Annotated in this window: 195 protein-coding genes, 3 tRNA genes, 2 other RNA genes, 1 pseudogene and 1 riboswitch (2 of these 202 only partly in view); of the genes and pseudogenes, 105 read left to right on the forward strand and 96 right to left on the reverse strand. The window is 63.1% G+C overall.

Annotated elements, in window-relative coordinates:
- Positions 1-718 carry the beginning of a malate:quinone oxidoreductase gene (locus BMY67_RS05240; protein ID WP_092769085.1) on the reverse strand. The gene continues 803 nt to the left of window position 1, outside the view, so 718 of the gene's 1,521 nt are visible here — the first part of the coding sequence; it begins with the start codon at positions 716-718; the stop codon falls past the left edge of the window.
- A 213-nt stretch (positions 719-931) separates the two neighbouring features.
- Here BMY67_RS05240 and BMY67_RS05245 point away from each other — a divergent pair, with 213 nt between their 5' ends.
- Positions 932-1,351 (forward strand): BLUF domain-containing protein, encoded by a 420-nt coding sequence (locus tag BMY67_RS05245; protein ID WP_092769087.1) that lies wholly within the window; start codon positions 932-934, stop codon positions 1,349-1,351.
- Positions 1,351-2,175, forward strand: coding sequence for a class I SAM-dependent methyltransferase (locus tag BMY67_RS05250; protein WP_092769090.1), 825 nt, complete (start codon positions 1,351-1,353; stop codon positions 2,173-2,175). The genes BMY67_RS05245 and BMY67_RS05250 overlap by 1 nt, the downstream gene beginning before the upstream one ends.
- 121 nt (positions 2,176-2,296) lie before the next feature.
- Here BMY67_RS05250 and pncA read toward each other — a convergent pair whose 3' ends face one another.
- Positions 2,297-2,908 (reverse strand): bifunctional nicotinamidase/pyrazinamidase, encoded by a 612-nt coding sequence (gene pncA, locus BMY67_RS05255; protein ID WP_092769092.1) that lies wholly within the window; start codon positions 2,906-2,908, stop codon positions 2,297-2,299.
- 183 nt (positions 2,909-3,091) lie between these two features.
- Between pncA and BMY67_RS05260 the strand changes: the two genes are divergently transcribed.
- Positions 3,092-4,048 (forward strand): hypothetical protein, encoded by a 957-nt coding sequence (locus BMY67_RS05260; protein WP_092769094.1) that lies wholly within the window; start codon positions 3,092-3,094, stop codon positions 4,046-4,048.
- A gap of 8 nt (positions 4,049-4,056) precedes the next feature.
- Here BMY67_RS05260 and BMY67_RS05265 read toward each other — a convergent pair whose 3' ends face one another.
- Both BMY67_RS05265 and BMY67_RS05270 read right to left on the reverse strand, forming a co-directional pair.
- On the reverse strand, positions 4,057-4,596 hold the full coding sequence (locus BMY67_RS05265) for a 2'-5' RNA ligase family protein (protein WP_092769096.1): 540 nt from the start codon (positions 4,594-4,596) through the stop codon (positions 4,057-4,059).
- A gap of 105 nt (positions 4,597-4,701) precedes the next feature.
- Positions 4,702-6,264 (reverse strand): T9SS type A sorting domain-containing protein, encoded by a 1,563-nt coding sequence (locus BMY67_RS05270; RefSeq protein WP_092769098.1) that lies wholly within the window; start codon positions 6,262-6,264, stop codon positions 4,702-4,704.
- Between the two features lie 216 nt (positions 6,265-6,480).
- On the opposite strand from BMY67_RS05270, the gene hutI reads away from it, so the two are divergent.
- Positions 6,481-7,752, forward strand: coding sequence for an imidazolonepropionase (gene hutI / locus BMY67_RS05275; protein ID WP_092769100.1), 1,272 nt, complete (start codon positions 6,481-6,483; stop codon positions 7,750-7,752).
- Positions 7,753-7,825: 73 nt separating this feature from the next.
- Here the strand turns inward: hutI and BMY67_RS05280 are convergent, their stop codons facing one another.
- The 3 genes from BMY67_RS05280 to BMY67_RS05290 form a co-directional block, all read right to left on the reverse strand.
- The gene (locus BMY67_RS05280; RefSeq protein ID WP_092769102.1) at positions 7,826-8,776 is read right to left on the reverse strand and encodes a hypothetical protein; all 951 of its coding nucleotides are present in this window, start codon (positions 8,774-8,776) and stop codon (positions 7,826-7,828) included.
- Between the two features lie 112 nt (positions 8,777-8,888).
- A complete protein-coding gene (locus BMY67_RS05285; RefSeq protein ID WP_092769104.1) occupies positions 8,889-10,340 on the reverse strand; it encodes an outer membrane beta-barrel protein in 1,452 nt (483 codons plus the stop codon).
- Complete coding sequence (locus tag BMY67_RS05290; protein WP_092769106.1) at positions 10,333-10,890, reverse strand: RNA polymerase sigma factor; 558 nt, start codon at positions 10,888-10,890, stop codon at positions 10,333-10,335. Before BMY67_RS05290 ends, BMY67_RS05285 begins: the two co-directional genes overlap by 8 nt.
- A 243-nt stretch (positions 10,891-11,133) precedes the next feature.
- On the opposite strand from BMY67_RS05290, the gene BMY67_RS05295 reads away from it, so the two are divergent.
- On the forward strand, positions 11,134-11,940 hold the full coding sequence (locus BMY67_RS05295) for a PhzF family phenazine biosynthesis protein (protein ID WP_092769108.1): 807 nt from the start codon (positions 11,134-11,136) through the stop codon (positions 11,938-11,940).
- A 29-nt stretch (positions 11,941-11,969) separates the two neighbouring features.
- Here BMY67_RS05295 and BMY67_RS05300 read toward each other — a convergent pair whose 3' ends face one another.
- Entirely contained in the window at positions 11,970-12,188 is a 219-nt protein-coding gene (locus tag BMY67_RS05300) for a KTSC domain-containing protein (protein ID WP_092769110.1), read from the reverse strand.
- Between the two features lie 148 nt (positions 12,189-12,336).
- Between BMY67_RS05300 and BMY67_RS05305 the strand changes: the two genes are divergently transcribed.
- On the forward strand, positions 12,337-12,735 hold the full coding sequence (locus BMY67_RS05305) for a hypothetical protein (protein WP_092769112.1): 399 nt from the start codon (positions 12,337-12,339) through the stop codon (positions 12,733-12,735).
- 47 nt (positions 12,736-12,782) lie between these two features.
- Here the strand turns inward: BMY67_RS05305 and ruvC are convergent, their stop codons facing one another.
- Positions 12,783-13,439: a crossover junction endodeoxyribonuclease RuvC gene (gene ruvC / locus BMY67_RS05310; protein ID WP_092769114.1), complete on the reverse strand. Its 657-nt coding sequence runs from the start codon at positions 13,437-13,439 to the stop codon at positions 12,783-12,785.
- 199 nt (positions 13,440-13,638) lie between these two features.
- Between ruvC and BMY67_RS05315 the strand changes: the two genes are divergently transcribed.
- The 6 genes from BMY67_RS05315 (at position 13,639) to BMY67_RS05340 (ending at position 19,613) form a co-directional block, all read left to right on the forward strand.
- A complete protein-coding gene (locus BMY67_RS05315) occupies positions 13,639-14,733 on the forward strand; it encodes a lysylphosphatidylglycerol synthase transmembrane domain-containing protein (protein ID WP_177189696.1) in 1,095 nt (364 codons plus the stop codon).
- Positions 14,730-15,914: a glycosyltransferase gene (locus BMY67_RS05320; protein WP_092769118.1), complete on the forward strand. Its 1,185-nt coding sequence runs from the start codon at positions 14,730-14,732 to the stop codon at positions 15,912-15,914. Before BMY67_RS05315 ends, BMY67_RS05320 begins: the two co-directional genes overlap by 4 nt.
- Before the next feature lie 209 nt (positions 15,915-16,123).
- Complete coding sequence (locus BMY67_RS05325) at positions 16,124-16,645, forward strand: c-type cytochrome (protein ID WP_245744894.1); 522 nt, start codon at positions 16,124-16,126, stop codon at positions 16,643-16,645.
- Between the two features lie 94 nt (positions 16,646-16,739).
- Positions 16,740-16,997 (forward strand): MarR family transcriptional regulator, encoded by a 258-nt coding sequence (locus tag BMY67_RS05330; RefSeq protein WP_088463397.1) that lies wholly within the window; start codon positions 16,740-16,742, stop codon positions 16,995-16,997.
- On the forward strand, positions 16,997-18,178 hold the full coding sequence (locus tag BMY67_RS05335) for an ABC transporter permease (RefSeq protein ID WP_092769120.1): 1,182 nt from the start codon (positions 16,997-16,999) through the stop codon (positions 18,176-18,178). Before BMY67_RS05330 ends, BMY67_RS05335 begins: the two co-directional genes overlap by 1 nt.
- A 199-nt stretch (positions 18,179-18,377) precedes the next feature.
- Positions 18,378-19,613, forward strand: a complete 1,236-nt coding sequence (locus BMY67_RS05340; RefSeq protein ID WP_092769122.1) for a PP2C family protein-serine/threonine phosphatase — start codon at positions 18,378-18,380, stop codon at positions 19,611-19,613.
- 165 nt (positions 19,614-19,778) lie between these two features.
- On the opposite strand, the gene BMY67_RS05345 is transcribed toward BMY67_RS05340, so the two are convergent.
- Both BMY67_RS05345 and BMY67_RS05350 read right to left on the reverse strand, forming a co-directional pair.
- Positions 19,779-21,251: an O-antigen ligase family protein gene (locus tag BMY67_RS05345; protein ID WP_092769124.1), complete on the reverse strand. Its 1,473-nt coding sequence runs from the start codon at positions 21,249-21,251 to the stop codon at positions 19,779-19,781.
- The gene (locus BMY67_RS05350) at positions 21,248-22,351 is read right to left on the reverse strand and encodes a GumC domain-containing protein (RefSeq protein WP_092769126.1); all 1,104 of its coding nucleotides are present in this window, start codon (positions 22,349-22,351) and stop codon (positions 21,248-21,250) included. Before BMY67_RS05350 ends, BMY67_RS05345 begins: the two co-directional genes overlap by 4 nt.
- Before the next feature lie 239 nt (positions 22,352-22,590).
- Between BMY67_RS05350 and BMY67_RS05355 the strand changes: the two genes are divergently transcribed.
- From BMY67_RS05355 to BMY67_RS05390, 8 genes are all read left to right on the forward strand, one after another.
- Complete coding sequence (locus tag BMY67_RS05355; protein ID WP_092769128.1) at positions 22,591-24,000, forward strand: oligosaccharide flippase family protein; 1,410 nt, start codon at positions 22,591-22,593, stop codon at positions 23,998-24,000.
- A 110-nt stretch (positions 24,001-24,110) separates the two neighbouring features.
- Positions 24,111-25,253, forward strand: a complete 1,143-nt coding sequence (locus BMY67_RS05360; RefSeq protein ID WP_092769130.1) for a glycosyltransferase family 4 protein — start codon at positions 24,111-24,113, stop codon at positions 25,251-25,253.
- Positions 25,254-25,376: 123 nt separating this feature from the next.
- Positions 25,377-26,381, forward strand: a complete 1,005-nt coding sequence (locus tag BMY67_RS05365; protein ID WP_245744896.1) for a phosphotransferase — start codon at positions 25,377-25,379, stop codon at positions 26,379-26,381.
- A gap of 157 nt (positions 26,382-26,538) precedes the next feature.
- Entirely contained in the window at positions 26,539-27,183 is a 645-nt protein-coding gene (locus tag BMY67_RS05370) for a polysaccharide deacetylase family protein (RefSeq protein ID WP_317040323.1), read from the forward strand.
- 192 nt (positions 27,184-27,375) lie between these two features.
- Positions 27,376-28,470, forward strand: coding sequence for a glycosyltransferase (locus BMY67_RS05375; RefSeq protein ID WP_092769134.1), 1,095 nt, complete (start codon positions 27,376-27,378; stop codon positions 28,468-28,470).
- A 166-nt stretch (positions 28,471-28,636) separates the two neighbouring features.
- Complete coding sequence (locus tag BMY67_RS05380; protein ID WP_092769136.1) at positions 28,637-29,425, forward strand: TatD family hydrolase; 789 nt, start codon at positions 28,637-28,639, stop codon at positions 29,423-29,425.
- Between the two features lie 238 nt (positions 29,426-29,663).
- On the forward strand, positions 29,664-30,713 hold the full coding sequence (locus tag BMY67_RS05385) for an asparaginase (RefSeq protein WP_245744897.1): 1,050 nt from the start codon (positions 29,664-29,666) through the stop codon (positions 30,711-30,713).
- 247 nt (positions 30,714-30,960) lie between these two features.
- A tRNA-Ser gene (locus BMY67_RS05390) sits at positions 30,961-31,047 on the forward strand.
- Between the two features lie 320 nt (positions 31,048-31,367).
- Here the strand turns inward: BMY67_RS05390 and BMY67_RS05395 are convergent.
- From BMY67_RS05395 to BMY67_RS05425, 7 genes are all read right to left on the reverse strand, one after another.
- On the reverse strand, positions 31,368-33,581 hold the full coding sequence (locus BMY67_RS05395) for a tetratricopeptide repeat-containing sensor histidine kinase (protein WP_092769140.1): 2,214 nt from the start codon (positions 33,579-33,581) through the stop codon (positions 31,368-31,370).
- Positions 33,582-33,710: 129 nt separating this feature from the next.
- A complete protein-coding gene (locus tag BMY67_RS05400; protein ID WP_092769142.1) occupies positions 33,711-34,175 on the reverse strand; it encodes a hypothetical protein in 465 nt (154 codons plus the stop codon).
- Between the two features lie 352 nt (positions 34,176-34,527).
- A complete protein-coding gene (locus BMY67_RS05405) occupies positions 34,528-35,094 on the reverse strand; it encodes a fasciclin domain-containing protein (protein ID WP_092769144.1) in 567 nt (188 codons plus the stop codon).
- Between the two features lie 214 nt (positions 35,095-35,308).
- Entirely contained in the window at positions 35,309-37,972 is a 2,664-nt protein-coding gene (locus tag BMY67_RS05410; protein ID WP_092769146.1) for a TonB-dependent receptor, read from the reverse strand.
- A gap of 15 nt (positions 37,973-37,987) precedes the next feature.
- Positions 37,988-38,554, reverse strand: a complete 567-nt coding sequence (locus BMY67_RS19715; protein ID WP_092769148.1) for a molybdopterin-dependent oxidoreductase — start codon at positions 38,552-38,554, stop codon at positions 37,988-37,990.
- A gap of 70 nt (positions 38,555-38,624) precedes the next feature.
- Positions 38,625-38,984: a winged helix-turn-helix domain-containing protein gene (locus BMY67_RS05420; RefSeq protein WP_092769151.1), complete on the reverse strand. Its 360-nt coding sequence runs from the start codon at positions 38,982-38,984 to the stop codon at positions 38,625-38,627.
- Between the two features lie 189 nt (positions 38,985-39,173).
- The gene (locus tag BMY67_RS05425; protein ID WP_143069702.1) at positions 39,174-39,686 is read right to left on the reverse strand and encodes a hypothetical protein; all 513 of its coding nucleotides are present in this window, start codon (positions 39,684-39,686) and stop codon (positions 39,174-39,176) included.
- Between the two features lie 243 nt (positions 39,687-39,929).
- Between BMY67_RS05425 and BMY67_RS05430 the strand changes: the two genes are divergently transcribed.
- The 5 genes from BMY67_RS05430 to BMY67_RS05450 all read left to right on the forward strand — a co-directional run bounded on the left by BMY67_RS05430 (position 39,930) and on the right by BMY67_RS05450 (position 46,339).
- Positions 39,930-40,550, forward strand: a complete 621-nt coding sequence (locus BMY67_RS05430; RefSeq protein ID WP_092769155.1) for a (2Fe-2S)-binding protein — start codon at positions 39,930-39,932, stop codon at positions 40,548-40,550.
- Between the two features lie 154 nt (positions 40,551-40,704).
- The gene (locus BMY67_RS05435; RefSeq protein ID WP_092769157.1) at positions 40,705-41,691 is read left to right on the forward strand and encodes an FAD binding domain-containing protein; all 987 of its coding nucleotides are present in this window, start codon (positions 40,705-40,707) and stop codon (positions 41,689-41,691) included.
- Positions 41,692-41,813: 122 nt separating this feature from the next.
- Entirely contained in the window at positions 41,814-44,144 is a 2,331-nt protein-coding gene (locus BMY67_RS05440) for a xanthine dehydrogenase family protein molybdopterin-binding subunit (protein WP_092769159.1), read from the forward strand.
- A gap of 217 nt (positions 44,145-44,361) precedes the next feature.
- Positions 44,362-45,567, forward strand: coding sequence for an XdhC family protein (locus tag BMY67_RS05445; RefSeq protein WP_092769161.1), 1,206 nt, complete (start codon positions 44,362-44,364; stop codon positions 45,565-45,567).
- A 145-nt stretch (positions 45,568-45,712) separates the two neighbouring features.
- Positions 45,713-46,339, forward strand: coding sequence for a nucleotidyltransferase family protein (locus BMY67_RS05450; RefSeq protein ID WP_092769163.1), 627 nt, complete (start codon positions 45,713-45,715; stop codon positions 46,337-46,339).
- Positions 46,340-46,379: 40 nt separating this feature from the next.
- Here BMY67_RS05450 and BMY67_RS05455 read toward each other — a convergent pair whose 3' ends face one another.
- Positions 46,380-47,192, reverse strand: coding sequence for a DUF5602 domain-containing protein (locus tag BMY67_RS05455; protein ID WP_092769165.1), 813 nt, complete (start codon positions 47,190-47,192; stop codon positions 46,380-46,382).
- A 722-nt stretch (positions 47,193-47,914) separates the two neighbouring features.
- Between BMY67_RS05455 and BMY67_RS05460 the strand changes: the two genes are divergently transcribed.
- The 7 genes and pseudogenes from BMY67_RS05460 (at position 47,915) to BMY67_RS05485 (ending at position 54,371) form a co-directional block, all read left to right on the forward strand.
- Positions 47,915-48,346 (forward strand): HU family DNA-binding protein, encoded by a 432-nt coding sequence (locus tag BMY67_RS05460; protein ID WP_092769167.1) that lies wholly within the window; start codon positions 47,915-47,917, stop codon positions 48,344-48,346.
- Between the two features lie 163 nt (positions 48,347-48,509).
- A pseudogene (locus BMY67_RS19805) lies at positions 48,510-48,683 on the forward strand (AAA family ATPase); the annotation flags it as partial.
- A gap of 351 nt (positions 48,684-49,034) precedes the next feature.
- Complete coding sequence (locus BMY67_RS19565) at positions 49,035-49,865, forward strand: AAA family ATPase (protein WP_245744899.1); 831 nt, start codon at positions 49,035-49,037, stop codon at positions 49,863-49,865.
- A 6-nt stretch (positions 49,866-49,871) separates the two neighbouring features.
- Positions 49,872-50,693, forward strand: a complete 822-nt coding sequence (locus BMY67_RS05470; RefSeq protein ID WP_092769171.1) for an HNH endonuclease family protein — start codon at positions 49,872-49,874, stop codon at positions 50,691-50,693.
- A gap of 84 nt (positions 50,694-50,777) precedes the next feature.
- Positions 50,778-52,109 (forward strand): DUF2254 domain-containing protein, encoded by a 1,332-nt coding sequence (locus tag BMY67_RS05475; RefSeq protein WP_092769173.1) that lies wholly within the window; start codon positions 50,778-50,780, stop codon positions 52,107-52,109.
- 248 nt (positions 52,110-52,357) lie between these two features.
- Positions 52,358-53,803, forward strand: coding sequence for an MFS transporter (locus BMY67_RS05480; RefSeq protein ID WP_092769175.1), 1,446 nt, complete (start codon positions 52,358-52,360; stop codon positions 53,801-53,803).
- A 52-nt stretch (positions 53,804-53,855) separates the two neighbouring features.
- A complete protein-coding gene (locus tag BMY67_RS05485; protein ID WP_092769177.1) occupies positions 53,856-54,371 on the forward strand; it encodes a DinB family protein in 516 nt (171 codons plus the stop codon).
- 132 nt (positions 54,372-54,503) lie between these two features.
- Here the strand turns inward: BMY67_RS05485 and BMY67_RS05490 are convergent, their stop codons facing one another.
- Both BMY67_RS05490 and BMY67_RS05495 read right to left on the reverse strand, forming a co-directional pair.
- Positions 54,504-56,174, reverse strand: a complete 1,671-nt coding sequence (locus BMY67_RS05490; protein WP_092769179.1) for an amidohydrolase — start codon at positions 56,172-56,174, stop codon at positions 54,504-54,506.
- A 233-nt stretch (positions 56,175-56,407) separates the two neighbouring features.
- Positions 56,408-57,181 carry an AMP nucleosidase gene (locus BMY67_RS05495; protein WP_092769181.1) on the reverse strand — a complete coding sequence of 258 codons (774 nt, stop codon included), beginning with the start codon at positions 57,179-57,181 and terminating at the stop codon, positions 56,408-56,410.
- A gap of 183 nt (positions 57,182-57,364) precedes the next feature.
- Between BMY67_RS05495 and BMY67_RS05500 the strand changes: the two genes are divergently transcribed.
- The gene (locus tag BMY67_RS05500; RefSeq protein WP_092769632.1) at positions 57,365-57,811 is read left to right on the forward strand and encodes a type I restriction enzyme HsdR N-terminal domain-containing protein; all 447 of its coding nucleotides are present in this window, start codon (positions 57,365-57,367) and stop codon (positions 57,809-57,811) included.
- Positions 57,812-57,968: 157 nt separating this feature from the next.
- On the opposite strand, the gene BMY67_RS05505 is transcribed toward BMY67_RS05500, so the two are convergent.
- The 15 genes from BMY67_RS05505 to BMY67_RS05575 form a co-directional block, all read right to left on the reverse strand.
- Positions 57,969-59,120, reverse strand: a complete 1,152-nt coding sequence (locus BMY67_RS05505) for an aminotransferase class I/II-fold pyridoxal phosphate-dependent enzyme (RefSeq protein ID WP_092769183.1) — start codon at positions 59,118-59,120, stop codon at positions 57,969-57,971.
- 29 nt (positions 59,121-59,149) lie between these two features.
- Positions 59,150-59,413, reverse strand: coding sequence for a hypothetical protein (locus tag BMY67_RS05510; protein ID WP_092769185.1), 264 nt, complete (start codon positions 59,411-59,413; stop codon positions 59,150-59,152).
- A gap of 181 nt (positions 59,414-59,594) precedes the next feature.
- Positions 59,595-60,605, reverse strand: coding sequence for a biotin synthase BioB (bioB, locus tag BMY67_RS05515; protein ID WP_092769187.1), 1,011 nt, complete (start codon positions 60,603-60,605; stop codon positions 59,595-59,597).
- 144 nt (positions 60,606-60,749) lie between these two features.
- Positions 60,750-61,289, reverse strand: coding sequence for a sugar O-acetyltransferase (locus BMY67_RS05520; protein WP_092769189.1), 540 nt, complete (start codon positions 61,287-61,289; stop codon positions 60,750-60,752).
- Between the two features lie 29 nt (positions 61,290-61,318).
- Complete coding sequence (yiaA, locus tag BMY67_RS05525) at positions 61,319-61,756, reverse strand: inner membrane protein YiaA (protein WP_092769191.1); 438 nt, start codon at positions 61,754-61,756, stop codon at positions 61,319-61,321.
- Positions 61,757-62,130: 374 nt separating this feature from the next.
- Positions 62,131-63,258 carry a 23S rRNA pseudouridine(2604) synthase RluF gene (gene rluF, locus BMY67_RS05530; protein WP_092769193.1) on the reverse strand — a complete coding sequence of 376 codons (1,128 nt, stop codon included), beginning with the start codon at positions 63,256-63,258 and terminating at the stop codon, positions 62,131-62,133.
- A 263-nt stretch (positions 63,259-63,521) separates the two neighbouring features.
- Positions 63,522-63,866: a hypothetical protein gene (locus BMY67_RS05535; protein ID WP_092769195.1), complete on the reverse strand. Its 345-nt coding sequence runs from the start codon at positions 63,864-63,866 to the stop codon at positions 63,522-63,524.
- An 11-nt stretch (positions 63,867-63,877) separates the two neighbouring features.
- Positions 63,878-64,276, reverse strand: a complete 399-nt coding sequence (locus BMY67_RS05540) for a hypothetical protein (protein ID WP_143069703.1) — start codon at positions 64,274-64,276, stop codon at positions 63,878-63,880.
- A gap of 41 nt (positions 64,277-64,317) precedes the next feature.
- Positions 64,318-65,379, reverse strand: coding sequence for a proline iminopeptidase-family hydrolase (locus BMY67_RS05545; protein ID WP_092769199.1), 1,062 nt, complete (start codon positions 65,377-65,379; stop codon positions 64,318-64,320).
- A gap of 160 nt (positions 65,380-65,539) precedes the next feature.
- On the reverse strand, positions 65,540-66,601 hold the full coding sequence (locus BMY67_RS05550; RefSeq protein ID WP_092769201.1) for a serine hydrolase domain-containing protein: 1,062 nt from the start codon (positions 66,599-66,601) through the stop codon (positions 65,540-65,542).
- Positions 66,602-66,703: 102 nt separating this feature from the next.
- Entirely contained in the window at positions 66,704-67,288 is a 585-nt protein-coding gene (locus BMY67_RS05555; protein WP_218144594.1) for a DinB family protein, read from the reverse strand.
- 121 nt (positions 67,289-67,409) lie between these two features.
- Positions 67,410-68,144, reverse strand: a complete 735-nt coding sequence (locus BMY67_RS05560) for a YebC/PmpR family DNA-binding transcriptional regulator (protein ID WP_092769205.1) — start codon at positions 68,142-68,144, stop codon at positions 67,410-67,412.
- Positions 68,145-68,354: 210 nt separating this feature from the next.
- Positions 68,355-69,203, reverse strand: a complete 849-nt coding sequence (locus BMY67_RS05565; RefSeq protein ID WP_092769207.1) for an SDR family NAD(P)-dependent oxidoreductase — start codon at positions 69,201-69,203, stop codon at positions 68,355-68,357.
- Between the two features lie 54 nt (positions 69,204-69,257).
- Complete coding sequence (locus BMY67_RS05570) at positions 69,258-69,728, reverse strand: hypothetical protein (protein WP_092769209.1); 471 nt, start codon at positions 69,726-69,728, stop codon at positions 69,258-69,260.
- A gap of 45 nt (positions 69,729-69,773) precedes the next feature.
- Positions 69,774-70,190, reverse strand: coding sequence for a SpoIIAA family protein (locus BMY67_RS05575; RefSeq protein WP_092769634.1), 417 nt, complete (start codon positions 70,188-70,190; stop codon positions 69,774-69,776).
- A 168-nt stretch (positions 70,191-70,358) separates the two neighbouring features.
- On the opposite strand from BMY67_RS05575, the gene BMY67_RS05580 reads away from it, so the two are divergent.
- Both BMY67_RS05580 and BMY67_RS05585 read left to right on the forward strand, forming a co-directional pair.
- Positions 70,359-71,273 carry an arginase family protein gene (locus tag BMY67_RS05580; RefSeq protein WP_177189698.1) on the forward strand — a complete coding sequence of 305 codons (915 nt, stop codon included), beginning with the start codon at positions 70,359-70,361 and terminating at the stop codon, positions 71,271-71,273.
- Positions 71,274-71,317: 44 nt separating this feature from the next.
- Positions 71,318-72,226: a DUF4097 family beta strand repeat-containing protein gene (locus tag BMY67_RS05585; RefSeq protein WP_092769213.1), complete on the forward strand. Its 909-nt coding sequence runs from the start codon at positions 71,318-71,320 to the stop codon at positions 72,224-72,226.
- Positions 72,227-72,268: 42 nt separating this feature from the next.
- Here the strand turns inward: BMY67_RS05585 and BMY67_RS05590 are convergent, their stop codons facing one another.
- Together BMY67_RS05590 and BMY67_RS05595 are read right to left on the reverse strand one after the other, a co-directional pair.
- Positions 72,269-73,114: a formate/nitrite transporter family protein gene (locus BMY67_RS05590; RefSeq protein WP_092769215.1), complete on the reverse strand. Its 846-nt coding sequence runs from the start codon at positions 73,112-73,114 to the stop codon at positions 72,269-72,271.
- 159 nt (positions 73,115-73,273) lie between these two features.
- A complete protein-coding gene (locus BMY67_RS05595) occupies positions 73,274-74,263 on the reverse strand; it encodes an MBL fold metallo-hydrolase (protein ID WP_092769217.1) in 990 nt (329 codons plus the stop codon).
- A 164-nt stretch (positions 74,264-74,427) separates the two neighbouring features.
- Here BMY67_RS05595 and BMY67_RS05600 point away from each other — a divergent pair, with 164 nt between their 5' ends.
- Both BMY67_RS05600 and BMY67_RS05605 read left to right on the forward strand, forming a co-directional pair.
- The gene (locus BMY67_RS05600) at positions 74,428-74,931 is read left to right on the forward strand and encodes a cupin domain-containing protein (protein WP_092769219.1); all 504 of its coding nucleotides are present in this window, start codon (positions 74,428-74,430) and stop codon (positions 74,929-74,931) included.
- A 122-nt stretch (positions 74,932-75,053) separates the two neighbouring features.
- A complete protein-coding gene (locus BMY67_RS05605) occupies positions 75,054-75,596 on the forward strand; it encodes a hypothetical protein (RefSeq protein ID WP_092769221.1) in 543 nt (180 codons plus the stop codon).
- Between the two features lie 71 nt (positions 75,597-75,667).
- Here BMY67_RS05605 and BMY67_RS05610 read toward each other — a convergent pair whose 3' ends face one another.
- Both BMY67_RS05610 and BMY67_RS05615 read right to left on the reverse strand, forming a co-directional pair.
- Positions 75,668-77,386 (reverse strand): hypothetical protein, encoded by a 1,719-nt coding sequence (locus BMY67_RS05610; RefSeq protein WP_092769223.1) that lies wholly within the window; start codon positions 77,384-77,386, stop codon positions 75,668-75,670.
- A gap of 84 nt (positions 77,387-77,470) precedes the next feature.
- Positions 77,471-77,938 (reverse strand): hypothetical protein, encoded by a 468-nt coding sequence (locus BMY67_RS05615; RefSeq protein ID WP_092769225.1) that lies wholly within the window; start codon positions 77,936-77,938, stop codon positions 77,471-77,473.
- Between the two features lie 231 nt (positions 77,939-78,169).
- Here BMY67_RS05615 and BMY67_RS05620 point away from each other — a divergent pair, with 231 nt between their 5' ends.
- From BMY67_RS05620 to BMY67_RS05640, 5 genes are all read left to right on the forward strand, one after another.
- The gene (locus BMY67_RS05620) at positions 78,170-79,060 is read left to right on the forward strand and encodes an alpha/beta hydrolase (RefSeq protein WP_092769227.1); all 891 of its coding nucleotides are present in this window, start codon (positions 78,170-78,172) and stop codon (positions 79,058-79,060) included.
- 147 nt (positions 79,061-79,207) lie between these two features.
- Positions 79,208-80,029, forward strand: a complete 822-nt coding sequence (locus BMY67_RS05625; protein ID WP_177189699.1) for a phosphatase PAP2 family protein — start codon at positions 79,208-79,210, stop codon at positions 80,027-80,029.
- Between the two features lie 60 nt (positions 80,030-80,089).
- Positions 80,090-80,836 carry a phosphatase PAP2 family protein gene (locus BMY67_RS05630; RefSeq protein ID WP_092769231.1) on the forward strand — a complete coding sequence of 249 codons (747 nt, stop codon included), beginning with the start codon at positions 80,090-80,092 and terminating at the stop codon, positions 80,834-80,836.
- 109 nt (positions 80,837-80,945) lie between these two features.
- Positions 80,946-81,464 carry a DUF488 domain-containing protein gene (locus tag BMY67_RS05635; protein ID WP_092769233.1) on the forward strand — a complete coding sequence of 173 codons (519 nt, stop codon included), beginning with the start codon at positions 80,946-80,948 and terminating at the stop codon, positions 81,462-81,464.
- A gap of 42 nt (positions 81,465-81,506) precedes the next feature.
- On the forward strand, positions 81,507-81,923 hold the full coding sequence (locus BMY67_RS05640; protein ID WP_092769235.1) for an EamA family transporter: 417 nt from the start codon (positions 81,507-81,509) through the stop codon (positions 81,921-81,923).
- A 159-nt stretch (positions 81,924-82,082) separates the two neighbouring features.
- Here BMY67_RS05640 and BMY67_RS05645 read toward each other — a convergent pair whose 3' ends face one another.
- The 5 genes from BMY67_RS05645 to BMY67_RS05665 form a co-directional block, all read right to left on the reverse strand.
- A complete protein-coding gene (locus tag BMY67_RS05645; protein WP_092769237.1) occupies positions 82,083-83,027 on the reverse strand; it encodes an alpha/beta fold hydrolase in 945 nt (314 codons plus the stop codon).
- Positions 83,028-83,111: 84 nt separating this feature from the next.
- The gene (locus tag BMY67_RS05650; protein WP_092769239.1) at positions 83,112-84,584 is read right to left on the reverse strand and encodes a flavin-containing monooxygenase; all 1,473 of its coding nucleotides are present in this window, start codon (positions 84,582-84,584) and stop codon (positions 83,112-83,114) included.
- Positions 84,585-84,742: 158 nt separating this feature from the next.
- Positions 84,743-87,871 carry an efflux RND transporter permease subunit gene (locus BMY67_RS05655; protein ID WP_092769241.1) on the reverse strand — a complete coding sequence of 1,043 codons (3,129 nt, stop codon included), beginning with the start codon at positions 87,869-87,871 and terminating at the stop codon, positions 84,743-84,745.
- Positions 87,872-88,076: 205 nt separating this feature from the next.
- Positions 88,077-89,003 carry an efflux RND transporter periplasmic adaptor subunit gene (locus tag BMY67_RS05660; protein ID WP_177189700.1) on the reverse strand — a complete coding sequence of 309 codons (927 nt, stop codon included), beginning with the start codon at positions 89,001-89,003 and terminating at the stop codon, positions 88,077-88,079.
- Positions 89,004-89,150: 147 nt separating this feature from the next.
- On the reverse strand, positions 89,151-90,461 hold the full coding sequence (locus tag BMY67_RS05665) for a TolC family protein (protein WP_177189701.1): 1,311 nt from the start codon (positions 90,459-90,461) through the stop codon (positions 89,151-89,153).
- A 185-nt stretch (positions 90,462-90,646) separates the two neighbouring features.
- On the opposite strand from BMY67_RS05665, the gene BMY67_RS05670 reads away from it, so the two are divergent.
- From BMY67_RS05670 to BMY67_RS05685, 4 genes are all read left to right on the forward strand, one after another.
- The gene (locus BMY67_RS05670; RefSeq protein WP_092769247.1) at positions 90,647-91,402 is read left to right on the forward strand and encodes a COG4705 family protein; all 756 of its coding nucleotides are present in this window, start codon (positions 90,647-90,649) and stop codon (positions 91,400-91,402) included.
- An 86-nt stretch (positions 91,403-91,488) separates the two neighbouring features.
- Positions 91,489-92,166, forward strand: a complete 678-nt coding sequence (locus tag BMY67_RS05675) for a response regulator transcription factor (protein WP_092769249.1) — start codon at positions 91,489-91,491, stop codon at positions 92,164-92,166.
- Positions 92,167-92,337: 171 nt separating this feature from the next.
- On the forward strand, positions 92,338-93,594 hold the full coding sequence (locus BMY67_RS05680) for a sensor histidine kinase (RefSeq protein WP_177189702.1): 1,257 nt from the start codon (positions 92,338-92,340) through the stop codon (positions 93,592-93,594).
- Between the two features lie 181 nt (positions 93,595-93,775).
- Complete coding sequence (locus BMY67_RS05685; protein ID WP_092769253.1) at positions 93,776-94,213, forward strand: PepSY-like domain-containing protein; 438 nt, start codon at positions 93,776-93,778, stop codon at positions 94,211-94,213.
- Positions 94,214-94,221: 8 nt separating this feature from the next.
- On the opposite strand, the gene BMY67_RS05690 is transcribed toward BMY67_RS05685, so the two are convergent.
- On the reverse strand, positions 94,222-95,235 hold the full coding sequence (locus tag BMY67_RS05690; protein WP_092769255.1) for a J domain-containing protein: 1,014 nt from the start codon (positions 95,233-95,235) through the stop codon (positions 94,222-94,224).
- Positions 95,236-95,444: 209 nt separating this feature from the next.
- Entirely contained in the window at positions 95,445-96,344 is a 900-nt protein-coding gene (locus BMY67_RS05695; protein ID WP_092769257.1) for a histone deacetylase family protein, read from the reverse strand.
- A gap of 924 nt (positions 96,345-97,268) precedes the next feature.
- On the opposite strand from BMY67_RS05695, the gene BMY67_RS05700 reads away from it, so the two are divergent.
- The 4 genes from BMY67_RS05700 to BMY67_RS05715 all read left to right on the forward strand — a co-directional run bounded on the left by BMY67_RS05700 (position 97,269) and on the right by BMY67_RS05715 (position 104,195).
- On the forward strand, positions 97,269-98,555 hold the full coding sequence (locus BMY67_RS05700) for a PcfJ domain-containing protein (RefSeq protein ID WP_092769260.1): 1,287 nt from the start codon (positions 97,269-97,271) through the stop codon (positions 98,553-98,555).
- A gap of 263 nt (positions 98,556-98,818) precedes the next feature.
- The gene (locus BMY67_RS05705) at positions 98,819-100,396 is read left to right on the forward strand and encodes a TROVE domain-containing protein (protein WP_092769263.1); all 1,578 of its coding nucleotides are present in this window, start codon (positions 98,819-98,821) and stop codon (positions 100,394-100,396) included.
- A 292-nt stretch (positions 100,397-100,688) separates the two neighbouring features.
- Complete coding sequence (locus BMY67_RS05710; protein ID WP_092769265.1) at positions 100,689-101,540, forward strand: TIGR02452 family protein; 852 nt, start codon at positions 100,689-100,691, stop codon at positions 101,538-101,540.
- 1,251 nt (positions 101,541-102,791) lie between these two features.
- Positions 102,792-104,195 (forward strand): RtcB family protein, encoded by a 1,404-nt coding sequence (locus BMY67_RS05715; protein ID WP_092769636.1) that lies wholly within the window; start codon positions 102,792-102,794, stop codon positions 104,193-104,195.
- Between the two features lie 148 nt (positions 104,196-104,343).
- On the opposite strand, the gene BMY67_RS05720 is transcribed toward BMY67_RS05715, so the two are convergent.
- The gene (locus BMY67_RS05720; RefSeq protein ID WP_092769268.1) at positions 104,344-104,865 is read right to left on the reverse strand and encodes an MOSC domain-containing protein; all 522 of its coding nucleotides are present in this window, start codon (positions 104,863-104,865) and stop codon (positions 104,344-104,346) included.
- Positions 104,866-105,002: 137 nt separating this feature from the next.
- On the reverse strand, positions 105,003-105,728 hold the full coding sequence (locus tag BMY67_RS05725) for a VIT1/CCC1 transporter family protein (protein WP_177189703.1): 726 nt from the start codon (positions 105,726-105,728) through the stop codon (positions 105,003-105,005).
- A 129-nt stretch (positions 105,729-105,857) separates the two neighbouring features.
- Between BMY67_RS05725 and BMY67_RS05730 the strand changes: the two genes are divergently transcribed.
- The gene (locus BMY67_RS05730; RefSeq protein WP_092769271.1) at positions 105,858-106,484 is read left to right on the forward strand and encodes a Dps family protein; all 627 of its coding nucleotides are present in this window, start codon (positions 105,858-105,860) and stop codon (positions 106,482-106,484) included.
- A gap of 54 nt (positions 106,485-106,538) precedes the next feature.
- On the opposite strand, the gene BMY67_RS05735 is transcribed toward BMY67_RS05730, so the two are convergent.
- Complete coding sequence (locus tag BMY67_RS05735; RefSeq protein ID WP_092769273.1) at positions 106,539-107,054, reverse strand: low affinity iron permease family protein; 516 nt, start codon at positions 107,052-107,054, stop codon at positions 106,539-106,541.
- 253 nt (positions 107,055-107,307) lie between these two features.
- On the opposite strand from BMY67_RS05735, the gene BMY67_RS05740 reads away from it, so the two are divergent.
- Positions 107,308-107,389: transfer RNA gene (locus BMY67_RS05740), tRNA-Leu, on the forward strand.
- Positions 107,390-107,551: 162 nt separating this feature from the next.
- Here BMY67_RS05740 and guaA read toward each other — a convergent pair.
- Positions 107,552-109,084 carry a glutamine-hydrolyzing GMP synthase gene (gene guaA, locus BMY67_RS05745; protein ID WP_092769276.1) on the reverse strand — a complete coding sequence of 511 codons (1,533 nt, stop codon included), beginning with the start codon at positions 109,082-109,084 and terminating at the stop codon, positions 107,552-107,554.
- A 281-nt stretch (positions 109,085-109,365) separates the two neighbouring features.
- On the opposite strand from guaA, the gene ffs reads away from it, so the two are divergent.
- The 5 genes from ffs to BMY67_RS05770 all read left to right on the forward strand — a co-directional run bounded on the left by ffs (position 109,366) and on the right by BMY67_RS05770 (position 112,412).
- Positions 109,366-109,462, forward strand: an RNA gene (gene ffs, locus BMY67_RS05750) — signal recognition particle sRNA small type.
- 256 nt (positions 109,463-109,718) lie between these two features.
- A complete protein-coding gene (fsa, locus tag BMY67_RS05755; RefSeq protein ID WP_092769278.1) occupies positions 109,719-110,375 on the forward strand; it encodes a fructose-6-phosphate aldolase in 657 nt (218 codons plus the stop codon).
- A 93-nt stretch (positions 110,376-110,468) separates the two neighbouring features.
- The gene (locus BMY67_RS05760; RefSeq protein WP_092737004.1) at positions 110,469-110,672 is read left to right on the forward strand and encodes a fructose-6-phosphate aldolase; all 204 of its coding nucleotides are present in this window, start codon (positions 110,469-110,471) and stop codon (positions 110,670-110,672) included.
- A 36-nt stretch (positions 110,673-110,708) separates the two neighbouring features.
- A complete protein-coding gene (locus BMY67_RS05765) occupies positions 110,709-111,401 on the forward strand; it encodes a cell division ATP-binding protein FtsE (RefSeq protein WP_092769280.1) in 693 nt (230 codons plus the stop codon).
- A gap of 120 nt (positions 111,402-111,521) precedes the next feature.
- The gene (locus BMY67_RS05770; RefSeq protein ID WP_092769282.1) at positions 111,522-112,412 is read left to right on the forward strand and encodes a glycosyltransferase family 2 protein; all 891 of its coding nucleotides are present in this window, start codon (positions 111,522-111,524) and stop codon (positions 112,410-112,412) included.
- An 80-nt stretch (positions 112,413-112,492) separates the two neighbouring features.
- On the opposite strand, the gene BMY67_RS05775 is transcribed toward BMY67_RS05770, so the two are convergent.
- Complete coding sequence (locus BMY67_RS05775; RefSeq protein WP_092769284.1) at positions 112,493-113,443, reverse strand: DUF6565 domain-containing protein; 951 nt, start codon at positions 113,441-113,443, stop codon at positions 112,493-112,495.
- A 181-nt stretch (positions 113,444-113,624) separates the two neighbouring features.
- Between BMY67_RS05775 and BMY67_RS05780 the strand changes: the two genes are divergently transcribed.
- Together BMY67_RS05780 and BMY67_RS05785 are read left to right on the forward strand one after the other, a co-directional pair.
- Positions 113,625-114,797, forward strand: a complete 1,173-nt coding sequence (locus BMY67_RS05780; RefSeq protein WP_245744901.1) for a DegT/DnrJ/EryC1/StrS family aminotransferase — start codon at positions 113,625-113,627, stop codon at positions 114,795-114,797.
- Between the two features lie 67 nt (positions 114,798-114,864).
- On the forward strand, positions 114,865-115,671 hold the full coding sequence (locus BMY67_RS05785; RefSeq protein WP_092769289.1) for a M48 family metalloprotease: 807 nt from the start codon (positions 114,865-114,867) through the stop codon (positions 115,669-115,671).
- Positions 115,672-115,885: 214 nt separating this feature from the next.
- On the opposite strand, the gene BMY67_RS05790 is transcribed toward BMY67_RS05785, so the two are convergent.
- On the reverse strand, positions 115,886-116,599 hold the full coding sequence (locus BMY67_RS05790; protein ID WP_092769291.1) for a M48 family metallopeptidase: 714 nt from the start codon (positions 116,597-116,599) through the stop codon (positions 115,886-115,888).
- Positions 116,600-116,790: 191 nt separating this feature from the next.
- On the opposite strand from BMY67_RS05790, the gene BMY67_RS05795 reads away from it, so the two are divergent.
- The 4 genes from BMY67_RS05795 to BMY67_RS05810 all read left to right on the forward strand — a co-directional run bounded on the left by BMY67_RS05795 (position 116,791) and on the right by BMY67_RS05810 (position 121,148).
- Complete coding sequence (locus BMY67_RS05795) at positions 116,791-117,801, forward strand: Gfo/Idh/MocA family protein (protein ID WP_092769293.1); 1,011 nt, start codon at positions 116,791-116,793, stop codon at positions 117,799-117,801.
- Positions 117,802-117,806: 5 nt separating this feature from the next.
- Positions 117,807-118,316, forward strand: a complete 510-nt coding sequence (locus BMY67_RS05800) for a hypothetical protein (RefSeq protein ID WP_092769295.1) — start codon at positions 117,807-117,809, stop codon at positions 118,314-118,316.
- Between the two features lie 22 nt (positions 118,317-118,338).
- Complete coding sequence (locus tag BMY67_RS05805) at positions 118,339-119,100, forward strand: EcsC family protein (protein ID WP_092769297.1); 762 nt, start codon at positions 118,339-118,341, stop codon at positions 119,098-119,100.
- A gap of 230 nt (positions 119,101-119,330) precedes the next feature.
- Positions 119,331-119,421: riboswitch (SAM riboswitch) on the forward strand.
- A gap of 257 nt (positions 119,422-119,678) precedes the next feature.
- On the forward strand, positions 119,679-121,148 hold the full coding sequence (locus BMY67_RS05810) for an amino acid permease (protein ID WP_092769299.1): 1,470 nt from the start codon (positions 119,679-119,681) through the stop codon (positions 121,146-121,148).
- A 253-nt stretch (positions 121,149-121,401) separates the two neighbouring features.
- Here BMY67_RS05810 and BMY67_RS05815 read toward each other — a convergent pair whose 3' ends face one another.
- On the reverse strand, positions 121,402-121,839 hold the full coding sequence (locus BMY67_RS05815) for a hypothetical protein (protein WP_143069705.1): 438 nt from the start codon (positions 121,837-121,839) through the stop codon (positions 121,402-121,404).
- A 246-nt stretch (positions 121,840-122,085) separates the two neighbouring features.
- The gene (locus BMY67_RS05820) at positions 122,086-122,802 is read right to left on the reverse strand and encodes an SH3 domain-containing protein (protein WP_092769303.1); all 717 of its coding nucleotides are present in this window, start codon (positions 122,800-122,802) and stop codon (positions 122,086-122,088) included.
- An 80-nt stretch (positions 122,803-122,882) separates the two neighbouring features.
- On the opposite strand from BMY67_RS05820, the gene BMY67_RS05825 reads away from it, so the two are divergent.
- From BMY67_RS05825 to BMY67_RS05855, 8 genes are all read left to right on the forward strand, one after another.
- A tRNA-Lys gene (locus BMY67_RS05825) sits at positions 122,883-122,958 on the forward strand.
- Positions 122,959-123,125: 167 nt separating this feature from the next.
- Positions 123,126-125,678, forward strand: coding sequence for a type IA DNA topoisomerase (locus BMY67_RS05830; RefSeq protein ID WP_092769305.1), 2,553 nt, complete (start codon positions 123,126-123,128; stop codon positions 125,676-125,678).
- Between the two features lie 56 nt (positions 125,679-125,734).
- A complete protein-coding gene (locus BMY67_RS18830; protein WP_143069706.1) occupies positions 125,735-126,241 on the forward strand; it encodes a hypothetical protein in 507 nt (168 codons plus the stop codon).
- 7 nt (positions 126,242-126,248) lie between these two features.
- Entirely contained in the window at positions 126,249-126,485 is a 237-nt protein-coding gene (locus BMY67_RS05835; protein WP_092769307.1) for a DUF2905 domain-containing protein, read from the forward strand.
- A 108-nt stretch (positions 126,486-126,593) separates the two neighbouring features.
- Positions 126,594-128,135, forward strand: a complete 1,542-nt coding sequence (locus BMY67_RS05840; protein WP_092769309.1) for an aldehyde dehydrogenase family protein — start codon at positions 126,594-126,596, stop codon at positions 128,133-128,135.
- Between the two features lie 461 nt (positions 128,136-128,596).
- A complete protein-coding gene (locus BMY67_RS05845; protein WP_177189704.1) occupies positions 128,597-129,949 on the forward strand; it encodes a type IX secretion system plug protein in 1,353 nt (450 codons plus the stop codon).
- A 145-nt stretch (positions 129,950-130,094) separates the two neighbouring features.
- Positions 130,095-131,555, forward strand: coding sequence for a M48 family metalloprotease (locus tag BMY67_RS05850; protein ID WP_177189705.1), 1,461 nt, complete (start codon positions 130,095-130,097; stop codon positions 131,553-131,555).
- A 113-nt stretch (positions 131,556-131,668) separates the two neighbouring features.
- Positions 131,669-133,096 carry a M48 family metalloprotease gene (locus BMY67_RS05855; protein WP_092769313.1) on the forward strand — a complete coding sequence of 476 codons (1,428 nt, stop codon included), beginning with the start codon at positions 131,669-131,671 and terminating at the stop codon, positions 133,094-133,096.
- A 32-nt stretch (positions 133,097-133,128) separates the two neighbouring features.
- Here BMY67_RS05855 and BMY67_RS05860 read toward each other — a convergent pair whose 3' ends face one another.
- The 4 genes from BMY67_RS05860 to BMY67_RS05875 all read right to left on the reverse strand — a co-directional run bounded on the left by BMY67_RS05860 (position 133,129) and on the right by BMY67_RS05875 (position 136,915).
- Complete coding sequence (locus BMY67_RS05860; RefSeq protein ID WP_092769315.1) at positions 133,129-133,650, reverse strand: hypothetical protein; 522 nt, start codon at positions 133,648-133,650, stop codon at positions 133,129-133,131.
- Between the two features lie 97 nt (positions 133,651-133,747).
- Positions 133,748-134,773: a vWA domain-containing protein gene (locus tag BMY67_RS05865; protein WP_092769317.1), complete on the reverse strand. Its 1,026-nt coding sequence runs from the start codon at positions 134,771-134,773 to the stop codon at positions 133,748-133,750.
- A 206-nt stretch (positions 134,774-134,979) separates the two neighbouring features.
- Positions 134,980-135,864, reverse strand: coding sequence for a hypothetical protein (locus BMY67_RS05870; RefSeq protein ID WP_092769319.1), 885 nt, complete (start codon positions 135,862-135,864; stop codon positions 134,980-134,982).
- Between the two features lie 151 nt (positions 135,865-136,015).
- A complete protein-coding gene (locus BMY67_RS05875; RefSeq protein WP_092769321.1) occupies positions 136,016-136,915 on the reverse strand; it encodes a DUF58 domain-containing protein in 900 nt (299 codons plus the stop codon).
- Positions 136,916-136,952: 37 nt separating this feature from the next.
- On the opposite strand from BMY67_RS05875, the gene BMY67_RS05880 reads away from it, so the two are divergent.
- Positions 136,953-137,390 (forward strand): DUF4296 domain-containing protein, encoded by a 438-nt coding sequence (locus tag BMY67_RS05880; protein ID WP_092769323.1) that lies wholly within the window; start codon positions 136,953-136,955, stop codon positions 137,388-137,390.
- Between the two features lie 83 nt (positions 137,391-137,473).
- Here BMY67_RS05880 and BMY67_RS05885 read toward each other — a convergent pair whose 3' ends face one another.
- The 6 genes from BMY67_RS05885 to egtB form a co-directional block, all read right to left on the reverse strand.
- Positions 137,474-137,806, reverse strand: a complete 333-nt coding sequence (locus tag BMY67_RS05885) for a tRNA-binding protein (protein WP_092769325.1) — start codon at positions 137,804-137,806, stop codon at positions 137,474-137,476.
- Between the two features lie 129 nt (positions 137,807-137,935).
- Positions 137,936-138,478, reverse strand: coding sequence for a DUF922 domain-containing protein (locus tag BMY67_RS05890; protein ID WP_092769327.1), 543 nt, complete (start codon positions 138,476-138,478; stop codon positions 137,936-137,938).
- A 62-nt stretch (positions 138,479-138,540) separates the two neighbouring features.
- Entirely contained in the window at positions 138,541-139,923 is a 1,383-nt protein-coding gene (locus BMY67_RS05895) for an MATE family efflux transporter (RefSeq protein WP_092769329.1), read from the reverse strand.
- A gap of 156 nt (positions 139,924-140,079) precedes the next feature.
- Entirely contained in the window at positions 140,080-141,180 is a 1,101-nt protein-coding gene (locus BMY67_RS05900) for a pyridoxal phosphate-dependent aminotransferase (protein WP_092769331.1), read from the reverse strand.
- A gap of 52 nt (positions 141,181-141,232) precedes the next feature.
- Positions 141,233-142,267: an L-histidine N(alpha)-methyltransferase gene (egtD, locus tag BMY67_RS05905; protein WP_092769333.1), complete on the reverse strand. Its 1,035-nt coding sequence runs from the start codon at positions 142,265-142,267 to the stop codon at positions 141,233-141,235.
- A gap of 223 nt (positions 142,268-142,490) precedes the next feature.
- On the reverse strand, positions 142,491-143,852 hold the full coding sequence (gene egtB, locus BMY67_RS05910) for an ergothioneine biosynthesis protein EgtB (RefSeq protein ID WP_092769335.1): 1,362 nt from the start codon (positions 143,850-143,852) through the stop codon (positions 142,491-142,493).
- 302 nt (positions 143,853-144,154) lie between these two features.
- On the opposite strand from egtB, the gene BMY67_RS05915 reads away from it, so the two are divergent.
- The 7 genes from BMY67_RS05915 (at position 144,155) to BMY67_RS05945 (ending at position 151,923) form a co-directional block, all read left to right on the forward strand.
- Positions 144,155-144,448 (forward strand): KGG domain-containing protein, encoded by a 294-nt coding sequence (locus BMY67_RS05915; RefSeq protein WP_092769337.1) that lies wholly within the window; start codon positions 144,155-144,157, stop codon positions 144,446-144,448.
- A 133-nt stretch (positions 144,449-144,581) separates the two neighbouring features.
- Positions 144,582-145,652 (forward strand): o-succinylbenzoate synthase, encoded by a 1,071-nt coding sequence (locus BMY67_RS05920; protein ID WP_092769642.1) that lies wholly within the window; start codon positions 144,582-144,584, stop codon positions 145,650-145,652.
- 215 nt (positions 145,653-145,867) lie between these two features.
- On the forward strand, positions 145,868-147,028 hold the full coding sequence (locus BMY67_RS05925) for an aspartyl protease family protein (protein ID WP_177189706.1): 1,161 nt from the start codon (positions 145,868-145,870) through the stop codon (positions 147,026-147,028).
- A gap of 120 nt (positions 147,029-147,148) precedes the next feature.
- A complete protein-coding gene (locus tag BMY67_RS05930) occupies positions 147,149-148,303 on the forward strand; it encodes a lysophospholipid acyltransferase family protein (protein ID WP_245744904.1) in 1,155 nt (384 codons plus the stop codon).
- A 123-nt stretch (positions 148,304-148,426) separates the two neighbouring features.
- The gene (locus BMY67_RS05935) at positions 148,427-149,380 is read left to right on the forward strand and encodes an alpha/beta hydrolase fold domain-containing protein (protein WP_092769341.1); all 954 of its coding nucleotides are present in this window, start codon (positions 148,427-148,429) and stop codon (positions 149,378-149,380) included.
- A gap of 170 nt (positions 149,381-149,550) precedes the next feature.
- Positions 149,551-150,066 carry a phasin family protein gene (locus BMY67_RS05940; RefSeq protein WP_092769343.1) on the forward strand — a complete coding sequence of 172 codons (516 nt, stop codon included), beginning with the start codon at positions 149,551-149,553 and terminating at the stop codon, positions 150,064-150,066.
- A gap of 162 nt (positions 150,067-150,228) precedes the next feature.
- Positions 150,229-151,923, forward strand: a complete 1,695-nt coding sequence (locus tag BMY67_RS05945; RefSeq protein WP_092769345.1) for an ABC1 kinase family protein — start codon at positions 150,229-150,231, stop codon at positions 151,921-151,923.
- Positions 151,924-151,981: 58 nt separating this feature from the next.
- Here the strand turns inward: BMY67_RS05945 and BMY67_RS05950 are convergent, their stop codons facing one another.
- The gene (locus tag BMY67_RS05950) at positions 151,982-153,112 is read right to left on the reverse strand and encodes a porin family protein (protein ID WP_092769347.1); all 1,131 of its coding nucleotides are present in this window, start codon (positions 153,110-153,112) and stop codon (positions 151,982-151,984) included.
- Between the two features lie 307 nt (positions 153,113-153,419).
- Here BMY67_RS05950 and BMY67_RS05955 point away from each other — a divergent pair, with 307 nt between their 5' ends.
- Complete coding sequence (locus tag BMY67_RS05955) at positions 153,420-153,629, forward strand: hypothetical protein (RefSeq protein WP_092769349.1); 210 nt, start codon at positions 153,420-153,422, stop codon at positions 153,627-153,629.
- Between the two features lie 93 nt (positions 153,630-153,722).
- Here BMY67_RS05955 and BMY67_RS05960 read toward each other — a convergent pair whose 3' ends face one another.
- Both BMY67_RS05960 and hppD read right to left on the reverse strand, forming a co-directional pair.
- The gene (locus tag BMY67_RS05960) at positions 153,723-155,459 is read right to left on the reverse strand and encodes a phospho-sugar mutase (RefSeq protein ID WP_092769351.1); all 1,737 of its coding nucleotides are present in this window, start codon (positions 155,457-155,459) and stop codon (positions 153,723-153,725) included.
- A 431-nt stretch (positions 155,460-155,890) separates the two neighbouring features.
- On the reverse strand, positions 155,891-157,024 hold the full coding sequence (hppD, locus tag BMY67_RS05965) for a 4-hydroxyphenylpyruvate dioxygenase (RefSeq protein WP_177189707.1): 1,134 nt from the start codon (positions 157,022-157,024) through the stop codon (positions 155,891-155,893).
- Between the two features lie 157 nt (positions 157,025-157,181).
- On the opposite strand from hppD, the gene BMY67_RS05970 reads away from it, so the two are divergent.
- The 3 genes from BMY67_RS05970 to BMY67_RS05980 all read left to right on the forward strand — a co-directional run bounded on the left by BMY67_RS05970 (position 157,182) and on the right by BMY67_RS05980 (position 159,015).
- Positions 157,182-157,568, forward strand: a complete 387-nt coding sequence (locus BMY67_RS05970) for a hypothetical protein (protein WP_092769353.1) — start codon at positions 157,182-157,184, stop codon at positions 157,566-157,568.
- Positions 157,569-157,751: 183 nt separating this feature from the next.
- Positions 157,752-158,105 (forward strand): DUF952 domain-containing protein, encoded by a 354-nt coding sequence (locus tag BMY67_RS05975; protein WP_092769355.1) that lies wholly within the window; start codon positions 157,752-157,754, stop codon positions 158,103-158,105.
- Between the two features lie 115 nt (positions 158,106-158,220).
- Complete coding sequence (locus tag BMY67_RS05980) at positions 158,221-159,015, forward strand: hypothetical protein (RefSeq protein ID WP_092769357.1); 795 nt, start codon at positions 158,221-158,223, stop codon at positions 159,013-159,015.
- A 117-nt stretch (positions 159,016-159,132) separates the two neighbouring features.
- Here the strand turns inward: BMY67_RS05980 and BMY67_RS05985 are convergent, their stop codons facing one another.
- Positions 159,133-159,648, reverse strand: coding sequence for a DUF2911 domain-containing protein (locus BMY67_RS05985; protein ID WP_092769359.1), 516 nt, complete (start codon positions 159,646-159,648; stop codon positions 159,133-159,135).
- 278 nt (positions 159,649-159,926) lie between these two features.
- Positions 159,927-161,849: an ABC-F family ATP-binding cassette domain-containing protein gene (locus tag BMY67_RS05990; protein ID WP_092769361.1), complete on the reverse strand. Its 1,923-nt coding sequence runs from the start codon at positions 161,847-161,849 to the stop codon at positions 159,927-159,929.
- A 243-nt stretch (positions 161,850-162,092) separates the two neighbouring features.
- Here BMY67_RS05990 and BMY67_RS05995 point away from each other — a divergent pair, with 243 nt between their 5' ends.
- Positions 162,093-163,763 carry an ArnT family glycosyltransferase gene (locus BMY67_RS05995; RefSeq protein ID WP_092769363.1) on the forward strand — a complete coding sequence of 557 codons (1,671 nt, stop codon included), beginning with the start codon at positions 162,093-162,095 and terminating at the stop codon, positions 163,761-163,763.
- A gap of 37 nt (positions 163,764-163,800) precedes the next feature.
- Here the strand turns inward: BMY67_RS05995 and lysA are convergent, their stop codons facing one another.
- The 10 genes from lysA to BMY67_RS06045 all read right to left on the reverse strand — a co-directional run bounded on the left by lysA (position 163,801) and on the right by BMY67_RS06045 (position 176,601).
- Positions 163,801-164,949, reverse strand: coding sequence for a diaminopimelate decarboxylase (gene lysA, locus BMY67_RS06000; protein WP_092769365.1), 1,149 nt, complete (start codon positions 164,947-164,949; stop codon positions 163,801-163,803).
- A 77-nt stretch (positions 164,950-165,026) separates the two neighbouring features.
- Positions 165,027-166,358 carry an aspartate kinase gene (locus BMY67_RS06005; protein ID WP_092769367.1) on the reverse strand — a complete coding sequence of 444 codons (1,332 nt, stop codon included), beginning with the start codon at positions 166,356-166,358 and terminating at the stop codon, positions 165,027-165,029.
- Between the two features lie 337 nt (positions 166,359-166,695).
- Positions 166,696-168,057, reverse strand: coding sequence for a M20/M25/M40 family metallo-hydrolase (locus BMY67_RS06010; RefSeq protein WP_092769369.1), 1,362 nt, complete (start codon positions 168,055-168,057; stop codon positions 166,696-166,698).
- A gap of 128 nt (positions 168,058-168,185) precedes the next feature.
- Positions 168,186-169,433: a beta-ketoacyl synthase N-terminal-like domain-containing protein gene (locus BMY67_RS06015; RefSeq protein WP_092769371.1), complete on the reverse strand. Its 1,248-nt coding sequence runs from the start codon at positions 169,431-169,433 to the stop codon at positions 168,186-168,188.
- Positions 169,426-170,748 (reverse strand): adenosylmethionine--8-amino-7-oxononanoate transaminase, encoded by a 1,323-nt coding sequence (gene bioA, locus BMY67_RS06020; protein ID WP_092769373.1) that lies wholly within the window; start codon positions 170,746-170,748, stop codon positions 169,426-169,428. Before bioA ends, BMY67_RS06015 begins: the two co-directional genes overlap by 8 nt.
- A gap of 132 nt (positions 170,749-170,880) precedes the next feature.
- The gene (bioD, locus tag BMY67_RS06025; RefSeq protein ID WP_092769375.1) at positions 170,881-171,501 is read right to left on the reverse strand and encodes a dethiobiotin synthase; all 621 of its coding nucleotides are present in this window, start codon (positions 171,499-171,501) and stop codon (positions 170,881-170,883) included.
- 159 nt (positions 171,502-171,660) lie between these two features.
- Positions 171,661-173,637, reverse strand: coding sequence for an LTA synthase family protein (locus BMY67_RS06030; RefSeq protein WP_092769377.1), 1,977 nt, complete (start codon positions 173,635-173,637; stop codon positions 171,661-171,663).
- 91 nt (positions 173,638-173,728) lie between these two features.
- Entirely contained in the window at positions 173,729-174,328 is a 600-nt protein-coding gene (locus BMY67_RS06035) for an SMI1/KNR4 family protein (protein ID WP_092769379.1), read from the reverse strand.
- A gap of 180 nt (positions 174,329-174,508) precedes the next feature.
- Positions 174,509-175,663, reverse strand: coding sequence for an alanine dehydrogenase (ald, locus tag BMY67_RS06040; protein ID WP_092769381.1), 1,155 nt, complete (start codon positions 175,661-175,663; stop codon positions 174,509-174,511).
- A 161-nt stretch (positions 175,664-175,824) separates the two neighbouring features.
- Entirely contained in the window at positions 175,825-176,601 is a 777-nt protein-coding gene (locus BMY67_RS06045) for a DUF1573 domain-containing protein (protein ID WP_092769383.1), read from the reverse strand.
- A 294-nt stretch (positions 176,602-176,895) separates the two neighbouring features.
- Here BMY67_RS06045 and BMY67_RS06050 point away from each other — a divergent pair, with 294 nt between their 5' ends.
- Positions 176,896-179,325, forward strand: a complete 2,430-nt coding sequence (locus tag BMY67_RS06050; protein WP_092769386.1) for an alpha-ketoacid dehydrogenase subunit alpha/beta — start codon at positions 176,896-176,898, stop codon at positions 179,323-179,325.
- An 83-nt stretch (positions 179,326-179,408) separates the two neighbouring features.
- Here BMY67_RS06050 and BMY67_RS06055 read toward each other — a convergent pair whose 3' ends face one another.
- A complete protein-coding gene (locus tag BMY67_RS06055; protein ID WP_092769388.1) occupies positions 179,409-179,987 on the reverse strand; it encodes a hypothetical protein in 579 nt (192 codons plus the stop codon).
- Between the two features lie 133 nt (positions 179,988-180,120).
- Between BMY67_RS06055 and BMY67_RS06060 the strand changes: the two genes are divergently transcribed.
- A complete protein-coding gene (locus BMY67_RS06060) occupies positions 180,121-181,122 on the forward strand; it encodes an acyl-CoA synthetase family protein (protein ID WP_092769390.1) in 1,002 nt (333 codons plus the stop codon).
- A gap of 41 nt (positions 181,123-181,163) precedes the next feature.
- Positions 181,164-182,786: a hypothetical protein gene (locus BMY67_RS06065; RefSeq protein ID WP_092769392.1), complete on the forward strand. Its 1,623-nt coding sequence runs from the start codon at positions 181,164-181,166 to the stop codon at positions 182,784-182,786.
- 107 nt (positions 182,787-182,893) lie between these two features.
- On the opposite strand, the gene BMY67_RS06070 is transcribed toward BMY67_RS06065, so the two are convergent.
- The 5 genes from BMY67_RS06070 to BMY67_RS06090 form a co-directional block, all read right to left on the reverse strand.
- Positions 182,894-184,072, reverse strand: a complete 1,179-nt coding sequence (locus tag BMY67_RS06070) for a sigma-54-dependent transcriptional regulator (protein ID WP_092769394.1) — start codon at positions 184,070-184,072, stop codon at positions 182,894-182,896.
- 167 nt (positions 184,073-184,239) lie between these two features.
- An RNA gene (gene rnpB / locus BMY67_RS06075) (RNase P RNA component class A) lies at positions 184,240-184,653 on the reverse strand.
- Positions 184,654-184,883: 230 nt separating this feature from the next.
- Positions 184,884-186,758 carry a M1 family metallopeptidase gene (locus tag BMY67_RS06080; RefSeq protein ID WP_092769396.1) on the reverse strand — a complete coding sequence of 625 codons (1,875 nt, stop codon included), beginning with the start codon at positions 186,756-186,758 and terminating at the stop codon, positions 184,884-184,886.
- Between the two features lie 846 nt (positions 186,759-187,604).
- Positions 187,605-188,813, reverse strand: coding sequence for a Smr/MutS family protein (locus BMY67_RS06085; RefSeq protein ID WP_092769398.1), 1,209 nt, complete (start codon positions 188,811-188,813; stop codon positions 187,605-187,607).
- A 241-nt stretch (positions 188,814-189,054) separates the two neighbouring features.
- A complete protein-coding gene (locus BMY67_RS06090) occupies positions 189,055-189,993 on the reverse strand; it encodes a YfiM family protein (protein WP_245744906.1) in 939 nt (312 codons plus the stop codon).
- Between the two features lie 234 nt (positions 189,994-190,227).
- Here BMY67_RS06090 and BMY67_RS06095 point away from each other — a divergent pair, with 234 nt between their 5' ends.
- Positions 190,228-193,161 carry an alpha-amylase family glycosyl hydrolase gene (locus BMY67_RS06095; protein WP_245744907.1) on the forward strand — a complete coding sequence of 978 codons (2,934 nt, stop codon included), beginning with the start codon at positions 190,228-190,230 and terminating at the stop codon, positions 193,159-193,161.
- Positions 193,162-193,360: 199 nt separating this feature from the next.
- On the opposite strand, the gene BMY67_RS06100 is transcribed toward BMY67_RS06095, so the two are convergent.
- Entirely contained in the window at positions 193,361-194,209 is an 849-nt protein-coding gene (locus tag BMY67_RS06100; RefSeq protein ID WP_092769652.1) for an N-acetylglucosamine kinase, read from the reverse strand.
- Positions 194,210-194,553: 344 nt separating this feature from the next.
- Between BMY67_RS06100 and BMY67_RS06105 the strand changes: the two genes are divergently transcribed.
- On the forward strand, positions 194,554-195,645 hold the full coding sequence (locus tag BMY67_RS06105; protein WP_092769400.1) for a T9SS type A sorting domain-containing protein: 1,092 nt from the start codon (positions 194,554-194,556) through the stop codon (positions 195,643-195,645).
- Between the two features lie 208 nt (positions 195,646-195,853).
- Here the strand turns inward: BMY67_RS06105 and BMY67_RS06110 are convergent, their stop codons facing one another.
- The 3 genes from BMY67_RS06110 to BMY67_RS06120 all read right to left on the reverse strand — a co-directional run bounded on the left by BMY67_RS06110 (position 195,854) and on the right by BMY67_RS06120 (position 201,447).
- Complete coding sequence (locus BMY67_RS06110; RefSeq protein WP_092769403.1) at positions 195,854-196,681, reverse strand: SusE domain-containing protein; 828 nt, start codon at positions 196,679-196,681, stop codon at positions 195,854-195,856.
- An 84-nt stretch (positions 196,682-196,765) separates the two neighbouring features.
- Positions 196,766-198,415: a RagB/SusD family nutrient uptake outer membrane protein gene (locus tag BMY67_RS06115; protein ID WP_092769405.1), complete on the reverse strand. Its 1,650-nt coding sequence runs from the start codon at positions 198,413-198,415 to the stop codon at positions 196,766-196,768.
- Positions 198,416-198,426: 11 nt separating this feature from the next.
- A complete protein-coding gene (locus BMY67_RS06120) occupies positions 198,427-201,447 on the reverse strand; it encodes a SusC/RagA family TonB-linked outer membrane protein (protein ID WP_092769407.1) in 3,021 nt (1,006 codons plus the stop codon).
- A gap of 955 nt (positions 201,448-202,402) precedes the next feature.
- Between BMY67_RS06120 and BMY67_RS06125 the strand changes: the two genes are divergently transcribed.
- The 11 genes from BMY67_RS06125 to phhA all read left to right on the forward strand — a co-directional run bounded on the left by BMY67_RS06125 (position 202,403) and on the right by phhA (position 214,431).
- A complete protein-coding gene (locus tag BMY67_RS06125) occupies positions 202,403-203,833 on the forward strand; it encodes an alpha/beta hydrolase-fold protein (RefSeq protein ID WP_092769409.1) in 1,431 nt (476 codons plus the stop codon).
- 356 nt (positions 203,834-204,189) lie between these two features.
- Entirely contained in the window at positions 204,190-205,605 is a 1,416-nt protein-coding gene (locus BMY67_RS06130) for an anthranilate synthase component I family protein (RefSeq protein WP_092769411.1), read from the forward strand.
- Positions 205,606-205,700: 95 nt separating this feature from the next.
- Entirely contained in the window at positions 205,701-206,267 is a 567-nt protein-coding gene (locus BMY67_RS06135) for an anthranilate synthase component II (protein WP_092769413.1), read from the forward strand.
- A 151-nt stretch (positions 206,268-206,418) separates the two neighbouring features.
- Positions 206,419-207,408 carry an anthranilate phosphoribosyltransferase gene (gene trpD, locus BMY67_RS06140; protein WP_092769415.1) on the forward strand — a complete coding sequence of 330 codons (990 nt, stop codon included), beginning with the start codon at positions 206,419-206,421 and terminating at the stop codon, positions 207,406-207,408.
- Positions 207,409-207,540: 132 nt separating this feature from the next.
- On the forward strand, positions 207,541-208,326 hold the full coding sequence (trpC, locus tag BMY67_RS06145) for an indole-3-glycerol phosphate synthase TrpC (protein ID WP_092769417.1): 786 nt from the start codon (positions 207,541-207,543) through the stop codon (positions 208,324-208,326).
- A gap of 64 nt (positions 208,327-208,390) precedes the next feature.
- Positions 208,391-209,032, forward strand: a complete 642-nt coding sequence (locus tag BMY67_RS06150) for a phosphoribosylanthranilate isomerase (protein WP_092769654.1) — start codon at positions 208,391-208,393, stop codon at positions 209,030-209,032.
- Between the two features lie 119 nt (positions 209,033-209,151).
- On the forward strand, positions 209,152-210,345 hold the full coding sequence (gene trpB / locus BMY67_RS06155; protein WP_092769419.1) for a tryptophan synthase subunit beta: 1,194 nt from the start codon (positions 209,152-209,154) through the stop codon (positions 210,343-210,345).
- A gap of 105 nt (positions 210,346-210,450) precedes the next feature.
- Positions 210,451-211,227 (forward strand): tryptophan synthase subunit alpha, encoded by a 777-nt coding sequence (gene trpA / locus BMY67_RS06160; RefSeq protein WP_092769421.1) that lies wholly within the window; start codon positions 210,451-210,453, stop codon positions 211,225-211,227.
- Between the two features lie 105 nt (positions 211,228-211,332).
- Positions 211,333-212,346, forward strand: a complete 1,014-nt coding sequence (aroF, locus tag BMY67_RS06165) for a 3-deoxy-7-phosphoheptulonate synthase (RefSeq protein ID WP_092769423.1) — start codon at positions 211,333-211,335, stop codon at positions 212,344-212,346.
- A 308-nt stretch (positions 212,347-212,654) separates the two neighbouring features.
- Positions 212,655-213,392, forward strand: a complete 738-nt coding sequence (locus BMY67_RS06170) for a phenylalanine-4-hydroxylase (protein ID WP_245744908.1) — start codon at positions 212,655-212,657, stop codon at positions 213,390-213,392.
- A gap of 295 nt (positions 213,393-213,687) precedes the next feature.
- Entirely contained in the window at positions 213,688-214,431 is a 744-nt protein-coding gene (phhA, locus tag BMY67_RS06175) for a phenylalanine 4-monooxygenase (protein ID WP_092769427.1), read from the forward strand.
- 106 nt (positions 214,432-214,537) lie between these two features.
- Here phhA and BMY67_RS06180 read toward each other — a convergent pair whose 3' ends face one another.
- The 6 genes from BMY67_RS06180 to BMY67_RS06205 all read right to left on the reverse strand — a co-directional run bounded on the left by BMY67_RS06180 (position 214,538) and on the right by BMY67_RS06205 (position 220,685).
- On the reverse strand, positions 214,538-215,020 hold the full coding sequence (locus BMY67_RS06180; protein WP_092769429.1) for an Mpo1 family 2-hydroxy fatty acid dioxygenase: 483 nt from the start codon (positions 215,018-215,020) through the stop codon (positions 214,538-214,540).
- Positions 215,021-215,248: 228 nt separating this feature from the next.
- Positions 215,249-216,118 carry a dienelactone hydrolase family protein gene (locus BMY67_RS06185; protein ID WP_245744909.1) on the reverse strand — a complete coding sequence of 290 codons (870 nt, stop codon included), beginning with the start codon at positions 216,116-216,118 and terminating at the stop codon, positions 215,249-215,251.
- Positions 216,119-216,228: 110 nt separating this feature from the next.
- Entirely contained in the window at positions 216,229-217,545 is a 1,317-nt protein-coding gene (locus tag BMY67_RS06190; RefSeq protein WP_092769431.1) for an ABC1 kinase family protein, read from the reverse strand.
- Between the two features lie 161 nt (positions 217,546-217,706).
- The gene (locus tag BMY67_RS06195) at positions 217,707-218,393 is read right to left on the reverse strand and encodes a TetR family transcriptional regulator C-terminal domain-containing protein (RefSeq protein ID WP_092769433.1); all 687 of its coding nucleotides are present in this window, start codon (positions 218,391-218,393) and stop codon (positions 217,707-217,709) included.
- A gap of 153 nt (positions 218,394-218,546) precedes the next feature.
- Entirely contained in the window at positions 218,547-219,866 is a 1,320-nt protein-coding gene (locus tag BMY67_RS06200; protein ID WP_092769435.1) for a cryptochrome/photolyase family protein, read from the reverse strand.
- 105 nt (positions 219,867-219,971) lie between these two features.
- Complete coding sequence (locus tag BMY67_RS06205; RefSeq protein WP_092769437.1) at positions 219,972-220,685, reverse strand: SDR family NAD(P)-dependent oxidoreductase; 714 nt, start codon at positions 220,683-220,685, stop codon at positions 219,972-219,974.
- 215 nt (positions 220,686-220,900) lie between these two features.
- Here BMY67_RS06205 and BMY67_RS06210 point away from each other — a divergent pair, with 215 nt between their 5' ends.
- The 5 genes from BMY67_RS06210 to BMY67_RS06230 form a co-directional block, all read left to right on the forward strand.
- Positions 220,901-222,076, forward strand: coding sequence for an OmpA family protein (locus BMY67_RS06210; protein ID WP_092769439.1), 1,176 nt, complete (start codon positions 220,901-220,903; stop codon positions 222,074-222,076).
- A 173-nt stretch (positions 222,077-222,249) separates the two neighbouring features.
- The gene (locus tag BMY67_RS06215) at positions 222,250-225,699 is read left to right on the forward strand and encodes a pyruvate carboxylase (protein ID WP_092769441.1); all 3,450 of its coding nucleotides are present in this window, start codon (positions 222,250-222,252) and stop codon (positions 225,697-225,699) included.
- A 422-nt stretch (positions 225,700-226,121) separates the two neighbouring features.
- Entirely contained in the window at positions 226,122-226,775 is a 654-nt protein-coding gene (locus BMY67_RS06220) for an outer membrane beta-barrel protein (RefSeq protein ID WP_177189708.1), read from the forward strand.
- 287 nt (positions 226,776-227,062) lie between these two features.
- Positions 227,063-228,016 carry a hypothetical protein gene (locus BMY67_RS06225; RefSeq protein WP_092769445.1) on the forward strand — a complete coding sequence of 318 codons (954 nt, stop codon included), beginning with the start codon at positions 227,063-227,065 and terminating at the stop codon, positions 228,014-228,016.
- A gap of 268 nt (positions 228,017-228,284) precedes the next feature.
- A protein-coding gene (locus tag BMY67_RS06230) for a hypothetical protein (RefSeq protein WP_143069707.1) crosses the window boundary here: on the forward strand, positions 228,285-228,980 show its 5' portion. The gene runs 36 nt beyond the window's last position; 696 of the gene's 732 nt are visible here — the first part of the coding sequence; its start codon is at positions 228,285-228,287; the stop codon falls past the right edge of the window.

Below are 228,980 nucleotides of genomic sequence, written 5' to 3' on the forward strand. Positions count from 1 at the left end.
CCTGGGTTTCCACTTCCTGGCCGCTTTCGAGGTTTTTGGTTTTCACCCGCCAGCTGCCATCGGCGTTGTGGTGCAGCTTCTCCACCTCGTGGTGGAAGTGCATGGTTACGCCGGGCTTTTCCTGAAGCAGGTAGAACATGCCGCGGGTCAGGGAGCCGAAATTAACGTCGGTGCCCAGGTCCATGCGGGTGGCGGCCACGGTTTGCTCCGGGTCGCGGCCCTCCATCACCAGCGGAATCCAGCTTTCAATTTCGGCCCGGTCGTCGGTGAATTTCATACCCTTAAACAGGGCGGTTTGGGTGAGGGCGGCGTGGCGCTTGCGCAGAAACTCCACGTTTTCGCGGCCCATCACAAAGCTCATGTGCGGAATGTAGTTGATGAACCGCTCGATTTCCTTCACATCGTATTTCTCCGTCAAAAAGGCCCAGAACTGCTTGCTCTGCTCGAACTGCTCGGCAATTTTGAGGGCCTTGCTGATGTCGATGGAGCCATCGGGGCGCTCGGGCGTGTAGTTCAGCTCGCAGAAGGCCGAGTGGCCGGTGCCGGCGTTGTTCCAGGCGTCGGAACTCTCGGCGGCGGCCACATCGAGGCGCTCAAAAATGCTGATGGTCAGCGTCGGGTCGAGCTCCTTGAGCATCAGGCCCAGCGTGGCGCTCATAATGCCGGCACCAATCAGCACCACGTCGGTGGCGGGCAGGGAAGGGGTAGTAGAAGTCATAAGGGAAAGAAGCTAGGGTGATAGGTACGGACGGCAGCCCAAAAAGATAGAAGAAGCGCCGCGCTGCGCCTGCTGCCAGCGGTGGCGCTTGCCTATGTATCTATAAAAGTGTATATTGACTTTCTGCCCCGGCCCGTTTGGCCGCGGGGCACGGGCCCGGCCGCACGGCCAAACGGGGCCGTGTAGCCGGAATATGAACCAAAGCCAGGAGCCATGCACCACATTGTTTATTCGAGCCAGGTAGTGGGCGAGTTAAGCGAAGGCCTGCTGCGCGAAATGCTGGTGCAGTTCCGCACGAAAAACCGGCAGGCCGACATTACGGGCATTCTGCTGTACTGCGACGGCCAGGTGCTGCAAGTGCTGGAGGGCGAGCGGGCAGTGATAGAACAGCTCTATGGCCAGATTGAGCGCGACTGGCGCCACAGTGGCGTAGTGAAGCTGGCCGACGGCCCGGTGAGCTGGCGCGAGTTTCCCGAGTGGTCGATGGCCTTTGCCGTGGCCTCGCCCGCTACCTTTGCCTCGCTGGCCGGCTACTGCAACCCCGACAACCCCTGGCAGCCCCGCAACGAAGCCGGCCGGCTGGTTCGGGAGCTGATCCGGGAGTTTATTCAACAGGCCCAGCTTACCGTTTGATGAGCCCGCCCCGCCACCTGCCCCCCGCTGTTCCGGCCGATTACCTGGAGTTGAACCGCCGCCTCTGGAACGCCAAAACGGCGTTTCACCTCCGGTCCGATTTCTACGACGTGGCGGGTTTTACGGCGGGTAAAACCTCGCTTAACCCGCCCGAGCTGGAGCTGCTCGGCGATGTAGCCGGGCAGCGCATCCTGCACCTGCAATGCCACTTTGGCCTCGATACCCTTTCGCTGGCCCGGCTGGGCGCCCACGTTACGGGCGTCGATCTGGCCGATGAGGCCATTGCCGCCGCCCGCGCCCTCAACGAGCAGCTGGGCCTGGCGGCCGGGTTCGTGCAGGCCGATGTGCTGGCCCTGCCCGCCTCCCTCGACGGGCAGTTCGACGTGGTGTTTGCCCCCTATGGCGTGCTGGGCTGGCTGCCCGACCTGACGCAGTGGGCGGCAGGAGTGGCGCGCTGCCTGCGCCCCGGCGGCCGGCTGGTGCTGGTCGAGCTGCATCCCGCCGTCTGGATGTTCGACAACGACTTCACCCGCGTCGAGTATTCCTACTTCAACCGCCAGACCATCATCGAGCAGGAAACCGGCACCTACGCCGACCGCGCCGCGCCGCTGCACGAAACGTCGGTATCGTGGAACCACAGCCTGGGCGAAGTAGTAGGCGCGCTGTTGGGCCAGGGCCTGGCTATCCGGCACTTCGAGGAGTATGATTACTCGTGCTACGACTGCCTGAACGGTCTGGAGCCGGCCCCCGGCGGCGGCTACCACCTCGCCAGCATGCCCGGCAAGCTACCGCTGATGTACTCGGTAGTAGCCCAGAAACCGTAGGTTTTACAAGGAAACTGTCAGGCTGAGCAGCGCGAAGAATCTGGCGGGCAGCGGTAATCCTGTCGTAAGGGGCTACTCCGGCACGCCAGATTCTTCGCGCTGCTCAGCCTGACATTCACCTCTAGGCATTCACCTCGGCCGTCGTGACGAACCGCGCTCCGCGCTCCAGCAGGTCGGTGCGGGCCTGCTGGTAGCCTTCGGGGCTGATGGCGCGGGTGGCATCCTCTACGAAGTACACGGCGAAGCCTTGCTGAAGCGCATCAAGCGCGGAGAAATAAACGCAGAAGTCGGCGGCCAGGCCAGCCAGGTACACCGCGGTTACGCCGCGGCCGCGCAGGTAGTCGGCCAGGCCGGTGCTTTTGCGGTGGCCGTTGTCGAAAAAGCCACTGTACGAGTCGATGGCCGGGTCGGTGCCCTTGCGGAAGATGGCCTCGATGCGGTGCTGGTCGAGGCCGGCTACGAATTCGGCGCCGGGCGTGCCCTGCATGCAGTGGTCGGGCCAGAGCGTCTGGGGCAGGCCGTGCAGCTCGCCCTGCTCGAAGGGCTGGCGGCCGGGGTGCGAGCTGGCGAAGCTGCCGTGGCCGGCCGGGTGCCAGTCCTGGGTGGCCACTACCAGCCCGAAGTGGGGCTGCAGCTGGTTGGCCAGCGTCACAATGGCGTCGCCGCCGGCCACGGCCAGCGCCCCGCCGGGTACAAAATCATTCTGGATGTCAATCAGCAGCAGCGCTTTCATCGGGCAAATTTGAAAAGTAAGCGGCCCCCGGCAGCGGGCCTATTTCAGGAACAAAGGTGCGCCGGACGGTCGGGCAAACTTAGCCTAATCTGCTTAATCCAGAGTGGGCCGCCCGATTCGTGCGTACTTTGCCCCGAATTGAGGGCCGGGCCCGACCCGCAACCCGAAAGCACCCGATAGATAATGACAAAGTTTTTTCTGGTGAGCCTGGGCCTGCTGCTGGGCGGCTGGCCGCAAGTGGCCGCAGCCCAAATTCTAACCCCTGCTTCAGCCCTGGTTTCGGCTTCCGAGCCGGCCGCCCGGCAGGCCGTGGCGGGCACAAGGGTGTGGCTGGTTCCGCCTCCCGGCTTCGGACCGGCCGCGGGCCTCACGGGGCTGCGCCGGGGCCCGGCCGCCCTGCAGGTGATAGAAATGCCCGGCAGCAATTACTTCCGGCAGGCGGCTGGCTTTAGTCCGGCCCGCTTTACGGCCCGCGGCGGCACGGTTGTCAGCTTCAGCACATTGCTGGTGGATGGCTATCCGGCGCAGCTGGCGCGGGTGCAGCTCAGCCCCACCCAGGAAACCAGCCAGCTGCTGTTCGGCGACTCGACCTTTGTGGTGCTGCTCGACGCCCGCTATCCGGTGGCCGACACGGCGGCCGGCGGGGCGCTGCGCCGTAGCCTGCGCTCGGCCAGCTACCGCCCCATCGGGGCCGATGCGCCGGTTACGCTGGGCAACACCGTGTTCGTGCTCGACGAGCGGAAGTCGCCCTTCGCGCTGGCCCTGGCCCGGCAGGGTACCTACACCTACACGCTGGGCGGGCAGCGCAAGCCCGATTACGGCCCCGAGCCGCAGCTCACGGTCAGCACTTACCCCTACAACCCGTCCATCACGGCCGCCGACATCAGCGCCCAGGTCCTGACCCGCCCCGAGGGCCCCCGGGCCTACAAGCCGCGCAAAATGACTTCGGGCAAAATAAACGACCTGGTAACCTACGAAACCGAGGGATTCGCCCAGCTGCAGGGCCAGCGGGTGCTGGTGTATCAGCAGGTAACGGTTATCGGCAACACCGCTGTGGCCCTGCAGGGCATTGCCCGCCAGGATTTTGAGCAGGCGCTGGAGCAGTTCAAAAGCCTGACCCACACGATTAAAGCGAGATAGTGAGCTGCTCAGTATTTCACTTCTTCAAACGGAAACCGGGCCAGCGCCTCCCAGGGGCCGCCGCGGTAGGCCCATAGGGCCAGGCCGGTGCCGGTAATAGCGTAGGGCTCGAAGTTGGTGGCAAGCTGCTCGTGCAGGGCGCGGGCTACGGCGGGCGCTACCTTGTTCTGCACCGTAATGTGGGGCCGCAGGGGCTGCAAGTCCTGAGGCCGCAGGTGCTCGGCCCAGCGGGTCTGCAGCTCCCGGTGCAGCTGCCGCAGTTGGTCGTTTTCGAGCGAGTACGCTACCCCCTGGCCCAGAAACCGCACGCCCGCCACGCGCAGCGGCAGGGGAGGAGTATCGGCGGCAACGTGCTGCAGGTGCTGGGCAATGGTGGCATAATCGGCACCCGGCAGATGGTGGAAAAGCGTGACGTGGGCCCGCAGGTAATTACGGGCCGGCGGGAAGTGTGCCGTGCGAAGTTCGTCGAAGTGCTGCTGGGCTTCTTCGTCGAGGGTAAGCGTCAGAATCAGCGGGGCTTCGATGGCGGCGGGTGGCAGCTCAGGCATACGCAAACAAATACCCCGATACGCAGCCGGGGCGCATCGGGGTACAGAAACGGGGTGCGCTGGCAGATGGTGGGCTGCTGATACCTGGGCATGGCGGCCACGAGCTTAGTTTTCCAGTGTCAGGCGGGTAGTGGTGGTGGTGCCCGCCTGCTGCACCCGCAGCAGGTAGAGCCCGGCGGGCAAATCGGCCATGGGCAGCTCCAGCGAAGCCGGGCCGGCCGGGGCGGCGAGCCGTCGGACTACCTCACCGCGGGTCGAAACCAGCTCCAGCGTAGCCGCCTGGCCGGGCGCCGGTAGCTGCACCTGCGCCGCGCCGCGCACGGGGTTGGGATATACGGTGGCGGTGGCCGCGCTGCGCACCATCTGAATGCTGGAGTAGGTTACGGTGCCGTCGCGGTCGTGCATGGCCAGGCGGTAGTAGGCCACGCCGGGCAGCGGGTGAGCGTCGGTGGCCGCGTATTGCTGGCCGGTGGCCTGATTGCCGGCCGCCACCCGCGCCACGCTGCTCCAGGCGGTAGCCGTAGCGCTGCGCTCAACTTCGAAGTGGCTGGCGCGCTCTTCGGAGGCCGTGGCCCAGCTCAGGCGCACGGTGGCGCCGGCCGCCGCGGCCTCGAAGCGGGTGAGCGTTACGGGCAGGGGCAGGGCGTCGGCGAAGCTCACGGCGTCGCCGCGGCTGCAGCCCAGCGCCGAGCCGTACGTTTTGCCGGTCCAGTTGCCAGTGAGCCGATCAATCTTGTAAATAGTGCCCACATCGGCCGTTACAGCATATATTCCGCCCTGGCGGTCGGAGAACATGGCGCCAATATCCTGGGTGGCGGGCAGCGGCGTGGTGGGGGTGGTGGTAACGGCTACCGGCGAACTGCTGATGCCGCTGATAGAAAGAAACTTGTGGTCCTGGCCGATGTAGCTGACCAGATTGCCGGAGAATGGGTCGAACACCCAGTCCTGGATTCCGCCGGAGGGGAGCGGACCGGTATTGTTGTTCTGACCAAGCAGCGTAATATTGTTGAGGTACGCCTGGGTCTGAAGTCGGAACGTATTGATCAGGGTGGCCGTTGCCGGGTCGCTGACATCGAGTAGCCGCCAGATAGGCGTGGCGGTAGTGAAGGGCGTGAGCTTCACCTGACCCACATAGAAGCGGAAATCGGTAATGGTGCTGGCGCTGGGGAAGAAGATGTTTCGGTTGTAATTGAAGGACACGCCGCCCACAAAGTAGCTTGACGAGTTATCTCCGTCGCCGATGAAGTTGAGTGTTTGGTTGTAGGTAAGCGTCAGATATAAAATGCCGGTGGGGCCGGTAGTGGCAGGCGCCGGGGGCGGCCCTGTTACCGGCCCCAGGTTGGTTGCCTGAGCAGTGGTAAGGCTCACCTTGTATAGGTTGGGGGGCGTAACAATGCCCGCCAACGTAAACGGCGCCACATTCATGGCATACAGATTAGCGCGGTCCTGCTGGTCGTTGCCCAGCGCATTAAGCACGAGGGGGGCGTTACCGTCGCTCACCGTGCCAATCAGCGTCAGCGAGCCATCCACATTGATGCTTTCGAGCGTGGAAGGGTTGTTGGCGCTACCCGGGCAGGCCGAGCGCACGGCAAAGCTGTTAGAGGGAAACTGCGCCTGCGCCGACCAAGCCAGCAGGGAAGACAGGCACAATAGTACAAGTCGTTTCATAATGGGAAAGGAAGGAAGTTGAGGAGCGGCTTTGTTATGTAATATAAGAAAAATAGATAGTTATATATCAACACTGTAACAACTATTTACGGTTGGGTCCCGAATCAGGAAACGACACTTTAAGCCTCGCTTCGGCTACCGGCAGATCTGCTCCTGTGGCCGGGCCTACGCGGCTTCTGTGCATCTTTAGGGGGTGAACTCCCTGCCGCCTCCGCCATGCCCTATACCCTCCTGATTCGCCACTGCGGCCAGCTCCTGACCCTGGCCGGCCCGCCCGCTACCCGCCCACTGGCTGGCCCCGACCAGGCCAACTGGCGCATTATTGCCGATGGCTACGTGGCCTGCGAGAACGACCGGATTGTGGCCGTCGGGCCCATGGCCGAGCTCGATGAAGGCCAGCTGACGCCCGCCACCCGTATCGTGGAGGCGCACGGCCGCGTGGTGATGCCCGGGCTGGTAGAATGTCACACGCACCTCGTGTTCGGGGGGCAGCGGGCGGCCGAGTTCGAGCGCAAGCTGCGGGGTGAATCCTACCTCGATATTCTGGCCGGCGGCGGCGGCATCCTCAGCACCGTGCGCGCCACCCGCGCCGCCTCCGAGGCCGAGCTGCTGGCCGATGCCCTGCGCCACCTGGCCGATTTCCGCCGCTACGGCGTTACGACGCTCGAAGCCAAGAGCGGCTACGGCCTCGACGCCGAAACCGAGCTGCGGCTGGTGCGCGTGGCCCGCGAGGCCGGCCGCCAGCAGCCCGTGCGGGTGGTGCCCACCTTCCTGGGGGCCCACGTGCCCGGCCCCGAGTACGCCGGCCGCCCCGCCGATTACCTGGCCATGCTCGTGGCCGACGTCCTGCCCCGGCTCGACCCCGCCGAAGTGCCGTTCGTGGATATATTCTGCGAGCAGGGCGCGTTCAGCGTGGCGGAATCGCGCCAGTACCTGGCGGCGGCCCGCGACCTGGGCTTCGGGTTGAAAATCCATGCTGAACAAATGCACGAGCTGGGCGGCTGCGAAATGGCCGCCCAGCTAGGCGCCATCAGCCTCGACCACGCCGACTACCTTTCGACGGCGGCGGCGGCCCGCATTGCCGCCGCTACGCAGGGGCGCACGGTGGCCGTGCTGCTGCCGCTGGTGCCGCTGTTTCTGCGCCTGGAGCAGTACGCGCCGGGCCGCGCGTTTATTGATGCCGGCCTGCCGGTGGCGCTTAGCACCGACTTCAACCCCGGCTCGTGCCCCAGCAAAAACCTGTGGCTGGCCCTGAGTATGGGCTGCCTGAAAATGGGCCTGACGCCCGCCGAAGCCGTGGCCGCCGTAACGCGCAACGCCGCCTGGGCCATCGGCCAGCAGCAGGAATGCGGCAGCCTTGCGCCGGGCCTGCGCGCCGATGTGCTGGTGCTGAACGTGGCCACGCTGCCCGAAATCCCCTACTGGCTGGGCGACAACCCGGTACGCCAGGTGTTTATCGGCGGCGAGCTGGTAGCGGAAAACCCATGAGCAGGGACGCCCGGCCCCCGGCGGAGCCGTCTGGGTTGCAGTTCGGCCGGGGAGCGAAGCCCGATTTGCCGGGTCAGATGCGCTGCAGGTCGGCTAAGAGCTCCGCGGCCGTGGTTTCGAGCAGCGGCGGGCTGAAAGACTGGTTGGGCTGCACTGTGTCGTCCTGCCGGCCGTAATAGATTTTTCCGTCGATGGTGCGGATAACGACCACGCTTACCCGGGCCCCGGCCGGAGCGAAGCGGGCGGTGAAGATATCGGGCTGGGTGTAGTCGCAGAGGGCCAGCGCGCCGTTGAAGTCGCGGAACACCACGAAAACGGCGGTGTTGGTGGGCTCGATGCCTGCCCCCCGAACCTGCACCACAACCGGCAGCGAAGCCCCCGCGCCGTAAAACCGGTCGCAGTTGAACCAGCCGTAGCCGTTGTTGTAAAGGGCCTGGCCAATGGTAAGGATATTGCCGCCGGCAATGGGCGTCAGGTCGGAGAAAGCGTCGCTGTAGAGCGTCCAGCCAAAGCAACCCGGCGGGATGAATGGCGCCACAAACAAGCGCATCGAATCGGTACTGGCCAGGTTAGGCGGGTTGGGCGTTTGCAGACGGATGACAACTCCCGGCGCCAGCCGCAGGCTCGTATCCTGGTCGGCCCGCAGGTATACCTCGCCCGCCGATTCGAGCACCGAGCCGCGGGTGGTCACGGTAGGCGTGTTGCTCAGCACCATCGTGGCCCGGTCGTACACTTCGCGCAGCGTGAGCTGCACGGGGGTAGTAACGGGCCGGCCAAACTTCTGGAAAGCCCCGGCCGGGATAGTGACGATGGTGCCCTTGGCGCCGGTAAACGTGTTGGTTTGTCCGGGCTGGTAGGTAAACGTCTGGCGCGGCGCACCCAGCTGGGTTTGCAGGTCGCGGATGGTGGTGGGTACCCGGGGGCCGGGCGTCGTGCCGTCGTCGCACGCAACAATACCGGAATCGAACTGGCAGGCGGCCAGCAGCACCAGTAGCAACAGGCTGGACAAGGAGGAGTAGCGCATGGGCGTAACGGTATAGAGTGGATGGCAGAGGGAAAAAGTAGACTCAGACAGAAGTCGGCCGGAAAAACCGCGGGGTACCTGCTAAGCGGGCAGCACCGGCCGACCCCGCACCTCAGCGCCGCCGCGGGGGCAGCTCCCAGCGGTAGCCCAGTTGCAGGCCCAGGTTCCAGGGACGGCGCGCGGCGCTGCCGGCGGCGTTTAGCGGGTTGGCAAACAGCTGGGCCTGGGGCTGGATGGTAAGCCACTGGCCCGGCCGGAACTGGTAGCTGGCAAAGGCCCCGGCCGTGAGGGCCAGGTTAAGACTACGAAAGGTGCTGTCGGAACCCGGGGCTGAGCCCAGCCAGCGCTGCTGCCGACAATAGCAGGGCGAGCCTTCGGTGGTGCGGGCGCTGGTTAGCACAGCCAGTTCGGCCCCGCCCAGCACGCCGTAGCGCCAGCGGTGGTTGCCGCCCAGCGCCAGCCGGGCCTGCACGGGCACCGTTAGAAAGTGGTACTGGTCGCGGAAGTCAACGGCGGCTACCACACTATCGGGGCGCCTGCTGGCGAGCTGGTAGCGCAGCGTAGTAGCGTACTGCGCATAGCCCAGCCCGGCCGCCAGCGTAAGGCGGGGCGAGAAGGTGTAGGCCACCATAAGTTGCCCGCTGAAGCCGGCTGCTGGTCGCTCTAGGCGCTGCAGCTGGGTGGCCGACCGACCCAGCAATCGGTACGTGAGGCCCGGCCCGGCCAGTACCTGCACACTCCAGTCGGCCGGCAGCCGCGGCAACTGCCCGGCTTCGGGCTGCTGCTCCACGGGTGGCAGCCCCGAACCCGCCGGTTGCCGGGCGGGTAATTCCAGCAGCGCCCTACGAAAAGCCAGCGGGCGAAAACCGTCTGCCAAGGCCCGCCCGGCCCGACGATAACGAGAGCTGCCTACGGCGTCATCATCAAGCGCTGGGGTGAAATGCAGGTAATCCGAATCGGCGGCAGTTGCGGGCCCGGCCGAGCCAGCCACCGGCCCGGCCTGCGCCTGCGGCCACCTGGCAGCGCGGCGCGGCCTGCCGGCGGGAGCCAGAGCCAACAGCGCTTCGGCGCGACGACGCGCTGAAGAAGCCAGCGCGCCACCGGCAATGAGTTGCGGGGCAGCGGGTTTGCGGTGCAACGCTTTGGCCGCCGCTCCGCGGGCAGTAGGCTGCACCGGGTCAGGCGTGCCGGCGGCCAGTGGCTTGGCCTCGTTTTCGGGCGGCGTAGTGAGTTTGGGTAAGCCCGTGGGCTGCGTGGAGCGGTTGGCCGGGCCAGCGGGCTGGCCCGGTTCAGCATTGAAACCCGCCGGCTGGGTACCAGCCGGCTGGGCGGCGCGGCTGGCAGCTGCGGGCGCTGCCGGATGGAACAGGGGCCGCCAGTAGCGGGCCGTGAACGTGAGGGTAAGCACCAGCAGCGCCAGTAGCGCGGGCAGCCGCCAGGGCCGGGGGGCACGCGGGGCGGGTACCTGCTGCCGGATGCCGGCCCACACCGACTCGGGCGGCGGCGGGCCGTAATCGTGCAGCTGGCGGCGCAGGTGGTCGAAAAGGGGGTCGTGCTCAGTCATGATGCGGAGAAATAGCGGCCTGGCGGCTCAGGCGGGCTTCGAGCAGGCGGCGGGCCCGCGAGAGTTGCGACTTGCTGGTGCCTTCCGAAATGCCCAGCAGCTCCCCGATTTCGGCGTGCGAGTAGCCCTCTACGGCGTACAGGTTGAGCACCGTCCGGTAGCCGGGCGGCAGCGTGGCGAGCAGGTCTACCAGGTCGGAGGCCGAGAGCTGGTCGAAGGGCGTGCCGTCGGGGTGGGGCAGGTGCTCGGCTTCGTCGGTGGCGAGGTGCGGGCCGCCGCGTTGCTGGTGCTGCTGCCAGAGGTTGAGCGAGGTGGTTACGGCAATGCGCCGGGCCCAGGCCTCGAAGGGCCCCTGGTGGCGGAACTGGTCGAGGCGGCTGAAAATTTTTACGAACGTGAGCTGTAGTGCGTCTTCGGCCTCCTCGCGGGAGGGGCAGTAGCGCAGGCACACGCCCATCAGCGGGGCGCCCAGCCGCTCGTACAACGCCCGTTGCGCCGTTGGCTGGCCCCGGCGGCACCCTTCCACCAAAGCATCAATCGGTTCGGCCATCGAGCGGGCAAATAAAGAACATTATCAGCGCGTAAGTCGGTAATCTACTCCATGACCGGCTGCCCCCGCCGCCGGGTTGCGCGGGGTATCTAAATTATTTTCCCGGAGAGAAAATTACCTGCCGCCTCGTTCCCCGGCGTTTGTCGGCCTGCCGTTCGCTAATGGCGGGCAATAGCCGCCGAAACCGTAGTTTCGCCGGGCCGCCGGACTGCGGGGGCCCTGGTTCTCCTTCTCTGCTTTATTATGCTGCTACCCCTGTATCAGGTCGATGCCTTTGCCGACCGCCCGTTTGCCGGCAACCCCGCCGCCGTGTGCCCTCTCACCAAGTGGCTGCCCGAGGCTACTATGCAGGCCATTGCCGCCGAAAACAACCTCGCCGAAACCGCTTTTTTCGTGCCCAAAGGGGAAAACGAGCACGAGTACGAAATCCGCTGGTTTACGCCGGCCGTGGAGGTCGAGCTCTGCGGGCACGCCACGCTGGCCTCGGCCCACGTGCTGTATCGGCACCTCAATTTTCAGCCCGATGAAATCGTATTCCACTCAAAAAGCGGCCCGCTGCGCGTGAGCAAGACCGATAACGGGATGCTGACGCTGGACTTCCCGGCCCGCCCACCAAAGCCATTGCCGCAGCACCCAAGTGGCCTGATTGACGGCCTGGGCGCCACCCCGCTGGCCCTGCTGGCCGGCCCCGACCTGGTGTGCGTATTCGCCACCGAAGCCGAAGTGCGGGCCCTGCGCCCCAACCAGGGCCGGCTGGCCGAAGTGGAATTCCGCGGCATCATTGCCACGGCGCCCGGCACCGACGGCATCGACTTCGTGTCGCGCTTTTTCGGCCCCCGCGTAGGCGTGCCCGAAGACCCGGTAACCGGCTCGGCCCACACCACGCTGGTGCCCTACTGGGCCGGGCGGCTAAACAAAACCAGCCTCCGCGCCCGCCAAGTATCGGCCCGCGGCGGCGAGCTGTGGTGCGAGCTGCGCGGCGAGCGGGTGCTGATGAGCGGCCACTCCGTCACCTACCTCAAGGGCGAAATCGAGCTGGGGCAGATGTAAGTTAAACCAGTGAGCAGCTGTGGCGGCTATCAACCCCGCAGCTGCTCGCGCCCAAAGCCGCCGCGCTCCACTACCTGCTCCACGAACAGCGCCTTGCCCGGCACCTGCAGCAGGGCCTGGTGCAGTTCGGCGGGCACGCCGGTGTAGCGCACCAGCCCGCCGTGGCGGTACTCAATTTCCAGGGTTTGGGTGGCCGGGTCGTAGCCCACGGCTTTGAGGGAGGTGGAGCGGATAGGTCGGCGGAGCATAGGAACAGGTAATCAGGTAAGGGAAATTAGAACTATTCTTTTATAATGGAAAGAATATATTCTATTTTCGCCCCGCCTTAGCCTGACAAGCGGTTGGCGGGCAATTTCTTTCCTCAGTTCCCCTTTCCCTTTTCCCTTTCCCTTATCTATGAAATCATTTACCAACTTGCTGCTGGGCAGCCTCACTTTCCTGGCTGTTGCCAGCTGCTCCAAGGATGATGAAAAAGTGACGCCTACCAGCGGGCCCAGGGAGTACAATGTCGAGTATAAAATCACTTCTTCCACTGGCTCACAGGCCGATTTTGTGTTGTACTACAACGAAACGGGAGGACAAAGCCAGTTTGCCGATGTGAAATTGCCCGTTACCTATAAGTTCAAGCGGACGATGAAAGCGGGTGATATTACGTCGATTGGTGCCAGCCTGGCCAACACTACCGCCAATTCTGAAATCACGACCACCATCCTGCTGGATGGCAAGCAGGTTGATACCAAAACGGCTCGTGGTACCGGGCTGGCTACGGCGATTTATATAATCGGCCAACCATAAATCCGCTGCTGTCGAATTGCGCGTGGAGCAACCGGCGGCCTGCTATGCTAGGCCGCCGGGTTTTTTTTGGCCACCGCTTTCTTGGTTGCCACGGCCGCTTTCTTGCCGGCCACCGGGGAGGCCAGCTTGGTGGGGTTGTCGGCCAGAAACTTGCCCCAGCTTTTGCCGCCGGCCTTCACGTTGTTGCCCTTCTGGTAGTGGTGGCACAGGGCCACGCCCAGCGCGTCGGTGGCGTCGAGGAACTTGCTGGCCTCGGCGATGGGGGGCAGCGTGAGGGTCTGGCGCAGCATGTGGGCCACCTGCTCCTTGGTGGCGCTGCCCGAGCCCGTAACGGACTGCTTTACCTTGGTAGGCGCGTACTCCACGTACGGAATCTGGCGCGAGAGGCAGGCGGCAATAGCCATGCCCTGGGCCCGGCCCAGCTTGAGCATGCTCTGCACGTTCACGCCGAAAAACGGGGCTTCAATGGCCAGCTCGTCGGGCAGGTACTCATCAATCAGCTCCAGCATCCGCTCGAAAATGCGCTTGAGCTTGAGGGCGTGGTTGGTGCCCAGCTTCTGCATGTCGATAACGTCGTAGCAGAGCACCGTTACCTTCTGGCCGCGCACCTCAATCACGGCGTAGCCCATGACGGACGTGCCGGGGTCGACGCCCATAATCACCTTGGGCAGCAGTTCGGAAGAGGAAGCGAGGGGGAGAATCATTGGGTTTGAGCTGCAAGCTACCAGCCTCAAGCTACAAGCTTTATGGTAGGTAGATTTTGGGTCGCTTGATTTAGGCGGAAAGCTATTGAGCGGCACTGCCTCGAACGATGAGCCTACGGCAAACTTGCCGCTTGTAGCTTGAGGCTGGTAGCTCAAACAAACACGCTAACTTGCCGAAATTACGCAACCCGCCGCTATTTTGCCCGCCTCGCCGACCCAAAGCTACGTCCAAACTGCTGCCCGCTCGGCAACCCGGCCGGCCCCGGCCCGGCGGCGCGGGGGCTGGGTAGTGGCGGCCAAGCTGGGTATTACGCTGCTCACGCTGGGCTTGCTCTGGCATTCGCTGGTGGATAACGAGGCCACGGCCGCCGCGTGGCGGGGGCTGCTGGCCCGCAGCCTGGGCGGCACCGGGCGCGGGCCGGTGCTGCTGGCGCTGCTGCTGGTACCGCTCAACTGGGGCCTGGAGGCCTGGAAGTGGTGGCGGCTGGCCCGGCACCTGGAGCCCGTCTCGTTCCGGCGCAGTTTCCGGGCGGTGCTGGTAGGCCTCACGCTGGGCTTCGTGACGCCCAACCGGGTGGGCGACTACGCCGGCCGCATCATGGAGCTCAAAAGCCGCCGCCTCGATGCGCTGGGGGCCGTATTTCTGGGCCGCTACTGCCAGCTGGTGGCTACGGTGGCGGCCGGTACGCTGGGGCTGCTGTACTTTCTGCTGACCTTTTACGTGGCCGGCTACCCGGCCGCGCAAACCGGGCTGGTGGTGCTCACGCTGCTGATTAATCTGGCGGTGCTGCTGCCGCTCTACCACTCCGAGCTGCTGGTAGCGGCCGTGCAGGCCATTAAACCACTGCGGCGCTTTGCTCGCTATTTAGCCGTGATGCCCACCTACCCGGCCCGGCTGCTGACGGATGTGCTGCTGATTTCGGGCCTGCGCTACCTGGTGTTCGGGGCGCAGTTCGGGTTGCTGCTGCTGGCTTACGGGGTGCAAACGGCGGTGGGCCCGGCGGCGGCGGCGGTGGCGGGCACCTTCCTGCTCAAGTCGCTGGTGCCCTCGCTCAATGCCCTGGCCGATGTGGGCGTGCGCGAGCTGTCAGCCACCCATTTGTTCGGGCTGCTGGGCCAGCCGGCGCTGCCGGTGCTCAGCGCCAGCCTGAGTTTGTGGGTGCTCAATATTGCCGTACCCAGCGCCGTGGGACTAATTTTCGTGCTGCGGCTGAAAGTGCTCCGTAAACGCCGCGCCGTGCCCGCCGCCACCGAAACCGCCCCGGCCCCTGAAGCCCGCCAACCCAGCGTATGAGTAACGCCTGGAGCCTGTTGCTGCTGGCGTTTCCGGCTCTGTACGCGGGCCAGATGCTGCGCCTGCGCCGCGCCTGGCAGCAGCTGCCGGTGCCCGAGCTGCCGCCGATGCCCGAACCTGCAGCCGGCGCCATTTTGCCCGCCGCGGCTTCCAGCACGCCACGCTTTTCCGTGCTCGTGGCCGCCCGCAACGAAGCCGCCAACCTGCCGCTGCTGCTTGCCGATCTGGCCCAGCAGCACCTGCCGGCCCAGGAGTTCGAGGTTATCATCACCGACGACCACTCGACCGACGACACCGCCGCGCTGCTGATGGCCGCGGCCGAAACTACCCCTTTCCGCCTGCGGGTAGTGAAGCTGGCCGAAACGCCGGCCGCGGGCGTGGGCAAGAAAGCGGCCCTGCAAGCGGCCCTGGCGCACGCCCGCGCCCCCTGGCTGGTGTGCACCGACGCCGACTGCCGCGTGGGTCCCGACTGGCTGCGAGCCTACGCCGCCCTGCTCGATGCGGCCGGCCCCGAAGTGCATTTAGTGAGCGGGCCGGTGCTGCTGACGGGGCCGGACACGCTGTTGCAAAACCTGTCGGGGCTGGAGTTTGCGGGGCTGGTGGGCACGGGCGCGGCGGGCATTGCGGCCGGTACGCCCACCATGTGCAACGGGGCCAACCTGGCCTACCGCCGCACCGCGTTTGAGGCCGTGGCCGGCTACGCGGGCAACGCCCACCTGCCCAGCGGCGACGATGAGTTCCTGCTCCACAAGCTCCATGCGGCCTTTCCGGGTAGCATCCGGTTTCTCAGGCACCCCGCCGCGCTGGTGCGCACGGCCGGCCCGCCCACGCTGGCGGCCCTGCTGCGGCAGCGGGTGCGCTGGGCCAGTAAGTGGCGGCACTATCAGCACCCGCCCTCGCAGCGGCTGGCGGTGCTGGTACTGCTGGCCAATTTAGCCCCGGCAGCCGGCCTGGTGGGCGCGTTCTGGCTGCCCGCGCTACTGCCCTGGGCGGCTGCCGGCCTGGGCCTCAAGCTGGCCGCCGACGGCTGGTTTCTGGACCCCGTGCTGCGGTTTCTGGGTCGGCGCCGCTGGCTGCTGCTGGTGCCGCTGTTGCAGCTGGCCTATGCGCCCTACGCCCTGTTGGTAGGCTTGGCGGGGCTGCGCGGCGGCTACGAGTGGAAGGGCAGAAGGGCCGGGTAGGAGGGCTGTGGCAATGGCTGTGACACGGACTTTAGTCCGTAGCCCGATTGCCCGCTTGACAACTGGGAGTTGGATACCGATTGGCCAGTCGGGCTACGGACTAAAGTCCGTGCCGCAGCTGCGCTGCCACCGGGATAAACCTTGAAAATTGCTTGCTTTTGCGGCATTTGGGGGCGTACTTTCTAGCGTGTTCCAACCTCCCTGTCAAGATGAGTAAGAACCTGTTGGAAATCGCAATGCCCGCCAGTTTGCTGGTAGTAGCCGGTGCCATTGGGGGCTGTCTGTTGCTGCTGGGCGGTGAGCTTACCAGATTTCCACCTGATGAGTTGGTTAACGAATCTACATGTAGCGGAATGGGAGTAGCGGATTCAAGCCAAGCAACCTCTTCTGGTGCCCAAACACTTGTTGTTTCAGAGGTTGACCCCGCCGCTATTGCCGCCGGCGACGCGCTGTTCAAAGGCAACTGTGCCCAGTGCCACGCCTTGCATGACGTGGTAGTAGGTCCCGCGCTGGCCGGTATCGGCCAACGCCGCCCAAGGGCCTGGACCGTTTCCTGGGTGAAAAACTCCTCCAAGCTGGTGGCCAGCGGCGACGAGTACGCGGTGAAAATCTTTCATCAGTACCAAAAGCAGCAGATGCCCAGCTTCCAGCTTTCCAACGAGGAAATCAACCAGATTATCGACTATGTGGAGTCCGAGCAGTGGCGGGGTATGGTGTCGGTAGTTGATTGAACGGCTCCGCGCTCCTCTGCGAAAACCTCCGCGCTCCTCTGCGGGAAACCTCCCCCGAACATCTACCTTTGCTTAACATACCCTACCGAAACCCGTGACCGACGCCGAATTTGATGTTCTCGACGAGCTGTACTTCGTCACGCCCTTCGCCGAGCTGCTGAAAAAAACCGGCCTGCCGCGCCCCGAACTCGTGGAAACCCTGCGCCGGCTGATGGACGTGGGCTACGTGCGCAGCTTCTGGCCCGACCCCGACACGGAGCTGGCCTACGAGGAAAGCTCGTTCGGGGCCCTGGTGGGCGACTGCCAGTTCCTGGCCTCCAAAGAAGGACTGCTGCAACACAACACCCGCTAATGGCCGCTGTTGCCGCTGCTGCTCCGGTTGCCGCGCCGGCCGTGGCCCGCTCGCCGGGCTACTACGTGCGCCAGCGCCTGCTGCGCAACCTGCCGGCCATGCTCGGGCTGGGCTTTATCGTGCTCTGTACCCTGGTGGCCGTGCTGGGCTACTGGGTGCTGCCCGACAACTCGCCCTCGGCCAACAACGGCCTAGTACAGCTCCAGAAAGAAGCCCCCGGTTTCCGGGCCACCATCCTGCGCCTGCCCCGGCCCGACGCGGTGCGCGACGCGGCCGATAACCCGCTGCGCACCTGGTGGCAGGGCCGCGCGCCGCGCTTCCGCGAGGTGGCCATCGGCAGCTACCAGATTGTGGGCGACTCGCTCATCACCCAGCCCTATCAAAACCACTCGGCCCTGGCCGACCAGCGCCAGGCCTACGCCCTGCGCGAGGTAGCCGGCCAAACCGGTTCGGCCGCCGAGCTGGCCCCGCTGGCCCGCCGCAACATCATCGAACGCACCTACTGGCTGGGCACCGACAAGGCCGGCCGCGACGAGCTGAGCCGGCTGCTGCTGGGCACCCGCATCAGCCTGGGCATCGGGCTGGTGGCGGTGCTGATTTCGGTGCTGCTGGGCATGCTGGTGGGCGCCGTAGCCGGCTACGTGGGTGGCTGGCTCGACAGTTTGCTGCTGGGCCTGATGACGGTGGTGTGGAGCATTCCGGGCATTATGCTGGTTATTGCCATTTCGCTGGCCCTGGATAGCAAGGGCGTCTGGACCTCGTTTGTGGCCGTGGGCCTGACCATGTGGGTGGATGTTGCCCGCGTGGTGCGGGGGCAGATGCTGAGCTTGCGCTCGGCGACATTCGTGGAAGCCGGCCGGGTGCTGGGCCTGCCCCAAAGCCGCCTGATTGCCCACCACCTGCTGCCCAACATGACCGGCCCGCTGATTGTGCTGGCCACGAGTAATTTTGCGGCGGCCATTTTGCTCGAAGCTGGCCTGAGTTTCTTAGGTTTGGGCGTGCAGCCGCCGGCGCCGTCGTGGGGCCTGATGGTAAACGAGGGTTTCCAGCTGCTGGGCACCCGCGCCGGCCTGTGGCTCACGCTGCTGCCGGGCCTGGCCATCAGCCTGCTGGTGCTCAGCTTCAACCTGCTCGGCAACGGCCTGCGCGACGCCTACGACCCCAAAACGCCTTTGGCGTGAGGTGAGCTGGTGAGTTTGACGTTTCGGGGGCCTGCTTGCGCTGATTGCGCTACTTGCGCAGGTTGCGCGGACGGCCCTGGTGCATGTCAAACTACAAATTACCCCGCGCCACCCACTCCATCCGCCTAAGCCGCCCCGTAAGGCCCCTCGAACATCAAACTCACTAGTTCACCAGTTCACCAGCTCACTATCTCACCTTATGCCCAATACTACCCCCGAAAAAAAGTTGTTCCTGAAAGAGCGGGAGTTGGGTGCGCTGCTGGAAATCACCCAGGCCATCAACCAGGACCATACCGAGGCCGCGCTGTACCGGATTTTCCAGTTCACGCTGCTCGGCCAGCTCAACATCCGCCGGCTAGTGCTGTATGTGCTCGAAGAAGGCAGCTGGCAGTGCATGACCTGTTTTGGTACCGGCCAGGTCGATTTCCGGCAGGTAGAGCTGCCGTCGCTCATCACCGATGCCTGCACCAACGCCTCCTCCCGGCTGGATGAGATTGCGGGCCTGGATGAAGTGTGGGCCAACCTCGAAGTGGTGATTCCGGTGGTGCGCAACGGGCAGGTGCTGGCCTACGTGCTCATTGGCAACGTGCACGACGACTACGCCGGCGAGGAAGCGCTCAAGTTTCTGCAGACGCTGAGCAACATTCTGGTTGGCGCCATCGAAAACCGCCGGCTGGTGCGGCAGCGGGTGGCTTCGGCGGCTATGCGCAAGGAAATTGAAATTGCCCGCGAAGTGCAGAGTATGCTGTTTCCGCAGCGCCTGCCCAACGATGCCCACCTGGCCGTACACGCCAGCTACGTGCCCCACACGGCCGTGGGCGGCGACTACTACGACGTGGTGGAACTCGACGCCAACCGGCTGCTGCTGTGCGTGGCCGATGTGTCGGGCAAGGGCGTGGCGGCGTCGTTGCTGATGTCCAACTTCCAGGCCGGCCTGCGCACCCTGCTGCGCCAGCAGGTCGATCTGGCCACGGTGGTGCACGAGCTCAACCACCTCATCTTCCGCAATGCCGGCGGCGACAAGTTCATCACCGTGTTCTTCGGCCTCTACGACCGCACTACCCGCGAGCTGCACTATGTAAACGCCGGCCACAACGACCCGCTGCTGCTGCTCGACGGCGGCGGTGCCAGCCAGCCCCTCAAAGACGGCACCATTATGCTCGGCGTGATGGACGAGCTGCCCATGCTCAACGTGGGCCACCTCCTGGTGCCGCCCCACAGCCTGCTGCTCACCTACACCGACGGCCTGACCGAAGTGTTCGACGCCGAGCAGAACGAGTTCGGCGAGGATGGCGTGCTGGGCGTGCTGCGCCAGAACCGCTACGCCCCCCTGGCCACCGTCCACACCGAGCTGCTGCGCGAAATCACCGCCTTCGACCAAACCGGCGCCGGCTTCGCCGACGATGTAACTATCTTAAGTTGCCGGTTTAAGTAGGAGGGGGAGAGGTAAGAAGTGAGAAGTTAAACAGGGTACGGAAGTCGAGAATAAGAAAAACGTGTCATTCTGAGCAGGTGGCGCACCCTGGCTCTATGCGCCACCTGCTCAGAATGACGCCCTTTTTACTGCCCGTCTTTCGTACTGTTTCTCACTTCTCACTTCTCACTTCTCACTTCTCAGCCTTTCCTCCCGTATCCAGGTGCCAATGCGCACGAGCATGGCGAGGTTGATGAAGAAAAAGGAGCCAATTTTGTCGACTTCCACCAACTCGTTGAGCAGCAGGTGGAAGGTGATAATAACGAAGCTCAGACCGCAGGCCAGCAGCACGGCGCGGTACTCGGAGCCGGGCGTGGTGCGGTGGTAAAGGGTTTCGATGGTTATGAGCGTGGCCCCGATCAGGGTGATGAACAGCAGCATGCCGGGAAAGCCCTGTTCGGCCAGCACTAGCAGAAAGTAGTTGTGGGTAGTCGACTTCTCCGGATTGTCGCTCACGTAAGTACGGAAGCTGCGCACCGTGTAGCGCTTGTATTCGGGGTAAAACGTGTTGGGGCCGCTGCCCACAAGGGGCTTGTCGGCGGCCATGCGGGCGGCGGCTACCCAGCGGTACACCCGCTCCATGCCCGACACGTCTTCGAGCTTGTACGTCGCCTCCAGGTGCTTTTCGAAGTTCTCGCCATTGAAAACGGTCTTCTCGAAATCGGGGGCGTAGAGCATGTAGTTGTTCTGGCTCATGAAGTAGCCCGCCCCGGCCAGCGCCGCCACCAGCACGCCTACCAGTAGCAGGCGCGTCTGGCGCAGCCGCATTACGCCGTAAAACAGGGCCGCGGCGGGCAGGCTCAGTACCGAGGCCCGGGTGTAGGAGAGCAGCAGGCCCACCAGCAACAGTCCCAGCGCCGCGCCCCACCACCAGCGCCCGGCCGCGCCTGCCCGGCCGCGCCAGCGGTAAAAAACGAAGGGTAGCAGTAGCGCCAGTACGCTAGCATAAATGACGTGGTTGCGGTAGAAATCATGCACCGCCCACTGCGTAGCGTCGAAGGCAAAGCCTTTGCTGGCGTGCTTGAGCAGCACGACCACCGTAGTAATGGCCGCGCCGGCTGTATACAGGGCGGCTATGCGCCAGAGGTCGGCGGGGCGGCGTAGCAGCAGCAGTGTGCCCAGCACGAAGGGCGTCAGGTACCAGCTTTTGGCCAGCAGGTACTTGATGGACTTGGTACTATCGACCGAGAAAAAAGCCGACACCACGGCCCACAGCAGCGTGAGGGCCAGAATGACGAGTAGTGGGTGGGTTAGTTCGCGGGGGGGCAGGCGGTGGCGGCGCATGAGCAGGCTGGCGCCGATGCAGCCGCTGAGCACGAGCATAAGCGGCTCGGAGGGCACGTCGAGGCTGAAGCTGCCGCCGAGAGATATTTCGCGCGAGAAGGGCAGAGTCAGGAAAAACAGCCCGTACACCAACCGCCAGTCGATCAGCACCACTGCCAGGCCCAGGGCGGCCAGGGCGGGCAGCAGCGGCAGCGGCGAGGCCAGCAGTCCGGCCACGGTGCCACCCAACAGCAGCAGCCCCATCAGGGCTACGAACAGCCGCTGGGCCGGGTCGGAGGGCAGCCAGCGGAGCAGGGCCTGCGCCGCGCCGCTCACGAGCCCGCCGCTACGGCCGGCTCGGCGGCGCCGTCCTGCCGCAAGCCGCGCCGGCTGCGCTGGTAGAGTTCGAGCAGCGTAATGAGCACCACCGATACGGCCAGCGTCACGATTACCGAGCCTACCACAATCAGCCAGCGCACAGGCTTGCTCTTGCGGGTGGCGGGGTAGGCTTTCTGTACCAAATAGAGGGATGAAATCTTGCCCCGCAGCGTCAGGTCAGCCGTTTCGTAGTCGCCGCGGGCCTTCACCAGCCGCTCCTGCAGGTCTTCGAGCCGCGCCTGAAACAGGTTCATCGAGTCGTTGCCCTGCACGAAGCGCTCGAGGTTGATGGTATTGGTGCCACCGGGACCGGTGAGGCCCTGCAGCGCCCGGCGGGCCCCGGCGGCCTGGGCGGCGTTGCCGCTGCCCTCGGCCTGGCGGAGCTTGCTTTCAAGCGTAATCACCTCGCGGGCCATGTAGCGGCCCTGCTCCTCGATGCCATAGATGCCGTAGCGGCGCCGGGCCCGCACCAGTTGCCGGCGGCTCTGCTCGAACTCGTTCTGCAGAAAATCGAACCGCAGCTTGTAGAGGCCCAGTACGTTGCGGCGGTTTTCGAGCGTGAGCTGCTGGTTTATCGAGTCGATGACCTGCACCAGCCGGTTGGCCATGCGGGCGGCCAGTTCCTTGTCTTTGTCTTCAAACGTCAGCTCAATGGCGTCGCGCTCGTTATGGACGATGCTCAGGTTGGAGTTGAATTGGTAGAGCACCGCGTTTTCGGACGCGTCGTCGCCCGGCGCGCCAGCCTCGTAGTGCTTGTAGAGGTCGAACTCTTTAATCAGCAGCTCGGCCGCCGGCTGCGACTGGCCGATGGTGATGATGCGGTCCAGGTCTTCGGAGCGGCCGCCCAACTCCAGCTTGCCGCCGTCCACGAGGCGGTCGGGGTCGGTGCTTTCGGGGTTGGTAGGAAAGAACACGGCCGTCGAGCGGTAGATGTTGGGCAGCAGCAATGCCACGACCGTACTCAGCAAAGCGGCCAGTACCACGGCGGCCAGCACTAGTTTTTTCCACCGGTTGATAACGGGCCACAGGCCCAGCAGCGAATAAGAAGATTCTGCCATAAATAGAGTAGACCGCGCCTCCGGAAAGTGAAGGTGAAGAAGGCTAACGGCTGGCAAAGATAGCGGAAAAAGGTCGCCACTACCTTCTAATAGTGCCTCCCGAAGCCTACTGGCTTTTGCGTACTTTTGCGCCCCACTGCCGCCTGCCCGGGGCAACCAGCCCCGGGCAGGCGGCTCCTATTAGTCCTGCTTAGCTTCCTTCGCGCATCAAACGCTTCTTCGGCAATATCGGCTTCGTCGTGCTGCTCAACCTGCTGGTAAAGCCCGGCTGGGTGGTGCTCGAAAACGTGGTGCAGGACCGCATCGGCCACGAGTTGTTCGGTACCTTCACCGCGGTGCTCACGTTGGCCACCATCGTAGCCGCCGTATCGGATCTGGGTACCACTCAGCTGAGTACTAAGCGGCTGGCGGCCTCGGCCAGCTACTTCACCGATTTCTTCCCCACGCTGCTGCCGCTGCGCGCCGGGCTGGGCATCAGTTTTTTGGGCCTCACGGTGGGCCTGGGCTGGGTGTTGGGCTACCGCGACCATTGGCTGCTACTGCTGGCCGTTACGGCCGCCGGGCTTTTGTTTACGCAGTATACCCAGTTTTTGCGCGGCGTGCTGCAGGCCCACCAGCGCTTCAATACCGATGCCATCCTGTCGGTGCTGGAGCGGGTGCTGCTGCTGGGCCTGGTGCTGGGGCTGCTGCCGCTGGGCCTCACGCTGGAGCGGTACGTAGCCGTGCGGCTAGTGGCGGGGTTGTTTACGCTGCTGCTGCTCGTAGGCCTCATCCGCCGGCTCTACGGGCCGGTAGGCCTGCGTCCGCGCTGGCGCCAGGCCCGGCAGCTGCTGGTCGAGAGCCTGCCCCTGGCCTTTATTACGCTGGTGTACGGTCTGAACGAGCGGATTGACATGCTCATGCTGGAGCGGCTGGTATCGGCCCGCGAGGCCAGCTACTACGCCGCCGCTTACCGCTGGGTTGATGCCGTGATGATGTACCTGTGGACGGTGCTGCCGCTGTTTTTCGCTCGTTTCGCCCGCGCCACCGGCCAGCGCGCCGAGCAGCAGGAGCTGCTCTGGTTCGGGCAGCGGGTGGTGACGGTGCCGCTGCTGCTGGTGGTGGCCTTTGGGCTGTTTCGGGGCGAGTTGCTGTTCTTTCAGTTTCAGCACAGCACCCCGGCCGAAATAGCGCGCATGACGCAGTGCCTGCAGCTTCTCTTTCTCAACGTGCTGGTACACGCCTTTTTTGCCATCTACAGCACTCTGCTTACCAGCACCGACCACGAAAAGCCAGTTTCCTGGCTTGTAACGGGCAGCATTGCCCTTAATGTGGGCCTCAACTTTCTGCTGATGCCGCGCTACGGGGCGCTGGCCGGCGCGGCCAACACCACGCTGTGCGCCGTGTTTGTGTCGGTGGGGTATGTGTGGCTGGTGCCGCGGCGCACGGGGGTGGCCCTGCCGCTGCAAATGCTGGGGCAGCTGGCGCTGGCCTTCGCGGGACTGTGCGCCGGCTGGTACGCGCTGCGTACCTATGCCGGGCTGCCCTGGTGGCTGGAAACTGCCCTGGCCGCCGCGCTGCTGCTGGGCCTGGTTTTCGCGCTGGGCGTGGTGCGAGTCGATGAGCTGCGGGCGGTGCTACAGCGAAAAGGGGAGGAACCGGAAAAATAGGCGTTATCGACCACCAGAAGGGCTAACTGCTGTTCAATCGGCCCGTACCTCACTCACTACTCACTACTCACTACTCACTACTCACTACTCACTACTCACTACTCACCGCCGTGCACATTGCCGTCAACGTCCGCTTTCTGCTGCCCGGCGACAAGCTGGAGGGCATCGGGCGTTTTACGCTCGAAACCCTGCGCGAGCTGGTGCGGCAGCAGCCGGAGCACACGTTTCACTTTCTGTTTGATAGGCCCTTTGACGAGCGGTACCTATTGGGCCCTAACGTAGTACCGCACGTGCTGGGGCCACCGGCGCGCCACCCCTTGCTGTGGCTGGCCTGGTTCGAGGGCGCCGTGGCCCGCTGGCTGGCCCGCCACCGCCCGGCCGTGTTCCTCAGCCCCGACGGTTTCACCACGCTGCGCACCCAGGTGCCGCGCGTTACGGTGCTGCACGACCTGGCCTTCGAGCATTTTCCGCAGGATGTGGATTGGCTGGTGCGCACCTACTACCGCACCTTCACGCCCCGTTTCGCCCGGGCTTCGGCGCGGCTGGTAACCGTCTCGGAAGCCACGAAGCAGGATGTGGTGGCCCGCTACGGCATTGCGCCCGACCGCATCCGGGTGGTGTACAACGCCGTGGATGCGCGGTTCCGGCCCCAGCCCGAGCAGGTTCAGCGGGCCACGCGGGAGCGGTACGCGGCCGGCCATCCGTACTACCTGTTTGTGGGGGCGCTACAGCCGCGCAAGAATTTGCAGCACCTGCTGCGGGCCTTCGATGCGTTTAAAACGGCCACCGGCTCGCCGGCCCAACTGCTGGTGGTAGGCCGCACAGCCTGGCAGGCCGGCCCCATTTTCGAGGTGTACCGGGGGCTGCAGCACCGCACCGCCGTGCACCTGACGGGTCGCGTAACCGACGAGGAACTGGTGCAACTCTACGCCGCCGCCCGCGCCACCTGCTACGTGCCCTACTTCGAGGGCTTCGGCATCCCCGTCATCGAGGCCCAGGCCTGCGGCTCACCCGTCATCACCTCCGATTGCAGCTCCCTGCCCGAAGTAGCCGGCCCCGGCGGCGCCTGCCTCGTCGACCCGTTTTCGGTCGATTCCATCACCGCCGGCCTGGTGCGGGTAGAGGAGTCGGCCGAATACCGGCAGGAGCTGATAACGGCCGGTTTCCGCAACGGCCAGCGTTTTTCCTGGGCCGAAAGCGCCCGGCGGCTATGGCAGGAGATGGAAGAGGCGGCGGCAACGTACCTTCCCTGATTATCCTGCCGCTCGTTCCGTTCGTGCTCAGCTCAAGCATAACCCCGAAGCCTGCTTGTTGACTACGCTACTTTTCATCCCTGATACATTCACCTTAGCCAAGCTGTTAGTCAGCTGCTTCCCTTGACTTTTCCCGTTTCCGCTTCAACACTGGATGCTGCTACGTTGGGCCGTTTGGTAGGCGAACGATATGGTATGAGCCAAAGCAGTGCCTGCCAACTGCTCAAAACTGGTATCAACCACACGTATTTGCTGGCCGGTACCGGCCAGCAAGCAGCGTTGCGCGTGTACAGCTACAACTGGCGCACCCGCGCCCAGATTGAAGCAGAATTAGCGCTGCTGCTGAAGCTGCACGCGTTAGGGTTGCAGGTGTCATTCCCGCTGGCCGATAGCGAGGGAGAATATATCCAGGAGCTATCTGCCCCAGAAGGTACCCGTTACGCAGTGCTCTTTTCCTTTGCCGAAGGCGACAAAGTGCGCTGGTTAACCCCCGCTGCCTGCACTACAATTGGCACGCTGATGGGCCGGATGCACCAGTCGACCGTCGGACAAATGCTGGACCGGCCAACCTACACCCCCGAGCTGCTACTCACCCAGTCCTATGCTTCGGCACTGACGTTTTTCGCCGCTGAGCTGCCGGAGATGCAGTATCTGCGCGACATCAGTAGGCAGTTAGCCCACACCTTTTCCCGGGCTGGTATTGCCGCCGCGCCTATCGGCACGGTACACCTCGATATCTGGTATGATAACATGGCCATTACCAGCCAAGGGGAGGTAACATTGTTCGATTTTGACTTCTGCGGCAACGGGCCGGCCATATTGGATGTGGCCTACTTCTGCAAACAGCTTTTCCACATTGAAACCGACAAGCAGCAGTACGAAGAAAAAGTACGCCATTTCCTAAACGGCTATGCCAGTGCGCGTAACTTATCGGTGGCAGAGCGGCAACTGCTGCCGGCAGCCGGCGCGGCGGTATGGCTCTTCTATCTGGGCGTGCAGGTGCAGCGTTTCGACTGGTCGAACATCTTTCTGAGTGTGAACTATCTGAAGATGTACGTGAGCAAGATGCAAGCCTGGCTAACCTATCACGAACATCCTGGTTCACTGCAGGAACCTCAGGCTACCTGAGTGCTGACGAAATCGGGTGCCGAATTTGCGCTGCTACTACGTTAGCAGCCTGGAAAACGCTACTCACAACTACCCGCTAAGAAAATGCCTGAGAGCCCCTTGTTCTTGGCTTTCAGCAAGCTTGCTACCTCAATACTCACCATTCATCACTCGCCTTTTGCACTTACACCGAATGCCGGGGCTGGTGCGGCGGCTGTTTCCGGAGTGTATCTGGGAAATGCCCGCCCTCGACCCGCCCACGCTTTACCTGACGTTTGACGACGGCCCCATCCCCGACGAGACGCCCTTCGTGCTGGAGCAGCTGGCGCGCTACGATGCGCGGGCCACGTTTTTCTGCGTGGGCGAAAACCTGGCGCGCCACCCCGACATCGCCCGGCAGGTGCTGGCCGCCGGCCACCGCCTGGGCAACCACACCCACCGCCACCTCAGCGGCTGGCGCCACCCCCGCCCCGAGTACCTGGCCGATGTGGCCCGCTGCCAGCAGGTGCTCGACGCTCTGCAACCCGCTGGTGCCGCCCCGCAGGCCCGGCCGCTGCTGCGCCCGCCCTACGGCCGCATCACCCGGCCGCTGGCCCAGGCCCTGCATCCCAGCTACCAGCTCATCATGTGGGACCTGCTCACCTGCGACTACGACCCCGATTACGCCCCCGAAGCCTGCCTGCGCACCAGCATCCGCCTCACCCGCCCCGGCAGCATAGTAGTATTCCACGACAGCCGCAAAGCCGCCCGCAACCTGCGCTACGTGCTGCCCCGCTACCTCGACTTCTGCGCCAACGCCGGGTACCGCTTTGCGGCGCTGTGAGAGATTAGACGTGAGATATGAGATGTGAGAAAGAACGTCATTCAGAGCGTAGCGAAGAATCTCGCTCGTATTCGTTGAGCAGCGGATACAACGTCAGCACGCGAGATTCTTCGCTGCGCTCTGAATGACGTTCCTTCTCACGTCTCATATCTCACATCTCGTATCTCACATCTCGCATCTCACTTCTAAAAAATGCTTTTCCTCTTCTACTTTCTCGGCTGGTTTGCGCTGCTGGCGGCCTCTGCCTGGGTGCTGGGTCGGCGGCTGGTAGCGGCGCCGGTGCTGGGGGAGGCGCGGCCGCGGGTGAGCATCCTGCTGGCGGCCCGGAATGAAGAGGAGGCCATTGCGCGCTGCCTGACGGCCATCCGGGCACTCGATTACCCGCCGGAGCTGGTGGAGGTGCTGCTGGGCAACGACGCCTCAACCGACGCCACCGCCGCCGTAGCCGAAGCCGCTATGCGGGGCTATGCGGGCACGTTTCGGGTGCTCGATATCCGGGAAAACCGGGGCTTGGCGCGGGGCAAGGCCAACGTGCTGGCGCATTTGGCGCGGGCCGCTACGTCTGACTTTTTCTTCATTACCGACGCCGATATTGCCGTGCCGCCCACCTGGCTGCGCGGGCTGCTGGCCTGGGCCAAGCCGAACATCGGCATCGTCACGGGCCTGACGCTGGTAACGGGCCCGCGGCTGTTTCATAGGTTGCAGGGCCTCGACTGGCTGCTGTCGTTGGGGCTGGTGCAGGTGGTAACCGATCTGGGCCGGCCCGTCACGGCCATGGGCAACAATATGCTCATCACCCGCGAAGCCTACGAGGCCACCGGGGGCTACGAGGCGCTGCCGTTTTCGGTAACCGAGGACTTTGAGCTGTTCAAGGCGGTGCGGGCGCAGGGCTTCGACTACCGCAACCTGTTCCGGCCCGAGGTGCTGGCCGAGTCGCTGCCCATGTACAGCTGGCGGGGGCTGCTGCACCAGCGGCGGCGCTGGATGCGGGGCGTCGAGCAGCTGCCGGGCTGGCTGCAGGCGTGTCTGGCGCTGTACGGCTCGTTTTACCTGGTGCTGGCCGCCCTGGCAGTGGTGGCCGGGCCGGGCCTGGCGCTGGCCGTGTGGGCGGCCAAAGCGGCTATGCAGGGCGGACTGGCCATCGTCTGCTTCCGCCGCGTGGGCCGCCGCCCGCCGCTGGAGCTGCTGCCCCTGTTCGAGCTTTACACGCTGGCCCTGACGGTTGGCTTGGTGCTGTTCCGGCTGCTGCCGCTGCGCTTCGAGTGGAAGGGGAGGAGCTACCGGTAGGATTGCTTTTGGGTGATGGGGTGGATTGGTAAGCCCGCCTGTCATCCTGAGCGAAGCGAAGGACCTATCCAGAAGGCATTATCAAGTGGTAGCTTCCGTAAAGGTCCTTCGCTCCGCTCAGGATGACAGTACCTTTGCCTTTATTCTTCACCCCCTCACCTCAGCCATGACCTTCTCCGATTCGCACGCCCACGTGTACTCGCCCCAGCTCAAACCCGACCAGGACGAGCTGCTACAACGGGCTTACGAGGGCGGCGTGCAAACCATCTTCATGCCCAACATCGACCACGAAAGCATCGATGCCATGCTGGAAGTGGAAGCCAGGCACCCCACTCAGTGCTTCGCCATGATGGGCCTGCACCCCTGCCACGTAACGCGCAACCTGGAACGCGAGCTGTACGAAGTGGAAGAATGGCTCGGCCGCCGGCCGTTCGCGGCGGTGGGCGAGTGCGGCATCGATTTATACTGGGATAAAACCCTGCTGGCCGAACAGCAGGAGGCGCTGCGGGTGCAGGTGGCGCTGGCCAAAAAGCACCAGCTGCCCCTCGTGCTGCACACCCGCGAGGCCTTCCGTGAAACCGCCGACATCATTACCCAGGCCCAGGACGGCACGCTGCGGGGGGTGTTTCACTGCTTCTCGGGTACGCCGGCCGAGGCCGAGGAAGTCGTCAAGCTCGGCTTCAAGCTGGGCATCGGGGGCGTGGCCACGTTCAAGAACGGCGGACTGGACAAGGTGCTGCCCGGCATCGGCCTGGAGCACCTGCTGCTCGAAACCGACTGTCCCTACCTGGCCCCCGTACCCTACCGCGGCAAGCGCAACGAGCCCGCCTACGTGCCCCTGATAGCCCGCCGCGTAGCCGAGCTGCTGGGCGTGTCGGTAGAGGAGGTAGCTGAAGCTACCACCCGCAACACGCTGGCGCTGTTTGGGGCGGCGGGGGATGGGGGAGGGAAGTGAGCAGGGAAGGGGCGATGAGAAGAACGGGTCATGCTGAGCCGTAGGCGAAGCATCTCGCGTGCCACAGTAATTCCTGGTAACAGAAGCACCATTACACGCGGGATGCTTCGGCTCCGCTGAGCTGTGCTCAGCATGACCCGTTCTTCCCCCTTCCTCAACGCATTCGCCCTCACTCAGAAATCCTCTCCCGAAACCAACTGCCTACCTTCGCAACTCCACCCCAAACCCGTTCCTGCCCGTGGCTGCTACTCCCGAAAGCCCTCAGTCTACCATCCTCGTGATTTACACCGGCGGCACGGCAGGCATGGCGTACAACAAGCGCGGCGAGCTGGTGCCGATGAACTTCGAGCAAATCCGGCGCAAGATGCCCGAGCTGCGGCAGCTGAATATGGCGGTGGAAGTGGTGAACCTGGGCGAGCCCATTGATTCGAGCAACGTCACGCCCGCCGACTGGCTGCGCATGGCCGTCCTTATTGCCGAGAAGTACGACCAGTACGACGGCTTCGTGGTGCTGCACGGCACCGATACCATGGCTTACTCGGCGGCGGCGCTCAGCTTTCTGCTCGAAAACCTGGGCAAAACGGTGGTGTTCACCGGGGCCCAGGTACCCGTGGGCGGTATCCGGACCGATGCGCGGCGCAACCTGGTAACGGCCCTGGAAATGGCCGCCGCCCGCCACCCCGTGGCTGGCACCGTGCGCGTGCCTGAGGTGGGCCTGTTCTTCAACGACCTGCTGATTCGGGGCAACCGGGCCAAAAAGGTGGAGAGCCAGCAGTACGACGCCTTCCGCAGCGAAAACTATCCGCCCCTGGCCCAGGCCGGCATCGAGCTGGTGTTCCACGACCGGCAAATCCGGCCGCTGCCCGCCGGCCCGCTGCGCGCCCACCAGCGGCTTGATGAGCGGGTGGCCCTGATCCGGCTGTTTCCGGGCCTGAGCGAGCGGGTGCTGCGGGCCCAACTGGAGCTCGACGATTTGCGCGGCTGCGTGCTCGAAACCTACGGCTCGGGCAACGCGCCCACCGCGCCCTGGTTCCTGCGGTGCCTGCGCGAAGCCTCCGAGCGGGGCGTGCTGCTGCTCAACGTCAGCCAGTGCGAGGAGGGCCGGGTGCTCCAGGGCCGCTACGAAACCAGCGCCTACCTCTCGGAGCTGGGCATTGTGGGCGGCGACGATATTACGGTGGAGGCCGCCATTACCAAGCTTATGTTCGTGCTGGGGCTGGAGTCCGAGCCGGCCCCGGCCCGCCGCCTGCTGGCCCAGAACCTGCGGGGCGAAATAACGCCGCTGTAACGGCGCATGTGTGCGTCCCGTCGTTGAACGGCAGCGGGGGGGAAGCAGCAGCAGCAGCAGCGGTGCAGCGGCACGTATTCGCATCTCGTCGTTGAACGGCGGTAGGCAACAGCCAACATCAGCAACCACGAGACGCGAATACGCGCCGCTACATCGTTCTGGCGACTCTATCTGGCCAGCTAAAGCGGCCGGGGCTTGTGTTTCCGGAAAATCGGGTGTTATTTTGCGCCACCGAACCACATCACCCAGAGAGGTGTCCGAGTGGTTGAAGGAGCACGCCTGGAAAGTGTGTATGGGTGCAAGCTCATCGTGGGTTCGAATCCCATCCTCTCTGCATAAAACCCCGTTTCTGCCTTAGAAACGGGGTTTTTGTTTTTAGAAAGCGTGGGCTAGGGCACCTTGCTCCACCACCAAGCGGTCGGCATAGGGCTAGCCCAGCCCATTAACCGCCCGCACCACATACAGACAGGAGCCAGTCCTTGTGCTGAAAACCACGCATTGGGGGCCAGGACGGCGGTGCGTCCGAGCCGGCCTAAGCCATCGAGCAGGCGTACGGTGCCGTTGGCTGCCAAACCCAGCAACTGGGTCCACTTTAGCTGACCGTTGGCCACGTAGCTGAGCGCCTTCACATCGAGCTGGCCATAGCCAGCCGCCTTAGGCCGCGGTGGCTACTGGTTGCGGCGGGGGCAGCAGCTCGGCCGGATGCGCCAGCGTGAGCGGCAGGCTCACCACGAACTCGGTGTATTCGCCTTCCTGGCTTTCCACGCTAAGGGTGCCGCGGTGGCCCTTGGTCACGATATCATAGCTCAGCGAGAGGCCCAGGCCGGTGCCTTCGCCGGTGGGCTTGGTGGTGAAGAAGGGCTCGAACACGTGCTTGCGCACGGCCGCGCTCATGCCCGTGCCGTTGTCGCGCACGGTTATGCGCACGGCGGTGGCCGTTTGCTGGGTGCGCAGGCATACTTCGGGCTGGAAAGCGGGCCCCCGCTGCTGCTGCTTTTCGTGGAGGGCATAAAATACGTTGGCCAGCAGGTTAAGCAGCACCCGGCACACATCCTGGGGCACCACCCGCAGCCGGGGCAGGTGCGGCGACAGATGCAGGGTAAACTGCGCGCTGAAGCCCGGATGCTCGGTCAGCCAGCTCTGGTAGGCCCGGTGCAGGCATTCCTCGACCAGGTTGTTGAGGTCGGTCTCCTGAGCCTGGCCGCTGCTGGCGCGCGAGTGCTCCAGCATGCTTCGTACAATGCGGGCGGCGCGGTGGCCGTGCTGATTGATGCGCACCTGATCTTCGCGCAGCTCGGCCAACAACTCCGCACTCAGGGCCCGCCCGGCGGCCGAGAGCGGCTCCTTTTCCAGCTCGGCGGCCAGCTCGTCGAGCAGCTCCATACTCAGGTCGGAAAAGTTGTTGATGAAGTTGAGCGGGTTCTGCATCTCGTGGGCCACGCCCGCCGTCAGCTCGCCCAGCGAGGCCAGCTTTTCGTGCTGTACCAGCTGGGCCTGGGTGGCCTGCAGCTCGGTCAGGGTCTGGTCGAGGTGGTCGCGCTGGGCGGCAATCTGCTGGTTTTTTTCCTTCAGGCGGCGGTTGCTGGCTTGTTTGAGGTAGATGTTGCGCAGCAGCAGCGCGGCCAGCAGCAGCACGCCCCCCAGGCCCACCAGCAGAGCGTGCAGGCCCTGCCGCTGGCGCTCGGCTTTCTGGGTTTGCAGCTGGCGGGTTCGGGTGAGCAGCACAATCTGGTTGCGCCGCTTGTCGAGCTCGTAGCCGTAGCGCAGGGCGCTGGTGCGGCGCTGCGTATCCTCCCCCGACAGCGTATCGTCGTAGGCCATCTGCAACGTCCGGAAGTGGTAGGCCCGCCCGAATTTGCGCTGGCTGGCATAGGTTTCGGCCAGCAGCCGAGCCGCCCCACGGCTAATGCCGTTGCTGTTGCTCTGCTGGCTGAGCGCCAGGGCCGAATGGGCCAGCGCCAGTGTGCTGTCGGGCTTTTGCTCCAGCTGGTAGGCGCGGGCCAGGGCCAGCTGCAGCGCCGACAGGTTGTAGCCATCGTGGTGGGTGCGCACCAGCTCGCGGGCCCGCTGGCCGTGGGCCAGCGCTTCCACCGAGTTGCCCAGCCGGCTGTACACTTCGGCCAAGCTGATTTCAGAGCCGGCCTCGCCCTGCTGGTCGCCCTGCTGCTGGTTTAGGCGCAGGCCCTGCTGGTAGCAGCGCAGCGCCCGGGGCCAGTCATTCAGCATCTGGTACGAGTCGCCGAGCGTGCTCAGGGCAGTCAGCACCATCTGGTGGTCGCCGAGCTGGCGGCCAATGCGCAGCGTCGCTTTAAGGGCCGGCAGGGCTTCGTCGTAGTTGCCGGTCTGGAAGTACGTGGTGCCGATTACCAGCTTGAGGCGGTTCTGGGTCTGCAGGTCGTGGGCGCGCTCGGCCAGGGGCAGGCCCCGCAGTGCGGCCGCCAGCGCCTCAATCGGGCTGGTCTGCACCATGGCCAGCGTGCTTAGCTCAAGCCAGGCCCGGCTCTCGCCCTGGTTGTGCCGGAGCCGGGCAAAAAGCGCCTGTCCCTGCCGGGCGTAGCGGTGGGCAACCGTAAACTGGTTCTGGCGCCGGTACAGGTTGCTAAGCGCCAGCAGGGCCTCGCCCTGGCCCACCGAGTCGGCTAGGGCGCGCGCCAGCTGCAGGGCCTCGTGGCTTACCTGGATGGCCTGCGGGGCATCGGTGGTTTTCAGGAACTGGGCCAGCGCCTGTAGCCGCTGCAGCCGCAGCGTATCGGGCCGGCGCTGGGTGCGTAGCAGTTGCCGCAGGCTGTCGGGGCCCGCCAGCTGGCTGAACGCGGGCAGTGCTGTTGCGAGCAGGCTCAGCAGCAGCACAAGCAGGAGGCTTCTCATAAGTGTGGGCTCGGGGATTCAGAACGGCGGGCCTGGCAATTTGCGGGCCCCGAAGCCCCTGGAAAACGAATTCTGCCGGCTACCCATTATCACCCGGGGCATAGGTGGCGGGGCTGCCCGCCGGTCGGCCTACCAGTTGGGGTTATGAATAACCCCCACGGTTGTGTCTTCCGCGGTTAACTGGGCGCCCACCATAAAACGGACCATACCCAGAGTGAGTACTCGTCGCAGAGGTAGCCTCATCACAGGATACACATCCAGCATAATGGCCGGTATGACTTCTTTGGCTCCCAGGTTCTGCGCTAACTTTATGGCGCCAGCTACGGCTTGGTCAGTGGGTAGGGCAATGAACGGGACTTTGCCCGCCGATTGTTTGGCAAGCATAGAGCTGTCATCGGTTTGCGTAACCCAAATCTCGTATTCCTTCGACTTAAATATCGCCGTGGGCGGTCCGGCTGGATTAGGAGTTAATCCTGTTAATTTAGTATAGTATTCAACGCCCTGCTTCCAAGTGGCCGATGAGAAGAATATTTCCTGAATTTCGCCGCTACTACCACCCAGGGCAGGAGTCGGGGAGAAGGCGGGGTCGTTCATAACCAGGGGACTATGGTGGAAGAGAAAATATTTGAGTTAGGGAATATAATACATTTTATCTAATAGTTAAAATAATTATCTGTATAATTATATAGTATAGAAATGCTTATGCTTGCCGCCTAACCACCACTGGCTTGAGGTACATGAGTTGAAAGGATAGGTGCCCGGAGTGGCTCAAAATAATTTTGATGAAGCCAGCCGGAGTTGGCAGCCCTACCCCGGCGGCTGGCTTACAGCAGCCTGCCGATTCGGCACAGGTCACGGAGGTAGAAACCGGAGCAGTTGACATACAACGCCCCCGCCCGGCTCTGCAACGAGCCAGACGGGGGCGTCCGAACAACCGTAAGTCGGCTTACTTTTTGGCCGGGGCCGTCAGGCTGGTCGGCATCAGCACGGTGTCGATGGACTGAATAATGCCGTTTTCAGCCACGATGTCGGTGTTGATGACGGTGGCCGTGCTGCCTTTGGAATCCTTGATCATAAGGGTGCCGCCCTGGCGCATAACGGTGAGGGTTTCGCCCTGCACAGTTGTCAGCTGCTCGCCGTCTTTGAGGTTGGCGGCCAGGTAGGAGCCGGGCACTACGTGGTAGGCCAGCAGCAGGGCCAGCTGGCTTTTGTTGGCGGGCTTTAGCAACTCATCGAGTTTGCCGGCGGGCAGCTTATCGAAGGCGGCGTTGGTGGGCGCAAATACCGTGTACTTGGTAGCGCCGCGGGCCTGCTCATCGAGCCCGGCCGCCGACACTGCCTTCATCAGGGTGGTGTGGTTGGCAGAGAGCTTCGACATCTGGAGCAGGTTGCCGTTGGCTTTCTGGGTGAGTGGCGCGCCGGTGGGGGTGCCGGTCTGGGCCGAAGCGGCTGTGCTCAGGCCCAGCGTGAGCAGGCCGGCGAGCAGAACGGAGAAAAAAGGCTGGTTGCGCATATGAATGTCGTTTGGTAAAAGATTAACGGGTAATAAGTTACGCAGATAGTGTGGCCGGGGTTGTGGGCAACGGTAGCCAGCCAAAACCAGCCCCGGGCGGCGTTAGCGGCCCCCTGGCCGGAAAATCAGCCGCAGCGGCCCGGCGCCCGTGCCGTTGGGGCGGGGGCCTAACTGGTTGGTAAAACTGCCGCCGGCCGCTTGCCGGCGGGCCGGCTCACAGCCCGTACGTCAGGGTCAGGTAGTACAGGCCGCCCACGCTCGGGCCGCCCAGGTACGAGGTGTAGTAGTGGTTGAGCACGTTGCTGGCGCCCAGTTTCAAACGCACCTGTGCGGCCACAACGTGGTAGCTCAGCTGGGCATCGAGGGTGCCATAGGCCGGCACGGTGCCCACTACCAGAAACGTCTGCGAGAAGTAGGGGTCCTGGTGGCGGTAGTTGAGGCCGAAGCCAAAATTCTCCACTACGTTTTCATTGGCCACGCTCAGGTTATAGGCCCAGCGCGGAGTGTTGAAGCCGTCTTCGAGCCCGTCGCCGTTTTCGGTGCGGCGCAGGCGGGTGTAGGTGGTGTTGGCCCCCAGCAGGTAGCCGCGGCCCACCTCGTAGCGCACCCCGGCCGAGCCTCCGTAGTTGGTCACCCGGCTCTGGGAGTTGGTCCAGAGGCGGTAGCGGGCCTGGCCGGCGCGGGCGTTAAGCGTCGTGGCCACGGTGTTCAGGTCGGCCGGTCCCAGGGGTTCGCCACCGGCCTTTATGGGCACGTAGGCCTCCACCTGGGCAATAAAGTCGCGGTAGGAGTTGTAGTAGAAGTCCACGTCGAGCAGCAGCCGGCCCTGGGGCAGCAGCGCCGCTTTGTAGCCGGCTTCGAGCGAGCGAATCTGCTCCGGCCGGAGGTAGGTGTAGGGGTTTTTCAGCAGGCGGCCCTGGTTTTCGGCAATGGCCTGCTGGCGCTTCTGGGCCGCGGGCTGGGCGGAGGTGTTGGCGTTGATGGCGGCCGTCACGGCCGTGTTGAACGCGTCGATGCTGGTGCGCAGGTAGCTGTTCTCAAACACCCCGTCCGACATCACCCGCAGGCCCCCGATGCGCTTAACCTGGCCGCTGTTGACGTTGGAAAAACCCTCAAACAAGCTCGGGAAGCGGTAACCGCTCTGGTAGCTCAGGCGGAAGTTCTGCTGCTGGGTGAGCGAGAAAACGGCCGTGAAGCGCGGGTTGAACTTGAGGTCGAAATAGTCGTTTTTGTCTGCCCGCAGTGTGGCCGTCAGCCGCAGCCGGTCCGCCAGCAAACGCCCGCCGGCCTGCACAAAGCCCCCCGTTTTGGCATATGTAAGGTTGTCGCGGAGCGGGTCCTGGCCCGGCCGCGGGTTGATGAAGTAGTTGCCGTCGGGTACCACCACGTAGGTGCGGTGGTCGGCCCCGGCCAGCACATCCAGGTTGGCCGGCAGCGCCCCGCCCCGCCGGCGCCAGGCCTCGGCCAGGTTCACCTGGGCCTCAGCGTGCAGCAGGTCGGCCTGCACGCGCAGGGCCGCGCCCTGGTCCCAGTTATTGATGTTCTGCAGCTCGCCCAGCCGTTGGTAATAGGCCGGGGTGCCGGGCTGCAGGCGGCCGGCATCGGCTGCGGTGCGGGCGCTGGTGTGGGCCTGGGCCACCGTCTGGCCCGCCGCGGTGGCCGCATTCCAGGCCGTGGTGTACAGGGCGTTCCAGGCGGCATCGGGCCTGAAGCTGCGGTCCAGGTTCTCACCCATCGAGCGCAGGTTGTAGCTGCGGCCGGTGTTTTCCAGCGTGGCGTAGGCGCGGGCCTGCACTACGGGCGTGGTCAGCGTCAGGGCGTGCTGCTGCAGGCGGTAGTTCTGCAGGCGGAAACGGTTCGAGCGTTGGTACACGTTGTCGAAGCCGGCCACCCGGTAGGTGTAGGCCAGCTCCACGCCGGGCCGGAAGCGGTAGTGCAGCGCCGCATCGGCCTTCAGGCTTTTGATGGTGTAGTCCACCAAATCGCGCTCGTCGTAGCCGGTGCGGGCTACCACGTACTGCCGGCCGCCCAGCGTGAGCGTGCTGCGGTCCGACGATTCGTTGCCGTAGCTGTTGACCGGGTCGCGGGCCGGGTTATCGGCCCCCAACAGGCCGGTGGTGGCGTTGCCGTTGGCAAACAGGTCGGTCTGGTCGTTGGCCACCCAGTCGGCGGCGCGCAGGTAGGTGCCGTTCACTTTAAAGGCCAGCTTCTCGGGCACCAGTACCTGGGCGTAGCGCAGGCTGGTTTCCGAATACAGGTTTTCCGGCGAGCTGCCCAGCCCCAGGGTGCGCACGCTGGGGTCGCGCAGGTGGTTGAGGCCGGTTTGCTGGCGCACGCTCAGTCCCTGAAAACTAAAGGGGTTTCGGGTCTGGAAATTGGCCAGCCCGTTGATGGCGTTGAGCCCGTAGAGGGCCGCCGCCGTGCCGGGCACCACTTCCACACTCCGGATATCCAGGTCGCTGGGCCCAAGCACGTTGCCGATGGGCCCGCCAATGTGCGGCGCCTGGTTGTCTACGCCGTCGACGAGCTGGGCAAAGCGCACGTTGGTGGTGTTGGTGAAGCCCCGGGCGTTGATGACCTTAAAGCCCAGGCTGGGCGAAATAACCTGCACGCCTTTCAGGTGCTCAATGGCGTCGAAAAACGAGGGCGCGGGCGTGAGCCGCAGGGCGCGGGCATTGAGCTTCTCCACTGTCACCGGCGACTGCAGAAAGCTCTCCTCCACCCGCGAGGCCGCCACCACTACCTCGCTGAGGGTGCTGCGCACGGTATCTGCCGGGCTCGGGCGGCGGGCGGGGGCCTGGGCCGCGGCCGCGTGGGCCAGGGCCAGCGAAGCCAAACCGGCCGTTGCCCGGGCAACAAAGCGTAAGGTCTGTTTCATCAGCGCAGCCACCAGTTATTGAACGTTGACTACGCGCAGATCCGTGAGCTGGCGCACCCAGCGGGTAGGTCGCTTTTCCAGGGGCACAACAAGCTGATAGGGGCCATTTTTGGCCGGCAGCGGCTGCCCGTCGAGCTGGTCGGCCAGCAGAATGGGTTGGGTGGCAAAGGCGGGGTCGATTTCGGGCAGGGCAAACACGGCCTGGTAGCCGTCGGCGCCGGTGGCCAGCACGGCCTGGGCCAGTACCGGCCCGTGGATGCTGGCGCCGGCCGGTGCCCCGGCCAGGGCCAGCACATCGGCCAGCGCTACGCCCCGGTACACGCGCCGGCGGCCTTCCTGGTCGGTAAGGGCCTGCTCGCGGCGGGGCAGGGCGGCCAGTTCGGCGGCGGTAAGCGTGCGGGGCGTGGCCACCAGGCCCCCGATGCGCAGGGTAGTGAGGCCGGGCCGCGTGGCTTTGGTGGCGGTCGGGGTGGCGGCGGGGCGGGCCTGCCCCCGCGCCGACAACGCGCTGCCGCTCCAGAGTGTCAGCCAGCCGGCCATCAGCAACGGGAAGCCCCACCGGGCAGGGAAGAATTTCGGCATGCGGCAAACGGTTATATCCGAACAAATATAACGACGGTCCCGACTTACGCTTGCCTTTTTTTTCGTTGCTTCAGGAATACAGCCGGGCGGTTTCGGCGGCCAGGAAAGCCGCGAACCGGTCGTGCATGGCCCGGAACTCGGCCACGACCTGCTCGCCGGCCGGGGTGAGCCCGGCGCCGCCGCCGCGCCGGCCGCCCGTTTGGGTTTGTACCAGCGGCGTGCGCACCTGCGCGTTCATGGACGAAACCAGGTCCCAGGCCCGTTTATACGACATGTTCATGGCCCGGGCCGCCTGCGAAATGGAACCCAGCACCGCAATATGCTCCAACAGCTGCAGGCGTCCGATGCCCATAAACCGGTCGTCGGGGCCCTGCAGCCACAGCCGGCCATCGAAGCGAAACGGCACACTGGCCAGCAGCAACTCTTTCATAATACAATGGGTAGGGTGCAACATCAGGCAGAAGGCAAAATTGCGGGTTTCCTGCTTATCTGCCTCCCCGCTCTGTGCCGCCGCACCACCGGGCCGGCTTCTGCTTACGCTGCCTCAATGCCGGCACTCGCCGCTGGAAAGCCCGCAGCGCAGAGGGCCGGGGCCGGCGTGCCTGCGCTGCGGGACCGGTTAGCCGGGGCTGTAGAGCAAGGGCAGGGGTGAGGTGCTGGCGGCGGCAGGTGGCTGCAAGCTGCTCGGGTCGGGCCGGTTGGCCCATTCGGCCAGCAGTTCGGGCACCCGGGGCGAGTCGTCGGTGAGCCACTGCAGGGCCGTTTGGGGGTCGTCGAAGTACTGGGCGTCGAAGCGGATATCGGCCTTCACCAGGTCGTGCAGGGAATCGACGGTGAGCTGGTGGTAAGTCTGGTGGCTGGCGACGATGAGCACCAGGCGCTCCAGGGGCAGAGTCACGAGGTCGGGCATAAAGTTGGTGACCAGCCACAGCTCATCGTACACCGACAGTAGCGGCACAGTGCGCATATCAATCAGCAGGTGGCGGATGGCGTGCTTATGGGCCAGCGCCAGCAGGGCCGTTACCTCGTGGCGGCGCAGTTCCGATTCGGCCACCATCCGGTAGCCCACCCGCAACAGGTCCAGCTCGGCATCAGTCTGCAAGCAGAAAGTAGAAAGGCAGTAATGAAGCATGCGGCAAAATAGCATAATAAGCCATTAGCGGCTGAACCCGACCGCGTGAAATGGCCGGCTATTGAACGGCGCGAAAGCGCAACCGTAAGCCAGCCCTCGGACGGGGGCAGGCTCAACGGTGGCAACATCCCGGCTGAAGCCCGGTTTTACCAACTTAATTGCCGCCGCCCATAACGCGCCGCCGCCGGCTGCGTATGCCGGTAATACCCGCCCGGCGGCCCCTACGCATTCCATTTCAGCTATATGTCCCAGCCTTCTACCCCCGCCCCCCGCAACCCCGACGGCTCGCGCCGCACCTTCATGAAGCAGGCCGGCGGCATGCTGGGCCTGGCCCTGGCGCCGCCCTTTCTGGCCCAGGCCGAGCGCCTGACGGCCCTTTCTAAAAAAGTAGCAGGCGTGTCCACCATCAGCCTGAAAGTAAACGGCACCGTGCGCAGCATCCGGGCCGAGCCCCGCGTAACGCTGCTCGACGCCCTGCGCGAATACCTCGACCTGACGGGCTCCAAGAAAGGCTGCGACCATGGCCAGTGCGGCGCCTGCACGGTGCTCGTAGACGGCCGCCGCGTGAACAGCTGCCTCACGCTGGCCGTGATGAGCCAGGGCAAGGAAATTACCACCATCGAAGGCCTGGCCAAGGAAGGGGGTGAGCTGCATCCTATGCAGGCCGCTTTCCTCAAGCACGACGGTTTCCAGTGCGGCTACTGCACGCCGGGCCAGATACTTTCGGGCATTGCCTGCGTGCAGGAGGGCCACGCCGGCTCCGAAGCCGAGGTGCGCGAGTGGATGAGCGGCAACCTCTGCCGTTGCAGCGCCTACCCCAACATCACGGCTGCCATTCTGGAGGCGAAAGGCAAGATGGGGTGATGGGGTTGAGAAGTGAAAGGAACAAACAAAAGAAACGTCATGCAGAGCGGAGCGAAGCATCTCGCGTGCTGACGTCGATTAAGTAACCCAATGTCAGCACGCGAGATGCTTCGCTCCGCTCTGCATGACGTTCTTCCCAAGCCCACCCTCTGCCATGAATAACTTCTCCTATACCCAGGCCGATAAAGCCAAGGACGCCACGGCGGCCAAGCGCGACGATAAGTCGGCGGCCTTTATTGCCGGCGGCACCACGCTGCTCGATTTGATGAAGCTCAATGTGGAAAACCACGGCCAGCTGATTGACGTGAACCTGCTGCCTTTCCGGGGCATAGCGATGACCAAGGACGGGTTGCGCATCGGGGCGCTGGAGCGCATGAGCGACGTGGGGGCGCACCCGCTGGTGGTGCAGCAGTTTGCTATGGTGTCGGAGTCGCTGCTGCTGGCGGCCTCGGCCCAGCTGCGCAACATGGCTAGCATCGGGGGCAACGTGCTGCAGCGCACCCGCTGCGGCTACTTCCGCGATACGGCCTTTCCGTGCAACAAGCGCGAGCCCGGCAGCGGCTGCCCGGCCCTGGAGGGCGACAACCGCAATCTGGCCATCCTGGGCACCAGCGACGCCTGCATCGCCACCAGCTACCCCGGCGACCTGGCCGTGGCCCTGATTGCGCTGGACGCGGTGCTGACGCTGGAAAACGCCAAGGGCAAGCAGCGGCAGGTGCCGCTCACCAAGTTCTACCTGCTGCCCGGCACCACACCCCAGCGCGAAACCGTGCTGGAGGCCGACGAGCTGATTGTAGCCGTCACGATTCCGCAGACCGAAATGGCCCGCAAGTCGAAGTACCTGAAGGTGCGCGACCGGGCCTCCTACGCCTACGCGCTGGTATCGGCGGCGGTGGGGCTGGAGGTGCAGGGCGGAGTGGTGAAAGGGGCCCGCGTAGCACTGGGGGGCGTAGGGGCCCAGCCCTGGCGCTGCTTCGAGGCCGAGAAGATGTTGGTGGGCAAGCCGGCCACCGAGGCCACGTTCCGGGCCGCCGCCGAGGTGGCGCTGCGCGGGGCCAAACCGCGCGAGCACAACACTTTCAAAGTAGAAATGGCGCAGAATACGCTGGTGCGGGCCCTGAGTGAGGTAGCCGCTGCCTGATTGCCCTAATAGCTTTCCCGCAGAGGCGCGCAGAGATTTCCGCAGAGGTTCGCGGAGGTCGTTCTCTGCGAACCTCTGCGACACCCTCCGCGCTTCTCTGCGGGAAACAAATCTGAACTGATATGGAAATCCAGGATAAAGAAAACGCCCCCACCAACGTCGTCGGTAAACCGCTCGACCGCGTGGACGGGCCGGCCAAGGTAACCGGCGCGGCCCGCTACTCGGCCGAAATAAGTGTGCCCGGCACGGTGCACGGGGTGCTCAAAACCAGCACCATCGCCAAGGGCCGCATTGCCAGCATCGACACGTCAAAAGCAAGCCAGGAGCCGGGCATTCTGGGCATTTTCACCCACCAAAACCTGCCCAAGCCGGCCAAAACGCCCAAGCAGATTGAGAAGTGGCGCGCCGCCCAGAGCTACCTGCCCATGCAGGACGACCAGATTCAGTACGCCGGTCAGCCGGTGGCGCTGGTAGTGGCCGAAACCCTGGAGGCGGCCACCCAGGCGGCGGCCCTCATCAAGGTAACCTACCAGGCCGACGCGCCCATCGACTCCTACCTCGACCCCAAAGCCGAGCTGTTCGACCCCCAGAAGATTCAGCAGGGCAAGGCCGATGGCCACGTGGTGCGCGGCAACCCCCAGCAGGCCTACGACGGGGCCGCCATCAAGCACGAGGCTACCTACGTGCACGCCATCAATCACCATAACCCCATGGAGCCCGCCGCCACGCTGGCCGTGTGGGAGGGCGCCGACAAGCTGACGGTGTACGAATCGAGTCAGAACGTAACCATGCACCAGGGCAACCTGGCCGAGCTGCTGGGCATGCCCCGCGAGCAGGTGCGGGTAGTAACCAAGTACATCGGCGGCGGTTTCGGCTGCAAGGGCTCGTTCTGGCCCCACACCATTCTCACGGTGCTGGCCGCCCGGGCCGTGAACCGGCCGGTGAAGCTGGCCCTCACGCGCCAGCAGATGTTTACCGGCGTCGGCCACCGCGAAGACCAGGAGCAGACCCTGCGCATGGGCGCCACCGCCGAGGGCAAGCTGGTATCGTTGGTGCACACCAAAAAGGCCACTACCTCGCCCTGGGACAACTACACCGAGTCGAACGGCAAGGTGATTGACATGCTCTACGCCTGCCCCAACTACTCGACGGTGTACGAGCTGGCCCGCGCCAACGTGATGACGTCGGTGTGGATGCGCGCCCCCGGCGAGGCCCCCGGCTCGTTCGCGCTGGAGTCGTCGATGGACGATTTGGCGAACCAGCTCGGCATTGACCCTATCGAAATCCGGTTGCGCAACTACGCCGAGCACGACCACAGCAACGGCAAGCCTTGGAGCAGCAAAAGCCTCAAGCAGTGCTACAAGCGCGGCGCCGAGCTGTTTGGCTGGGACAAGCGCAACCCCCAGCCCGGCCAGAACCGCCGGGGCCGGATGCTGGTGGGCCACGGCATGGCCACGGCCACCTACCCCGTGCACAGCTCGCAGGGCACGGCCCGCGTGCGCCTGTTCGCCGACGGCCACGCCGTAGTAGAAGCCGGCGCTACCGACCTGGGCACCGGCACCTACACCGTGATGACGCAGGTTTCGGCCGACGCGCTGGGTTTGCCGCCCGATAAAATCCGCTTCGAGCTGGGCGACACCCGCCTGCCCACGGCCCCCGGCTCGGGCGGCTCGGTGGCGGCCGGCACGGTGGCCTCGTCCATTATGGCCGCCGCCCAGGACGTTTGGGAGAAGGTGGTGAAGATGGCGGTGGCCGACAAGAAGTCGCCGCTCTACAAGGCCAGGCCGGCCGATGTGAAGGTGGAGCTGGGCCGCATGTTTCTCGTCAAAAACCCTCAGAAGGGCGAAACGCTGGTGGCCGCCCTGGGCCGCAGCGGCCAGCCCGACATTGAGGGCAGCGGCACCGGCAAGTACGGCGCGGGCTACGAGACGCAGAAGTTCAGCCCCATCGAGGCCAACGAGAACAGCGACGACAAGGAAAAGAAGGCGAGCGGCCACTCCATGCACTCGTTCGGGGCCCACTTCTGCGAGGTGGAAGTCGACCCCGACCTGGGCACAATTCGCGTGACGCGCTGGGTGGGCGTGCACGGCGCGGGCACCATTCTCAACCGGAAAACCGCCAGCAGCCAGATGAGCGGCGGGGCCATCTACGGCATCGGCTCGGCGCTGATGGAGGAAACCTTCCGCGACCCCAACTACGCCCGCTACACCAACTCCGACCTGGCCAGCTACCACGTCCCCGTCAACGCCGACATCCCGGATATCCAGATTGAGTTCGTGCCCGAAAAGGACCCCTACATCAACCTGCTGGGGGTAAAAGGTATCGGCGAGCTGGGCATGGTGGGCGTAGCCGCGGCCGTGGCCAACGCCGTATTCAACGCCACCGGCCGCCGCATGCGCAGCCTGCCCATGACGCCCGACAAGATGCTGGAGGCGCTACGGCTGCCGGCGTAATCATTTAGCTGTTAGCTGAGAGCTGTTAGCTAAAGAACGTCATGCTGAGCGGAGCGCAGCGAAGCCGAAGCATCTCTACCGCTTCGTTGAATCACTATTGCAACGAAGCGGTAGAGATGCTTCGGCAAGCTCAGCATGACGTTCTGCCGACTGCCAATAAAACATAGAACGAAAAGCTATCAGCTAATAGCTCTCAGCCAACAGCTTAAAAAAAACCATGACTGAACTCGAACGCCTGCTCCATGCCTACGACCAGCACCGCGCCGCGGGGCGGGCCTGCGCGCTGGCCTCGGTGGTCGATGTGGCCGGCTCGGCCTACCGCCGGCCCGGCGCCCGCATGCTGGTGACCGATGAGGGCCAGTTGACCGGAGCCATCAGTGGCGGCTGCCTCGAAGGCGACGCCCGCCGCCGGGCCCGGCGCACCATCCGCCAGGGCTGCCCCGCGCTGGTCACCTACGACTCGACCGACCCCGACGACGACCTGCAATTTGGGGCCGCGCTGGGCTGCCAGGGCATTGTGCAGATTTTGCTGGAACCCCTCGACTTTACCGACCCCGACAACCCGCTGGAGCTGCTGCGCCGCTGGGCCGACGCCACCGCCCACGCGCCGGCCGTAGTGGCCACCGTGTTTGCCGGGGTGGGGGCCGGGGGGGCTGCCGAAGACGAGGTGCAGGCAGGCCAGCGGCTGCTGTTGCTGGACGATGGCACCGTGGAAAGCACCCTGCCCGCCACCGCCAGCCTTTACCAACCCCTGCTGGCCGATGCCCGCGCCGCGCTGGCCGCCGGCCGCCCCGCCACCCGCCACTACCCGGCCGGCTCGGGGGCCGTGCGCGTAAGTCTGGAAATCCTGCGCCCACCCGTGCGCCTGACGGTGTACGGGGCCGGCAACGACGTGCAGCCACTGGTGCGCCTGGCCGCCGGCCTGGGCTGGCGCGTAACGGTGGTAGATGGCCGGCCGGCCCAGGTGCAGCCCGCCCGCTTCCCCGAGGCCCACGCCACGCGGGTGCTGCCCCTGGAAAAGGTAGCCGCCCAGCCCCACGACGGCAGCTTCGCGCTGCTGATGACCCACAACTACTACTACGACCTGGCGGTGCTGCGCCATCTGCTGCCCGACACCACCACGCCCTACATCGGCCTGCTGGGTCCGCGCAAGAAGTACGAGCGCCTGCTCCAGGACCTGGTAAAGGACGTGCCCGACGCCGCTCAGCAGCTGCACAGCCGCCTGCACAGCCCCATCGGCCTGAACCTGGGCGCCGAAACGCCCGAGGAAATTGCCCTGTCCATCGTGGCCGAAATCCAGGCCGTGCTCACCGCCCGCCCCGCCGGCTTCCTGCGCGACTCGCCGCATCCTATTCACCCCACCTTGCACGCCAACGCCCCGCTGGTGCCCGAGGGCAGGGTAGAGGCTACCTGCGAGCTGTAGAGACGCATAGTTGCGTCTCGTCGTTGAACGGTACCATCGCACGGTCCCGTACGTGCCAGTCAACCCTGTCTGCCACATGAGGTAGACGGTATCGTTCAACGACGAGACGCAGCTATGCGTCTCTACACCGCACTAAATCCACTACATGCCTGCTATCCTGCTCCTGGCCGCCGGCGCCTCCTCGCGCCTGGGGCGGCCCAAGCAACTGCTGCTGTATCAGGGCCGGACGCTGCTGCGCCGGGCCGCCGAAACGGCTGTGGCCGCCGCCGCCGGCGCGCCGGTAGTGGTGGTAACCGGCGCCCAGCACGCGGCGCTACTGCCCGAGCTGGCCGGCCTGCCGCTGGTGGTGCAGCGCTGCCCCAATTGGGCCGCCGGTATGGGCGCTTCCCTTAAATTCGGCCTGCGCCTGCTCGAAAGCCTGTGCGCCGCCTGGGCGGAAGTAATCGTGCTGCTCTGCGACCAGCCCCACGTAACGCCCGCGCTGCTGGGGCGGCTGGCCGAAACGCACGCCGCCACCGGCCGGCCCATCGTGGCCAGCCAGTACGGCGACGTGCGGGGCGTGCCGGTGCTGTTTGGGGCAGAAGCCCTGCCGCTGCTGCGGCAGCTGCCTGATGCGGCCGGGGCCGCCGCCCTGCTCCGGCAGCACCCGGCGCTGGTTGCCACCGTGCCCTTCCCGGCCGGGGCCGTGGACGTGGATACGGAGGCGCAGTACGCGGCTTTGCTGGCGGGAAACGGCTCGGCAGAGGAGCCGACTATGCCCACGGCCCGGTAGCTGACCGCTTATCGGCCGGCACCGGAAATGCAGCAGTAGTTTACCGCATGGCCATTGCTTTCAATGAGATAACGTACTCATGCTGAGCGGCGTCATGGCGGATAGTGTATAGGGTGGGGAAGTACTTGCCGGTGATTTCGTAGACGGCCGGCTGCTTGATTTCCTTTTCCATGCTTAGCCCGGGTGCCAGCATGGCCTTGGTAAACATGGGCTCCAAGAAGGTAACGTGCCCATCGTAGGTGCCATAAACAAAGGTGTGGCCGAAGCTGCCGCCGGGCTGGTATTCGGGGCCGCTGGGGTCAAGCCAATGCCGGCCCATCATGGGCACGGTGCGGCCCGGCGCCACGTTGGGGGGCGTAATGTAGCCGGCCGGCAGCTTGTCGGCGGCCGGGAAAATGTCCCCCTTGGGGTCGTCGAGCGTGATAGCATGCTGGATGGCCATTGGCTGCATGTAGAAATGCGCGTCGAAATGAGGCACGGTATAGATGCCGGCCGGCTCGTGGCCATTGGGGTTCCAGTCGAAGGAGATATGGTCGAAGGGCAACTGGCTGGTCGCCTTGCCGTCCGGCAGGGCCATGTCGTACATCGTGCCCATGGCCGGCATGGCGGGCAGGCCCGTAAGGGCGCTTTCGCTGATGGCTACACCGATTTCGGTGGGCTGTTGCTGCGCGTCGGCGGCCACGAAGCTGCGGCCGGAGCCGTCTCCAATTTTTACCGTAGGTCCGTAGGCAACGGTGGGTTGAGGTTTATCGGAGTCGTCCTTGTCGCAGGCGGCTATCAGAAGAGGCAAGCCCATGGCCAGCAGCAAAGTGCGGCCCCAGGCCCACCCCGAAAAGGTGAGTTGAGCTTTCATAGCAGGTAAGAGAAGGTGAAAAGAAACTGAAACTGGTATCTAATATACATTTTATTTATGACTATTAGAATAAAAAATAGTAATATTGCAATAATATACAAAAGGTAATATGTATTTGCTTGCCATCTTATTTTCCGGTAGCCCTTAGCCTGTTGCCCTGGGTTGTTTCAAGTGGACTTCGAGTGACCATTGATAACCGGATAGCCCTGGATGAATACAGGCGGTACACGGGCCACGCTGGAGGCTACTGGCATCATCCAAAATAGCCAGCGTAGGGTCCTGCGGGCGCCGGCAACGCCGATGCCAAAGGGGCTAGTCGAGCCCCAATCACACATAGCTTCCCCATAGCGGTGGGCCCGTCGGCAGGGGGCGAATAGGCAGGCGGCTCCTGCGCCTCAGCCTGGGCCGAATGGAGGCCAAACCGCCCGCGCTGGGCCCCTGAGCGGACAGTGGGCGTAGCCTTGTAATCGGGGGCCGGGGCTGGCTGCAAGCGCGCCTGCACTACTGGGTGGCGCTGTTTTTGACACAACCAGGACAGAGCCAGTGGGATAAAAGCCACCATAGTGAACAAGCACTGGAAGGCGCGGGATGATCCCGCCGTGGCAAGCCAGTACCTAACGCTCCTGAGCGCGTGCCGGATAGCCCAAAGACGGCCTCCGGCCCGGCGTTTTGATTTATTGCGGCGCGCCCCTATATTCCGGCTCACTTAACTCCTTATCCCTATGCCCATTGAATATTCGTTGGCCGAGCGCGGCAACCCCGCCAACGCCCAGGCCCCCAAAAGGTGGTACGCCGTGGCCCGCTCGCAGGGCGAAACCACCGTGCGCGACATTGCCGGCCGCATCAACCAGATGAGCACCGTGAGTACCATCGACGTGATGGCCGTGCTCGAAGCCTTTTTCCAGACGGTGCCCGACGAGCTGGCCGCCGGCCAAATCGTGCGCTTCGGCGACTTCGGCTCCTTCTCGGTGAGCCTGCAAAGCGACGGGGCCGACTCGGAAAAGGAGTTTGTGGCCGGGCTCATCAACAACGTGAAGGTGGTGTTCCGGCCCGGTAAGCTCTTCGCCCAGGCCATGCAGGGGGCCAACTTCCGCAAGGTGAGCAGCGTGGCCCCGGAAACGGCCGCCCGCGCCGCCCGCCGCAAGGCTAAATAGCCAACTGCCCGGACATACTGATGTCCGCCGCCGGACATGCTAACGTCCGCTCCCGGACATTAGGATGTCCGCCAAAAAGCCACGCAGGCCCGCCCATCCCGGCGGGCCTGTTACTTTTGAGGGCGGCCCGCTGCCGGCCGCTGCCCCCGTTACCCCCGTTGCCATGCCCGCCCAGCCCCACACGCCGCCGCCCGCCTACTTCCTCTCCCTGAGCCTGGAAAACGTGCGCAGCTTCGGCGACAAGCAAACCATTTCCTTCGCCCGCCCCGACGGTAGGCCGGCGCAATGGACAATTATTCTGGGGGATAATGGGGTGGGGAAGACGACGGTGTTGAAGGCGTTGGCAGGGATGGTGGCGGAAAAGTCTTTTGACGAAGAAATGGTTGATGATAAAAAGATACCCAAGCCTGCGCTTATATCACTTGCCAATACATTATGGTATCCATTTAGGCACGGCGGAGAAACAGGGCTTACACTAAGTATAGATATATGTGTGATTATGCCAACTGGTGAGTTATTTAGTATGGATCAGTTCAGGCAGATAAATATGACAACAAAGGGCCAACCGAATCCAGGAGAAATGGGATATGGAGGAATTTTTAAAAAGAGACCAGGCATCAATCACCAGGAGCCAATCTGTTATGGCTACGGCGCGGGTCGTACTGTTGGCAATTCAACTTTAGGTGAGGTGTCACAACTGAATAAAAACTATATAAGCCTCTTCGACGACCGGGCCGACCTGCTGAATCCCGAAGAGTGGTTTCTGCAAATGGAATACAGCTCCCTCAAGCAGGACAAGCAAGCGGGCAAAGCTTTGAAACAAGTGCGGCAGGTGCTGCTTCAGGTACTGCCCGATATAACGGATATCAGGATTTCCAGCAAAGGCCACCAGCAATTCCTGGAGCTGGAATCGCCCTACGGCTGGGTACGGCTGCGCGATATGAGCCTGGGCTACCAAACTCTCGTGGTGTGGCTGACGGACTTCGCCAGCAAGCTGTTCATCCGCTACCCCGATAGCCCCAACCCGCTGGAAGAGCCGGCCATCGTGCTCATTGATGAAATCGACCTGCACCTGCACCCGAGCTGGCAGCGCAAGCTACTGGATTTCCTGAGCGACATCTTCAAAAACACCCAGTTCATTGCCACCGCCCACAGCCCCCTAGTAGTGCAGGCCGCCGGCGACCAGGGCGCCAATGTGGTGCTGCTGCGCCGCGAGGGCGACCAGACGGTGGTCGTAACGGACGTGGAAGACGTGCGCGGCTGGCGCGTCGACCAGATTCTTAACAGTGAGCTGTTCGAGGATGTAAGCACCTTGTCGAAACAGACGGAAGAGGATTTGGCGCGGCGCAACGAGCTGTTGTTGAAAGAGCAGCTTACGCCCACTGAAGAAGCCAAGCTCGCCGAACTAAACGCGAAAGTAGCCGAGGCACCCATTGGCGATACGCCGCCCGAGCGGCGGGTAGAGAGCCTGCTTACCCGCCTGGCCCGCAATCTGAAAGACGACGACCTGCTGCACTAAGCCCCGATGATTCAGGTAACAAAAAGCGCGGCCGTGCCGGCGGTTCTGAGTCGGCGCGGCCCTCGGCACCAGCGGCAGCTAGAGCAGCTCTACGCCGCCGACCCCGCCGCCTGCCAAGTGCCCGATAATACCGTGTTGAAGTCGCACGACGGTATTTACAATGATGCCAGCGTAAAGCAGCAGCTGCGCCTCGACCAGCACAAGAAGTGTTGCTACTGCGAATCCATCTTTACCGACACCAGCTACGGCGACGTGGAGCACTTCCGGCCCAAAGCCGGCTACCAGCAAATTTCCAAAGCGCCCCTGCAAAAGCCCGGCTACTACTGGCTGGCCTACGACTGGACCAACCTGCTCTTCTCCTGCCAGCTTTGCAATCAGGAATACAAGGGCAACTACTTTCCCCTCCGCGACCCCACCACCCGCGCCCAGTCGCACACGGATAACCTGGCCCGGGAACAGCCCCTGTTGCTGCATCCGGTGCTCGACAATCCGGAAGCGCACCTAACCTTCGTAAAGGACGCTATTAAGCCCCTCAATGAGCGGGGCGAGGCCAGTATCGAAGCTTTCGGCCTGGACCGTCCTGATTTGGTGAAGAGCCGGTTGGACCATCTAAGAGGCTTGCTTTACGTGCGTATAGTAGGAGCATTCAAATTCACGCTACCTCTCGAAGAGCGTGAACAGGAATTTCTGACAGAGTTGAGACTCTCTGTAACTGAGGGAAGAGCGGAAGCTGATAATGCCCGGCAGCTATGGCGAGAGGCTGCTTTGGATTCGGCCGAGTATGCGGGCATGGTGCGGGCCAACTTCCCGCACCTGCCGCGGGCCTGACGAGGCACGCACCGCTCCGGCCGGCGTGGCAACCGCCGCCGGGAAACGCCGTTAGCTTTTCAGCCCTCTAACCTCCCGCCTCCCATGTTCAACCGCCTGCGCCGGCTCTGGCAGCCCCTGCGCGAATCGCTCTGGTTTGTGCCGCTGCTCATGGTGCTGGCCGCGCTGGGCAGCGCCTTCGGGCTGGTGCAGTTCGATCAGGCCAGCAGCGTTACGGGCGCCCGGGAGCTGCCGCTGCTCTTCGGTATTGATGCGGCGGGGGCCGGCGGCATGCTCAACGCCATTGCTGGCTCCATGCTCACGGTGGCCGCCCTCACGTTTTCGCTGCTACTGGCCGCCATTGCCCAGGTCAGCAACCAGTACTCGCCCCGGGCGCTGCGCAACTTCATGCGCGACCCGCTCAACCAGGTCGTGATGGGCTATTTCGTGAGCGTGTTCACGTACTGCCTGGTGGTGCAGGGCACCATCCGGGGGGCGGGCAGCGCCCACTTTGTGCCCACTACGGCCGTGCTGGTGGCGCTGCTGCTGGCGCTGGGCGGGGTGGCCACGCTCATCTTCTTCATCCATCACGTGGCCGAGTCGTTGCAGACCGGCACGCTGGTCCACCAGATCATGGCCGAAACCGAGGAGGAAATCGGGCGGCTATTTCCGTTTGATTTCGGGCAGGAGCTGGAGCCTGAGCGGCTGGCTGAAGCTGAAGCCTTCGGGGCCTCGCCAACGGGTTGGTTTGCCGTGCCCGCCCCGGCCGCCGGCTACCTGCAATACCTCGATGCGGCCGGCCTGCTGGCCTGGGCCACCCGCCACCGCACGGTATTGCGCCTGGAGCGCCACATCGGCGACTTCGTGGGCACCGGCCAGCCCCTGCTAAGCGTGCGCGCCGACATGGGCCGCACCAACCCACCGATGGCCGACTGGCCCGCCGACCTGCTGCAATTCGTAGGCCTGGGCCGGCACCGCAACCCCACCCAGGATGCGGCTTTCGGCGTGCAGCAGCTGGTTGATATTGCCCTCAAGGCCCTCTCGCCGGCCGTCAACGATACCACCACCGCCGTTATGGCCATCGACTACCTGGGCGAGCTGACGGCCCAGCTGGCCCGGCGCGACTTCCCCGGCGTGCTGCGCTCCGACGGCCAGCACCTGCGGGTGCTGGTACGCGTGTACTCGTTTGCCGATTACGTGCGCCTGGCCTTCGACCTGGTGCGCGGCAGCGGCGCCGGCAACCCGGCCGTGCTGCGCCGGCTGCTGCACGCGCTGGCCCTGGCCGCCAGCCAGGTGCGCGACCCCACCCGCCTGCCCGTACTCCGTCAGCAGGCCGAACTGCTGCTGGCCTGCGCGCAAGTCCACCTCAGCACCGACTACGAGCGCCAGCAGGTGCAGACGCTATACGATGAGCTGAGCCCTGCCTGGACGGGGTAGAGACGCATAGTTGCGTCTCGTCGTTGACCAAAACGCCTGGACCGGACGGTGTAGAGGCGCCTATCTGCGTCTAGTCGTTGAACGGAACGCCCGGACGGTGCGAAAGGCCAGGTATACAACGAACCCGACGGCGTGGCCAATGAGACGCGCATGCGCGGCTCTGCATTTCCGGACCGGGGCCAGCAGGCACAACCGCAACCGTGAAATCCCGTTATCTTGTCCGCACCACTGCCCAATCCCCTGCCTTTATGAGCGACGCTACCGCCGCCCTTTCGCCGCCTCAGCCCGGCGTCCAGACCATCCCCAAAGACGACAAACGCATCACCCGCGGGTGGACCTTCTACGACTGGGCCAACTCGGTGTATCCGCTGGTTATCACCAGCTCCATTTTCCCCATTTACTGGGGCTCGGTCGTGAAAGACCTCACGGGCACCGACAGCGGCAAAACGCCCGTCGATTTTCTGGGTATGAGCATTCCGGGCACTTCGCTCCAGAGCTACTCAGTGTCGGCGGCCTTCCTCATCATTGCCCTCATCAGCCCGCTGCTCACCGCCCTGGCCGACTACTCGGGCCGGCGGAAGCTGTTTTTGCAGGTGTTCTGCTACCTCGGGGCGGCTTCGTGCGCGGGGCTGTACTTCTTCGAGGCCAGCACGTTCACAATGGGCGTCTTCATCTTTATTATGGCCACGGTGGGCTTCTCGGGCTCCATTGTGTTCTACAACTCCTACCTGCCCGATATTTCGTCGGAGGAGAAGTTCGACTCGCTCTCGGCCCGCGGCTTCTCGATGGGCTACATCGGCTCGGTGTTGCTGCTCGTTATCTGCCTGGTGCTGATTCAGGGGCCCACGCTGTCGGGTACGCCCCTATTCGGGCTCGGTGTAGGCGAGGCTACCCGCATCAGCTTCCTGCTCACGGGCCTGTGGTGGGCCGGTTTCGCCCAGATTCCCTTCGCCACCCTGCCCGCCGACCCCGGCCGCGCCGCCGGGGCCACCAACGATTCGGGCTGGGTACTCAACGGCTTCCGCGAGCTGGGAAAAGTGTGGGAGGAAACCAAGCGCCAGCCCAACCTTAAGCGCTTCCTGCTGGCCTATTTCACCTACAACATGGGCGTGCAAACGGTGATGTACGTGGCCACCCTCTTCGGCGACGAGGAGCTGGGGCTCGATACCACTGCGCTTATCATCACCATTCTGCTGCTGCAAATTGTGGGCATCCTGGGGGCCTGGCTGTTCGCCAAGCTCTCCGAGCGCATCGGTAATACCCGCGCCCTGAGCTGGGCGGTGTTTATCTGGATGTGCATCTGCGTGGCCGGCTACTTCGTGCAGGCGGGCTGGAGCTTCTACGTGCTGGCCTCGGTTATCGGCCTCACGATGGGGGCGGTGCAGAGCCTTTCGCGCTCCACCTATTCCAAAATCATCCCCGAAAACACGGCCAACCCGGCCGCTTACTTCAGCTTCTTCGACGTGACCGAAAAGGTGGGCATCGTGATTGGCCTGCTGGTGTTCGGCGGCATCTCGCAAATCATGGGTGGCAACATGCGCTACAGCATCCTGGCCCTCATCGTGTTCTTCATCCTGGGCCTGATTTTCCTGCTCCAGCTGCGTGGCCGCAAGCTCCGCGAAGATTCCGGCACCGATCCCGATGTATTCCCCGGTCCCCCGCCCGCTTCGGCCATAACCAGCACACCGCTGTAGGAGAGGGAAAGGAAGATAAAAAGCACTTTTTCAAATCAACCGCTTACTTCCCATGCACACTTCCTCGCTGCAACAGAACATCCTCGCCGAGCTCGACCACGAGCTGGCCACCACCCGTAAGCTGCTGGCCCTGGTGCCCTACGAGCACGCCGACTATCAGCCCCACCCCAAAAGCATGAAGCTCGGCAAGCTGGCGGCCCACATCGTGAACCTGCTGGCCTTCAAGCAGCTCTTCGTGCAGCACCCCAGCCGCGACTTCCTCGACCCCAACGGTCCCAAGCCCGGCCCCTCGCCTACGAGTTCCGAGGAACTGCTGGCTCGTTTCGAGGAGTACAGCGCCAGCCTGCGGGCCGCTTTGCAGGAGTCGGACGACGAAAAGCTGACGGAAAACTTCCGCCTCCACCGCGGCGAGCAGACGCTGATGGCATTCCCCAAAGCCACGGCCATTCGCATCATGGGCCTCAACCACAGCATCCACCACCGCGGCCAGCTCAGCGTGTACCTGCGCCTGCTCGACATCCCGATTCCCGCCATGTACGGCCCCTCGGCCGACGAGCCCGCCTGGTAGGAAAAGGGAGCGTTAATCTGAGCAAAGCGAAGAATCTCGCGTGCTGATGCTGCCATAGTAATCCTGAAGTAGGGCTACTATGGCAACATCAGCACGCGAGATTCTTCGCTTTGCTCAGAATGACAGCGCTGCTTACTTTTTAACCGAAAACACCTTCTCCCCGGCAATCCAGGTCTGCTGCACCTGGGCGCCGCGGAGCTGCTCGTTGGGGGCTTTGAGCAGGTCGGTGTCGAGGACAACAAAGTCGGCGGCCATGCCGGGTTTGATGCTGCCTTTCTGCTTTTCCTCGAAGGCGGCGTGGGCGGCCCAGGTGGTCATGCCGCGCAGGGCATCGGGGCGGGAGAGGGCGTTTTCGGGTTGGAAGCCGCCGGCCGGGTAGTTCTGGGCATCCTGCCGGGCCACGGCCGCGTGGAAGCCGAAGAGCGGGTTGATGGCCTCCACCGGGAAGTCGGAGCCCAGCGCCACCTGCCCGTACTGCTTACGCAGCTGCTCGTAGGCGTAGGCGGTTTTCAGCCGCTCGACCCCCAGCCGCTCGCCGGCCCAGTACATATCGGAGGTGGCGTGGGTGGGCTGCACCGAGGGCACGATGCCAAACTGCCCGAACTTGGGCATGTCGGCCGGCGTGATAACCTGGGCGTGCTCGATGCGCCAGCGGCGGTCCGGCTGGCCCTTCAGCGCCTCGCCGTAGATGTTGAGGATGATGCGGTTGGCCGAGTCGCCGATGGCGTGGGTATTCATCTGGAACTTGCTGGCCGCCAGCAGCCGGGCCAGCGCCCGGAATTCCTTTTCAGTGGACAGCAGAAAGCCGGTTTCCTGGGGCTTATCACTGTACGGGTGCACCAGGCAGGCCCCGCGCGAGCCCAGGGCCCCGTCGGCGTACACTTTGAACGAGCTGACGGTGAGCCGGTCCTTAAAGATGGGTCCGTTCTTCAGGTAGAAATCCTTGTTCTCTTTGGTGGGAGCCAGCATGGCGTAGAGGCGCACCTTGAGCTTACCGGCCTGCTGGAGCTGGTCGAGGCGCTCAACATTGGCTTTTTCCAGACCCGCGTCGGCCATGCTGGTCAGGCCCACGGCCAGGCAGCGCTGCTGGGCTTCGAGCAGCATGGCTTCGGCTTCCGCCGCGCCCGGCTCCGGTATCTTGCCCGATACCAGGTCCACGGCGTTATCCACCAGCAAACCCGTGAGCCGGCCCTGGGCATCCTTGGTAATCACGCCCCCGCTGATCGGCGTGCGGGCCGTGATACCGGCCAAATCCAGCGCCTTCTGGTTCACGAGGGCCGCGTGGCCATCTACCCGCACGATGAACACGGGCGTGTTCGGAAACAGCGCGTCGAGGGTGTCTTTGGTCGGGAACTGCTTGCCCGGCCAGTCGTTCTGGTCCCAGCCGCGGCCCGTAAGCCAGGCCGCCTGCGGGTACTGCTGCCGCTGCTCGCTGAGCTTGCCCACCACCTGCGGCCACGAGTCGGTGCCGCCCAAATCGGCGTCGCGCAGGCCCAGGGCATAGCGGTAAAAGTGGCAGTGCGCATCGTAGAAGCCCGGGTAGATGAACTGCCCGCCCGCGTCCACTTCCTGCTGCGCCTGAAACTGCCCGCGCAAGTCCTCGGCCGTGCCCACCCCCACGAACTTGCCGTCCTTCACGGCAAACGCCTGGGCCGTACTGAACACCGAATCGACGGTGTATACCGTGGCGTTGTAGACGAGTAAATCGGCCGGCTGGCGGTTGCCGCTCGAAGTGGACTGGCAGGCGCTAAAACCGGCGGCCAGCAGTGGCAGCGCAAGAAACGGGCGGAAACGTGAGGGCATAGGGAGGTAGAAGGGAGGTGGGAACCAGCAGCAAGATAAGCGGGAGTTGGTACGCGAATCGGAACTGAGGCTAAAAAACTAGCTCCCCTCCTTGGAAAGGAGGGGCTGGGGGTGGTTGATGAAGGTTGAACAGAAGCTAGAAACTAGTTCTAAAATCTGTTCTGTCATCATCAACCACCCCCAGCCTCTCCTTTCCAAGGAGGGGAGCTGGTTTTTAGCCTCTAAAGGTCGTTCTAGTCGAAGCGCATGTGCTTCACCGACTCGCCGGAGTTCTTCAGTTCCAGTAGCGACTCGATACCGATTTTCAGGTGATTCTTCACGAAATCGGCGGTTACTTTCTTGTCGCTTTCCGACGTTTTCACACCGTCGGGCGTCATCGGGTTGTCGCTTACCAGCAGCAGCGCGCCGTGCGGGATGCTGTTGACGAAGCCCACGGTGAAGATGGTGGCCGTTTCCATATCCACGGCCATGGCCCGCACCTGGCGCAGGTACTCTTTGAACGCCTCGTCGTGCTCCCACACGCGGCGGTTGGTGGTGTACACCGTGCCGGTCCAGTAGTCGAGTTCGTACTTTTTGATCATGCTGCTCACGGCCCGCTGCAAACGGAACGAGGGCAGGGCCGGAATTTCGGCCGGCAGGTAGTCGTCGGATGTACCCTCGCCCCGGATGGCGGCGATGGGCAGAATCAGGTCGCCGAGCTTGGTGTTGGACTTGAGGCCGCCGCACTTGCCCAGAAACAGGGCCGCCTTGGGCTTCACGGCCGACAGCAGGTCCATAACAGTGGCCGCCATCGGTGAGCCCATGCCGAAGTTGATGATGGTAATACCGTTGGCCGTAGCCGTCTGCATGGGCTTATCGAGGCCGCGCACTTCGGTGCCGAACTGCTCGGCAAACATGCTCACGTAATTGCCGAAGTTGGTCAGCAGAATGTACTGGCCGAACTCCTCTAATTCGACTCCGGTATAGCGCGGGAGCCAGTTTTTAACAATTTCGTCTTTAGTCTTCATATACAAGGGTTAGGGTTGCGAAAGATAAGCTTACACCGAAAACGGCAGCAGCCAGCAGCAGCGGCCGGCGCAGTGAGCCGGAAAAGGGCAGGTACAAAAAAACCGTCGGTACCCACGAAAGCGGGTGCGACGGCACGGAATGAAAAGCGGGCGTGAAACCCTGGGGCCGTACCTTTGGAGGTGATGCAAGAGCTGAACCTGCCGCCTTTCGAAGCCAAAGTTACACAAAGCGGCGAAAATCTACTAATCTGGGACGTGCTGCGTCGTCGCCACGTCGTGCTCACGCCCGAGGAGTGGGTGCGCCAACATCTGGTGCATTACCTGATCAATCACCGCGGCTACCCCAAGGGCCTGCTGAGCCTGGAGCGCGGCCACCAGTACAACCAGCGCCAGAAACGCACCGATTTGCTGGCGCTAGATACCGCCGGCCAACCCCTATTGCTGGTCGAGTGCAAGCGCCCCACCGTGCCCATTACGCCCGCCGTGGCCCACCAGATAGCCACCTACAACCTCACCATCGGCGCGCCACTGCTGCTGCTCAGCAACGGGCTGGAACACTATTGCTGGCGCGTCGACGCCGGGAAGCGCACCAACGAGCGGCTGAGTGAGGTGCCCTTTTTTAGCTGTTAGCTGTTAGCTTTCGTGTAGTTGGCAGCAGAACATGTCATTCAGAGCGCAGCGAAGAATCTCGCGTGCTGATGTTGCATTTATCTGTCAACGTCAGCACGCGAGATTCTTCGCTGCGCTCTGAATGACGTTCCTTTAGCTAACAGCTAACAGCTAACAGCTAACAGCTAACAGCTAACAGCTGAGCCAGCGCGTCAATTTCGGCTTCGGTGTTGAAGGAATGGACGATGAGCCGGAGCCGCTCGGTGCCGGCCGATACGGTGGGGGCTACGATGGCGCGCACGTCGAAACCGGCGGTTTGGGCAGCGGTGGCAATGGCGCGCACGGCGGCGGGACCGGGGCTCTGGGTGAAGAAAACCGGGTGAATAACGTGGCTACTGGCCGGCACGTGCAGGCCGGGCACGGCATTGAGCCTGGTCTTTAGGTAGTCGGAGAGCCGGAACAGCTGCTCGCGGGCCGGCTGCAACCCGGGCAGCAGCGCGTAGGCTGCCGTGAGGCCGGCCACCGTGGCGGGGGGCAGGGCTGTGGTGTAGATGAAAGGCCGGCTGAAGTTGAGCAGGTAGTCGCGCAGCAAAGCAGAGCCGGCCACGGCGGCGCCCTGGCTGCCGAGGGCCTTGCCGAAGGTAAGGATGCGGGCAAACACCGCCTCTTCCAGCCCCAGCGCGGCTACCAGCCCTTCGCCTTTGGAGCCGTAGAGGCCGTTGGTATGGGCCTCATCGACCACCAAATGCAGCCCCAGTCGCTGGCAGAGCGCCACCAGCTCCGGCAGCGGGGCCATGTCGCCGTCCATTGAGTACAGAGCTTCCACGGCCACGAACACATTGCCGGTAGCCCGATGGGCCTTGCGTTCCAGGTCCGCCAGGTTGTTATGGCGGAAGCGCCAGGCGGTGGCCGGCGCGGCCCGGATGCCGTCCTTGACCGAGGCGTGGCTGGCCTCGTCGTAGAGAATGGTGTCGCCGCGCTGGGGTACGGCTCCGAAAAAGCCCAGGTTAGCCGCGTAGCCCGAGTTGAAGAGCAGCGCCGCTTCGGCTTGGTGGAAGTGCGCCAGCTGAGTTTCCAGCGCCTCGGCGGCGGCCGAGTTGCCGGTGAGCAGGCGCGAGCCGGTGCTCCCGGCCGGCAGCCGGGCGGCCTGCTGCTGGGCATTCAGCACCCGCGGATGGCGACTCAGGCCCAGGTAGTCGTTGGAGCTGAAATCAATGAGGCCGGGCGCGGGCGGGGCGGGCAGGCGGCGGCGGGTGCCCGCGGCCTCGCGCCGGGCCAGTTCGGCCGCCAGCCTCTGGTGCAGGGCGGAAGAAGCGGAGTCAGGCGACATAAGAAGCGAAGGAGCTATTCAGGGGGCAATCAGCCCGCAAACGGCTGCACCGAGAGCCACACGCTGCCATCCTGCCCAAAGGTGCGGGCGCTGATAACCAGCCACTCCGAATCTACCTCCACCCGGTCGCCGACGGCCGGCAGTACGCCGTGGCGCTGCATCACCAGTCCCAGGGCCGAGCCAACCTTGTCCTCCAGCTCCGAAATTAGGTCCTGGGCCGCACGGGCCTCGTGCTGCTGGCGGATGCTCTCGGCGTAGGTATAGTCGAGGTTGAGGTCGAAGGGAATTTCCATGGGGAAGGTGAGAGGAAGAAAAAAACGGTGTCATGCTGAGCGAAGCGGAGCGGAGTCGAAGCATCTCTACCGCAGCAAGTAAATCCAAGTATCAGGATTAGCATTGCAGTAGAGATGCTTCGACTCCGCTCCGCTTCGCTCAGCATGACACTGTTCTGAGATGCTCCTATAGTATCAGCGCTTACGCCTCTACCGGCGCCTTGCCCCGGCCCATGAGTACGGCGCCCTCGGGCACGTCTTTGAACGACTTGCGGGGCTTGAGGCCGAGCAGGGCGAACATCTGCTGGTCGGCATCGAAGTCGGGGTTGGGGGTAGTCAGCAGCTTCTCGCCCGAGAAAATGGAGTTGGCGCCGGCCAGAAAGCACAGGGCCTGCTCGGTAACGGGCATTTCCTGGCGGCCGGCCGAGAGGCGCACCATGGTGTTGGGCATCAGGATGCGGGCCGTGGCAATCATGCGCAGCATTTCCCACACGCTCACGCGGGGCTGCTCGGCCAGGGGCGTGCCTTCCACGGGAACCAGCGCGTTTACCGGCACGCTTTCGGGGTGGGAGGGGAGGGTGGCCAGCGTGTGGAGCATGGCTACGCGGTCCTCGTCGGTTTCGCCCAGGCCGATGATGCCGCCCGAGCAGACCGAAATACCGGCCTTGCGCACGTGCTCCAGCGTGTTCAGCCGGTCGTCGTAAGTGCGCGTGGTGATGATGTCGTCGTACTTTTCGCGGCTGGTGTCGAGGTTGTGGTTGTAGGCGTAGAGGCCGGCCGCTTTCAGGCGCTCGGCCTGGTACTCGTTCAGCATACCCAGCGTGCAGCACACTTCCAGCCCTAGGCCGTTTACCTGCTCCACCATGCCCAATACGCGGTCGAAGTCGCGGTTGTCGCGGATTTCGCGCCAGGCGGCGCCCATGCAGAAGCGGGTGGAGCCGGCGTCGCGGGCGCGCTGGGCCGAGGCCAGCACTTCGGCGTCGGGCAGCAGCTTGTGGGCCTGCACGCCGGTGTGGTAGCGGGCGGCCTGGGGGCAGTAGGCGCAGTCTTCGGGGCAGCCGCCGGTTTTCACGCTCAGCAGCGTGCATACCTGCACTTCGCCGGTGGCCTGGCTCTGGGCATGGATGGCGGCAGCCTGGCTGACGAGTTCCAGCACGGGCTGGTGGTAGATGGCGGTTACTTCGGCAAGGGTCCAGTCGGTGCGAAGGGTCATGGGAGGGGTTTCGGGGGGCGGGGAAATGCAGAAACAGCGGTTAGCCGGCAATCAGCGCCGGAAAAGTGGCCGGCCAGCTACCAGCCGCTCCGGCCAGCGCTGCCGACGGGCCGCAAGATACAGGAGAAGCGGGTTTATGCCACCTCACAGGGACCGAATTACGCGGCAGGGGTTGCCCACGGCCACCACCCCGGCCGGAATATCGCGCGTAACCACGCTGCCCGCGCCAATGGTGGTGCCCGCCCCGATGCGCACGCCCGGCAACACCAGCACGCCCGCCCCCAGCCACACGTTGTCTTCGATGGTGATGGGTCGGGCAAACTCCCAGCCGGCCACCCGGGAGGCCACCTCCACCGGGTGCCCGGCCGCGCTCAGCACCACATTCGGCGCCACCAACACGTTGTCGCCAATGCTTACCGGCGCGCAGTCGAGCACTGTGAAGTTGTAGTTGGCGTAGAAATTCTGCCCCAGGCGAATGTTGTAGCCATAGTCGCACCGGAAGGGTGCCTCGATATGGGCGTTGGTTTCCTTTCCGAAAAGCTCGCCTAGCAACTGCCGGTTGAGGTCAATAGGCTCCTGGTTGTAGCGGTGGCAGAGCTGCTTGGCGTGTCGGCGCTCGGCTACCAGCTCGGGGTCATTGGCTTGGTAGAGCTCGCCCGCCAGCATCAGTTGTTTAGGCGTCATATCTGGAGTAGAAGAGGGCCGCAGGCCCCTTATTCGGCATTGTACCGGTTTTCGGGAGCCGGGGCGACGGGCTGGGTGGTGCTGGTGTCGCGGGTGTTTTTCTGCACGGCAATGGCCGCAAACAAACTCAGCAGAAACGACATGGCGTAGAAACCCTTCTCGCTGAGCGTGAGCGTGGCGTTCCACAGGCCTACCGTGAGCAGGGCAATGGAGAGGATAGTAGAAAACCAGCTCAGGCCGTAGTAAATCTTCGTTACCGGAATGCCGTCGAGCTGGTCGCGCACCGATTTCTGGAGCGAAATGGCCGAAAACAGCCCGTACATCAAAATGGTGAAGTAATAGCCTTTCTCGTTGAGCAGCATCTGGGCATTCCAGAGGCCCACTATGAAGGCGACCATGCCGGCGAGCAGAGCAACCCAGGAGGCGGCAATGAAGGCATTGGAGGGCTTGGTGAGCGGAGCATTCATGGCAATTGGGGTAAAAGGATGAAGGGGGCAAAGCCGGCGGTAACCCGTCCGACACCCCAAACATACGCGGCTCCGGCAAGCGGGTAGCCCCAAGGTTCGGCAAATTCAGACTTTAGAAAAGGCGCTTTTGGCGAGTGGTTGAAGCCAAAGGATAAGCTTGGAAAGATTGATTCAGGCGTCTGTGCTTGATTTCGAGGGTCTGCTAGCGGCCTTATGAGTTTGTCCTGGGAGAGGTGAAATTCGACTTGTTAAAAAGTGATTTCAAGACTGAAGACGACCTGTTGCTGGTTCACAAAGTGCCGAATACTGCCCAAAATGCAAACGCCCCCGGCCTGTTGCAAGGTCGGGGGCGTTTAAATCTGAATGTTAAAATATTACCGGCTCCGGCTGGCGCCGCGGCTGCCGCGGCTGCTGCTCTTGCCTTTGCCGGGGCCACCGGCACCTTTGGCCGGGCGCTTGGCGCCACCCTGGGGGCCGCTTTTCGGGCCGCCGGACTTGCCGGGGCGGGGGCCGGCCTTATCGGTGGGGCGTCCCGAGCCGACGCTGCGGCCGGCCGTAACGAGGCGCTTGGGCTTGGCGCCGGGGCGCACCGAGTCTTTATCGAGCCAGGCGCCGGCGGGCAGGGTTTTGGCTTTGCGCGGGGCTTCCTCGCCCATAGCAGGGTCGGAGGGCAGGCGCACGATGTCGGGGCGCGTGGTGGCGCGGCGGGCGGTTTTGCGGCCCGGCTGGTCGCCCCACTGCTCGGCCGTGGACACCACTTTGCGGCGGCGCGGGGTGCGGCCGTCGTCGGTGCCGCTGGAGTCTTCGATCATCTCAAACAGCACCTTCAGCTCCTTGTCGCGCAGCTCGCGCCACTCGCCGGGGCCCAGGCCCTTGATGCTGATGTTCATGATGCGGATGCGTTCGAGCTGCACCACTTCGTAGCCGAAATGCTCGCACATGCGCCGGATCTGGCGGTTCATGCCCTGCACCAGCGTGAGGCGGAAAATGTAGGGCGTCTCCTTCACCACCTTGCATTTCTGGGTCATCACCCCCAGAATGGGTACGCCGTTTTTCATGCCCTCAATGAAGTCGTCCTTGATGGGCTTGTCGACCATCACGATGTACTCCTTCTCGTGCTGGTTGCCGGCGCGCAGGATTTTGTTCACGATGTCGCCGTTGCTCGTCATCAGCAGCAGGCCCTGCGACTCCTTGTCGAGGCGGCCGATGGGGAAGATGCGCACCGTGTGCTTGATGGCGCGGATGACGTTGTCCTTGACGCCCAAATCGGTGGTCGTGACGATGCCGGGGGGCTTGTTGTAAGCCAGGTACACGGCCTCCTCCTCGGGCCGGGGCTCGATGTGGGCGCCGTTCACCACTACCCGGTCGCGGCTGGTTACCTGGTCGCCGATGCTGGCGCGCTTGCCGTTCACCGTCACGTTGCCCTGCTCGATGTGGCGGTCGGCTTCGCGGCGCGAGCATACGCCACTTTCGCTGATGTATTTATTGAGTCGGGTTGCCATGAGTGTAGGGCTTAGGGCGGAGTGCCTAGTGCTTAGGCCGCCAAAAAAGAGACTGCCGGCCCGAGGTGGGTCGGCAGCCTGCAAAGGTACGCCGTATTCAGGAGAGGACGAATGGCCCCTGCTAAATGCTCAGCCATTAGCTTTTAACTGATAACTATCAGCTTTCATTCTGACAAACAAGAGCTTACAACGGCAGCAATGTTGGGTTAATCCAGAATAAGCCTAAGCCTTTAATCACCGGTCAACCTTACGTCCGCGGGGGCTCAGGCGAAAAACGCGAACAGCGCCGTTTCCAGCGCGGCGGGCAGTGTGGGCGGCGTGATGGTGTGCAGGCGCAGCGGCGGGCTGCCCGCGGCGGGCGAAAAAGTGCCCTCGGCGGTGGTCGGGTTGAACCGCAGCTGGCCTTGGGCGAAGTCGCGCTCATGCTCGCCGTTTTCCGTGCGCATATCCTCGAAATCGAGCTGGCTGAGCTGGCCGCTGGCGTTATCGAAATAAAACCAGAAGTATAGGTGGCTGGGGTTCTTGCTCTGGATGTCGAGGCGCTTTATTTCAAAGATGGTGGCCGTAGCGGCTTCAAACAGAAACAGGGAGCGGTAGGGAAAACGCATGGGATAGGGGCTTAGAGCGCGTAAATGAGCAGGGCCAGCAGCGACCCGAAAACCAATAGGCACAGCAGCAGCGGCCGCCAGATGCTCCGGGCCGGGTAGTCCTGCTTGTTCGGAATAAACGAATCGGCGTAGGTGTTGAGGCCGTAGCCGCCGGCCAGTCCGATGCCCGCAGCGTAGGCCCCGTAGGGGGAGGAGGCGGGCAAAAAGGACACCAGCACCGCCATTGCCGCCGTGTACACTACGCTGGCCCAGATTACCTTGCGGCCCTGTTCAGGTCGGCCTACCGCCTGCAGGTTGCCGGCCGTAAGTACGCCGCCCGCCACGGCGCTGAACAGGAGCGAAAAGAACCGGACGCTACGCTGGGAGTAAAGGGGCGGGTTGGACGCGGAATCGGAAGTCGGAGCAGGCATCAGGGAATTTGGGCAGTTGCCGAAACAGAGCGGCGTTCAGCCTACAATTTTACCGTTTTTTCGCCCCGGTCCACGCCTTTCATCCACTCAGTGAGGCCGCGCATGTACGTGGGCTGGTCGTCGTAGAAGCTCATGTGGGAGCCGCGGGGGCAGATGAGGGCGGTGCCGTGCTGCACTTTCTGGGCTACCATGCGCATGTGCTCGGGGTCCATGGTGTCGTACTTGCCGCCGATGCTGAGCACGGGCACAGCCAGCTTAGGCAGGTCGGGCACGCGGTTCCAGCTCAGCAGCTTGCCCGATACGCCGAACTCGCTGGGGCCCTGCATGGTCACGTAGAGCGACTGGTTCATTTTGGCAAACGAGCGGTTCACCGGCTCGGGCCACTCATCGAGGGGGCGGCGCAAAATGTGCTGGGTGTAGAAGTTGGGCAGCAGCAGCTCCATATAACGCGGGTTCTGGAAGTCCTTGCGCGCCTCCAGGGCCCGGATTTCCTTCAGCACTTCGGGCTTAAACTGCGGGGCCAGCACATCGTTGGCGTACTTGCCGTAGGCCGGAATGCTCATCATCATGTTGCTGATGACGAGGCCCTTGAGGTGCTGCTGGTACTTGAGAGCATACTCGGCCGCCAGGATGCCGCCCCAGCTGTGGCCCAGCAGGTAGAAGTTGCTGCTGTCGAGCTTGAGAGCCTGCCGTACCTGCTCCACTTCCTCCACGTAGCGCGGCAGGCTCCACATGGCCGTGTCCTGGGGGTTGTCGGAGTTGCCGCAGCCGAGCTGGTCGTAGTAAATGAACTCGATTCCCTCGCGGGGCAGGAAGCTCTCCATACACTCGAAATACTCGTGCGTAGCCCCCGGGCCCCCATTGAGCAGCAGCAGCCTGATGCGCGGGTTGCTTCCGAACCGCTTGGTCCAGACGTTGAACGGGCCCTTGGGCGTCGTGATGGGCACCATCTTCACGCCGCCGTCTTCCAGCCGAGTAGTGTCGGGGGCGGGGAAGTAGGCGGTAAGGGCCGGCGCGGCGGCCGAATCGGGTGCGGCGGTAGGGGGGGAGCAGGCGGCGGCCGTGAGGGCCAGCAGGGCGGCGGCGAGGAGACGTTTCAGCATCCGGCAATATATTCAGTTGCCAGTTGGCAACAGCGGATGAAAGAACGTCATTCAGAGCGCAGCGAAGAATCTCGCGTGCAATGCTAACTCCTAACGTCAGGAATTACTTTGGCACGCGAGATTCTTCGCTCCGCTCTGAATGACGTTCCTTTGGTGCCAACTACTCCTCTGCCAGCCACTCACTCGCCCGAAACTCGCCCGGCCCGATAAACCGGCGTAGCAACTCGTCGGTGAGCTGAAGTCCATTGGCGCTGTTAGTGAAGAAGAGCAGACTTTCGCGGCGGTCGGGAAAAGCCATGAAAAAGCCTTGAAAGTCGTCGTTGTCGCCCCAATGCCAGAGGGCCGGACCGGCGCTGGTAGTGGCCAGCCCAACGCCCACGGCCCAGCTTACAAAAGGGTCGGTGGGGCCGGCAGGGCGGCCGCAGCGGTTGGCCTCGTTGGCGGCGGTGGTCAGTAGGCGGGCCGTGGGGCGCTTCAGGCCCCGGCCGGTGTACAGGGCTTGCAGGAAGCGGTTGTAATCGGGGGCGGTAGTAAGCAGGCTATAGGCCGCGTAGGGCGCGGCGAAGCGACGGACTCCGGTGGGCTGGCCGGCCTTATCATGACCACTGGCGGCGTTGGCCGCGAAGCGCGGTTGCCACTGAAAGCTGCTGCGGCCCATTTTTAACGGCCCGAAAACTTCGCGCTGGGCCAGCACTTCCAGCGGCTCGCCGGTTACGTGCTCCAGCGTGCGTTGCAGCCACACGAAGCCCTCGCCCGAGTAGTTCCAGCAGCTGTCGGGCGCAAACCGGAAGGCCAGCGGCGAGGCGACCCAGGTGGGCCCCAGGGGGTTGTCGGCCCAGTTGGGCAGGCCGGTGGTATGGGTGAGCACCATGCGGGCCGTTACGCGGGCGGCCCGAGGCTGGCCCTGCACCCGTGGGTACGGGGCGTAGCTCAGCAGCGGCCGGTCGAGGTCGAGGCGGCCCCGCTCGTGCAGGCGCAACGTGAGGTAGGCCAGCACCACTTTGCCCAGCGAGGCGGCCTGAAATACAGTTTCGGCCGTTACGGCCGCCGTGGAATCTTGCCGGAGCCGGCCCACCGCGTAGGTCGTAGTCTGGCGGCCTTTGGTATGCACCACTTGCAACCCGGGCACGTGGCGCTGGGCCAGCAGGGCCGTTAGTTCGGCCTGCTGGGCCGAGGCCGACCGGCAGAGCAGCAGCAGAAACGGTAGAAGCAGCAGTTTCATCGGAAGCAAGAAAGCCGGGCGCGGGGTTACGGCCGGAGCGCATACTCCGGTAGATGCGGGGGCAGGCGCAGGAGTTGCCCCAGTCTGGTAATCAGAACTGCTTTACGCCGGGTTGTGGGCAAATTCGGCGGCGTTGCGGCTTAGCTGCGTGAGGTGGCGTTGGCCATGCTGGGCCAGAAAATAGAGGTACTCGTACACATCGATTTTGCCCAGCCCGTTCACCGACATCGTGGTACGGTAGAGCGCGCCCTCGCCGTTGGGCATCGCCGCCAGGGTTTGCCGGCAATGAGCCAGCTGCTGCTGTAGCTGCGCCCGCACCTCGGCCAGCGGGCGGGTTCCGGTGGGCTCCATGTGCTCCGGCCGAATCCAGGCAAAAGACTTGTGCCGGCCAATATCGGCCAGCTTCCCGGTCTGAAACTCATACGCTGCCAGGGCTGCGGCCAAATCCTGCGTCTGGGCGTTCAGCAGGGCTTTGCGCGTGGCCTTGTCAACCAGAATAAGCAGAAAGTGGTTGGTCAGCCCCACGTGTTCCAGTATCTCATCGGCCGTCCAGCCCCCGGCGGCGGGGCGGTAGCGGCGCAGGTCGGCCGGCTGGTCAAACCAGGCGTCAAGGGCGGCAAACGTGTCGGTCAGGCAAACCCGCACCTCGGCCATAACAGCCCGGATAGCAGAAGTAGCATCAGTCATCATTAGCAACAATCGAAGCAAGAAAAAACGGGCTGCCCCACCCGGAGCAGCCCGCCCAAACGACCAAACGGAGCCGACTACAAAATCCGGGCAATCCGCTAAAATCCGGGCTAATTCGTGATTAGCCTAACGTATGGTACACGGCCTGCACGTCGTCGTCTTCCTCGAACTTCTCAATCAGGTTCATTACCTCTTCCAGCTCGTCGCCTTCGAGGTGGACGGTGGTGTTGGGCACGCGCTGGAGCTGGGCCGATACCACGTTGAGGCCCTTTTCTTCCAGCGCCTTCTGCATCTGGCCGAAGTCGGTGAAGGCGGTTTCCACCACGATAAAGTTGGTGGAGTTGCCCTGCTCGTCCTCCTCCTGGTCGGCGTACACGTCCTCGGCGCCGGCGTCAATCAGCTCCAGCTCCAGCTCATCCAGCTCCAGCCCTTCGGCGGCCAGCCTGAACACGCCCTTGCGGGTGAAGGTGTAGTCGGAGGAGCCGGCGGTGCCCAGCGCGCCGTTGCCCCGGTTGAAGTACATGCGCACGTTGGCCACGGTGCGGGTGGGGTTGTCGGTGGCGGTTTCAATCACCACGGCCACGCCGTGGGGCGCATAACCTTCGTACACCACCTCCTGGTAATCTTTCTCTTCGCGCGAGGAGGCCCGCTTGATAGCGGCTTCCACCCGGTCTTTGGGCATGTTCACGCCCTTGCCGTTCTGGATGGCCGTGCGCAGGCGCGAGTTGGTATCGGGGTTGGGGCCGGCCTCTTTCACGGCCATCACGATTTCGCGGCCGATGCGGGTAAAGTCTTTCGACATCTGGTCCCAACGCTTCATTTTGCGGCCTTTCCGGAATTCAAACGCGCGTCCCATCTATAGGTGAGTTTGTGAAATGGTGAGTAGTGAGTTGCCGTTCTGGCAGAAACCAGAACGGGTCGCAAGTTAGCAGAAACCCGGCCGGGGCTCAAGGTGAGATGGCTCAAGGTGAAATAGTGAGATGGTGAAATGGTGAGTTTGATGTTTCGGGGGCCTAGTGGTGCAATCAGGCCCTTGGAACATCAGACTCACCATCTCACCATTTCACTATTTCACCCTACGAAGTCCTAGCCCGCGGGCCAGCAGCCAGTCGAGGGCGCGGGCGGGCAGCAGGCGGGGCACGATGTAGGCGCGGAACACGTCGGCGGCAATGGTGTAGCGCAGCCTGGGGCGGGACGTTTCCATAATTTTTACCAGCCGGCCGGCCACGTATTCGGGCGTGAGGCCCTGGTCGCGGGTTTTGTTGACGAAGCGCAAAAACCGTTGGGCCGGCGCGGCGTAGGGCGTGTGCTCGTAGGGCTCCAGGGCTATGCCCTTATCCCAGATGGGCGTTTGCGTGACCCCCAGCCCGATAAGCACCACCGGAATACCGAACAGTTTCAGCTCGCGCCGCCAGGTGCCCGTGAGGCCCTCCAGCGCGTGCTTGCTGCTTACGTAGGCCCCCAGAAACGGTGATGCCACCTGCCCGCTCACCGAGCCCATATTCAGCACCCGGCCCGGCCGGCCCGCAAAGCCCGGCCGCGCCCCCAGCAGCGGCAGAAACGCCTGCGTCACGGCAATCAGGCCCAGCACGTTCACCTCAAAATGCTGCCGGATTACGTCCAGCGGCTGGTGCTGCAAGGGCCCGCCGAACGCCACGCCGGCATTGTTGAGCAGGCCCGTGAGCGGCATATTGCCCAGGGCCCGGGCTACTTCGGCCGCCGCCCGTGCCACGGCGTCGGCATCGGTAACGTCGAGGAGCAAGGGCGTGAAATCAGCGCCCAACTCAGCTTGCAGCCGCGCCGCATCGGCAGGGGTGCGCAGGCTGCCGAACACCCGGTAGCCCCGCGCCAGAAACGCCCGCGCCGCCGCCAGGCCCACGCCGCTCGAAACGCCGGTAATAACGATTGACTTCATCGGCTCAGCCATGCAGATAGAACGTGAAAAACCGGACCAGACGGTGTCCTGCTGCTATTGCCGCCGCAGCGTGTAGGTGCTCTGATTGCCGGCCGGAAAACCCGCCAGCGTAATAATCAGCCGACCTTGGCTGAGCTGGAAAGTGCCTTCGTCAGTGCGCGGGCGGCCGTTTTTGTCGGTGTGCGTGAAGCTGATGCGGCCGGGCGTGAAGGTGAACTGGCCGTCCTGGTCGAAGCGCATGGTGCCGCCGTTGGCCGACAAGGTCAGGCGCTTCTGGTAGGTGCCGTCGGGGCGCAGCGTGAGGGTGCCGCCCACGCCCTGGGCCGGCAGCGGCTCGGGGCTGGCTTCGCGGTCGAAAATAGTATAAGCCCGGTAGGAGTAGGTGCCGAAGAACGACGTGGGGGCTGCCGGCCGGGGCACCGGCTGGGCCCGGGCAGGCTGCGGCCGTGACTGGGCCGCCAGCGGCAGCGCCGGCAGGAGTAGCAGAAAAACCAGGGGCAGGAGCAGCAGGGAGCGGACGTTCATACCGAAAGATAAGCGCCGGTAGCGGAAGTGCGCGGGGGCCGGCGCTCAGGTAGTAGCGTCCAGCACCCAGGCCAGGGCCGCTTCCGCCTCATCGAAATCAAAGGTTCTGATGGGCAGCTCCTGCGCCAGGGCCACGGCCGAAGCCACCGCATCGCGTGAGGGCCAGTCCATGGCATTTATCCAGGCCACGGCCCGCACGCCGTGGGCGGCCAGGGCGGGCGCCAGCACCCGGCCAATCCACTCCCCGGCCTCCCACCACTCCCCAAAGGCCTCGCTGCTGTCGTTGATCATCCGATGTACGGGCCCGGCTGCCGGCAGGGCGGCCAGCAGCAGCTCGCACTGCTGCCGGGCCGAAGCAGCATCGAAGCGGCCCCGCCACTGCGCCTGCACCAGCTGATGCTGGCTGCTGTAGCTCACCAGCAGCGTGGGCGTGTCAAGCAGGATTCGGTCGAAGTAAACCATGCTTTGCAAAATTGGAGTGGGAACGGGGGCTGCCAGCCGGTGGCCTGCGGGTACATACGACGCCGGGCGCCCAAAAGTAAGCGCCAGCCGGCGGCCCGCCAAGGAAAACGGCCCCCGGCCCCGCCCAGCCGGGCCCGTTGTTTGGCCGTCAATCCGTTACTTTGGGCTATGGCTGATTTTCTGCGTGACCTGATTCGCCCCGCCGCCGAGCTGCCCGTGGCCGACGTGTGCCTGGTGGGCCTGCCGCTTGATTACGGGACGGTGCTCGAAGGTGGCCGGGGCGGGGCCGCGCACGCCCCCAACGCCATCCGGGCCGAGCTGCGGCGCTACCACAAAACCTACAACCTCGAGCACAACATCGACCTGCGCCCGCTGCGCATCGCCGATGCCGGCAACCTGCCGCTGCGCGCCGCCCGCCACACCGACAACCACGCAACCATTGCCACCGAGCTGGCCCGGCTGCTGGCGCAGTATCCGCGGGTGGTGGTGCTGGGCGGCTCGCACGATGGCAGCTACAGCACCGTGCGGGGCCTGCACGCGGCCACCGGCGGCCAGCCCGTGGGGGGCATCAACCTCGATGCCCACGCCGATGTGAAGGACCGTCCCGGCCAGCTCAGCAGCGGCACGCCCTTTGGCAAGCTGCTGCGCGAGGGCCTGCTGGCCGGGCCGCGCTTCACCGAAATCGGGCTGCACTCCAACCTCAACCTGCAGGCCGATATCGACTTCCTGCACCAGCAGCAGGCCCACGTAGTGCCGCTGGCCCACGTGCAGCTCGATGGCATGCCCGAATACATGAGCCGGGCCCTGGCGCGGGCCACGGCTGCCGGCCCTGCCTTCGTCAGCTTCGATATCGACTGCTGCGCCCAGGCCTACGCCCCCGCCGTGAGTGCGCCCAGCGCCGACGGCCTGACGCCCCGCCAGGCCACCGAAGCCGCCTGGCTGGCCGGCCGCGCCGCCGGGGTGCGCCTGTTCGAGGTGATGGAGCTCAACCCGCTCTTCGACCGCGACCAGCAGACGGCCCGGCTGGCAGCTACTGTTGTGGCGGCGTATCTTACGGGGGTGGCTGCCACGCTGGCTGGGTAGCACCCGTTGCGCCGGCCAACATCTCGTCTCTATCTGTCCTTGCTATGAAAACGCCCCTGCTATTGCTGCTGCTGGTCGCCGGCCCGGTTCTCGCTCAGAAAACCCCGGCTCCCCAAGCGCCGACAGCTAAAACCGCTGCTGCCAAAGCCACCCGGCCGGCCGGCCCGACCCCGGTTTTCTCGCTCGACTGCGCCACCGACCTGCCGCCCGCCGGCCCGCTGCAGAAAACGCACTGTGAAATCCGGCACCTGACCCTGCCTGCCCCACCCGCCGGCACCCCCCTGACGGTGGACGCGCGCACCAACGGCGGCATTACCGTGCGCACCTGGCCCGGGTCCGATGTGCGGGTACGGGCCCGCATTACGGGGCGGGCCGCCACCCCCGAAAACGCCCGGGCCCTGGCTGCTGCCGTGCGCCTGAGCTCCACCGCCCACACCCTGCGGGCCGCGCTGGCCAATGGCTCGGTGGAGGGCTGGGCCGTGAGCTACGAAGTGCTGGTGCCGGCCCAGACTGACCTGGTATTAACGGCCGTGAACGGCGCGCTGGCACTGGAAAACGTGCGCGGCCAGCTGCGCCTGACGACCACCAACGGCCCCCTCACGCTGCGCGGCGTAGCCGGCGATGTGCGCGCCCACACCACCAACGGCCGCATCGACCTAAGCCTGAGTGGGGAAACCTGGGCCGGGCCGGGGCTTGATGTGGGTACCGTGAACGGCGACATCAACTGGCAGCTGCCGCCCGAGTACGCGGCCACGGTACTGGCCCGCACCACCCGCGGCCGGGTGGCGGCCGAGCTCAATACCAAGCGCCTGAACCTGCTGCCCCACAACCTGGCCGCCACGCTGGGTAAGGGCGGGGTTCAGCTCAAAGCCACTACCGTAAACGGCAACGTGCAGGTAAGCCAGCCGCGCCCGGCCACGCCCGCCGCCCCCGACTCGCTCGACGCGGAATAGCAGCACCGGCCATCAGCGGCGCGGGTTGGTCGGCGCGCCGGGCTACCTCGATTCGTCGCCGGCCATTACCTGGGCGTGGTTGAGCACGGCCACCAGCGTAACGCCGCCCAGAATGTTGCCCAGCAGCGCCGGCAGCACAAACCCGCCCAGCACCTCGCCCCAGCCGGCCTCCCCCACGGCGGCCACGCTGAACACCTCCACCGAGCCCGCAATTACGTGGCTGAAATGGGCCAGTCCCACCAGATAGGTCATCAGAATAATAACCCATACCCGGGCCGACTCAGCGAAGGGCAACAGCCAGACCATCAGGGCAATTATCCAGCCGGCCAGAATGCCGCGCAGCAGCGTGGTACCAAAGCTGAACTGCATAGCATCCTGGCCCATTTGCACGAACTCGGCTTTCACGTCGGCATCGAAGGCGCTGGTATGCATGGCTACCAGCGCCAGCAGCAGGGCCCCGAGCAGATTGGAAACCAGCACCACGCCCCACAGCCGCAGCACATTGAGCAGCGTATCGGTGTCTTTCCGGACAAGCAGGGGAATGACGGGCGTCAGCGTATTCTCGGTGAAAAGCTGCTGGCGGGCCAGAATCACGACCAGAAAGCCCATGCTGTAGCCGAAGGTGGCTATCAGGGGGCGCCAGGCCGCGTCGGGCAGGTAATGGGTGAGCAGGCCCTGGGCAATCATCGACAGGCCCATCGACAGGCCCGCCGCCAGCCCCGAGAAAAACAGGGACGCCGAGGGGCGCTGCAGCTCCTCTTCACCCTCCTGAAACGTAGTACGATACAGTACTTTACCGCTTGGCGCTTTGCGCTCGTTGGCCTCCCGCTTATCGGCCCGCTCCTTCTGGAGTCCCTGCTGCCGCGCCTTCTCGTCGATTTCCTGCATAGAAGGGCTTAAACGCAACTGGAGAAAAACCGCTGAAAAATCGGCAATAAAATCTGGTCATCCAGAAAAAAATAAGCCCACAAGCTGATGTATATGAGAAGATAGTAGCTTGTGGGCTTTGATTTTATTGGCGCCGTCGGGCACCGTTGTGGCGGGCCTTTAGCGCGCCACTTCCTCGGTGCGGAAGCGCTTGGGCTCCCCGGATTTGGGCCGCGGGTATTCGCTTTGCTTTTTGGCTTTGTATGATTTCACCAGCCAGGCCGCGCCCACCAGGGCCCCGACGGCCGCCGCCGCCAGGCCAAATTTCGCCCGAATCGGGTCGTGGGGTGCGGGGGGCAGATAGGCAATGCCGTTGGCATCGAGGCGGGCCGGGTGCTGCACGTAGCGCCCGTGCGCTGGCACCTGAAACTCGTCGGCCAGGCGGCGCAAACCCGCCCCTGCTCCCGGGCCGGGCATGGCCGGGCCGTGGCCGCAACCGATGGCCTCGGGGTGCAGGTCGGCCAGCTGCCGGATGGAGTCGCCTACCTGCTGCCAGTCGTAGTTGAACGGCGCCCCGGCGATGCTGATGTCTTCGAGCTGCAGCAGCACCGCCGGCACCGACTCGTGGTTGCAGGTGGCGAAGGCATCGGCCCCGAGCAGGGTGCGGTCCTTTTCGCGGAACAGCGCAATCTGGCCGGGGGCGTGGCCGGGCACATGGTGCCACTGCCAGTCGGGCAGAAACGGTGGGTCGATGTCGTTGGCAGGCAGTTGCTGCACGTAATCAGACAGCTGAAACGACTGGGGTGGAAAAAACCGGGCTGCGAAAGCCAGCGAGCCGCCGCCGGCCACCGTAGGGTCGGCGGGCGGGTACACGGCCCGGGCCGTCAGGAAGGGCATTTCCAGCTCGTGGGCCAGCACCGGCACTTTCCAGTGCTCGGCCAGCGCCTGCGCCGAGCCGGCGTGGTCGAGGTGGCCGTGGGTGAGGATGATGGCTTCGGGGTGGGAGCCGGGGTAGAACAGCTCGTCGGCCGCCGCCACAATGGCCTGCGCCGAACCCGGCAGGCCGGTGTCGACCAGCACCCACTCGCCGGGCCGGCCGGTTTCAACGAAATACACATTGACAAAGCGCTGAATCGAAAGCTGATGGACGCCGGGGGCTACTTGTTGCATGAGGAGGACAGTAAAGTAGGAGGATGGAAACAGTACGCACCCGCGCCGGATTTTGATTTGAAACTTAGCCCAGACCGGATTCTGAAGCCTGAAATCAGACAATCCGTTACTTTAGTGACTTCATCCGGCCGCCAGGCCTTTATGGCGGCGGCTTTAAGGCAACTATGGTTATTAGCTCCGATAAAACTGTCTTCTTCCGGCAAACCCGCCAGCAGCTGGAGTGTCAGGGCTTCCGCATCGAGCACGAAGACCCGGCCCGGCCCTGGGGTGGGTTCTTCGTGCTCGATGAAACCCAGGCCCAGCAATTCGCCAACCAGTATTTCGACGGACTATCCGTGGATGAGCTACGGATTTCGGGTCAGCTGAGCCCCAAAATTCTGCTCGTGGCCCCGGGCCAGCGCCTCTCGTGGCAGTACCACTACCGCCGGGCCGAAATCTGGCGCGTCGTTAGCGGCCCGGTCGGCATCATCACCAGCGACACCGACCAGCAGGGCGAATTGCAATTTTGTAGCTCAGGCGAGCAAATCACGCTCCGCCAGGGCGAGCGGCACCGCCTCATTGGCCTTGATGACTGGGGCGTTATTGCCGAAATCTGGCAGCACACCGACGCCACCCACCCCTCCGACGAGGACGACATTGTGCGCGTGCAGGATGATTTTAACCGCTGATTTTCGCTGATCAACTGTGATTTCGTTGATGCAGCGACCCGCTGGACGGCGCGGTGCTGCGTAATGACGGATGGACAAGGATGCTTTGCGGGGCTGGATAACCAGTTTGCTTTGATAGGGTTATGGCGAATAAAAGCTACTTTTTTCCGTTTTTACCGCTGGCCTTACTGCTAGCTGGTTTGCCGGCTGCCGCGCAACAGGTCAGTTTTTCGGAGTTGGTCAGCTTCTATGAGGGCGGCCCGGCTGTAGCGCAGCAAACGCTGCTGCCGCGGGGCTGGCTTTACACCGGCGAGGATACGTTTCAGGACTCCCGGGAGCACTGCGCGGGCAAAAGCGTGCTGTTCGGCCTGCCGCTAACGCCGCCCGATTCGACCGGCTACGGCCACTGGATAAATGTGGATACGGAGGGCAACTGCCACCGCGTGGTAGGCTACCAGACGTGGGACAAAGAAGCAATGGCAACATTGAAGCGCGAGCTGAAAACCCAGTACCAGCTAGTATTCGACAATACGACTACTGCCTGGGAAGGCGGGCATCGGGTTACGCGCTTCATGTACCTCGGGCCGAAATACCGGGCGCAGATAATCGAAACAACGTACAAAATCGGCCCCCGCAACCGGCAGGTGCGTTACGCCCTGTACGTAGGAAAACAGCCGCTGCCATAGATAAAAAGCAGTTTTCTGCCCTGGCACCCAGATCGGGGTGCCAGGGCGGAGAATAACCTGCGGGAGCTGGGTTAGGCCAAGGCCTTGCGGAGCACTAGCAGCAACTGCCCGAGGTCGGCTGGGGCGCTGCCGGAGCCCAGGTGCACGCGCAGGGTGCGGCGGCCGTAGTCCTGCAGGGCCTGCAGGTCGCCGGCGGCCTGGGCGTTCTGGAAGGTGCCGAAGGTGTAGGGACGACCGGGCAGGGGTAGGTCCTGGGCGTGGTCGGTGGTGAGCTGCAGGAACAGGCCGGTGTCGGGGCCGCCCTTGTGGTACTGGCCCGTGGAGTGCAGGAAGCGCGGGCCGTAGCCGGCCGCCGTGGCCAGGTGCAGGCGCTGCTGCACGAAGGCGCGCAGCTCGTTGAGCTCGGCGTTGAGGGCCGGCGTTTCCATCAGGTAAGCCTGCACGCAGAGGTAGTCGCCGGGCTTGGCCTGCCCGAAAAAGGACTTCAGCACGGCTTCGGCGCTGTTGCCGCCTGTGCTGGTGTAATAGTCGAGGCCGTTTTCGGTGGCGGCGGGGGCGCTGGTCTGGGGCAGCTGGCCTTGCTGCTCCACCACTTCCATGAGGCGGTTGGTGGCGGTTTTGGCGGCCTGCACGTTGGGCTGGTCGAAGGGGTTGATGCCCAGCACCGCGCTGGCCACGGCCGTGGCTACTTCCCAGCGGAAAAACTCCGCCCCTAAATCCAGCGCATCATGCAGCAGAATGGTGACGACAGGGTGGCCGGCGGCCTGCAGGGCGGCTACTTTGCGGCGGTTTTCGGCGTCGGGCTGGCCCTGGTAGCCCACGTACACAAATACCCGGTCGGAGCCGTACACGGCCGGCTCGCTGAGCGGGTCGCCGGCCAGCGGCAGGATGCCGGTGCCCTGCTTGCCGGTGCTTTCGGCCACGAGCTGCTCCAGCCACAACCCAAAATCGGAGAGGTTGTCGGGCACGACGAGCGTGAGCTTGTCGCGGCCCTGCTGGGCCAGCACGCCCAGGGCCGCGCCCAGCTCCAGGCCGGGGCTGTGGTCCGTTGGGCCTTCCGAGCCGCAGGCGCGCATCATGGTTTGGGCGCGCTCCAGCAGCGTTTTACTATCGATGCCGAGCAAGGCGGCCGGCACCAGGCCGAAGTAGGAGAGGGCCGAGAAGCGCCCGCCCACGTCGGCGAAGTTGAGGAAGATGCGGCGGTACTGCTGCTCGGTGGCCTGGGTCACGAACTGGGAGCCGGGGTCGGTAATGGCCACGAAATTCTCGCCGGCCTTGTCGCCCTTTATTTCTTTCAGGCGGGCATAGAAGTAGTCGCCGAAAGCCAGCGGCTCGGCCGTGGTGCCCGATTTGGAAGCCACCACGAACAGCGTTTCGGCCAGCGGTACAGCTTCTTCAATCTCGCGCACCGAGCCGGGGTTGGTGGTATCAAGCACCGACAGCGGCAGCCCGCCGGCCAGCGTCCCGAAAGCCTGGCGCAGCACAATGGGCGTCATCGAGCTGCCGCCCATGCCCATCACCACCACGTGGCGGAAACCGGCCTGCTTCACCTCCTGCACAAACTGCTCGATTTCGGCTACCGCGGGCAACATTTCATCTACCACGCGCAGCCAACCCATAAAGCTGCGGATACTCTGCTGGCCCTCGGCGTCGGCAACCCACAAATCGGCCTGCTTCTGCCAGAAGCCGGCAGTGAAATTCTGGGCCTGAAAGCGGGCCAGCTGGGCCTCAACGGCCGGCTGAAACGGGCCTAGCTGCAGGGTTTGCGGAGCAATAGCGGAAGTAGTCATGAGCAAGGAATAAGCGAGCGAAAGGATGATGACCGGACCGATGGGCCGGCCAGTTGGCAAGCGGGCAAAGGTAAAGAAGCTGGCTTATTTGGCGGCCGGCAGTGCGGCCGCGCCTTCCCATTCCTGCTCCAGGGCTGCCTGAGTGGCCGGGTTCTGGAAGCTGAGCAGCCAGTCGAGGGCGGCATCCGGGGTGTGGAAGAACTGTACTTCGCAGGGAATGAAATGCCGCGCGGCCCGGTGCAGGGCTTCGACGGCCATTTGGTTGTAAAGGCCGTTTTCGGGGATGATAAACGCGGCGTGCTGCACCGCCGGCACCGCAATGCGGGGCAGCCAGTGCGTGGCCACCCACAGCTGCTGGGCGATGGTCAGGTCGGGCAGGCCGTGCAAATCGATGAGGCCCTCGGCCACTGTATTTTGCTCGACCAGCTGCGCCACCGCCTGCAGGCTGCGCTGGAAAGAAGCCATATCGGCCGAAGGCCGCCAGAATTGCAGCCGCACCAGCGCTGCCCGCGGTTCGTACTGAAGACGGATATCGTGCAGGTGAAGTAGCATAGTACTGCTAAAAACCGGTGCCAACCTTAATGGCCGATAAAAGTATAAGGCGGATAGAGCCGGGACCCGGAAGGAAGCAGATGGCCCGCTCCGGGCATTGCTAGCGTAGAACGTAGAATGGCCGTTACCGTTTACTAATGAGTTGCCTTTTTTGCCATTCGGTCGGCAGCAGCCCTGCGGGCTGAAGCCGGCCCGGCCCGAGCCCCGGCGGAATGCCGGATATTTGCCATCATGAAGTTGTCTACCCTTCCGGCCCGGCCCGTTGCCGCGCCCGTGCTGCCGCCCGGTATAAAGCTGCTGCGCCTCAAGTTCCGGCTGTTGGCTGCCCTCTCCACCGAATGGGCTTTTCGGGCGGCCTGGCGGCTGTTCACTACGCCCCGGCGCTTGCCCGAGAAGGGCTGGGAAACTGCCGCGCTGGCCACTGCCCGCCGGTTTGCGGTGCCCGGCCCTACCGGGGCGCTGGCTGCCTACGAGTGGAACCCGGCCGGGGCGCGCACGGTGCTGCTGGTACACGGCTGGGAGCACCGCGCCAGTTTCTGGGGCGTGCTGGCCCGCGCGCTGGTGAAGGCGGGCTACCGGGTGGTGGCCTTCGATGCGCCGGGCCACGGAGCCTCGGAGGGCCGCCGCCTCACGCTGCCGGCCTACGTGCGGGCCACCCAGGCCGTAGCCGACACGCTTGGGCCGCTGCACGCCGTGGTGGCCCACTCGCTGGGCGGGGCTACGGTGGTGGGCGGGCCGGTGCGCTTTAATACCACGGCGGGCGGTGGCCTGCCGCGGCTGGTGCTGCTGGCCGTGCCCGCCAGCACGCCCGCCGTGGCCCGCCGCTTCGCCGATTTGCTGGGCCTGCCGCCGGCCGTGCTGGCGCGCATGAGCCGCTACATTCACGAGCAGCACGGCCGCGATGCCGAAAGCTTCAGCCTGACGCAGGTGGGGGCGGCTTTTCCGGCCGGCCGTGCCCTGCTGCTGCACGACGAGCACGACGCCAGCATTCCGTTTGCCGAGGCCCGGGAGTTGGCCGCCGCCTGGCCCGACCTGGAGTTCGGGGCCACCAGTGGCCTGGGCCACAACGGCATTATGCGCGAGCCGGCCGTGCTGGCGCGCATTGTGGCGTTTCTGACCTGAGCCCTGCCCGATAACCGCCCCGGGCTGGCCGCAAGCCTACCGATGGTGGCGGAAACGGGTAGCTTCAGATTCGCGACAGAATTATCTTTTACCTTGCCCGCCCTCCTCGCACCAGGGTTTTCCTGTTCACTTAGCCGTCCCCGTCCCTTGATTAAGCCATTCTTTCTGCGCCTGACGCTGGCCCTCACGCTGGGCAGTGCCGCGCTTCCCGCCCTGGCCCAGGTGCCGCTGGCCACGCCCGCCGTGGTGGCCCCCGCCGACACTACCATCAAAAAGTACGAAACCCCGACGGGGGCCGTAAAAAAGCCCTGGTACAAGGGCAAGCTCTTCCGCGCCACCATCATTCCGGCCGCGCTTATCACCTACGGAGCCATTACGGCGCAGGGCGACGCGGGCATCAACCACGACACCCGCACGTTTGTGCGCAAACAGTTTCGGCCAGTGAGCACGGGGTTCGATAATACGCTCATCATCGCGCCCTATTTCGAGCTGATTGGCGTGGCCATTGCCGGCGTCGAGTCGCGCAACGACCGTATCAACACGCTGCTCGTTATTGCCAAGGGCGAGGCCATTATGCTGGCCAGCACCTTCGCCGTGAAGTATATGGCCAACGAAACCCGGCCCAACCGCTCCGACGACCTGTCGTTTCCTTCGGGCCACACGGCTCAGGCGTTTCTGGCGGCCAGCATCGTGCACACCGAGTTTCGCGACAAAAGCCAGTGGTACGGAATCGGGGCCTATACCATTGCCACCAGTGTGGCCGCCCTGCGCATGATCAACGACAAGCACTGGCAGAGCGATGTGGTAGCCGGCGCGGGCTTCGGCATCCTGTCGGCCCACATGGCCTACCTCACGCACCGCAACCGCTGGGGCCGCAAGTCGCGCATCCTGGGCGAAACCACCTTCGCGCCCACCTTCGTGCCCGGCGGCGGCATGGGCCTGGGCGTGGTGTGGCGCCCACGGCGGTAGCTTTCAGGCAGTCGTCAACGACCTGGCAGACAGATTTTCAGCCGCTGCTTTCCCCAACCCATGATCCAGCTGCTGAAGGCCCTTTACCGATTTGCGAAGGAGTTGCTGAAAGTGCTTTACCAGGGCCTGCGCCGCACCTTACGCGGCCACGGCCATCTGGTGGGCGTGCTGCTGCTGGGCATTGCGGTGCCCTGGCTGATCTTCGTGAACGTGGCCGAGGATATCTGGGAGAGCGGCGGCTTCATCGGCGACCAGCCCATTCTGGAGTGGCTGCACGCCCGCCAAAGTCCCGGCCTCGACCAGCTGGCGCTGGCCTTCACCAATGCCGGCGGCCCCACGGTGATGACGCTTGTTGGCGTGGGCATTAGCGGGCTGCTGCTGTGGCGGCGGCAGCGGTCGGCAGCGTGGTTTTTCGTCTTGTCGGTGGGCGGGGCAATGGGGCTCAATCTGGCCGCCAAGCTGCTGTTTGGTCGGCCCCGGCCGGCCCTCTGGGAATCGATTGCGCCGGAAAAATTCTACAGCTTTCCAAGCGGGCACGCCATGGGCTCGGCGGCGCTGGCGGCGGCATTGGCCTTTCTGGTGTGGCGTACGCGCTGGCGCTGGCCAGTGGTGGTGCTGGGCACGCTGTTCGCGCTGGGCGTGGGCCTTTCGCGCAATTACCTGGGCGTGCACTTCCCGTCCGATGTGCTGGCCGGCTGGTTCTGCTCGGTGGGCTGGGTGGCCAGCCTGCACGTATTCTTCTCGCCCGACCTGGCCCAGCTGCGCGACTGGTGGGGGCAGGCAAGAAGGCAGATAGCGCGCTGGTAGCTGCGGCCCGCGCCTGAGCTGCTGCGCGAGTCGCTGATGAAACCGGCCCAAACATCCGGCCCCGCTGCTGCGTTGGGGTAAGTTTCCGCCCTCCGCTTCCGCGCCTGCCATGCCCGCCGCCCCGCTTGTTATCTGGACTATCGGCCACTCCACCCGCAGCCCGGAGGAGTTTCTGGCCGCGCTGTCTTCTTTTGAGATTGAACTGCTCGTGGATGTGCGCCGCTACGCCGGTTCGCGGAAGTTTCCGCATTTCAACCCATCCGAGCTGGAGGCCTACCTGCCGGCGGCCGGTATTGCCTACGAGGCTATGCCGGCGCTGGGCGGCCGCCGCAAACCCCGGCCCGATTCGCCCAACACCGTGTGGCGCAGCGAGTCGTTCCGCGGTTACGCCGACTACTCCGAAACGCCGCCCTTTGCCGAAGCGCTGGCCCGGCTTGCGGCCCGGGCCCGGCAGCAGCGCACGGCCTACATGTGCTCCGAAGCCGTATGGTGGCGCTGCCACCGGGCCATTATTTCTGATTACCTGAAGGCCGCCGGCTGGACGGTGATACACATTATGAAAGCCGGCGTGGCCGTCGAGCACCCCTTCACCGGCCCCTACCTAGAAACCCATTCGGTGGCGCCGTAAACGCCGGCCGGCCCACCTGCACACCTGCTTACAACCCCGTTTATGTGGTGGATTTACGCGCTTCTTTCGGCCCTTTTCGCGGCCCTGACGGCCGTGCTGGCCAAGGTTGGTATCAAGGGCGTCGACTCCAACCTGGCCACGGCCGTGCGCACGGCCGTGGTGCTGGTGCTGGCCTGGGGCATTGTGTATTTCCGGGGCGGGCTCGAAGGCATCCATACCCTCACGCGCACCAACTGGCTGTTTCTGGTGCTCTCGGGCATTGCTACGGGCCTGTCGTGGGTGTTCTACTTCCGGGCTCTCCAGCTGGGCAAAGTATCCCAGGTAGCGCCCGTCGACAAGCTGAGCGTAGCCCTGGCCATCGCACTGTCGGTCATCTTTCTGGGCGAAAAGCTGACCTTGTACACCGGCATCGGCGCCGGCCTCATCATCCTCGGCACGCTGGTCCTGATTTGGGGGTAGCGGTGAATGAGTGACGTGGTGAATGAGTGAATCCGCCTGTCATCCTGAGCACAGCGAAGGACCTTATCACGTTTGCACAAGTCGTTGCTACGGTCGTTCGAACGCGATAAGGTCCTTCGCTGTGCTCAGGATGACAGAACAGTTCACTCATTCACCACGTCACTCATTCACCGCTTCTCCCCGAATAAACCGGGCGACCAGTTCGGGTTGGGTGATGGGCAGCATGTGGCCGCCCTCGATTAGTTGCAGGGTGGCGCCGGGCACTTTCTCGGCCAGGCCCTGGCCGTTGGTGTGCCAGTCGAGCACGGCGTCGTGGCGGCCGTAGAGCACGCGCACGGGCAGGCGCAGCTCCGGCAGGCGGGCCGTGAGCGTGGGCAGATAGGTGGGTAGCGCCTCCAGGTCGGCAATGGTGGCCAGGAACTGGGCGGGCTGCAAACTCAGCATGCCGCCGGCCTTGGTGCCATAGTCGCGGGGCGGGGTTTCGGGCTTGAACAGGGCCTTCATGAGCTTCGGGCTCCGGCGGATGGACAGCGGTGTGGCCACCGTCCAGGCTACCAGCTGCCGCCGCCAGTGCGAGGGTATCATCAGCCGCTGAAACATGGCCGGCACCGATTCGGGCAGCGCCGACAGGGGCGCAATCAGGGTTAAGGCCGCTACTTTTTCGGGGTGATTGAGGGCCAGGGCCAGCGCCACGGCTCCGCCCAGGGAGTGGCCCACCACCAGCGGCCGGCCCAGGTTCAGCTTGTCAATCAGGGCCGCCAGCGCATCGGCCTGGCTGAGCAAATCGGAGCTGGCGGGCCGCTGGGAGTAGCCCGAACCCGGCCGATCGACCACGACAACCCGGTAATCGGCCGCCAGCCGCTCCACCACGCCGTAATTGAACTGGCCCATCTGCCCGCCCAGGCCGTGCACAAGCAACAGCACCGGCCCGGCGCCCTGTTCATGCACGTGCAGCCGGCCGCCGGGCAAGTCTACGAACGAGCCGCGCGGCGGCAGCGCCGCCCGCACCTTGCGGGCCGTGCGGTGCGTGAAAAATACCAAGCCGGCCAGAGTGGCGCCGCTGAGGGCCAGCAGGGAGTAAGCGGTAGTTTTGAAAAGCTTCATAGTTTAGGTTAAGCTGTTATACAAGAACCGTCATTCAGAGCATGTGGCTTGATGCGCCACATGCTCTGAATGACGGTTTACTTCTCACTGTCCCGGCAGCACTCCAACTGGCCCTAATTGCAGCGTGCCGTCGTTGATGCGGGTGTAGCGGATGTTGAGCAGGTCTTTGAGGTAGTTCTGATGGACAAACCAGGGGCGGCGCGAGCCTTGCCGGGGCAGCTCGCCGGTGGCCCGCTGCACGTAGCCCGACGAGAAATCGAGCAGCGGCCGGGCCGCCAGGTCGGTGGGGCGGCGGGGCACGGCAATGGCCAGTTGGTGGCGGTCGAGGTAGCGGAGCAGGCGGCAGAAGTAGTTGGCCGTCAGGTCTACTTTCAGCGTCCAGGAAGCGTTGGTGTAGCCGAAGGCCATGATCAGGTTGGGCACATCGGAGAGCATCATGCCGCGGTAGCTGAGCGTGTCGGCGGGGCGAATGGGCTGGCCATCCACCAGGAGCGTGATGCCGCCCAGTAGCTTGATTTTGAGGCCCGTGGCTAACACCACCAAATCGGCGGGCAGCTCCCGGCCCGATTTCAGGAGCAGGCCGCCGGATGTAAACCGCTCAATTTCGTCGGTTACTACCGCGGCCTGGCCCTTGCGGATGGCGCGGAACAGGTCGCCGTCGGGCACCAGGCACACGCGCTGGTCCCAGGGGTTGTAGCGCGGCGTGAAGTGAGTGGCCACGTCGTAATCGGGGCCGAGCTGGCGGGCGGCCAGGCCCACGAGCTGGCGCTTGGCCTGGGCCGGGCGCAGGCGGGCCAGCGCGTAGAGGCCGATCTGTACCAGCACGTTTTTCCAGCGCGTGAGGTGGTGCGCCAGCCGGCCGGGCAGGTAGCGGCGCAATCGGTTGGCAATTTTATCCTCGGAAGGCTGGCTGACGATGAAGGAGGGCGAGCGTTGCAGCATAGTCACGTGGGCCGCCGTTTGGGCCATGGTGGGCACCAGCGTCACGGCCGTGGCCCCGCTGCCCAGCACCACCACCCGCTGGCCGCTATAATCCAGGTTTTCGGGCCAGAACTGGGGCTGCACGATGCGGCCCGCAAAGTCGGCCTCGCCGGCAAACTCGGGGCGGTGGGCCTGCTCGTAATCGTAGTAGCCGCTGCACGCGTACAGAAACCGGGCCCGCAGGGTCTGGCGCTGCCCTCCGTGCTCCACTGCCACCGTCCAGCAGGCCTCGGCGCTCGACCACGCGGCGCTAAGCACTTTGTGGTTGAAGCGGATGTGGTCGGTAATGCCGGCCTCGGTGGCGGTTTCCTGGAGGTAGCGCAGGATGGCGGGGCCGTCGGCAATGGCCTTGGGGTTGGTCCAGGGCCGGAAGGAGTAGCCCAGCGTGTGCATGTCGGAATCGGAGCGCACGCCGGGGTAGCGGAACAGGTCCCAGGTGCCGCCCAGAGCCGCGCGGGCCTCCAGAATCTGGTAGGTTTTGCCGGGGCAGCGGCGTTGCAGCACGTGCGCCGCCCCGATGCCCGACAGGCCCGCGCCCACAATCAACACATCGAGCAACTCGTTTTCTGTCTTCATAGCCTTGGCTTTAACTGCCGGAAGATAGGAAGGTTCGGGCGTCGGTTTTCAAGGCCCATTCAAGGTTTTCTCGCGGAGGTGCGCGGAGGGATGCGCAGAGGAAAAGGGAGGACCTCTTTTTACCTCTGCGCATCCCTCCGCGCACCTCTGCGAGAAAACTACGCCCGCCGGTACGCCAGCCGCAGCAAGCTCGGCAGCACCAGCAGCAGCAGCGGCAGGGCCAGCAGCAGCCCGCCGATAACGGCAATGGCCAGCGGCTGGTGCAGCTGGGCGCCGGCGCCGATGCCCAGCGCCAGCGGCAGCAGGGCCGCAATGGCGGCCAGGGCCGTCATCAGCTTGGGCCGCAGCCGGGCGGCAATGGCATAGGCTATGGCCTGGTCGACGGGGGCCTCCTGCCGGGCCTCCAAAAACTGCTGGAGCGTGAAAATGGCGTTTTCGCCGATGATGCCGACCACCATAATCAGGCCGGTGTAGGAGCCCACGTTGAGCGGCGTATGGGTGAAGTACAGGGCCAGCGCCCCGCCCGCCGGGCCCAGCACGGCCACCAGCAGCACCAGGCCCGCCGCCCGCAGGTCCTTGAACAGAAACAGCCCCACCGCAAACACCAGCAAACAGGCCGCCCCCAGAATCGTGAGCAGCTCCTGAAACGACTGCTGCTGCTCGGCAAACGAGCCCCCGTACTGAATGAAGTAGCCCGGCGGCAGCGCCACCTCGCGGCTTAGCGTCTGCTGAATCTCGCGCATGGCCGTGCCCAGGTCGCGGCCGTTGAGGCGGGCCGTTACGGCCGTCAGGGCCTGCAGATTCTCGCGCTCCAGCTCCGCCTCCCCGGCCGACACGCCCACAGTAGCCAGCTCATCAAGCCGGCGGCGCTGGCCGCCGGGCAGGAAAATCGGCTGCCGGCGCACCTGCTCCAGGCTGGCGTTCTGAGCGCCGGGGTAGCGCAACCGGATGTTGAGCAGCTGCTCGCCTTCGAGCACCGTGCCGGCCACCACGCCCGCCAGCTGGGTTTGCAGCTGGCTCTGGAAATCGAGGGCCGTGAGGCCGAACTGGGCCAGCCGGCGCGCATCGGGCCGCACATCTACGGCCGGGCCCATGCGCACGATGCCGTCGAACACATCGGCCGTGCCGGGCGTTTTTTCTACCAGGGCGGCCACCTGCTCGGCCAGCCGGTAGCGCGTCTGGGTATCGGGCCCGAACACCTTGATTTCGATGGGCTGCACGGTGCTCATCAAGTCGCCCAGCATGTCGCCAATCACCTGTCCGAAGTCGATGGTGAGGGCCGGCTGGGTGGCTTCGATGCGCTGGCGGATATCATCAATCACCTCCTCGGTGGTGCGCTGGCGGTTGGTTTTGAGGCGGATGAGGTAGTCGCCGCGGTTGGGCTCGGTGATGAAAAAGCCCATCTGGGTGCCGGTGCGGCGCGAGTAGCTGGCCACTTCGGGCACCCGCCCAATCAGCCGCTCGGCCTGGCGCAGCAGCTGGTCGGTTTGCTCCACGCTGGTGCCGGGCGGCGAGTTGTAGTCGAGCACAATGGCACCCTCATCCATCTCCGGCAAAAAACCCGTGGCCAGCCGCGGAACCACGAACCAAAGCACGGCCAGCAGCCCCAGAATGCCGATAATGGAGTAGGCGGGGTGGCGGATGACAGCGCGGACCCAGGGGGCTTCGTGGTGGGCGGGGGCCTCACGGCGTGCCCACGTGTTGACCTCACCCCCTAGCCCCCTCCCCAGTGGGGAGGGGGAACTAGTTTCTAATTTTTTAGAGCTAAATAAAAAGCTAGAGTCTAGTTCCCCCTCCCCACCGGGGAGGGGGCTAGGGGGTGGGGTTTTAGAAAGCAGCAGATACACCACTGGCAGCCCCAGCCAGGCCACGAAAAACGAGCACACCAGGGCTACGACCATTGTGGTGGCCAGCACCTTAAAGTAGGCCCCGGCCACGCCGCCGAGCAGGGCGAAGGGCAGGAAAATAACGATGGTGCTCAGCGAGGAGCCTACCAACGCTGGCAGCAGGTGCCGCACCGAACGGTTTACGACCTGGCCGGGGGAGTAGTCGGGGTGGTCCTCGCCCACGCGGTGCAGCTGCTCCACCATCACCACGGCGTCGTCAATCATCAGGCCGATGGCGGCGGCCAGCGCCCCCAGGGTCATGATGTTGAACGAGTAGCCCAGCCCGAAATACAGCACGGCCAGCGTGAGGGCCAGGGCCAGCGGGATGGTGAGCAGGATGGTGAGCGAGGCCCGCCAGGAGCGCAGAAACAGCGCCGTTACCACCAGCGCCAGCGCCAGGCCAATCCACAATGAATCCTGCACCGAGCGCACCACTTCGGCCACAAAATCGGCTTGGTCGTAGTAGGGCCGTAGCATGATGCCTTTGGGCAGGCCTATCTGCAGCGTGGCTACCTGGGCCCGCACGCCCTCGCTCACCAGCACCACGTTGGCATCGGGCTGGCGCAGCACCGAAATCAGCACGGCGGCGTGGCCGTTGGCGTTTACGCGGGTGTACTCGGTTTGCTCGCCCAGCTGCACGGTGGCCACGTCGGCCAGCCGCACGATGCGGCGGCCGTCGTTGCGCAGCACCGTGTTTTCGAGGTCCTGCTTGCTGGCGATGGTGGCGTCGGTAACCGTGAGGTAGAGGCGGCGGTAGTCGGCCAGGTAGCCGTTGCTCTGCACAAAATTGGTTTGGCCCAGCATGGTGCTTACGTCGGCGGGTGTGAGGCCCAGGGCGGCCAGCTGGTCGGCCTGCAGCTCCACCTGAAACTCCTTGGTGCGCCCGCCCTGCACCTGCACCGTCGAAACGCCCTCGACCTGCGACAAAAAGGGCTTGATGGTGAACAGCGCCAGCTTGCGCAGCTCCAGCGCCGAGCGGCCGGGCGCTTCCAGCGTGTAGCCCATCACGGGCAGAATGGCCGGGTTCATGCGCTCCACCGACAGCTGGGTGCCCGCCGGCAAGTCGGCCCGAATCTGGTTAAGGCGCGACTCAATGGTCTGCTGGCTGCGCACCACATCCACGCCCCAATCCAAAAAGGCCGAAATCTCGCACGAGCCCCGGCTGGTGGTCGAGCGCAGCAGTTTCAGCCCCGGCACCTGCTTGATGGCGTTTTCCAGCGGCTTGGTCACGGTCACCATCATGCGGTCGACGGGCTGCAAGCCATTGTCGGCAATCACCTTCACCTTCGGAAACGTGACTTCCGGAAACAGCGCCACATTGATGCGCCGGTACGCCAGCGTGCCCAGGGCCAGCACCAGGGCCAGCACTACCGCAATCGGGGCTTTGTAGGTTTGGAACATGGGTTCAATGGTGCGCCTCACCCCCCGGCCCCCTCTCCAGGGGGAGAGGGGGAGCCAGACGATTTAGCGGTTGGCTTACAGCTGTCAGTTGATAGCTTTTTTATTATATGGAAGAGAAGCTGACAGCCAACTGCTGTCAGCTAACAGCTCCGGCAAAGGCTCCCCCTCTCCCCGAGGAGAGGGGGCCGGGGGGTGAGGTGCCCCATCAGGGCCGCACCTGCACCGCTGCCGTATCATCCAGCCCGTAATTCCCGCTGATTAGAATCCTATCTGAGGGCGAGAAAACGGGGCTTTTGATTTCGATGCGGCCCTGTTCTTCGAGGCCGGTTTGCACGGGCACGCGCACTGCCACCGAGTCGTTGAGCAGGCGCATCACCCAGAACTCGGTCTGGGTTTCGTCGGTGAGCACGGCGGGGCGGGGCAGGGTGGCGGCGCGGTAGGGCGCGGTTTTGTCGAGGCGCACGGTGACGGTTACGTTTTCGGGTAGCTGGGGCGCGGGGCCGATGGGGCGCACGGTGTAGCGCTGCACCTGGGCGGCGAGGTCGGCGGCGGGCAGCACCTCGGCCACCCGGCCCGGCAGCACCCGGCCATCGGGCAGCATGATGCGGCAGCTTTGGCCGGGGCGCACGTAGCGTAGCTGGGTTACGGGCACGTCGAGGATGAAGCCGAACCGGCTCTGGTCGTACACCAAAGCCAGCTGCTCGCCGTCCTGCACGTAGTCGCCGGCCAGCTTGTCCACGGAGGCCAGCACGCCGGCGCGGGGGCTGGCAATGCGGATGACGCCGCTAAAGCGCAGCCGCGGGTCGCCGGTAATCTGGTCGAGGTGCAGGGTGCGGGCCTCCTTGGTTTGCAGCGTGAACACCACCTGGCCCGCCCGCACCCGCTGCCCCGGCACGGGCACCGGGGCCAGCAGATAGCCCGTCGTGGTAGCCCGCAGCACGTCCTTGGCCGGGTACGCCGACACGGCCCGCAGCTCCAGCACGTCGGTCAGCGTATCGGTCTGCACCTGTTCCACCGTCACTACGGCGCGGGGCTGCACATCGGCTTCATCGGCCGCCGCATCCTCGGCCGGCGCGGTGGGGTTGCAGGCGGCCAGTAAGGCCAGGACGAATATTAAGGGTGGTTTGGTCATGGGAGAGGACAAGAGGAACGTCATGCTGAGCTTGCCGAAGCATCTCTACCGCTTCGTTGGATTACCATTGCGACGAAGCGGTAGAGATGCTTCGGCAAGCTCAGTATGACGTTCTTTTTACTGACAACCGACAACTGACAACTCGCCTCATTCACTTAAATAATCCAGCTGGTACAGCACCCGCAGCCGGTCGGTTTCGGCTTGAGTGAGGCTGAACTGGAAGTTTCGGGTACTGCTGATGAGCTGCAGGTAGTCGAGGATGCTCAGGTCGCCGGTGGCCAGCTGCTGGCGGCTGGCTTCCACCAACGCATTGGCGATGCGCAGCTGCTCCTGTAGGCTGACGAGGAGCTGGGTGGTGGCTTGCAGCTGGTTCTGGAGCTGGTCGTAGAGCTGTTGGCGCTGGGCCGTCAGAAACGAGCGGTAGCCTCTTCGGATTTGCTCGGCCACCTCCAGCCGGCTGTAGCCCAGCTGGCGCTGGTGGCCATCGAAAATGGGCACCGACAGCTGCAAACCGCCACTAATACCGAAGTGGCGCTGAATAGCAATAAGCGAGGCTGACTGCAAGCCGATATCAGCCACGGCCTGCACGCGGGGGCGGTAGCTCAACGCTATGGCCTGGCGCTGCAAACCCAGGTTCAGGCTGTCGAGCGTGTACTGGCGCTGGGTGATGGAGCCCAGGCCCGCCAGGGCCGGGTGGGTGGGCGGTGCGGGCGTTTGCAGCGGGCGCAGCACCGTGTCGCGCAGGCCGCAGAGGTAGCGCAGCGTACCCAGCTCGCGGCGGTAGGCTAGGCGGTTTTGCTGCACCGTCACTTCCTGGGTGCGCACCGAGAGGTAGTACGACAAATACTGGGTTTGCTTGTAAAGGCCGCCGTTCACGAGCCGGCGTAGCAGCACATCCTGGCGGCGCAGCTGGGCCAATATATCCTGCCCAAAGGCCCACTGCTGCCCGGCGGCGTAGGCCGTCAGGAACTGGTCGGTAACGGTGCGGCGCAAATCCAGGGCCGAGAGGCGGCCGTTGTTGCGCAGCGTCTGGCCCTGGTTTTCGAGCAGGCGGTAGTCGTTGCGCAGGCTGTTACCGTTGAGCAGCGGCTGACTCACGCTGGCCACCGTGCCGTAGTTGCCACCGTTGCTCACGGCCTCGTCGTAGCCAAAGCGGCGCGAAACGGGCGCGTACACGGCCACCGCGTTGCCGGCCACGTAGGGTCGGTTCTGGGCCGCCCGGCGCAGGCTGTCGATACGGTTTTGCAGCACTTGGCCTCGCAAGTCGCCCAGCAGCGGGCTGTTCTGATACGCTGCGGTCAGAAACTCTTCGAGCCGGTCGGGCACGCTGGAAGCAGGAGCGGGCAGAGGCTGAGCAGCTACCGGCCCACCGACGAGCAAAACCCCGCCCAGCAGCAGCAACCCCCACCAGGCGGCGGGCCAACTGAAGAGCAGGCGGGAGATGAACTGGGCAGACACGGGCAGCGGCGGTTGACTACCGCAAAGCTGCCGGGCAATTCTGAAGTAAATCTGATGCCGGGTGGTGTGAGCTACAGTTGATTAGAGCTGGAAAGCTAGACAGTTAGCTCTAATCCATACCCTGCTTCAGATTTTCTTCAGACCGGCCGCCTACGTTCGGGCTCTTTCCCTGCTGCCTGACCTTCATGAAAAAGCTCCCCGAAATAACCCTGCTGTTCTGGATAATGAAAATATGCGCCACCACGCTCGGCGAAACCGGCGGCGACCTGCTGGCCCAGACGATGAACGTGGGCTATGCGCTCAGCTCGGTTATTCTGCTCGGTATTTTCGTGGTGGTGCTGGTGGGGCAGCTACTGGCCCGGCGCTACGTGCCGGCGCTGTACTGGGCCGTTATTCTGGCCACCAGCACGGCCGGAACCACGCTATCCGACTACATGGACCGCACGCTGGGGCTGGGCTATGCCACCGGGGCCGCCATTCTGGTGGGGTTGCTGGCCCTGGTGCTGGGCGCGTGGTGGCTGAGTGAACGGTCGTTGTCGGTAACCAACGTGCAGTCGCGCCGGGCCGAGCTGTTTTACTGGACGGCTATCCTGGTGTCCAACACCCTGGGCACCGCGCTGGGCGACTATCTGGCCGACGACTCGGGCCTGGGCTTCGGGGGCGGGGCCCTGCTGATTGGCTCGCTGCTGGCGCTGGTGGTGCTGGCGCATTACTTCACCCGTATTTCGGCGGTGCTGCTGTTCTGGGTGGCCTTCGTGCTCACCCGCCCGTTTGGGGCCACGATGGGCGACTTGCTCACCAAGGATGTCAGCAAAAACGGCCTCGGTTTCGGTACCGTGGGCTCCTCGCTCATCCTGTTTGCCGTGCTGGTTGGCCTCGTGCTGTACACTACCTGGCAACTGCGGCGGCCAGCAGCGGAAGCACCGAGTGAGTTTCAGTAAGCTGATGTTCTTCAGAATTACATCAGATTTGCACTGTTCCTTCGCCGGCAGCGCCCGCGCCATAGCGGACGCTGCTGGCTTGCCCTATGAAACTGCTCCTCATTGAAGATGAACCAGCGCTGCGCAATACGCTGGTCGAGTACCTGCGCCAGAGCGGCTACGTATGCGAGGTGGCCGGCTCCTTCGAGCAGGCCCGGGAAAAAATCAAGCTCTACGACTACGACTGCGTGGTGCTGGATTTGACGCTGCCCGACGGCAACGGCCTCGACATCCTACGCACCCTCAAGGCCGATGGCTCGCGGTCGGGTGTGCTCATCATCTCGGCCCGCGCCGCCCTCGACGACCGCCTTACCGGCCTCGACCTCGGCGCCGATGACTACCTGACCAAGCCCTTCCATCTGGCCGAGCTGAACTCGCGGCTGCGGGCCATCATCCGGCGCCGGCAGTTCCAGGGCCACCACCACATTGCCTTCCGCGACCTGCTGGTGTGGCCCGAGCAGGCCGAGGTGTTCGTGCGCGAGCAACCCCTCACGCTCACCCGCAAAGAGTACGATTTGCTGCTCTTCCTGCTGGCCAACCCCAACCGCGTACTCACCAAGGAAGCCATTGCCGAGCACCTCTGCGGCGACGCCGTCGACGCCGCCGACTCGTTCGATTTCATCTACACCCACCTGAAAAACCTGCGCAAAAAGCTCCAGGAAAAAGGCGCCGACAACTACATCCGCACCATGTACGGCGTGGGGTATAAGCTGAGTATGGAATAGCTTTTTTGAGCTGTTAGCTTGGTGCTGGAACGTCATTCTGAGCAGAGCGAAGAATCTCGCGTGCTTATGTTGCACGAGAACCGTCCACCGATTCAAGCGAGATTCTTCGCTCCGCTCAGAATGACGTTCCAGCACCAAGCTAACAGCCATCAGCTAACAGCTCAAAAAAACATGAAGCTGCTCACCAAAACCAACCGCTATTATCTGGTGCTGACGACGGCGCTGTTTGCGCTGGCGGGCGTGGGGCTGTACTATGGTTTTTACGCCGCCCTGCGCCAAGAAGTGGAAGAGCAGCTCGGCAACGCCCGGCTGCACCTGGAGCGCCGGGCGGCCACCGGGGCCGCGCTGCCCGCCACGCCCTTCGAGTACCAGCTGAGCGTGAGCCCGCGCCCCCAGCCGCTGGGCTACCGCGATACGCTGCTGCTCGACCCGGTAGAGGGCGAAATGGTGCCCCACCGGCAGCTTACGTTCCGGCTGCCGGTGCAGGGCCGTGCGGCCTGGGTGACGCTGCGCAAGTCGCTGGTAGAAACCGAGGACGTGCTGGGCGTGGTGCTCACGGTGCTGCTGACGGTGCTGGCGGTGCTGCTGCTGAGCGTGCTGCTGCTCAACCGCTGGCTCGCCCACCACCTCTGGGCCCCGTTCCGGACTACGCTGGCGGCCCTGCGCCACTACGGCGTGCAGGAGCACCGGGTGCTGGAATTTGCGCCCGTGAGCACCGACGAGTTTGCCGAGCTCAACGAGGTCATCACCCGTTTCACCCGCCGCCTGGTGGCCGACTACGAGGCCGTACGCGAATTCACGGCCAACGCCGCCCACGAAACCCAGACGCCGCTGGCCATCATGCAGGCCCAGCTGGAGCAACTGCTGCAACTCCCCGAAATGGAGAACCCGCAGCTGGCCGGCCTTGTCACCGAACTTTACCAGGCCACGCGGCGCCTCTCGCGCCTGCACCAGGCCCTCACACTGCTCAGCAAGATTGAAAACCGGCAGTTTGCGGCTCCGCCCGCCCCGCTTTCGCTGGCCCAGCTGCTGCGCGACAAAGCCGAGCAGCTCCAGCCCCTGCTCGAAGCCCGCGACCTCACCCTACACCTGCACCTCGATGCCGAGCCCACCGGCCTGCGCCTGCACCCCGGCCTGGCCGATTCGCTGGTGCACAACCTGCTCCAGAACGCCATCAAGCACAACCGGTCCGGTGGCTTCGTGGCGGTGCGCCTGAGTTCCGAAGCCCTCGAAATCAGCAACCCCGGCCCGCCCGTCAGCGGCGACCCGGCCCGGTTTTTCGAGCGGTTCCAGAAGCACGATGCCGCCTCCGCCTCGCCCGGTCTGGGTTTGTCCATCGTGCAGCAAATCGGCCGCTATTATGGCTTTCGGGTGAGTTATATTTTTGAGGCGGCTGAATCCGTTCACACGTTGCGGGTGGCGTTTTGAGCAACTATTGGGCGGCCGACGAGACGCATAATTGCGTCTCGTCGGCCGCGCCTACGTCGTTCAACGACGAGGCGCAATTATGCGTCTCTACATCATGCTCGGCGCCGGCCGAACAATCAACCAGAAAACCAACAGATTCGGGCCCTAAGTTTGAGCGAAATCAACCTCAACCCCTACCCGTATGAAGCTTCCCTTTGGATTGCTCGCCGCCGCGCTGCTGCTAACCGGCTCGGCCTCGGCTCAGAAACTAAAAGCCGCTCAAGTACCCGCCGCCGTGGTAGCCGGCTTCAACCAGAAATTTCCCCAGGCCAAGGAGGTAAAGTGGGAAAAAGAAGGCAGCCACTACGAAGCCGGCTTCGAGCAGGGAAAACAGGAAATGTCGGCCCTGCTGAGCGCCGCCGGCACGCTGGTGGAAACCGAGACGGAAATCCAGGTGAGCCAGCTGCCCGCCGGGGTGCAGGCCACGCTGGCCCGCCAGTATAAAGGCGTAAAAATCAAGGAAGCCGCCAAAATAGTGGCCGCCGGCACCGGCACCGTTACCTACGAAGCTGAAATCGAGCAGGGCGGCAAAGAGGTGGACTTGCTCTTCGATGCCGAAGGCCGGGAGGTGAAAAAGTAAGGGGGGGCCTACACCGTGTCGTGCCCCTCGGTGGCCAGCTCGCGCAGCAGCTGGCGCAGGCCGGCGGGGTCCTGCATCATTTGCAGCACCCGGGCCAGGTACTCGGCCTCCGCTTTCAGGTGGCGCTTAAGTTGGCGGATTTCCTGCTCGCGTTTCTTGCCCGTGGTGCCGCTGAAGCCGTTTTCGCCGTATTGCAGCGCCTGCAACTGCTGCTTCAGCTCGACCTGTTGTTGCAGCAGCGCCTGGGTGTAGCGGGCCAGCAGGGTGTCGTCGGTTTGATTGGCGGGGGCGGTTTCGGCCAGCAGCTGGAGCAGCGTGTAGAGGTCGTTGGCTTCGTAGGCCTCCGTGATGCGCTGCATGAGCTGGGTGCGATGATTGTGGGTGCTTTCGTCGCGGCTCAGGTCGGGATGATGGGCGCGGGCCAGCTGGCGGTAGAGGGTTTTGGTGTTGGCCAGTAGCGCCTGCTGCTGGGCCCGGGCGGCCTGGGCAGCGGCTTCCTCGGTGCGCTGCTGCTTGGTTTTGCGCCGGGCCTGGGCGGCCTCGGCGGCCCGCTCGTGCGGGGCCTGGGCGGCCGCCGAGGGTTCCGGCGCGGCCATTTCGGGGGCCTGCTGCTCATCGTCCTCGTCCGGACGGCGCCGCGGGGCATATTTGCGCAGCATCTCGGCCGCGTCTTCGCCAAACCGATCCTGCAAGGTGCGGGCGTTGCCCAGCAGCAGGGCCGTAATCTGCTGCTCCTCCAGGCGGCTGAAGTAACCCAGCAGCAGGGCTTCTTCCAGGGGCGCAAACAAAGCCTGGCGGGCCTGCACCACCGTTTCGGCGGCGGGGCCTACCTGCTGCCAGTAGCGGCGGCGCGCTTCGGCCTGTTCCACTTTCAACTCCCGCAGCCGCTGCCGCAGCCCTTCTACCCGCGCCACCGCCTCGGCAAAGGCCTGCTGGGCCGGCGTGCCCGGCGCTTCGGCTGGCACCGGCGTGGGGAGCGAGTTGGCAGCGGGCAGGTCGGTGTAAGGGTTATGCAGGTGCATAGGTGAAGGAGTAACTCGGTGAATGAGCGTAAAGGTACTGTCATCGGTACTGTCATCCTGGGCATGTGGCGCTTTGAGCAAGGATGAAGGACCTATTGAGAAGCTAACATCAACTGTAAGCCTCTGTATAGGTCCTTCATGCTTGCTCAAAGCGCCACATGCTCAGCATGCCAATTGGATTCACTCATTCACCAAGTCACTCCTTCGCCTCAACCCCACAGCTCATACGCCACCCGAAACGTGTTGCAGTGGGCGTCCACGATGTCGGCGAGGCGCTCGGAGTAGCCGCCGCCCATGCTCACGGCTACGGGCAACTGGTGCTGGTAGCAGAGGCCCAGCACGTACTCGTCGCGCTGGCGGCAGCCGGTGGGGGAGAGGGCCAGCTTGCCCAGCTTGTCAGTGGCCAGCACATCAACGCCGGCCAGGTAAAACACGAAATCGGGTCGCACCTCGGCCAGCAGTTGGGGCAGCGTGGCGGCCAGCACCCGCAGATACTCCGCGTCGCCGGTGCCCAGGTCCAGGGCCACGTCGAGGTCCGATTGTTCCTTGCGGAGCGGGTAATTGGCCCCGGCGTGCATGGAGAAGGTGAACACCCGCGGCTCGTGCTGGAAAATGCTGGCCGTGCCGTCGCCCTGGTGTACGTCGAGGTCCACAATCAGCACCTGCCGGGCCCGGCCGTGGTGGAGCAGGTGGGCGGCGGCAATGGCAATATCGTTGAGCACGCAAAACCCCTCGCCCCGGTCGCGGAAGGCATGGTGGGTGCCCCCGGCCAGGTTCAGGGCCACCCCCTCGCGCAGGGCCCACTGCGCCGAGGCCAGCGTGCCGGCCGAGCTGCTCAATGAGCGGCGCGTCAGCTCCGGGCTTTGCGGCAGGCCCAGCCGGCGCACTTCGGCGGCGCTCAGCTGCTGGTCGCGGATTTTGTGCCAGTACTCAGTTGAATGCACGCGCAAGACGTCCTCCTCCGAGCAAAGGCCCGGGTCGTAGAAATCGGCTTCGGCGGCTACGCCCTGCCACAGCAGCTGCTCCCGAATCAGGCCGTACTTGGCAATCGGGAAGCGGTGGCCGGCGGGCAGGGGCAGCGTGTAGCGGTCGGAAGCGGCGAGGTGCATGAGTTGGGGCGGGGTGGTTTTAAAAGGCTATAACGGTCTGCTACCGCCCGCCGTAGGGGCGGAGCTTGCCCCCGCCCGCCGTTAACGCCGTTGAACGAGTATCGTTGAAGTGGTGCCAGCGGCGGGCGGTAGTTGCGTAACGGTAGTTACGGTTTTCGAGGCAAAGATGCATTTATACACGAGCTGCAAAACCGCTTAATTAAGTGCTGCAATGGAAATCTTTGCTTTGGAATGAATACAAATAATAAAATAATTAAAAATATTTTTGCTGTTACTTGTTTTTCAGAAATTAACCCCGCTATCTTTGTCCCGTTCGAAAGCAACAACTGCCCCGAACCAATACGCCTCACAAGCCATGCGCCGCCACCTCAACAAACGTCAGCCAATGCTCAGCTCACTGAATCGGAAGATTCAGCCGGGGTTCGGCGCGCCAGCTCGCAGATGAGGCTCTACCCGAGCTATCCTTTGTTATTGCAAACGCCCGAATCCTGCCAGATTCGGGCGTTTTTCGTTTTATCCCATCCTGCTCAATAGCTTACGCTTATGTTCCCGCTCTCATCCTTCAGAACCCGGCCGCGGCCCCTTGCTTCCTACCTGGGGCAACCCGCCAGCCTGGCCCTCGCCGGCCCATCCGATTCGCATCGGACCAAACGCTTCCGTTAGTCAGCCCGCTTATCGGGCGCTCCGGAGCGCGTAGTTACTGCTCTTTTTCCTTGAAAATAATTCGTGTGAAAAATACGAATAAGGGAGAATATTGCCTGTTAATTACCGCGAGTTTATTGGTTTGATTAAATAAAATGCTTTCAATAAGCAGGCCGGCGGAGTGTGCCCTTTTTTCTCCAGCAACATGTTTTTAACTGCCCACGGCTGCTTCCGCGGCTTACGCAATTCAACCGCCGTTCCGTGCCGGAATGGTGCCTCTCAATGGCCAATCGTACAAAACACCTTACGGCTAAAGCCCTGGCCACCCAACAGGCCGTAGCCGCGCTGCAAAACCGCTGCCTGGTTGGGCGCAAATGGTCGGTTGCCCGCCAAATTGAATTCATCTGCTCCTGTAGCAGCGTGGCCAAAGTGCACACCTGCCTGGAGCCGGGCAGCCCCGTTGCCCAGCTGTACTTTCTGTGCCTGCACGGCCGCAACAAAGCCAAGCGGCAGGTAGCCAAAACGGCCCTGCGCGACCTGGCGGCCACCCGCACCGAGGTACTTACCTGCCTGCCGCTGCTGCCGGCCGTGGCGGCTATCTGCCAGCACTACGCCGCCCGCCGCCGCGAGCTAAGCGCCTGGAAACCCCAGCGCCGCAACGCTTACCGGCAGCTCTACGACCTGGTGCACTACCTGTTCGACGAGTACGGCGACGTGCCGGGCTGGGTGATTGAGGCCTGGGCCACCGGGCAGCTCACCCAGCAAGTGGGCATGGCCCGCCTGACGGTGCACCTGGGTAGCGGCCAGGCGCTACGGGCCTTTCGGGGGCTGCCGGTAGCGCTTACCCGCCGCCTGGAGCACGAAATGCGGCAGGCCCCCTACGAGTATACGTTCGTGCAGGCCTTGCGCTACGCCCAGCTGGCCAACGCGCGGGCCCTGCCGCTGCTCGACCCCGTGCTTAAAAGCCGGCTCGGGCAGGAGCTGGTGCCCGACGATGCCTCCTGGCTGACGGTGGCGGCCTTTTTCCGCGATGCGCCCATGACCGACCCCTGGCAGTTCGAGCCGGTGTGCGAGTGGATTGAGCAGTGCCGGACGGTGGGCGTGGATGGGGAGCTGCCCCAGCCCGGCTTCTCGCTGAAGGGCCGGCAAATGGCCTCGGTGCTGCGCCAGGCCACCAGCTGGCACCAGCGCACCCACCGCGCCCGCACCTACTGGGGCTGCAACCTGGCCCTAAGCTCAGCCTGGGTTGGGCTCCCGATAACGGGGTTCGAACTGGGCGGGGCCGAGGGGGTGCGCATCAGGCAGCTGCTCAACTACGCTCAGCTGCTCGAAGAAGGCAGCGCCCAGAAGCACTGCGTGTCGTCGTACGTGTACTCTTGTCTGAAAGGGCGCTGCGGCATCTTTTCGCTGAGTGTCCACGGTGCCCGCACCCTCACGGTGGAGGTGCTGGCCAACCGGCAAATCGTGCAGATACGGGGCCGGGAAAACCGTCGGGCCACCGAGCGGGAGCAGGACTGGCTACACCAGTGGGCTACCGCCGCCGGCCTCAGCTTTTCTGCCAATACCTAGTATCAGTTGCCGGTTGCCAGTTGCCAGTTGCCAGTTGTCAGTTGCCGGTTGCCGGTTGCCGGTTGCTGGTTGCCGGTGAGAAGTGAGAACGTCATGCTGAGCGAAGGCGCAGCCGTAGTCGAAGCATCTCTACCGCAATGCTAATCCTGTCGGCTGCAACAACGCAGAAGAGATGCTTCGACTACGGCTCCGCCTTCGCTCAGCATGACACAATCTTTACTCCATCAGCATCCCAGCTTCTAACCCTTAGCTTCTCAAAACCCATGCGCTTCAACCAACCTTCCCGCTCCGACGCGGCGGCCACGGTGCTCAACCACGAAGGAGCGCCTGCCTACGTCCTTACGCCCGCCCTGGAGCTGTACGCCGCCGTGGCCACGGCCGGCCTCAGCAACCAGTTCTACGAAACCGCCGGTGCCCGCCTCGCCCGGTTGCGCCAGCTCATCGGCCAGGCCGACCCCTTGCTGGTGGCCCGGCTGGCGGTGTACGCCCGCGAAAAGCTGCACCTGCGCTCCGTGCCGCTGGTATTGGCCGTGGAGCTGGCCCGCGTGCACCGCGGTACGGGCCTGGTGAGCCGCTTGGTGGCGCGCATCGTGCAGCGGCCCGACGAGCTGACGGAACTGCTGGCCTATTACGCCGCCGCCAACGGCCGCACCGGCCCCAAAACCCTGGGCCGCCTCTCCAAGCAGCTGCAAAAAGGGCTGGCGCTGGCCTTCCACAAGTTCGATGGCTACCAGCTGGCCAAGTACGACCGGGCCGGGGCCGTGCGCCTGCGCGACGCGCTGTTTCTGGTGCACCCCCGCCCGCGCGACGCGGCTCATCAGGCGCTGTTCGACCAGCTCACGGCCGGCACCCTGCCCACGCCCTACACCTGGGAAACCGCGCTTTCGGCGCTGGGGCAGCAGGCTTTCGCCACGCCGGCCGACCGGGCCGCCGCCTTCCGTCAGCGCTGGACCGAACTCATCGGCAGCGGCAAACTTGGCTACATGGTCCTGCTGCGCAACCTGCGCAACATCCTCGAAGCCGCAGTGCCCGCCGACGCCCTGGCCCAGGTGTGCGCCACCCTCGCCGACGCCCGGCAGGTGGTCCGCAGCCGGCAGCTGCCCTTCCGCTTTCTGGCCGCCTACCGCGAGGTAAAGCTGCTGGAAAACGGGGTGCTCACCAAAGCCCTGGCCACCCTGGGCCTGCGCCCCGCCGACCCCGTGCCGGCCGTGCTCGACGCCCTGGAAACCGCCCTGGCCCACAGCGCCGCCAACCTGCCCGGTTTCGGCCCCGAAACCCGGGTGGTAGTGGCCTGCGACGTGTCGGGCTCCATGCAGCAGCCCGTTTCGCTGCGCAGCAAAGTGCTGCTCTACGACGTGGGCCTGGTGCTGGGCATGCTGCTGCAAAGCCGCTGCCGCCACGTAGTAACCGGCCTGTTCGGCGACACCTGGAAGCGCGTAACGCTGCCCGGTACCGCCGTGCTGCGCAACGTGCAGGAGCTTTACCGCCGCGCCGGCGAAGTGGGCTACAGCACCAACGGCTACCTGGTGGTGCGCGAGCTGCGCCAGCGCCGGGAAGTAGTAGACAAGCTGATGGTTTTCACCGACTGCCAGCTCTGGAACAGCCACGCCGGTAGCGGCAACAGCCTGGCCCAGGAGTGGGCCGAGTACCGCCGCACGGTGGCCCCCCAGGCCCGCCTCTACCTCTTCGACTTGGCCGGCCACGGCACCACGCCCGTGCAGGTGCACCCCGAGCACGGGGCCTACCTGATTGCCGGCTGGTCGGACAAGATTTTCGACGTGCTAACGGCGCTGGAAAACGGCGGCTCAGCTTTGACGGAAATCGAACGAATCGAGCTGTAGTGGCTATGGCAAGGACTGTAGAGACGCGACCCATCGCGTCTCGGCGTTGAACGGACCCGTTGTCCCGGTTATGTTCACTGGTGCCGTTCAACGCTGAGACGCGATGGGTCGCGTCTCTACACCCAAACTTCACAGCGGCCCAATCAAACTGCACCACACCAGCGGGCTACGGACTGAAGTCCGTGCCACATTCAGAGCAAAAAGCGGCCCCGGGAGTGGCTTTGGACACCAGAAAAGCGGTGCCACTCCTGGGTTACGGCCCGAATATTCCACCTATTAAATTCTCTCCAGAATGAGTCAAGGACCCCGCCGCCACATTGCGGCCACCACGCTGGAAGCCCTGCAACAGGGGTTTTACCAGTCGCCCACGGGCGCAACCATCCACATCAACGAGCTGCAACGTGCGGCCGAAACCGGCACCCGCCTCTACCGCCCCGAGGAAGGCGCGGAGCTGCTGGCCCAACTGCAAACGCCCACCACCGCAGGCCCCGCCGAGGTGCGGGTGTACCAGGCTACTACGCTCGAAGCCGTGGCCCAGTTAAAGGGCGAATTCGACCGGGTGGGCTGCCTCAACTTTGCGTCGGCCCGCAACCCCGGCGGCGGGTTTCTGCGGGGCAGTCAGGCGCAGGAAGAAAGTTTGGCGCGCTCCTCGGGGCTCTACCCGTGCCTTATGCGGTGCCCCGAAATGTATGCCCACAACCGCCGGCCCGGCAGCACCGGCCTCTACAGCGACTACCTCGGGTACTCGCCCGCGGTGCCCATTCTGCGCACCGACGCCGGCGACTGGCGGCCCCAGCCGCAGCTGGTCGACTTCATCACGGCTCCGGCCGTAAATGCCGGGGCCCTGCGCCGCAACTCGCCCGATTTGCTGCCGCAGCTGGAGCCGGTTATGCGCCACCGCCTGCGGCTGGTGCTGGCCGTTGCCGCCCGCCACGGCATCGAGGCGCTGGTGCTCGGGGCCTGGGGCTGCGGCGTATTCGCCAACGACCCGGCCCAGGTGGCCCGAATCTTCGCCGAAACCCTGGCCGACCCCGCCATCCGCACCCGTTTCCGCCGCCTCGACTTCGCCATCTACGACCCCAAACCGCCCCACAACACGCTCAAGGCCTTCGAGCAGGAATTGGCACCCCTGATGGCTTCCTGACTATAAAGCAGAACCGCTCCCTCCATCTCACTTCTCATGTCTCACAATCTCAGGTCTCATAATCTCAGGTCTCACATCTAAAAAGGCGGCCACCGACCGCAACGGCCCCGGCCGCTACGCTTCGTAGTGGCCCGCCGTTCCAACTCAACTGCCACTCCCTGAAAAAGCGGGTGTTGTAGGCTGGCGTTCCTTCGCTTGGTTGAAGCCCGGATTTCGGTTCGGGTTAGGGTTCGAATCCCCGCTGCGGCTTCCGGGCCGCGGTGATGCCGCCAGCCGCCCGTTACCCCGCCTTTGGGAAACACATTTCCCGACGTGCTGCTGCAAATTCAGCTCGTCAATCATTCTTGCCATTCAAATCTTAAACAGAAGAAAGCTAACCGCTAATAGCTCTCAGCTAACAGCTCAAAAAAATGGTCGGGTGCCGTAGGGTCGCGTTACTTCGGGTCGCCCGTTCGATTCGGGCCGTGGCTTCGGCCGCGTAGCTCAGCCAGGTAGAGCAGAACGGCCTTCGGGCCGGCCGCTGCCCGCCTGTTGCCCCGGCCGTTGTTTTTCCGCTGGAGTGGGTGCCGTAACCGGGCCTTACTTCGCACTTTTTAATGCCCAGGTCGCGGGTTCGAATCCCGCCGGTAGCCGCTTCGGGGGCCGCCGTAGCTCAGTGGCTAGAGCAGGACTAGTGGCCCGGTGCCCGTTGCCCCATTCGGGCGGAAAATGTCATTGGAAAAGAAGTGCCGTTGGTCGGCTATACTTCGTGAATTGGTTTCAGTAGAAATCCGCAGGTTCGAATCCTGTCCGGTTTAGCGCATGCGGCCGGTGGCTGAGTGGTTAAAAGCGCCTTTTGAAGCGACCTGTTATTGCCTTCTTTTCCTTATTAATATAGTCTGCTGACTAAAACGGGCCGGTGCCGTAGCCGCGCCATACTTCGTTTCCCCACGAGGAAATGCCGGTTCGAATCCGGCCCGCTGGCTTCGGCTGGCGGTGGCGAAATTGGTAGACGCACCCCTCGGCGTGGCGCTTGTTGCCCGGCCCGTTGCAGTTACAGCAATTTTCAGGTTGCTGAACAGGATGTAGAGACGCAACCCTTTGCGTCTCGTCGTTGAACGGCTGACACAGAACAAAACAAACAGAACAATTCACACAACATCAGCAACGACGAGACGCAAAGGGTTGCGTCGCTACATCGCGCTGACGGCTAAGAATAGCCCGGCTTCCAAAGCCGAAAAACGAAAAACAAACAACGAAAAACGACCCATCATGGCTTCACAACTACGCGGCAACGACCTTCGCCAACTGGGCTTCCCGGAAGGTCGGGCCATTGGCCTGGCGCTGGCTCAGCTCCAGCGCAAGCACCTCAGGAAACTCTCCCAAACCAACCAGCTGGAATTGCTGCGCGCCCTGCTCGCCAGCCCGGCTGATTTTCTCACCCACCTCGACTGGAGCCACACGGCCGCCGCGCTGCTGCCGGCCCCCAGCCGCCACATTGCCCTCGCCGAGCGCAAGGACTACGCCGTTTTCGGGGCCGAGCACATCGAGCCGGGCGCAATCCATCAAATGGAAACGGCCATGAAACTGCCCGTTACGGTCGCCGGAGCCCTCATGCCCGATGCCCACCACGGCTACGGCCTGCCCATCGGCGGGGTGCTGGCTACTGATAACGCCGTAATTCCCTACGCCGTGGGCGTGGATATCGGCTGCCGGATGGCGCTGTCGGTGTTTCCGCTGCCCCCCAAACACCTGGAGCAGCGGGTGCGGGAGCTGCGCAAGCTGCTGCTGGATAACACCCGCTTCGGCGGGCGCGAAATCTTCCGCCACGGCCAGCACCTCGACCACGAAGTGCTCAGCCGCGCCGCCTTCCGCGACATTCCGTTTCTGCACAACAAGCTCGACACGGCCGCTTTGCAAATCGGCTCCTCGGGCGGCGGCAACCACTTCGTGGAGTGGGGCGTGGTCGATATCACCGACCCGACCAACGAAATGGGCGTGCCCGTGGGCCAGTACCTGGGGCTGCTCTCGCACTCCGGCTCGCGGGGCCTGGGCGCGGCCGTGGCCAACCACTACACCAAACTGGCCCGCGACGTGTGCCAGTTGCCCGCCGAGGCCCAATACCTCGCCTGGCTAAGCCTCGATTCTGAAGCCGGCCAGGAGTACTGGGCCGCCATGAACCTGGCCGGCGACTATGCTTCGGCCTGCCACCACCAGATTCATCACCGGCTGGCCCGGGCCCTCGGCGAAAAGCCCCTGGCGAAAGTGGAAAACCACCACAACTTTGCCTGGAAAGAGCGCCTGGCCGACGGCCGCGAGGTAATCGTGCACCGCAAGGGCGCTACCCCGGCCGGCGCGGGCGTACTGGGCATCATTCCCGGCTCGATGACGGCCCCCGGCTACATCGTGCGGGGGCGGGGCGAAGCCTCGTCGCTCAGCTCGGCCTCGCACGGGGCCGGCCGGGCCATGTCGCGCACCCGCGCCAAAGCCGAACTGGGTGAAGCCGACCTGCGCCGCTACCTGCAACAGCACCAGGTGGAACTGCTCGGCGGCGGCCTCGACGAAGCCCCCCAGGCCTACAAGGATATCCGCCAGGTAATGGCCAGCCAGACCGAGCTGGTAGACGTGCTGGGCTCCTTCACCCCGCGCATCGTGCGGATGGAAGGGGGCGGGTAGGGGTGAAATGGTTAAAGATGAGCGAAAGCGTTTGTCATCCTGAGCGGAGCGAAGAACCTTAGCACGTTTGAACGGCCGTAATAACGACTCGTTTTAGCATGGCAGGGTCCTTCGCTCCGCTCAGGATGACAAGCGCTTTCGTGCGCCACTACTCACTACTCACTACCGAAACTGCGTCGCCCACCCGAATCAACCCGCCCTGGATGATGCGGGCGGTGAGGCCGCCGTGGCCGCGCATGGCGTTGTAGCCGCCGGGTCCCAACTCTTCTTCCATGCGCGAGCAGGGGTGGCACTCGCCGGTTATTTCCAGAATCACCTCGTCGCCGAGGTGGATTTGCCGGTTTTTGAGGGCCAGCAGGTTCAGGCCGCTTACTACCAGGTTGCGGCGCAGGCGGGCCGGGTCGAGGGGTTCGGCGAGCCCCAGATAACCCGCCACGGCCGCGAGGTGCTCGTGCTGGAGCAGCGTGATTTGCCGCTTGCCACCGGGGCGGGGGCGGGCATGGTCGCCGAGTAGGTGACGGTCGGTTTCGGCTTCGGCCTCGGCTACCACCTGCACGGCTTCGCGGCGTTTCGGGCGCAGGCCAATCCACTCGATGCGGCCCTGCTGGGGTAGGGTGCCCAGGAGCTTGGCAATGGTCGATTTATCGTCGCCGAAGAAAGGAACAGGCATTTGGGGGGAGTTTGATTGATTTAGTAAATCGTCTGTCATCCTGCGCTTGCGAAGGATCTATCCAGAAGCCAGCATCAGTAGGTAGCTTCTCTATAGGTCCTTCGCAAATGCAGGATGACAGACGATTTTAATAGCTGCTAAATTCCAAAGTGCCCGCCGCTCGCAATCAGCTTCGCTACTAGATAGGCGGCGCCGGCGGCCAGGGAGCCCACGCCAGCCATTTTGAGCGCCCCCATTACGGGCGGCTGGCCGGTAAGGCGGCTGCGAAAGTAGCCGAATACCAGCAGGCACACCAGTGTAATCAGCGCCGACCACAGCAGGCCCTCGGCGGGCGTGGCTGTAACGAAGTAGGCGCTCAGCGGAATCAGGCCCCCTACCACGTAGGCGCCGGCAATGGTGAAGGCGCTTTTGGGGGCCTGGCGCGGGTCGGGCTTTTCGAGACCCAGTTCGTATTTCATCATGAAGCGCACCCACTGGTCGGGGTCGGCCGTCAGCTCGCGCACGGCCAGCACCCGGGTGGCTTCCGACAACCCAATTTCGGCCAGCAGCTCGTCTACTTCGGCCCGCTCGGTTTCGGGGACGCGGGCCACCTCGTCGTACTCGCGCTTCAGCTCGGCCTCGTAGTGCTCTACCTCGGTGCGCCCGGCCAGGTAGCCGCCCAGGCCCATGGCAATCGAGCCGGCCACGATTTCGGCCAGGCCCGCCGTAATCACGAGGCCCGACGACGCGACGGCCCCGCTCAGGCCGGCAGCCAGCGCAAAGGGCACCGTCAGGCCGTCGGACAGGCCGATAACAATATCCTGGAGCACGGCCGAGCTGGTCAGGTGGTTTTCGGTGTGCGGGTGTGCGTGCGGATGCGCCATGGAAAAATGAGCTGGAAGGCAGTTAAACGGGAGGATATCGACTAACCTATGCTCCCTTCCTACGTATGCTAAGCCAACCGGACGGGTTTTCCGCCGGCTTTATTTTCTGATTTTCCCCGACTCCTTATCATGGCTAAATCCAACAGTTCGGCACCCGCCAAAAACCCGAAAGGCACCACCCAGGCCGCCAGCGTGCAGCCCGTTATGAACCAGCAGTTCGACGCCCCCAAGCCCCTCCAGAAATACGGCACCGTATCGCAGCGTCTGCCCATCGGCCTCGACGAAAAAACCCGCCAGCAGAGCGTAACCAGCCTCAACCAGCTGCTGGCCGACACGATGACACTGCGCGACCTTTACAAAAAGCACCACTGGCAGGTAGTAGGCCCCACGTTTTATCAGCTGCACCTGCTGTTCGACAAGCACTACGAGGAGCAGAGCGCCCTGGTCGATACCATTGCCGAGCGCATCCAGATTCTGGGCGGAGTAGCCATTGCCATGGCCCACGATGTGGCCGAGCTGACCACCATTCCGCGCCCGCCCAAAGACCGGGAGGAGGCGCCCGTGCAGGTGTCGCGCCTGCTCGAAGCCCACCAGATTATCCTCAAAAACTGCCACACGTACGCCAAAGAGGCCGATGACGCCGGCGATGACGGCACCAACGACGTGGTAGTGAGCGACGTAATGCGCACCAACGAGCTGCAAGTGTGGTTCGTTTCGGAGCACGTAGTAGACACCCCGCTGGTTAACGCCGAGTAGTTTCAGTTGACCAAGTGAAAAAAAGCTTCTTCCCGCTGCGGGAAGAAGCTTTTTTTATGCCCCGCTCGTTGGTGCCACCGCCGGCGTCGGGTGGTGGCGGCGGCGGTGGCGGCGGCGTTTTTTCAGGTGGTTTTCTTCGGCTTCTTCCACCGAGTGTGTCTGGCCCAGGTCGTGGTCCTGGCGGGCTTTTTCGGCCAGCAGGCAGAAGTAGTTATGCAGCATGTTGATTTCTTCCTCCGAAAAATCCTGGGCATTGATGAGGCGGTTGCTGGCACCCTGCTGGGCCGCCAGCAGCTCGTTGAGCTTGAGGTGCAGCACCAGCGAGTCTTTATTCTGGGCCCGCTGAATGAGAAACACCATCAGAAAGGTGATAATGGTGGTGCTGGTGTTGATGACCAGCTGCCAGGTTTCGGAGTAGTGGAACAGCGGCCCCGTGGCGGCCCATACCAGCACCGTAGTCAGGGCCAGGCAGAACGCCGCCGTGCTGCCCGACCACGCGGTAACCTTGGCGGCGAACCGGGCAAAGAAGCGCGTTGTGCCCGTTGGCGTTGCGGAAGCTGGTGGCTGCATACGACAGGAAAAGGGTGGGGGAGGGCAGCCGGAGTGGGCGTTTATTAAATATAGCGGTATTAAATGAATGCGAAATGAAAATTTTGCCCCTGACAATGAGCCCTAACCGCCACCGCGCCCCACTTTCTGACGGAAAAACCCGGCCCGCGCTTGCACCCTGACTTCGGACCCCCTACTTTTGTCATCGATTCGCCGCCTCAGTGAATCCGGAGGCCCTGGCTTCTGAGCAAAACAAGAGTGCTTGCCAACAACTGCGCACGTGGTGAAACTGGTAGACACGCCATCTTGAGGGGGTGGTGCCTTCGGGTGTGGGAGTTCGAATCTCCCCGCGCGCACTCTTACCTAAAAATCCGCTCTGGCTTTGGCCGGAGCGGATTTTTTGTTTGTAGTAGTTGATAAGGCACTAAAAGGGGAGTTGCTAGTCAGGTGATTCCGGTTAGGCTGTCTGCGCCGCCAGAACTACCCGAGTAGCAACTCCCCCTCGTTACTGGTCTGCCTTATTCCCACTCAATCGTAGCCGGCGGCTTCGAGCTGATGTCGTAGACGACGCGGTTGATGCCGCGCACCTGGTTGATGATGCGGTTGCTGACCTCGGCCAGGAACTCGTAGGGCAGGTGGGCCCAGTCGGCCGTCATGCCATCCACGCTGGTTACGGCGCGCAGGGCCACTACCTGCTCGTAGGTGCGCTCGTCGCCCATTACGCCCACGCTCTGGATGGGTAGCAGCATCACGCCGGCCTGCCATACGTGGTCGTAGAGGTTGTGCTCCTTGAGGCCGTTGATGAAGATGGCGTCGGCGCGCTGGAGCAGGTCTACTTTGTGGGGCGTGATGTCGCCCAGAATGCGGATGCCCAGGCCGGGGCCGGGGAAGGGGTGGCGATGCAGAATGTGACCCGGCAGCCCCAGGGCCGCGCCCACCTCGCGCACCTCATCTTTGAACAAAGCCCGCAACGGCTCCACAATTTTGAGGTTCATCTTCTCGGGCAGGCCGCCTACGTTGTGGTGGCTCTTAATGGTCACGGCCGGCCCATTCACCGACACCGACTCAATCACATCGGGGTAAATCGTGCCCTGGGCCAGCCAGCGGGCCCCCTGCACCTTTTGCGCCTCCTGGTCGAATACCTCGATGAAGGTGCGGCCGATGGCCTTGCGCTTCTGCTCGGGGTCGGTGAGGCCTTCGAGGGCCGCGTAGAACTCGGCGCTGGCATCCACGCCGCGCACGTTCAGGCCCAGGTCTTTGTAGGAGTGCAGCACGTCTTCGTACTCATCCTTGCGCAGCAGCCCGTTGTTCACGAAAATGCCGTGCAGCCGCGAGCCGATGGCGCGGTGCAGCAGCAGCGCCGCCACGCTCGAATCGACCCCGCCCGAAAGGCCGAGAATCACCTGGTCCTGCTCGCCGATGGTGCTTTGCAGCGTGGCCACCATGCTGTCCACGAAGTGCTCGGGCGTCCAGTCCTGGGCGCAGCCGCACACGTCCACCACGAAGTTGCGCATCAGCTGCTTGCCGTCGGTGGAGTGCGTTACCTCGGGGTGGAACTGGATGCCGTAGGTCTGCTGGCCCTCGATTTCATAGGCCGCCACGGCCACGTCGGGCGTGCCGGCAATGGCCAGGAAACCGGCGGGCAGCTCCTTAATGGTGTCGCCGTGCGACATCCAGACCTGCGAGCCGGGCGCCAGGCCGTGCAGCAGTGGGTGGTGCTGGTTGATGTGGGTGAGGCGGGCGCGGCCATACTCGCGGATGGTGGCCGGCAGTACCTCGCCGCCCTGCTGGTGGGCCAGCAGCTGGGCGCCGTAGCACACGCCCAGCACCGGCACCTGGCCCAGGTAGGCGCTCAGGTCGGGGTTGGGCGAATCGGCGTCGCGCACCGAGCAGGGCGAGCCCGAAAGCACCACGCCCCGGATATCCTCAGTGAGGTCCGGGGCGTGCGTAAACGGGTGAATTTCGCAGTAAACATTCAGCTCCCTAATGCGCCGGGCAATGAGCTGGGTGTATTGCGAACCGAAATCGAGGATGAGAATTTGTTCAGGCATAGACAAAAGTAGCGCCCCGCTGCCAGACCCGCCGCACTGGCCCGTCCTTTTTTTCGGCGCCCGCCCCGGGTCTGCCGGCTGGGCCACCGCCGCCAGCCATCCGCTGATGAGGCTACTCCGCGACTCATTGAGACGCTAAAAACAGCGCTATCGGGCCCGCAGCAGGCGGCTGAAAACCCGCTGCAACAAAAAAAGCCCCTGATTACCTTGCCCATAGCCGCCCGCGGAGGGAAATTCCGGCGGGGCGCGAAGAACTCAGCGAAACTGTGCCTACCTTTGTCGTGGCGAGTCAGAACGACCAGCTCCTGCTGAATTCCCCCAGGACCGGAAGGTAGCAAGGGTAGGTGGTTGAGCGGTGCGATTTTGGCTCGCTTTTTTTTGGATCACGGAGTAGCACGGATTTCAACGGATTGCACGGATTTTGTAGCCGGCCCGACCCGTTCGTTGCTGATCTGAGTATATAGCTTTTAAGAAGCTCGGAGAAAACAGAAAAGGCGGCCTATTTGGGCCGCCTTTTTGTTTTTGCGTACTTTGCGCCGCCGGCCGTTGCCAGCGCCGGACGTGTAGCGGACCGTAGGCGAATCGCCTGCAAAATCCGTGAAATCCGTTAAAATCCGTGCTAATCCGTGATCTGATGAAGTTTTTTCTTGACACCGCCAACCTCCAGGAAATTCAGGAAGCCGTAGAGTTGGGCGTACTTGATGGGGTGACCACCAACCCCTCGCTGATGGCCAAAGAGGGCATCAAAGGCACCGATGGCGTGATGAGCCACTACAAGCAAATCTGCGAAATCGTGGATGGCGACGTGTCGGCTGAGGTAATTGCCACTGACTACGAAGGTATTATCCGCGAGGGCGAGGCCCTGGCCGAGCTGCACCCCAACATCGTGGTAAAAGTGCCCATGATCAAGGAAGGCGTAAAAGCCATCCGCTACTTCTCTGATAAGGGCATCAAAACCAACTGCACCCTTATTTTCTCGGCCGGGCAGGCCCTGCTGGCCGCCAAGGCCGGCGCCACCTACGTGTCGCCCTTCGTGGGCCGTTTGGATGATATCGGCCACGACGGCCTGCAACTGGTGCAGCAGATTGTGGACATCTTCAGCAACTACGGCTACCCCACCCAGGTACTGGCCGCCTCGGTGCGCCACGTGCCCCACCTGATTCAGTGCGCCGAGCTGGGCGCCGACGTGGTTACCTGCCCGCTGAACGTTATCATGGGCCTGCTCAACCACCCGCTCACCGACAAAGGCCTGGCCACGTTCCTGGCCGACCACCAGAAGGTGAACAGTTAATTATGAATGCTGAATTATGAATTATGAATTGTGAATGGAGCCGGGGAGGTAAAATTCATAATTCATAATTCATAATTCATAATTCCCTCAGCCGTGTACATCATCAAAGTAAAGGGCAAGGCCAAAATTCCGGACTACATTCAGCTGCGGGACCAGGACTTCGTGCTCATTGCCTACTTCCGGGCCGACCGGCCGCTGAAGGACCTGCACCGCTACGGCCTCGAAGGCAAGGAAACCGAGCTGGCCGGCGTTATCAGCGGCCTCGAATTCGGCCGGCTGCAAAAGCTGGAAATCTAGGATTTATCAGGCGGGTTCGCCGTCAACTCCCACCCCATGACCGTTATTGAGCTGCACGACGCCTACATAATGCAGGATGTGAACACGGTACTGCAAAAGGTGACGTTTGCGCTGGAAAAGGGCGAGTTTGCCTACCTGGTGGGCCGCACGGGCTCGGGCAAAAGCTCCCTGTTGAAAACGCTGTACGCCGATCTGCCGCTGCCCGCCGGCACCGGCTCGGTGGTGGGCTTCGCGCTGCCGCGGGAGGCCAGTAGCAACGACAAAGTGCCCTATTTGCGGCGCAAGCTGGGCATCATCTTCCAGGATTTTCAACTACTTTTCGACCGCTCGGTGGCCGACAACCTGCTGTTCGTGCTGAACGCTACCGGCTGGAAGGGCAAGGCCCGCAAGCAGCAGCGCATTTCCGAAGTGCTGATGCGGGTAGGGCTGGCCAGCGTGGCCGGCAAAATGCCCCACCAGCTTTCGGGTGGCGAGCAGCAGCGGGTGGTCATTGCCCGCGCCCTGCTCAACGAGCCCTTGCTGCTGCTGGCCGACGAACCCACCGGCAACCTCGACCCCGATGTGTCGGACAGCATTATGAAGCTGTTCGTGGAAATCAACAACGCCGGCACGGCCGTGCTCATGGCCACCCACAACTACCAGCTCATCGAGCAGTACCCGCACCGGGTGCTCAAGTGCGAGCAGGGCCAGCTGATCGACTCGGCCGTTACGCCCTTCGTGCTGAGTTAGGGCCGCTTGGCGCCAAAAGCCAGCCGCCGCTGCAACCAATCGGCCTGCCGGGGCCTCTAAGAGTAGGCGGCCGGTTTGTGGGCCGCTCCATTTCACCCCGCCAGCTCCCACCCACTGCGCATGATCGGGCTTTCCGTGCTGATTCCGGTGTTTAACAACGACGTGCGGCCGCTGGTGCGCGCGCTGCTGGCGCAGGCACCCGATTGGCAGGGCCCCGTCGAAATCCGCTGCCTCGACGACGGCTCGCAGGAAGCGTTCCGGGTTCTGAACCGCGAACTGGCCGGGCTGCCCGGCGTGGTGTATGCCGAGCTGGCGCACAACGTGGGCCGGGCCGCCATTCGCAACCAGCTGGCCGCCGCCGCCCGCTACGCCTGGCTGCTGCTGCTCGACAACGATAGCCGCCTGCCCGACCACCAGTTTCTGGCCCGCTACCGGGCCGGCCGCCAGCTGGCCCCCGTACTGGCCGGCGGCACCACCTACGAGTCCCGGCCGCCTTCCGACGATGCCCTGCACCTGCGCTGGCTGTACGGCTGCCGGCGCGAAGCCCGCCCGGCCGCCGTGCGCCAGCAGGCCCCGCACGGCCAGCTCACGCTCAACAACCTGCTCGTGCAAACCAGTATTTTCCGGGAGCTGGGCCTGGATGAAAGCCTGACCCGCTACGGCCACGAAGACACCAAGTTCGGCTGGCTGCTGCGCCGCGCCGCCGTAGCGGTGCAGCACCTCGACAATCCCGTGCTGCACGACGGGCTGGAAGCGGCCCCGGTATTTCTGCAGAAAACCCACGACGCCGTGCGCAACCTCGTGCAGCTTTACCGCGCCGAAGGGCTGGGGGCCGATACCCGCCTGCTGCGGGCCGCGTTGCGCCTGCAACGCTGGGGCCTGAGCGAAGCCGTGCGCACTACCTTTCGCCTGCGCCAGGCCCAGGTGCAGCGCAACCTGCTCTCAACCCGCCCCAGCCTGCGCCAACTCGATGCCCTAAAGCTCTACTGGCTGCTAAATGAGCTGCGGTAAACAGCGACGCATCCAGGCACAAAAGAGGCCGGCTCTTCCGAAGAAGGGCCGGCCTCTTTTGTGCCTGGATGCGTCGCTGGCTAGTTCTTCTTGTCTTCGCCTTTGACTTCCTGCTTTACGTCTTTGAAGGCCCCGCTAACGGCCCCGCCTACCTTCTTGCCAACTTTAGCGGCACCCTGGCCGATGTCTTTGCCTACTTCGGCGGCGCCCTGGCCTACTTTTTTACCGGCCTGACCTACGTCTTTGCCGGCCTGCTCTACGTCCTGCACCGTATTGTCGGCGGCGCGGCCCACGGCCGAACGCTCATCCCGGGTGTCGTTGGCCACGTCCTTGGCCTCACCGGTTACGGCGTCAACGGCCTGGCCGCCCCGGATACCGGCTTTATCGGCCGATTTGAAGGCGGCGTACTTCAGTTTTTCCTTCTGAATTTCGGCCAGGTCCTTAACCGGAATATCCCCTTTCACCTTGTCGTAGGCTTCGTCCAGTGCGCGCCACTCCGCGTTGATGTTGCGCCAGTCGTCGATATCGTAGTTGTTCTCGTTGCGCTTCACCTCGTTTACGAAGTCCTCGTAGGTCTGGCGGGCGTTGGCCGCCGTTACGCGGCTGGCCGGCGAGCTGGGCTTGTAGTATTTGCCCAGCTTCATCTCGCCCGTTGAGGCTGAGCCCGAGCGGTTGGTCCAGGCGGCCTCGCGCTTGTCGTAGGCGGTGGTGTAGCGGTTGCGAAGCTGCTCGATTTCCTGGCGACGGGTGTCGTCGTACTGGTCGGCGTACTTATCTACGGCCGCTACTTTGCTGTCGAAATCGGACTTCATCTGAGCCGTAGCCCGATTGTAATCGTCTTCGGTTTCGTTAGCAGCCGCGTCGGCTTTCGCCTCCGTGTCCGATACAAAGGTCTGGAAGTCGTTGTAGGCCTGGTCTTTGTCGGCGGCCATTTCGGACTGCTGGGCGTTGTTGCAGCTGGTTTGCGTGAACAGGGCACCCGTTAGCAGCAGCGCCGACAGAACGGGAATGGTGAGGGTTTTGCGAAGCATAAGGTTGGTGTTTAATGAGGAAAGGGAGTTGCTGGAGAGAGCAGAACGGGCAGAAGCCTTGGGTGCTTAACGCAGCTTTCTGGCCTGCGGTTGCAGTGGCCCGGCGCATGCATTTTCTGCTGCTGTCCCGTGCGGGGGGAGCGTATCTTTGGGCCTCCGCTTATCATTTCTGCTTTTGCCCGTGTCCGTTTTGCCCCAGCCCGCTACGCCGCCGGCTCCCATTCAGCTGCTCGATTTAGCGGCCCAGCATGCCCCGTTGCAGGCCCAGCTAACGGCCGCCGCGGCCACCTGCCTGCACGAGGCTGCCTTTATTCAGGGGCCGGCCGTGGGGCAGTTTGCCGCCGAACTGGGCCAGTATCTGGGCGGGCCCCACGTAATCACCTGCGCCAACGGCACCGACGCGCTGCAACTGGCCCTGATGAGCCTGAACCTGCCCGCCGGAGCCGAGGTAATTGTGCCGGCCTTCACTTACGTGGCCACCCTGGAAGCTGCGGCCGTGCTGGGCCTGCGCCCCGTGCCGGCCGATGTACGGCCCGGTACCTTCAACCTCGACCCCGAGGCCGTGGCCGCCGCCCTCACGCCCCGCACCGGCGCCATCGTGGCCGTGCACCTGTTCGGGCAGTGCGCCGACCTTGTGGCCCTGCGCCAGCTGGCCGACCAGCATGACGTGGCCCTAATCGAGGATAATGCTCAGGCCATTGGGGCTACGTTTCAGGCCGAAAACGGGGTCCGCTGGGTGGCTGGCACGGTGGGGGAGGTGGGCACGACTTCGTTCTTCCCGAGCAAAAATCTGGGCGGTTTCGGCGACGGGGGCGCCCTGTTCACGCGCGACGCCACGCGGGCCGAGTACCTGCGCCAGCTGGCCAACCACGGTCAGACCCGCAAGTACCACCATCAGCACGTGGGCCTCAACTCCCGCCTCGACACCCTGCAAGCCACTTTACTGCGCGTGAAGCTGCCCCACCTGCCCGCCTGGACGGCTGCCCGCCAGCGCGTGGCCGCCCGCTACGATGCACTGCTCGGCGGCCTGCCGGGCCTTTCGGTGCCGGCCCGCGACCCACGCAGCTCCCACGTTTTTCATCAGTACACCATTACCCTAGCCGATAGGCCGGGCCACCGCGACGCGCTACAGCAGTTTCTGACGGCCCGGGGCGTACCCACGGCCGTGTACTACCCGCTGCCCAACCACTTGCAGCCGGCCTACGAGTACCTGGGCTACCGGGCGGGGCAGTTTCCGGTGGCCGAGCGCCTGTGCCGCTCGGTACTCTCGCTACCCATCCACCCAACCCTTACCGATGCGCAGGTGGCCTACGTGGCGGAGCAGGTGCGGACGGGGCTGGCAGGCCTGCACTAGCGGCTTGGCCCGGTTTTTTCTTTCCGGCGCTACCGTTCCGCTTTTCTTACTCCAGCTACTTCCGCACATGCGCTCTTTTCTGACTGTTTTTCTGCCCCTGGCCGGCGTTGCGGCGCTTACCACGGCCGCCATCAACAAGCCCGCGCAGGGTTTCAACATTTTCTCGGTGCAGCAGGATATCGAGCTGGGTGCCCAGGTGGCCCGCCAGACCGACTCGCTCTACCGGGCCAAGGGCCAGCTGCTGAGCCGCAGCGGCAACGCCCGCGCCTACCAGCTGCTCGATGGCGTGGTGAAGCGCGTGCTCGATAATGGCCAGCTCAAGTACCGCAAGGAGTTTCCCTGGGATGTGCAGATCATCAAGGACGACCAGACCCAGAACGCCTTTGCCACGCCCGGCGGCCACATTTACGTGTTTTCGGGGCTGATTAAATACCTCGACAACGAGAACGAGCTGGCCGGGGTGCTGGGCCACGAAATTGCCCACGCCGACCGCCGCCACAGCACCCAGACCATGCAGAAACAGTATGGCACCAGCATGTTGCTGGGCCTGCTGCTGGGCAACCGCGCCAACAGCCAGCTCGTGCAGATTGCCTCCGGCCTGGGCCAGCTCAAGTTCAGCCGCACTTACGAAACCGAGGCCGATAAGTACTCCACCATCTACCTCAACGGCACCCGCTACTACGCCTGCGACGGGGCCGCCGGCTTCTTCATCAAAGCCGAAAAAGAAGGCGGCGCCCGCGCGCCCGAGTTTCTGAGCACCCACCCCAACCCCGGCGCCCGCGTCCAGAACATTCAGCGCAACGCCCAGCAATTGGGCTGCACCGGCAAGGCCGTGAGCAACAAAAATTTCCAGGAGCTGAAGCGGATTCTGTAAGGTGGCAGGGAGAAACGGTACGGGAACTGGGGGTAGAGCGTAGCAAACAGAACGTCATTGTGAGCGGAGTCGAAGAATCTCTACCGCTTCGTTGCCAAAGCGCTTGTTATGCTGACGAAGGAAGAGTCTCGCGTGCAGACGAAGCGGTAGAGATTCTTCGACTCCGCTCAGAATGACGTTTTTTCTCCCTACTCCCTACTCCCTGCTCCCTCGCTCAATCCGCGTCGGGGGTGGCGGTGGGGGCCAGCAGGACGCGCTTTAGTTCTTCGCGGTGCAGGCGCCAGTCGGGCATAAACTCGTCCATGAGGCCCCAGAAACGGGCGTTGTGCAGGCGCTCGTGCAGGTGGGTCAGCTCGTGCACCAGCACGTATTCGAGGCAGGGCAGGGGGCGCTTGATGAGCTCCAGATTCAGCCAGATGCGGGCCGCCCCAATGTTGCAGGTGCCCCAGCGGGTGCGCATCTGCTTGATGCCCCAGGCCGCGGCCGAGCGGCCGACCACCGGCTCCCACTTGGCCAGCAGCTCGGGCAGCCGCTGTTTCAGCTGCTGCCGGTACCAGGCCGTGAGCACGGCCTCGCGCTGGGCGGCGGTGCTATTGGCGGGCGCGTAGAGCCACAGCTGCTGGGTATCGGGCCGCAGCTCCACCCAGGGGCGGGCGGCGGGGTGTACTGCCAGCGTGTAGGGCTGGCCCAGAAACGGGACGGTCTCGCCGGTTTCGTAGCGCGGCGCCGGGGCGGCCGGCTGGCGGGCGGCGAACCGCTGCTGGTGCTGCACAATCCAGCTCCGGCGGGCCTGCACAAAGGCTTCGATGGCTGCCGCAGGCGTGTGCAGCGGCACCGCCACCCGGATGCGGCCCCCGGCATACACCGTCAGGCGCAGGCTGCGCATGCGCTGGCGCACAAGGTCAATTTCAAGACCGGCAATTTCCATGGAGTAAACTTCAGGCCGCAAGCTACAAGCAAGCTTCAATACATAAGCGGCAAATGCCCCGGGCGCCCGGCTATCGGCTGGGGTGTTGCCCAAAGCTGGTAGCTTGCGGCTGGGGGAGCAGCGGCCGCATGGCGACCAAGCTGGTGTTGCCCGAAGCTTGTAGCTTGCGGCTTGAAGCTTGCAGCTAAAATATGGATGTTCGTTTTGTTATCTGCGGAGTGGGCCACATTGGTCGCCGCCACGCTGCGCTGGTAGCAGCCCATGCCGGGGCCGAGCTGGTGGCGCTGGTCGATATCCGGCCCGAGCTGGCGCCGGCGCTGGCCGCCGAGTTTCCCGGCGTGCCGTTTTTTTCTTCGCTCGATGACTACCTCGCCCACGGCCCCGCCGCCGACGTGCTGACGGTGGCCACGCCCAACGGCCTGCACGCCAGCCAGGCCATTCGGGGCCTGCGGGCGGGCCTGCACGTGGTGGTCGAAAAGCCCCTGGCCCTGCATAAGTCCGACGCCGAGGACATTGTGCACACGGCCCTGCAAACCGGCCGCTTCGTGTTCGGGGTGATGCAGAACCGCTACTCGCCGCCCGCCGCCTGGCTCAAGCAGGTGGTGGACGAAGGCCGGCTGGGCCGCGTGTTTCTGGTGCAGCTCAACTGCTTCTGGAACCGCGACGAGCGGTACTACACCCCCGGCAGCTGGCACGGCACCCGCGCCGCCGACGGCGGCACGCTCTTCACCCAGTTCAGCCACTTCGTCGATTTGCTCTACTGGGTGTTCGGCGACATCACCAACATTGCAGCCCGCTTCCGCGACTTCACCCACGAACACCTCACCGAGTTTGAGGATTCGGGCCTAGTTACTTTCGACCTCGTGCGCGGCGGCAGCGGCACGCTCCAGTACAGCACCGCCGTCTGGGACCGGAACCTGGAAAGCTCCCTGACGGTGGTAGCCGAGCGCGGCAGCCTGCGCCTGGGCGGCCAGTACATGGACAAAGTGGAGTACTGCCACCTCCAGGACTACACACTGCCCACGCTGCCGCCTACCAACCCCGCCAACCAGTACGGCCCCTACCAGGGCTCGGCCGCCAACCACGTCCACGTCATCGACAACGTAGTAGAAACCATACGGCAGCGCGGCGTAGCTACCACCAACGCGCTGGAAGGCCTGAAAGTGGTGGAAATGATTGAGCGGATTTACGCGCTACAGTAAGCTATATGCAGTACTTGCAGCAAGTGGCAACGGTAAAAGTCAGAGGCCAGTCTGAACTACAAGGTATTGTACTGGCTAGTGGAGCGAAATGGGAGCTGTTGCGCAGTATTCCAGTGGACTATGTAGTTGACGGGTTGGTGTTTGTTAATCAGAAATACCTACTGAAGAAGACGCGCGGAGAGGATGAAGAATTTGCCGAGAAAATATTGCGACTCAAAATGGTATCGTTTGAGAACAGGCAGCAATTCGACCTTGATTCAACGCCAAATCTTTTCACTCAACTACAGCAGCAAGAGAAACTAGTGCAACTCACGCTCCACGATGATTCTGTTAATTTCATTGGCCAGATTGTCCAAGTGAACCGGCAGTCTTTCAGATGTAGACTGCTGGGTGTCAAAGCTGAATGGTTGCAAGAAGTCAACATAAAATATGCTGAAGTAAGAACAATCGGTTTGGCAACTGATTACGTTCTCTCGTTACAACTAGTAATAGATAGTGAAGATAGTTTAACCTGATAGCTGTAACGGTACCTAACATATGCCCAACCCCTACGACCAGCAGGCCCAAACCGACCTGCGCGCCTGGCAGCAGCGGATGCGGCAGAAACCCACGTTGCTCAACCGCTTCACGCGCCAGCTGCAGGCGCGGCTCAATGCCATGCTGCCCGAAAAGGTGCACCGCGTCCTCACAGCTACTATTCAGAAAATGGTGGAGGGCGTGCTATTCGGCTCGCAGCATACCACCCGCCAGCCGGTGGCCGAGGGCACGCTGGCCGAGCGCGAGGCGCGGGTACGGGCGCGTATCCGCAACTACCGCAACGCGGCGGCCGTGGAGGGCGGGGCCACCGGGGCCGGGGGCTTCCTGCTGGGTCTGGCCGATTTTCCGCTGCTGCTCGGCATCAAGCTCAAGCTGCTCTTCGACATTGCCGCCCTCTACGGCCACGACGTGCGCCAACTCTCCGAGCGACTCTACCTGCTGCACATCTTCCAGCTGGCCTTCAGCAGCCAGCACACCCGCCGCGAAACCTACCACCAGCTGGCCGCCTGGCCCACCACCGAGGCCACTGCCACTGCCGAAACCTTCGACTGGCGCCAGTTTCAGCAGGAATACCGCGACTATATCGACCTGGCCAAGATGGCCCAGTTGCTGCCCGTGGTGGGCGCGGCCGTGGGCGCAGTGGCCAACTACCGGCTGCTGGCCCAGCTCGGCGAAACGGCCATTATGGCCTACCGCCTGCGCTGGTTCGCCCAGGCCCCCGAGCTGCCATTGGTTGCTTCGCCGGACGTGCTGCCTGAGTAAGCCACGGCTTGCTGGAAACAAATTTAAAAACACCCTGACGATTGTCGTTGGGGTGTTTTTGTGTGTATGGGTCTGAAAAACAATAAACTGCCCTGCGTTTTCTGATGCAGTGCGAGTGGGGCACGGGCAGTTGATGGAAACTAAAAAGCCGGTAGGACGGGCCGCTGGTTGCCGGGGCAGCCATCCGGATTTACCTTTGCCGCATCAATTCTTTCTTCTCCGAAGGATTGTTTTTATACAGAGGCGCTGAGAGACAGGCTCGAAGAAGCGTCGGCAACCACCCGTAAACCGGAACGGTGCCAATTCCTGACCATATAAAAACAAGTTGCCGTGCGCTTTTCGCCCCATTCTGCTGCCCCAATTGCTGTTGCCGTCGTTTCGCTGCGCCCCTCGGGCCCGGCCCGGCGGTGTTGTTGCGCGGGTTGTTGGGGCTAAGTAGCCGGCGGACCGGCCGGAGCCGGTCCATATAGTCCATTTCCCTTCGTTGGTCGTCGCGCCGCTGGCTGAGCCGGGCGGCGAAGCGGCGCCGCCATTCCTCCCCGTCGGGCTGGGCCACCGCCCGGACGACACTTGCCGCTATGCTTAAAAAATCACTGGAACTGCTTCGGCAGGAAGCGGCCGAAACGGGCCGCAACACCCTCAAGCGCAGCCTCAACGGCTTCAATCTCATCACCATCGGCGTCGGCGTTATCATCGGGGCGGGGCTGTTCTCGCTCACCGGCATTGCCGCCGCCAACAACGCCGGGCCGGCCGTTACGCTCTCGTTTGTGGTGGCGGCCGTGGGGTGCGCGTTTTCGGCCTTGTGCTACGCCGAGTTTGCCTCGCTGGTGCCCGTGTCGGGTTCGGCCTACACCTACGCCTATGCCACTATGGGCGAGCTGTTTGCCTGGATTATCGGCTGGGACTTAATTCTGGAGTACTCGGTGGGCGCGGCCACGGTGGCCATCAGTTGGTCGCAGTACCTGCTCAAATTCCTGAGCAAGTACGGCATCCACCTGCCCCCGCAGCTGGTCATGTCGCCGTTTGAAACGGCCAAGTTGGCCAATGGGAGCGAGGTGCACGGGCTGGTGAACGTGCCAGCCATGCTCATTGTGCTGGCCATTACGCTCATCATCATCCGCGGCACGGCCGGCTCGGCGTGGTTCAACGGGCTGGTAGTCACGCTCAAAGTGTCGGTGGTGCTGGTGTTCATTGCCTTGGGCTGGCAGTACATCGACCCCGCCAACTACCACCCCTACATTCCGGCCAACACCGGCACGTTCGGCGAGTTCGGCTGGAGCGGCGTGCTCCGCGGGGCGGGCGTCATCTTCTTCGTGTTCATCGGCTTCGATATCGTGGCCACCATGGCCCAGGAAACCAAGAACCCGCAGCGCAACCTGCCCATCGGCATCCTCGGCTCGCTGGCGGTCTGCACCGTGCTGTTCGTGCTCTTCGGCTACGTGATGACGGGCCTGGCCAACTACACCGAGTTCAAAAACAGCGCCGCCCCGGTGGCCATTGCCATCGAAAAAACGCCCTACGGCTGGCTTTCGGGCGCCGTTATTCTGGCCATCATCATCGGCTACACCTCCGTTATTCTGGTCGATTTGCTGGGCCAGAGCCGGGTGTTTTTCAGCATGGCCAAGGATGGGTTGCTGCCCCCGGTATTTGCCCGCATCAACGAGCGGTTCCGCACGCCGCTGCAATCGAATTTGCTGCTGGGCCTGTTCATTGCCCTGTTCGCGGGGTTCGTGCCCATCTCGGTGGTGGGCGAAATGACGAGCATCGGCACGCTGCTGGCCTTCGTGATGGTGTGCGCCGGCGTGCTCATTATGCGCAAGCGCGAACCCGACGCGCCCCGGGCCTTCCGCACGCCCTGGGTGCCGCTGGTGCCCATCCTGGGCATCCTTACCTGCCTGGTGATGATGGTGTCGCTGCCCTGGGAAACCTGGCTGCGGCTGGCCGTGTGGCTGGCCCTGGGGCTGGCTATTTACTACGGCTACGGCCGCCGGCACAGCAAGCTGGGGCAGCAGGCCCGCGCCGCCGAGGCCGCCCGGCAAACCGCTTAGCGCGCCGAAATAGCCGTTTGCGTAAGCCCAGCACGGTGTGGAGACGCCTATTTGCGTCTCGTCGTGGAACGACTCGCGTTGAACGGAGCCGCATAAACAACCTCAGCAACGACGAGACGCAAATAGGCGTCTCTACAGCGTGCTGGTGCCCCGAAAGATTAACGCAAACAGCTTTTAAAGCACAGGAGGCCCCGACGATTATTCGTCGGGGCCTCCTGTGGTTTACGGGTAGTGGGTAACCGAGCAGTTCAGGTTAGCCTTTGGTCTGGCGCTTGGCTTGGTACTTGGCTTTTCTGTCGGCCTGCATCTGCGCGTACTTGGTGTACTGGTCGGCGCTCAGGATTTGCTTGAGCTGGGTATCGTACTGCGCCTTCTGACCCTTCATGGCCTGGTGGCGCGCCTTGCGGTCGGCATTGGCTACCGGGCCGTTAGCGACTTTGCGGGCCTGCTGCTGCTGGATGCGGGTCAGGTGCAGCTGGCGCACCTGCTGGGTCTGGGCGGCCGAGAGGTTGAGGCTCTTGGTGAGCTTCTGGGCGGCGCGGTCGGCGCGCTGCTCGGGGGTGAGGTCCTGCTTGTGGTCCTTCTTGTGCATCTGGTGGTGCTGGCCGGGAGCCGCCTTTACGGGCGTAGTCTGGGCCGAGGCAGCGGCGGAAATCGAGCAGGCGGCAAGGAGAATGAGAAGCTTTTTCATGGCGTATGTAAAGGAAAAGTGCTGTTTGAGAAAAAGGATGAGGCAGCCCGCCGTACTGGCTTTGGGCTTCTGGTGGAGCATTTGCAACTCCAGTGCCAGTTTGCCTCGATACCACCCTAAATCCGCACCTTAAAAAATTTAAATTTTCCCATTAAACCTGCCCTCAGTCTTTTAGTCGTAGAGTTCAATAGATTGATAATCAGTTTTATAAGTAAACAAATAGAATACGCTTACCTAACCAGACTCCTATTCTACCAGCAACAAATTGCGCCGGCGGATGTAGGCCTCCCGGTCCTGCCAGCGCACCCGGTACCAGAGGTCCTGCCGACCCAGCACCTCAAACCGGTCGCCGGCCGCGGCCGTGGTTAGCCAGGTAGCCCCGGCGCCGGGGCCGGCCATGAGTGGGGCCCGCGCCCGCGCCACGAGGCCTACCCGGCCGGGGGCCAGCACGTTCAGCGCCAGGCCCACGCTCAGCAGGTAGCCGGCATACATAATCCACCAGGCCCGGTCGGCGGTGCGGCGGCGCAGCAGCAGGGCAGCGCCGGCCAGCACGGCCAGCAGTAGCAGGCCCTGTAGCAGGCGGTAATAGTAGCGTTGCAGCGTAACAAGCAGGTTTTGCCGCCAGGTATCGGGGTAGCCCGTGAGGCGGTGCTCTTGGGCCAGACTCACCATTTTCTGCCAGGTGGCGTAGCGCGGCTCCAGGCTCTGCGACACGCTCAGGTAATACAGGGCGGCCGGGTAATGGCCCAGCGCCTCCTGGGTGTAGGCCATGCGCAGCGCCTGCCGGCCCGATTGCAGGCCATCCTGGTCGCGGGCCCGCCGGTACCAGGGGTAGGCCCCGGCTACCTGCCCCGTTTGATACAGCGAATCGGCCTTCTGGAGCGCCGGACTAACTTTTTGGGCCTGAATTGATTGGGCTAAAGTCAGCAGCAGCAGGAAAAAAAGGGGGGCTTTTTTGAGCAAAACAGTTGCACGGTTAAATCCGGGACTCTACTTTTGTGCCACAATCAGCCACACGGGCTGCTTGTCAGCACAAAGAAACTGATTCTGTAGCTCAGCTGGTAGAGCAATACACTTTTAATGTATGGGTCCTGGGTTCGAATCCCAGCGGGATCACCAAAACCCTTCCTACGCTTCGTAGGGAGGGTTTTTTCTTTTATCCCCGTGAGCCAGCAACTCGTCGGCGGCAGGGTTCTGCCCCGACCTTTTCCCGCCTTATCTTTGTTAACCACCCGCTGACTCCTACATCAGCAAAATCACGATTAATCAGCGCAAATCAGCGATTAATGATTGTTTGCATTGCCGAAAAGCCCAGCGTCGCCCGCGAAATTGCCCACGTGCTCGGGGCCGACCGCCGCATGGACGGCTACTACGAGGGCAATGGCTACCAGGTAACCTGGACGTTCGGCCACTTCTGCCAGCTGCGCGAGCCCGAAGACTACCGCCCCGAATGGAAGCGCTGGAGCATCCACGACTTGCCCATGCTGCCCGAGCAGTTCGGCATCAAGCTCATGCTGCGCGATGACGGCGTAGTGCGCCAGTTCGGGGTAATCAAGCGCCTGCTGGCCGCCGCCGACGAGGTGGTGAACTGCGGCGACGCGGGCCAGGAAGGGGAGGTGATTCAGCGCTGGGTGCTGATGGAGGCCAAGTACCGCAAGCCCACCAAGCGGCTCTGGATTTCCTCGCTCACCGAAGAAGCCATCCGCCAGGGTTTTCAAAATCTGCGCGAGGGCTCGGAGTTCGACTCGCTCTACCAGGCCGGTAAAAGCCGGGCCGTGGGCGACTGGCTGCTGGGCCTGAACGCGACCCGGCTGTTCACGCTCAAGTACGCGCCCGGCCAGCGGCAGGTGCTCAGCATCGGGCGGGTGCAAACGCCCACGCTGGCCCTGCTGGTCGACCGTTTCCACGAAATCCGCAATTTCAAACCCGAGCCTTACTGGGTGCTGCGGGCCGAGTACCGGAGCACGATGTTCAGCCACGTGGCCGTAGTGAAGCCGGGCAAGGACGACGAGCCCGACGAAAAAGCCCGCCTCAAGGCCCGCGGCTACTTCGTGACCCAGCAGGAGGCCGACGAGGCGCTGGCCCGCGTAACCGGCCAGCCGCTGACGGTGCGCGACGTTATCATCAAGAAGGGCCTGGAGAGCCCGCCCGCGCTGTTTGATTTGACTTCCCTGCAGGTGCAGTGCAACAACCAGCTGGGCCTCTCGGCCGAGGACACGCTCAAAACGGTGCAGGGCCTCTACGAGAAGAAGGTGGTGAGCTACCCCCGCGTCGACACCACGTTTCTGCCCGACGACCAGTACCCCAAAATCGCGGGCATCCTGCGCGGATTGGGCGGCTACGCGGCCCTTACGGCCCCGCTGCTGGCCAGTAAAATCCGCAAGAGCGCCAAGGTCTTCAACAACAACAAAGTCACCGACCACCACGCCATCATCCCGACCGGGGCCAGCGCGGGCGGCCTGAGCGGCAACGAGCAGCGGGTGTACGACATCATCGTGCGCCGCTTTCTGGCCGCGTTCTACCCCGACTGCGAGGTATCAAACACCACGGTAACGGCCGACGTGGCCGGGCTCACCTTCCGGGTCCGGGGCCGCCAGATTCTCAGCCCCGGCTGGCGCGAGGTGTACGGCGACCCTGAGAAGCAGACCGTGGCCAACGAGCGGCGCAGTAGTAGTAGCAGCGACGATGACGACGTGGTGGGAACGGTGCTGCCGGCCTTCGTGAAAGACGAAACCGGCCCCCACCAGCCCCGCCTCGACGCCAAGCAAACCCAGGCCCCACGCGACTACACCGAGGCCATGCTGCTACGCGGCATGGAAACGGCCGGCCGCAACGTCGACGACGACGAGCTGCGCCTGGCCATGAAGGAGAACGGCATCGGCCGCCCTTCCACCCGCGCCGCCATCATCGAAACGCTGTTCAAGCGCGGCTACATCACCCGCGACAAAAAGAAAATCGTGCCCACGCCTACGGGAGTCGAGCTAATCGGCCTCATCCGCAACCCCACGCTGAAATCGGCCGAGCTGACGGGGCAGTGGGAAAAGAAGCTGCGCCAGATTGAGGGCGGCGAGCTGAACCAGGAGCAATTTCTGGGCGAGCTCAAGCAGCTGGTGCGCGAAATGGTGCAGGAGGTGAAGCAGGACGGTTCAGGGAGGGCTATCAGCACTACGGCCCCGCCCGCTGGTTCCGTTTCTGCTGGGAAAGCGGGAGCCCCAGCCGGCAAAGCCGTAGTACCAGCTCCCAAAGCGGCAGCTACCCTAGCTATGCCAGGCGCTCTGGGCCCCTGCCCGGCCTGCGGTGCCGGCCACGTGCTGCGGGGCAAGGCGGCGTTTGGCTGCTCGCGCTGGAAGGAAGGCTGCCAGTTTCGGCTGCCGGTGGAGTTTGAGGGCAAGAAAATCACCGACAAGCAGGCCGGCGACCTGCTCAAAAAGGGCCGTACCCAGGTGATGAAGGGCTTTCTGGACGACGATGGCCACAAGTTCGACGCGGCCCTGATGCTCACGCCCGCCCGCACCCTGGAGCTGGCCCGCGCCGCCGAAAGCAAGCCCACCACCGCCACCGACCCCGGCCAGATACCCTGCCCCGTGTGCCGGCTGGGCCACATGCTGCGCGGCAGCAGCGCCTGGGGCTGCTCCCGCTTCCGCGAAGACTGCCAGTTCCGGGTGCCCTTTGCCTGGGGCGGCAAAACCCTCACCGACGCCCAGATGAACCAGCTGCTGCGCAAGGGCAAAACCGGCGTCATCCGAGGCTTCGTCTCAACTAAAACCGGCAACCGCTACGAGGCCGTGCTGCAAATCGGGGCCGAGGGACGCATTGAGCCGGTGTTCGGGCAGGGCTAGTAATCAGCGGGAAAGAACATTACCTTGAATACCTAAATGATTAATCGCCAATATCTATGCGTTTAATAAATGTTCTGTGCCTACTAATCGGACCGTTTCTACTCCTAGCCTGTAACAACGAATCGTGTAACCCCGACCAAAACAGCTTGCGGGAAGGTGGAGGTCTGAGCTTTCATTTAGTTGATGCACGTACGGGTCAAGATTTACTGGCTCAGACACCAGGCAACGATTCGCCCTATCTTCTTGATTCCGTTATGGTTTACAATGAGAAAGGTGAGCCACAGCTTAATCGGCCGGTAGATTTTCGTGGTGAAATAGCGTTTTCTACTTATGGAGGTTTAACCGAATTAGCAGCGTTACCTTATAATTCGCTGGTGAAGCGGCGTTTTATTCTCTATTTAAATCGCGCCGACCAAGACACGATAGATGCCTCATTTAGCATACGCAAGAATGAGTGTGGTTTTTCGGAATTCTCAACCATCACTATCAGCTATAATACCCAGTTAGTGTATGAAGGCAGGAATACATCTATAATTCCTAGCAGAGTCTTTCGCAAAAAGTAACTGCCCCATGCCTCCTCACCTCGGTAAAACCCTGTTTTTGCTCGGCCTGGGCCTGATGCTGCTTGGGGGCCTGCTGTGGCTGGGGGGCGGCGCGGCGGGTTGGTTCAGCTGGTTCGGGCGGCTGCCGGGCGATGTGCGGGTGGAGCGGCCGGGCTTCCGGTTGTACGTGCCCTGGGTGTCGATGCTGGTGATAAGCGCTGTGGTGAGTTTGCTGCTGGCGCTGTGGCGGCGGCTGGGCGGGTAGGGAAATAGGGGCGGCGCATGCGGTAACGTTTGCGTAGAATGATTTCGGACAAACCGTCCGCAGCGCGTACCTTGACGCGCCGCGTTTCCGCTCTCACCCTTCCCCATTATGCCCAAAATCGTTTCTCCCGAAGTAGAATTTGCCCACCTGCTGGCCCAGACCAAAGCCGCCGCACCCGAAATCTTCACGCCCGACGGCCGCGGCTTTCTCAACCTGCTGGAAGGCCGCTGGCAGGAGCCGGGCCAGCCCCGCGACTTCGTCTCGCCTATCGATGGGAGCGTAATTGGCCAGTTGCCCATGCTCGATGAAGCCACCGCCGGGCGGGCCGTGCGCGCCGCCAAGGCCGAAGCCGCCGCCTGGGCCCAAGTAGACCTGGATGAGCGCCGCCGCCGGGTGCAGGACTGCCTGACCCAGCTGCAACCCCACGTGGAGCTGGTGGGCAAGCTGCTGATGTGGGAAATCGGCAAGACCTACAAGCTGGGCTTCACCGACATCGACCGCGCCATCGACGGCGTGCAGTGGTACGTGGACAATATTGAGGGCATGCTGGGCCAGCGCAAACCGCTGGGGCTGGTCAGCAACATAGCCAGCTGGAACTACCCCATGTCGGTGCTGCTGCACGCGGTGCTGGTGCAGGCGCTGTGCGGCAACGCCGTCATTGCCAAAACGCCCACCGACGGCGGCTTTATTTCGCTGAGTCTGACCTTTGCCATTGCCCGCCGCTGCGGGCTGCCCGTGACGCTGGTCAGCGGCTCGGGCGGCGAGCTGAGCGACGTGCTGGTGCGCAACGACGCCGTGGACTGCCTCAGCTTCGTGGGCGGGCGCTACAACGGCCGCAACATTGCCGACGCGCTGGCCCAGCAGGACAAGCGCTACATGCTGGAAATGGAAGGCGTCAACACCTACGGCATCTGGGACTACTCCGACTGGGACGCTATGGCCCAGCAGCTCCAGAAGGGCTACGACTACGGCAAGCAGCGTTGCACGGCCTACGTGCGCTTCGTGGTGGAGCGGCGGCTGTTCCCGCAGTTCCTGGAGACCTACTGGAACACGGTGCGGGCCCTGCAAGTGGGCAACCCCACGCTGGTCGATGCCCCCGGCGACGCGCTGCCCGAGCTGGCCTTCGGCCCCGTCATCAACGCCCGCCAGGCCCAGGACCTCGACCGCCTCTACCAGGACGCCCTGAAAACCGGCGCCACACCCCTCTACGAGGGCCGGCTCGACGACAGTCTGTTTCTGCCCGGCCAGGACATGAGCGCCTACCGCGCCCCGCGGGCCCTGGTGAACCTGCCGCGCCAGAGCGAGCTGTACTTCAAGGAGCCCTTCGGCCCCATCGACAGCATCGTGCTGGTGGATAGGGTAGAGGAGCTGGTAGGCGAGATGAACATCAGCAACGGGGCGCTGGTGGCCGCCCTGGCCTCCGACGACGAAAAGTGGGCCGCCCGTACGGCCAAAGAAGTGCGCGCCTTCAAGGTGGGCCTCAACCAGCTCCGCTCCCGCGGCGACCGGGCCGAAGTGTTCGGCGGGCTGGGCGAGTCGTGGAAAGGCGCCTTCGTGGGCGGCGCCCTGCTGGTCGAGGCCGTCACGGAGGGCAAGAAAGCCATCCTGGGCAACTTCGACGACGCCATCCGCCTGCCCGAGAACATCTAGCCGCTGCTGGCCCGGCGCAACGCCCGGCCGCCGGGAATTACGTCAGTCCATCATGCGAATCCCTGCCTGAAGCATCAAGCTTCGGGCAGGGATTTGTGATTTAAAGACAATACTGATTGCTTTTTCCTAGTGGCAGACATGGTTAATTCTTAGAAAGACGAATGTGCCTGAAAGCTACTGCTGATATAATAGCTGATAAGATAAAGGAGATGATAGCATACAATGAAGAGCTAAACAAATCTGTTTGAAACCACAAACTATCCAATGCCAAGAATACGCATACCCCCCCCAAACCGCCGCCAATACTAATGAATATCATATTACAGACAAAGGCAAACTTTTCATCTCGTGCTTTATCGTGTTCGTTTAGATATTTCATGTTGGGATATATCATTCGCTGTGTCAATATAGCTGGATAAGCGAAGATGACAAGCCGCCGCCCACGCCTTACCTTCGCAACCATGCGCCTACTTTCCCGCCTTCTGCCGCTGCTCGTATTGCTGGCCCCGGCCTGCGTGCCGCTGGGTACGCCCATCACCGACCCCAACGCCGCCCGCCGGCCCGCCACGCCAGGCCAGGTGGGCACCGAGTACTACGCCGATAAAAAGCTGCGCTACGAGGACTACATCTACGACCCCAACGTGCGCACCGTGCTCTGCTACGTGCCCACGGGCCAGGCCGGGCAGGTGTTCAACCCGCCGGTAGTGCCGCTGAGCCAGGGCCAGTCGCCGGTGCTGGAGTTCGATGTGCTGGGCGGCTCGGGCCAGCGGCTCACGGCCAAGCTCGTGCACTGCGACCTGAACTGGCAGCCCTCGATGCTGACGGATATGCAGTTTCTGAGCGAAATCAACGAGCAGCTCATCAACAACTACCGGCCCTCGGTGAGCACCAAGGTGCCCTACCAGCACTATCAGGTGCAGATGCCGCGGGTGCGGCTATCGGGCAATTACCTGTGGGTGGTGCAGGGCGCGGGCGGCACGCCGCTGCTGAGCCGCCGGGTGCTGGTGTTCGAGGAGGGCGCGGTGCAGATTGCTATGAAGCAGGGCATCGTGGCGGCGGGGCAGGAGCACTACACTCTGCAGCAGGTCGATTTTGGGATTCGCTACAACATGGCCCTGGTCAACCCGGCCCAGGAGGTGAAGGTGGTGCTGCGCCAGAACTTCCGCTGGGACAACGCCCACTACAACCTGCGGCCCACCTTCGTGCGCGACGCCGAGCAGCAGCTCGACTACCAGTATTTCAACTTCGAAAACGCCTTCCCTGGCCTGAGCGAGTTCCGGTTCGTGGACCTGCGCACCTTCCGCTCGGCCGGCGCCGGCGTGGCCCAGCTCGATGCCAGCACCACGCCCCGCGCCGCGCTGCTGCTGCCCGAAGCCTCCCGCGCCGGCGAGCGGTACACTCAGTACGACGACATCAACGGCCAGCGCCTGATTGAAAGCCGCGAGTACCCCGGCGACCCCAGCACCAACACCGAGTATCTCGACGTGACGTTCCAGCTAAGCGCCGAAACCCCCGCCGCCGGCCCGGTGTACGTGCTCGGGGCCCTGAGCGACTGGCAGCTGCGCGACGAGTTCCGGCTGACCTACGACGCCGAAGCTCGCCAGTACCGGGGCCACGCGCTGCTCAAGCAGGGCTACTACAACTACATCTACGCCACCCAAACGCCCACCGGAGCCAACTCAGTCGTCTGGGAAGGCAGCCACCAGGAAACCGAAAACCAGTACGACCTGCTGGTGTACTACCGCCCGCCCGGCACCCGCACCGACCTGCTCATCGGCTACCAGCGGCTGGATGTGAACCGGCGGCGGCCGTAGCCATGACAGGAGTATAGCACTCGCAAGAATAGAGGCGGGGCGGCTGGTGGTCAGCGGTGTCGGCTTACGTTGTGTTCGGCCGAGCCAACGCCAGCGGAGGAGTTGCGTTGAAGGGTGCAACTCCCATTCCTAACCCTCCTCCGCCATGCTCCGACGCCTACTTCCCTCCCTGCTGATTGCCGGCCTGTTTCTGACGGGCTGCGCCGTGAATCCCGTAACGGGCAAAAAAGAAGTCATGCTCGTGTCGGAAGGGCAGGAGCTGGCCATGGGTAAGGAATCGGACCCGGCCGTTATTGCGCAGTTCGGCCTGTACCCGGACGACAAGCTGCAGAAGTACATCAACACGATGGGCGACAAGATGGGCAAGGTGTCGCACCGCCCCGAGATTGACTACCAGTTCCGCATCGTCGATTCGCCCATCATCAACGCCTTTGCCGTGCCCGGCGGCTACGTGTACTTCACGCGCGGCATTATGGCCCATTTCAACGATGAGGCGCAGTTTGCGGGCGTACTGGGCCACGAAATCGGCCACATAACGGCCCGGCATTCGGCCAAGCAGCAAACCACCTCCATCTTGAGCCAGGTGGGCCTGATGGGAGCCATGATTGCCTCGCCCCGGCTGGCCCAGTACGGCGAGCAGGCCATGCAGGGCCTGCAGCTGCTCACGCTCAAGTTCAGCCGCGATGATGAGAACCAGGCCGACGAGCTGGGGGTGGAGTACTCGACCAAAATTGGGTACAGCGCCGCCGAGATGGCCGATTTCTTTCGCACCCTGGAGCGCGAGCAGCAGCAGGCCGGCGGCGAGGCCATCCCCGATTTCCTGAGCAGCCACCCCAACTCGGCCGACCGCTACACCCACGTCAACCGGCTGGCCGCCGAGTGGAAAGCCAAGCCCAGCACGCCCGCCAAGCTGGCTATTAACCGCGACCAGTACCTGCGCCTGATTGACGGTATTACGTATGGCGAAGACCCGCGCCAGGGCTTCGTGGAGAACAACGCCTTCTATCATCCGGAGCTGAAATTCGAGTTTCCGGTGCCCCAGGGCTGGAAAACCCAGAACTCGCCCCAGCAATTCCAGATGGCCGACCCGGCCGGCAAGGCCATGATGCTGCTCACGCTGGCCCCCGGCAGTTCACTCCAGGAAGCCGCCCAGGCCGTGGCCAAACAGCTGAGCCTACAGGTGGCCGACTCGCGCCAGCTGACGGTGCACGGCTTCCCGGCCCTGGCCTTTGTGGGCACGCAGGTGCAGCAGGACCAGCAAACCGGCCAGCAGCAGACCGGCATGCAGGTGCTGAGCTACATCATTCAGGATGGCAAGTCGCTTTACGTGATGCTCGGCGGCAGCGCCCCGCAGGATTTTGCGGCCTACGCGCCCGTGTTTACCCGCACCATGGAAGGCTTCCAGCGCCTGACTTCGGCCGACAAGCTCAACCGCCAGCCCGAGCACGTGCGCATCCGTACCATCAGCACCCCGCAAACCCTGGCCCAGGCGCTAACTGCCAACGGCGTGCCCGCCAAGCGCCACGAGGAAATGGCCATCCTCAATGGCATGCAGCTCTCCGACAAGCTGGGCCGCGGGCTGTTGTTTAAGGTGGTGGGTAAATAGAACTGGCGGGGTCTTTGGTTACTGCCGGGCAGGTTGGCTGTCCGGTAGTGGCACTTGTGTGGCGCTATTGAAGCTCAGAACCAGCTGCTTTCCTTCCTTTAGCTCTCTTCCAAATGAAAACGTTCACTCATCCTTCCCTGCGAATTGGCGCGCTGGCGCTGGCGCTGCTGCCGCTGGCTGGCTCCACCGGTTTCCGGCCCGCGGCCCCGGCCAAGGAGCCCGACCCGCAGGTAATTGCCCAGTTCGGTCTGCTCAACAACCCGGCCCTGCAGAAATTCATCGACCAGAAAGGCCAGCAGATGGCCGCCATTTCCAGCCGGGCCGATTTTGGTTACCAGTTTACCATCCTCGATTCGCCGATGATTAATGCCTTTGCCGCGCCCGATGGCAACGTGTACTTTACGCGCGGCATTATGGCGCATTTCAACGACGAGGCGCAGTTTGCCGGGGTGCTGGGCCACGAGCTGGGCCACGTAACGGCCCGCCACGGCGAAAAGCAGCAAACCCGCTCGACGCTGGCCTCGGGGGCGCTGCTGCTGGGCTCCATCCTCTCGAAGCGGATAGCCTCCATCGCCCAGCCGCTGTCGCAGGGTGCGGGCCTGCTGTTTCTCAAATACGGCCGCGACGATGAGCGCGAAGCCGACAAGCTGGGCGTGGCCTACTCGAGCAAAATCGGCTACGACGCCACCCACATGGCCGACTTTTTCCTTACGCTCCAGCGCCAGGAGCAGGCCAGCGGGGCCGGCGGCACGCCCACCTTCCTGAGCAGCCACCCCAACTCGGCCGACCGCTACAGCACCGTGAAGCAGCTGGCTGCCCAGGCCCGCCAGAACGCCGGCGGCCGTACGCTCACCATCAACCGCGACTCCTACTTACGCATGATTGAGGGCCTGCCCTACGGCGACGACCCGCGCCAGGGCTTCGTGGAGGGCGGCGTGTTCTACCACCCCGACCTGAAATTCCAGTTTCCGGTGCCGCGCGGCTGGAAAAGCCAGAACTCGCCCCAGCAGTTTCAGATGGCCGAGCCCAACGGCCAGGCCGTGCAGATTCTGACGCTGGCCCCCGGCAACTCGGCCCAGGAAGCCGCCCAGGCGCTGGCCAAAGAGCTGAAGCTGAACGCGCCCCAGGCCAGCCGCACTACCGTCAACGGCCTGCCCGCCATTGCCATCCAGGGCGACCAGGTGGGCCAGGACCAGCAGGGCCGCCAGGGCATCCAGGCCAGCACGCTTTCCTACCTCATTCAGGATGGCAAAACGATGTACGCCCTCATCGGCCTGTGCGCCCCCGGCAAGCTCGGCAGCTATGGCCCCACTTTCCAGCGCACCGCCCAGGGCTTCCGCCGCCTCACCGACGCCAGCAAGCTCAACCGCCAGAGCGAGAAAATCCGCATCCGCACCGCCAAAGCCGGCCAGACGCTGGCTCAGGCCCTGGCCGCCAACGGCATCCCCGCCAAGCGCCACGAGGAACTGGCTATCTTGAACGGCCTGAAAACCACCGACAAGCTCAGCGCCGGCACGCTGTTTAAGGTGGTGGGGAAGTAGGAGCCTGTAACCGGTAAAAGTTGTCTCGGAAGCTAGACCTCAAGCTTTTTGAGGTCTAGCTTTTTTATGAACTGCTGGATGGATTCTGCATTCAGCAAGATCCAAACATCATCTCCCATTGGATCCTGGGGAATAAAATCACGTTCCAGGTAGCAGTTGCCTATGGCTACTTCCAGTCCCTCAAAATTGAGCAGCAACAGGTGCGGCCGGGTGTCGGGGAATCCAAATACATCAAAATCGGTGAGCTGCCTGCCCGCAAGCTGCTGCCAGTAGGCTGCCCTGGGGGTAAATTTTTCGCTGGCCGAGCAAAACGAGGTGGCTGAAGCGCACAATGTGTAGGGAAACCACTCCTTAACCCCATTCCATCCGACGAAGACGGTTTGCCCGTTCTCGAATTGCAATTCAACCTGCTGGGCAACGATATCTATGCCTTGCTTATTCGTTGTCAAAGCCTCTATCCCGAAAATATCATGATAGAAGCAAGCGGCTAGCCGTTGCCGCACGACGCTGGCTACGGGTCGAAGCAGGTGCTCCAGGAGAAGCGAATAACTCATTTGATCTAAGTGATAAAAAGTACCTCAATCGAACTGCTCAAATAAGTCGCCTGAGTTATAGCAGCGGAATCACGGATAATCAACCTAATGCAGCCCCTCAGTCCTCCAGCGCGTTCGTCAGAAAGGTGTTCTTGAGGGCCAGCCAGAGCAGCCAGCAGCCCAGGCACCAGTAGAGGTAGGTGCGGTAGTAGTCCTGGGTGTTGCGGTAGCGGGTCTGCTTGATTTCGGATTTTTCGAGGCGGTTGATTTGATCGAATATCTGGCGCAGGCCGGCGTTGTCGGTGGCGCGGAAGAAGCGGCCGTCGCCGGCCTGGGCAATCTGGCGCATGGTGGTTTCGTCGAGGCGGGTTTCCACGAAGCGGGGCCGGCCGTTCTCGTCGGTGCCGTAGGGCACCACGCCATCCTGCCCCAGCCCGATGGTGTAGATTTTGAGGCCGTAGGCGTGGGCCAGCTGGGCGGCCGTGAGCGGGTCGAGCGAGCCGGCCGTGTTTTCACCATCGGAAAGCAGAATGCACACTTTGGTGCGCGAGGGCGAGTCGCGCAGCCGGTTGGTGGCCACGCCCAGCGCCGTGCCGATGGCCGTGCCGTCGTTGGCAATCAGGCCCAGGCGCAGGCTTTGCAGGTTTTCGTGCAGCAGCTCGTAGTCGGTGGTGAGGGGGGCCAGCGAGTAAGCGTCGCCGGCGAATACCACCAGCCCCACCCGGTCGCCGTGGCGGCGGGCCAGGAAATCGAGGGCCACGCGCTTGGCGGCTTCGAGGCGGTTGGGGCGCAAATCCTGCAACTCCATCGAGGCCGATACATCGAGTACCAGCACGATGTCGATGCCCTGGCCGGTCTGCACCACCCGCTCGTCGGTGCGCTGGGGCCGCGCCAGCGCCACGATGCCGAACGCCAGACTCAGGGCCAGCACCACATCGGGCACGAAGCGCAGGGCCGCGCTCCAGTCGCGCCGCAGCTCGCCGGCCACAAAGGCTACATCCAGGTGCGCCCGCCGGCGCCGCGCCAGGGCCCAGCGCAGCACAAACAGCAGCGGCACCAGCGGCAGCAGCAGCAGCAGGCGCGGCTGCTCCCAGCTGTAGCCGGCCAGCGTAGCGTAGCGCAGGCTGTCGAGCAGTTCTTGCATTTAGGGCGGTGAATGGGTGATTGAGTGACTCGATGAGCTAATGGCAAAGAACGTCATTCAGAGCATGTGGCGCATCAAGCCAGGGACGAAGAATCTCGCGTGCAATAGTATTTCTGTCGTCAGGAGTTAGCACTGCACGCGAGATTCTTCGTCCCTGGCTTGATGCGCCACATGCTCTGAATGACGTTCTTTGCCCCACCGCCAATTCATTCGCCTTCCTGCATAATTACCCGCTCGTACTGACGGTCGGCGAACTGGCGGAGCAGGTCGAAAATGGGGTCGGTTTCGGCGTCTTCCTCCGAGAACTGGTTGCCGTAGATCACGCGGTCGGCCAGCGTGAGGGCCTGCTGCACGGCGGGGTCGTGGTGGTAGCGGGCCACGATTTCGCGGGTCGTGAGGCTGGTGATGTTGAAGCTCGTGAGCGTGGAGAGGTAGTTTTTCCAGAGCGTAATGGCCCGCTCCATGTTGGTAAGCGAGCGGGACAGCGTGAACCGCTCGACGTGGCGGGCATACTGGGCAAGGAAGTACGCGTGGTTTTTGCGCAGACGGTAGCGGCGGTAGCGCAGGCGCAGGCGCTGCCGGAAGCCCAGCACCAGCCCGCCGGCCAGCAGCAGCAGCCCGCCCAGCCCGGCCAGCCAGTAGGGGTAGTTGAAGCGGGTAGCCACGGGCAGCGCCTGCAGATTCTGGCGCAGCGCGGGCGGCCCGGCGGCGGGTTCGAGAGCCGGGGCCGTGCGCTGCAGCCGCACCCGCGCCGGCGCAGTGGGCAGCAGCAGCGTGTCGCGGCCGCGCAGTACGGTTACGGGCACGCTCAGCGTCAGCACCGAGTCGAGGCTGAAGGTGCGCAGGCGGTACACGGCCTGATCGAGGCTGCGGCCCTGGCGGGTGCGGGTGGGCCGGTAGCGGCGGCTCACGTATTCGAAGGGCGCAAAGCTGGCCGCCGAATCGGGGAAGATAATTTCCAGGGCCGGCGCGTGGCTCGACGTCAGCTCAAACTCGATGATTTCGCCTACCTGCACCGTGGCCTGCCGGAAACGGCCCCGCGCCACGGGTTGCTGCGCCGCGGTGTCGGCAGCCGTAGGAGCAGCCGGCACCTGCGCAACTCCCGTACCCGCCAGCAGCAGCCCAGCCCAAAGAAAAACGCCTCTAAACAGTCGCCTGCCTTTCATTTTCTCCCGTTCATGTCCCGTAGCTTCCTAATCCCTAATCCCTAATCCCTAATCCCTAATCCCTAATCCCTAATCCCTACCCCCGGCCGCCGCGCTGGTTGCGCCGCCGAAACAGGTTCACCAGTTGGGGAACGAAGTCGGTGGCCGTGCTGATAGACAGAAACTCGGTGCGGTGGCGGCGGCAGATCTGGCCGATCTGCGCGCGGTTCTGCTCGTAGGTGGCCCGGTAGCGCGCCCGGAACGCCGCCGACGAGGTATTGGTCCAGACGGTGCGGCCCGATTCCTGATCATGGAGCGGAATAATGCCCAGGGGCGGGAATTCCTGCTCGCGCTGGTCGAGCAGCTGGAGCACCACCAGATCGTGCTTGCGGGCCAGCATAGTTAGCTCCCGCTCGTAATCGGCGTCAATAAAATCGGAAATCAGCAGCACGATGCTGCGCCGCTTGAGCAGCCCCAGCGCCTGCTTGATGCCGGCCGCTACCGCCGTCTGGCGATGCTGGGGCTGCAGCTCGTACAGGCGCTTGATGAGGGCGTAGGCGTGGTGGGTGCCTTTGCCCGAGGGCAGGTAAAGCTCTTTCTGGTCGGAAAAAGCCAGCAGGCCGAGCTGGGCGTCCTGGCGGGCAGCGGCCAGGGCCAGCACCCCGCAAATGTCGCGGCCCACATCGAGCTTACGGCGGCCGGCCGCGCCCACCTGCTGCGAGGCACTCACGTCGAGCAGCAGCAGCACCTGCTGCTCGCTCTCTTCCTTGTAGGTTTTTACGAACGTGCCGTGGCCCTTACTCGATACGGCCCAGTCGATGGCCCGCACTTCGTCGCCGTACTGGTAGAGGCGCACTTCGTCGACTTCCAGGCCCGTTCCTTTAAATACGGAGTGGAAATTGCCCTGCAACTGGGCGTCCACGGCCTTGAGGATGCGGATTTCCATCTGCCGCAGGCGGCGCACGAGCTGCTGGAAGGGCGAATCGGCGGGTTTCATTCGGCCTAAACTACGGTATTGACCTAACTTTGCCTTCGTGAAACAAATTTTCTGCCGCCTCGCCACTGCCCGCCGGGCCCTGCCGCTGGCCGGGCTGCCCACGCTGCTGGCAGCTTTCCTGCTGACTGCCAGCGGCTGCCAGCGAGCCGACGAGGTGCCCGCGCCCGCCCAACTGCTGCCGCCCGATAAAATGGTGCGCCTGTTGATTGACCTGCACCTGCTGGAGTCCCGTACCGAGGGCGCGGCCCTGCCACCCGATTCGAGCCGGGCCCTGTTCCGGCAGGAGCAGCAGAAAATGTACCGGCGCTACAACGTGTCGGACTCCATCTTCACCCAAAGCTTCCGCTACTACGCCGTGCACGGCCAGCAGCTGAATACGATTTACAAAACCGTTGTCGATAGCCTGGCCGCCCGCGAGAAGGGAGCCGGTGAGGTGGTGAGTGGTGAGGTGGTGAGTGGTGAGGTGGTGAGGTGATGTTCGAGGGGCCTTATTGCGCAATTTGCGCCGTTAGCACCCCCAAATATCAACTCACCATCTCACCACTCACCAGTTCACCTTCATCGCAGGCGGCTGCCGTTGGGCAGGGGGGCGGCCAGCGTGGCCAGCACAATGTGGCCGGCTGCATCGGGGGCGCCGGTAACCAGTACCTCCGAGCGCAACGGCCCGATTTGCTTGGGCGGGAAGTTCACTACGCACAGCACCTGCCGGCCCGGCAGGTCGGCCACCCGGTAGTGGTGCGTAATCTGGGCGCTGGACTTGCGCAGGCCGATTTCCGGCCCCAGATCAATCAGCAGCCGGTAGGCCGGCTGCCGCGCCTCCGGAAACTCGTGCGCCTCTACAATGGTACCCACGCGCATATCGACGCGCTCGAACTCCTCCCAGGTTAGCATAAGGTGAAATGGTGAGATGGTGAAATAGTGAGTTTGACGTTTTGTGGGCCTGAAGCCCTGACGGCATGCATGGCGCAATCAGGGCCCAAGAACGGTAAACTCACCATTTCACCACCTCACCATCTCACCTTATTCGGCAAAGGCGGTGAGCTGTTCCAGGCGGAGGCGGGTTTTCTGCTCCCACTCGGCTTGCTTGGGGGCGTTGAGGCCGTGGTTGGTTTCCTGGTCGTAGCGGGCTTCATCGCGCTGCCACGCCAGAAAGGCCACTTTGGTGATGTTGTTGAAGGCCGGCTGCAGGTGCAGGCAATCGAACTTGATCAGGCTCAGCTTCTGGCGCAGCAGCCGGGCGTGCACCTCCGTCAGGTCGAAGTGCAGCTGCTCGTGGCGCAGCAGCGTTGGCGCGGCCTGGGCCGCGTTGCGTACCCACGACTCGGAGGGCGCAAACGTGGCCTGCACCTTGCCCGAAAAGTGGAAATCGAGGCAGCCAATAGTGGCATCGATGGTCGAAGAAGTGAGGGCCGCCAGCCGGTCGGTGTTGGGGCGGGCCCGGAAGTCGGCCCAACTGAGTGGCCGGTCGGCGCTCCAGACAATTTTGGGCGCGGCGGGAGTAACCTGGGCCGGTTGGGCGGGCAGCAGCAGGCTCAGGAGCCAGAAGGGAGCAGTGAAGAGCATATTCTTTGAGCTATTAGCTTATAGCTGTTCGCTGGCAGCTTTCGTTCATTTTGCGCCAACCGCTAACGTGTGGCCAGGGTAGATTCGGGCCGGGGAGTGGCCCCGGCGGCGGCCAGCAGGGGGCGGCGGTAAAAGCGCAGCAGCAGCAGCCCGGCCACCAGCGTCAGGCCCGTGAGCAGCCCCAGCCAGACGCCCACGGCGCCCCATTGCAGCTTGAAGCCCAGGACGTAGCCCAGCGGCAGTGCAATTACCCAGTACGCCAACAGCGCCACCACCGAGGGCACTTTCACGTCTTCGAGGCCCCGCAGCGCGCCCAGCCCCACCACCTGCAGGCCGTCGGAAACCTGGAAGGCGGCGGCAATCAGCAGCAGGGTGGCGGCCTGGGCCACCACGGCGGGGTCGTTGTTGTAGTAGTAAGGCAAATAGTTGCGCACCAGCACCAGAATCAGGCCCATCAGGCTCATGAAGGTAAGCGTGAGCAGGTAGGCCATCAGGCCGGCCTGCCGGGCCCGGGGCCCATCGTGCGCCCCGAAAAACTTGCCCACCCGGATGGTGGCGGCCGCCCCGATGCCGCTGGCGGCCATGTAGGTAACCGAGGCCACGTTAATGGCAATCTGGTGGGCGGCCAGCTGCGTGGCTCCGAGCCAGCCAATCATGATGGCCGAGAAGCTGAAAGCGCCCATTTCAAACGTCATCTGCACGCCAATGGGCGCGCCCAGGCCCAGCAGGCGGCGCAGGCCGGAGGCGTCGGGCCGCAGGTTGGCCTGGGCCGCCTCGCGGTAGGGCCGCAGCCGGGCAGCCCGCAGCACGTACCAGGCCATCAGAATAGCCATCAGCACGCGAGCCACCAGCGTGGCCCAGGCGGCGCCCATCATGCCCAAATGCGGCATGCCCAGCTTGCCAAACACCAGCCCGTAGCAGAGCACGGCATTCACTACGTTGGCCTGAATCGAGAGCGACATGGCCTGCCGGGTGAGGCCCAGGCCCTCGGCAAACTGCTTGAAGCCCTGGAAAATCATCAGCGGGAAAAACGACAGAAACAGCACTTTCACCCAGGGCGAAGCCAGTAGCACCACTGCTGCGGGCTGGCCCAGGTGGGGCAGCAGCGCCGGCACCAGAAAGCCCAGCGCGGCCAGCAGCAGGCCGGCCCCGGCGCTCAGCCACACGCCGTTCACGAGCAGGCGGCCGTTGGCCGCCACGTCCTGGCGGCCGTCGGCGGCGGCTACCAGCGGCGTAATGCCCATCGTCAGGCCCAGGCCCAGCACCATCACCACGGTGCTCACGCTCACGGCCAGCGACACGGCCGCCAGCGGAATCTTGCCCGTCTGGCCCACCACCGTGCTGTCCACTACGTTTACCAGTACGTGTCCCAACTGGCTGAGCACTACCGGGTAAGCCAGGCTGAGCGTGGGGTTGAGATGAGAACGAAAGGTAGCAGGAAGCATGACAGGATAGCAAAAGGAGCCGCAAAGGTACGGCTTTGCCAAGGGCAAAATGGGGAATTGGTGCGCGTGCGCCCTGGCAGCCCTGTCATCCTGAGCGGAGCGAAGGATGACAGGAGGATTTTAAACTTCAACTACCCATTTGCCCAACTCCCCAACTCACCGCAGTACTCCGGCCAGCCGCTCGCATGCCGTTGCCAGGTCGGATTCCGGAACGGCGTAGGACAGGCGGGCGAAACCGGGCGCGTGGCAGCCGGCGCCGTCGACCACCGCTACGCCGGCCGTGCACAGGCGGGCTACCAGCTCGGCCGAGGCCGGTGCGGGCGCCAGGCCGGGGCACAGGTGGGCGCGCAGGTCGGGGAAGGCGTAGTAGGTGCCGGTGGGGGCGGCCGGCGGCCCGATGGCCGGCAGGGTCTCCAGGAAATCGAGCAGGTAGCTGCGGGTGGGCCGCAGCTGGGCCAGCAGGCGGGCGGCCACCTCGGGCGCGGCCTCGGTTACGGCCAGCGCCGCGGCCTGCAGGGGTGCGGGCACGGCGGCCCCGGTAGCGTGCTGGCGGGCCGCGCAGGCCGCCGCTATTTCGGCCGGCGCCACCAGGTAGCCCAGCCCCCAGCCAATAAGCGCCAGCGACTTGCTGAACCCGTTCACTACCAGATGACGGCCGTGCGGGTCGGGAAAATCGAGCAGCGAAACCGGCGGCTCAGGCTCAAAATGAATGAGGTCGTAAATCTCGTCGCTGAGCAGGTAGAGGTCGGGGAAGTCGGCGGCCACGCGCAGCCAGCTGGCCAGCTCGGCCCGGTTGTAGCGCCGGCCGGTGGGGTTGTTGGGGTTGGAGAACAGCAGCACCCGCGTACGAGCGCCCGATAGCGCCGCCCGCAGTTGCTCGGGTGGCAGGGCGTAGTTGTCGGCGGCACTGAGCGGCAGGGTGCGGAGCGTGCCACCGGCGCGGGCTATCAACTCATCGAACCCAAACCAGCTGGGGGTGGGCAGCAGCACTTCGTCGCCGGGGCGGAGCACGGTTTGCAGCAGCGCAAACAGGGCGGCCTTGGCGCCGGGCGTAATTACGACGTTGGCCGGGCCCAGCGGGGCCGCAGCCGCCGGTGCAGCGCTCCGGCCGGCCAGCGCCGCCCGGAGCGGCTCGGAGCCGGCGGCCGGCAGCACCGCCAGCGGGGAAGCCCGCAGGGCCCGGGCGGCCGCGGCGGTTGCCTCGGCGGGCACCGCAAAATTGCCGTAGCCCGAAGCCAGGGAAACAGGTTGGGTCATAAACAAGAAGGAGGAATCGGCCCCCGAACGGGCCGCACTGCGCAACTGATTTTTACTGCACCTTCTGGCCGTCTTGCCGGCGTAGCAGCACGTCGGCAAAATAGTCCTGCTCGTCGGTGAAGAACTCGGCCACCTGCAGGCCCGTTTCCCGGGCAATGGTTTCGATGCCGGGCCGGGTGAATTTGTAGGAGTTCTCGGTATGGATCATCTCCCAGGCCCGGAAATCGACCGACCAGCCGGGCTCGGCGAAGTGCACCGTTTGGGCGCAGGTGCTGGCCAGAAACGAGCGTACGGCCCCGCTGAGCGGGTCGTAGTCGGTGTAGTGCTGCCAGTTGGCCAGGTCGAAATCGGCCCCCAGCTCGCGGTTGAGGCGGCGCAGCAGGTTGTAGTTGAAGGCGGCCGTTACGCCCTGGCTGTCGTCGTAGGCATTGCGAATCAGGCGCGGGTCTTTCTGCAGATCGAAGCCGATGAGCAGCCGGTCGTCGGAGGTGAGCGGGCGGGCGAGGCTGCGCAGAAACTGGTGGCGCTCCTCGGGGCTGAAGTTGCCGATGTTGGAGCCCAGAAACAGTACCGCTTTGCGGCCGGGCCGGGCCGCCATCAGCCCGAGCGCGTCGGCGTAATCGGCCACCACGGGCTCCACGCGCAGCTCGGGCAGCTCGGCCTGCAGGCTGCGGGTTAGCCCCTGCAGCGCCGCCGCCGAAATATCGACCGGAACGTAGGTGAAATCAGCCCCTTCGGCCAGCAGCTCGCGCAGCAGGATTTTGGTTTTCAGTCCGTCGCCGGCGCCCAGTTCCAGCAGGAAAAAGGGCTCGGCCGGGTTTTGGGGGCGCAGGGCCCGCGCCATGGCCGCACGGTGGCGGTTGAGCAGCGCAAACTCGGTGCGGGTAGGGTAATACTCCGGCAGGGCCATAATCTGCTGGAAGAGCCGGCTGCCCTCATCGTCGTAGAAAAACATCGACGACAGCGCCTTGAACGGCCGCGCCAGCCCCTCGCGGACGTGCTCCTGCAGCAGCAGATTAGGGTCGGCGGCAGCGGGTATTGGGGCAGAAGCCGGCTCGGCGGCTGAAACAGTACTATCGTGGGGCATAAAGTTTTGTATTTGAGCTGTCGATTAGTAGCTGACAGCTTTCCTGTTTTCGCTAACCGCAAACCGAACTGGCAGGTTAGGTTTGAATGCAACAAAGGCTATTCGGAACGCAAGCACGAACCTGGCGTGAACTCATTCAACGGCTGTTCTGGCAGGTGCCGACGAGATTCTTCCCTGCACTCCAAATAGCTTGGGCATTTCACCTTACCCCGCCAGCTAAGCGCTAACGCGCTAGGCGGATGCCGGTGAACTGCCAGCGTTTGTCGGCGTGGAAGAAGTTGCGGTAGGTGAGGCGGATGTGGCTTTCGGGCGTGGCGCAGGAGCCGCCGCGCAGTACCAGTTGGTTGATCATGAACTTGCCGTTGTATTCGCCCAACGCGCCGGCCGCTTTCTGGTAGCCGGGGTAGGGGTGGTAGGCCGAATACGTCCATTCCCAGGCGTCGCCGAGCAGCTGGTGGCACTGGTCGGGTGAGGCATCGGGCGGCAGGGGCTGCGGGTCGAAGAGGCTGCTTTCCAGGAAGGTGCCGGCCGTCGGGGCGGCCCCAAACTGGCGGGCCGCAATTTCCCACTCCTGCTCGGTGGGCAGGCGGCAGCCCCGCCACTGGGCGTAGGCATCGGCCTCGTAAAAGCTCACGTGGGTAACCGGCGCGGCCGGGTTTACGGGTTGCAGGCCGTGGTGCGTAAAGCGCCACCACTGCCCGTCGCGCTCCACCCAGTAGAGCGGCGCCTGCCAGCCCTGCTGCTGCACCAGGTCCCAGCCCTCGCCCAGCCAGTAGCGGAAATCGTGGTAGCCGCCGGCCGCCATAAACTCCAGGTATTCGGCGTTGGTTACCAGCCGGTTCTGCAGCTCGAAATCGGCCACGTAGGTGTCGTGCGGGGCCAGCTCGTTATCAAAGCAGAAGCCTTCGCCCTCGAAGCCAATGCGGTGCACGCCGCCGGCCACCGGCAGCCAGGCTGCCGGCGGCGGTGCTGGAGAGTCGGAAGTTGAAAATGAAGCGCTTTCGCTCCCGGATTGCTTCTTGTTTCCAGCGTTTACTTTTTCGCTCAAGTAAGCCGGGGCCAGCGGGCTGGTGCTGAGGATGTACTTGATGTCGGTGGCCAGCAGCTCCTGGTGCTGCTGCTCGTGTTGCAGGCCCAGCTCGAACACCTCCCAGAAAGCGGGCGGCAGCGTATCGGCCTGCTGGGCCAGAAGCTGCTGCATGGCCGCATCTACGGCCTGGCGGTAGGCATACACATCGGCCAGGGGCGGGCGCGAGAGGGTGCCGCGGTCGGCCCGGTTCACGCGCGAGCCCAGCGAGTTGTAGTACGAATTGAACAGGAAGGCGTAATCGGGATGAAAAACCTGGTAGCCGGGCTGGTATTCGCGCAGCAGAAAGGTTTCCCAGAACCAGGTGGTGTGCGCCAGGTGCCACTTGGGCGGGCTCACATCGAGCATGGGCTGCACCACGGTGTCTTCGGGCAGCAGGGGCTGGCACAGGGCTGCCGACTGCGTCCGGACGGCCGCGAACCGGGCGCCGGGAGTGAGGCGGGCCGCCGGCGCCGATTGGAGAGACGGAGTGGGGGCGGAGGCGAGGGAAATGGACATCTGCAGAAAGGGGTTGGAAGCGGAGGCTATTGCTAAACGTGAAACGGGCCGAGTAGTTTATTCGCGCCGCCGGCCGGCGGGGGCGGTCCGGGTTTACCGAAGCTGCTCCGTAATTATACGGAGCAGCTCGTCCGTAAAAAGTGGTATTTTACTGAAATAGCCCGGTTAAATGCTTAAATACAAGGTCAAAGCACCGCATCGACCGTAATAGCTCAACAAGTATTCGGAGTTGCTTTCCTGCCTGACTTACTTGGCCTATTCTGCATTTCGCAACCTGCCCACCTCTATTCTTTCCTGTGCTTATGAACGCCACCCCCACCACCCGAACCACTGCAACTGCCAAAGCCACCGGCACTACTGCCGTTGCACCCAAAGCTGCCGCCGATAAAACCGTAACCAAGCGCCCCCGTGGCTTTGCCGCCATGGACCCCGCTACCCAGCGCCGCATTGCCAGCGAAGGCGGCCGCGCCTCGCACCAGAGTGGCCGCGGCCACCGCTTCACCTCCGAGGAGGCCCGCGCTGCCGGCCGCAAGGGCGGCCAGGCCACCCGCAGCACCGCCACCAGCAAAACCGCCGCCAGCAAAACCGCCGAATAGCCGCTCCCCGGCTTCGGCTACCAACGCCGCCTTCCGTCCGGACTTTCCGGGCCGAAGGCGGCGTTGGTGTTGGTAGCCGGGTTGTATATTGCCCGAAACCCGCCGCTGCGGGCTGTTCTCTGTCTTTGCCGCCATGCTTCAGCTTCACTCCGTCAGTCGCGCCCTGCGTTTCAACTTTCCGGCCCGCACCTCGCGTGGGGCCCTCACCGAGCACCTGGCCCACTACCTGCTGCTCTCCGACACGGCCTCGCCCGAGCGCGCCGGCTGGGGCGAGGCCGCCCCGCTGGCCGGCCTCAGCCCCGACCACGGCCCCGACTTTGCGGCCACGCTGGCCGGTTTCGTGCGCGAGTTCAACCACCGCCAGCTGCGCGAGCTGCTGCCCCAGGAAGCGGCCGAATTAGTAGGGCCCGAGTGGCCGGCGCTGCGCTTCGCCCTCGAAACCGCCGCCCTCGACTACCAGCACGGCGGCCGCCGCCAGCTCTACAACAACGCCTTCAGCCGGGGCGAGGCCGGCCTGCCCATCAACGGGCTGGTGTGGATGGGCGACGCCGCTTTTATGCGCGAGCAGATTGAAGCCAAGCTGGCGGCCGGTTTCGACTGCCTGAAGCTGAAAATAGGCAGCCTCGATTTCGCTACCGAACTGCGCATTCTGGCCGATATCCGGGCGCAGGCGGGCCCCGACCGCCTCACGTTGCGCGTCGATGCCAACGGCGCCTTCGCCCCGGCCGATGCCCTGGGCAAGCTGGAGCAGCTGGCCCGTTTCGAGCTGCATTCCATCGAGCAGCCTATTGCGGCCGGGCAGTGGGCGGCGCTGGCCGAAGTCTGCCGGCACTCGCCCGTGCCGGTAGCCCTCGATGAGGAGCTGATTGGCCTGACCGACCCCGCCCGCCAGACCGGGCTGCTGGAGCTGGTGCGCCCGGCCTACCTCGTGCTTAAGCCCACGCTGCTGGGCGGGCTGGGCGCCAGCCAGCACTGGGCCGCGCTGGCCGACGGCCACGGCATCGGCTGGTGGCTGACGTCGGCGCTGGAGTCGAACGTGGGCCTGAACGCCATTAGCCAGCTGGCCGGTACGGTGGCGCGGCCGGGCTTTCCGCAGGGCCTGGGCACGGGCCAGCTCTACCACAACAACCTGGCGGCTCCGCTCAGCATTCGGGCCGGGCAGCTACACTACAACCCCGCCGGCACCTGGGAAGCGCCGGGGTAGCGGCGGGCAGTGGTGCGGTTGTGCTTCGTGCCTAATTTTAAGTACCTTACCCGGGACGTTTTTTTCCGGGTATGCCGCTGCGAACTGAGACCTTATTGCGGGCGTGTAACCAACGCTGGCTGCGGCGGCTTAGCCGGTGGCTGTTGCTGTGGCTAGGGCTGGCCGGGCCCGTACTGCCGGGGCATGGGCAGGCAGACGGGCCGGTTTTCCGGCTGTTGAGGCCCCGTGCCCGCCAGGCCAGCGTACCCTTCTCGCTCCAGCGCAACCTGATTGTGGTGGAGGTGCGGCTTAACGGGCGGGGCCCGTATAATTTTCTGCTCGATACCGGTCTGGCCAGCTCGCTTATCACCGACCCCGATGTGGGCCGCGAGCTGCAGCTGCCCACCACCGACCGGTTCCTGGTGTCGGGCGCCGGCGAAGAAAGTGCTTTGGAAGCCTACCGGGTACCGGCCGTATCTGTGGCGCTGGACGGGCAGGTGGGGGCGGCCCGGGCCTCGTTTCTGATGCTTTCCGACGACGTGCTCAATATTTCGGGCTACGTGGGCCTGCCCGTGCACGGCCTGCTCGGCGCCGATGTATTCCGCCATCTGGTGGTGAAGATTGACGCCGAGCAGCAGCAGCTCGTCTTCCGCTCCCCCGCCCACTTTCGTGCGCCGTTTGGCCGCCGCTGGGCAATCATCCCCCTCGAATTCGACGGTGCCAAGGCCTACCTGAATCTGCCCGTGCAGCTTTCCGACTCGCTGCAGCTGCCCCTGCGGCTGGTGCTCGATACCGGCGCGGGCCACGCCCTGTCGCTCGAAACCACCTCCGACCCGCGCCTGCGCCTGCCCCCGCAGCACCTGCGCACCCAACTCGGGCGCGGCCTCAACGGCACCATCAACGGGTTTCTGGGCCGGGTGCCGGCCCTGCAGCTGGGCCGCTACCGCGTCGGCAACCTGCTCACGTCTTACCCCGACTCGTCGGATGTGGCCGGGCGGGCCGAAACGTTTCGCAACGGCAACCTGGGCTTCGAGCTGCTCAAACGCTTCACCACCATCATCGACTACCCCCACAACCGGCTGCTGCTGCGCCCCAACAGCAAGTTCCGCGACCCGTTCGAGCACGACATGTGCGGCTTCGATTTGCTGGCCTTCGGGTCTGAGTACCGGCGCTACCGGCTGCTGCGCATCGAGTCCGGCGGCCCCGCCGACAAGGCCGGGCTGCTGGCGGGCGACGAAATCATATCCATTAACCTGATTCCGGCCGAGTTCTTTTCGCTCACCGACATCAGCCGGATGCTGCACTCGGCCGATGGCCGCCTGCTGCTGTTTGTGGTGCGCCGCGCCGGCACCGACGAACTGGTTTCGGCCCGCGTGCGCCTGACCCGCCAGATTTGAGCCCGGCCGGCCGGCTGGTTCGGGCCTGGGCCGTTTTTTTTTGCCGCGCCCGGCCCGGCGGCGCAACTCGGGGGCGGCTAAAATCAGTACATTGGAAACCCGACCGTTCTCCCGCCCTTTATGACGCACCCCGCCGCCGCGACTCCTCCTGCCGGGCCGCCGCCGGCCATTGTGGCCAACCAGCACATCTACACCGATTATTTCGACGAGCAGTTCGTCGAAACGCTCGACCGCAACATTATGCAGCTGCTCGACCGGGTGTGGTTCCGCTCCGAGCTGGTGGGCTTCGACGACTACCCCCAGCGCAACCGCCCCGACCGGCCCCTGCTGTTCGCCTCCAACCACTCGGGCATGGCCTTCCCCTGGGATGCCATGGTGGCCCTGGCCCACCTGTGGCGCTACCTGCCCGACCTGCGCGACCTGCCCCGGCCGCTGTCGGCGCCCATGCTCTCACAATCGATTTTGATGAACCCGTTTCTGGTGAAGAACTTCTGGAAGCGGGCCGGCTGCGTGGATGCCACCACGCTCAATTTCGAAACGATGATGTACTACAACGACCACAACCTGATGCTGTACCCCGAGGGGGTGCCGGGCATCGGGAAGGGGTTCAACAACAAGTACCGGCTGCAGCGCCTGGCCACCAGCATCGTGCGCCTGGGCATCGAGCACCGCACCGACATCATCCCGTTCTACACCATCAACGGCGAGTACCTCAACCCCCACACCTACAGCTGGGAGTGGGTGAACCGGCTGAGCAAGAAAATCGGGATTCCGTTTATTCCGGTGGGGCCGATTTTGCTGTTGGTGCTGCTGCAACCCTGGTTTTTCTACATGGCGTTTCCGGCCAAGCTCACCTTCGTGCTGGGCTCGCGCGTGAAGCCCTACGAAATGACCGACAAGAATTCCGCCGACCTCACCCGCGACGACTACCGGGCCCTGTCGGAGCAGCTGCGTGCGCGCATGCAAACCGAGCTGGACGCCGCCGTGGCGAAGTACGGGCAGCAGCCCTACCGCTGGGGCGAGCTGTGGCAGCGCATCAAAACCAACTGGCGCTACTTCCCGTTTTTTCTGCCCTGGGCCTGGCCCGCGCTCTACCAGGAGTTCGAGCGCCAGTACATTAAAGCCGGCCGCCGCGACTTCGACCTCGACCTGCGCACGCCCGGCGCCTACTGGCGCATGCTCTGGCGCAACCCCTTCACGCTAAGCTTTTTTATTCCGCTGCTGGGTTGGATTCCCATCGCCATCCGCGGTTATAAAAACCATAAGATTAAGTAGAATTATGAATTCAAGTTACCTGATTGTTTGACGTTATAAAATTCCTCTAAAGCGGAGAGAAAAGCCATATTAACTGCTTTGCCAATTAAAAATTTATAATCCAAAATTCATAATTAACAAAGAATGACTTCGCCCCAACACGCGGTATTGAAACAGTTTCTGGTGGCGGCCACCGGCCCGCTGGCCGAGCGGCGGCCCCGGCTGCCGGCCATGCGCCTGTTTGCCGAACTGCTGGCCTTCGGGCAGTTCACGCCCTGGAATGTGTTCGTGGAAGACACCGACGTGGAAGGCATTCCGGCCGAGTGGGTGCGACCGGCCAACCCGGCCGCGGGGCGGGTACTGCTGTACCTGCATGGCGGCGGCTACGTGCTGGGCTCGCTCAACACCCACCGGTCGCTGGTGGGCCGGCTGGCCCAGAAGTGCGGGGTTACCACGCTGGCCATCAACTACCGCAAAGCCCCCGAGTACCCGTTTCCGGCCGCCCTCGAAGATGCGCTAACGGCCTACTTCTGGCTGCTGAACCAGGGCTACGCGCCCGCCGACATCATCGTGGCCGGCGACTCGGCCGGGGGCGGGCTGGCTCTGGCCGTGCTGCTGGCCCTGCGCGACGCCGACGAGCCGCTGCCCGCCGCCGCCGTCGGCCTCTCGCCCTGGACCGATTTGCAGCTGCCCACTTCCACGCTGCGCAGCCTGAGCCACCACGAAAGCCTGTTGCTGGAGGCGCTGGAAATCCGGAGTTGGGGCCCGTTGTACGCCGCCGGCACCCCGCTGAGCCACCCGCTGGTTTCGCCGGCCCGCGCCGGGCTGCACGGGCTTCCGCCGCTGCTGTTGCAGGTTTCCGACGCCGAAGTGCTCAGCGACGATGTGCGCCGCTTCGCCGACCAGGCCCGCGCCGCCGGCACTACGGTTACGCTCCAGATTTTCGATGGCCTGGTGCACTGGTGGCACCTGTTCTGGCGCTTCGTGCCCGAAGCCGATGTAGCCCTCGATCGGGTGGCCGACTTCACCCGACAGGTATGGGCGACGCCGGCCGCCATTCCGGCGCCCGGCGTCGACCCGACCCGGCAAGCAGCCTGAAAATGAGACGTATCAGCATAAATTATTCAGATTGTAGCTTAACTATATAGCAGGTATTTCGTAGGTTTGTAAAAAATAGTAGGCTTGCATACTATTTTCGGCCCGTCAGCTTTGCAGGGGCGCTTTTTGTCTGATTCTCTTCACTTTCTATTCACTCAACCCAACTCATCATGGAAGATTTGTTCAAGAAGTTCGTAAACGCCGGTGTGGGCTTCGTGTCGCTGACCAACGACCGGGTGCAGAAGACCATTGATTCGTTGGTGAAGGAAAGCAAGCTCTCGGAGAAGGAAGGCGCCAAAATCATGGGCGACCTCAAGAAAAACACCGATGCCAAGCGCAAGGAGCTGGAAAAGCAGGCCCAGAGTCTGGCCGCCAAAATGCTGAAAACAGTAGGCGTGGCGCCCAACTCGGAGCTCGAGGAGCTCAAGCGCAGCACCAAGACTGGCGGCAAACCGGCTACCGGCGGCAGCGCCGCTACTGGCAGCAAGAAAGCCGCGCCCTCGAAGGCTGGCAGCGCCGCCAAAGGAGCCGTGGCCAGCGCCACGAGCAAGGCCGCCAGCACCGTGAAGAAGGCCGCCGATAAAACCAGCGCCGCCGCCGGCAAAACCCAGAAATCGGCCGCCGGCTCGGCCGGAGCCGCCAAGAAGGCCGAGAACAAGGCCGATGCCGCCGACGCCAAGTCGTAAGCGGATCGGTTTGCCGAAGTGAAGTAGAAAACCCCGTCCGTGCTTTGCGGGCGGGGTTTTTTGGTGGTAAGTGGTGAAGACGTGTCATTCAGCGCGAAGCAAATAATGAGGTTGGTGCATCATTCACCTAACCACTGATTGCTGCCGTATCTTGCCCTTCTTATGTTTAAGAACACCATCTCCAATCTTTCGCGCATCCGGCAGGTAGCCGAAGTGCTGATTCGCTACGGCTTCGAAGACGTGGTAACGAGCACGGCCCTGCGCCGGCTGGTGTCGAAAAGTCGGCGCCGCTCGTGGCTGGAGGGCGAGCAGGCCGTGTTTGAAACCACGCGCTGGGAGCGAATCCGGATGGTGATTGAGGAGCTGGGGCCCACCTTCATCAAGCTGGCCCAGGCCCTGAGCAACCGCGCCGACCTGCTGCCCCAGCCGCTGATTGATGAGTTCGAAAAGCTGCAAAGCAACGTGCCGCCCTTTCCGGTGGCGGAGGCGCGCGCCATTATTGAGCGGGAGCTGGGCTGCCCCCTGGAGGAAGTGTTCGACGAGTTCGAAGAGGTGCCGCTGGGCTCGGCCAGCATCGGGCAGGTGCACGGTGCCCGGCTGCTGACGGGCGAAAAGGTAGTAGTGAAAGTGCAGCGGCCCGACGTGCAGGAAAAGGTGCGCACCGACCTGAGCCTGCTGCACGAGCTGGTGCGGCTGACGGCCGGCTTCCTGAAAAAACAGGGCCTGAGCAACCCCCAGGACATTGTGGACGCCTTTGAGCGCAGCATGACCAAGGAGCTGGACTACACCTCCGAGGCCCGCAGCATGGAGCAATTCCGGCTGCTGTATGAGGACTACGACACGTTCTACATCCCCAAACCCTACCGTGAGCTGAGCACCAGCCGCATTCTGGTGATTGAGTACGTGAGTGGCTGCAAGATTACCGACAAAGCCCAACTGCTGGAGTGGGGCCTGAGCCCCGAAAAGGTGGCCGAAACGGGCATGGAAATCTACCTGACCCAGATATTCGAGTTCGGGGCCTTCCACGCCGACCCTCACCCCGGCAACGTGCTGGTGCGCCCCGACGGCACGCTGGTGCTGATCGACTTTGGCATGGTGGGCCGCCTGACCAAGCAGCAGAAGTACGCCTTCGCGGGCGTGTTCATTGGCATGGCCCGGCAGGATGCGCGCAGCATGGCCCTCAACTTCCGCCGCCTGGCCCTGACCGCCGAGATTCCCGATATGCGGGCCTTCGAAGCCGATTTAAGCCAGCTGATTGAGGATTTCGCTTCGCTCGATGTAAAGGAAATGAGCATGTCGGACCTGGCCGACTCGCTACAGGACGTAATTTACCGCTACAAGCTACAGGTGCCCGGCGCGGTATTCCTGATTTTGCGGGCCCTCGTCATTCTGGAGGGCATTGGCAAGGTGCTGCACCCGCGCTTCAACACCTTCGAGTTCGTGCGACCCTACGGCGCCAAAATTCTTACCGAGCAGTACTCCCTCGAAAACATCCAGAGTGAGGCCCTCTACACGGGCACCCAGCTGCTGGCCCTGCTCCAGACGCTGCCCACCGACGTGCGGCAAATCGTGCGTAAAATCTCGCGCGGCGACCTGCGCCTGCGCGTGGAGCTCAGCGGCTACCAGCTGCTCATGGTGAAGGCCGACGAGCTGGTAGGGCGGAGCATTCTGGCGGCTGTTACGGTGGCCATTATTCTGTTTGCGGGCCTGAGCTTGCTGGGGCACTACTCGCCGCAAATGCCCTACTACCGCGGGCTGCCCGCCATTACCTGGTGGGCCCTGGCCATAGCCGCCCTGCTACTGCTGATTCTGCTGCTGCTGGGCACCCGCCGGCCCCGCCGCAAGCGGCCTGAGTAGGGCGCGGCGGGCCGAAGTTTTTTGTTTCCGCTGCTGGGCACAGTAGCTGTTTTGAGCGTCAGAACATCACACTAAAGTTGAACCGGATAGCATTGAGCTGCAGTTTGTCGTAGGGCTCCGGGTCGGCAGGAATATAGTCGTAGCGCAATTCCAGCCCTGGAACAAACCCTTTGGGCTGGTAAAAGCTAAGTCCCACGCCGCCAGTGGCTCCAATGGAGCTGGAACCAGGGTAATCCAGCGGATAGACAACAGGCGCGGGCTCACTCGATTTTTTAATTGCTGCCGTCGACTTGTTACGAAAATTCAGGGCTCCCAGCAGGCCCGCCGCAACGTGCGGGCGCAGCAATCCGTGGCCAATAGTGTAGCGCACCGTAATGGGCAATTGCAACTGCCCGTAATCCAGCTTAATTGTGCGGCTGGTGGTGTAAGGTGCGAAGCCGTTGAACAGGTCCTCCGGGTCGTACTCGCGCCGGATTTTGGAATAGATAAGCTCTGCCCGTATAGAGAAGGCCGATTTGTTGGTGGCCTGCACAAGCGCCCCCACCTGGTAGCCGGTGCCACCGCGGCCCGTGGAAACTAAATTTAGTCCGGCCTGAAATCCAGGTAGGAGCCGTAATCCGCCGCTCGTATTGGCTATAATCTGGCTGGGCTGCTGCAAGCAGGCATTGTAGTCCAGCACCAGCTGGGTTAACCCGCGGGGTGAATAGCGGTATTTGCTTTCCAGCCTTGCGTCGCTGAAATCGATTTTAGCGCATCTGTTACCCATCACCCGCAGATAAGACAGCCGCGGCACTTCGGCCGATACCTCTACCACGTAGGCTGAATCGGCAGGTTGCAGAAAAAAGCGGTTAGTACCGTCGGAGGTAACCCCAATAAACAGGCTCACATAGCCGGTAACCAAGGCGGAAACGAACTCTTTCTTTCCATGCGGCCCTACTTGCCGGGTGGTTTCGAGCAGGCCTTTGGGGTCGCCGTAGCCCCGTAGCTGGTTGGCAGTAAACGAATCCGCCGGCTGGCCAGTCCGGTAGAGCCAAACTGTTTTAACCGGCTTCTGGGTAATCTTAATTCGCCCTCGTAGCGTGTCGCCAGCCGTCGTCAGCACGTAGTCTTGCCCAGAGCTTTGCGCGTGTAGAGCGGCGGGCAGCGTTAGAAATAAGAATAAGATCCAGGAGAATATTTCTTTATTCATATGAACACAGAAAGGAAGAGAATAGCATCGGATAAGGAGCGAGTATAGCTCAGCCACTGGCAAATATATCCTTCTTGCCGAACTGCGCAACCAACGAAATATGCTAGGTCAGCATTTATATATCGATTGCGCGGGTCTTCCTTTCACCCCGGTTATTCCGGTTTCAACAGCATGTAGTTGCTGCCCTCTCCCCGGTTGTCGGGCAGCCGGGCCCCGAAAAAAATAACCCTGCGGCCCCTGCCCTGCGTATCAGCAAGCAGGCGCCACTTGGGTGCCGCTAATGTTGTTTCTTCTTTCCCTTATCTCCATGTCCGATTCCAAGAATACCCCCGACCAAAACGACGACAAAGTGTACTCGACCAAAACCGGCAGCACCGCCACCGACCTGACCGGCGCCACCAAGGTAATGACCACTGCCGCCGACGGTGAAACCGACGCCAGCGCCCCCATCAGCGACCAGGTAGACGAAAAAGCTATTCGTAAGGATGCCCAGGACGGCGACCAGAACAAGAAGTAAGCGGACCTTGTAGCCCGCTAAAGCCCAAGCCCCCACACGGTTCCGTGTGGGGGCTTGGGCTTTAGCGGGTGAGGCGCTTGCCGTTCTGCCGGCCTACTCCAGGCCCATATCCCGGATAATGCGCTGGATTTTCTCGTCGGCGAGGCGGGTGGCCAGGTCGAAGTCCACGGCGGAGGCCAGGGGCTGCTTCACGCTGAAATAGAACTTGATTTTGGGCTCGGTGCCGCTGGGTCGGGCCGAAATCTTGCTGCCGTCCTCCAGGATAAACTGGAGCACGTTGGAGCTTTCGAGGCCGGTTGCGGTTTCGAGGCCGGTGCGCAGGTCTTTGATGCGGCCGGTCTTGAAGTCGCGCACCTCCACCACGGGCTGGCCGGCCAGGTTGGCGGGCGGGGTGGCCCGCAGCTCGCGCATCATCTCCTGAATTTCCTCGGCCCCGCGCTGACCCTTTTTGGTGATGGAAATCAGGTGCTCCTTGTAGAAACCGTAGCGCAGGTACATGGCCACCATTTCCTCGTAGAGCGTGTGGCCTTGGTCTTTGGCTACGGCGGCCATTTCGGCCAGCAGCGCGCAGGCCGAAATAGCATCCTTGTCGCGCACGAAGTCGCCGAGCATGTAGCCGTAGCTTTCCTCGCCGCCGCCCACGTAAGTTTCCTGGCCTTCCAGCTCGCGGATGAGGCCGGCAATGTACTTGAAGCCCGTCAGCGTGCGGTAGGCCTTCACGCCCTGGTAGCGGGCAATGTCGCCGAGCACCTCGCTCGTGACGATGGTGTAGACGATGAAATCCTTGTCGGTGGCTTTGCCGGCCTGCTTGCGGGCCGACAGCACGTAGTGGGTGAGCAAAGCGGCCGTCTGGTTGCCGTTGACGAGCACCCACTCGCCGGCCGGGTTTTTTAGGGCGATGCCCACGCGGTCGGAGTCGGGGTCGGTAGCCAGCACGAGGTCGGCGTCGAGGGCTTTGGCTTCGTCGAGGGCCATCTGCATGGCTACTTTCTCCTCGGGGTTGGGCGAGAGCACCGTGGGAAAGGAGCCGTCGGGCGTGGCCTGGGCAGTCACGATGTGCAGGTTGTCGAAGCCCAGCTGGGCCAGCGCCGGCGGCACCATGGTAATGCCCGTACCGTGCAGCGGCGTGTACACGATTTTCAAATCGTGCTGGCGCCGGATGGCTTCGGGGTTGATGCTCAGGCCTTTCACCCGGGCCAGGTAGGCCGCGTCGATTTCGGTTCCGATAAGGTGAATGCGGCTCGGCTCGGGCTGGAACTTCACGTCGCGCACCGAGGTAATGGCGTCTACCTCGCGGATGATGTTCTGGTCGTGCGGCGCTACTACCTGCGAGCCGTCGTTCCAGTACACTTTAAAGCCGTTGTACTCCTTGGGGTTGTGCGAGGCCGTCACCACGCAGCCGCTCTGGCAGCCCAGCTCCCGGATGGCAAACGACAGCTCGGGCGTGGGCCGCAGGCTCTCAAACAGATATACCGTAATGCCGTTGGCCGAGAAGATATCGGCCGCGATGCGCGCGAATTCGGGGCTGTTGTGGCGCGAGTCGTGGGCCACGGCCACCTTTATTTCCTGCCCCGGAAACGACTGCAACAGGTAGTTGCACAGGCCCTGGGTGGCCATGCCCAGCGTGTAGCGGTTCATACGGTTCGAGCCCGCACCCATCACGCCCCGCAGTCCGCCGGTGCCAAACTCCAGGTTGCGGTAAAACGCGTCGGACAGCTGCTCGTCCTGGCCATCGGCCAGCAACTGCCGGATTTCGGCCTGGGTTTCGGCGTCGTAGTCGTCGGTGAGCCAGCCGTTGATTTTGGTTTGCAGGTCGGGGGAGAGCGGCATATTTATAGAAGTGAGTAGGGAGACATGAGAAGTGAGACGCGGGACGAAGATAGAGGGGAGATGCGAGTACGGAGAAGGGAATATCGAGAAGGGAGAAGTTACAGCAATTTTCAGGTTGCGGTACAGGACGACGAGACGCAACAGTTGGCGTCTCGTCGTCCTGTACAGCTCAGTAGCACAACATCAGCAACGATGAGACGCCAACTGTTGCGTCTCGTCGTCCTGTTCCTGAACTCGAAATTGGGTGTAGAAATAAGACCGCCATTCAGAGCGAAGCGAAGAATCCCGCGTGAAGCCGTTAGGAGCCATCCTGACGATTAGCACGCGAGATTCTTCGCTTCGCTCTGAATGACGGTCCGCTTCAGGCCCAAGCCGTCAGCGTCTCCCCTCTCATTTCTCTGTACTCACTTCTCAATACCTCACTTCTAATCCTACAGGTTGCCCCGCAGGCCCTGCTCGCGCTCAATGGCCTCAAACAGCGCCTTGAAGTTGCCCTTGCCGAAGCTCTTGGCGCCTTTACGCTGGATGATTTCGTAGAACACGGTGGGCCGGTCCTCAACGGGCTTGGTGAAAATCTGGAGCAGGTAGCCTTCCTCGTCGCGGTCGATGAGCAGGTTCAGCTCGCGCACACTGTCGAGGTCTTCGTCGATGTGGCCCACGCGCTCCAGCAGGTCGTCGTAGTAAGTGGCCGGCACGTTGAGAAACTCCACGCCGCGGCGGCGCAGCTCCGTTACCGTCGTGCGGATGTCGTCGGTGAGCAAGGCCATGTGCTGCACGCCGGGGCCGTGGTAGAAGTCGAGGTATTCCTCAATCTGGCTCTTTTTCTTGCCTTCGGCGGGCTCGTTGATGGGAAATTTCACGAAGCCGTTGCCGTTGCTGACCACCTTGCTCATCAGGGCCGAATACTCGGTCGAGATGTCGTCGTCGTCGAAGGTAATGAGCAGCTTGAAGCCCAGCACGTCCTCGTAAAACTTCACCCACTGGTTCATCTCGCCCCAGCCCACGTTGCCCACGCAATGGTCGACCACCTGCAAACCCACCGGGTTGCCCTGGGGGACGTTGCTGGTGCGGGCCACGAAGCCCGGCAGAAAGGGGCCGGTGTAGTTGCTGCGCTCCACGAAGGTATGGATGGTTTCGCCGTAAGTATAGATGCCGGCCAGCGTGACGGAGCCGTTTTCGTCCTCGATAACGTAGGGCTCGAAGGCTACTTTGGCGCCGCGCTTGGTGGTTTCCTCAAACGATTTGCGGGCGTCGTCCACCCACAGGGCCATTACCTTCACGCCGTCGCCGTGCTGGGCTACGTGGCGGGTAATGTCGGAGTCGGGCAGCAGCGAGGTGGTGAGCACCAGCCGGATTTTGTTTTGCTGGAGCACGTAGGAGGCCCGGTCGCGCACGCCGGTTTCGGGGCCGGCGTAGGCCACCAGCTCGAAGCCGAACGCGGCCTGGTAGAAGTAAGCCGACTGCTTGGCGTTGCCGACGTAGAATTCGAGGTAGTCGGTGCCGTTGAGGGGCAGGAAGTCGTGGGCGGGGTGGGCCTGCACGGCCGGCGAAGTCATGGTTTGCATAGAAGGGTGGCTTATTGAGCGGGAAATCGGTTGGATTGGGTAAAAATACGGGTTTTTGCTGATTGGTTTCCTGCAGCACCGTGGCGTTCTTACGTATCCACCAAAAAACCAAACCGCACTTCTTACCTTTGCCAACGAACCTATTGCCATTCGCCTTATGAATTCGGAAGAGCTGAACAATGCCCTCGTGGCCCTTATCGACAAGAAAGCCGAGCTGCAGAAACTCACCTACGACGATGCCCGCTACGACGACATCGAAGAAGAACTTCACGACCTCGAAGACGACTTCAACGAGGAATACGGCCCGTTCCTGGAAGCGGCCCTCGAGAAAGTGCACGATGCGCTCAGCTCCGATACCGACGTGCTGCTGCCCACGGCCTATCTGCCCGCCGGGGCCGGTGCCAAGCCAGGCCCCAAGGAGGGCGTCTGGATTGATTCGGAGAAGTACTCCGGCAAGGAAGCCCGCCTGACGCTGGTGCCCAACCCCGTCCGCCTGATGCTCACGGTGGGCAAAGCCGTGCAGGAGGAAGTGTGGAAGGCGTAGGGTTGAATTATAAATTTTGAATTAAGAATGGGAGCCGGCGGCAGGGTCGTGGGCTCCCATTTTTTTGTTTATCTGTTGAAACCTAGGGGCGAGGTATACACCAGCACCCCTGACCGAAGCTCCTACAGACTATACTTCCTCACCGATTCGAAATTCATCATCTAAAATTTATAATTCACCAAAGTGCTCTACCGCATCAGCCAAGCCAACGACTGGGAGCTAGCCCAGCAAACCGGTTTTTTCGCCAGCCCCGACCTGGCGGCCGAGGGCTTTATTCATGCGTCGGAGCTGGGGCAGGTGCTGGAAACGGCCCGGCTGTACTACGCCAATAGCCCTAGGGCGCTGCTGCTGGAACTGGACGAAGAGGTCCTGCTGGCGGCTGGCGTGCGGGTGGAGCGGGAGTGGGCGGCGGGCCGGCAGGCGTGGTTTCCGCACGTATTTGGGCCGGTGCCGTTGGCAGCCGTGCGCCGGGTGTGGCCGCTGCCCGTGGCCGCCAATGGTATGGCCGCGCTGCCGCCGGCGCTGGCAGGGCGGTAAGGCGTTGAAAGAATGGATGAAAACGGTACTATTGTTGCGCGAAACAGTGAATCAATTACTGCCGGCCCGATAACCCGGTTTCAGCTTTTACCTATCCACTTTAACGCGCTGCTTTATGCCATCTACTACTACCTCTTCGTCTGGGCGGCGGCTGGGCACAGCGGCCGCACTTCTGCTTGGCCCGCTGCTGACGGCCTGCGCGCCCGGCCAAACCCTGAGTGTAGCCCCCGCCAGCCAGGGTGCGGGGCCCGTTAGCAGCCTCATCAGCCACCCCGACAGCGTGTACGTACGCTTTCACTTTGTGCGGGCCGAGCCCAAGGAGCTGGTTTTCGAGGCCGAATTCAGCAACGCCGCCAACCACTCCATTACCATCGATCCGACGCGCTTTTACTACCTGCCGCTGCCTGACAGCGCGGCTGTGCAAACGGGCGTTTCGGTGGCGGCGGCCCCGGCTGTGGCCGCAGGGCGACACCTGGCTTTCAGCCCCGAAATGCGGCTCGACTCCATGGCCCAGCGGCGCGACGAGCTGGCGTACAAAGCCAGTCGGGTCGGTTTGCTGGAAGTGCTGCTGCTGGTTGCCAATACGGCCGAAAGCGTGGCCAGCGTTAATCGGCGCGATACGCCCATCGAGCGAACCAGCCGGCAGGTACGGCAGCAGGGCGGGCAGGCCTTCTTTGAGGTGCAGCGGGTGGTGCGGGCCGTGCAGGCCCAAAAGCTGAACACCACTGTGGCCGAACAGGCCGTGAGCAGCCTGCGCCGCGCCACCCTGCAGCCCGGCGACCGGGCGGTGGGCCTCGTGTATTTCCCGCGCCTCGACGCGGCCCCGCAGCTCCGGTTCGTGCTGGCTTTCGACGAGCACCCGGTGCAGTTCGACTTCAGCCAGCAGCTGCGCAAAACAACCCAGCGGTAACGTATGTAGCCAATGGTTCGTCTACGGCTCCGCCGCCCGCGCCCGATTTGTAGCGCTCAGCAAAAAGCCTCTCTCCGGTAACCGGAGAGAGGCTTTTTTAAGTAGTAGCAACCGTAATTACCTGATGGCAACGGGCACGGTCATGTTTTCCCAGCGCAGCGTCAGGCCCGCTGGCGTTACGTCGTACATGAGCTGCTCGGCGGGCGTAATGGCCTTCCGGGGCGTTACGGTCACGCGCAGGGCATCCTGCTTGTCATCGTACTTGAAAGCACCCCACTGCTTGGCCGTTTTGTTGAAAATTATAGTCCACTGCTTTTCGGTGGGGATGGTGAAGAGGCTATACGTGCCGGCTGCCAGCGGCTGGCCTTCCACGGTTACGGGCTGGTCGAACGTGATGGTGGTGGCCTCGTTGGCCCCCGAACGCCACACCTGCCCATAGGGTACGAGCTGGCCCCAAATCGGCCGGCCTTTCACCGAAGGGCTGCTGTACACCACCGTTACGGTGGCGTTGCCCACTTTGCCAGTGGCCGTAGCGGGCGGGCTGGCCGGGGCCTTCTTGTCCTGCGCAAAAGTTTGAGTGGCGGCCAGAACGCTGAGCACCAGCAGCAGCAGCCGGAAGAGGGGAGTTTTCATGGGCTTAGAGGAAGAAATTGGGAGAAAAAGATGGGTTGTCAGGCAGTCATCTATGGCTAAGCCTGTTAAAGCGTCAATTGTTTATTGAACAACCGGATACGTTTTCTGCCTCGTCGCAGTCTGAGAAATGCGGTTCGTGCCGGCCTTCGAGGAGGAGCCGGGGCAATTTGGTTTCACCCAGAAATTACAACTTATCGGCAGAAAATAAACCAGGAAGGCCCCGAAGCACAGCTCCGGGGCCTTCCTGGTTACATCGACTCTACTTTACACCTTCAACTTTACACCAGCTCGGCCAGCTCCAGCCAGCGCAATTCCTTTTCTTCCAGCTCCTGGGTGAGGGTGCCGAGGCGGGCACCCCAGGTGGCAAACTCGTCGGCGCTGCCGCTGCCGGCGTTGAGCTTGGCCGTCACCTGCTGCTTTTCGGCTTCGAGGGCGGCCATGTCTTTTTCGAGCTGCTCGTACTCGCGCTTCTCGGCGTAGGAGGCGCGGCGCTTGGGGGCGGCGGCCGGGGCGGGGGCGGCTACCGGCGCGGGCTTGGCGGCTTCTGCTTTGGCTTCGGCGCGGGCTGTTTTGGCAGCTTTTTCTTCTTCCAGCAAGGCGGCTTCGGTTTCGCGCTCGGCCAGGTACTCGCGGTAGTCGGTGTAGTTGCCGGGGAAGTTGAGCACGGCCCCGCCCGGTTCGAGCACGAACAGGTGCTCAGCCAGCTGGTCGAGGAAGTAGCGGTCGTGGCTGACGATGAGCAGGCAGCCGCCGAAGTGCAGCAGGAAGTCTTCCAGGATGTTGAGCGTGCTAAGGTCGAGGTCGTTGGTCGGCTCGTCGAGAATCAGGAAGTTGGGGTTCTTGATGAGCACGCGCAGCAGCTGGAGCCGCCGCTTTTCGCCCCCGCTCAGCTTGGTTACCAGCGTATACTGCTGGGCCGGCGGGAACAGAAACAAACTCAGGAACTGGCTGGCCGTGAGTACGTCGCCGTTGGCCAGCTCCACCACCTCAGCCACTTCCTTCACAATGTCAATCACGCGCTGGGTGGGGTCGAATTCCAGCTCGGTCTGGGTGTAGTAGCCGAACACGGTAGTCTGGCCCACCTCAATGGTGCCCGAATCGGGCTGGAGCTTGCCCGTGAGCATGTTTAGCAGCGTGGACTTGCCCGCGCCGTTGGGGCCCACCAGACCAATGCGGTCCTTTTTCTTGAACACGTAGCTGAAATCGTCGAGCACCACGTTGTCGCCGAATTTCTTGTTGAGGTGGCTGGCTTCGATGATTTTGCCGCCCTGGCGGGTGGTTTTCACGCTCAGCTCCACGTTCTGCTTGCTCAGGTTGGTGCTGGCCTTTTCCTTGGTGATGTAGAAGGCGTCGATGCGGGCCTTTTGCTTGGTGCCGCGGGCCTGGGGCATGCGGCGCATCCACTCCAGCTCCTTCTTGAACAGCTGGCGGGCCTTCTCTACCTCAGTGGCCTGGCGCATTTCGCGGTCGGCCTTTTTCTCCACGAAATAGGCGTAGTTGCCCTGGTAGCGGTACATCTGGCCCTTATCCAACTCCACAATTTCGTTGGCCACGCTGTCCAGAAAGTACCGGTCGTGGGTGACCATGAGCAGCGTGAGGCTGGGGGAGGAGAGGCGGTTTTCGAGCCACTCGATGGTGGCCAGATCCAGATGGTTGGTGGGTTCGTCGAGCAGCAGCACATCGGGCTCCTCGATGAGCACCCGGGCCAGGGCCACGCGCTTGCGCTGCCCGCCCGAAAGCTGGCTTACGTTGCGCGTCAGCAGCTCGCCCAAAATGCCCAGCCGGCTCAGAATCTGCTGCACCTGCGCCTCGTAGTCCCAAGCCTGGAGCGAATCCATGCGCTCGAGCACCCGCTGCAAATCGTCGGCCTTGTGGTCGGGGTCGTTTACAACGTGCTCGTATTCCTTGATGGCCTTGAGCGTGTCGTTCTGGCTGGCGAAGATGGTTTCTTCCACCGTCAGGCTTTCATCAAACACCGGCTGCTGGCCCAGGTAGGTTACCCGGATGCCCTTGCGCACGCTCACCAGGCCGGTGTCGGGTACTTCGAGGCCCGCCAGAATGCGCATGAGGGTGGTTTTGCCGGTGCCGTTGATGCCCACGAAGGCCACCCGCTGGCCCTGGAGCAGCCCAAAATTCAGGTCTTTAAACAGCCACCGGTCGGCGTAATTTTTGGAAAGGTTTTCCGCGGAAAGAAGATTCATGCCGCAAAGGTACGGCGGGGGATTGGGTGATGGGGTAGGGGGGAGGAGGTAAGGAGGAAAAATGAACGTCATTCAGAGCGCAGCGAAGAATCTCGCGTGCTGACGTTGGATTACCGTTGCAACGTCAGCACGCGAGATTCTTCGCTGCGCTCTGAATGACATTCTTTCATCGCCCTCACAGGCTACCTTTGCTCACCCCATTACCCCATTACCCCATCACCTCCTCACCCCAACACCTCACCCATGCCTTTCCCCATGACTTCGCGCCGCTGGCTGTGGCTGTTTCTGCTGGTGCTGGGCGGGGCCTTTGCCTGGCAGCTGGGCAGCTGGGGGCCGCTGGAAAGCAGCGAAGCCCGCTACTCGGAAATCGGCCGCGAAATGCTGACCGGGCGCGACTGGCTGCACCCGCGGCTGCTCGGGATTCAGCATTTCCATAAGCCGCCGCTCACGTACTGGCTCACGGCGGCGGGGCTGGGGCTGTTTGGAGTGAATACGGTGGGCGTGCGGCTGCTGCCGGTGCTGGCCGTGCTGGCGCAGGTGGGGCTGGTGTACGCGCTGGGTCTGCTGCTATTCGGCAACGACCGGGCCCGGGCCCTGGCGGCGGCCGTCATCTACGGGTCGTTGCCGGTGGTGCTCATTTCGGCCCTCAACGTCACCACCGACGTGTACCTGGCCACGCTGGAGCTGGCCGCGGCCTACGGCATTTTGCGCTACTACGCGGGCGGCGGGGCGCGCTGGCTGTACCTGTTTTGGCTGGGGCTGGCGCTGGCGTTCCTAACCAAGGGGCCGGTGGGCTTCGTGCTGCCGCTGATGGCCGTGGTGGGCGCCTACTTCCGGGTGCCGGATGCCGAGCGCACGGGGCTGGCCCGGCGGCCGTTTACGGTGCACCACGCGCTGGGACTGTTGTTGTTTGTGGTGGTGGGCCTGAGCTGGTACGGCTACCTGGTGGCCGAAAACCCGGCTTTCGTGCGCTATTTCCTGTACGAGCATACCGTGGAGCGCTTTGCCAACGCGGCCACCTTCAACCGGAGCAAGCCCTGGTGGTTTTACGTGCTGCTGGCCCCGGCCACCAGCCTGCCCTGGGCGGTGGCGCTGGTGGTGCGGGCCGCGCGCACGCCCTGGGCTACGGTACCACGGCTCTGGCGCAACGTGCTCATTTTCTGGGTGCTGGTGCCGCTGCTGTTCTTCTCGCTCTCCAAGTCGAAGCTGCTGCTGTATGTGCTGCCCATTTTTCCGGGGGTGGCCCTGCTCACTACGTATTACCTGGGCCGTTGCAACGAGGCCATGCTGCACCGCTGGTACGTGGGCATTCTGGCGTTTTTTGGGCTGCTGCTGGGGCTGCTTTGTCTGCTGCCCATCTTTACGGCCGTGTTCGAGCTGGGCCTCGAAGTGCGCCCGCTGGCCTCCATCTGGCCGGCCATTGGGGTTGTTACGATGGTGCTCACGCTCACCATCTGGAACCAGGTACGCATTGCGCCCCGGCTGCTGGTGGCCACCGCTATTTTCACGGCTTTCCTGCTGATTTCGGCCAAGCCCATTATGCAGCAGAACGAGCTGGCCTTCAACGGCAGCCGTCCGCTGGCCGAATTCATCCGGCAGCAGGGCCTGCAAACCCGTCCGGTAGTGGTGTACGACCAGCTGCTGCCCTCGCTGGCCTTCGAGTTGGGCACGCTGCCGGTGTTCCTCAACGACGGCAACCCCAGCCTCAACCGCGAAACCCAGTTCGAGCCCGGCACCAGCTGGCACCGCTACCTGCTCTACCTCGACCAGCCCGAAGCCGAAGCCCCGCTCCGCCAGCTGCTCGCCCAGCACCCGGTGCTGCTGGTAAAAGGCGAGCTGAAACCCGAGCGCCAGTGGCTGCTGGCGTCGTTTCAACATCAGGAAAAGCTGGGCAAGTGGGTGGTGTATTGGTGATTTGGTGATGGGGTTCAACAAATCACCCATCACCAAATCACTTTGAGCCGTATACCGCCGCCGCCTTCTCGCGCAGGTTGTAGCTTGAGGACATCACCTCGCCGTAGGCCCCCACCGAGCGGATAGCCAGCAGGTCGTGGCGGCGGGTTTCGGGCAGCAGCCGGGCGCGGCCGAACGTGTCGGTCGATTCGCAGATGGGGCCCACCACGTCGTAGGCCAGCCCGGGGCGCTGGCTGCTCAGGTTCTGGATGTGGTGGTGGCTGCCGTAGAGGGCCGGGCGCAGCAGCTCGGTCATGCCCGCATCGAGAATGGCGAAGCGGGTGTGCTGGCTTTCCTTCACGTAGAGCACCCGGCTAAGCAGCGTGCCGCACTGCGCCACCACCGAGCGGCCCAGCTCGACGTGCACCTGCTGGCCCGGCCGCCGCTGCAGGTGCTGCTCGAACAGGCCGAAATAGGTGGCGAAATCAGGAATCGGGTACGCGTCGGGTTGCTCGTAGCTGATGCCCAGGCCGCCGCCCACGTTGAGGTGGGGCAGGTGGTAGCCCCGGTCTTCGAGCCAGGTTTGCAGGTCGTTGAGCTTGCGGCTGAGGGCGGCAAACACGCTCAGCTCGGTTATCTGCGAGCCGATATGAGCGTGCAAACCCAGCAGCTCCACGTTGGGCAGCTGCTCCAGCTGCTCCAGCACCCCGGCCAGATCAGGCAGGCTGATACCGAACTTGTTGGCGTCGAGGCCGGTGGTGATGTGGGGGTGGGTATAGGCATCCACGTTGGGGTTGATACGCAACGCCACCCGCGCCCGGCGGCCCTGGGCGCGGGCCAGCTCATCGAGCACCCGCAGCTCGGGCACCGATTCGGCATTGAAGCAGAAAATATCGGCCGCCAGGGCCAGGTTTATTTCGGCATCCGACTTGCCCACGCCGGCAAATACCACGTCGTCGGCCCCGAAACCGGCCTCCAGCGCCCGCGCTACCTCGCCGCCGCTCACGCAGTCGGCCCCCAGCCCGGCGCGCCGTATCCGCTCCAGAACAAGCAGGTTGGAGTTGGCCTTGAGGGCATAATGCACCCGGAAGTTGCCCGGCTTAGCGGCCGCCGTCAGGGCCGACAGCGTCTGGTCGAGCAGGTCGAGGTCGTAGTAGTAAAAGGGGGTAGGCTGGTTCAGGAATTCAGCCGGGAGCTGGAAGGGCATGGCGGGTTTAAGCTGTTAGCTGCTAGCTGTTGGCTATTAGCTGATGGTAGGACGGAAAAAAAGTTGTCAGCTAAAAGCTAATGGCTAACAGCTGAAGTAAACAGGCCCGCGTTCAGGGCCTGCAGGGCCCGCACTTTGTCGGCGGTGTTTACCAGAATGCTGATGTTGTTGGGCGAGCCGCCGTAGCTGATCATGCGCACCGGCACGTCGCGCAGGGCGGCGAAGGCGCGGTTGGCCGTGCCGTTGGCGTCCTGCGTGAGGCTGCCTACGAGGCAGATAATGCTCTGGTTTTCATCAACCACCACGGCCCCGAAGTGCTGCAGCTCGCCCACAATCTGGGGCAGGCGGCCGGCGTCGTCGATGGTCAATGACACGGCTACTTCCGAGGTCGTAATCATGTCGATGGACGTGCGGTAACGCTCGAATACCTCGAACAGGCTGCGCAGGAAACCGTGGGCCAGCAGCATCCGGCTCGACTGCACGTTGATGGCCGTGATGCCGTCTTTGGCGGCCACCGCTTTGATGGCCCCGGGGCCGGTGCGGGCCGAAATGAGCGTGCCAGGCGCCTCGGGCTGCATCGTGTTCAGCAGCCGCACCGGAATGCCGTGGGCCCGCGCCGGCAGCACCGAGCTGGGATGCAGGATTTTGGCCCCGAAATAAGCCAGCTCGGCGGCCTCATCAAACGACAGCTCGCGCACCGGATACGTGCCGGCCACCACCCGCGGGTCGTTGTTGTGCAGCCCGTCAATATCGGTCCAGATCTGGATTTCCTCGGCCCCGACCGCGGCCCCGATCAGCGAGGCCGAATAGTCGGAGCCGCCGCGCCGCAGGTTGTCGATGCCGCCGCGGGCGTCGCGGCAGATGAAGCCCTGGGTGATGAACAGCGCGTCGTCGGGGAAAGGGGCCAGGGCGGCGGCCAGCAACTCCCGGATAACGGGCGCGTCGGGCTCTCCGTCGGCATCGAGGCGCATGAAATCGAGTGCCGGCAACAGCACCACGGGCCGGCCCAGCACCCGGGCCACGTAATGGTACATCAGCAGGGTGCTCAGCAGCTCGCCCTGGGCCAGTATGATTCGCTCGCTGCCGGGCGTGAGCGGAGCGGCCGCCAGGTCGCGCAGCGTCTGGAAGTGCGCGTCGAGCAGGGGCAGCACGATGCCGGTGGCGTCAGCCAGCAGCTCGCGGGCCACGGCGTGGTAGCGCTGGTGCAGCAGCGTAATGCGGGCTTCGGCCGCCGCCGCGTCGCCGCTGGCGAGCAGGCCGGCAATTTCCACCAGCGCATTGGTGGTGCCGCTCATGGCCGAAAGCACCACCAGGCGCCGTTCCGGGCCGCCAGCCTCCATCAGTTCCGCCACTTCGCGCATCCGCTGCGCCGACCCGACGGACGTGCCGCCAAACTTCATAATTTTCATGCTACCATCAGTTGCGGGGCGAAGCGTGGCTTTGCCCGGGCCAAAAAAAAGCGCCGGCTCCTCGAAAGGACCGGCGCGAAAAACGTTCAGATTCAGGTACAGTGAACTAGTGCGACGGTCGGGTCGGGGTGCGTTTCTTCGATTTCTTGCCCATCAGCTGGCCGCCAACCGCCGGCCCACACCCCATCCCGGCCCCGGCCGAAAGGCGGGCGCAACCAAATGAAGTGAAAGCGGAAACGGGAGTCATCATGTAAGCAAGCCGGCCACCCCGGCGCATTAGCGGCCGCAAGTACGCTCCGGCCGCGCAATATTCAAGAAGGAGAGAAAAAAAAACGGCTTACCGCACCGGCACGGGCAGCACCGGCAGGCTTTCGTGGCCCTCGGCATCCACGCTTACTACCCCAAAAACGAAGTTGTCCTTGTTGAAAGGCAGGTCGGCTTTGAGGTCGCTCACGAAGAACTTCTGCTGCCACTCGGGGGCGCTGGTTTCGCGCATGAGCACGTAGTAGCCGGCCGGTTTTTCGCCCGCGGCGGGTGCTTCCCACTGCAGCTCGGTGCGGTTGGTGAGCTTGGCCGTGAGCACGCCCACGTTGCGCGGGGCGGCCGGAGCCAGGGCCAAGTTGGCCAGCGTGGCCAGGTTCACGCCCGCGTTCTGACGCAGATAGTCGAAGTCCATGAACTTGGCCAGGTCGCCGTACTCCTCGCCGTTTTCGGTGCGCAAATCCTGGTGCTGGTGGCGGAAATCTTCGTTCATTTCCGTGAAGCGCACCGCCGTGAAGCCCTGCTGGTTGAAGGGCAGATGGTCGCCGCCGCGCAGGAACCGGTCGGGGCGGTACTCCAGCACCAGCTCGTGGCCGGGCACGTATTGCCGGGTGGCCTCGCGGGCGTAGCGGGCCAGCTGGCGGCTGGGCGAGTCGTTTTCGGCCGACAGTGTGCGGCGCAGCCGGGCCTGCTCGGGCGTTTCGGCGGCCGGAATGCCCTCGCTGAACACGCGCAGCTGGGTGGTGTTTTTAATGGTCGGGTCGTGGCCGGTCGAGTTGCCCACAATGTCGTTGTTGAGCATGGCCACCAGGTTCCAGCCCTCCTTTTTGGCGCGCTGGGCCAGGTGGGTCGAGCCGTAGAGGCCCTGCTCTTCGCCCTGCACGGCCACGAAAATGATGGTCGCCGGAAATTTCTGCTGGCTCATTACCCGGGCCAGCTCCAGCACGGCTACCGTGCCCGAGCCGTCGTCGTTGGCGCCCGGCGCGTCGGCTGTGGCGTTCATCACGTCGGTTACCCGCGAGTCGATGTGGCCGCTGACGATGAACACGCGCGTGTCGGTGGGGTCGGTGCCAGGCAGCGTGGCCATCACGTTGGCCATCAGCACCGGCTGGTTGATGCGGCGGCCGTCGGGCTTGATGGTAAACGTGTCCTGCTCAACCTTGAGCCGTCCGCCGCTGGCTTTGCTGTACTTGCGGAACTCCGACTCGACCCAATTACGGGCCGCCCCGATGCCGCGCTTCTTGTTTTTGGTATCGGAAAGCGTGTGGCGCGTGCCGAAGCTCACGAGCTTATCGATATCGTCGCGCAGGTTCTTGGCCGAAACCTGCTGCACCATCTGCAGGATAACTGGGTCTGGCGTGGTGGCGGGCTTGGTTTGGGCGAAAACGGGCGTGCTCAGCAAGCCGAGGCCAAGTAGCAGGAGGAGGGGGCGGGACATAGGAGGGTGGTGGTTAGAAAGGGGAATATAAGACGGAGTTGGGGAAGTAGCGCGAAGCTTCCGCTTCGCGTATCGTTGCTGACGCTACAACGATTTCGTTTAACGATACGCGAAGCGGAAGCTTCGCGCTACTTCCCCACCACTACACTCGCCGCGTTGCCGCCGAAGCCGGCGGCATTCACCAGCACCCGCCGCACTGTCCGCTCGGACGGGCCGTTCACGTCGGTAGCGAAGGGTATCGTGGGCCAGGTCTGGGTTTCGAGCACGTGCAGCGCAAAATCCAGGCTCAGGGCCGCCGAAGCGCCCAGTGTGTGGCCCAGTAGCCACTTATTCGACAGCAGCAGCGGCAACTCTTCTCCGAACACGGCCCGCAGTGCCGCCCGCTCGGCCGTGTCGCCGGCGGGGGTGCCGGGCGAGTGCAGCACCACCGCGTCGATGTCGGAAGGCGCTACCCCGGCCTGGTGCAGCGCTGCCCGCATGGCCTGCTGAAAGTGCCGGCCGTCGGCCGAGAGGCCGGTTTTACTGCCCAGCGCCTCGAAACCGAAGCCCACGCCTTCGAGGAGCAGCGCCGTTTCGCCAGCCGCCCGCAGCGCCGCCCGGCTGCCGCGTTCCAGCACGAACACGGCCGCGCCCTCGCCCAGCACAAACGTAGAAGGCCGGCCCGTTCCCGGCCGGCAGGGCCAGTCGGCCGCCGCGAAGGGCGAGTAGATGCCGATGGCCCGCATCTGGGCCAGCGTGAAATCGGTAAGCGGGGCCTCGGCGCCACCGGCCAGAAACCGGTCGGCCATGCCGGCGCGCAGCCAGGCCACGGCGTTGCCCAAGGCCTGAAAGGCGCTGCTACAGGTGCTCGAATGACTCAGGGCCGTCGCCCCCGCCTGCCCCGCATCGAAGGCCACCCAGCTGGCCACGTTGCCCAGCGTGGTGAGGGGCGAAGCCGCGGCCGGCACCCGCCCTTCGGCCAGAAACTCCGCATGAAACTCCTCCAGCCGCCCCGTAGCGCCCCGGCTGCTGCCGATGCTGATGGCTAACTGGTCGTTGTCAGTTGTCAGTTGATAGTTGTCAGTGTCCGGTAGTGTCGAACTAGGCGTTGTCTCCTTATTGCTGACAACTGACAACCGACAACTGGCAACTGACAACCGGGCGGCCAGCAAGGCCAGCAGTACGGTGCGGTCGAGCTGGCGGTAGGCGGGGTGGGCCTGGCGCAGGTTGTTCAGGGCGGCTTCGGCCCCGGCAGGTAGCGCGGCCACAGGCAGGCTCGCCGGGTGCTGCGTGAAGGGCGAGGCGGCCGGGGCGCTCCAGTCGGAGTCCAGTCCCAGCGCCGATACCCGGCCCCGGCCCCGAATCACGATGACGAGGTCCGATTCGGCGCTAGTCATGCAGGATGTGGGGTAGGTTGGGGGCGGGCACGAAGTCGAGCACCAGCTCGCGCATACGGCGCAGCACAGCGTAGAGCAGCGCCAGCTCGGCGTCGGTGGTGCAGTAGGGCGGCAGCAGATACACCACGTTGCCCAGGGGCCGCAGCACCACATGGTTATCCAGGGCGAGCTGATAGAAGGCGTCGCGCAGGCGGCTGAAGTAGCTGGTGCCCTCGCCGGGGTCGTACTCCACGGCCAGGATGGTGCCCCGGTGCCGCACCGCCCGGATGCCCGGCTGGTCTTCGATTTCGGCTTTAAACGCGGCGTGGGCGGCGGCGATGCGCTGGCGCTGCTGGGTGCATTCAGCGGCGCGGGTGAGCTCCAGGCTGGCCAGGGCAGCGGCGCAGGCCACGGGGTTGGCCGTGTAGGAGTGGCCGTGGAAGAGCGCCCGCATCTTGTCGTCGCTTAAAAAAGCGTTATAGATGGGCGCGGCGCAGGTGGTCAGGCCCATGGCCAGCGTGCCGCCGGTGAGGCCCTTGGAAAAGCACATCAGGTCGGGCTGCTCGGCCAGCAGGCTGCTGGCAAACAGCGGCCCGGTGCGGCCGAAACCGGTCATCACCTCATCGGCAATAGCCAGCACCCCGGCCGCGTGGCAGCGACGCAGCATCTCGCTCAGCACGTCGGGCTCGTACATGACCATACCGGCCGTGCCCAGCACCAGGGGCTCAAAGATGAAGCCCGCCACCTGGGGCTTTCGCAGCAACTGGTCGAGTTGCGCCAGTACCTCCGCCTCGCGGCCCGGCACCGGCACGTCGATGAACTCCACGTCGAACAGCAGCGGCCAGAACGGCTCGGTGAAGGCCCCGCGGCTGCTCACGGCCATGGCCCCAAAGGTGTCGCCGTGGTAAGAATTCTGGAAGCAGATAAACGTGCGCCGCTCGGGCTGGCCCTGGTTGTGGAAGTATTGGAGCACCATTTTCAGGGCCACTTCCACGGCCGTCGAGCCGTTGTCGGAGTAGAAGGCGCGGGCCTGGTTGTCGGGCAGGATTTCCAGCAGCTGCTCGGCCAGCTCGACGGCGGCCGGGTGCGTAAAACCGGCAAACAGCACGTGCTCCAGGGTGCGCAGCTGCTCGCTCACGCGGGCCGCAATGTGCGGGTGGGCGTGCCCGTGCAGGTTCACCCACCACGACGAAATGGCGTCGAGGTAGCGCGTGCCGTCCTCGGCTACGAGCCAGCTGCCTTCGCCCCGGGTGATGGCAATGGGCAGCGGGGCAGTCTGCATCTGGGTGTAGGGGTGCCACAGCACGGCGGCGTCGCGTTCAGAAAGGGTAGGCATGGGGGCAAAGGTAGACCCTGATAGTGTTTCCCGTAGAGGACGCAGAGGTAAAACCGCAGAGGTCCGCAGAGTCGTTCTGGAACAGCTCTGCGGACCTCTGCGGTTTTACCTCTGCGTCCTCTACGGGAAATGCTACCCCTCAAAAAAGGCCCGGAACTCCGCTGCGTACCGCGCCACCACATCTGCCGACACCACCGGTTCCTCCAGTATCCGCGGCAGCACCGGTCCGTCGTAGTAGCTCAGAATGGCCTCCTCCGTCGCCGGATTAGGCGTGCCGTTAAACACGAGCCCGCGCACCGGAATCTGCCGCTGCCGCAACGCCTCCAGCGTGAGCAGTGTGTGGTTGATGCTGCCTAAATAGTGCCGCGACACCACTACCACGGCCAGCCCCAGGCGCTGCACCAGATCGGCCACCGAAAAGCCGGGGGCCAGCGGTACCAGCAGGCCCCCCGCGCCCTCTACCACCAAGTGGTTGGCCGTGGTGGGCAGCTCGAAATCGTCGGGCCGGAGCAATAAGCCTTCGGCGGCGGCGGCGGCGTGGGGCGAGGCCGGCAGCGCCAGCCGGTACCGCTCGGGCCAGAAGCGGCTGACGGGGTTGCGCACCAGCCCGCGCACGGTGCCCGCGTCGGTGGTGGGCGTCAGGCCCGCCTGCACAGGCTTCCAGTAATCAGCCTGCAGAGCTTCGGTGAGGATGGCCGCCACGAAGGTTTTGCCCACGTCGGTGCCGATGCCGGTGATGAAAAGGTGTTCCAAGGGAAAGAGTATGTATGAAAAATGCTTAGCGGATGTGGCGCAGGCAGGGCCGCGAGTTTTGTCGTTCGCAGCCCTGAGTTGTTGGGATGGCGTTAACAGCGCGGGGCCGCGAACGACAAACTTCGCGTTACGGCGCTGTAGCCGGCTGCGTAATAGCCGTTACTTATACAGCGTGTTATCGGCCAGCCCGTTCAGGTAAAACTGCACGCAGGCCTTCAGCTCGTCGCCGTACTGGTGCAGCTTGGCGGGGTCGGGGTGGGCAAGGGGTGTAGCGGGCAGCTGGTGGCGGCGGTAGGGGTAGAGGCGGACCTGGTCGTCAGCGGTGAGCTCGGTTACGTAGTCGGCGTGCACCAGCCAGTAGCTGCCGCCGCTCAGAAACAGCGCCCGGCCGCTGGTGCCGGCATCGAACACCGAGGAGCCGAAGGGCAGCAGCTGGCCGTCGGCGGGCAGGCCCAGCAGGTCGAGCACGGTGGCCGGCACGTCGGCCTGCTGGCTGATGCGGGGCTGGGGCAGCGTTGGCAACTGCTGGCCGGGGGCGAAGAGCAGCAGTGGCGTTTTGTACCTGCCCAGCAGGTTCTGGTAGTCGGGCGCGGCGGACTGCGAGGTGTGGTCGGCCAGCAGCATGAACAGCGTGTTGGGGTACCAGGGCTGGCGGCGGGCGGCGGCAAAGAAGCGTCGCAGCGCCAAATCGGAGTAGGCAATGGTGGGCTGAATGGCCAGCTTGCCGGTAGGTAGTTTGCCCTGATACTGGGCCGGCAGCCCGAATGGCTCGTGGGCGCTGAGCGTGAACAGGGTGCTGAAAAAGGGTTGCCGCTGCCGGCTCAGCTGCCGGCTGAAATACTGGAGGTAGGGCTCGTCGAAAATGCCCCAGTGCCCGTCGAAGTCGGGGCTGCTGGCCCCGCCGGGGTATTCAGCTAGTCCGAAGTACTGCTGCATGCCGCTCATGCCGCCGAAGGTGTTGAAACCCATCGTGCCGTTCTGGGCGCCGTGAAACAGGCTGGTCTGGTAGCCGTGGCGGGCCAGCAGGCTGCCCAGCCCGTGCAACTCGGCGGTCTGGAAATCGGAGGTAATGAAGGAGCTCTCCATCAGGCTGGGCAGGCCCGCCAGCACGGCCGGCAGTGCCTCGATGGAACGGCGGCCATTAGCGTAGTGGTCGGGCAGCAGCAGCCCGCCGCCCCGGATAGCCAGCGAATCGAAAAACGGCGTGTAGCTGCGCCGGCCGGGGTTTTCGACGCCGTTGTATTCCGAGCCAAAGCTTTCCAGAATGAGGACAACCACGTTGCGGCCCGGCAGCGGCACCGTGGCCCGCTGGGGCAGGGGCCGGGCTGCCAGCGCCGCCCGCAGCGCCTGGGGCGAGGTAAAGTAATCTTTGCGCTCGGGAGCCTTGTAGCCCAGGCTCTTCAGAAAGGTAAACGTGCTGTTGAGCGCCAGATGCCCCAACACCGCCGGCTGCTGCACAAACGCCGCCCCCGTGCGCAGCGGCTTGAGCTGCAGCCCACCCCGGATGCCGAGCACCGTCAGGGCGGCTATAGCCACAAGCTGCAAGCTGCAAGCGGCAAGCTTTTTTGCTGACCACTTTCTCATCAGCCCCTCAGCTTGCAGCTCACTACTAACAGTTTGCTGCTTGTAGCTTGCCGCTTGTAGCTCTTTTTCGTCAGCTTGCAACTCAACCCGGGGCATGGGGTAGAAATACCACAAGGCAGCCAGCAGTACGCCGAAGGGCAGCAGCAGCCACCAGTAGCTGAGCAGCAGTTGCCCCGCCTGCCGCTGCACATCGGCCCCGATGGTGCTCAGCTCGTTGCTCGTACGCCGGCCGATGAACTTGAAATATTCCCAGTCGACCAGGTTCAGCAGCAGTCCGAAGCCATTGAGCAGCAGGTACAAGGCCCGCACCAGCCTCTGCCAACCGTGGCCTCGACTGGGCACCAGACTCAGCAGCAGCCACGGAATATTGAGCAGCAGCAGGGCCGATATATCGAACCGGAAGCCGTGCCAGAACGCCAGCGCCAGCTGCCCCGCCGAAGCCTCCCGGAACACGGCGTAGTTCAGCGCCAGAAAGCCCGCCCGCAGCAGCAGGTAAGCCCCCAGCAACAGCGCGAAACGACGAACCAGCAAACGCAGAAACTCGGTGGGCATTGGGCAGTTTAGGAAGCTGCTAGCTATTGGCTGCTAGCTGTTCGCTTTCGTTGAATAGATTTTTACGGTAGCAGCAACTTCGTGCCACGGCCTACAGCGGCTCCAGCTTCACCGCCTGCCCGTCGGGCAAATCTTTGATTTGCTCGTAGAAGCTCGCCAGCCAGGCCAAGCGCCTGGCCGCGGGCACGGCCTTGGAGGCGGGAGCCGTGCGGCCGTTGGTGGCCAGGCACAGTGGCGGATACAAACTCAGCAGCTGCCCCGGTTGTAGCACCCCGCCGGCCTGCTGAAACGTGCGCAACGGCTCCAGGCCCAGGGCATCCATCGGAAACTTCTCGGCCCCGAACAGGAAGTGCTTGAAATCCACGTCGAGGTCGGCCAGCTCGCCGGTTTCGGTATCGAGCAGCAGCACGGCGTCGCCGCGCAGCAGAAACTGGTTGCCCACGCAATCCTGCCCGAACGGGATGTCGGATTTGCGCAGCTCGCCGTAGGTGCGCCATAGTGCCCGCTCGCCCTGCCAGACCTGGGCCAGGGCGTGCCAGCCCGGCGCCGCCACGCAGCCCCTTATGTGAAGCCCGCCAAAGTAGGCCACCACGCCATTCTGGGCGCGCAGAAACGCCTGCAGATACGTTGGCAGCCGCGCCAGCGTCGCGAGGTCTGTCAGTTCGCCGCCGGTATAGATAATTCCTTTCATGATGGTTTCTAGTGCGGCCTTTGATTCCCGGGGCTTCAGCCCGGGCTACGCAGCGTTTCCATTCGATTTCCTCGCTAACTAGCCCCGGGCTTCAGCCCTGGGAAACCAGGAAACGAGGCCTACAGAAAAGCCTTTCCCGCGCGGGGCGGAAAAGGCTTTTCAACGTAACAGGCAGACAGACTATACCGTGTGGTACGATTTGTCCTCGATCAACGAATGCTGATTGAGCACTTCCTGCACGTCAGTCAGCTCCAGGCCGAAGGCATCGGCCACGCCTTTGTACACCACCTTGCCGTTCACCACGTTCAGGCCGAGGCGCAGGTCGTCGTTGTTCAGGCAGGCTACGCGCCAGCCCTGGTTGGCCAGCTTGAGGGCGTAGGGCAGCGTGGCGTTGGTGAGGGCCAGCGTAGAGGTATAAGGCACGGCACCCGGCATGTTGGCCACGCAGTAATGCACGATGTCGTCGATGATGAAGGTCGGGTTTTCGTGGGTCGTGGGCTTGCAGGTCTCGATGCAGCCACCCTGGTCCACGGCCACGTCGACGAGCACGGTGCCCGGCTTCATGGTCTTCAGCATGTCGCGCGTGATGAGGTGCGGGGCCTTGGCGCCCGGAATCAGCACGGCCCCGATGATGAGGTCGGCCGTTTTGGCGGCGGCGCGGATGTTGTAGTCGTTGGAGTACTGGGTGGTCACGTTCTTGGGCATGAAATCATCCAGCTCCCGCAGGCGGTTGAGGTTGATGTCCATGATGGTCACCTGCGCGCCGAGGCCGGCGGCAATTTTAGCGGCCTGGGTGCCCACGATGCCGGCACCGAGTACCAGCACTTCGGCCGGCTTCACGCCGGGTACGCCGCCGAGCAGAATGCCGCGGCCCTTCAGGGGCTTCTCCAGGTACTTGGCACCTTCCTGCGGGGCCATGCGGCCGGCCACTTCGCTCATCGGAATCAGCAGCGGCAGCGCCCGGTTGGCCGACTCTACGGTTTCGTAGGCCAAGCACACCGAGTTGCTCTTGATCATGGCGTGGGTCAGCTCCTCGCCCGAGGCAAAGTGGAAGTAGGTGAACAGCAGCTGGTTTTCCTTCACCAGCGGGTACTCCTGCGCAATCGGCTCCTTCACCTTGATAATCATGTCAGCCTTGGCGTACACGTCCTCAATGGTGGGCAGAATGGTCGCGCCGGCCTGCTCATACTCCTCGTTCGAGAAGCCGCTGCCTTCGCCGGCCGTAGCCTGCACGTACACCTCGTGGCCGTACTTTACGAATTCGGCGGCACCGCCGGGCGTCAGGGCCACGCGGTTTTCGTTGTTTTTGATTTCTTTGGGAACACCAATCAGCATGGCTCGCAGCAGGAAAAGTGGGTGGGTAAAACGGGTGGGTTAACGCGGGGCAAAGATACGGTGAGAATTGGTGTCAAAGGGAAAAAGTAAAAAGCCAAAGCCGCTGTACGGGTCCGGGGTGGACGTTCAGCGGCTTTGGCTTTTTACTTTTTCCCCTTGACTTACTTAAACGGTACCGACGTGCCGCTTTCCTTCACCATGCTGCCGGCGTTCAGGTCCTTCACAATATCGGCCGTGAGCGTAAGCTTGGCGTCGCCGTTCAGGTCGTTGCTGGTGATGACGACGGCCTCCTGCTGTGGGCCCAGGCGGCGCTGGTTGTACACCAGCTCCACCACGGCCGTTTCGCCGGGCCTGATGGGCGAAGGCACGTTCTTGTAGCCCACGCAGTAGCACTGCGACGTGATGGCGCTCAGCACCAGATCCTGCTTGCCGGTGTTGGTTACCTTGAAGCGGGCGGTGAGGGTCTGGCCGGCTTCAGCCTTGCCAAAATCGTGGCGGTTGCTATCCAGCGTCAGGCGCGGCGACTGGGCCAGCTGGGCCGGCGTGAGCCTGGAGCGCATCTGTTCCTTGTTCAGCACGTTGCCCTTGATGGTGAGCACCGTGCTGGGTGTGGTGGCGTTGCTGACCACCGTCACGGTTTTGTTGAACACGCCGGGCCGGCCGGCGCTGCTGTACACAGCCTTCACCATGCCGCTTTTGCCGGGCAGAATGGGCGTTTTGGTCCAGTCGGGCGTGGTGCAGCCGCAACTGGCCTGCACGTTGGCGATGATGAGGGGCTGGTTGCCGGTGTTCTTGAACCGGAACTCGTGGGCGGCCATGACGCCTTCGGGAATGGAGCCGAAATCGTGCTGCTCCTTATCAAACGTGAGCACGCCCTGAGCGCGGACCGTCGCAACGGTGGCGAAAAGCGAAAGGAGCAGGAAAACCAGGTGTTTCATCGCAGATAAAGGTTAGGAGCCGGCAGCCGGGCCGGCCGTTGTTGGGGCACGTAACGGAGCAGGCAAACCCGAAAGGCCCGGATAGAAGCCAACATTCGTCAGCAACTTGTGTTCAGCGCCTTGGCGGGCGCCATCTGGCCGTCTGCTCAGCTGCCGCTTATTCAAAGATACGTAGCGAATCGGGCCCGCCGGCGCATCGGCGGCAAATCCGTACTTTTGTAGGCCTGTTTTCCGGGAAACCGGCGCTGCTTTGCTATCTATCCCGGTTTTCCATCCCACCCGCCGCCCCTGTCTATGCCCACTACTGCCACTGCTCCCACAACCACCGCGCCTGTGCCCGTTGCCTCGCTCACCAAAACCGATTTCCTGCACGATTACCGCCTGGGCTGGGAAAGCCGCCACGCCTCGCTGGCCGGCCGCAAGGAGGTATTCATGGGCAAGGCCAAGTTCGGCATCTTCGGCGACGGCAAGGAGCTGCCCCAGCTGGCCATGGCCCGCGCCTTCCGGGCCGGCGACTGGCGCGCCGGCTACTACCGCGACCAGACCTTCATGCTGGCCATCGGCGAGCTGACGCTGCAGCAGTACTTCGCCCAGCTTTACGCCCACCCCGATGTGGAAGCCGAACCCGCCACCGCCGGCCGCGCCATGAACGGCCACTTCGGCACCCGCTTTCTGGATGAGGACGGCAACTTCCGGCCCTCGGCCGAGCTGAAAAACTCCTCGGCCGATATCTCGCCCACCGGCGGCCAGATGCCCCGGCTTGTGGGCCTGGCCTACGCCTCCAAGCTCTACCGCCAGAACCCCGAACTGCACCAGTTCGCCGATTTCTCGGTGAACGGCAACGAAGTGGCGTTTGGTACCATCGGCAACGCCAGCACCTCCGAAGGCATGTTTTTCGAGGCCATCAATGCGGCGGGCGTGCTCCAGATTCCGATGCTCATCAGCGTCTGGGACGACCACTACGGCATTTCGGTGCCCGCCGAGTACCAGACGACCAAGCAGAATATTTCCGAAATCCTCAAAGGCTTCCAGCGGGAAGGCGAGGGCCAGGACGGCTTCGAGATTTACCGCGTAAACGGCTGGGACTACCCGGCCCTGCTCGACACCTATGAGCGCGCCGCCGACGTTTGCCGCGCCCAGCACGTGCCGGCGCTGGTACACGTGCGCGAAGTGACCCAGCCCCAGGGCCACAGCACCTCCGGTTCGCACGAGCGCTACAAGAATGCCGAGCGCCTGAGCTGGGAACAGGCGCACGACTGCCTGCTGAAAATGCGCGAGTGGCTGCTGGCCGAAGGCCACGCCTCGGCCGAGGAGCTCGACGCCATCGAGAAAGCCGCGCAGCAAACCGTTAAAGAAGCCCGCACCGCCGCCTGGCAGGAGTTCTTCAACCCCATCAAGCAGGAGCGCGACGAAGTAGTGGTGCTGCTCAATAAGCTGGTGGCCGAAACCGGCACCGAAAACCAGCTCCACGAAATGGTGGAAGCCCTCCAGCACAACACCGCGCCTATCCGCGCCGATCTGGTGCGCACCGTGCGCCGGGCCCTGCGCATCGCGCGCGGCCAGCGCAGCAACAGCCGCCGCGAGCTGCAGAACTGGCTGGAGCAGGCCCTGGCCGACAACGCCGACCGCTACAACTCCTACCTGTTCAGCCAGAGCGAGGAAGCCGTGGGCAACATTGAGGAAGTGGAAGTGGCGTACGCCGCCGATGCCGCCTCCGTAGACGGCCGCGAGGTGCTGCAGGCCTGCTTCACGGCCAACTTTGAGCGCGACCCGCGCATCTTCGCCATCGGCGAAGACGTGGGCCGCATCGGCGACGTAAACCAGGCCTTTGCGGGCCTGCAGGAGAAGTTTGGCGAGCTACGCGTAACCGATACCGGCATCCGCGAGTGCACCATCATCGGGCAGGGCATCGGGGCCGCCATGCGGGGCCTGAAGCCCATCACCGAAATCCAGTACCTCGACTATCTGCTCTACGGCATCCAGACCCTCTCCGACGATGTGGCCTGCCTGCAGTACCGCACCAAGGGCGGCCAGAAAGCTCCGCTGATTGTGCGCACCCGCGGCCACCGCCTCGAAGGCATCTGGCACTCGGGCTCGCCCATCCAGATGATTCTGGGCGCCATCCGCGGCATCCACCTGTGCGTGCCCCGCGACATGACCCAGGCGGCCGGGTTCTACAACACGCTGCTGCGCTCCGATGAGCCGGCCATCGTGATTGAGTGCCTCAACGGCTACCGCCTCAAGGAAAAAATGCCCGCAAATCCCGGCGACTTCACGCTGCCGCTGGGCCGCCCCGAAACCCTGCTCCGCGGTGCCGACCTGACCATTGTCACCTACGGCTCGATGTGCCGCATTGTGATGGAAGCGGCCCAGCAGCTGGCCGAGGTGGACATTTCGGTGGAAGTAATCGACGTGCAGACGCTGCTGCCCTTCGATACCGACCACCTGATTGTGGACAGCCTGCGCCGCACCAACCGCGTGCTGTTTGCCGACGAAGACGTGCCCGGCGGCGCCACCGCTTTCATGATGCAGCAGGTGCTCGACGAGCAGCAGGCCTACCGCTTCCTCGACTCGCAGCCGCGCTGCCTCTCGGCCCAGGCCCACCGCCCGCCCTACGGCTCCGACGGCGACTATTTCAGCAAGCCCAGCGTGGAGGATGTGTTCGATGCCGTGTATGAAATCATGCAGGAAGCCGACCCCAAGCGTTTCCCGGCCATCTATTAACCAACCCGCCAAACAAAGCGCCCGCCCCAGACAAATGGGGCGGGCGCGCTGCGAGCAAGCCGCAAACCAGACGGCTTTGGACCTTACTGCGTGACGGTGACCGGATTGGTGATTATTTCGTTGCTGCGGTTGAGCGACCGGTCGAGGATGGTGACCTTGAAGCGGATAACGGTGCCAGCCGGCGTGAAGGGGTTGCTGGGCAGCAGAAAGCCATAGTATATTTCGCCCCGCAGCGGAGCCTTCCGGTCGCCCTGGCTGATGGGCGTCAGGTTGGGGTAGCGGCCGTTGAGGTTGTAGCCGACGCCCGGCGGGTCGAAGTCCACGAAGGAGCCGTCGGTCTGGCGAATCTGGAGCTGGCAGAAGTAATTGTTGTAGGTCGGGTTGATGGTGCCATTGGGCAGCGTCGGATTGAAGGGCGGCTCCACATTGTCCTGATCCAGGCCCAGGTCGCCGTCGCCGTCGCGGTAGCTCACCGTAACCCGCACGCTGTCGAAGGGACCAAAGCGGTTTACAATCGGCTGCAGCATGATGTCGCGAAACTCAATTTGCGGCGTGTCGGAATAGTCGGGCGGACTGATGCAGCCCGGCACCGACAAGCCCAGCAGGGCCAGCAGCAGCACAAAGCCCAGCGTTCGGAAGAGCGGCGTAGCAGATGAGAGCATAGAAAACGAGCGAAAAGAGGAAGGCCGGGGCAGCCGGCCGGCGACGATGGAAAGGTAGCTTAAAGATACCGCATCTGAACGAACGAGCCGCCGCCCGCATTGTTCAACTTCTGGCTAACCGCCGGCCATAAAAATGAGTTTCCGCACCCAGTACCTGCTCGCCCTGCCCCACCTGACGGCCGCCACTGCCCCGGCCGCGGCCCTGGCGCTGTTTCGCTATCAGGCGGGGCATTGCGCGCCCTACGCCGCCTACCTGGCCGCCCTGGGCCGCGACCCGGCCGCCGTCGAAAGCCTGGAGCAGATTCCGTTTCTGCCTATCGAGTTCTTTAAGACCCACGAGGTGCGCACGGATGCCACCGACTGGCAGCCGGCCGAAACCTTCCTTAGCAGCGGCACCACCCTGCAGCAGCGCAGCCAGCACCACGTGCGCCAGCCCGAGCTGTACCACCAGCACGCCCAGCGCATCTTCGAGCACTACTACGGGCCGCTTTCGGGCTGGACGGTGCTGGCCCTGCTGCCCTCCTACCTGGAGCAGGGCGGCTCGTCGCTGGTGGCTATGGTCGACCATTTCGCCCGGGCCTCGGGGCAGCAGCAACCCGCCTTCTTCCTGCACGACCACGCCGCCCTGCTGGCCGCGCTGGCCGAGGCCAAGGAGCAGGCGGGCCGCAAAGTGCTGCTGATTGGCGTCAGCTATGCGCTGCTCGATTTCGTGGAAGCCCATGCCGGCCGGCCCGAGCTGCTGGGCCTGACGGTGCTGGAAACCGGCGGCATGAAGGGCCGGCGCCGCGAGATGATCCGGGAGGAGCTGCATGCCGCGTTGCAGCGCGGTTTCGGCCCGGTTGGTATCCACTCCGAGTACGGCATGACCGAGATGCTGGGCCAGGCCTACAGCTTCGGCGACGGCCGCTTTTGGGCCCCGCCGCAGCTGCAAATCCTGCTCCGCGACCCGTCCGACCCGTTCTCCGCCTCGGCCAGCCGGGCCAGCGGCGCGCTCAACGTCATCGACCTGGCCAACATCGACAGCTGCGCCTTTCTCGAAACCAAAGACTTGGCCCGCCGCCACCCCGACGGCTCGTTCGAGGTGCTCGGCCGGTTGGATAATTCGGATATTCGGGGCTGTAATCAGCTGGTGTAGCCCGGCGGCTCCCTTCCTTTTCGCTTCCTGACATTCCCTGCATGACCCTGGCCGCTTCGTATTCCTCCAGGGTCTGGAAGCGCCGGGCCGAGCGGGTGTTTTTCGGGTTGCTGCTGCTACTGGGCCTGCTGGTGCATGCCGACTACGGCGTGTCAGCCGACGAGCCTGCTCACCACCTCAACGGCCAGGTAAGCGTGAAGTACGTGGCCGGACTGCTGGCCCCGGAGCTGGCGCAGCGGCAGGCGCAATATGCGCGCATCCCGGCCCTGGCCACCCACCCCGACCGCGACCATGGCGTGCTGTTCGAAATTCCCGACAGCCTGCTGGCGCTACTGGCCCACGGCGACCCGGCCGCCTACTACCGCCTGCGGCATCTGCTGATTTTCCTGGTGTTTGCCCTTGGGGGCGTGGGCGCTACGTACCGGCTGGCTACCCGCTACACCCACAACTGGCGCTGGGGCCTGGCGGCGGCCGGGACGCTGGTGCTTTCGCCGCGGCTGTTCGCCGAAGCCTTTTATAATGCTCAGGACATTGTTTTTCTGGCCCTGTTCGCGGTGGCTATGCTCACACTCGTGCGCCTGGTGGCCCGGCCCGGGGTCGGCCGGGCCGTGGTGCACGGGCTGGCTTGTGCGGCGGCCATTGATGTGCGGATAGGCGGGGGGCTGCTGGTCGTTTTTACATTGCTCGCCCTTGGCTGGCAGGCCTTCAGCAGCCCTGCTATCCGCCGCGCCACTTGGGCCCGCAATGCCGGTATCTGGCTACTGACGGCCGCCGCCGCCACGGTGGCCGGCTGGCCCTACCTGTGGGCCGACCCCGCAACGCGGCTGCTGGAGGTGCTGCACCGAATGGGGCAGTTCCCGTGGCAGGGCCGTAATTTCTATTTAGGGGAGCTGCTGCCCGGCTCGGCTACGCCCTGGCACTACGTACCCGTCTGGCTGACTATTACTACGCCCTGGCCCTACCTGCTGCTGGCGGCCGCTGGGCTTACTGCCATTGCGGTGGCCGGCTCCCGGTGCGTCGCGCACTTTCGCACGCGCACCGGGCAACTCGATTTGCTGGTACTGGGCTGGTTGCTTGGACCGCTGCTGCTGATAATCGGGATGCAGTCGGCAGTGTACAACGGTTGGCGGCACCTGTATTTTGTGTATCCGTCCCTGCTGCTGCTGGCCGCGCGCGGTGCCCAGGCAGGCTGGCAACTGGCCCGCCGTAGCCCGTCGGGGCGGTGGGTGGGGGCCGGGGTGGGCGTAGCACTGCTAGCCGGGGTACTGCATACGGCCTACCGCATGGTGCGCGAGCATCCGCAGCAGCAGGTGTATTTCAGCCTGCTGCCTAACCGCATTATTGCCCAGCAGTTCGACCGCGACTATTGGGGCCTGAGCTACCGCAGCGGGCTGGAATGGGTGCTGGCAACCGACTCGGCCGCCCGCATAGCAGTGGGCGCGGCGCGGCCCGATCTGCTTTACAACAACTCGCTCATACTGCCCGCCGCCCAGCGCACCCGGCTGGTGTTCGCCCAGCCGCCGTATCCGGCCGGCACTTACCTGTTCACCAACTACGCCCGCTACCAGTACGGGCCCGGCCTGCTGCCCGCCGATACGCTCGGCCGCCGAGTTTATCGGTTGCAGGTAAACGGGCTGCCGGTGCTGGGAATATTCCGGCGCTGACGTTTGAAGGCGGGACGCTTCATGGTTTGCCCGCAACAGAAAAGAACGGTCATTCTGAGCGCAGCATGCCCAGCATGACCGTCCTTTTTTTCACTCCATCACTTAACTTACTTGCCCGCAAACGCCTTAGCGTCGGCCTCGGTAATGGTGGCGTCGCTCATGATGACTAGGCGCTCGACCACGTTGCGCAACTCGCGGATGTTGCCGCGCCAGTCGAGGTTTTGCAGGTAGGTGAGGGCCGCGTCGTCGATTTTCTTGGGCTTGTTGCCGTAGTCCTGGGCAATGTCTTTGAGAAACTTGTCGATGAGCAGGGGCACGTCGTCGCGGCGCTCGTTGAGCGAGGGCACGGGGATGAGGATGACCGAGAGGCGGTGGTAGAGGTCTTCGCGGAAGTTGCGGTCGGCAATTTCCTGGAGCAAATCCTTGTTGGTGGCGGCCAGCACGCGCACGTTCACCGAAATTTCCTTCTCGCCGCCCACGCGGGTAATCTTGCTTTCCTGTAGCGCCCGCAGCACTTTAGCCTGGGCCGAGAGGCTCATATCGCCGATTTCGTCCAGAAACAGGGTGCCACCATCGGCCTGCTCAAACTTGCCGATGCGCTGCTTCACGGCCGAAGTGAACGAGCCCTTCTCGTGACCGAACAGCTCCGACTCAATCAGCTCCGACGGAATGGCGGCGCAGTTGACTTCCACCATGGGGCCGCCGCTACGCTGACTTAGCTCGTGCAGCTGCCGGGCCACCATCTCCTTGCCCGCGCCGTTGGGGCCCGTTATCAGCACCCGCGCATCGGTGGGCGCCACCTTCTCAATGGCCTTGCGCACAGCCTGCAGGCCCGCCGACTCGCCAATCATTTCCGAGCTTTTGGCCAGCTTCTTCTTGAGCGTTTTGTTCTCGGAGGAGAGCTTGGTGGTTTCGGTGGCCAGCTGCACGTGGTCGAGGGCGTTGCGCACCGTCACGAGCAGGCGGTTGAGGTCCGGTGGCTTCTGGATGAAGTCGTAGGCGCCTTTCTTGGTGGCTTCCACGGCCATTTCCACGTTGCCGTGGGCCGAGACCATGATGAAGGTGGAGTGCGGGGCCAGCACGCGGGCGCGCTCCAGCACTTCGAGGCCGTCCATCTTGGGCATCTTCACGTCGCAGAGCACCACGTCGTACTTGTCCTGAATGAGCATGTCGAGGCCCGTGGGGCCGTCGGCGGCTTCATCCACTTTGTAGCTCTCGTATTCAAGTATTTCCTTGAGCGTGTGCCGGATGGCTTTTTCGTCGTCGATAATCAGCAGGCGGGGCATATTTTTTTGAGCTATTAGCTGACAGCTGCTAGCTGTTAGCTTTTGTTGGGTGGAGTAGGAAAGATAGGGTCTTTGAACGGAAGCTGTCAGCTAAGGGCTAAAAGCTAGCAGTCAAATCGAAAAACAAAGAGGCCGCCACAACAACAGTTGCGGCGGCCTCTTTCAGGTGGTGTGATGAGTCTGTAAGCCGGGTTTTGTCCGCCCGCCCGAGGGCAAGCGGCCCCACCATTTATCTAGGCCAGTCGTTGCCGAAAGGCTCCATCAACCTACCCGCCAGCGCCGGACGAGCCGCCCGGTGCCGTCCCCTGGAAGCGGGGCCGACGTGCTGGCTTATTTGGTCTTTCAACCCCTGAGGTTTACCCAGCCGGCTGGTCACCCAGCCGCTGGTGCGCTCTTACCGCACCTTTTCACCCTTACCGGCTGCCCGAAGGCAACGTAGGCGGTATTTTCTGTGGCACTGGCTGTCCTGGTTCGCATTACGCTTGCCAGTCCTTCCCGTTAGGAAGCAGGGTGCTCTGCGTTGCCCGGACTTTCCTCGTCGCGGTTCTTGCGTTCCGCGCCGCGGTGGGGCGACCCATCACGCGGGCAAAGGTAGGTAGGTTTGAATCAAGATTACCACGCTGGCTGCATTGAGCCCCAGAGGGGCGGCATATGGGTAGCAAGAAGAGCCTGATGAAAACCAAAGCCCCAGCGGGGCGACACCAGCCGTTGAAAGATTGGTGTCGCCCCGCTGGGGCTTTATCGAATGTTGGCTGGTTGTTAGCTACCGATATGTCGCCCCGCTGGGGCTTCTGTTCGGCTGCCCCTGTGCTTACTTCACCGCCACCCACTCGTTGTCCTTCGGGAAACTATCCGGCACGAGCGTGGCGCCCAGCTTCATCTGCTGCGCGGCTTTGGTGGTGGGCACGGGCACGGTAACGGTTTTGGTGCCTGACTCCCAGACGGCGATGGTGCGGTGGACTTTCTGGGTGGAGTTGTCGGCGAAGGTGATGGTGAGGTCGACGGGGACGGGCTTGGTGCCTTTGGATTCGACTACTACATCGTAGCCGGTGGCGGTTTTGGTGACCTGGCTGATGGCCAGGTCGGGGTAGCCGCCGTCGAAAAACCAGCGCTGCCAGAACCAGTCGAGGTTGCGGCCGGCTCCGGCGTTCATGGCGTTGAAGAAATCGTGGGGCATGGGATGCTTGCCCTGCCAGTTGCGGATGTAGGTGTGCAGGGCCTTCGTGAACAGCTCGTCGCCGAGCAAATCCTTCACGTAGAGGTAGCCCAGGCCAGGCTTGGGGTAGGAGTTGAGGTAGAAGGCCGTGCCCGTCTGCTGAGTGCTGAGCGTCATAATAGGCATGTCGGCCTCGGTGTCGGCGCCGGCGGCGTAGGGTCCGATGCCGTAGTTGTCGTCGAGTTTGGGGTCGATGATGCCCGAGATGATCCATTCGCCGATGGTGGCCCAGCCCTCATCCATCCAGCCGTACTTGGTTTCGTTGGTTCCCAGGTAGAAGGGGAACATGGTGTGGAAGATTTCGTGGACCGTAAGCGTGATGCCGTCCTCGCGGGTTTCGGTGGGGTTGTCGTTCACCATCATCGGGTACTCCATCTGGTCGAGGCCGTCGAACACGGTTTCGTGGGAGTAGGGGTAGGGCCACTTCGGAAAGGTGTAGCTCATGGCCTGCACCGTCTGGCGGGCGAAATCGACCACTTCAGCGTAGTCCTTGTGCCGGGGGTTGTACACGGCATCCACGCGGGTGCGGCGCTTGGTGGCCGGGTCGACGACCAGGCTGCTGCTCTGCCACACGTAATGGTCGGTGGTGGCAAACACGAAGTCGGTTACGTTCCGGGCCTCGAAATGCCAGGTATTTTCGGGGTTCTTGCCGGCCGTAATGCCGCCCGCCTTCAAATCGGCTTCGGTGATAATGCTGGTAATGGCATCCTGGGTTTCTGCCTGACGCAGGCGCTGGGCGTACTTTTTGGTGAGCACCTGGTCGGCGTTGGTCAGGTCGCCGGTGGCCCATACTACGAAGTTTTTGGGCACGGTGATATCGACCGAGAAGTTGCCGAAGTCGTTGTAGAACTCCTGGGAGCCGAGGTAGGGGTGCCGGTTCCAGCCGTCGATATCGTCGTAGACGGCCACGCGGGGGAAGAAGTAGGCCACGAAATCGGCGTTGGGCTCAACTTGGCCGGTGCGCATGTGCGAGCCGGCGTTCAGCGTGTAGGCGAAGTCCACGCTCATCTGGGCCGTTTGGCCGGGGGCAATAGCCCGGCGGGCGGGCACGACCAGGTTGGTGAAGCTGGGCCGCAAATCGGCCGCCGGCACGGCCTGGCCGTTAAGCGTGAAATTGCTCAGTTGCATACCCTCGCCCACATCCTCCGGGCTCATGCCGCTGGCCCGGGGCGCGCCTTTCTGGTACAGGTTGGGATAGAGCTTAAACCACACCTGCCGCAACGAATCGGGGCTGGCATTGCGGTAGGCAATATCGGCCGTGCCCCGCACTTGCCGCGTGGCCGGATCGAAGCGAACCTTAATAGTATAGTCGGCTGAGTTCTGCCAGTATTTGGGGCCCGGCAGCCCGTTTTCGGCCCGGGTGCCCTTATTGTAAGTGGCCTGAATGGTGCGCGACACCGGCAGCTTTTGGGCCGGCAGCGTCAGGGGTAAGAACAGGAGGGGAGCGGCGAGGAGCGCGGGGAGTTTCATGTGGGCGGGGTGAATTTCCCGCAAAGTAACCACATACTATCCACGGTTGCATTTGTAAGATGCATACATCTTACTCAGATTCCATAGAAATTAAATTTCCGCAAAATTGGATGAGTAAACTTTGGCAGTGAGATATTTCATTGAATACTTCTACTGATTTTTGAAAGTCAAGACGTTCTATATAATCTATAGTAATATAAGATTCATGGTTCTTGTGAGCCATAGTGTTGTTCCTTACTTCCTTGAGAAATATATTATGTCGTTTATATATTAGTTGTAGTTTTATGCGTATCTCTTTTATATCAACTGATATACGATTTTTATTAGCTTCATTGAGGCTATATGACTCAATTAGCTTGTTTGTTTTGCTTCCTGTTACTTCAATTGCATCGTTCAAGAATTCATAACTCAAAGTGCATAAAATCCTTATATAGAAATTTTCTGACCACCTATCTTTAATACTCTTACTTGGGGTAGCTTGAAGCAGATGGTGATATGCTATACTGAAGTCACTTGACTCTATTAGTAAATATCTGTATAAATTGATGGTTTTAATCAAGTTCTCTGGAATTGAAAAATCAGGCCTTGATCTCAAGCTTATTTCGAAGTGCTTAATCCTGTTTATATAGCTATGGAGCATATGAAGCCTATCATCGGTTAGAGTAGAACTTCTCTCAATTAGCTTTTTGTTTTTATTGTTGGCTATTGTTTTTTGTGTGTATAATTTGATGTGCTGGATAATTAGATAGACAAATCTCATATTCTAAATTTAGTAATGGCTGAAGTAAGAGCGACTATTGTTGTAGCCTAATTGTTGTAGCAGTTAGGCTACAACAATAGTCGCTCTTACTTCAGCCGTACCAGCGTGGCGCCGTAGCCGAACTTCTCCTTCATCGAATCCTCGAAGAATTTGATGTCGCGGTTGCGGCTTAGCAGCTTGTGCAGCTCCTTGCGCAGCGTGCCGTTGCCCGAGCCGTGGATGTAGACGATTTCGTGCATGTTGGTGGCCAGCGCCCGGCTCAGCGTATCCTCGAAAGCTTCGAGCTGGAGCTTGAGGATGGCCGAGTTGCTCAGGCCCTCGGTGCCGCCTTCGGGCTGCAGGGCCTCCAGGTGCAGATCCACTTCGTGGGGCGGGGCTACCAGGGCTTTGGCCGGCTCGGGCGCGGGGGCCACGGCGGCGGGCTTGGTGGGGGCGTTGCCGGTCAGCTGGGCCTTCAGCTTATCGGCCAATTGCTGCTTGTCGTTGCCTTGTGGCTTGTTGCCGGCCTGCGGCTTTGCGGCCGCGGGTGCGTCGGTTGGCTGCTCGGTTTCGGCGGCGGGCAGGGCTACCGGAACGGCGGGCTTCTCGTCGAGCTGGAACAGGTAGGCCTCGCGCTGGAGCACCGGCACGTTGGGCTGGCGGCTGGTATAGAAGCTGGCCGCCTTGAACTGCTGCCGCTTGTTTATCAGCTCGAACGCGGTAGGGCTGTTGAACTGAAACGGCAGCAGCTGCACCAGTAGCGCCGGCCACTGGTCGAAATCCTTGAGGTGCCAGTGCCCCAGCGCCTCACTGGCCGATTTGGCCTCCAGCGTCCCGGCCTTCAGGGCCCGGTACTGCCCGCCGGCCTTTTCCTCGCCCAGCGTAAAGAGCACGGTGCGGTCGGTGTGGTTGACCAGGTGCAGCGCCAGCAGCTCGGGCGACTGGTGCGTGAGGGCCAGGTAAACGCCCTTCTGCACCGGCGCCGCCTGGGCTTTGTCGGCCTTGAGCGGGGCCGGACTTTCGCCCTTGGCGGCCGGTTTAGCCCCCGACGCATCGGTTGCAATGCCCGCTTTTTTGGCGGCCTTGGCGGCTATATCAGCCCCGCTGGCGGCGGCTTTCTTCTCGGAGGCCACCGAGGCAGCGCTCTTGCCGAAGGCCTTGGTTTCTTCGGCCGCTACTATCACAATCTCGCGGCGCGACACCGGAATGGTGAAATCGTTATCAATGGCTACTTCTACCAGCTCGTCGCTGAGCAGGCGGGTGATGATGCCTTCTTCGCGCCCGGTCAGCAGGCGTACTCGGTCTCCAATATTCATAAATCACAGATGTTGCAGATGGGGCAGATAGCGCAGATTCGTTCTGGCGTTCTGGCTGAGGCTTCTTGCAGGAAGGGGTAAAGGTCGGTATTTGCTTACGCAAATTGTGCTGAAACGATGGAGGTACGAAAACGGCTGTCATCCTGAACAGCGCGAAGGACCTGCGTAGAAGCTGACATCAACAATAGTTCTGCTCAGGTCCTCTGCAAGCTCAGGATGACAGGCAGAATTACTCAGGCCCTCAATAATACAAGCCGTGCGCCTTAAAGCCGTGGCGCGGGTTCCATTCGAGGGCGGGAGCGGGTAAATGGAAGATGCTGAGGGCGTAAAGTGCTTTTTTGAGCACCTTGTTGCGGGTTGGGATGCGGCGCAAATCCACATCGAGGCTGAGGTAGAACTGGCGGTAGGAGCGCAGGCCCAGCGCGGCGTTGGCATCGGGGTCGTTGAACACCATCTGCTGGGCGCCGTAGCCCAGGGCTGGCTGCAGCCAGCGGGGCCAGCGGCTGGTGGCGGGCAGAAATGCGCCCACATCGGTGGCAAGCCAGTAAGTCTGGCCGTTGTAGTCTTTGAGGAACTGCTCGCCCAGGCTGCGGCCCAGCACGTTGGGGCGCAGGCCGGCGTATGGGGTGCGGTGAAACGAAAGCTTGGGCATGATGCGCACTTCGTTCCAGGCCAGCTGCTGGCCAATCAGGCCGGCCGAGCCCAGGAAGTTGGCCGCCAGGTCGGTGGCCGAAGCGCCGTAGGCCGGGTCGCGGCCATCGAACAGCTCGATGGGGCTTTGTAGCAGAAAGCCCACGAAGCCGCCGTACCAGGTGGCCCGGCGGTCGGGCACTCCCGCCCAACGCAGCATGTCCACCGCGCCGCGGCTTTCGTGGAAGGCCCCCCACAAGTGCCCGGCCTTGTCGAGCTGCTTCCACTCGGGCAAATCGTTGAACCAATGAAACCGGCTCCGCTCGCCCGTGTACCAGCCCTCGCTCAGCAAATACATCAACGACGAATACGACACGACCAGCCCCCCGGCCAGCAGCGGCAGCCGCTGGTTGAGCCGCGACGGTGAGGCTGGCTGCAGGCTGTCGGGCAGGGCGGGGGGCTGGCTGCGAATGGCTGCCGACGGGGCAGGGGCTTCGGGCGTGGCCAGGGGTACCTGCGCCGCTGCCCGCTCAGCCAGCGGTGGCAGCAAACCCAGCAAGCCGGCGAGTAAGAAAGATCGAAAGCCCGGAAACGAGGAAAGCACGAGTAGCAGAAAAATTCTGTTAAATCTACAAGAAATGCGGCTATTGACTTGGCGGACAACCTGGCGCGGATGTATATTTAATGCTCCTTTGCAGCGTATAGTCGACATTGCTTGGAAAATACGGCTAATACAGCATTGGTTTTCGATCTGGTTTCCCAAAACGTTCAATCTGCTTTTCTTATGAGAATACTTCGACTTTTTCTGGTGCTGCTGGCTTTCGGGGCCGCCCGGCCCGATTCGTGGGCGCAGGTAGTTACTGCGGAGCCCGCCTCGTTCACGGCCGCGCAGGCCGTTACGCTCACCTTTGATGCCACCCAGGGCAATGCAGCACTAGCCAATTTCAGCGGCGACGTGTACGTGCACACCGGCGTCATCACCAACCTGAGCACCAGCCCCTCCGACTGGAAGCACGTGAAGTTCCAGAACTTCAACGCCCCCGACCCCTCCATCAAGCTCACGCGCAGCGCCACCAACCCCAACCGCTACACCATTGCCCTCACGCCCAGTGTGCGGGCCTGGTACAACGTGCCAGCCAACGAGCAGATTCTGCGCCTGGCCATGGTGTTTCGCAACGCCACCGGCTCGGTGGTGGGCCGCGCTACCGGCGGCGGCGACATTTTCGTGGACGTGGCCCAGAACGATTTCGATCTGCGCTTCACCCAGCCCGCCGGCCCCGGTCCGTTTGTGCTGCCGCTGAACTCGCCCACCGCCGTGGCCGGCACCTCGGCCGTGACCGCCAACCTGACGTTGCTGCTCAACGGCACCCCGGTAACCACGGCCGCCAACGCCACCAGCATCAGCGCAAACATCACGCTCACGCAGGCCGGCACCAACACGCTGCGTCTCACGGCCACCAAGGGCGCCGCCTCGGCCGCCACCGAGCTGACGCTGCAAACCCGCGAAGCCGTAACGGTGGCCCCGCTGCCCGCCGGCGCCAACCGCAACGGCGTGACCTACCTCAACAACGGCACCTCGGCCATCTTCAGCCTGACGGCGCCTGGCAAGAACTTCGTGCACGTTATCGGCGAGTTCAACAACTGGACGGCCGCCACGGCCGGCTATATGAAGCGCACGCCGGGCGCCGATGGCCAGCCCGACAACTCGGTGAACGGCCGCTGGTGGATGCAGGTCGATGGCCTGACGCCCGGCCAGGAGTACGCCTACCAGTACCTCGTGGATGGCCGGCTGAAAATTGCCGACCCCTACACCGAAAAAATCCTTGACCCCAACGACGACCGTTTCATTCCGGCTGCCACCTACCCCAACCTGAAGGCCTACCCGGCCGGCCAGAGCGGCAACGTGTCGGTGCTGCAAAGCAATGCCCCCGGCTACACGTTCCAGAACACCAATTTCCAGCGCCCTAAGAAGGAGGATATGGTGGTGTACGAGCTGCTGGTGCGCGACTTTCTGGCCAAGCACGATTACAAAACCCTCACCGACACGCTGGCCTACCTGCAGCGCCTAGGCGTAAACGTGATTGAGCTGATGCCCGTCAACGAGTTTGAGGGCAACGAAAGCTGGGGCTACAACACGTCGTTTTACTTCGCCCCCGACAAGTATTACGGCCCCAAAAACGACCTCAAGCGCTTCATCGACGAGTGCCACAAGCGCGGCATCGCCGTAGTGCTCGACATGGTCCTCAACCAGTCGTTCGGCCAGAGCCCGATGGTGCAGCTGTACTTTGATCCTGCTACTGATACCAAGGTTGGCAAACCTGCTGTTAACAACCCTTGGTTTAACCCGGATGCCACGCACCCCTACAATGTGGGCTACGATTTCAACCACGAAAGCCCGTTTACCCGCTACTTCAGCAAGCAGGTGATTGAGTTCTGGCTGAAGAATTACAACATCGATGGCTACCGCTTCGACCTGAGCAAGGGCTTCACCCAGAAAGTGTCTGATCTGCCGAACCTGGATAACGACCAAAAAGTAGCTTTGTGGAACCAGTACGACCAGTCGCGGGTGGACATCTGGAAGGATTACCACGATTTCCAGGTGAGCGTTGATGCCTCTTCGTATGCCATTCTGGAGCACTTGGGTGGCAACGAGGAAGAAAAAGTGCTGGCCGATATGGGCCTGCTGCTGTGGGGCAAGATGACCGACGCCTACAACGAGGCCACGATGGGCTACCACGACGGCGGCAAATCAAACTTAAGCGGCGGCTACTACAAGCAGCGCGGCTGGAGCCAGCCCAACTTGGTAACCTACATGGAAAGCCACGACGAGGAGCGGCTGATGTACAAGAACCTCACGTTCGGCAACTCGTCGGGCTCATACTCGGTGAAAAACCTGCCCACCGCCCTCAAGCGCCAGGAAATGGCCGCCGCGTTTTTCTTCACCGTGCCCGGCCCGAAAATGATCTGGCAGTTTGGCGAAGTCGGCTACGACAAGTCCATCTTCAGCTGCCCCGATGGCAGCGTGCCCCTGCCTTACAAGGACAACGACCAGTGCAAACTGGGCAACAAGCCCGTACTCTGGAACTACTATCAGGAAGCTGACCGGCGCCACCTCTACGACGTGTACCGCAGCCTGATTGCCCTGAAAGTGCAGGAACCCGCTTTCGAAAACCCCGCCACGTTCACCCAAAACCTGAACGGCGCGGTGAAAACCCTGCAGCTCACCGACCCGCGCCTCGACGTAACCATCGTGGGCAACTTCGATGTGACGACGGCCACTGTGGCACCCAACTTCCAGGGTGCCGGCATCTGGTACAACTACCTGACGGGCGAAACCCTGACCGTAACCGATCCGGCGGCCACGCTCACGCTGGCGCCCGGCCAGTATGCGGTGTACACCTCGCGCAAAATTGCAGTGCCGGCCGGTACGGTGCTCGGCACCCGCCGCGCCAGCGCCGCCGTGCTCCGGTTTACGGCCCAGCCCAACCCGGCCGGCGCCACGGCCCAGCTCCGCTACGAGCTGCCCCAGGCCGCCACAGTGCAGGTTACGGTGACGAACCTGCTCGGCGCCACGGTGCAAACCCTGCCCCCCACCCGCCAGGCGGCCGGCGCGCAGATGCGCGAGCTTCCCCTGCAGAATCTGGCCAACGGCGTGTACCTGGTCCGCCTGAACGCCGGCGCCCATCAGCAGTCCATCCGGCTGGTAGTTAATAAATAGAGCGGCAAGCTACAAGCCACAAGCGGCAAGCTGACCGGCTGTCATCCTCCATCTAGCGCCCGCAAAGCGAAGGACCCTATCACGCAAAAACGATTCGTTGTTACGGTCGTTCTTACGGGATAAGGTCCTTCGCTTTGCGGGCGCTAGATGGAGGATGACAGCCGGTCAGCTTGCCGCTTGTGGCTTGTAGCTTGCCGCTCTATTTCATTTCCTGCTCGTGGAAGGCCACGAGGTCGTCGATGGGGGAGCGGATGATTTTGCCGACTTCCATGCCGTACTGTTTGGCTACCTGGGCCAGGGCGTCGCGGAAGTTGTAGCCCACCGAACCGATGCAGTTGAAGGTGTAGTCCTGGTAGTTGGGGTAGTGGCGAACGATGTTCTCGAAGAACGTTTCGAAGCCCTGCACCACGATTTCGCGGCAGTAGCTGATATTGTTGTGGTCGTAGGTGAACTTGGCGAAGCTGGCCAGGAAGCGGTTGGGCAGCGGCTGGTTGTAGAGCCGGTCGAGAATATCGTCGCGGGTGAGCTTGAACTCCTCCTGGAAGATTTCCTGCAGGCCCTCGGGCAGCAGCCCGCGCAGGTAGTCGCGCAGCAGGCGCTTGCCAATAAATGAGCCCGAACCCTCGTCGCCCAGAAAGTAACCCAGCGAGTCGACGTTGTGAATAATTTTCTGCCCGTCGTAGAGGCAGGAGTTGGTGCCGGTGCCCAGGATGGCGCCGAAACCGGGCTTACGGCCCAGCAGAGCGCGGGCCGCAGCCAGCAAATCGTGGTCGACGCTGACGGTGGCGTTCGGGAACGTCTGGCGCATGGCGGCGGCCAGCACCTCGGCCTTGGCCGCCGACGATACGCCGGCCCCGTAGTAGTACACCTCGGTTACCTCGGCGCGCGGTAGGTTGTCGGGCAGGTTATGGTCGAGCGAATCGGCCACGGCGGCCGTCTTCATGAAGTCGGGGTTGTAGCCCTCGGTATTGAAGTACACGCGGCTGCCGTCCTTATCGAGCTGGCACCAGCTGCTCTTAGTCGAGCCACCATCGGCAATTAGAATCATCGGGAAACTGGAAAAGGTGAAAAAACGTGGACTGAAATAGGGGCTGCTGCCGTCGTTGCCCACAAGCTAAGCACGGAAAAGTTTCCGGGAGAAAAAACAAATATGGCCAAGTCCTGCCGGTTACTTATGCCAGCTGCCAAACTCTTAAAGCAGTAAAAGGCAATAGAAAATTTTGACTGTGATTAAGTGACTGATTGACAGAGGCTAATGAAGTAAAAATTTTGATTGGAAATAACTTTATATTGTAATATAAAGTAGTAATTTTAGGAGAGAAAGGCGAGTGAGTAACGGCTTACTCTCTGTCTTTCATCACTTTCATTTCACCCATTTTCTTCTTCATTTTTATGAAAAAACAGTTTACTCTCGCGGCCCTCGGGCTGCTGACGGCCGGTGTTTTCTCGGCCCAGGCCCAAACCCTCGACGGCAAAGTGCAGCCGGCTGAAGGCTACGTTAAAATCGGTGAGTATAAGAGCGCCGTTCGCGGCTTTGGCGACCATGGCCTGGCGGCATTGTACGCCAAAACCACTGCCACCAAAGTATATATTGCATTGGTTGGAGCGGTGGAAACGAGTGGCAACTCGCTTCAGATTTATATGAACCTGCCCAACAAAACGGGGGTGGCTTCCGGCACCAAGCTCCCCACCAGCAGCCTCACCGGCACCTCCTTCGAGAAGGCCGCCCCCACCATGGAAATGGAGGTTGACTACGCTTTCGGGGCAAAAGCCGGAGCGACCAATTCGGCTACCAGCATTATCGACTATACCAGTGTTACGGCTGGCAAAGCGAAAGACCAACTGACGGGCGACCTGCCTATCGATGGAACCGCTATTACCGTTACGGCAGGTGTTACCGGCGGCCTTGCCAAAACCCGGATGGCCTTCCTGAACAAAAATACTCTTACGGCCCACACGGGCATCGAGGGCTGGGAGATTGAACTGGATAAAGCAGACCTGGGTATTACCAGTGGAGCAGTTATTCAGCTGTTTGCTGCCCAGAACAATGGTGATGGCGGCTACTTCTCGTCCGATGTAATTCCGGAGGTAACGGGCAATACAGCCCCGCAAACGTTGCCAATCGGGACCAATAAAGAAGGCAACTTCGCCCTCGACCCCAATTTTGCCACGCTGCCCGGTGTTCAGTTCATCAACTACGCGGCCGTTGTAACTGCCAGCCAGTCGGCCGTAGCCAGAGCCCTCAAGTTTGGCGTGTACCCTAACCCCACGGCAGGTCAGGCTAAAGTATCCTACGTGGTATCCGGCCAGCAGGAAGTAAGCGTGAACGTATTTAACGCTCTCGGCCAGCGGGTACGCTCGGTTGCTTCGGGCCGTCAGAGCGGTGTGCAGGAGTATTCCTTCGGCGACCTGGCTTCGGGTGCCTACTTCGTGAAGCTGCAGGTGGGTGACCAGAACACCAGCCAGAAGCTGATTGTGCAGTAGGCAGATTCATCTTCAGCAAAATCTGTCGGCTGAGATTTTTGATTACCGCTAAAAAAAAGAGCCTTCTGCTGCCAGCAGAAGGCTCTTTTTTTCCTCACGCGCTTCGTAAGGTGAGTGTGAATCGATAATACCTGCCAACTTACTGGCACAAAAAAGCCGTTCCAGTTGATGGAACGGCTCTTTGTAAACGAAAAAGATACTCAGCCGACTACTTTTTTATCAGTGTGAAAGTAGGCTTGGGCTTGGAGTTCAAGTTAAGCGTCACCTCGTAGGTGCCGGCTTCCGTCAGCGAGAGGTTCGGCGGATTAGGCGTTGGCTCTGCGTTGTAAGCTAGCTGGCGGCCTTCTGGCTTGGAGGCATCACCTGCGCCACCGTCGCCAAGGTTAACTGTCCAGGCACCGTTCGAGCGGAACTTGAACTCGTTGGAACCGGCAGCAGTAGTCAGCTTCACCACGGCCTTGTAGGTACGGGTGCAGAAATCGTAATTCAGAGGCGTATCAGCGTCCCAGCCTTTAGGCGTGGCCGAGCCAATAATGGCCCAGGTATCGGCCGGAGCAGTCTGGGCCTGGTAAGGGGAGGCCTGGATGGCCAGTGCGTTGGAGTAAACGGGGTCTACGCTCTCACTGATCGTAGCCTTCAGGCGAACATCGAGGGGCGTGGGCTTGGGAGTCGAAATGTTGCAGTCGATGGCGTTGTACACGCCATTCAGCTCCGCTCCGGTAAAGGTCTTCTTCAAATCAGCCCCGAGCGGGAACTCCTGGGCGTTGGCAAAGTTGGTACCAGCCGGGGCCAGTTGCAACACGTATTTCACGCCAGCCGGAAAACCGTAGTCGCCCGCCGAGGCCGTGTACGTAACGGCTGTTGCGTTGGCAGTAGCAGGAGCCAGGCTGGCAGTGGTAGCCGAAGCAGTCAGCTGCGGGGTAGTGCTCATCTTGAGCGTGACCTTGGTCTCGTCTTTTTCACAAGACGTCATCGTCAGGGTCAGACCGGCCAGGGCCAACCACCCCAAAGACAAGCGGGTAATTAAAGAGCTCATGAGGAAATGGAGAAAACGGTGAGAAAATGACCATTTAGAAGCCGGCTCTTACATACAAAAGCCGGCTCCTAAATGGTTCGGCTATTAATAGCCCTCGTTCTGTTTCAGGTTCTGATTGACCGCCAGATCGGCCGCCGGAATCGGGTACAGGCGGCGGAAATCTTCCACGGCCCGGCCCGATGCTACCCCACCTTTCCAGGGCCACAGGTAAGCGTTGGTTGTAAAGCGGCCGTACCGGATAAGGTCGGTGCGACGATGACCTTCCCAGTGAAGTTCCCGGCCGCGCTCATCGAGCAGGAAAGTAGGCTCCTTCAGTACTTGGCTCGTAACGTCGGCTACGGCGCTGGGCGTGCTGGTGGGCAGTCCGAACGCCCGGCGACGAATCTGGTTGACGTAGCCCAAGGCCAGGTTGGCGTCGCCGGCACCACCACGGGTAACAGCCTCAGCGTAAATAAGCATCATCTCGGCCACCCGAATCATGGGGAAGTCGACGCTTGAGAAGTTCTGCGAGCCGCCCAGTGCATCGCCTTTGGAGTTGACGTTGCGGAATTTGAGCACGCCCAGCCCTTGGTTGAACTGGCCCAGATCGTTGATTTGCAACGTCTGGCCTTCGGTCCAGAAGCGGCCGCGACGGTCGAGTGCGGTGTCGGGGAACAGCTTGAAGAAGGCGCTGGTAGTGCGCAGGCCCTGCCAGCCGGTGGTCTGGCCCACCTTGCGCTGCCAGGCCGCCGACGAGCCGGTCGAGCCGTTGACCAGGAAAGTGGTGCCGCCGTAGCTCTGAGTCGTGTTTACATCGAATACGACTGGCCAGATCACTTCATTGCGGGCCGCCGACGTGTTGTTGTCGCCCAGAAACACGCTGCCGTAGGCAGAGGCTACCTTGCCGGGTGCGGCCTCGGTGAGCTTGTAGCCGGCATCGATTACGCGCTTGGCCTGAATGGCGGCGTCGTTGTAGCGGGCGGTACCCGTGTAAACCTGGGCGTTGAGGTAGAGACGGGCCAGCATGCCCCAGGCCGCCGCCTTGTCTACGCGGCCGTACTCGTTTGTGCGGGCATCAGCAAAGTTGGCGTCTTCGCCCAGTTCCATCAGCTCCTTTTCCACGAAGGTGAAGTACTGGCTGCGGGTGTAGTAGGGCGGCTGGAAAAAGCCTACCGGGTCGCTTTCGGTAACGAATGGGCCGTTGCCGTACAGGTCCATGGCGTGCATGTAGGCCACGGCCCGCAGGAAACGGGCCTCCGCCCGGTACTTGCGCACTGTAGCCGCTTCATCGGCACTCAGGCGCTTACCCAACTTGTCGTCGGTTGACTCCCGAAGGAATTCGTTGCAAATGGATACTTCGTAAAAAATGCGGCTGTAAAGTCCCCGCGTGAGGGAGTTGGCTGCCGACCAGTTCATGTTGTGCCAGTCCTGCACGCCGGGGTCGTTCCAGGCTACTACAGCCTCATCAGTGGAGAGTTCCTGCGCGCTCCAGTACTGGCGGATGTAGTCGGAAGTTCCTTCATCGATACCCCCAATATCTTCTTTACCAGCGGGGCCCTGCTGGCCGGTAGTGGCAAAGCCGGCGTAAAGCTTGGCCAATACTTGGCGGTAGCCCTGCGCGTTGGCATACACTTTATCAGGCGTCAGCTCGAAGCGGGGCTCCTGGTCCAGGTCTTTGGTGCAGGAGGTGCTACCCGCTGCCAGGGCCAGACCGGCCGAAGCCATGAGCAGCCCGCGAATGATAGATTTTTGCATGGGTGGGAAAATTAGATGCCGAGGTTAAGACCGAATGTGAACGTGCGGGCCCGGGGGTAGAAATTGTTGTCGATACCGCTCGCAATTTCCGGGTCGATGCCGTCGTACTTCGTAATCAGGAACGCATTCTGAACTGCTGCACTCAGGCGAAGGTTCGCCTTGTCGTTGAACAACTTACCCACATTGTAACCGAGGGTAATGTTTTCGCAACGCAGGAAGGAGGCGTTCTGCAGGTAGTAGTCCGACAGCAGTTGCTGGCTGGTAAAACCGGTGTTGTAAATATCGCGCGGAATGTTCTGCACGAAGCCCGTGGAGCCCTTGGCGTTGGCGAAGTTGGCCAGGTTGGCAGCCACACCGTTGTACACGTAGTTGCCTACGTTGCCGCGGAAGAGCGTGCTCAGGCTCACCTTCCGGTAGCTAACCGACGGCGTGAAGCCCAGGGTCAGGCGCGGCGCAGACTGCTTATAGCGGTAAAAGTCGGTGGCATTGGGCGTTACCATACCATTGCCGTCGATGTCTACGAACACGCCCTGCAATGGCCGGCCGTTAGCATCGTATACCTGCTGCTGAGCATAGAAGGAGTTCGAAGGGAAACCAACAGTCTGAATCTGAATGGTGTTGCCCGTGCCGCCCGGAATGCCGCCTACCTGGTAGCCGGTGAAGCCCTCCGTTTGCGGGCCGAGGCTCGTGATTTCGTTCTTGTTGTAGGCCAGGTTGAAGTTCAGGTCCACGTTCCAGTCCTGCGAGCGAACTGCTGCCCCATTGATCAGGAACTCAACACCGCGGTTACGCAGCGAGCCTACATTGGCGTTGAGCCGGTTGGTGAGGTTACCACCGGCCGCTACATTTACGTTGGCCAGCAGGTCGGTGGATTTACGCTCGTACACCTCGATGGCACCCGAGATGCGGTTGTCGAGGAAGCCGTAGTCTAGGCCCACGTTCCAAGTGGTTGTATTCTCCCAGCGCAGGTCGCGGTTGTAGCCCGATGAGCGGTAAGTAACAATGCCCTGGCCACCGAGCTGGTACTGGGCGGCTGCATCGCCGAGCACGTAGCGGGGCAGGTAGTCGTACACGCCTCCAATATCCTGCTGGCCGGTGCGGCCATAACTGGCGCGCAGCTTCAGCTCCGAGATGGTGTTGTTGTTGGCCAGGAAATCCTCGCCCTTCAGGCGCCAGCCCAGCCCCACGGCCGGGAACCAGCCGCTACGGTTGCCGGGAGCAAAGCGCGACGTGTTATCGTTCCGGACGGTGGCCGTCAGCAGGTAGCGGTCCTTCACGTTAAGCGTAGCCCGGCTGAAGTACGAAAGCAACACCAGCTTGGAGTAATAGCCCGGCACGGTCAGCTTGTCTTCAGGGTTGAAGAGCGTATTCTGGTCGAAACGGTAAGCCAGGAAGTTGTCGCCTTTATTAACGAAGCTCTGGTACGAGTAGCCGCCCTGGATATCGAAGCGGGTGCCGCCGAACTGCTTGCCGTAGGCCAAGTAGGCCTCCAGCAGCTGCATATTCTTGCGCTGGTTGAACTGCTTGTAGCGGCCATTCAGGCCAGGGGTGCCCAACTCCTTGGCGTTGAAGTTGCCGAAGTCGGTGGGCTGGTTGGTGGTGGCTCCCTCGCCCTTCGACACATCGGTGCCCAGGTTGAGGTTAGCCCGCAGGCCCTCCACCATCGGCAGGCTATAGTCGAGCTGCACGTTACCGATGAAGCGGTCGACGGTGCTCACGTTGTTGGTGTTGCGCAGCGAGGCTACCGGGTTGCCGGGAGCCAGACCCAGGGGCGTACCGTTGGGCTGCAGGAACTGAAAATACCCCCCGTAAAGGCCATACTGGTCGCCGGTGCCGAATACGGGCTGCGTAGGATCGAAGAGTACGGCGCTGCCTACCTGGCCGTCGTCGATGAAGCGGTTATCAACCCGCGTGCCCTTCGCATTTACATTCACTTTCAACCGGTCGTTGAGCAGTACCGGCGAGAGGCTGATGGAGCCGGAATTGCGCTTCAGGTTGTTGGTGATGACGATACCATCCTGATACAGATTGCCGTAAGAAACCCGGAAGGGCAGCTTGCCCACCGAGCCGGTCAGGCTGATGTTGTTGTCGTAGGTGGCGGCCGTACGGAAAATTTCCTTCTGCCAGTTGGTGTTGGCCGTGCCCAGGGCAGCTATCTGCCGGGCCGAGCCATTGGCATTCACAATGTCGCGCAACTCGCCGGCGTTCAGTACGTCGTACTCCTTAAAGCGCTGCGATACGGAAGTCTGCGACGACAGGTTTACGGTCAGTTTCTCGCCTGATAATCCCTTCTTCGTCGTTACCAGAATAACGCCATTGGAGGCCCGGTTGCCATAAATGGCGGTAGACGAGGCATCCTTGAGTACCGTTACCGACTCAATGTCGTTGGGGTTGATGAGCGTGAGCGGGTTGCTGGCACCCGAAATACCGTCCTTATCTACGGGCACCCCGTCGATAACGTACAACGGGTCGTTGTTGGCATTGAGCGAGGAGTTACCCCGGATGCGCACGGTAGCGGCCGCGCCCGGAGCTCCGCCAACTGTCGTGATGCTGACGCCGGCAATCTTGCCCTGCACCAGTTGCTCGGGGTTGGTTACCTGGCCCTTTACAAAATCCTTTTCCGTGATGGCCGTTACGGCGCCGGTTACGTCCTGCTTACGCTGGGTGCCGTAACCCACTACCACTGCCTCATTGAGCAGGGTGGTGTTTTCCGACAGCGTTAGGGTAGGTACCGCCGTGTTCTGGCCCGCCGTTACGTTAATGGTCTGGCGCTGGGTGGTGAAGCTCACAAACGAAATAATCAGCGTCTGTGGCCCGGCCGGAGCGTTCTGAATCAGGAACGTGCCATCACCATTGGTCGAGCCGCCCAGGGAAGTGCCCTCAAGCAGCACCGTTACGCCGGGCAGGCCCTGGCCCTTCTCGTCGAGCACCCGGCCGCTAACCGTACCAATTCCTTGCGCGTAAGCACTGCTGATGCCCGCGCCCGCGCACAGGAGCGGCAGCACCATTTTCGCCAGATAAGGGTTTTTCATGGGAAAAATATTAGGGGGTTGAGATGGATTTTCCGCTCTCATGCGGAGTGGGAATTTGCGGACGGCGGCCAGTTATCAACCAGCGACAGAAGCAGATGTTGCTATGCGTTGCCAAGCTGCTACAGGTTGGATACAGGACTGCCGAAAGGCGCAGAAACAGCGCAAGGTAAGCCTCACCTGAGCATAAAACTAAGCTCCGAAGTACCCAAAACGGTTTAGTTATAATTGCATTATGAGGCATCCGCCTCCTTAAGCAACGAGACGACTGTGCCTGAAACACGCCGCCTGCTCCCTGGAATCGACCTGCAAATCAGCCCGGTTGCCTGCGAAAGTGCCATGAATCAGCTTGTTCAGAAAGGTGCATCCGGGGTTACAGTCGACCAAATTGGTGGTAAAAACTAATACTCTATTGCCTGAAGCCGATTCAGTGGGCTTTTGAATTGGTGAATAAAGGCTCAAAGAAGTCGGAATACGCAAAAAAAGCGGCTATTTAGTGTAATTCATACAGGGTAACGATGCTGAATTGATAAATCGAAGCCATTTTGGCTATAGGTGAGAGGCTATTCGAAGGGTGTGAATGCGACTGTATGGCAAATGGAGGAAAAGTTTAAGTCAATAGGGTGGTAATAGTGTCCTGGCTGGGAGCCTGATTTTCATTCCTTTTATTTGCACATAACCCAGTCGTTTGTACCCGTTCAGCTACTGGCGCCTGGCAGTGCCCAAGAAGCTGCCAGTGGGTTAAGCCAACGAGTAATGGTGAGAGCTTACTCACCTGCCTTGGTACCATTGTAATGGTGTGCGCTCAGCCGAAATTCCCGGAAAAATGCAGGTTGCTAAAATGCCCTGAAACCGGGTGCCAGGCCTTCGTACTTCCGGGGCGTACACTGCTTCGCTCGATGAGCAGATTCGGGCGTAGTTTGCAGCTTGTCTGTTCTTCTATCTAGCCGTTTGGGTTATGTTCCGTCCGCTACTTTTCATGGTGATGCTGCTATCGGCCTTCTCAGCAATGGCCCAGACCACTGTGCGCGTAACCGCCGTGCCGGCTGCCACGCCCGCCGCCGATAAGCTGTACCTGGCCGGCTCGTTCAACGGCTGGACGCCCGGCAGCCCGGCCTACGCGCTGGTCCGGCAGCCCGATGGCTCCTACGAACTCCTCTTGCCCGCCTCACTTACCGGTCCGGTAGAGTTCAAATTCACCCGCGGCTCCTGGGCCAGCGTCGAAACTGATGCAGCAGGCCAGGATGTAGCCAACCGGCGCCAGACGTTGAGCGGCGCGCCGGTAACGCTCAACCTGACGGTAGCCGGCTGGAAGGATCTGAGCGGTACGGGACCAGTAACCTGCCAGAGCACCGCCCTGCAGCCCAATGTGCGCGTTATCAGCGAAACCTTCGCCATGCCGCAGCTGGGCCGTACCCGCCGCATCTGGGTGTATTTGCCCAACGACTACGCCATGGCTCCCGGCAAGCGCTACCCCGTGCTCTATATGCACGACGGCCAGAACGTATTCGATGCCTGCACCAGCTTTTCGGGCGAGTGGGGCGTGGATGAAACCCTGAGCCAGCTGCAGGCCCAGGGCCTCGATGCCACCGGCAGCATTGTGGTAGCGGTAGACAACGGCGGCTCCGAGCGCCTGAACGAGCTGTCGCCCTGGAATAACCCGCAATACGGCGGCGGGCAGGGCGATAAGTATGTCGATTTCATGGTCCAGACGCTTAAGCCCTATATCGACGCCAACTACCGCACCCTCACGGGCCGCGAGTTTACGGGCGTGGCCGGCAGCAGCATGGGCGGACTGATTTCGACCTACGCGGCCCTGAAATACCCGCTGGTTTACGGCCGGGTGGGCGTGTTCTCGCCGGCTTTCTGGTTTGCCGAGCAGCCGCTGTTCACCTACCTCCGCCAGCACCCGCCGCGGCCCGATACCCGATTCTACTTCGTGGCCGGCGCCACCGAAAGCGCCACCATGGCCCCGCTGATGCGCGCCGTGCACGATTCGCTAGCCAAAGCTGGCGTGCCGGCCGCCAACCTAAGCTACCGTGCAGTGCCCGACGGCCAGCACGCCGAATGGTTCTGGAAGCGCGAGTTTGCGGCAGCCTACCAGTGGCTGATCCAACCGGCCGTGGTGACCAGCAACAGTAAACCTATGGCTGGGCTGGCATTCAGCGCCTACCCCAACCCAACCCGTAACCGCCTCACGCTGCTGCTGCCCGCCGAAGTGCGGGGCAGCGCCCGGCTGGAAATTGTGGATGTGCAAGGCCGGATAGTACGCCGCGAGAAGCTGAAATCGGGAGCGGTGCTTGATGTGAGCGAGTTGGCCGCCGGCGTGTATCAGTTGCACCTGACGGCCGGCGCACTCCAGGGCCGGCAGGCGCTGGTGAAGGAGTAGCTGAGTTACCAGTGACAAGAACGTCATTCATCGCTCTACTCAGAATGACGTTCTTGTCACTGACAGCTAACAACTGAACGCTATCAACTGAAAAAATTCGGGCTTTTACTTGCGGCGGCGCCAACCGTTGGTAGCTTTGCAATGTTCAACGCCCCAAATCCTGTTTTGGCAATGACTGTTTCGATGATGATGCAAGCCTGGTGGTGGCCCTACGGAAATTCCGGACGGGACAACCTGTGCGTGCGTTAGACTCGAACCTGCTTCTTCGCAACCGCTCCAGATGTAACCCGGCCGCCCGCCGGGTTTTTTTGTGCCCGGCGCTGGCTTTTCCTCTGCTCACCGCAACCAGCCCGCCCATGCAATCCTACGCTCTCACCACCCGTTTCCAGCGCATTCTGGCCGATACCGTCACGCCGGTGGGCCTCTACCTGCGCCTGCGCGACCGGTACGACAACTGCCTGCTGCTCGAAAGCTCCGACTACCACGGCCAGCAAAACGCCTTCAGCTACCTCGCTTTCGACCCGCTGGCGCGCTTCGAGCTGCGGGGCCGCGAGCTCACGCTGCGCCTGCCCGGCGACGTGGTGGAAACCGAAACGCTGGCCGCGCCGCGCCAGGCGCTGGGGCGGCTCCAGGAGTTTACCGCCGCTTTCCAGACCGAGGACACGGGCCACGACTTTATTACCGGCGGGCTATTCGGCTACCTGGGCTACGAGGCGGTGCAGGCCTTTGAAGACCTCACGCTCAACCCCGAAAAGCAGCCCGCCGGTAGCATTCCGGATATGCTCTACGGTACGTACCGGCACGTTATTGCCATCAACCATTTCCGCAACGAGCTGTACGTGTTCGAGCACACGCTGGCAGGGGAGGAGGTGGACGAGGACGGCCTGACGCGGCTCATCAATCTGATTCGCAACCCCTCGCTGCCCGATTTCAAGTTCAAAACCGAGGGGCCGGAGCAGACCAACCAAACCGACGAGCAGTTCCTGGAAGTGCTGGCCACCGGTCAGCGGCACTGCCATTTGGGCGACGTGTTTCAGATTGTGCTTTCCCGGCGCTTCGAGCAGGGCTTTTCGGGCGACGAGTTCAACGTGTACCGGGCCCTGCGCTCCATCAACCCCTCGCCCTACCTGTTTTACTTTGATTACGGGGCCTTCAAGATTTTCGGCTCCTCGCCCGAGGCCCAGGTGCGCATTCAGGGCCGCGAGGCCAGTTTGTTCCCGATTGCCGGTACGTTCCGGCGCACCGGCAACGACCTGCGGGATGCCGAGCTGGCCCGGCAGCTGGCCGACGACCCCAAGGAAAACGCCGAGCACGTGATGCTGGTGGACCTGGCCCGCAACGACCTGGCCCGCCACGGCGACGCGGTGGAGGTGAAAACCTTCCGCGAAATTCAGTTCTACTCGCACGTTATTCACCTGGTAAGCGAAGTGCGGGCCCAACTCGCCGAGGGCACCAACTCGCTGCAGGTGGTGGCCGATACCTTCCCAGCCGGTACGCTCTCGGGGGCGCCCAAGCACCGCGCCATGCAGCTGATTGACCAGCTCGAACCCACCGCCCGCGGCTACTACGGCGGCGCCATTGGCCACCTGGGCTTCAACGGCGACTTCAACCACGCCATCATGATTCGCTCCTTCCTGAGCACCGGCGGCCGCCTCTATTTCCAGGCCGGCGCGGGCGTGGTAGCCGCCTCCGACACCCATTCCGAACTCCAGGAAGTTCACCACAAACTGGCCGCCCTGCGCAAGGCGCTGGCTGAGGCCGAGCAGGTATAAATGGGCTATCAGTTGTTGGTTGTCAGTTGTCAGGCACTTCCGTCGCCTCATCTCAGCTAATAATCTAACAACTGACAACCAACAACTGACAACTAATGAACATTCTCGTTCTCGACAACTACGATTCCTTCACCTACAACCTCGTGCAGGTGCTGCGCGAGCTGGGCCACCGCGACAACGTGCGCGTGATTCGCAACGACCAGCTGACGTTGGATGAGGTGGAGGATTACGACGCGGTGCTGCTGTCGCCCGGACCGGGGCTGCCCGCCGGTGCCGGGCTGATGCCCGAAATAATCCGGCGTTACGCGCCTACCAAGCGGGTGCTGGGTGTGTGCCTGGGCCACCAGGGCCTGGCCGAAAGCTTCGGCGGCGAGCTGTACAACATGCCCCAGGTGCTGCACGGCCTCGCTACTGAGGCCCGTCTGACGGTTCCCGACCGCCTGTTCGACGAGCTGCCGCAGACTTTTAAAGTGGGCCGCTACCACTCCTGGAGCGTGCGGCCCGAGTCGGTGCCGGCCGCGCTGGAAGTAACGGCCGTGGATGAGCACGGCCAGGTACTGGCCTTTCGCCACCGCGAGTACGACGTGCGCGGCGTGCAGTTCCACCCCGAGTCCATCCTCACCGAACACGGCCCCCAGATGCTGGCCAACTGGCTGAAGTGATTTGTCGGGTAGAATAACTGTCATCCTGAGCTTGCGAAGGACCTTGTCACATAGCCACGACTCATTCAGACGTGATAAGGTCCTTCGCAAGCTCAGGATGACAGGAGGAAAAAATCAGCGAAATCAATACAATCAGCGCGAATCAGTGATTATGAGGCATATTCTTGCTCAACTTTTCGACCAGCAGCTGCTCACGCACGCCGAGGCCCACGAGGCCATGCTGCGCATCGGGCAGGGCGAAGCCAACGCCGCCGAAATGGCCGCTTTCATGAGCGTGTACCGGATGCGGCCGATTTCGGTGCCCGAGCTGGCCGGCTTCCGCGACGCGCTGCTGAGCCTCAGCCGCGACCCGGAGCTGGGCACGCGCGACACCATCGACATCGTGGGTACCGGCGGCGACGGCAAGGACACGCTCAACATCAGCACGCTGGCCTGTTTCGTGGTGGCGGGGGCGGGCTACCAGGTCACCAAGCACGGCAATATCGGCGTGTCGTCGGTGTGCGGCTCGTCGGATGTACTGCGCGAGCTGGGCGTGAACCTGGCGGCCGACAATGACCAGTTGAAGCGGCAGCTGGAGCGGGCCGGCATTTGCGTGCTGCACGCGCCGGCCTTCCACCCGGCCATGCGCCACGCCGGGCCGGTGCGCCGCGAGCTGGGCGTGCGCACGTTCTTTAATATTCTGGGGCCGCTCGTGAACCCGGTGCGACCGAAGTTCCAAGTGGCCGGCACGTTCAGCCTGGAGCTGCTGCGCCTCTACCACTACCTGCTCCAGCAAACCGATGCCCGCTACACCGTGGTGCACGCCCTCGACGGCTACGACGAACTCTCGCTGACCGGAGCAGCCAAGCTGGCCACGCCCGCCGGCGAGCGGCTGGCCACCGCCGCCGACCTGGGCCTGCCCGCCACCCGCCCCGCCGAGCTGGCCGGCGGCCGCACCGCCGCCGAGTCGGCCCGCCTGTTTATTGACGTGCTCGAAGGCCGCGCCACCCGCCCCCAGCGCGACGTGGTAACGGCCAATGCCGCCCTGGCCATTAGCTGCCGCGAGCCCGAATTCAGCTTCGCCGAAGCCCTGGCCGCCGCCCGCGAATCCCTGGATTCGGGCCGGGCGCGTCAGGCTTTGAAGCTGTTAGTTTCGGCTTAGCTGCAAGCTGCAAGCCTCAAGCGGCAAGTTTGAAAAGCCCGCATGGACTTACCTCCACATTCTTTCAATTCTCACTACCCCTCAATCAGCCAAGACTTGCAGCTTGTAGCTTGCGGCTTGCAGCTTCCCAACATGACCATCCTCGATAAAATAATTGCCCATAAGCGCCGCGAAGTGGCCGAGCGCCAGAGTCTGGTGCCGCTCAAGAAGCTGGAGCAGAGCCTGTACATGGAGGCCAGGCCGCTGAGTTTGCGCCACTACCTGCTGCGCGACGACTTGAGCGGCATCATTGCCGAGTTCAAGCGCAAGTCGCCCAGCAAAGGCGTGATTAACGCCTACGCGCCGGTCGAGCGCACCACGCTGGGCTACATGCAGGCGGGGGCCTCGGCCCTGTCGGTGCTCACGGATACCGAGTTTTTCGGCGGGAAAAACGAGGACCTGACCACGGCCCGGCGCTACAATTTCTGCCCCATTCTGCGCAAGGATTTCGTGGTGGAGGAGTACCAGATAATCGAGGCCAAAAGCATCGGGGCCGATGCCGTGCTGCTGATTGCGGCCGTGCTGAGCGGTGAGCAGGTGCTGCGCCTGGGCCGGCTGGCCAAAAGCCTGGGAATGGAAGTGCTGCTCGAAATCCACAACGAAGCCGAGCTGACCGACACGCTGCATCCCGACGCCGTGAGCCTGGTGGGCGTGAACAACCGTAACCTGCACGATTTCGCCGTGAGCCTCGACACCTCGGGCGAGTTGGCCCGCCAGATTCCCGACGAGTACGTGAAGGTGACGGAAAGCGGCCTGAACTCGGCCGCTGACATTAAAAACCTGCGCGAGGTGGGCTATCGGGGCTTTCTGATGGGGGAGGCCTTTATGCGCCACGCCCGGCCCGAGCAGGCCTGCGCCGCGCTAGTGCAGCAGCTGTAGGGGTATGGCCGGAACTATGAACATCGCGCCCGCTTCGCCGTTTGGCTTTGCAAACTCCCTGCGTATGCCAAATGCCACCCATCTTCGCCTGAAAGTCTGCGGCCTGCGGCAGGCCGAAAATATCCTGGAAGTAGCGGGCCTGGAGCCCGACTTTCTGGGGTTTATCTTCACGCCGAAATCGAAACGGTTCGTGGGCGAGGAGCTGAGCGGCGAGCTGCTGCGGAGCCTGCCCGCGGGCGTGCGCAAAGTGGGCGTGTTCGTTGATCAGAGCGTGGCCGAAATTATGCAGCAGGTGCGGCGCTACGGCCTCGATCTGGTGCAGCTGCACGGTGCCGAGCCACCCGCCCAGTGCGCCGCGCTCCGCGCCAACGACGTGGGCGTCATCAAGGCCTTTGCGGTGGCCGACGCGGTAGATTTCGCGGCCCTGGAGCCCTACGTGCCGTTCTGCGACTACTTCCTGTTCGATGCGGCCGGACCCCAGCCGGGCGGCAACGGCACCCGCTTTAGCTGGGAGCTGCTGCGCCGCTACAACCTGCCGGTGCCTTACCTGCTGGCCGGCGGCATCGGCCCGGGCATGGCCGCCGAGCTGGCCCGGCTGGACCTGCCGGGCCTCTACGGGCTCGATGTAAACAGCGGCTTCGAAATCGCGCCCGCCCTGAAAGATGCGGACCGGCTGCGCGAGTTTTTCACCGAATTGCAGGGCTGATTTCTACCGGTTCCGGTCCGTTTGCCGCCCCCAGTTGTTTCCTGTTTACGCTCCATCAGAACATCGTTTCCTCAACGAAAAGCTATCAGCCACCAGCTAAAAGCTACCAGCTCCTAAAAATGACTGTTCCCACCTACCAGCAACCCACCGAGCGCGGCTACTACGGCCAGTTTGGCGGCGCGTTCATCCCCGAAATGCTCTATCCCAACGTGGAGGAGCTGCGCCAGCAATACCTGACTATTCTGGCCGACCCGGCGTTTCAGCAGGAGTACCAGCAGCTGCTGCGCGACTACGTGGGCCGGCCCACGCCGCTGTTCGAGGCTAAGCGGCTGTCGGCGCGCTACAATACCCGCGTGTTTTTAAAGCGCGAAGACCTCTGCCACACTGGCGCCCACAAGGTCAACAATACGGTGGGCCAGATTCTGCTGGCCCGGCGGCTGGGTAAAACCCGCATCATTGCCGAAACCGGCGCCGGCCAGCACGGCGTGGCCACGGCCACCGTGTGCGCCCTGATGGGCATGGAGTGCATCGTGTACATGGGCGAAGTTGACATGGAGCGCCAGAAGCCCAACGTGTACCGCATGCGCCTGCTGGGCGCCGAAGTGCGGCCCGCCAGCAGCGGCAGCAAAACCCTGAAAGACGCCACCAACGAGGCCATCCGCGACTGGATTTCCAACCCCGTCGACACCCACTACATCATCGGCTCAGTGGTCGGCCCGCACCCGTACCCCGATCTGGTGGCCCGCCTCCAGGCCGTTATCAGCGAGGAGATGCGCAAGCAGCTGCTCGAACAAACCGGCTCCGAGCTGCCGCAGTACGTGGTGGCCTGCGTGGGTGGCGGCTCGAACGCGGCCGGCGCGTTCTACCATTTTCTGGAAGACCCCGAGGTGCAGCTGGTGGCCGTGGAAGCGGCCGGGCACGGCGTGCATTCGGGCCACTCGGCGGCGACGTCGGTACTGGGCAAGCCGGGCATTATTCACGGCTCGCGCACGCTGCTCATGCAAGATGAGGATGGCCAGATAACCGAGCCCTACTCGCTCTCGGCCGGCCTCGACTACCCCGGCATCGGGCCGCTGCACGCCTTTTTGGCCGATTCCAAACGGGCCCGCTTCATCAGCGTCACGGATGATGACGCGCTGAAAGCCGTGGTGGAGTGCAGCCGCCTCGAAGGCATCATCCCGGCCCTGGAAACCGCCCACGCGCTGGCCGTGCTCGACCAGCTCGGCGCCGGCCCCGACGATGTGGTGGTCGTGAACCTCTCGGGCCGCGGCGACAAAGACCTGGAAACCTACATCCAGCAGGACCTGATGTAAACGCCTGTCATCCTGAGCTTGCGAAGGACCTATACAGAAGCCAACATCAGATAACAGCCTCTGTATAGGTCCTTCGCAAGCTCAGGATGCCATTCAGCTCAACCCATGAACCGAATCCAGAACGCCTTCCAGCAGGATAAAAAACTGCTCAACATCTACTTCACGGCCGGCTACCCGCAGCTTGAAAGCACGGTGCCCATTCTCAAGGCCCTCGCCGAAGCCGGCGCCGACCTCATCGAAATCGGGATGCCGTTTTCCGACCCGCTGGCCGACGGCCCGGTGATTCAGGCCAGCAGCACCGTGGCCCTGCATAACGGCATGAACATGCGGGTACTGTTCGGGCAGCTGCAAGGCGTGCGCGAGCAGGTGCCGGACACGCCCATTCTGCTCATGGGCTACCTGAACCCGGTGATGCAGTTCGGGGTGGAAAACTTCTGCCGTGAAGCTGCCGGCGCCGGCGTCGATGGGGTAATCCTGCCCGACCTGCCGCTGGACGATTACGTGGCCGAGTACCAGGACATCTTCCGGAGCCACAACCTGCGGCCGGTGTTCCTCATCACGCCCCAAACCGCCCCCGAACGCATTCGCCGCATCGACGAGCTGACCGATTCGTTTCTTTACCTCGTGTCGGGCCCCGGCACCACGGGCGGGGCCAACACTCAGGCCAAGGGCGTGCAGGAAGCCTATTTCGAGCGGATTGAGGCCATGAACCTGCGCAACCCGCGCCTCGTGGGCTTCGGCATTTCGGATAAACAGTCGTTCGAGCAGGCTTGCCAGCACGCCGAGGGTGCCATCATCGGCTCGGCCCTGATTCGGGCCCTGGAAGGCGCCGAGGATGCCCCGGCCGCCGCCGCCGCTTTTGTTTCTTCTATCGTTCAGTAACATTTCCCGCAGAGGCGCGCAGAGGGTTTCGCAGAGGTTCGCAGAACAGCTCAGCGAACCTCTGCGAAACCCTCTGCGCGCCTCTGCGGGAACCCACATAAAAACATGATAATCCAACTCGACCCCCAGATTTCCGCGCAGAACCAGCAGGAGATTGAAGCCCGCATTCAGGCCCTGAAATACAAGTCCACCGAGGTGAAAACCCAGCGGGCCCATTACCTGGTAGCCATTGGCAAGGCCGAAATCGACCTGCGCAGCCTTGGCCAGCTGCCCGGCGTGCAGGACATCCACCGCGTGTCGGACGACTACAAGCTGGTGAGCCGCAAGTGGCGCGTGCGCCCCACCGTGCTCGACCTCGGCGACGGGGTGCGCATCGGGGAGGGCACACTCACGCTGGCCGCCGGCCCGTGCAGCATCGAGAGCGAGGCCCAGATGGAAAGCGTGTTGCAGCATCTCGTCGATAACGACGTGCGCATTATGCGCGGGGGCGTGTTCAAGCCGCGCTCCTCGCCCTACTCGTTCCGGGGCCTGGGCATGGAGGGGCTGCGGCTGTTTCACCAGCTGGCGCGGGCGCGGGGCATCAAAATCGTGACCGAAGTGATGCAGGTGTCGCAGGTAGAGGAGATGCACGACTACGTGGATGTGTTTCAGGTGGGCGCCCGCAACACCCAGAACTTCAACCTGCTCGATGCGCTGGGCGGCGTCGATAAGCCGGTGATGATCAAGCGCGGCATTTCGGGCACGCTGGAGGAACTGCTGTCGTCGGCCGAGTACGTGTTTTCGGGCGGCAACGAGAAGCTGATTCTCTGCGAGCGAGGCATCCGGACCTTCGAAACGGCCTCGCGTAATACGCTGGATTTGAATGCGGTGCCCATTCTCAAGGAGAAAACCCACCTGCCTGTCATCGTCGACCCCTCGCACGGCATCGGCCTGCGCGAGCACGTGGCCGCCATGGCCCTGGCCGGCGTAATGGCCGGCGCCGACGGCATCATCTACGAAACTCACGAGACGCCCGAAAAAGCCGCTTCCGACGGCGCCCAGACGCTCAACTTTGATGAGTCGGCCCGCCTGATTCGCAACCTTCGCCGGGTGTACGCCCTGCGGCAGGAGCTGGAGTAGCTGGCCGTTTTTCGTTGACAGGCAATACGGCTGCGTTCTTTTGCCATTCTTTGGTTTGTCGCTGAGAACGGCCGAAAAACGAACAATAAAAAAAAAGAATAGCATCAGAAAAATATAGTTCTATATTTGTCCTACCATGTTCAACCTGACCACCACGCGCTTTATGTCGATTATCGTCTGCAATATGCAGTATGGTAGTGGGCGGCGTGGCCGGTGCAATAGGTAGGGAAACTGAACATCCTCCTCCTCTGAACCTCAGCAAGGCCCGCTTCCGACAGGAAACGGGCCTTTTTTTTATGCCTTTTGCCATGCTTCAGCAACACTACGACCAGTACTCGGCCCAGGACCATTTGGTATGGAAAGTATTGTTTGACCGCCAGACGGCCCTGCTGCACAAGCGGGCCTGCGGGGCTTTCTGGCAGGGCCTGCGCGCCTCCGGGCTGCACCGCCACGCCCTGCCCGATTTCAACGAGGTAAGCCAGCGGCTTCAGCAGGCCACCGGCTGGCAGCTGGAGCCCGTCGCCGGCGCGCTCAACGACGCCGATTTCTACGGCCTGCTGGCCCGGCGCCGGTTCCCGGCCACGGTCTGGATCCGGAGCATGGCGCAGTTCGATTTCATCGAGGAGCCCGACCTGTTCCACGGCGTATTCGGCCACGTGCCGCTGCTGATGGATTCGGCCTTCGCCGATTTCCTGCAATTCCTCGGTCATGTGGCCACGCGGCACCTGCACGATGCGGCGGCACTACAGCGGCTGGAGCGGCTCTATGGTTTCGCGGTGCAGTTCGGGCTGGTGCATGAGGAGGGTAAAACCTGCCTGTTCGGGGCCGGGCTGCTCTCGTCGTCGGGCGAAATCCACCACTACTTGTCGGAGGTGGCCCCGCGGCAGCCCTTCGAGCTGGCCGCCGTGCTCGATACGCCCTACAGCGAAGCACATTTGCAGGACTGCTACTTCGAGCTCAGTAGCTGGGAGCAGCTCACTGAAAGCGTAGCCGACCTGGCCGCCGTACTGGCCGCCACGCCCCGGCCGGTGCTGGTGGCGGATTAAGAACGAGCTGTACCGCGCTAACTCCATTTCGCGGTAAGGCTTTTGCGGTACCGTATAAAATGCCGGCATCCCGGCCAGCCGACTTGTTTTCCAACTCTGCCGGGCTACATTTGCTCCCGATGACCCGCTTCACCTCCCGCTATTATGCTTATGCCTATTACGCCCCGCAAGGGAGCGGAGCGGCGGCGGCGTGCCGGAACCAGGAGTAGCAAATCCTCTTCCAACGTCTTGTCAGGCCTGCTTCCGCTTCGTGCGGGGGCAGGCCTTTTCTTTTTCCCTCTTTTCTCTTCTACTGATGAACACGGTTCTCGAAACTGCCGCCCCCCAGCCCCTGCTCCGCCAGGAATATGCCCGTTACACCGCCGCCGACCAGCACGTGTGGCAGCTGCTCTTCGATAGACAGATGGAACTGCTGCCCGGCCGCGCCGCCGATGCGTTTCTGGAAGGCGTGCGCCAGGTCGGCTTTACCCGCGACGCCATTCCCGACTTTGGCGAAGTAAACCCGCGCCTGCGCGAACTAACGGGCTGGGAACTGGTGGTAGTGCCCGGCATTGTAGACGACGCGGTATTTTTCGGGCTGCTGGCCGAGCGCAAATTTCCGGCCACCACCTGGCTGCGCACGCTGGCCCAGCTCGATTACCTGGAGGAGCCCGATATGTTCCACGACGTATTCGGCCACGTGCCGCTATTGACGGACCCGGGTTTCGCGGCGTTCCTGCAGGAGTTGGGCGCGGCAGCCGTGCAGCACCGCCAGCAGCCCGGCGCGCTCGAACTATTCACGCGCCTGTACTGGTTCACCGCCGAATTCGGCCTGATTCAGCAGCCCGAGGGCCTGCGCATTTACGGGGCGGGCCTGCTCTCGTCGCACGGCGAGGTCAAGTTCAGCCTCGGCGAGCAACCCACGCGCCTGCCCTTCAGCCTGCGGGGCGTACTGGATACGCCCTTTGAGAAGGACAAATTCCAGGACCTCTACTTCGTTCTCGACCACATGGCGCAGTTGCCGGAAAGCCTGGCCGCTTTGGATGAGATGGTGAAATAGTGAGCTAGTGAAATAGTGAGTTGATGTTCGCTGGACCTGACTGCGCGACTTGTGCCGCCAGGCCCCTGAAACATCAACTCACCATTTCACTAGCTCACCAGCTCACCTAATACCGCCAGCCCAGGCGCCGGTACACGAAGTGCAGCAGCCAGAGCGGGCCGATAAGTAGAAATTGCAGGTCCTTGAGGAACGACGGCTTCTTGCCCTCCACCTTGTGGCCCCAGAACTGCCCGATCCAGGCCAGCACGAACACAATGAGGCACACGGCCCACAGCGGCAGCGCGGCCTGGGCCTGCACCAGCCGCAAGCCCAGCGCCATCACCAGCCACACCAGCACCATGCCCGCCGCCAGCCGCCCCGACAGCCGCACGTAATACCCCACCGCCAGCACCATCGCCAGCGTGGCCCAGTTCAGCCACGGACTGATAGCCCGCACCCCCGCCGGCACCGGCACCGCCCACAGCAGCCCCAGAATAGCGAACATAATCAACGGCACGCACACCCAATGCACGAGCTTGTTGGTCGGGTTCTGGTGGCTCTCGGCATACTCATCGAGCAGCCGCTGCACGGGCGAAACAGTGGTATCCATTGAGGTCGATACAAGTAGAAAGCAAGTGAAAAGCGAGTGGTGAAAGATAATCATTTGCGCACTCGCACACCAGAATGCGCGCCTGCTCTTTCCGCCGAAACGGAAAAAGAAAGGCTGCCTCATTGAGGCAGCCTTTTGTGGTTAAGACTACGGGTTCTACGGCTACACGCAAAGTAGAGTCCTGTTCGCAGCCGGCTACAAAATCCGTGAAATCCGCTAAAATCCGTGCTAATCCGTGGTCAGTTGAAGGTGCTTTTTCAGGTAGGCTACCGAGGCGGCGTGGGCGTCTTCGGCCATATCTTTCTTGTATTTGGGGTTGGAGGGGTTGGCGAAGGCGTGGTCGGCGTCGTAGGCTTTCACGGTGAGGCCCTTGTTGGCCGCTTTCATGTTCTTCTCGAATTCGGTTACTACCTCCTGATTAATCCACTTATCCTGCTTGGGAAATATCATCAGCACGTCGGTGTTCAGGGTTTTGAGCTTAGCCACGTCCTTTTCGGGCATGCCATAGTAAACGATGCAGCCCACCGCCTGCTTGCCGGCCAGCAGGGCCGTTTGCAAACTCCAGCCGCCGCCGAAGCACCAGCCGATGCTGGCCACCCGGGACCGGGGGCCGGCGTGCAGCAGCGCACCCTTGATGATGGCCTCGGCCCGGGCGGTTTTCACGGCCTGCATGAGCTTGCCGGCCTCGTCGGCCGAGGTGGCTACCTGGCCGTCGTAGAGGTCGAGGGCAATGACGTTGGTGCCGGGCAGCTCCCGGGCAAAGCGGGCGGCTTCCTGCTTGATGTAATCGTTGAGGCCCCACCACTCATGGATGACGAACAGGTACTTGTCGGAGCGAGTGTTGCTTTTGATTTCGAAGGCCTTGCTCGTGCCGCCGTCGGGGGTCCTGAACTCTACCATCTCGCCGCCGCCGGCGTAGCGGAAAGGCAGGGGCGCATCGTGGCTGCCCGAGAAATCCTCGTTGGAAGCCAGCATGGCGAAGGTTTCGGTGGCGTTGGGGCCGGCGGCCGGTTTGGCGCAGCAGCTCATGGTGGTTTGGGCCGAGGCCACGGAAACTACGCTCAGCAGCGCGGCGCAGAGGGTCCAGAACTTTTTCATGGATAGAGAAATGGTGGGGCAAGAGGACAGCCCCGGCCTATCCGTGTAACTACACAGGTAAGCCGGGGCTGCATTAACTCAAAGTCGGAAAATTAGTTTCGGCGCCGTTGTTATTCGGGCTGGGTACGGATGCTGGCCTTGAGTTCGGTAAGCAAGGCGTACAGGCCTACGTAGGTGCGGTTGAGGTAGATAAAATGCTCGGAACCGCGGGGCTCCCGCTGCTGGCGCAACTCGGGCTCCTGCAGCAGGCCGTCGCCGAGGGCGTAGAGGGCCTGCATGTAGCTGGGGTCGCCGAAGTCGAAGGTAGGTTCCCGGAACGGGCGACCCACCAGCTCCAGCGAGGCCTGCATGGTTTGCACGTAGAAGTCGCGGCGGCTGGCCGGGTCGTCGGCGTGCAGCACGCCGCCTTCGGTGAGCAAAGCGGCCAGCCGGGCCGGGTCGGAGAGGGTTGCGGGGGCCAGCAGATCGTTGAAGAGGCGGTGTACGTCTTCGGGAATTTCCTTCACGCAGCCGAAATCGAGCACGCCCACGGTGCCGCCGTCGTCGGGGCGGAGCAGGAAGTTGCCGGGGTGCGGGTCGGCGTGTACCCGGCGCAGCTCGTTGAGCTGGAACATGTAGAAGTCCCAGAGCGCCTGGCCCAGCTGGTTGCGCACTTGCTGGCTGGGCTCGGTCAGCAGGAACTCGCGCAGGTGCTGGCCGGGCAGCCAGTCCATGGTTAGGATGCGGGCCGACGACAGCTCGGGGTAGTAGCGCGGGAACTGTAAATGGGCCAGGCTGGCGCAGGCGGCGGCAATTTCCTGGCCCCGGCGCAGCTCCAGCGCGTAGTCGGTTTCCTCGATGAGCCGGGTTTCCACCTCCTGCATGTAGGGCCGCACGGTGGCCTCATCGAGCCCCAGCACGCGCAGGGCAATAGGTTTCACGAGCCGGATGTCGGAGCGGATGCTGTCGGCCACGCCGGGGTACTGCACCTTCACGGCCAGCTCCAGCCCATCCTTGCGGGCCAGATGAACCTGCCCGATGCTGGCGGCCTGCCGGGCCTGCCGGTCAAACTCATCAAACACCTCAAACGGCGACTTGCCAAACGCATCCCGAAAGACCTTGACCACCAGCGGGCCCGACAGGGGCGGGGTCTGGTACTGGGCCTGGGCAAACTGGTCGGCGTAGGCGGTGGGCAGCAGGTTTTTCTCCATCGCCAGCATCTGGGCTACCTTCAGCACCGAGCCCTTCATCTCGCTGAGCGTACCGTACAGCTCGGCCGCGTTGGCCGCGTGCAAATCGGCCATCGGGCTGTCGGCGCCCACGGCCCGCCTGGCGTAGTGCTTCACATAGTTGGCCCCCACGTTGAGGCCGGTTTTGGCGAACCGCGCCGCCCGCGCCACTTTGGTGGTGGGCAGCGAGGTGAGGGATTTGGCAGGAGTATCGGACATCCGGGAAGGGTATATGAGGATGGTACTAACGAAACAGAACGTCATTCAGAGCGAAGCGAAGAATCTCGCGTGCGATGGTAATTCCTTACGTCAGGATTACTTTGGCACGCGAGATTCTTCGCTCCGCTCTGAATGACGTTCTATCAACTGACAACTGACAACTACCGCCGGTGCCGGCGGCCATGCAGCAGGAAGCGCACGAAATCCACGGCCGAGTCGAGGGTGTTGCGGCCCACAAGGTCGAAGCTGAGCGTGACGGCTTTTTCGATGGCGGCGTCGGTGCGCTCGAAATCCACGGTGTCGTCTTTGGCGAAGAAGCCGAGCACGAACAGCACCTGCTGCCAGAAGAAGCGAGGGTAGCCATCCTGCACCAGCTTGCGGCTGGCTACTTCGTCGGTGCGGCGGCCTTCGCGCAGGATTTCTTCCACGAACTCCTCGAAATCCTGGCGGAAATCGTCGAGTACACGCGGCGTGAAGCCGGGCATGGGGCGGCGCTCGAAGGAGCGGCGGACGCTTTGCAGGGCGTAGCTGCGGTTGCGCTTGAGAATCTCAATCAGGGTGTAGTAGAAGCCCAGCAGCTTTTCGCGGGCCCCGTACTGCTCCCAAACCGGCTCGCGGGCGGCCGTTTCGCGGGCCTCGCGGCCGAAGTCGGCCCAGATTTCGCGGTCGATGGCGTCGAAGTTGGCGTACACCCGGTAGAACTCCTGCTCGGGCAGGCCCAGCTTCTGGGTGAGTTTGTACACCGACTGAGGCGGCTGGCCCTTCTTCAGCACGTAATCGAGGTAGGCCTGCTTGATGCGGATTTTAGGCGTGGCCGCATCGGGTGCGGCGGTAGTAGGCTGTTTCATATCGGGGTTATAACAAGGAGCCTTACAGTAGGGTTTCGCCAGGAAAATAATGGGTGAGATGGGAAGAATGTGAAAATGTGGCTGTTCGGGATTTTGGTCTTACAGCTTCCCGAACAGCCACATTTTCACATTCTCCACATTTCTCACATTCATCTAACCCGCCGCCCGGTACGCGGCCCGCAGGGTGTCAATGGCCCGCTGCCGGGCAAACTTGTGGTCGACGATGGGGGCGGGGTAGGCGGCAGTGCCGTATTCGGGCACCCACTGCTTCACGTAGGCCAGGTCGGGGTCGTAAGTTTCGAGCTGGCTTTGCGGACTGTACACCCGGAACCAGGGCGCGGCCACTACGCCGGTGCCGGCCATCCATTGCCAGTTGCCCACGTTCTGGCTCATGTCGTAGTCGAGCAGGTGGTCGGCAAAGTACCGGTCGCCCCAGCGCCAGTCGATGAGCAGGTGCTTGACCAGGAAGCCGGCCGTGGCAATGCGGGCCCGGTTGGGCAGGTAGCCGGTGGCGTTCAGCTCGCGCATGCCGGCATCGACGAGCGGATAGCCCGTCTGGCCCGCGCACCAGGCCGCGAATTCATCCTCGTTGTTGCGGTAGGGCACCTGGCGCAGGCGCACATCGAAACTCTCGGTGGCCGTGCCGGGGTAGTGCCAGAGCAACATCATGAAGTAGTCGCGCCACACCAGTTCGGCCAGCAGCTTGGGGTTAAGCTCCCGGGCCTGGCGCATCAGCTCGCGCACGCTCAGCGTACCGAAGCGCAGGTGTACCGAGCGGCGGGTGCTGCTGTTGACGAGGCCGGGCCGGTTGCGGGTTTCGTGGTAGTTGCGCACGAGGTCTTCGGCCGGCAGCTCGGCGGCGGGTACAAACTGCTCGTAGCGCGCAAAGCCCATGTCGGCCAGCGAGGGGCGGGCGGGCGCGTTGGGCAGGGCCTGCAGGTGCCCGGCCGTGAGCAGGTCGGCGGACGGGTACGGCTGGAAATGCTCGTCCTGCGCCTTTTCCAGCCAGGCTTTGCGGTAGGAGCCGAAGGTGCGGGCCGGTTTGCCCGACTTGCCCAGCAGCTCATTTTTGGCAAATATCACCTGGTCCTTGAATGCCTTGAATTCGGCCCCACGCTCGTGAGCCAGGACGGCCACGGCCCCGTCGCGCTCGGCGGCGTAGGGCTCGTAGTCCTCGTTGGTGTAAATGGCAGCCACTTCATGCTGACTCAGTAGCTGCCCGAAAACCTCCAGCGGCCGGCCGTAGAATGCCAGAAACGTACCCCCGGCAGCCGCCGTTTCGCGGCCCAGGCGTTCTACCTGGTCATAGATGAACGTGACGCGGGCATCCTGGCGGGAGGGCAGCAAATCCAGGATTTCGCGGTCGTAGATGAACAGCGTCAGCACCGGGTAGCCGCTTTGCAGGGCCGCCGCCAGGCCGGCATTGTCGTGGGTGCGCAGGTCGCGGCGGTGCCAGAAAAGAACGATTTTCATGCGGGAGAGGTGAGACAGTGAGACAGGAGACAGAAGACAGTTGGGGTTGAATGGCCCTCCATACGTAGTCTCCCTTCTCATGTCTCACTGTCTCATGTCTAAAGCTTACTTCAGTCGGCCCATGCCGCCATCAACGGGCAGCACCTGGCCGGTGATGAAGGAGCCGTGGTCGGAGAGCAAAAAGGAAGTCATGTAGGCTAAATCCTGGGGCTGGCCGATGCGTTGCAGGGGGTGGCGCTTGGCGCTGGCCTCCTGCTTTTCGGGCGTGTTGAGCAGGGCGGCAGCCAGGGGCGTATCGGTGAGCGAAGGTGCCACGCAATTCACGCGGATGTTACTGGCGGCGTACTCGGCGGCCAGCGCGCGGGTCAGGCCCTCCACGGCGGCCTTGGCCGTGGCAATGCTGGCATGGAACGACATGCCCGTATCGGCCGCCACGGTGCTGAACAGCACCACCGAGGCGCCATCGGCCTTCTTCAGCCGCTTCATGCAGGCTTGCAATATCTGCACCGCCCCCAACACGTTCAGCTGAAAATCGGCCTGGAAATCAGCTACCGGAATCCGCTCGAAGGGCCGCAGCTTGATGGAGCCGGGGCAGTACACTACGCCGTGCAGCACCTCGGGCAGAGCGTCGAGGGCGGTGCCCAGCGGCTGCGTTACGTCGAGTTCTATGAACGTGGTATTCAACTCGGCCAGCTCGGGTGAGTGGGTGCGCGAGGCGGTGTAGAGGTGGGCGTTGAGCTTGCTCAGCAGTTGGGCCGTGGCTAGGCCAATCCCCGAGGAGGCGCCAATGATGAGAATGTTCTTGTCCGCGAATTCCATGCGTGGGAAGTTAGGTGAGAGGTACGGCCAGAAAACTAGCCTGCCCAGGGAAGGTTTCCTGCCACTGCCGGCAGGTTGGCTTCCGCTGGATTACATGGCTGATTTTATATATAACTAAAGAGAGAAATAATTTTGTATTTTGATGTCGATGCTCCAATGTAGTGCCTAAATTGGAGCATGACTTGGCTTATCTCCGACTTTAACTCCTCTTTGTTATGAAACGCTTTTCCGCTTTTCTGCTGCTGTTACTGGTGGTTTTGCTCAGCCCAGTGGTACCCGGCGTTGCCCAGGAACTGGTAGGTATTGTGGGCAACGTGATGGCGCCCAACAACCAGGCCCTCGAAAAGGCGGCCGTGCTGGTGGTATACGGGCCCACCCAAACCCGCACGACGACCACCACCGATGAGGCCGGCAACTTCGCGTTCAAAGGGCTGGTAGTGGGCGGCCCCTATTCGCTGCAGGTCAGCCAGACCGGTTTTCAGCCCCAGAAAATCGAAAACATCTTCCTGCTGGCCGGCAAAACGGCCAACGGTACGTTCGTGCTCTTTCCCGAGGAAAAAGGCCCCAACCAAACCCCCAACCGCGACTACCTGACCTATATTCAGCAGTGCCGCATCATCCCGCCGGGCGAAGCCGCCACTGCGGCCCTACCGCCAAGCGCCCCGGCCGTACCACCCACCCGTGCAGCAGCCAGCCGGCCCCGGCCAGCAGCAGTTCCGGCGGCGGCTACCACCGCGCCGCAGCCGGTTGCGGCGCTACCAGCAGTTGCCCCACCGGCCGGGGCGGGCCGGGCAGGTGGAGCGGCCGCCAGGGGCCGGACGGCCTATCAGCCGGGTAGTCGGCGGGCGGGCAGCATTGCGCCACCTGCCGTCGAGGGCCACTACGACGTAAAATCGAGCTACTACATTTACCATACCGGCCCGCCCATTACGCTACAGTTGCCCAAGGGCCAGCAGGTGCGCAACGTGGGCCGCCAGTCGACTGAAAGCCAGCTCTACCAGTTCCTGAGCAGCCCCCGCCAGCAGGTAGACACCGTGGACCGCACCCGGGGCTGGATCAGCTTCGACCGGGTGTTTTTTATGACCGGCCAGGCCACGCTCACGCCCGAATCGAGGAATCAGCTGAAAAACATTGCCCTGATGATGCAGAGCTACCCCCAGGCCCGCCTCAAAATAGGCGGCTACACCGATAGCGTGGGCACTTACCAGATGAACCGCCAGCTAAGCGAAGCCCGCGCCCGCACCGCCTGGACCGCGCTGGTAGAAATGGGCGTGAGCCCGAGTCGGCTCGAAGCCCGCGGCTATGGCCCCAACTACCCGCTGGCCTCCAACGAAACCGCCGCCGGCCGCGCCATGAACCGCCGGCTGAGTTTGCGGGTGTTGATGAAGTAGAGCGCTGTTAGATGAAGTAATTGGTAGTCAGTGGTGAAAGCAAGCCTGTTCTGTGGAATGCACTCGTAGGGTGCTATCAAAATTTCGCTGTCAGCAAATATTCGCTAACGTTTTTGCGTCGCCTTCCGTAGCTTGCGGCATCTTCCTTCGTGTCTTTCACTCCTTCCTCCCGCATGAATATCCGTCGTTTACTGGTCGCCAACCGTGGCGAAATTGCCATCCGCGTGCTGCGGGCCGCCACCGAGCTGGGCATCCGCACTGTGGCCATCTACACCTACGAAGACCGCTACTCGCTGCACCGCTATAAGGCCGACGAGGCCTACCAGGTGGGCCGCGACGACGACCCGCTCAAGCCCTACCTCGACATTGAAGGCATCATCCGCACGGCCAAGGAAAACCAGGTCGACGCCATCCACCCCGGCTACGGCTTCCTGAGCGAAAACGCCACGCTGGCCCGCCGCTGCCGCGAGGAGGGCCTGATTTTCGTGGGGCCCCGGCCCGAGGTGATGGAGGCGCTGGGCGACAAGGTGGCCGCCAAACGGGTGGCCGTGGAGTGCGGCGTGCCCATCATCGAGAGCAGCGAGCAGGACCTGACCGACCTAGAAGTGGCCCTGACCGAGGCCCACCGCATTGGCTACCCCGTAATGCTGAAGGCGGCCAGCGGCGGCGGCGGACGGGGCATGCGCGTCATCCGCGACGATGAGCAGCTGGAGCGCGGCTTTTTCGAGGCCCGCAACGAGGCGCTGAAGGCCTTCGGCGACGATACCGTGTTTCTGGAGCGGTTCGTGGAGCAGCCCAAGCACATTGAGGTGCAGCTGGTGGCCGACAACCACGGCGGCCTGACCCACCTCTACGAGCGCGACTGCTCGGTGCAGCGCCGCTATCAGAAGGTGGTGGAAGTGGCCCCCTCGCTGCACCTGACGCCCGAAATGCGTGAGCAACTCTACGAGTACGCCTTGCGCCTGGGCCGGGCCGTGGGCTACAACAACGTGGGCACCGTCGAGTTCCTGGTGAACCCCGAGATCAACCGCATCTACTTCATCGAGGTGAACCCGCGCATCCAGGTTGAGCACACCGTCACGGAGATGATTACGGGCGTCGACCTGATTAAAACCCAGCTCTACGTGGCTGCCGGCTACCGGCTCGACAGCCCCGAAATCAACCTGGGACCCGATGTGGTGCCGATGAAAAACGGCTACGCCATCCAGTGCCGCATCACCACCGAAAACCCCGAGCAGGATTTCAAGCCCGATTACGGCACCATCACGGCCTACCGCTCGGCCGGCGGCTTCGGCATCCGTCTCGACCAGGGCTCGGTGTACAGCGGCGTGCGCGTGTCGCCGTTTTTCGATTCGCTATTAGTAAAGGTGTCGACCCAGGCGCCCACGCTGGCCGACGCGGCTCAGAAGATGGCCCGCACCCTCGACGAGTTCCGGGTGCGCGGGGTGAGCACCAACATCCAGTTCCTGCAGAACATCATTGCCCACCCGGTGTTCATGGCTGGCGAAGCTAACGTCGACTTCATCAAGGACCACCCCGAGCTGTTCCGCTTTCAGCAGCGCCGCGACCGGGCCACCCGCATCCTGCGCTTTCTGGGTGATGTGAGCGTGAACGGCCACGCCGATGTCGCGGGCAGCGTCGACCCCAAAAAGGAGCTGCGCAAGCCCCGCCTGCCCGAATCGGACCTCACAGGCCCGCCGCCGGCCGGCACCAAGCAGCTGCTCACCGAGCTGGGCCCCGAGGGGTTCTCCAAGTGGCTGCGCGCCGACCCGCAGATCCACTACACCGACACCACGCTGCGCGACGCCCACCAGAGTTTGCTGGCCACCCGCATGCGCACGTTTGATATGCTGAAAGTGGCCAGCCGCTACGCCCACGAGCATCCACAAACCTTCTCGCTGGAGTGCTGGGGCGGGGCCACGTTCGATGTGGCGCTGCGCTTTCTGCACGAAGACCCCTGGGAGCGGCTGGCCAAGCTGCGCGCCGCCGTGCCCAACATTCTGCTGCAAATGCTGATTCGCGGGGCCAACGGCGTGGGCTACAAGGCTTACCCCGATAACCTCACCGAGCGGTTCGTGCAGCAGGCCGCCGAAACCGGCATCGACGTGTTCCGCATTTTCGACTCGCTGAACTGGATGCCGGGCATGGAGGCCTGCATTGGCTTCGTGCGCAACAAAACCGACCGGCTCGCCGAGGCCAGCATCTGCTACACCGGCGACCTGCTCGACGTGAGCCGCCACCAGAAGTACAACCTGCAGTACTACCTGCGCCTGGCCCGCCAGATTGAGGACGCCGGGGCGCACATTCTCTGCATCAAGGACATGGCCGGCCTGCTGAAGCCCTACGCCGCCCAGGAGCTCATTACCGCTCTGCGCGACACCATCAGCCTGCCCATCCACCTGCACACCCACGACACCAGCAGCCTGCAGCCGGCCACCTACCTCAAGGCCGTGGAAGCCGGCGTAAACGTGATTGACGTAGCGCTGGGCTCGCTCTCGGGCCTGACCTCGCAGCCCAACTTCAACTCGGTGGTGGAGATGCTGCGCGGCCAGCCCCGGCACCGCGAGTTCAACCAACTCTCGCTCAACGAATTTTCGACCTACTGGGAAACGGTGCGCGAATACTACTACCCCTTCGAATCGGGCCTCAAGGCGGGTACTTCGGAGGTGTTCCAGCACGAAATTCCGGGCGGGCAGTACTCCAACCTGCGCCCCCAGGCCCAGGCTCTGGGTTTGCTCGATAAGTTTGAAACCGTAAAAACCACCTTCGCCGACGTCAACCAACTGTTTGGCGACATCGTAAAAGTAACGCCCTCGTCGAAAGTGGTGGGCGACATGGCTTTGTTCCTGGTGTCCAACGACCTGACCACGGCCGACGTGCTGGAAAAGGGCGACACGCTCAACTTCCCCGAGTCGGTGCGGCAGCTGTTCCGCGGCGACATTGGCCAGCCCGAAGGCGGCTGGCCCGCCGATGTGCAGGCGGTGGTGCTGAAAGGAGAACCTGCCTTCACCGACCGGCCCAACGAGCACCTGGCCCCCATTGATTTCGAGCAGGAGCAGGCCAATTTCAAGGAGAAGTTCGAGGCCGAGGGCAAGTTTACCGACGTCCTCTCGTGGCTGCTCTACCCCAAGGTGTTCGAGCAGTATTGGGACTTCCGCCAGCAGTACGGCGACGTGTCGGTGGTGCCCACGCCGGTATTCTACTACGGTTTGCAGCCGGGCCAGGAAACGCTCATCGAAATTGCCCGCGGCAAGAGCATCATCGTGGGTTTGCAGAGCATCGGCCCGGTAGATGAGGACGGCAACCGCACGCTGTTCTTCACCCTCAACGGCCAGACCCGCAATCTGAAAATCCGCGACCAGTCGGTGGAAGTAAAGCGCATCCTCAACACGAAAGCCGACAAAGCCAACCCTCGCCAGCTGGGCGCCCCGTTGCAGGGCCTGCTGAGTCGGGTGCTGGTGAAAAGCGGCGAGCCGGTGCGCAAAAACACACCGTTGTTCATCATCGAAGCCATGAAGATGGAAACCACCATCACGGCCCCCGACGACACCACCGTGCAGGCCGTGAACCTGGCCGAGGGCACGCTGGTAAACGCCGACGATTTGGTGCTGACGCTGGGGTAGAAGCGGCAGTCAAACGAAGAAGCGGGCACCCGCGCTGGTTCAGCGCAGGTGCCCGCTTCTTTGTCTGGCCAAGGCGAACTTGCGTACCGGGGCCGGGGGAGTTGCCGCGCGAATCCACTTCATCCCTGACCAGCTGACAACCTGGTTTTGCGTGTTTATAGAAGTCTAGTGCAATTTTCAGGTCAGTATACATGTAGCGCACGTAGCGCGAACTTTGTAGTTCACGTCCCTGCGTCGTCCAGGCGGCTTCAATGGCACGGGGACGCGAACTACAAAGTTCGCGCTACAGCCGGCCAGAATTTCAAACCGTACGCTCAGCTGAAAACCGCTATAAGTGCAACGAAACGGGGCCTGCGCGGCTCGTGGGTATAGGTCGGCCGCGGGGTCGAATCATTCCCTTCATTCCTTTTAACGCTTTCCTTATGCTTATTCGAACTGCTGGCATCTGTGCCGCTGCGCTCCTGATGCCGCTACTCGGTTCTGCCCAAAGTAGCGAGCCGGCCGGGAGCCGATACTACATCGGTCTTGCCGCCTATACGAACTGGTATCAGCGGCTGAGCCGCGAGCAGGATGGCAGCAGATGGCCGCCGCTGGCGCTTACGTTGGGCTACCAGCTGCGTCCGCGTTGGGCGGTGCAGCTGAGCGCGGCCTATAGTTCCAGCCCCGGCTCGTACGCGGGTGTAGCGCGCAACCCCGACGGCAGCCCGATTGGGAATTACCGCAACCACTACCGCAACAGTGCCCTTTCCATGACGGCGCTCGGCCGCTACACCATCACCCGGACGCTGAGCAACCGCCTGCAGCTCGATGCGCTGGGTGGCTTTTCGGTGGACCGCCAGGCCTACCAGGCCAAAGGCTACAACCCGGACTACCTGACCCCGGCCCAGACTACCCCTTTCGACCTCAGCTCCCACAACTACAACTACGCGCTGAGCGTGGGCCCGAGCCTGCGCTACCGCATCAGCTCCGGCCTGGAGGCCGTGGGCGAAGGGACTGTTAATATGGATTTACGCGCTCCGCGGATGATAACGACTTCCGCTTCGCTGGGGCTGCGCTACCGGTTTGGCCGTTTGTAAAGTACGCTGTCTGCGGACCGAAGGGAGCTGCTGCTGAGCCGGGAGGCGGTAACTGGCCGGCAACGAAAGCGGGAACCCGCGCCGGATTGGCGCGGGCTCCCGCTTTTCGTTTTTATATAGAGACGGGTAGGCGACTGGTGAAAAGCAGGAAAACAGGAAATGGGTGCCAAATCGGCCCCTCGGAGCTAGCGGCTACTATCTGCGACAGGCGCCGTTTTATATGAATAGAGAACTGGGAAAATTGCACGTGAACCAGTAGCTTGCTGCCTCATTTTCAACTCTTTTTTATGATCAGAAAATTATTCTTTTTTGCCTTTTTGCTGTTGCTGAGTGTCGGCGGTGCCTGGGCCCAACTGGGGCTGGGCAACCCGAAAGAAGTGGCCCAGGTGAAAAGCCAGCCGCTTATTGTACTGTTGCGCGACGAAGACCCCGGCATCCTGAAAAAGCTGGCGAAAAAGCCGGAGGAGCTGGCCGACTACAAGAGCTTCGTGGCCGATTACAACACCCGGATTCAGGCGCTGACCACCAGCATGTGGCAGTTCTCGCCGGGCGTGGAATTCCGGCCGGAATCGGAGCTGGAGGCGTTGCGCAAAGCCAAGGGCAAACCCCAGGGCGTGCTCCAGCACCAGGATGTGTACCTGACCGGCCCGCGAAACCACGTTGCCGGAACGCCCACTACCGGCTTGCAGGCGCAGTTTTACCACACTGCCGAAAAGGTGTCGGCCATGGTAATATACCTGGTGGGCAACGGCGACAAAGACCGGGTAGCCCAGATGCTGCTGGCCCCGGGCCCCATTTACACCAGCGACCTGATTTTCAGCCTCCGCAACCTGCAACAGTACCTCGATGCCCGCTCCAAAGGCCGGAGCGGCTCCGATATCCGGGCCGAAATAGCGCAGAACGGCAAGCTGCTGCGCAAGAAAATTCTGCTCATTGACGAGGAAGATATCAAGGGCAAGCTCACCACTGCCGATATCAAGCAGTCGTATCCTTTTCCCTACGAGGTAGTGCCCCGCAGCAAGATCGAGGAGGCCGTGAGCAGCGGCGACGCTCGCTACGCCTGCATCCGGCTGCTGCCGGCCACCGAAAGCATTATGGTGCAGGTGGCAATGGATGCCAAGGACGGAACAATGCTGGCCATGTCGAAACCCAATACGATGCGCATTGCCGGGATCGGGGGCGGACAGAACATCGGCAAAAACAACCTGAAGGATTTTGCCGACTGCGCCCGGGCTAAATAAGCGGCCCGCTGGCCTGGTTTTGGGCTGCCGTCTGGTGCAACTAGAGCAATTTTCAGGTTGCCATACAGGAGGTAGAGACGCAACAGTTGGCGTCTCGTCGTTGAACAGTTCAGTAGCACAACGTCAGCAACGACGAGACGCCAACTGTTGCGTCTCTACATCCTGTTCCTGAACTCGAAATTTGCTCTAACTACCGAACTGGCAGGGCCAAATAACAGTCTGAAAAACGGTAGCTTTAGCCTTTCTGTCTGCACCTTAACTGCCGGTTATGAAATCCAGATACATGTTGCTGCTGGCCGGGTTGCTGCCGCTCAGCGCTGCTGCCCAGCAGCCAGCCCTCAGCCAGGCCGGAACGGCCGGGCAGGCCAACCTCAACGCCCTGGTGGCGGGGGCGCCAACAATAGTCCCCCACGGCAACAACGAAGCGGTGGTAGGCTCGCCCTACCTGGAAAACCGCTGGCTGCCGGCCAGGCTTAAAATGAGCAACAACGTGCCGCTGGCTCCGGTACCCCTCAAGTTTGATGTGCTGAACCAGCGGCTGCTGATGCAGCCGCTGGACCGGCCGACTGATTCGCTCCAACTCAACGACCGGCTGGTGGCGGGCTTCGAACTTGAGGAGCCGGCCACGCCGCTCGCGCCCGGCCGCACCCGGCGCTTCCGCCGCTTTGCCGAGGCCCCCGACCCCCGCCAACAGGCCGAGTATGTGGAGGTGCTGCATAAAGGGCGCTACACGCTGCTGAAGCGCTACACCAAGCAGTTCATCAAAGGCGATTCGCATCAGGCTTACGGCAGCAGTCGCAACTACGATGAAATCAAGGACGGCAACCAGTACTACCTGCTGCGGCCCGATAAAACGCTGGTGCCACTGAAGCTGACGATGAAAATGCTGCAGGCCGCCGCGCCCGAACTGGCTTCGACACTGAAAGCGGCCCCCGGCGCCGGTACAGCCAAAACGGATGCCCAG

Origin of the sequence: Hymenobacter actinosclerus (genome assembly GCF_900111515.1) — a bacterium.
GTDB lineage: Bacteria > Bacteroidota > Bacteroidia > Cytophagales > Hymenobacteraceae > Hymenobacter > Hymenobacter actinosclerus.

Bases quoted from the DNA above. Each gene is read 5' to 3' on its own strand.
- BMY67_RS05245 (WP_092769087.1), top strand. From the start codon at position 932: ATGCACCACATTGTTTATTCGAGCCAGGTAGTGGGCGAGTTAAGCGAA.
- BMY67_RS05250 (WP_092769090.1), top strand. From the start codon at position 1,351: ATGAGCCCGCCCCGCCACCTGCCCCCCGCTGTTCCGGCCGATTACCTG.
- pncA (WP_092769092.1), bottom strand. From the start codon at position 2,908: ATGAAAGCGCTGCTGCTGATTGACATCCAGAATGATTTTGTACCCGGC.
- BMY67_RS05260 (WP_092769094.1), top strand. From the start codon at position 3,092: ATGACAAAGTTTTTTCTGGTGAGCCTGGGCCTGCTGCTGGGCGGCTGG.
- BMY67_RS05265 (WP_092769096.1), bottom strand. From the start codon at position 4,596: ATGCCTGAGCTGCCACCCGCCGCCATCGAAGCCCCGCTGATTCTGACG.
- BMY67_RS05270 (WP_092769098.1), bottom strand. From the start codon at position 6,264: ATGAAACGACTTGTACTATTGTGCCTGTCTTCCCTGCTGGCTTGGTCG.
- hutI (WP_092769100.1), top strand. From the start codon at position 6,481: ATGCCCTATACCCTCCTGATTCGCCACTGCGGCCAGCTCCTGACCCTG.
- BMY67_RS05280 (WP_092769102.1), bottom strand. From the start codon at position 8,776: ATGCGCTACTCCTCCTTGTCCAGCCTGTTGCTACTGGTGCTGCTGGCC.
- BMY67_RS05285 (WP_092769104.1), bottom strand. From the start codon at position 10,340: ATGACTGAGCACGACCCCCTTTTCGACCACCTGCGCCGCCAGCTGCAC.
- BMY67_RS05290 (WP_092769106.1), bottom strand. From the start codon at position 10,890: ATGGCCGAACCGATTGATGCTTTGGTGGAAGGGTGCCGCCGGGGCCAG.
- BMY67_RS05295 (WP_092769108.1), top strand. From the start codon at position 11,134: ATGCTGCTACCCCTGTATCAGGTCGATGCCTTTGCCGACCGCCCGTTT.
- BMY67_RS05300 (WP_092769110.1), bottom strand. From the start codon at position 12,188: ATGCTCCGCCGACCTATCCGCTCCACCTCCCTCAAAGCCGTGGGCTAC.
- BMY67_RS05305 (WP_092769112.1), top strand. From the start codon at position 12,337: ATGAAATCATTTACCAACTTGCTGCTGGGCAGCCTCACTTTCCTGGCT.
- ruvC (WP_092769114.1), bottom strand. From the start codon at position 13,439: ATGATTCTCCCCCTCGCTTCCTCTTCCGAACTGCTGCCCAAGGTGATT.
- BMY67_RS05320 (WP_092769118.1), top strand. From the start codon at position 14,730: ATGAGTAACGCCTGGAGCCTGTTGCTGCTGGCGTTTCCGGCTCTGTAC.
- BMY67_RS05325 (WP_245744894.1), top strand. From the start codon at position 16,124: ATGAGTAAGAACCTGTTGGAAATCGCAATGCCCGCCAGTTTGCTGGTA.
- BMY67_RS05335 (WP_092769120.1), top strand. From the start codon at position 16,997: ATGGCCGCTGTTGCCGCTGCTGCTCCGGTTGCCGCGCCGGCCGTGGCC.
- BMY67_RS05340 (WP_092769122.1), top strand. From the start codon at position 18,378: ATGCCCAATACTACCCCCGAAAAAAAGTTGTTCCTGAAAGAGCGGGAG.
- BMY67_RS05350 (WP_092769126.1), bottom strand. From the start codon at position 22,351: ATGGCAGAATCTTCTTATTCGCTGCTGGGCCTGTGGCCCGTTATCAAC.
- BMY67_RS05375 (WP_092769134.1), top strand. From the start codon at position 27,376: ATGCTTTTCCTCTTCTACTTTCTCGGCTGGTTTGCGCTGCTGGCGGCC.
- BMY67_RS05380 (WP_092769136.1), top strand. From the start codon at position 28,637: ATGACCTTCTCCGATTCGCACGCCCACGTGTACTCGCCCCAGCTCAAA.
- BMY67_RS05395 (WP_092769140.1), bottom strand. From the start codon at position 33,581: ATGAGAAGCCTCCTGCTTGTGCTGCTGCTGAGCCTGCTCGCAACAGCA.
- BMY67_RS05400 (WP_092769142.1), bottom strand. From the start codon at position 34,175: ATGAACGACCCCGCCTTCTCCCCGACTCCTGCCCTGGGTGGTAGTAGC.
- BMY67_RS05405 (WP_092769144.1), bottom strand. From the start codon at position 35,094: ATGCGCAACCAGCCTTTTTTCTCCGTTCTGCTCGCCGGCCTGCTCACG.
- BMY67_RS05410 (WP_092769146.1), bottom strand. From the start codon at position 37,972: ATGAAACAGACCTTACGCTTTGTTGCCCGGGCAACGGCCGGTTTGGCT.
- BMY67_RS19715 (WP_092769148.1), bottom strand. From the start codon at position 38,554: ATGCCGAAATTCTTCCCTGCCCGGTGGGGCTTCCCGTTGCTGATGGCC.
- BMY67_RS05420 (WP_092769151.1), bottom strand. From the start codon at position 38,984: ATGAAAGAGTTGCTGCTGGCCAGTGTGCCGTTTCGCTTCGATGGCCGG.
- BMY67_RS05425 (WP_143069702.1), bottom strand. From the start codon at position 39,686: ATGCTTCATTACTGCCTTTCTACTTTCTGCTTGCAGACTGATGCCGAG.
- BMY67_RS05430 (WP_092769155.1), top strand. From the start codon at position 39,930: ATGTCCCAGCCTTCTACCCCCGCCCCCCGCAACCCCGACGGCTCGCGC.
- BMY67_RS05435 (WP_092769157.1), top strand. From the start codon at position 40,705: ATGAATAACTTCTCCTATACCCAGGCCGATAAAGCCAAGGACGCCACG.
- BMY67_RS05440 (WP_092769159.1), top strand. From the start codon at position 41,814: ATGGAAATCCAGGATAAAGAAAACGCCCCCACCAACGTCGTCGGTAAA.
- BMY67_RS05445 (WP_092769161.1), top strand. From the start codon at position 44,362: ATGACTGAACTCGAACGCCTGCTCCATGCCTACGACCAGCACCGCGCC.
- BMY67_RS05450 (WP_092769163.1), top strand. From the start codon at position 45,713: ATGCCTGCTATCCTGCTCCTGGCCGCCGGCGCCTCCTCGCGCCTGGGG.
- BMY67_RS05455 (WP_092769165.1), bottom strand. From the start codon at position 47,192: ATGAAAGCTCAACTCACCTTTTCGGGGTGGGCCTGGGGCCGCACTTTG.
- BMY67_RS05460 (WP_092769167.1), top strand. From the start codon at position 47,915: ATGCCCATTGAATATTCGTTGGCCGAGCGCGGCAACCCCGCCAACGCC.
- BMY67_RS05470 (WP_092769171.1), top strand. From the start codon at position 49,872: ATGATTCAGGTAACAAAAAGCGCGGCCGTGCCGGCGGTTCTGAGTCGG.
- BMY67_RS05475 (WP_092769173.1), top strand. From the start codon at position 50,778: ATGTTCAACCGCCTGCGCCGGCTCTGGCAGCCCCTGCGCGAATCGCTC.
- BMY67_RS05480 (WP_092769175.1), top strand. From the start codon at position 52,358: ATGAGCGACGCTACCGCCGCCCTTTCGCCGCCTCAGCCCGGCGTCCAG.
- BMY67_RS05485 (WP_092769177.1), top strand. From the start codon at position 53,856: ATGCACACTTCCTCGCTGCAACAGAACATCCTCGCCGAGCTCGACCAC.
- BMY67_RS05490 (WP_092769179.1), bottom strand. From the start codon at position 56,174: ATGCCCTCACGTTTCCGCCCGTTTCTTGCGCTGCCACTGCTGGCCGCC.
- BMY67_RS05495 (WP_092769181.1), bottom strand. From the start codon at position 57,181: ATGAAGACTAAAGACGAAATTGTTAAAAACTGGCTCCCGCGCTATACC.
- BMY67_RS05500 (WP_092769632.1), top strand. From the start codon at position 57,365: ATGCAAGAGCTGAACCTGCCGCCTTTCGAAGCCAAAGTTACACAAAGC.
- BMY67_RS05505 (WP_092769183.1), bottom strand. From the start codon at position 59,120: ATGTCGCCTGACTCCGCTTCTTCCGCCCTGCACCAGAGGCTGGCGGCC.
- BMY67_RS05510 (WP_092769185.1), bottom strand. From the start codon at position 59,413: ATGGAAATTCCCTTCGACCTCAACCTCGACTATACCTACGCCGAGAGC.
- bioB (WP_092769187.1), bottom strand. From the start codon at position 60,605: ATGACCCTTCGCACCGACTGGACCCTTGCCGAAGTAACCGCCATCTAC.
- BMY67_RS05520 (WP_092769189.1), bottom strand. From the start codon at position 61,289: ATGACGCCTAAACAACTGATGCTGGCGGGCGAGCTCTACCAAGCCAAT.
- yiaA (WP_092769191.1), bottom strand. From the start codon at position 61,756: ATGAATGCTCCGCTCACCAAGCCCTCCAATGCCTTCATTGCCGCCTCC.
- rluF (WP_092769193.1), bottom strand. From the start codon at position 63,258: ATGGCAACCCGACTCAATAAATACATCAGCGAAAGTGGCGTATGCTCG.
- BMY67_RS05535 (WP_092769195.1), bottom strand. From the start codon at position 63,866: ATGCGTTTTCCCTACCGCTCCCTGTTTCTGTTTGAAGCCGCTACGGCC.
- BMY67_RS05540 (WP_143069703.1), bottom strand. From the start codon at position 64,276: ATGCCTGCTCCGACTTCCGATTCCGCGTCCAACCCGCCCCTTTACTCC.
- BMY67_RS05545 (WP_092769199.1), bottom strand. From the start codon at position 65,379: ATGCTGAAACGTCTCCTCGCCGCCGCCCTGCTGGCCCTCACGGCCGCC.
- BMY67_RS05550 (WP_092769201.1), bottom strand. From the start codon at position 66,601: ATGAAACTGCTGCTTCTACCGTTTCTGCTGCTGCTCTGCCGGTCGGCC.
- BMY67_RS05555 (WP_218144594.1), bottom strand. From the start codon at position 67,288: ATGACTGATGCTACTTCTGCTATCCGGGCTGTTATGGCCGAGGTGCGG.
- BMY67_RS05560 (WP_092769205.1), bottom strand. From the start codon at position 68,144: ATGGGACGCGCGTTTGAATTCCGGAAAGGCCGCAAAATGAAGCGTTGG.
- BMY67_RS05565 (WP_092769207.1), bottom strand. From the start codon at position 69,203: ATGAAGTCAATCGTTATTACCGGCGTTTCGAGCGGCGTGGGCCTGGCG.
- BMY67_RS05570 (WP_092769209.1), bottom strand. From the start codon at position 69,728: ATGAACGTCCGCTCCCTGCTGCTCCTGCCCCTGGTTTTTCTGCTACTC.
- BMY67_RS05575 (WP_092769634.1), bottom strand. From the start codon at position 70,190: ATGGTTTACTTCGACCGAATCCTGCTTGACACGCCCACGCTGCTGGTG.
- BMY67_RS05580 (WP_177189698.1), top strand. From the start codon at position 70,359: ATGGCTGATTTTCTGCGTGACCTGATTCGCCCCGCCGCCGAGCTGCCC.
- BMY67_RS05585 (WP_092769213.1), top strand. From the start codon at position 71,318: ATGAAAACGCCCCTGCTATTGCTGCTGCTGGTCGCCGGCCCGGTTCTC.
- BMY67_RS05590 (WP_092769215.1), bottom strand. From the start codon at position 73,114: ATGCAGGAAATCGACGAGAAGGCGCGGCAGCAGGGACTCCAGAAGGAG.
- BMY67_RS05595 (WP_092769217.1), bottom strand. From the start codon at position 74,263: ATGCAACAAGTAGCCCCCGGCGTCCATCAGCTTTCGATTCAGCGCTTT.
- BMY67_RS05600 (WP_092769219.1), top strand. From the start codon at position 74,428: ATGGTTATTAGCTCCGATAAAACTGTCTTCTTCCGGCAAACCCGCCAG.
- BMY67_RS05605 (WP_092769221.1), top strand. From the start codon at position 75,054: ATGGCGAATAAAAGCTACTTTTTTCCGTTTTTACCGCTGGCCTTACTG.
- BMY67_RS05610 (WP_092769223.1), bottom strand. From the start codon at position 77,386: ATGACTACTTCCGCTATTGCTCCGCAAACCCTGCAGCTAGGCCCGTTT.
- BMY67_RS05615 (WP_092769225.1), bottom strand. From the start codon at position 77,938: ATGCTACTTCACCTGCACGATATCCGTCTTCAGTACGAACCGCGGGCA.
- BMY67_RS05620 (WP_092769227.1), top strand. From the start codon at position 78,170: ATGAAGTTGTCTACCCTTCCGGCCCGGCCCGTTGCCGCGCCCGTGCTG.
- BMY67_RS05630 (WP_092769231.1), top strand. From the start codon at position 80,090: ATGATCCAGCTGCTGAAGGCCCTTTACCGATTTGCGAAGGAGTTGCTG.
- BMY67_RS05635 (WP_092769233.1), top strand. From the start codon at position 80,946: ATGCCCGCCGCCCCGCTTGTTATCTGGACTATCGGCCACTCCACCCGC.
- BMY67_RS05640 (WP_092769235.1), top strand. From the start codon at position 81,507: ATGTGGTGGATTTACGCGCTTCTTTCGGCCCTTTTCGCGGCCCTGACG.
- BMY67_RS05645 (WP_092769237.1), bottom strand. From the start codon at position 83,027: ATGAAGCTTTTCAAAACTACCGCTTACTCCCTGCTGGCCCTCAGCGGC.
- BMY67_RS05650 (WP_092769239.1), bottom strand. From the start codon at position 84,584: ATGAAGACAGAAAACGAGTTGCTCGATGTGTTGATTGTGGGCGCGGGC.
- BMY67_RS05655 (WP_092769241.1), bottom strand. From the start codon at position 87,871: ATGTTCCAAACCTACAAAGCCCCGATTGCGGTAGTGCTGGCCCTGGTG.
- BMY67_RS05660 (WP_177189700.1), bottom strand. From the start codon at position 89,003: ATGACCAAACCACCCTTAATATTCGTCCTGGCCTTACTGGCCGCCTGC.
- BMY67_RS05670 (WP_092769247.1), top strand. From the start codon at position 90,647: ATGAAAAAGCTCCCCGAAATAACCCTGCTGTTCTGGATAATGAAAATA.
- BMY67_RS05675 (WP_092769249.1), top strand. From the start codon at position 91,489: ATGAAACTGCTCCTCATTGAAGATGAACCAGCGCTGCGCAATACGCTG.
- BMY67_RS05680 (WP_177189702.1), top strand. From the start codon at position 92,338: ATGAAGCTGCTCACCAAAACCAACCGCTATTATCTGGTGCTGACGACG.
- BMY67_RS05685 (WP_092769253.1), top strand. From the start codon at position 93,776: ATGAAGCTTCCCTTTGGATTGCTCGCCGCCGCGCTGCTGCTAACCGGC.
- BMY67_RS05690 (WP_092769255.1), bottom strand. From the start codon at position 95,235: ATGCACCTGCATAACCCTTACACCGACCTGCCCGCTGCCAACTCGCTC.
- BMY67_RS05695 (WP_092769257.1), bottom strand. From the start codon at position 96,344: ATGCACCTCGCCGCTTCCGACCGCTACACGCTGCCCCTGCCCGCCGGC.
- BMY67_RS05700 (WP_092769260.1), top strand. From the start codon at position 97,269: ATGGCCAATCGTACAAAACACCTTACGGCTAAAGCCCTGGCCACCCAA.
- BMY67_RS05705 (WP_092769263.1), top strand. From the start codon at position 98,819: ATGCGCTTCAACCAACCTTCCCGCTCCGACGCGGCGGCCACGGTGCTC.
- BMY67_RS05710 (WP_092769265.1), top strand. From the start codon at position 100,689: ATGAGTCAAGGACCCCGCCGCCACATTGCGGCCACCACGCTGGAAGCC.
- BMY67_RS05715 (WP_092769636.1), top strand. From the start codon at position 102,792: ATGGCTTCACAACTACGCGGCAACGACCTTCGCCAACTGGGCTTCCCG.
- BMY67_RS05720 (WP_092769268.1), bottom strand. From the start codon at position 104,865: ATGCCTGTTCCTTTCTTCGGCGACGATAAATCGACCATTGCCAAGCTC.
- BMY67_RS05725 (WP_177189703.1), bottom strand. From the start codon at position 105,728: ATGGCGCATCCGCACGCACACCCGCACACCGAAAACCACCTGACCAGC.
- BMY67_RS05730 (WP_092769271.1), top strand. From the start codon at position 105,858: ATGGCTAAATCCAACAGTTCGGCACCCGCCAAAAACCCGAAAGGCACC.
- BMY67_RS05735 (WP_092769273.1), bottom strand. From the start codon at position 107,054: ATGCAGCCACCAGCTTCCGCAACGCCAACGGGCACAACGCGCTTCTTT.
- guaA (WP_092769276.1), bottom strand. From the start codon at position 109,084: ATGCCTGAACAAATTCTCATCCTCGATTTCGGTTCGCAATACACCCAG.
- fsa (WP_092769278.1), top strand. From the start codon at position 109,719: ATGAAGTTTTTTCTTGACACCGCCAACCTCCAGGAAATTCAGGAAGCC.
- BMY67_RS05765 (WP_092769280.1), top strand. From the start codon at position 110,709: ATGACCGTTATTGAGCTGCACGACGCCTACATAATGCAGGATGTGAAC.
- BMY67_RS05770 (WP_092769282.1), top strand. From the start codon at position 111,522: ATGATCGGGCTTTCCGTGCTGATTCCGGTGTTTAACAACGACGTGCGG.
- BMY67_RS05775 (WP_092769284.1), bottom strand. From the start codon at position 113,443: ATGCTTCGCAAAACCCTCACCATTCCCGTTCTGTCGGCGCTGCTGCTA.
- BMY67_RS05785 (WP_092769289.1), top strand. From the start codon at position 114,865: ATGCGCTCTTTTCTGACTGTTTTTCTGCCCCTGGCCGGCGTTGCGGCG.
- BMY67_RS05790 (WP_092769291.1), bottom strand. From the start codon at position 116,599: ATGGAAATTGCCGGTCTTGAAATTGACCTTGTGCGCCAGCGCATGCGC.
- BMY67_RS05795 (WP_092769293.1), top strand. From the start codon at position 116,791: ATGGATGTTCGTTTTGTTATCTGCGGAGTGGGCCACATTGGTCGCCGC.
- BMY67_RS05800 (WP_092769295.1), top strand. From the start codon at position 117,807: ATGCAGTACTTGCAGCAAGTGGCAACGGTAAAAGTCAGAGGCCAGTCT.
- BMY67_RS05805 (WP_092769297.1), top strand. From the start codon at position 118,339: ATGCCCAACCCCTACGACCAGCAGGCCCAAACCGACCTGCGCGCCTGG.
- BMY67_RS05810 (WP_092769299.1), top strand. From the start codon at position 119,679: ATGCTTAAAAAATCACTGGAACTGCTTCGGCAGGAAGCGGCCGAAACG.
- BMY67_RS05815 (WP_143069705.1), bottom strand. From the start codon at position 121,839: ATGAAAAAGCTTCTCATTCTCCTTGCCGCCTGCTCGATTTCCGCCGCT.
- BMY67_RS05830 (WP_092769305.1), top strand. From the start codon at position 123,126: ATGATTGTTTGCATTGCCGAAAAGCCCAGCGTCGCCCGCGAAATTGCC.
- BMY67_RS18830 (WP_143069706.1), top strand. From the start codon at position 125,735: ATGCGTTTAATAAATGTTCTGTGCCTACTAATCGGACCGTTTCTACTC.
- BMY67_RS05835 (WP_092769307.1), top strand. From the start codon at position 126,249: ATGCCTCCTCACCTCGGTAAAACCCTGTTTTTGCTCGGCCTGGGCCTG.
- BMY67_RS05840 (WP_092769309.1), top strand. From the start codon at position 126,594: ATGCCCAAAATCGTTTCTCCCGAAGTAGAATTTGCCCACCTGCTGGCC.
- BMY67_RS05845 (WP_177189704.1), top strand. From the start codon at position 128,597: ATGCGCCTACTTTCCCGCCTTCTGCCGCTGCTCGTATTGCTGGCCCCG.
- BMY67_RS05850 (WP_177189705.1), top strand. From the start codon at position 130,095: ATGCTCCGACGCCTACTTCCCTCCCTGCTGATTGCCGGCCTGTTTCTG.
- BMY67_RS05855 (WP_092769313.1), top strand. From the start codon at position 131,669: ATGAAAACGTTCACTCATCCTTCCCTGCGAATTGGCGCGCTGGCGCTG.
- BMY67_RS05860 (WP_092769315.1), bottom strand. From the start codon at position 133,650: ATGAGTTATTCGCTTCTCCTGGAGCACCTGCTTCGACCCGTAGCCAGC.
- BMY67_RS05865 (WP_092769317.1), bottom strand. From the start codon at position 134,773: ATGCAAGAACTGCTCGACAGCCTGCGCTACGCTACGCTGGCCGGCTAC.
- BMY67_RS05875 (WP_092769321.1), bottom strand. From the start codon at position 136,915: ATGAAACCCGCCGATTCGCCCTTCCAGCAGCTCGTGCGCCGCCTGCGG.
- BMY67_RS05885 (WP_092769325.1), bottom strand. From the start codon at position 137,806: ATGCTAACCTGGGAGGAGTTCGAGCGCGTCGATATGCGCGTGGGTACC.
- BMY67_RS05890 (WP_092769327.1), bottom strand. From the start codon at position 138,478: ATGCTCTTCACTGCTCCCTTCTGGCTCCTGAGCCTGCTGCTGCCCGCC.
- BMY67_RS05895 (WP_092769329.1), bottom strand. From the start codon at position 139,923: ATGCTTCCTGCTACCTTTCGTTCTCATCTCAACCCCACGCTCAGCCTG.
- BMY67_RS05900 (WP_092769331.1), bottom strand. From the start codon at position 141,180: ATGACCCAACCTGTTTCCCTGGCTTCGGGCTACGGCAATTTTGCGGTG.
- egtD (WP_092769333.1), bottom strand. From the start codon at position 142,267: ATGCCCCACGATAGTACTGTTTCAGCCGCCGAGCCGGCTTCTGCCCCA.
- egtB (WP_092769335.1), bottom strand. From the start codon at position 143,852: ATGTCCATTTCCCTCGCCTCCGCCCCCACTCCGTCTCTCCAATCGGCG.
- BMY67_RS05915 (WP_092769337.1), top strand. From the start codon at position 144,155: ATGAACGCCACCCCCACCACCCGAACCACTGCAACTGCCAAAGCCACC.
- BMY67_RS05920 (WP_092769642.1), top strand. From the start codon at position 144,582: ATGCTTCAGCTTCACTCCGTCAGTCGCGCCCTGCGTTTCAACTTTCCG.
- BMY67_RS05930 (WP_245744904.1), top strand. From the start codon at position 147,149: ATGACGCACCCCGCCGCCGCGACTCCTCCTGCCGGGCCGCCGCCGGCC.
- BMY67_RS05935 (WP_092769341.1), top strand. From the start codon at position 148,427: ATGACTTCGCCCCAACACGCGGTATTGAAACAGTTTCTGGTGGCGGCC.
- BMY67_RS05940 (WP_092769343.1), top strand. From the start codon at position 149,551: ATGGAAGATTTGTTCAAGAAGTTCGTAAACGCCGGTGTGGGCTTCGTG.
- BMY67_RS05945 (WP_092769345.1), top strand. From the start codon at position 150,229: ATGTTTAAGAACACCATCTCCAATCTTTCGCGCATCCGGCAGGTAGCC.
- BMY67_RS05950 (WP_092769347.1), bottom strand. From the start codon at position 153,112: ATGAATAAAGAAATATTCTCCTGGATCTTATTCTTATTTCTAACGCTG.
- BMY67_RS05955 (WP_092769349.1), top strand. From the start codon at position 153,420: ATGTCCGATTCCAAGAATACCCCCGACCAAAACGACGACAAAGTGTAC.
- BMY67_RS05960 (WP_092769351.1), bottom strand. From the start codon at position 155,459: ATGCCGCTCTCCCCCGACCTGCAAACCAAAATCAACGGCTGGCTCACC.
- hppD (WP_177189707.1), bottom strand. From the start codon at position 157,024: ATGCAAACCATGACTTCGCCGGCCGTGCAGGCCCACCCCGCCCACGAC.
- BMY67_RS05970 (WP_092769353.1), top strand. From the start codon at position 157,182: ATGAATTCGGAAGAGCTGAACAATGCCCTCGTGGCCCTTATCGACAAG.
- BMY67_RS05980 (WP_092769357.1), top strand. From the start codon at position 158,221: ATGCCATCTACTACTACCTCTTCGTCTGGGCGGCGGCTGGGCACAGCG.
- BMY67_RS05985 (WP_092769359.1), bottom strand. From the start codon at position 159,648: ATGAAAACTCCCCTCTTCCGGCTGCTGCTGCTGGTGCTCAGCGTTCTG.
- BMY67_RS05990 (WP_092769361.1), bottom strand. From the start codon at position 161,849: ATGAATCTTCTTTCCGCGGAAAACCTTTCCAAAAATTACGCCGACCGG.
- BMY67_RS05995 (WP_092769363.1), top strand. From the start codon at position 162,093: ATGCCTTTCCCCATGACTTCGCGCCGCTGGCTGTGGCTGTTTCTGCTG.
- lysA (WP_092769365.1), bottom strand. From the start codon at position 164,949: ATGCCCTTCCAGCTCCCGGCTGAATTCCTGAACCAGCCTACCCCCTTT.
- BMY67_RS06005 (WP_092769367.1), bottom strand. From the start codon at position 166,358: ATGAAAATTATGAAGTTTGGCGGCACGTCCGTCGGGTCGGCGCAGCGG.
- BMY67_RS06010 (WP_092769369.1), bottom strand. From the start codon at position 168,057: ATGTCCCGCCCCCTCCTCCTGCTACTTGGCCTCGGCTTGCTGAGCACG.
- BMY67_RS06015 (WP_092769371.1), bottom strand. From the start codon at position 169,433: ATGACTAGCGCCGAATCGGACCTCGTCATCGTGATTCGGGGCCGGGGC.
- bioA (WP_092769373.1), bottom strand. From the start codon at position 170,748: ATGCCTACCCTTTCTGAACGCGACGCCGCCGTGCTGTGGCACCCCTAC.
- BMY67_RS06030 (WP_092769377.1), bottom strand. From the start codon at position 173,637: ATGCCCACCGAGTTTCTGCGTTTGCTGGTTCGTCGTTTCGCGCTGTTG.
- BMY67_RS06035 (WP_092769379.1), bottom strand. From the start codon at position 174,328: ATGAAAGGAATTATCTATACCGGCGGCGAACTGACAGACCTCGCGACG.
- ald (WP_092769381.1), bottom strand. From the start codon at position 175,663: ATGCTGATTGGTGTTCCCAAAGAAATCAAAAACAACGAAAACCGCGTG.
- BMY67_RS06045 (WP_092769383.1), bottom strand. From the start codon at position 176,601: ATGAAACACCTGGTTTTCCTGCTCCTTTCGCTTTTCGCCACCGTTGCG.
- BMY67_RS06050 (WP_092769386.1), top strand. From the start codon at position 176,896: ATGCCCACTACTGCCACTGCTCCCACAACCACCGCGCCTGTGCCCGTT.
- BMY67_RS06055 (WP_092769388.1), bottom strand. From the start codon at position 179,987: ATGCTCTCATCTGCTACGCCGCTCTTCCGAACGCTGGGCTTTGTGCTG.
- BMY67_RS06060 (WP_092769390.1), top strand. From the start codon at position 180,121: ATGAGTTTCCGCACCCAGTACCTGCTCGCCCTGCCCCACCTGACGGCC.
- BMY67_RS06065 (WP_092769392.1), top strand. From the start codon at position 181,164: ATGACCCTGGCCGCTTCGTATTCCTCCAGGGTCTGGAAGCGCCGGGCC.
- BMY67_RS06070 (WP_092769394.1), bottom strand. From the start codon at position 184,072: ATGCCCCGCCTGCTGATTATCGACGACGAAAAAGCCATCCGGCACACG.
- BMY67_RS06080 (WP_092769396.1), bottom strand. From the start codon at position 186,758: ATGAAACTCCCCGCGCTCCTCGCCGCTCCCCTCCTGTTCTTACCCCTG.
- BMY67_RS06085 (WP_092769398.1), bottom strand. From the start codon at position 188,813: ATGAATATTGGAGACCGAGTACGCCTGCTGACCGGGCGCGAAGAAGGC.
- BMY67_RS06095 (WP_245744907.1), top strand. From the start codon at position 190,228: ATGAGAATACTTCGACTTTTTCTGGTGCTGCTGGCTTTCGGGGCCGCC.
- BMY67_RS06100 (WP_092769652.1), bottom strand. From the start codon at position 194,209: ATGATTCTAATTGCCGATGGTGGCTCGACTAAGAGCAGCTGGTGCCAG.
- BMY67_RS06105 (WP_092769400.1), top strand. From the start codon at position 194,554: ATGAAAAAACAGTTTACTCTCGCGGCCCTCGGGCTGCTGACGGCCGGT.
- BMY67_RS06110 (WP_092769403.1), bottom strand. From the start codon at position 196,681: ATGAGCTCTTTAATTACCCGCTTGTCTTTGGGGTGGTTGGCCCTGGCC.
- BMY67_RS06115 (WP_092769405.1), bottom strand. From the start codon at position 198,415: ATGCAAAAATCTATCATTCGCGGGCTGCTCATGGCTTCGGCCGGTCTG.
- BMY67_RS06120 (WP_092769407.1), bottom strand. From the start codon at position 201,447: ATGAAAAACCCTTATCTGGCGAAAATGGTGCTGCCGCTCCTGTGCGCG.
- BMY67_RS06125 (WP_092769409.1), top strand. From the start codon at position 202,403: ATGTTCCGTCCGCTACTTTTCATGGTGATGCTGCTATCGGCCTTCTCA.
- BMY67_RS06130 (WP_092769411.1), top strand. From the start codon at position 204,190: ATGCAATCCTACGCTCTCACCACCCGTTTCCAGCGCATTCTGGCCGAT.
- BMY67_RS06135 (WP_092769413.1), top strand. From the start codon at position 205,701: ATGAACATTCTCGTTCTCGACAACTACGATTCCTTCACCTACAACCTC.
- trpD (WP_092769415.1), top strand. From the start codon at position 206,419: ATGAGGCATATTCTTGCTCAACTTTTCGACCAGCAGCTGCTCACGCAC.
- trpC (WP_092769417.1), top strand. From the start codon at position 207,541: ATGACCATCCTCGATAAAATAATTGCCCATAAGCGCCGCGAAGTGGCC.
- BMY67_RS06150 (WP_092769654.1), top strand. From the start codon at position 208,391: ATGCCAAATGCCACCCATCTTCGCCTGAAAGTCTGCGGCCTGCGGCAG.
- trpB (WP_092769419.1), top strand. From the start codon at position 209,152: ATGACTGTTCCCACCTACCAGCAACCCACCGAGCGCGGCTACTACGGC.
- trpA (WP_092769421.1), top strand. From the start codon at position 210,451: ATGAACCGAATCCAGAACGCCTTCCAGCAGGATAAAAAACTGCTCAAC.
- aroF (WP_092769423.1), top strand. From the start codon at position 211,333: ATGATAATCCAACTCGACCCCCAGATTTCCGCGCAGAACCAGCAGGAG.
- BMY67_RS06170 (WP_245744908.1), top strand. From the start codon at position 212,655: ATGCTTCAGCAACACTACGACCAGTACTCGGCCCAGGACCATTTGGTA.
- phhA (WP_092769427.1), top strand. From the start codon at position 213,688: ATGAACACGGTTCTCGAAACTGCCGCCCCCCAGCCCCTGCTCCGCCAG.
- BMY67_RS06180 (WP_092769429.1), bottom strand. From the start codon at position 215,020: ATGGATACCACTGTTTCGCCCGTGCAGCGGCTGCTCGATGAGTATGCC.
- BMY67_RS06185 (WP_245744909.1), bottom strand. From the start codon at position 216,118: ATGAAAAAGTTCTGGACCCTCTGCGCCGCGCTGCTGAGCGTAGTTTCC.
- BMY67_RS06190 (WP_092769431.1), bottom strand. From the start codon at position 217,545: ATGTCCGATACTCCTGCCAAATCCCTCACCTCGCTGCCCACCACCAAA.
- BMY67_RS06195 (WP_092769433.1), bottom strand. From the start codon at position 218,393: ATGAAACAGCCTACTACCGCCGCACCCGATGCGGCCACGCCTAAAATC.
- BMY67_RS06200 (WP_092769435.1), bottom strand. From the start codon at position 219,866: ATGAAAATCGTTCTTTTCTGGCACCGCCGCGACCTGCGCACCCACGAC.
- BMY67_RS06205 (WP_092769437.1), bottom strand. From the start codon at position 220,685: ATGGAATTCGCGGACAAGAACATTCTCATCATTGGCGCCTCCTCGGGG.
- BMY67_RS06210 (WP_092769439.1), top strand. From the start codon at position 220,901: ATGAAACGCTTTTCCGCTTTTCTGCTGCTGTTACTGGTGGTTTTGCTC.
- BMY67_RS06215 (WP_092769441.1), top strand. From the start codon at position 222,250: ATGAATATCCGTCGTTTACTGGTCGCCAACCGTGGCGAAATTGCCATC.
- BMY67_RS06220 (WP_177189708.1), top strand. From the start codon at position 226,122: ATGCTTATTCGAACTGCTGGCATCTGTGCCGCTGCGCTCCTGATGCCG.
- BMY67_RS06225 (WP_092769445.1), top strand. From the start codon at position 227,063: ATGATCAGAAAATTATTCTTTTTTGCCTTTTTGCTGTTGCTGAGTGTC.